Source organism: Promicromonospora sp. NPDC019610, assembly GCF_044389365.1.
Classification (GTDB): domain Bacteria; phylum Actinomycetota; class Actinomycetes; order Actinomycetales; family Cellulomonadaceae; genus Promicromonospora.
In genome coordinates this window covers 456,903-682,913 of record NZ_JBIRXX010000002.1, presented here as the reverse complement: position 1 = coordinate 682,913, position 226,011 = coordinate 456,903, and the positions used below count along the sequence as shown (strand labels likewise).

Here is a 226,011-nt window from a genome sequence, read left to right as displayed (position 1 = left end):
CGTGCGCGGCCGACCGATCAGCCCGCCAGCGGTTGCCCGGTCAGCGCGGCGACCTCGCGCGCGGTGTCGCCCGCAGCCGCACGCGGGGCGACACGCGACGCGACACGCGCGACGACGGCGTCGCGCCGGTCGTCCTGCCCGGTGGCACCGGGCGGCAGCAGGGCGGCGACGGCGCGCACCGCCGCCGGGTCGGACGCCGCGTCGACGAGGGCGTCGGTGCGGCCGAGGGCGAGGTCGGCCGCGGCCGCCGTCCCGGCGTCGGGCGAGGCGGCCAGCAGCTCCAGCGACAGCGCCGCGGCGCCGAGCACCCCGGCGCCCAGCACGGACTGCAGCACGTCGCGGTCGCCGAGCAGGCCGGCGAGCACGGCGTCCTCGGGTGCCGTGCGCACGACGGCGACGGGCCGCGCCGGGACGCTCTCCCCCCGGCGCGCGGCGAACCGGGCCGTCAGCTCGTACCTGCCGGGCGCGGGGAACAGCGGCGCGCTCCCCGACGACAGCAGCGGCACCGCGGCGACCAGACGCCCGCCCGCGGGCAGGTCGACCGATCGCGACGCCGAGTCCACGGGCCACGGCCACGTGGCCCGCACCGGCGCGCCCCCGGCTCCCGTGACCTCGATCTCCAGGTCGCCCTCGATCAGGTTCAGCCGGGCGCTGACCGTGGCGGGGCCGTCCGTCGCGACGAGCTCGACGTCCGCGAACGCGATGCGGTCGAGCGGGAGGGAGGGCGCGGCGGGCCGGAACCGCAGCTCCAGCCCGCCGCCGCCCTCCCCGCCGCTGCCCGGAACTGTGTCTGTCACGGTGTCGATTCTTCCCCCGTGCGGTCCGCGTGTCGCCCGGTCAGTCGCCCGGTCAGCGGCCCTGCGGCTCGGTGAAGTCCGCCGCGACGCGCTGCGCGGCGGCGAAGTCCTTCCCGGCGGCCGTGCGGGCGCCGCCCTTCGAACGCGACTTCAGCGCGGCGATCGTGTCGGCCACGACCGGGGCGTTCTTCTCGGTCGGGCTCGCGACCGTGACGGCGAGCGCCGCCGCGCGCTCCGCCGTCCGGCCGGAGACGGCCAGGTCCAGGAAGTGCGCCGCCTCGTCGGGGGCCGCCGCCCGCACGTCCTGGGCGCGGACGTCCGTGAACGAGCGGGTGAGCGAGTTCGCGAGGACGAGGGCCCCGGCCGCGCCGGTGTCGGTGTCGCTGTGCTGCTCGGCCAGGTCGGTGAGGACCGCCCGGGCGGTGGTGTCGGTGGCGAAGTCGCCCAGCGCGAGGGCCCGCCCGACGCCGGGCGTCAGGGTCTTCGCGCTGATGTCGACCTCGGCGTCCGTGGCCGGGCCGCGGACGTCGACCGTGACCGGCGCGGAACGCACCGTGGTCAGCGGGTCCACCTCCAGCTGCGCGGCGACGGTGTGCCGGCCGGGCTCCGTGAAGGTGACGCCCTGGTTGGTGAAGAACACCTGGACGTGGTTGCGGAGGGACTCCCCCGGCTGCAGCACGACCGTCGGGCGCGGGCCGCAGCCGATCGCGACGTCCAGGAGGTGCTGCAGCGAGTGGTCGGGCGGCGTGTGCAGGAAGACGAGGTCGCCCTCCGACAGGTTGATCAGCGTCGTGACCGTGCGCGGCTGGTCCGACACGTTGGTCAGCGCGACCTCGGCCGTGACGTACTCGCCCACGTACGCCTGGGCGGGCATCGCGACGGTGAGCTCCAGGCCCTCGTCGCCCGTGTCGCCGCCGAGCCCGGCGACGTCCACCGGCGCCGGGAGCCCGGCGGACAGATCACCGTGCCCCCACCCGAAGTTCTTCCAGCCCGGCCGCACCTGCGGGTCGGGCGAGTGGATGAGCGACGTGCGGTCGTGGTCCGAGAACACGAACGCCGCGTTGCCCGGGTACGGGTTGGCCGCGGTGGCGAAGCCGATGACGTCGCCCGTCTGGTTCATGATCTCGATGCCGATGCCGGGGTTGTGCACGTCGTGCTTCGGGTGCCACAGGTTGAACGCGTGCCCGGCCTCGTGCACGAGGGTGCGCAAGAACGCGGCGGGCACCTCGTCGAGCGGGCGGCCGCGCGCCCCTGCGGCGATGACGGAGTCGTTGCCGAGCCGCACGTCGGCGAAGCCGGCAGCGCCCTCGCGGGGCACGGTGTCGTCGTCGAACATGATGCCGAACAGGCCGCCCTGCGACGAGCCGACGAACAGCCACAGCCGCCACCCCTCGCCCGGGACCGCCTGCCGGTGCCCCGTCATGAGGGTCGCGAGCTCGGCGTTGGTGAGGTCGTTGTCGTTCGGCACGTCGATCTCGTCGGTGACGACCGTGACGTCCCAGCCCGCGGTCGCGTAGACCGAACGGACGGTGGCGGTCGCGCCCGAGCCGATGGTGGCGGACGCCGGGAACGTGCGGTTGACCATGGCGTCGACCTCGATGCGGCAGCCGCGGTACATCGGCGACGTCTTGCGGGCCGTGACGTCGGTGACGGTGCCGCCGATCGATAGCGTGCCCGTCATGCGCTGCGCCGGGCCGAGGACCGTGGCGGCCGCCGCCACGACAAGTGGCCGGCGGCAGCTCAGCGTGAGGGTGCCCGTGTCGGTCGAGACGAACTCCTGCGTGGTGCGGTTCCACAGGTGCCGCACGATCTGCACGGTCAGCGTGCCGCCGGCGTACGTGGCGCCGTTCGACCGGAAGTACCAGGAGTACTCCGACGCCGGGAAGGCGGGGTACCAGCGGAACCCCAGCGACGGGATCTCGGCCAGGATCCCGGGGTCGATGCCCTGGGTGTCCAGGGTGTCCGGACCGCCACCCGCGGCGCCACCCGCGGCGCCGCCCGCGCGGGACCCCGGGTCGGGGACCGGGAACGGGCTCGGGATCGGCAGCCGCGGTTCGAGGACGGGCGGGAAGACCCGGCGGGAGTACATGTCGCCCGAGACGCGCAGCGACGAGCTGCCGACCTCGATGCGCATCGCGCCGCGCACCTCGGGGCCGAACACCGTGCGGCGCTCCAGCTCCAGGAGCCACGAGCCGTCCAGCGTGCCGATGGGACACGGCCGGGTGAGCAGCTCCGGCCGGATGACGGGACCGACGACGAGCTGGCCGTCGGCGTCGAACTCGAGGGGCGTCGCGTGGTGCCCGCTTCCGTGCCCGTGGTGGTGTGCGGCGGTGGCCTCGTTGCCGCATCCGCAGTCGTGGTCCATGGTCGTGCTCTCTCTCCCGACCGCGGACGCGGCCGCTGCCAGGAGAGAGGGCGGGCGGGGCGGCGCTGATCGCCCCGGCGCCCGAGATCACCCGAAGATCACCCGGAGATCACCTGCGGGTCAGGGACCGGCGATTTCGGGTGAAATATTCCCGCCGTCCGCGGGGTTGGCGTCCGGGTGAGGTGCCCGCGGACGTGCTCGTCCGCGATCGCGAGGGCGCGACCGACGACGAGAGGTGAGCAGTGACCGACATCGTGCAGAACCCGTTCGTGATCCAGCCCGGGACGGTCCAACGGGGCCTGACCCGGATCCGCGCCCTGAGCGAGGGTGACGTGGTCGCCGACGCCGCCGCACCCCTGCTGGTGTGGGAGTACTCGTACGCGCCCCGGTACTTCTTCGCGCCGGAGAATGTCCGGGCGGAGCTGCGCCCGGCCGGAGAGGGCGAGCGCTCGGGGGTGCTCGGGCCGAGCGAGGTGTTCGACGTCGTGCTCGGCGACCGCGTCCTGCGGCGCGCCGCCCAGCGGTTCCCCCAGGCGCCGACCCAGGACATGCGCGGCGCGTACACGCTGACCTGGACGGCCATGGACACCTGGCTCGAGGAGGACGAGGTGATCCACTTCCACGCGCGCAGCCCGTACGTCCGGGTCGACACGCTGCACTCCAGCCGTCACGTGCGGGTGGTGCTGGGCGGCGAGGTCGTCGCCGAGTCGCACCGGCCGGTGATCCTGACCGAGACCGGCCTGGTGCCCCGGTTCTACCTGCCGCGGGTCGACGTGCGCATGGACCTGCTCAGCCCGACCGACGCCGTGAGCTACTGCCCCTACAAGGGCACGGCGCGGTACTGGTCCGTGACCGCGGGCGACCTCAAGGTGCACGACGCGGTCTGGGGGTACGAGACCCCGCTGCGCGAGGCGGCGGGAGTCGCCGGGCTGGTCTGCTTCTGGCCCGAGAAGAGCGCCGAGCTGGAGGTCTGGGTGGACGGCGAGCGGATCGGGCAGCCGTAGGTCCGCGCCCGGGACTGCCGCGCCGCGGGCGTCAGGTGCGCGACGTGCGCCCCGCGAGCGCCCGGAACGCGACGGTGAAGCTGACCAGCGCGACCGCGGCGATCGACGCGGCACCCTGCCAGAGTGCCGTGCCGTCCCAGCCGTCCATGATCAGTGACCGCAGGGCTGCGAGCAGGTACGTGACGGGGTTGTAGACCGCGATGGTGGCCAGCCACCCGGTCAGCGCGTCCAGCGGGAGGAAGGACGTCGTCAGGAAGGCGAAGGGGAAGAACAGCAGGAAGCTGGAGCTGACGGCGGCGGGGTTCCCGGTGCGCAGCGCGATCGCGTAGGGGAACCCGGTGAAGGCGAGGCCCCAGAACCCGGCCAGCACCAGGAAGGCGAGCACTCCGGCCACCCCCGTGGCGAACCGGACGCCGAGCGCGAACCCGAGCGCCAGCACGGGGACCGACAGCGCGACCACCAGGACGAGGTCCGCGACCATCAGGCCCAGCAGGAGCGACGTGCGGTGCATCGGCGTGAGCAGGAGCCGGTCGAAGTAGCCACCGGTGATGTCCGTGACCAGCGCGCTCGCCCGGGAGATGCCGGTGACCGCGAAGACGATCGCCACCGGGATCTGGAACGCCTTGAAGTCGTCGATGCCGGCCATGGAGGCGACGTCGGACAGCGCGCCGACGTTGACGACGAAGAAGAAGAGCGGGATGACGAGCGCGGGGATGATCGCCTCCGGCTCCCGGGGGATCTGCCGCAGGGCCCGGATCGCGACCGACGAGAGGTCCCGCCAGAAGCCGGCGGGGCGACCCTGGACGGTCCGCTGCCCCACGTCGCGCGTGCTCGGTTCGGTGCTCATGGCCGTCCTTTCCTCAGAGCCGCCCCTCGTCATGTCCGTGCCTGCTCGTCGTCGTCGCCGATCCGCTCGCCGGTGACCCGGAAGAACACGTCGTCCAGGGTGGGACGCCGCAGGGCGAGCTCGCGGACCCGGATGCCCGAACGGTCGAGGGCGAGCGCCACCGGGCTGATGGCCCGGGCGCCGTCCTCGACGGAGATCATCAGCCGGTGGGCGTCGACGTCGATGCTCCGGATGCCGCCGACGCCGGCCAGCGCGGTGCGTGCCGACCCGGGCCGGTCGGCGACGTCCACGACCACGACGTCGGTACCGATGGTGCGCTTCAGCTCCTCGGGTGTGCCCTCGGCGACGATCAGGCCGTGGTTGATGATGCCGACGCGGCCGGCCAGGGCGTCGGCCTCCTCGAGGTACTGGGTGGTGAGGAAGACGGTCATGCCGAGGTCCCGGTTGAGCCGCCGGATCTCGGCCCAGACGGCCGCGCGGCTGATCGGGTCGAGCCCGGTGGTGGGCTCGTCGAGGAACAGGACCTTGGGGTTGTGCACCAGCGCGAGCGCCACGTCGAGGCGTCGTTTCATGCCGCCGGAGTAGGTCGCCACCCGGTCGTCGAGGGCGTCGCCGATGTCGATGAGCTCGCGCAGCGCCGCGACCCGCTGGGCGGTCTCGCGCGCGGTCAGCCCGTAGAAGCGCCCTTGCAGGCGCAGCATCTCCAGGCCGGTCTGCTTGTCGTCGAGCGCCGCCTCCTGCAGCGCCACCCCGATGCACAGCCGGACGGCGGTGGCGTCGTCGACCACGTCGTGCCCGGCCACCTGCGCCGTTCCTCGCGTCGGGGCCAGGAGCGTGCAGAGCACGCGGGTGAGGGTCGACTTCCCGGCGCCGTTGGGGCCCAGGAACCCGTAGACCTCGCCGGCCTCGACGCTGAGGTCCACGCCGGCCACGGCCCGGTTGTCACCGAAGTGTCGTTCGATGCCGCGGGCCACGACTGCCTGGTCTGGCATGGCCGTTCCTTCCGCCCGAAGGCACCGCCGGTCACCGACCGTCCCCCTGACGAGTTGCACTCCCACCACTGTCGCAGGCCCGGCCAGGAGCAGCACGCCGATTTGCCGAGTCAGCTAGTTGGTCGGACCACCCCACTGACTCGGCAACAGGCGGATGCCGAGTCAGCCTGCTGGTCGGACTACCTGGCTGACTCGGCAGATTGGCGTGGGTGAGTCAGCCAGGCGGTCGGATCGCCCCCTGATGGTCGGGTGATGGAACATTGCTGACCATGACTTGAATTATTCATGCTCCAGACATTGTGTACGTTGGGTGAAATCTCCTATAAAGGTAGCGATCGAGCCACAACTGGCGTGGCTCGACGGACCCTTAGGGGAGCTGCCCCATGAAGCAACGTCTCTTCCGCGTCCTCGCCGCCCTGGCGGCGACAAGTCTCGTCACGATCGGTCTGGTGACGGCGCCGGCCCCGCCGTCGTACGCCGCCGGCGAGTCCTACGTCGCCCTCGGCGACTCCTACTCCTCGGGCACCGGCACCAGGACGTACATCGACGACGGCACCGAGTGCCTGCGCTCCACCTACGCCTACGCCAGCCTGACCGCGGCGGCCAAGGGCTACAGCCTCAACTTCCGGGCCTGCTCGGGGGCGGTCGTGGCCGACGTGACGAGCACCCAGATCAGTGCGCTGGGCACCGGCACGCGGTACGTCACGATCTCGGTGGGCGGCAACGACGCCGGGTTCGCCGACGTGCTCACCGAGTGCGCCCTGCCGGCGTGGGCCAGCGACTGCGCCGGGACGGTCGCCGCGGCCCGTTCGTTCATCTCCGGCACCCTCCCGGGCCGGCTCAACACGCTCTACGCCTCCATCAGGACGAGGGCGCCCAACGCGAAGGTGGTCGTCGTCGGCTACCCGAAGATCTTCATGGGCGAGGACTGCAACCTGGCGACCTTCTTCAGCCCGGAGGACGAGACCGCGCTCAACAACGCCGTCGTGCACATCAACTCGGTCCTCGCGACGGCCGCCTCCGCCCGGGGGTTCACGTTCGTCAACCCGGTCAGCCGGTTCACCGGCCACGCCGTCTGCGACTCGACGGAGTGGATCAACGGCTTCTCGAACCCCGTCCAGGAGTCGTACCACCCCAACCGCCTCGGTCACGCCAACGGCTACCTGCCGCTGGTCAGCGGCGTGCTGACCGGCGCGAGCGTCGCGGCGACCAGCGCGGTGCTCGCCGAGGCGGAAGCCGGGGCCGCCGAGCAGGCGAAGCTCCAGCAGAAGTACGCCACGGCCGACCGCACGATCAAGCCGAAGCTCTTCCAGCCCCCGACCAAGGCCAGGCTGGAGAAGCTGGCGAAGGAGCGGGGCGTCGACTTCGACACGTGGTGGGCCGAGGTCCAGCGTTCGGACCAGGCCTGACGCCGTGAGGGACGGCGCCTGACCGGTCACAACCCGCAGGAGGACGGCCGCGCCTCGTGGTCGGCCGCCCTCCTGCGGATCCGTATGCTCAGCGCGTGAACGGCGCGCGCACCCGACCTCGTCCGAGCACGTGGATCGTTCTCGCGATGGTCGTCCTCGCGGCCGCCTGCGTGCTGAGCGGCCTGCTGCCGGCACCCGACGCCCGCGCCGTCGCCGCGCGCACCGCCCCCGTGCTCGGCTTCGTGGTGGCCATCACGATCGTCGCCGAGCTGGCGCGCGACGCCTCGGTGTTCGAGGTGCTCGCGCAGCTCCTCGGCCGCTGGGGCCGACGGCGGATGGTCGTGCTGTGGGTGTGGGTCGTGCTGCTGGCGGTGGTCAGCACCGTGTTCCTCTCGCTCGACACCACCGCGGTCATCCTGACGCCGCTCGTCGTGCTGCTCGCGCAGAGCATCCGGATCTCACCGCTGCCGTTCGCGCTGGCGACCATCTGGCTGGCGAACACGGCCTCGCTGCTGCTGCCGGTCTCCAACCTGACGAACCTGCTCGCCGCGCCGGCGATGGGCGACCACCCCTCCGCGTTCCTCGCGCTGAGCTGGGCGCCGGCCCTGGTGGGCGTCATCGTGCCCGTCGCGATCCTGACGCTCCGGTACCGGGGCGTCCTGTTCTCGGCCTACGAGGTTCCCCCGCAGCGCGTCCCCGCCGACCCGGTGCTGTTCTGGGGCGCGGGCCTCGTGCTGCTGGTGCTGCTCCCGCTGCTCGCGCTCACGCCGCACGTGTGGGTCCCCGCGACGGCCGCCGCCGTCGTGCTCGCCGTGCTCTTCCTCGTCCGACGGCCCGGCGCGCTGCGGCCGGCGCTGGTGCCGTGGCAGGCGCTCGGGATCGCCGCGTCGCTGTTCGTCCTGGTCGAGACGGCGCACGCCCACGGCCTCACCGCCCTGCTGACCGCGGTGACCGGCGCGGGCCACGGCCCGGGCGAGCTGCTGCGCGTCGCGGGGCTGGGCGCGCTCGCCGCCAACGGCATCGACAACCTGCCCGCCTACCTGGTGCTGGAGCCGATCGCCGGGGGCGACCCCGTCGTCCTCATGGCGCTCCTGATCGGCGTGAACCTCGGCCCGCTGGTCACGCCGTGGGCCTCGCTGGCGACCCTGCTGTGGCACCAGCGCGTCGTCGCGCTCGGCGTCCCGGTCCCCTGGGGCCGCTTCGCCGCCTGGGGCCTGGTCGCCGCGGTACCGACCGTGGGCCTGGCGGCCCTGGCGCTGTCCGTCGTCGCCTGAGTCGGCGGCTGACTCGACGGCGGCGCCGGCAAAGGCCTGCTCCCCGCCCTGCCGCCCCCGCTTGGTAGGTTCCTGGGCGTGACCACGCACGGACCCGCCACACGGGACATCCTCGCGATCTTCGAGCGCGCCCGGACCCGGCTGTTCGGACGCCTCGAGGGGCTGACCGACGCCGAGTACCACTGGGAGCCGGTCAGCGACTGCCTCAGCATCCGCCGCGGTGACGACGGGGTCTACCGCGTCGCCGACCTGTTTCCGCAGCCGGCCCCGGGCGAGCCGGATCCCGTCACGACGATCGCCTGGCGCATCTGGCACATCGGCAGCCTCTGCCTGCGCGGCTACGTGATCCACTTCTTCGACGACGCCCCCGAGTTCCCCGACCGCCACGAGTGGCCGGGCACCGCCAAGGAGGGCATCCAGGCGCTCGACGACGACTGGGAGCAGTTCATCTCCCGGATCGCCGCCATGGACGACGCGCGCCTGCTGGCGCCGATCGGCCGGGGCCCCGGCGGCTGGGCCGAGGAGACCTACCTGAAGCTCGCGCTGCACGCCCTGGTCGAGGTGTCGCACCACGGCGGCGAGATCGGCCTGCTGCGCGACCTGTACCTGCGCGAAGACGCCTGATCACCCGTCGGTCCGCAGCGGGACCGCGCGGAGCGTCGCGTCGCGCGCCGGCGCACGGGTCATCCGGCGGACGCCGGCGTCGTGGCCGTAGCGGTCACGCAGCGCCTGGTCGACGGCCGCCGCACGCCCGACGTCCCGGACGAAAGCGACCGCGATGCGCCGCCCGTCGACGTCGATCTCACCGTGGCCCGACCGGATCGCGCCGCGGTACCACCCGCCGTCGGGCCCGTTGAGCGAACGGACCAGCTCGTCCCGGCCGAGCCGGACGTGCCCGACGAGCGCGAACGACCGCAGCGTCCCGTCGTCGCGAGCCCCCGCGACGCGGATGAGCTCCGTCCGGGCGAGCAGGGCGAGCTCGGCCTCGGTCCACGGCCGGGTCGCCCGCTCCCCGGTTCTGCCGTCGTCGGTGCTCCCGTGACCGGTGCTCGCAGGGTCGGCGCTCCCGTGACCGGCGCTCACGGTGCCGCCTGCGGGGCGGGGGCGAGCAGGGCCGTCAGGATGCGGGCGAGCTCGGCGCGGTCGCCTGGCCCGATCAGTGCCAGCCTGCGCTCGAACGCCGCCGCGAGCGCCGCGAAGGAGCGGTCCCGTGCGGCGATACCGTCGGCCGTGAGCACGAGCCGGTGGCGGCGGAGGTCGGCGTCGTCGATCTCGCGCCGCATGAACCCCTTGGCGACGAGGTTGCGCACGTAGACCGTGACGCTCGCCTTCGGGATCACGAGGGCCGTGGCGAGCTGGGCCGGGTAGGGCGACGCGGCCACCTCGGCGAGGACGAAGAACTCCTTCGGCTCGAGCCCGAGCTCCTCCAGCTCGGCGCTGCACTCGTCGAGGACGGCGGTGAGCAGGCGGTGGTTCAGCGTCCAGAGCTGCGCGGCGTCGACTGGCATGCGACCTCCTGGTTCTGGGTGGTACGGTCAATATAGTTCCACACTGTACTACCCGCCATCTTGGACTAGCGCATCACGGAACGAAATTGACCCGAGAGGCTCTCGACCCATGCTTCAGCACCTCACGATCCCCCGCGGCCCGATCGAGCTCGCGGCCGACCTCCACCTCCCGGACGACCAGGACGGCGAGGCGCCTCTGCGCGCCGTCGTGCTCTCGACGCCGGGCAGCAGCGTCAAGGAGCAGATCGGCGCGAACTACGCCGCCCGGCTGGCCGCCCGGGGCTTCGCGGCGCTCGTGTTCGACCCCGCCCACCAGGGGCAGAGCGGTGGCGAGCCCCGCGATCTCGAGGACCCCTACCGGCGCGGCGAGGACATCTCGTACGCGATCGACACGCTGGAGACGCTGCCCGGCATCGACCCCCGGCGCATCGGCGTGCTCGGTATCTGCGCCGGTGGCGGCTACGCGGTGCACACCGCCCGGACCGACCATCGGATCAAGGCCGTCGGCACGGTGGTCCCCGGCAACATGGGCACGTCCTTCCGCGGGTTCCAGCCGGACGGCCCGGCCGCGGCGCTCGACGCCCTGGCCGAGGCGCGCAGCCAGGAGAACCGCACCGGCGAGCAGGCCCGGGAGAACTGGCTGCCCGACACCCTGCAGGACGCCGCGGCGGCCGGCTTGACGGACCTCGACACGACCCAGGCGATCACCTACTACCGCACCGCGCGGGGCCGCCACGAGCGCTCGACCAACCGGCGCCTGGCGCGCGGGGACTCCCTGCTGCTCGGCTACGACGCGTTCCACCTGGTCGACCAGCTCATGACGCAGCCGCTGCAGGTCGTCCTCGCCGGGCGCATCGGCAACACCGGCTCCTACGAGTCCGGCATGCGGCTCTGGAAGATGGCGCCGAACCCCGTGGACCTGATGGTCGTCGACGGCGCCGGCCACTACGAGATGTACGACGTTCCCGAGTACGTCGACGCCGCCGTCGACCGGTTGGCCGGCTTCTACGCGGACCACCTGTAGGCACGAGGCGGCCCCGCCCGGCGCTCAGACCTGGTTGGTGCCGCCGTCGACGTAGAGGTTGCTGCCGACGACGTAGCTGCTCTGTTCCGAGGCGAGGAACGCGATGACCGCGGCGGCCTCCTCGGGCTGCCCCATCCGGCCCTTGGGCACGGTCGCGGCGGCATAGTCCCGGATCGCCGGCATCGCCTCCTCACCACCGTTGACGGCGGTGCCGCCGGGGGTGTCGATCAACCCCGGCGAGACGACGTTCACCCGGATGCCGCGCCCCTTGAGCTCGTTGGACCAGGTCCGCGCGAACGACCGGACCGCGGCCTTCGACGCCGAGTACGCGCCGAACGCCTCCATCCCCCGGTCGGCGGCCGTGGACCCGGTCAGGATCACGGAGGCGCCCGCGTTGAGCAGCGGCAACGCCTTCTGCACGGTGAACAGCGTGCCCCGCACGTTGACCGCGAAGGTCTGGTCGAAGTGCTCCTCGGTGGTCTCCTCCAGCGTCACGAACGAGCCGACCGCCGCGTTCGCCACCAGCACGTCCAGCCCCCGGCCCCGGGCCCGGACGGCGGCGTAGAGCCGGTCCAGGTCCGCCGGCTCGGCGATGTCGCCGACGACCGCGGTGGCCCGGTCCGCCCCGATGGTCCGGACCGCCGCCTCCAGCTCGGCCGCCCGCCGACCGGTGACGAACACGTACGCGCCCTCCTGCGCCAGCCGCACCGCGGTGGCCAGACCGATGCCGGTGCTGCCGCCGGTCACGACCGCCGTCCTGCCCTCAAGCTGTCCCATGTGGATCTGCCCGTTCCCTTCCGTCGCGGATCTGCTCAGGCCTCGATCCTGCAGAACCGCACGGGTATCATCCATAACGGATAGTCCAGAATTCGTTATCGATCGTCCAGGGAGCTCGGTATGCTCGGTTTCAGCGATCCGGTGGCTGACGCGATCAGCCTGCTCCGGCCCCGCACGGTGGTCGGGCCGAGCCTGCACGCCGCGGGCGAGTGGGGGTTGCGGTTCGACCAGTTCCCGCACGTGCGGATCGGCGGCCTGGTGCGCGGCAGCTGCTGGCTGGTCCTGGACGGGCACGCGCCGGTGCTGCTGCACGAGGGTGACACCTTCATGCTGGGCAACCCGCCGCCCTACGTGCTGGCCAGCACGCCCGGCGCGCGGACGCGTCCCGCGGAGCAGGTGTGGGCCCGTGCCGAGGACGGTTCCGTGCGCATCGGCCCGGAGCCCGAGGAGCCCGAGGAGGACCTGTACCTCTGCGTCGGGCACATCGCGTTCGACGACGGCAACGCCTCCCTCCTGACCGATCTCCTGCCGCCGCTCGTGATCGTCCGCGCGGCCGACCCGCGCGGCCTGGAGCTGGGACAGCTGATCGCGCTCCTGGCCTCCGAGGTCGAGGCCACCGCCGCCGGCGGCCCGCTGGTGGAGAGCCACCTCGCGCAGATCCTGCTCGTGCACATGCTGCGCGCGCACGCCGGCCGGACGGACCGGCCCACCGGCTGGCTGGGCGCCCTGAACGAGGACGGCATCGGCGCCGCCCTGCGCGCCGTGCACGCCGACGTCGCGCACTCCTGGACGCTCCAGGAGCTTGCCGACGTCAGCCACATGTCACGCTCCGCGTTCGCCCAGGCCTTCAAGAGCCACGTCGGCGTCCCTCCCCTGGACTACCTGATCCGCTGGCGCATGAACCTCGCGCGCGACGCCCTCGCCCGCGGCACGCTGTCGATCTCGGAGCTCGCGCGGGCCACGGGCTATCAGTCCGAGAGCGCGTTCAGCACCGCGTTCCGCCGGGTCGTCGGGTCGTCGCCCTCGGCGTTCCGCGACCAGGCGCGCACAGCACCGGAGCCGACGCGCCGGGCTACAGCGTAGAGATGCCGTCGCCGAGCAGCTTCGCGCCGAGACCGACCATCCAGGCCGCGACCCTAGGGGCGCGCGGCGACGGCGGTGTCACCCGATCCAGGTGACCCGGCCCTTCTCGACGGCGACTCCTTCTCGACGGCGACGACGGTGGCGGAGGCGAGCGTCGCGGCGGCGAGGCCGCCCCAGAGGACGGCCGGTCCGTGAGGCGCGAGCGCGGTGATGACCGCCGGGGAGACGGCGAGGCCGAAGCCCGTGGAGAGCTGGAGCCGCGCGAGCGCACGGCCCAGGACGTCCGCCGGGGCCAGGACGGTGACCAGCGCGGTGACGCTGCCCGCGTAGATGATCTCGCCGAGGGTGCAGACCACGGACACCGCGACGACGGCGGGGGCGGCCCAGCCGTGCCCCGGCGACGTGGCCACTGACGTGACCACCGACGTGACCACGAGGAAGCCGAGGTAGGAGGCGGTGAGGACCCCGCCGGCGAGCGCCAGCGCCGTCCGCCGGGAGAAGCGGGACATCAGGACGGTGACCGGGACCTGCAGGGTGACCACCAGCACCGTGTTCGCCACGAAGACGGCTCCCGACCACACCGGGGAGGTGTCGAGCTGGGTCACCAGGACGAGCGGGAGCGCGACCTCGGGGACGTTGAGGCAGAAGGCGTAGATCACGTTGGCCGCCAGCAGCGCGCGCAGGCGGGGTGCGGGCCTGGCACGCCCGCCGTCCGCCCCGTCGTCGCCCCCGCCGTCGCCCGGGGCGGCGGCTGGGGCTGCGGCCGGACGCGCGCGCAGGCGGACGGACCACGCCAGTGCGGCGGCGGTCAGATAGGCGACCCCGGTGACGACGGCCAGCACCCGCAGCACGGTGGTGCCACCCGTCAGGCACGCGGTGGCCAGCAGCCCGCCCACGCCCAGGCCGGCGTTGCGCAGGGCCCGGCCTGCCGCGAGGGCGGCGTCACGCTCCCGGCCGTGGGCGACCGTGGCCACGAGCGCCGCGTGAGCGGCCGGCCACGCCTGGTTGCCGACGCCGAGGAAGAGCGCCGCCGTCGCGAACGGCCACAGGTGCCCCGCCGGGGTGGCGAGCAGCAGCACGACACCCACGACCCGCACCAGCATCGACGCCGCCACGACGGTGCTGCGCGCGCCCCGGTCCAGCCATCGGCCGACCGCGGGCATGCACCCCAGACCCACGACGATGCCGACCGTCATCGCGATACCGGTGGCCGGCGCGGACAGCTCCAGCACGGTCACGCCGTAGAGCAGCAGGAACGGCCGCATCATCCCGGTGCCGAGCGCGTCGACGGCCAGCGCGGCGGCGTAGCGGGGGCCGCCGGAGGCGCGGACGAGGGCGCGGACCTGGATCTTCGTGGTTGCCATGGCGCCAACAGTGCGTTCGGCGCCCCGGGCGGGGCACGTCGATTGACGGACACCGTCAATCGACGACGCCACCGCCAGGACGGTCGGGGATCATCAGGGGGTGACGTTGAGGATCGACATCAGCGGCCTGCCGCCCGAACGACTGCGGTTCGCCGCCTCCCCGCTGGCCGAGCTCACCGCGATGCTGCACGTGCTGGCCGAACCCGGGCACCATCCGCGGCACGCCGCCTGGGCCGCGGACGTGTGGGCCGGGCTCCGGCCGGAGCTGGCCGAGCGGCTGCGGGAGGCGGAGTTCCTCTGGCGCTCCTCACGAGCCGACTTCCTGGTCCCCGCCCGTCCCCGGCCGACCCTCGTCGAGGAGCTGGACGACGTGGACCTGATCGACGACGAGACGTACGTGAGGTCCGCCCTCGTCACGACGTGCGGCAGCAACCGGGTCCACTTCGCGGGGCCGTCCCCGCTCGCCGACACGACCGCCCGCGAACGGGCCCTGGACCTCGCCCAGGCCCGCGGCCCGCAGCAGGAGGCCTTCGCCGAACGGCTGCTCGCGGACCCGGCCGCCGTGCGCACCCGGGTGCGCAGCACCCTCGAACAGTGCGCCGACGCGTTCTTCGACGCCGCCTGGGCGGGCGTCGCCGAGCGGCTCGCCACCGACCTGCGCCTGAAGAACGACCTGCTGAGGCGCCAGAGCACCGCGGCGGCACTCGCCTCGGTCTCCGACGCGGTCACCCTGGCGCCGGACGGCGACAGCATCGTCGTGGACAAGCTCCAGGACGACGCGGCCGCCGCCCACAGGAGCGGGCTCACCTTCGTCCCGACCGTCTTCGGCCGCCCGCACCTGATCGTGGTCCACGCGTCCGGGTGGCGGCCGGTGGTGCAGTACCCGGTCGCCGAGGCAAATGCGGCCGAGCCGGTATCGCTGGAGACGGTCACGCGGCGGCTGGAGGCGCTCGCCCACCCGGTGCGGCTGCGGCTGGTACGCACCCTGGCCCGCGGCCCGCACACCACCAGCGAGCTCGCCCACGCCTGGGAGCTCTCGCCCCCGGAGGTGTCCCGCCACCTGGCCGTCCTGCGTCGCGCCGGGCTGCTCACGGGCCGCCGGCGCGGCCGCTACGTCCACCACACCCTGGACCGGTCGGCGATGACGACGCTGGGCACGGAGCTGCTGTCGGCGGTGCTGCGGTGAGAGGCTTGACGCAAGACGACCCGGGATCGCGACACATAACCACTGTCGAGGTGAGCTACCAGGAGCGGCGATGTCGAGACATGTGGCGCCACACGTGCAATGGACCCTTGTCGGCGCCGCACTGACGGGGCTCGTGGTCGGCACGGCAGGGTGCGCGGGCGGCGGCCCGGTGACCGCCGAGGGTAGTGACCGATATCCGAACGCCACGGCCGAGGACTGGGTGACCTACGCCGATCACGTCGTGATCGCCACGGCAGTGGATGACGAGGCCCTGCCGCTCGACGGCGAGGACGAGGCCAACGGCGAGGGCTCGGTGGACCGCATGGTGACCATGCGGGTCGATGACGTGGTGTGGACGTCGGCAGACCCGCGCCACGACGCGCCCACGACGTTCGAGTGGAGCGGCTGGGGATGGTCGCTCCAGGACGGCGAGCGGATCGAGATGACCGGCGCCGACGAACCGCGCGTCGAGGTGGACCACACCTATGTCATGGCGCTGGTGTACGAGCCCGGGTTCACCGACGGCGGGACCCGGTACCCAGCGAGTTGGCGCGGCCTTGGTTCGGACTCCGTCATCCCCTACGACGGCACCGAGCTGGGCGTCGGAGAGGTTCAGGGCTCGGTCCGGAGCAAGCCGCCGTCCCCCGACCCCGACGCGGTCGACCACTCCCTGGATGACGAGATGACCGGCAAGCGCGTCGACGAACTGGTCACGGCGTTGAACGATGCGACGCCGGGCACCCGTGGTGACTTCGGTCCGGTCTGGCGAACGAACGGCTGACCCGGTACCCCACACAGCCCCCGCCCGCGGCTTGATCACCCCGGGCGCATGTATCAGGGGACCCGGACGCACTTCCCTGCACTCACAGATACCTGCACACCGCTCGGCGGGGTCCCGTGCTCCGCTAGCCTGGGGCGTCGATCGGCCTCCTCTCGACGTCCGCGCGCGACCTGGGAAGCGAACCCTCATGTCCGATCTGCACCTGGCCCTGCTCGGCCCTGTCCGCCTGTGGCGGGACGGGACAGAGGTACCGCTCGGCTCCCCGCAACAACGTGCGGTGCTCGCCGTCCTCCTGCTGCACGAGGGTCGTGTCGTGCCCGGCGAGGAACTCATCGACGCGCTGTGGGGCGAGGTCCCGCCCAAGGGCGCCTGGGGCACGCTGCGCACCTACGTCTCCCGGCTGCGGCAGGTCTTCGCCGGGTCGGCCGTCGTGATCAAGACGGCCGGAACCGGGTACGCGGTGCACACCCCGCCCGGATCCGTCGACGCCGTGGTCTTCCGGGACCTCGTGACGCGTGGGCGGGACCAGGCGACGGCCGGCAGTCCGGGCGCGGCGGCGACGTCGCTCACCCAGGCGCTCGCGCTCTGGACGGGCGACGGTCTGGACGGCGCGCCGGGTGAGTACCTCGCGCGGCAGCGCGCCCGGCTGCAGGCCGCCCGCCTGGCCGCCACCGAGCTCCGGTTCGCGGCGATGCTCGACGCCGGGACCGACGCCGGGCAGGAGGACGTCGCGGCGGAGCTGACGCTGCTCGTGGAGCAGCACCCGTTCCTGGAGCGGCTGAGGGAGCTGCTCATGCGCGCGCTGTACCGGCAGGGCCGGCAGGCCGACGCCCTGGCCGTGTACCGCGCGGGCGAGACCCTGCTCCGCGACGAGCTCGGCATCGATCCCGGTCCCGCGCTCCGGGCCGCGCACCAGCGCATCCTCGTGTCGGACCCCGGCCTCCTGACCGCGCCCGAGCACGTGCCGCCCGCGCCCGAGCACACGCCGGACCCGGCGGAGGCGGGCCCCACGCTGCTCCCCGCCCGCCTCCCCCACTTCACCGGCCGGCACGCGGAGCTCGCCCGGATCGCCGGAGCGCTCGCCGCACCCGCCGACGGGACGGTCACGACCGTCGGCGTCCACGGGCTCGACGGCCTCGGCAGGTCGGCGCTCGTCGTCGAGGCGGCCCACCGCGCCGTCGACCACTACCCGGGCGGCCGGCTGTACGGAGACCTCGACCAGATGTCCGGGGACCTCACCGAGATCCTCGGTGCCTGGCTGGGCGCCTACGGCGTCCCGCCCGCCGACGTGCCCGACTCGGCGACCGCCCGGGCGATCAGGCTCCGGGACGCGACCGGGGGCCGGCCCGTCCTGGCCGTCCTGGACGGCGTGGAGGACACGACCACGCTCGGCACGCTGACCGCCGTGCTGCCGTCGGGCAGCGCGGTGCTGTTCGTCGCGCGGCGCTGGCACCCCGAGCCGGTGAGCGCCACGTGGGTCCAGGCCGGACCCTTGCCCGACGACGACGGGCTGCGGCTCCTGACGCACGTCGCCGGTCCGGACCGGCTCGCCGTCGACCCCGGCGCCGCCGCGCGCCTGGTCGCGCTCTCCTGCGGCTGGCCGCTGTCGCTGCGCCTCATCGGCGGCCGGCTGAACACCCACCCACGCTGGAGCGTCTCCGCGATGGCCGACCAGCTCGCCCACGAGCTCGCCAACCCGGCCGAGACGGTGCACGACGACTGCCTGCTCGCCGAGGCGCCCGTCCTGCGGGCCTACCTGCGCCTGCGGCCCGCCCAGGCGCGGGCACTGCGGCGGACCGCGGGGCTGGAGAGCGAGACCTTCGCCATCCACGAGGCCGCCGACGCGTTGGGCCTGCCGTGCGAGGACGTCTGGAGCGTCCTCGACTCGCTCGTCGAGCTCGGCCTGCTCACCGAGAACGGCCCGGCAGGTCTGCCGCACAGCACCACGTACCGGATGGCGGGGGTCGTGCGCGCCTTCGCCCGACGCCAGCCGGAGGCCGCCGACGAGCTCGACGCGTGGCCGGTGCCGCGGGACCGCGCCGAGCTGTACGCGGCGAGCTGACCCCCGCCTGGAGGACGCCGGTGGGGTCAGGCCCGCGCGGGCGCGACCGGGTGGTTGCCGCGGACGACGTCCGCGGGGTCGTACGTCGCCTTGACCCGCCCGAGCCTGTCGAGCGTGCCGGGGTCGGCGAAGGGCACCCCGCCGGCGCGCTCGGCAAAGTTCAGGTAGCCGGTGCCGGCCGACCAGGGGCGCATGGCCTCGGCCAGGGCGTCCAGGCTGCCGTGCGTCGCCTTCACGGCCGCCTCGACGGGCGTGATCGACACGGAGAACACGGCATAAGCCGCCTCGAACCCGCTGACCGCGCCGCCCTGCGCCGGCTGTGGCGCCAGGGCGCCGCCGAGGTGGTGGATCTCGGCGCTGAGCACCGGGAAGTTGGCCTTCGGACCGGTCACGGAGAGGTAGGCGTCCAACGCCTCGGCCGGCAGCTCGTCCAGCAGGAGGCCGTCGCCCGTCCCGGGCACGGGGCCCGGCGGGTCCATGTGGATCTCGGCCAGCGCCTGGGGCGTGCAGGGCTGCACGGTGTCCATGACCGGTGCCAGCGCGCGCAGCGGCGCGAGGACGGCGTCAGTCGCGCCGGCGTCCAGCAGGGAGACCAGCTCGACCACCACGAACGACCGGCCGCGGACCGGCTCGGGGATCTCCTCCATCGGCGGGAAGCGCAGCAGGCGGCCGACCGACGTGATCTCGTCCGGGACGGTCTCCGTCCAGGCTCGCCACGCGTGCAGCACCTCGGCGGCCCGCTCGATCGGCCAGAACAGCGTGCCGCCGAGCGGCTCGCCGAACTCGAAGAGGTTGAACTCGAGCGCCGTGACGACCGCGAAGCTGCCGCCGCCCCCGCGGATCGCCCAGAACAGGTCCGGCTCGGTCTGCGCGTCGATGCGCCGCAGCACGCCGTCCGCGGTCACGACGTCGGCCGCCATGACCTGGTTCGCGGCCAGGCCGTGCTTGCGGGCCAGCCACGACAGGCCGCCGCCGAGGGTGTAGCCCACCACGCCCACGTCCGCCGCGGTGCCCGCCAGGCCGGCGAGGCCGTACGGTGCCGCGGCGGCCTGGACGTCACCCCAGAGCGCACCCGCCTCGACACGAGCCGTGCGCGCCTCGGGATCGATCACGACACCTCGCATCCCCGAGGTCTTGATCAGGACGGTGCCGGCCAGCGGGCCCAGCGGGCCCGCGTTGTGCCCGGTGCCCTGCGCCGCCACGCGCAGGCCCGTCGCCCGAGCCGCGTTCACGGCGGTCACGACGTCCCGCGCGCTCGCCGCCAGGACCACCGCCTCCGGGTGCTGGTCGACGGTCAGCTGCCACGCCTGGCGCGCGCCGTCCCAGTCGGGATCGCCGGGCAGCACGAGGCCGCCGTCGAGCTGCGCGCGCAGCGTGGGTACGTCGAGTTCGTTCGAGGACATCGAGAAGTGCTCCGTTCGGTGGGGTTACGCCCCGATCCTCACGCGTCGCGATCGACAGCCGATCGACAGCCGATCGACGGCCGATCGACAACTGATCGACGGCCGGTCGGCCCGCCGGAGACGGGGCCGAGCTCGAGCAGCTCACCACTCGGCGGCCCGGTCACCTCCTGATGCGTCGAGCAGCAGACGCAACCCGGCCTCGGACGCGCTGCCCGGCGCCGCGGTGTGCGTGAGGATCCGCTGGCCGTGGCCCTCGGGCAGGTGCAGCACCTCGTACTCAAGATCGAGGTCGCCGACCACGGGGTGGTGGAAACGCCGGGTGCCGCTGGTGCAGAGGCGAACCGTCTGCCCGGCCCACAGGCCGGCGAAGTCCGTGCTCTGCACGCTCAGCTCCCCGACCAGCTCGATGAGGCCCCGGTCGTCGGGAAACTGCGCGGCGACGTAGCGCAGCGAGGCCACGGCGACGGCCGCCTCGTCGTACCAGTCCCGGTGCAGCTCACGGGTGTGCAGGTCCAGGAACAGCATCCGGAGCTGGTTGGGCCGGTCGTCGGGGCGCGCCGGCGCGTCGACGTCCAGGTGCCCCGCCATCAGCAGGTGTCCGGCATGGTTCCAGGCGAGCACGTCGTTGCTCCGGCCCAGCAGGAGCGCGGGCACGTCGTGCATCGCGTGCAGGAGCCGGACGGCGCCCGCCTGGGGCTGTTCAACCTCCAGGACGCGGCGCCGTGTGCCCGAGGCCGGCCGGGCGAGGGCGAACAGGTGGGTGCGTTCGTCCTCGTCCAGGCGCAGCGCCCGGGCCAGCGCCTCGATGACCGCGTCGGAGGCGTTCTGCGACTGCCCCTGCTCCAGGCGCGTGTAGTACGTGGCCGACACGCCGGCGAGCTGGGCCAGCTCCTCCCGCCGCAGGCCCGGCACCCGGCGGCGTCCGTAGGTACGGACACCGACGTCGTCGGGGCCGACCCGGTCGCGGCGGGAGCGGAGGAACTCGCCGAGCTCACCGATGCCGTGGCTGTCGCTCGATGCGGAGTGGTTCACGACGCCATGCTCCCCCATCCGAGCAGGGCGAGCCTGTCCCTGGCAGTGCTAGGCGACGCAGGGGTCTGGTCCGTGCTCCGGCCTGCTCCGATGCTCGACCCATGACTCAGAGCACTCAGCGCATCACGGAAAGACGCAGCACCCAGGGCAGCAGGTCCACCGCGGCGGAGCGACTGGCCCTGGCCGTCCTGCTGACCGCCAACTTCACGCTCGCCGTCGACTTCTCCATCCTCAACGTGGCCCTGCCGCGGATCGGGCACGACCTGGGCTTCGCGACCGCCCAGCTGCAATGGATCGTGACGTCGTTCGCGCTGTGCGCGGCCGGGTTCACGCTCTTCTTCGGCCGGGTAGCCGACCTGTTCGGCCGACGTCGCCTCTTCCTGGTCGGCATCGTCGTCCTGGGGCTGTCGTCGTTGCTCGGCGGGTTCGCGCAGGACCCGGCGACGCTCGTCGGTGCCCGTGTCGCCCAGGGCCTGGCGACGGCGATGGTCACCCCCGCGGCGCTGTCCCTGCTGGCCACGATGTTCGCCGAGGGGCCGGCCCGGGACCGTGCCCTCGGCCTGAACGGCGCGCTCATGGCAGCCGGATTCACCACCGGCGCCGTCCTCGGTGGCGTGCTCACGGGCACCACGAGCTGGCGGTGGGCCTTCTTCGTCAACGTCGTCGTCGCGATCGCCGTGCTCGTCGTGGCGCCGCTCGTGCTGCGTGAACGGCCCGTCGGTCACCGGCCCCGCCTCGACGTGCCCGGTGCGTTCCTGGTGACCTCGGCGCTCCTCGCGCTGGTCTACGGCATCAGCAGCGCGGGCGAGGTCGGCTGGTCGGACCCGGCCGCCTGGGGCCCGCTCGTCGGTGCGGTCGCACTGCTGGGCCTGTTCTGGGTGGTCGAGCACCGGGTCCCCGCTCCGCTGGTCGCGCCGCACCTGCTGCGCCGCAGGAACGTGGCGTGGGGCAACGCCGCCGGACTGCTGGCCTTCGCGACGGAGACGTCCTTGGTCTTCCTCCTGACCCTCTACCTGCAGGATCTCCTGGGCTTCGACTCCGTCACCGCAGGCCTGATGCTGGCCGTCCTCGGTGTCGGCACCGTCGTGGGCGGCCTGCTCGCGCCCCGGCTCATCCGGCGCACCGGCGCCCAGCGGGTGATCGTCCTCGGGTTCCTGGTCCAGGCCGCGGCCACGGCGCCGCTGGCGTTCGTCGACCGGTCGCACGCCTGGGTGGTCCCGCTCCTGCTGCTCACGTTCGTCGGCGGCGCGGCCAACCTCGTGGCGATCGTCGGCTACACGGTCGCGTCGACGGCCGGCGTCCCCGCCGCCAGCCAGGGGCTGGCGACCGGGCTGGTGAGCATGAGCCAGCAGGTAGGGATCACGCTCGGCACCCCCGTGATGTCCGCGGTCGTCGCGAGCCGCCTCGATGCGGGCCTCCTCGACGGCCTCCGGCTCGCCGTCGGTGTCGACGCCGCGGTCTGCCTCATCGCGGCGCTGGTCCTCGCCGCCGCGCTCAGGCTGCCCCGCGCGACCGTCGCGGGCGGGCCCTCGATCGTCGGCGAGGCCTGCTGATGCCGCCCCTGCGTCGGCGTCAGCCGGTCAGCACCCGGCGCAGGCGGTCGAGCCGGAGTCCGGCGACGCCCTGGTAGGCCTCCCGAAGAACCCTGGCGAGCGGACCCTGGTGCGTGAAGTGGTGCCGCACGAGGGTGCGCTCGCCCTCGGCGTCGAGCCACCAGTCGGCCGTCTCGGCGAAGCCCGGCACCTGCCACACCATCCGGACGTGACCCGGTTCGTCGGCCTCGTAGGTGAGGACCCCCGACAGCCCGGGACGGACCGTGATCCGGTACGGGGCCGCGAGCCCGGCCTCGGACTGGCCGGTCACTCTGAGGAACGCCGGGTTCCACGCAGGCAGCGAGAGCGCGTCGAGCAGGACGGCGCGCACCGTCGGGCGTGGCGCGTCGACGAGCAGGCTCGCGCTGCCGGTGGCGCTCAGGGTGCGCTCGCCGGCTGGCCGCCCCGGCGGACGACTGCCCGGCCCGACGGGAACGCCCCGGCGAAGGAGCGCAGCAGGGTGAGCGCCTCGGCGACCGGCGTGCCCCTGGTGAGGTCGTCGATCGTCCCGTACAGCTGCTCCTCGACCTCGGCGACCCGCGCGGCGAGCCGGCGGCCGTCGTCGGTCAGGGCGAGTGCGACCCGGCGGCGATCGTCCTCGCCCGCGCCACGGTCGACCAGACCGATGCTGACCAGGCGATCCACCAGCCGGCTCGGGCTGCCACCCGTCTCGCAGACGAGCAGCTCGCCGAGCCCGGCCAGGGTCAGGGGCTGATGGTCGGCCAGGACCCGCAGCACCTCGGCCTGCGACGGGGTGACGCCCAGCGGACGCAGGTTCGCGGCCAGCATCCGGTTGCCCTCCCGCTGGACGGCCAGGATCAGGTAGCGCAGCTCCTCGGCGGGCCTCATGAGCGGGTGGCCGGCTCTGCGAGCGCCTCGGCGAGGAGGTCTGCCGCGCGTGGGTCGTGCGCGGCCAGGACCACCAGGCCGGGCTGGGCCTCGCGCAGTGCGTTGACCTTCGCCACGGTGTCGCGGAGCCGGCCCTTGTCGCCGATACCCGGGAGCTTGCCCGCGGCGAGCAGGCGGGCGTCGTAGGTGAGGTCGCCCACGAGCAGCAGCGGTGCGCGGCCCGGGCGGCGCACCAGGAGGGACTGCGAGCCCGGCGTGTGGCCGGGGGTGGGCAGCAGCACCAGGCTGCCGTCGTCGAACAGGTCGTGTCCGTGGGTGAACGGCGCGAGCGTGGGGTCGGACAGCGGTCGCGGGGTGACCCGGTTCCAGCGCAGCCCGTGGAGGTCGATGTGGGAGCGCAGGAGGCCGCGCGCCTCGGGCAGCGGCTCGTTGAGGCTGTCCCACTCCTGGTCGCCGACGAGGATCTCGGCCCCGCCCAGGACGGGTAGTCCGCCGATGTGGTCCTGGTGCAGGTGCGAGATCACCGCCTTGTCCACGTCCTCCGGGCGGTGCCCGAGTCTCGACAGGCCCGCTTCGAGGGTGTCGGCGGGGCCGATGTCGAACGTCGCGAGGCGGGAGTAGATCAGCCCGGTGAGGCCCCGGGGAAAGTAGTCGGGGTCGGTCACGGAGGCCCGGTCCTGCCCGGTGTCGAAGAGCACGAGGCCGTCTCGGTGCTCGATCACGTAGACGTTGATCGGCCGGGGCGCGGTCCACCGGGTCGAGGTGAAGAGCCACACGTAGGTGTTCTTCCGCGTGGGGCCGACGTGCTCCGGCCGGATCGAGACGGAGCCCGTGCTGATCACGGAGACACGTGCGACGGGGTCGTTCGTGGACATGGCCTGCTCCTCAGTAGATGACACGTCATTAGATTACACGTCATCTATTGATCGGCCAAGGGGCCCGCGCACGGTCTGTGCGCGGGCGCCCCCGTCAGGCCGGCGCGGGCCCGAGGGACCGCAGGAGCCGGCCCATCTCCCCGTAGGCCTTGTTCCGGTACGCGACCAGCGCCTTGGCCTGCTCCGGTGTGTAGTCCCGGAGCAGGCCCTTGCCGTTCTTCACGCCCTTGCGGTCCCCCGCCACGGCGTCCTTGATGAGGTCCGGCGTCGCCAGGCGCTCACCGAAGTTCTCCTCGAACGTGCGGAACCCTCCCGCGTAGACGTCGAGCCCGGCCTGGTCCGCGATGGCGAACGGCCCGAAGAAGCCGAGCCGGAAACCGAAGGTCGTGCGCACGACGGTGTCGATGTCCTCCGGGGACGCGATGCCCTCCTCCGCGATCGACATCGCCTCCTTGAGCAGCACGTACTGCAGGCGGTTCAGCACGAACCCGGGCACGTCGGCCACCAGCGCACCCTGCCGGCCGGCCCGGGCCAGCAGCTCGCGCACGACCGGCACGACCTCCGGGTCCGTCCGTTCGCTGAGGACCAGCTCGACCCCGGGGATGAACGGCGCCGGGTTGGAGAAGTGCACGGTGAGGAACCGCTCCGGGTTCGACACCGCCTCGACCAGCACCCGCGCGGGGATGGTCGAGGTGTTGCTGCCGATGATCGCGTCCGGGCGGGCGGCCGCCGAGATCCGGCCCAGCACGTCGTGCTTGACCTCGACCGACTCGAACACCGCCTCCTCGACGAAGTCGGCCTCCGCGACGGCCTCCTCGATGGACGCGGCGGTCGTCAGGTTGGCCTGGATCGTCTCGGTGGCACCGGCGTCGTAGAGGCCCACGTCCTCGAACTCGCGGGCCTCCGCGAGCAGCCGCGCGTACGCGGCCTGCGTCGCCTCCGCCGAGACGTCCGCGATGACGACCGGCAGGCCCGCGAGCGCCAACGACTGCGCGATGCCCCCGCCCATGTACCCGGCGCCGACGACGGCGACCGAGCTGATGCTCTTGATCATGATGTCCTTTCTGGAACTGAAACGTTTACCAACAGCAGTCAGCCGCAGGACGCCGGGTTCGGCGCCGGGTCGCTCCTCGCGGCCTGGTCCTCGATCTCCCCGATCGCCATTACCTTGGGCGCGGACGGCGACGCCGGGTCGAACCGGTAGCCGAGCCACTCGCGGGTGAGGCGGCGGGCCAGCTCGATGCCCACGACACGCTGCCCGAAGCACAGCACCTGCGCGTCGTTGGACAGGACCGCTCGCTCGACCGAGAAGGAGTCGTGCGCGGTGACCGCCCGCACGCCGGGCACCTTGTTGGCCGCGATCGCCACGCCGAGACCCGTGCCGCACACGAGCAGGGCCCGGTCCGCCTCCCCGGCGCCGACCAGGCGGGCCGCGGCGGCGCCGACGTAGGGGTACGCGGTGTGCTCGTCGCTGCCGACGCCGACGTCGACCACCGAGGCGACCCGCTCGTCCGCCTCCAGGTCCCGCTTCAGGATCTCCTTGTACTCGTACCCGGCGTCGTCGCAGCCGATCACCAGTCGCAGGCCGTCCACCATCAGGATTCCACCTTCGAGGTCGTGGGCGCGGGGATGCCTGCCTCGGCACCCGCCTCGCCCAGCAGCAGGGCGAGGGAGGTCGCCCCGGGGTCCGGGACGCCCAGGCTCTTGTCGCCGAGCACCCGTGCACGGCCCCGGCGGGCCGCGATGTTCTCGGTCGACGCCGCGCCCTGGTGGGCGGCCTCGACCGTGGCGCGCCACGCGTCGGCGGGGGTCGCGCCCGCGGCGGCGGCCGCGGAGAGCGCGTCGACGGCGGGGTGCAGCGCGTCCACCATCGTCTTGTCCCCGACCTGTGCGCCGCCGACCTCCTGCACCTGGTCCCGGGCCGCGGTGATCCCGGCGACGAGGTGGTCGAGGCCGACGCGGGCGTCCGCCGGGAGCGCGTCGGCCAGCGCGAGCAGGCCCACGCCCCACAGCGCGCCCGACGTCCCGCCGGCCTTGTCCGCCCAGGCGTCGGCCGCGCGGCGCAGCACGGACGGCGCGTCCGCCCCGGCCGCGAGGGCGGCGTCGGCCGCGTCGACGGCGGCGTCGATGCCGCGGCACATGCCCCGGCCGTGGTCACCGTCCGCCGCCACGGCGTCGAGGTCGCCGAGCATCTGCTCGGCGTCGTGCAGCGCGCCCTGGGCCCGGCGCAGGATGCCGGCCACCATGCCCGCCGCGGCGATCCCCTCGGGCGTGGAGGCGCGCACCAGCTCGGTCTCCGGCTCGGTGGGCAGCGGCGCGGGGACCGCCGCGGGTGCGGGGCGCCATCCGCCGTGGTGGAACCCGGGCGTGTCGGCGGGGGCGAGCCACAGGCGCTCGAGCTCGTCGTCGAGCCACGTGACGGTCAGCGAGCAGCCGGCCATGTCCAGGCTGGTCACGTACTCGCCCACCAGCGGCGCGACGATCGTGACGCCGCGTTCCACGAGCAGGTCGTGCACGCTGTCCCACAGGACGAACAGCTCCTCGTACTTGACCTCGCCGAGGCCGTTGAGCAGCACGGCGGCGCGCCCGTCCGCGTCGGCCGGGCGTTCGGCGAGCACGCGGTCGACGAGCTCGACGGCGAGCGCGGCCGCCGTCGGCCGGGCCTCCTCCCCCACGCCCGGCTCGCCGTGGATGCCGAGCCCCCACCCGGCCGTCCCGGGCTCCAGGCTGAACAGCGGGTGGTCCTGGCCGGGCAGCGTGCAGCCGTCGAACGCCACCCCGAAGGACTGCGTGCGGGCGTTGCCCCGCGCGGCGAGGCGGTTCACCTCGGCGAGGTCGGCGCCCTCCTCGGCCGCGGCTCCGGCGAGCTTGAAGACGACGAGGTCGCCGGCCACGCCCCGGCGCTCGTGGGCCCGGTCGGCGGGGGCGGACGCGACGTCGTCGGTCACCAGGAGGATGGTGACCTCCGTGCCCTGCGCCCGCAGGCGGCTGGCCGCGGCGCCGAAGTTGAGCACGTCGCCCGCGTAGTTCCCGAAGGTGACGAACACGCCGGCGCCGGCGTCGGCGGCGCGGCACACGTCGAGGACCTGGCGGGTGGACGGCGACGTGAAGATGTCGCCGCACACGGCGGCGTCGGCCAGGCCGTCGCCGACCAGCCCGGCGAAGGCCGGGTAGTGGCCCGATCCCCCGCCGACGACGACCGCCACCTTGCCGGGGCGGGTGCCCTCCGCGCGGGCGATCCCGCCGGGGACCTGGCGGAGCCGGCCGGGGTGGGCCTTGACGAGGCCGCGGAGGGCCTCGGGGACGAAGTCTTCCGGTCTGTTGTGGACGTAGGTCATCTCACCTGCACCTTTGCTCGGGGACCTGGTTGCTGCTGACGAGGGTCACCGTCCGGCGCCCCGGAGCACCTCGCGGATGTACTCGCGGTTGATGGCGGCGACGCCGAGGCTGTCGGAGCCGTAGTGCTCGCACACGAAGACCCCCTCGAACCCCAGGTCGAGAGCCCGGCGGATCACGGCGCGGTAGTTGACGACGCCCTGGACCAGCGGCGTCGGGTGCGTCGCGTACGAGCCCGTCGCCGGGTCCTCGTCGCGCGTGTAGTTCTTGATGTGCCAGAAGTTGGTCAGGGGCAGGACCTTCTCGAACATCGTCGGGATGTCCTCGATCGGCCGGTGCAGACGCACCAGGTTGCCCAGGTCGGGGTTGATGCCGACGTTGTCGCGGTCGACGTCCTGGACGAACCGGACCGCCAGGTCCGGGGTGCCGACGTAGGTGTCCTCGTACATCTCGAGGCTGACCTGCACCCCGACGTCGCGCGCGTGGTCGGCCAGCTCGCGGATCCGCCCCACGGCGAGGTCGTAGGCGTCCTTGTCGTCGAGGTCGTCGTGGTGCCCCTCGGCCAGCCAGAACCACAGGGCCTTCTCCTGAGCGGGCTTCAGGGCCTGCATGAAGCCGAAGTTGACGACCTCCGCCCCGAGCTCCGGGGCGCGGTCGATGATCGTGTGACCGAAGCGCAGGTAGTCCTCGCCCCGCGCGGCGTCGATGACGCTGCGGCGGGTGGTGGAAACGGACGGGACCGACAGCCCCGCCTCCTTCAGCACCGCGAGCAGCTCGGCGAACCGCCCGTCGGTCAGCTCACCGATCGACAGCCACGCGTCGGTGGGGTCGACGTGCGTGAAGCCCAGGTCGGCCACCTGCTGCAGCTGATCCCGCCAGGCCTCGGCCGGCGCGTCGACGTTGGGGGTGCCGTCCGCCGTCGTCGACCCGAAGGACAGCATGTTGGCCGCGATCGGCCAGTTCTCGGCTGTGCGCATGTGTGATCTCCGTCGATCTGCGATGCCGCGCGGCATCGTGGTTCGGCCGCCGGGCGGATCGCCCGGCGGATGGTGCAGGTGTGCGTGGTTCAGCCCCGCGCGTCCCGGGGCAGCTCGGTCCGGGGCAGCTCGGTCCGGGGCAGCTCGGTCCGGGGCACCGCGGTCGAGTCCCGGACGACGAACGTGGTGGCGATCTCGATGTGGTGGGAGTCGACGGGCCTGCCCTCGTGCAGCTGCTGCACGGTGAGCAGGGCCCGCCGTCCGATCTCCTCCAGCGGCTGCCGGACGGCGGTCAGGGGCGGGTTGGCCCACGACGCGAGCGGGGTGTCGTCGTAGGCCACGAGGCTCACGTCCTCCGGGACCCGCAGGCGGGCGCGCCGGGCCGCCTCCAGCACCCCCATCGCCTGCGCGTCGCTGCCCGCGAAGACCGCGGTGGGCGGGTCGGGCCGCTGGAACCACCGCTCCGCGACCTGGACGGCCTGGTCGTGGTCGAAGCGGATCGGACGGACCAGGTCGGGGTCGATCTCCACGCCCTGCTGCCGGCAGTACGTGAGGAAGCCGTCCAGCCGTGCGACGGCGCTGAGGGACTCCGCCGGCCCGGCCACCACCGCGAGGTGCCGGTGCCCGAGCCGGACCAGGTGCTCCGCCGCGCTCCGCCCGCCGAGCCAGTTCGTGGACCCCACGGAGACCACGCCCTCCTCGGTGACGTCGAGCGGGTCGATCACCACGAGCGGGACGCGGGCGCGGGCGAGGCTCGCGTAGACGTCCGGGCCGAGCCCGGAGGTCAGCACGATCGCGCCCACCCGATCCGCGGCGGCGAGCCGTTGCGCCCAGGCGGCGCTCGACTCCGGCACCCCGTTCGCGGACCTGCGGCGCACCCGACCGACGACGACCTCCAGGCCCTGCTCCTCGGCCGCGAGCACCACGCCCCGCAGGATCTGCGACGCGTAGGTGGTGTCCAGCGTGTCGACCATGAGCTCGACGGTGTGCGCCGTGGTGGTCCGGGACGGCCCCCGGTAACCCAGCGCGGTGATCGCGGTCTCGACCCGTTCCCGGGTGTCCTCGGCGACGTCCGGCCGCCCGTTCACGACCTTGGACGCCGTGGCGGTGGACACCCCCGCGCGCGCGGCCACGGCCGAGAGGTTGGGGCGTGCCGGCCCGGTCTTCTTCGTCAAGGCTGCCTCCTCGTTGCGACCGTTGTATCGCCTGGCTCCGAAAAGTACAAGGCATCCTGCTCGCGACCCGGTCCGCGACGAGCACGGTCCACGCCCCGTTTTCCGCGGAAACCCGGGCACGATGCAGCACAGGGCGGGGCGGACGCCCCGAAACTTTTCGAACCGCCCGCCGCCCGCCACTCGCTGCCCTAGGCGCGCGCCGGGGTGATCGACAGCACCGACCACGCGGGCAGCTCGAGGTCCAGGTCGAGCACGCCGTCCCCGGACACCGTGAGGGTCGCGCGCCGCAGCGCGTCGGCGGTGTCCCGGAGCTCCGCCGTCTGCTCCCGGGTGAGGTTGAGCGGCTCCCCCATCCGGTGCCACGCCTCGGCCACGTTGCCGTGGTCCCAGTCGATCGACTCGACCGAGTACACGGCGCCCGGCGTGAGGCCCTCGACGGTGTGCCGGACCCGCCGGACGGGACCCCGCTTGGCCAGGCCGCGGGTAGCCGCGTAGGTGAGCTCGGACCCGACCCCCTGCCGGCCCATGTCGTCGGGGTAGTTGAAGAACACGGCCGAGACCTGGTGCGTCGCCGAGTCCTGCGTGATCGTCCCGTACGGCAGGGCCGCGAGGACCGTGTCGCCGAGCCGGGACAGCATCTCGAACGCGTGGAACGTCGGCTTGTGCAGGCCCTGCTCGTTGACCATCCCGAACCCGCCGTGGAAGGGTCCGACGCCCGCGCCGCCCTCCTCGAACACGTCGGTGAACGTCCAGTACGAGACCGAGTCCGCGAGCGCCGCGCTCCGCAGGTAGGCGCGCGTGATGTAGGTGGCGGCGAACAGCGTGTCGTGGATGGAGTCGCGGCTGGACGGCGAGCTCGACCACTCGGTGATGTGCAGCTCGGCGTCGGGGAACGGGCTGCCGGCGATGAGCTTGCGGAGGGCGACGAGGTCGTCGTAGGTCGCGTCCACGTGGCGGCGGATGTGCCGCATCTGCCCGTTGGCCCCGAAGGCGACGTCGGTCGGGTAGAGGTGGGTGGACAGGAAGTCGATCGGGACGTCGCGCGCGGCGCACCAGTCGATGAGCTCCTCGATCCAGACGGGCCGCCAGTCGAGGGCGTCGACGTCCTCCGCCTCGGCGGTCGCGTGCTCGACGGACCGGTCCTCCCACTCGCCCCGGTAGCGCTCGTCGGGCACGAAGACGCTCGTGGACGGCCCGCCCACCTTGAGCTCCCGGTCGATCTCCTTGATCGCCACGGCCGTGGCCTCGTAGAGCTCGAAGTACTGGGTCCGGGTCCCGGTCCAGAAGTGGGGTACGAGGTTGGGTTCGTTCCACACCTCGAACCGCCACTGCCGCACCTCGTCGAGGCCGTACCGCTCGATCCAGTGCGTGACGGTCGCGGTGACCAGCTCGACCCACCGCGCCATGTCGTTGGGCGGGCTGCAGTGCGCCTTCCACCAGAACAGCGTCTCGGTCTCGGTGGCCAGCTCGCGCGGCATGAAGCCCAGCTCGACGAACGGGCGCGCGCCGGTCTCCAGGATGAAGTCGAACACCTTGTCGACGTAGCTGAACGTGTGCACCGGGACCTCGAGCGGGACGGGCGGCCCGAAGCCGCCGCCGTCGTTGGCGCGGTAGACGAACATGTCGTCGTGGAACAGCCCGTGGAAGCGCACGAACCGTGCTCCCAGCCGCGTGACCGCCTCGCGGAAGTGAGCCTGCCAGTCGGCGCGCAGCGCCTCGTTGGCCCGTCCGGCGCCGACGCACTCGTTCCAGATGTGCCGCAGCGGGACGGCGGTGGTCGCCTCACCGTCGATCGTCAGGCCGGGGGTCGTGTGGGTGTCCAAGGTTCTCCTCTGTCTTCTTCAGTACGTGGGTTCAGGCGCGACGTGGGGTCCGGGCGCGCCGCGGACGGCGTCAGCCCTTGACGGCGCCGAGGCTCAGCCCGGACTGCCAGAAACGCTGCAGCGAGATGAACGCGATGATCAGCGGGATGATCGTCAGCAGCGACGACGTGACGACGAGGTTCTGGAGCAGCTCGCCGTTGCCGGCCGTGGAGGCCAGCTTGTTCCACTGGTTGATGCCGACGGTCAGCGGGTACCAGTCGGGGTCCTTGAGCATGATCAGCGGCAGGAAGTAGTTGTTCCAGATCGACACGAACGAGAACAGCAGCACGGTCACGGTGGCCGGGACGAGCATCGGCAGCGCGATCTGCCAGAAGGTGCGGAACTCCCCCGCGCCGTCGATCTTCGCGGCCTCCAGCAGCCCGCTGGGGACGGCCTCCGCGGCGAACACCCACATGAGGTACAGCCCGAACGGGTTGAGGAACGACGGGATCAGCACCGCCCACGGCGTGTTCGTCAGGCCGAGCTGGGCGAACAGCAGGAACTGCGGGATGGCCAGGGCGATGCCCGGGACCGAGATGGCGCCGAGCACCACGAACAGGAAGATCCGCTTGCCGGTGAACTCCAGCTTGGCGAGCGCGTAGCCGCCCAGCGCGGCGAGGAACGTCGAGACGACGGCCCCGACGACCACGTACAGCACCGTGTTGAGCAGCCAGCGCGTGAAGATGCCACCGTCGTAGGTGAAGACCTCGGCGATGTTGTCGAAGAGCGCGAAGCGCTGACCGAAGGAGAAGCCGAAGCTGGAGACGAAGTCGGCCTGGGACTTGGTGGAGTTGATCGTGAGCCAGATCAGCGGCACCAGGCAGTAGAGGGTGAACAGCCCCGTCAGGAAGGTCAGCGTGCCGCTCTTGCGGGGGTTGGCGAGGGTGTGCAGGCGCCCGCGGCGCCGCACGTCGGCGGTGGTGGTCGTCATGAGAGGTCTCCGGCTGCTACTGGTCGAGGGCATTCCGCATGCCCCGGATCTGGACCGCGTACGCGATGGCGATGGTGAACGCGGCCATGACGAGGGCGAGAGCGGCCGCGTAGCCCTGCTGCGAACCCGTGAACGCGAGGTTGAACGCGTACAGGTTGGGCGTGTAGTAGGTGGTGATCCCGCTGTTGGCCACCATCGACGGGAGGATCTGCGGCTCGTTGAAGATCTGGAACGTGCCGATGATCGAGAAGATGACGGTGATCACCAGGGAACCGCGCAGTGCGGGCAGCTTGATCGCCCGGATCACCCGGAACTCCCCCGCGCCGTCGATCGCGGCCGCCTCGTACAGCTCCTGCGGCACCGCCTTCAGCACGCTGTCGAAGATCAGCATGTTGTACCCGGTGAACGCCCAGGTGACCATGATCCCGATCGAGATGAGCGTGGTGCTCGGCCGGAACGGGTCGAGGTCGGTGCCGAGCCAGCCGTTGATGCTCCCGAAGAGCCCGTAGCGGACGCCGAGCATGAAGCCCCACATCAGGGTGGAGACGATGGCCGGCACCGCGTAGGGCAGGAAGATGGCCACCCGCATGAACCGCATGCCGCGCAGCCGCATCGAGTCCATCGCGAGCGCCAGCACCAGGGCCAGCACCAGCATGATCGGCACCTGGATCAGCGTGAACCAGACGACGCGGGAGACGCCGTCCCAGAACTGCGCGTCGCCGAACAGCTTGGTGTAGTTCGCCAGGCCCACGAACGACGACCCGCCGACCATCCGGTCCTGGAAGAGGCTGAGGTAGGCGGCGTAGGTGATCGGCACGATGAACACCAGGGCGAACAGGATGCCGAAGGGCGCCACGAACGCCCAGCCGATCTGTCGCGTGCGTCGCCGCCGGTACTGCTGCGGCGCCCCGCCGGGCAGGGGCGTGCTCGCTGCCACGGGGCGTGTCATGCGCTCCGTTGCACTCATGACTGGTCCTTTCTCGTGTGTCGGTCGGTGTCCGGCGGCGTCCCGCGCGCGCTGTCGCGCGAGACGCCGCCGGGAGGGTCGGTCAGTCGACCTGGAACCCCTGCTCGTTGCCGTACTCGACGGAGCGCTGCTCCCACGTCTGCAGGACCTCGGCGAGCGAGCCCTCGCCCGAGGTGTAGAACGGCGTGGCGATGTCGCCGTAGGTGCTCCGCGCCCACTCGAAGAACGGCGGGTACTGCCAGCCGACGGCGGCGATGTTCGAGGCCTCGGCGAGCACCTGGCCGGTCTTCTGGTCACCGAAGTAGGGGTTCTTCACGTCCTGGAACTCCGGGCTGTCCAGCACCGACCTGTTCGGCACGAACGCGCCGGCGTCGACGCGGGGCTGCAGGCCCTCGCCGTGCGTGAAGTACTCGAGGAACTTGTACGCCGCCTCCTTGTTGGCCGCGGCCTCCGGGATCCCGAAGGACGAGCCACCGTTCTCGGCGCCGACCTTCTCGCCCTTCTCCCACTGGGGCATGAGGGCCACGCGGAAGTCGCCGGCGGCGTCCGGGGCCCGCTCGGGCAGGGTCGAGGTGAGCCAGCCCCCCATGTTCTGCGAGGCGAGCGTGCCGTCGTTGAGCGCACGGTTCCAGTCGTCCGACCAGGCGCTGATCTTCGTGTTGACCAGGTCCTCGTCGATCATCTTCTGCCAGAACGCGACCGCCTTCTGGGTCTCCGGTGCGGAGAAGTCGATGTGCACGGTGGTCCCGTCCACCTCGAACGGTCGTCCGCCGGCCTGCCAGATCAGCGAGAGCAGGAAGAAGAGGTCGTTGGTGTCCTGGGTGATGTAGTAGTCGTCGCCCAGGGCCCGGATCTTCTTGGCGTCCTCGTAGTACTCGTCCCAGGTCGTCGGCGCCTCGTCGATCCCCGCCTTGGCGAAGGTCGCCTCGTTCCAGAACATGACGGCCGGCCCGAAGTCCGAGGGCAGCGCGTAGACGCCGTCGCCCATGACGACGTTGTTCCAGGCCGACGGGACGTAGTCGTCCGCCAGCTCGCCGGCGCCCAGCGGGCCGAGGTCGGCGAGCTTGCCGGGGACGGCGAAGTACGGGACCGCGAAGTACTCGAACATCACGAGGTCCGGGACGCCCGACCCGGCCTGGATCGCGTTGTCGAGCGCCTGGTACTCGTCGGAGGACGAGCCGGCGTTCACGACCTCGACCTCGATGCCGGGGTTGGCCTTCTCGAAGCCCGGAACCGCGAGCTCGACCGTGCCGTCCCAGCTCCACACCGTCAGCTTCACCGGATCGTCGGCGCTGCCGCCGCCGGCGCTCGCCGTGGTCCCGCCCGCACCCGAGCACGCCGTCAGCGCGCCGGCCGTCGCGAGCGCGACTCCGACCGTCCACGCCTTGGTAAGAAGCCTCATCACCCTGTCCCTCCTCGTTGAGAGGTTGCGAAATAGTTTCGCAACTTTATCGATCAAGCACGGACTGTAACGGCGGCTCAGGCCAGGCGTCAACGGGGTGCCCCAGACGCAAATAACGCGATTGACGTCGCCCCGGGCGATCAGTACGCTCCGAAATAGTTTCGACGAAGGGAAGAAGCCATGGCTGGTCGGCCATCGAAGGAGCGGGCGACGCTCGCCGACGTCGCGCGACACGCCGGCGTCGCCACGAGCACCGCCTCCAAGGCGCTCAATGGGCGCCACGACATCGCGCAGGACACGCGCGAGCGCGTCCTGGAGGCCGTCGCCGCGCTCGGCTACCGCCCGACCACCCAGTGGGAGCCGCCGCCCACCCGCACCATCGCCGCGGTCTTCGACGCGCTGGCCTCGCCCTACGTCGCCAACGTGCTGGACGGCGTCCTCGCCGCGGCCACGAGCGCCCGGGCCAACCTGCTGGTGCGCTCCGCGCCCGACCGCGCGGTGCGGGCCACCAAGGCCGCCGCCCGGGCCTGGGTGGCCGAGCAGAGGGAGTCCGGGGTCATCGGCATCGTCGGCATCACGCTTGCCCGACCCAACGCCGTGCTCCAGGCCGCGAAGGAGGTCCGCATGCCGTTCGTGATGATCGACCCCGTCGACGTGGAGGGGCCCGGGACGGTCAGCGTCGGGTCGGCCAACTGGGCGGGCGGGCGCACCGCGACCGAACATCTGCTGGATCTCGGGCACCGCCGGATCGGCTGGATCGGCGGCCCGGCGGCGTCGGCCGCCGCCCGGGAACGCCTGCACGGCTACCGGGCGGCCCTGGACTCCGCGGGCATCGAGCTGGAGCACGACCTGGTCCGGAGCGACTCGTTCGCGATCGACACGGGCCTGGTACACGGCCGAGCGCTGCTCACGCTGCCCGAACCACCGACGGCGATCGTCACGGGCGACGACGAGATCGCCGTGGGCGTGCTCGCCGCGGCCCGGGAGCTGGGCGTCCCGGTGCCCGGGCGGCTCAGCGTCGTGGGCTTCGACGACACGCCCCAGGCGGGCTGGACGTCGCCGCCGCTCACCTCGGTGCACCAGCCGCTGGCCGGGATGGGCCGCATGGCCGTCGAGACGCTGCTGACCATGGCGGACGGCGTCCAGCCCGCGTCACGGCACGTCCAGCTCGCCACCAGCCTGACCGTCCGCGACTCGACGGCGCCTCCGGCCCGCCGCCGGTAAGGCAGGCGACGCCGCCGCACGCGCCCGGCGGGCGAAACCACGACGGCACCGTTGACAGCCGGCTCCATCACCCCTACTTTATCGATAAATATCACCGGGTGGCCGGCTGCTCAAGGAAGAGAACCAGTGACCGATCGACTAGGCAGACGCGCGGGCGAGCGTCGACTCACGCACGACGATCCGGGCCGACATGACGGCCTCGACCACGTCGCCGTCCGGCGCCGCCCCCGTCTCGCCCGCCTCCACGCGCCGCAGCAGCAGCTCCATGATGCGCTCGGCCATCGAGTCGTTGTCGGGATCCATGGTGGTCAGGCGCGGGATGAGGTACTCCCCCTCCGCGTCGTTGTCGAAGCCGACCACCTGGACGTCCTGCGGGACGCGCAGCCCGACGTCGGCCAGCGCCCGCAGCGCGCCCATGGCCGCCGCGTCGGTCAGCGCGAAGGCGCCGTCGAACGGGACGCCGGCGCGATGGAGCCGCAGCACCGCCTCGTAGCCGTCCTTCGTGGTGAACGAGGCGGCGTCCACGACGAGGCGCTCGTCGACCGGCACGCCGGCCTTGGCGTGCGCGCTGCGGTAACCGCGGCTGCGCAGGGTCGCCATGCTGTCGACGCCGCGGTCCGGGCGGCCGCCGATCAGGGCGATGCGCCGCGCGCCGTGCTCCAGCAGGTGCGAGACCGCGAGCTCGGCACCGCCGACGTTGTCCATCATCACGTGGTCGAACGAGCCGGCCAGCCGGCGCTCGCCGAGCAGGACCACCGGGACATCGATGCCGGCCGCCCGCACGTCCGCCGTGTCGATCTGCACCGGGCTGAACACCACGCCCTCGTAGGGCCGCACCCGCTCGGGCGAGATCGCGTCGAGCTCGCCCTCCCTGCTGGCACCGGTCCGCTCGATGATGACGTGGTAGCCCCGCGAGTGCGCCAGCGTGTCCAGCCGCGCGGCGAGGTGCGAGTAGTACGGCCCGTCCAGGTGCGGTACCAGCAGCCCGATGGCACCGCTGCGGCCCACGCGGAGCTGCCGCGCCGTGGCGTTCATCCGGTAGCCGAGCCGGGCCACCGCGTCGAGCACACGGGCTCGGGTGTCCTCACTAGCTCCCGGCCGCCCGTTGACGACATTCGAGACCGTCATCGTCGAGACGCCTGCTTCATGCGCCACATCGCTCATCTTCACCACGCCGACCATCATGACACCCCGCGTCCGACGCCCGCGTCCGGCCGTGCCGGTGTCACCCCGTGGCTCTGATCAAGGAGGATCCGAACCGCCGTGAAGCAGCTCCTGTACTCGAAGAGGCTCGCGCCCTATCTCTTCATCCTTCCCTTCCTCGTGACCCTGGCCGTCTTCTGGGTCGTCCCGCTGGGCCGCTCGTTCGTGATGAGCACCCAGGAGGTGCTCTACGGTCAGGCCACGTTCATCGGGCTCGACAACTACGAGCGGCTCTGGCAGGACCGCATCTTCTGGCAGGCCCTGTTCAACAGCCTGCGCTACATGGTCCTCACCCTCGTGCTGCTCATCCCGATCCCGCTCGCGCTGGCGGCGCTGATCAACTCGAACATCGGTAGCGCCCGCATCAAGGGGTTCTTCAAGGCGTCGATGTTCGTGCCCGCGCTGACCTCCGTCGTGGTGGCCGGCATCGTGTTCCGGCTCATCTTCGCGGAGTCCGACACCGCGATCATGAACCAGGTCGCCGAGTTCTTCGGCTTCGGCCCGGTGCGCTGGCTGCGCGGCGACGTCACCGGGCTCGTGGCCCTGCTGGCGATCGCCCTGTGGCGGTGGACCGGCGTGAACATGATGTACTTCCTGGCCGGCATGCAGGCGATCCCGACCGAGTACTACGAGGCCGCCTCCATCGACGGGGCGAGCAGGTTCCGCCAGTTCCTGCACATCACCATCCCGAACCTGCGGCCGACCATCGTCTACGTCGTCACGATCAGCGTCTACGGCGGCCTGGCGATGTTCCTCGAGAGCTTCATGCTCTACGCCGGCAACAACTCGCCCAACAACCAGGGCCTCACGGTCGTCGGATACCTCTACCGCAAGGGCATCGAGGAGAACGACCTGGGCTTCGCCTCCGCCGTCGGCGTGGTGCTGCTCGTCGTCGTGATGGCGATCAACATCTCCTACCTCGTCGCCAGCGGCACCTTCAAGAAGGAGGCCGCGTGATGGCCGTAGTCCAGGAAAAGGACCGGGTGACGACCGCACCCGTCACCGCCGCCCGGCGCCGCCGCGCGCCGTCCAGCGCCGCGTGGATCCAGTCGATCCTGCTCGTCGTGATGGCCCTGATCTCGCTCGTCCCGCTCCTGGCCATCTTCGTGGGTACGTTCCAGGACGGGAACGAGGTGATCCGGCGCGGCATGACGTTCGACGTCGACCTCGGCACGCTGAGCCTGGACAACTACGTCCTGCTGTTCACCGACTCGGGGCCGTACTTCCGCTGGTTCGCCAACACCCTGCTGCTGACGGTCGGGCAGGTCGCCGGGACCCTGCTGGTGAGCGCGTTCGTCGCCTACGGCTTCGCGATGTACGAGTTCCGGACCAAGACGCTGTGGTTCATCATGGTGCTCCTGGTCATGACCGTCCCGTTCGAGATGCTCATGCTGCCCCTGTACGTGCAGGTCAACGACATGGGGCTGGCGGACACCTACGTCGTGATCGCGCTCCCGTTCCTCGCCTCGGCGGTGACGATCTTCTTCTTCCGCCAGTACTTCCTGGGCATACCGAAGGAGATCCTCGAGGCCGGGCGGGTGGACGGCGTGAGCGAGTTCGGCATCTTCTTCCGGCTGATCCTGCCGATCACCAAGCCGGCCATGGCCGCCATGGCGATCCTCAACGGGATGCTCTGCTGGAACAACTTCCTCTGGCCGCTGCTGGTGCTGCGCAGCCCCGAGAAGTTCACGCTGCCGATCGGCCTGAACACGCTGCTGACGCCGTACGGCAACAACTACGAGCTGCTCATCATCGGGGCGTTCTTCTCGCTGATCCCCGTCCTCATCCTCTTTCTCGCCTTCCAGCGCTTCTTCATCGAAGGCATCACCGCGGGTGCGGTCAAAGGCTGACCGCACCTCAGACCGCACTTCAGGTCGCAGCTCAGATCGAACCTCAGATCGAACGGAGAACAGACATGACCAGGCTACGGACGACGGTGTCCCTGCTGACCGCCGCACTGGCGGTGACCGCGCTCGCCGCGTGCGGCGGGGGCCAGCCCGAGGCACCCGCCAAGAACGCGGACGGGTCCACGACGCTGAACATGTGGACGTTCGCGGACGTGCACGCCACGTACTACGAGGAGATGGCCGAGCGGTGGAACGAGGCCAACCCCGACCAGGAGATCCAGCTCGAGGTCACCGTCTACCCCTACGACGACATGCACAACAAGCTGCAGCTCGCGGTGAACTCCGGTGAGGGCCTGCCGGATGTCGTCGACATCGAGGTGAACAAGTTCGCCAACTTCGTCAAGGGCGACAACCCCCCGCTGCTCGACCTGACCGAGTACGCGGCGCCGTACAAGGACGACGTCGTCCAGGCCCGCCTCGACCTGTACAGCAAGGACGGCAAGATCTACGGGTTCCCGACGCACGTCGGCGCGTTCACCACGTTCTACAACACGGAGGCGCTCGAGGGCGCCGGCATCGACTACACGACCATCAAGACCTGGGACGACTTCCAGGAGGCCGGGGTCAAGTACCACGAGGAGACCGGCAAGGCGTTCGGCGTCGCCAGCACCAGCGTCATGTTCCTCGAGCCGCTCATCACGGCGCAGCTCGGCGGGCAGTACATCGACGCCGAGGGCAACGTGCAGGTGAACAGCCCCGAGGTCGTCGAGGCCCTCTCGATGATGAAGGACATGCAGGACGCCGGCGCGATCTCCACCATCCCGGGCGGCAGCCCCGACTCCGAGGAGGCGTACGGCGCGATCAACGACGGCGACTACGCCGCGATCGTCTACCCCGCCTGGTACACGTCGCGGTTCGTCGACTACATGCCCGACCTCGCCGGCAAGGTGGCCATCGCCCCGGCTCCGGTGCCCGACGACGCCGTCGTGCAGACCATCGGCGGCGGCGGCACCGGGGCGGCTGTCCCGGCCGTCTCGCCGAACAAGGACCTCGCCGCGCAGTGGCTCGCGTTCGCCAAGCTCTCCCCCGAGGCGAACGTCGCCGTGTGGGAGGTGCTGGGCTTCGACCCGGTGAACATGGCCGTGTGGGAGGACGAGGCCGTCACCAAGAACCCGGAGAACAAGTTCAACAAGTACTTCCAGACCAACCTGTTCGACGTGCTGAACGAGGTCAAGGACGGCATCGGGCACTTCGAGTCGTTCAGCGACCCCAACTGGCCCACCGTCGACGACACGTTCCGCACGGTCACGCTCAACGAGATCTACGAGAACGGGACGCCGGTCCAGGAGGCCCTGGACCAGACCCAGGCCGACCTGCAGAACCAGCTCGGCCAGTAGGCCCCGACGTCTGATCGCGCAGGCGGGGCGGCCACCACGACCGGCCACCGTGGCCGGCCCCACCTCAGCCGCCCCGCCTGCGCGAAGCATGCCCTCACGCACCGACCACCGAGGAGTACCACCCATGCTGTCCGCATCCGTCACCATCGACCCGGCGTTCGTCGTCGGACCGGTGCGCCCCCGTACGTTCGGCTCGTTCGTCGAGCACCTCGGCCGCAGCGTGTACACGGGCCTGCACGAGCCCGGCCACCCGACGGCGGACGCCGACGGGTTCCGGGGCGACGTCGTCGAGCTCACCCGGGAGCTGGGCGTCTCGACGGTGCGCTACCCCGGCGGCAACTTCGTCTCGGGCTACCGCTGGGAGGACGGGATCGGACCGGTCGAGCAGCGTCCCCGCCGCCTCGACCTCGCCTGGCACTCGACCGATCCCAACCTCGTGGGCGTCGACGAGTTCATGCGGTGGTGCGCCCGGACCGGCGTCGAACCGATGATGGCCGTCAATCTCGGGACCCGCGGCGTCCAGGAGGCCCTCGACCTGCTGGAGTACTGCAACGTCCCGGGTGGCACCACCTGGAGCGACCTGCGCCGGGCCAACGGCGCCGAGGACCCGTACCGCATCAAGATGTGGTGCCTGGGCAACGAGATGGACGGCCCGTGGCAGATCGGCCACAAGACGGCGCAGGAGTACGGGCGGCTCGCGGCCGAGACCGCACGGGCGATGCGCATGGTCGACCCCGACCTGGAGCTGGTGGCGTGCGGCTCCTCGGGCTCCCAGATGCCCACGTTCGGCGAGTGGGAGCACACGGTGCTCACCGAGGCCTACGAGCACGTCGACCACATCTCGGCCCACGCGTACTACTGGGAGGAGGACGGCGACCTCGCCTCCTTCCTCGCCTCCGCCGTGAACATGGACCACTTCGTCGACGCCGTCGCCGCGACCGCCGACGCCGTGCGCGCCGCGGGCAAGCACACCAAGCACATCCACGTGTCGTTCGACGAGTGGAACGTCTGGTACCAGAAGCGCGCGGAGTCGCGCCCGCCGTCGGGCGACGACTGGCCCGTCGCCCCGGTGCTGCTGGAGGACCGCTACAACGTGGCCGACGCCGTGGTGGTCGGCAACCTGCTCATCTCGCTGCTGCGGCACACCGACCGCGTCCACGCCGCGTCGCTGGCCCAGCTCGTCAACGTCATCGCGCCGATCATGACCGAGCCGGGCGGGCGGTCCTGGCGGCAGACGACGTTCCACCCCTTCGCCCTGACCGCACGGCACGCGGCCGGCGAGGTGCTGCGCCTGGCGGTGGACGCTCCGGTGCAGGAGACGGCGAAGTTCGGCCCGGTGCCGGTGCTCGACGCGGTCGCGACCCACGACGCCGAGACCGGCGCCGTCGTCGTGCTCGCGGTGAACCGGTCGCTCACCGAGGACGTGGCGCTCGACGTGGACCTGCGGGGCTTCCCCGGGCTCCGCGTGGTCGAGGCCGTCACCCTGTCCAACCCCGACCACACGTGGTCGGCCACGGCCGACGACGCCACGTCGGTGCTGCCGCGCGCGAACACGACGGCCAAGGTCTCCGACGACCGCGCGCACGTCGACCTGCCGCCCGTCTCCTGGTCGATGATCCGGCTCGAACGGGTCTGATCCCGAGCGCGCCGACGGCGCGTCCTCCCGCCCGCGCTCACGCTGACGAGAGGACGCGCCGTCCGCCCCGGGGGCCTAGCGCTGGAGCGTGAGCAGCCCCGGCCGGTACGGGAGCAGACCGTAGTCCACCCCGTCCGAGCTCGGCGACCGACCCTGGTACAGGAGCTGCAGGTTGCAGGGGTCGACCGTCATGGTCTGGTCCGCGGTGGTCCGGAGCAGCTCACCGTGGCTGATGTCGTTGGTCCAGGTGGCGCCGCTGTTGGCCTTGCCGGCGAACGGGTTGCTCTCCGTCGCGGCCTGCGGTGTCCACGAACCCGAGAGGCTGGTCGCCGTGAACGAGCGGAAGTACCGCCCGTTGGCGCCGATCGCCTCGACGATCATCAGGTACTTGTTCTGGTCCTTGAGCTTGTAGACCTGCGGCGCCTCGAAAAGGTTGTTCGTGGTGTCGCTCATGATGGTCTGGTAGGAGCTGCCGAAGCTGCCCGGGAAGTTTCCGATCGGCATGCTGGCCCGGTAGATCTTCCCGTTGTCCCCGGCGAAGAACAGGTACATGTTCGTGCCGTCGCCGATGATCGTCTGGTCGATGGGACCGGTGCCCGAGCCGGTGATCGATCCGGTGAACAGCGGGCTCGCGGCCGACCAGCCGTTCGGGTTCGTCGGGTCGCTGGAGGTCCGGTACATGAACGGGGACGGACCCCACTGGTAGGTGAGCACCCAGATGTTCCGCGGGGCGAAGTAGAACAGCGACGGGGCCACGGTGGCGGAGGACATGGCGTTCTGCGAGGCGCTCCCCATCTGCGAGTAGCTGGAGAAGAGGCTGAAGTTCATCGAGCCCCAGGACGTGCCGAAGTCGTGCGTCGTCGCGTAGACGAGCTGCTGGCCGTTGTAGGGCGCCACGGTGAAGTCCTTGAGCGAGACCCAGCCGGACCTCGGCGTGGCCAGCACCCCGGTCGAGGTCCAGCGGTAGGTCGACGGCAGGTCACAGGTCGACGTCGTGTTGCTGACGAGCGAGGCGTCGTCGATGTAGAGACCGTCGGTGCCGGCCGCCGTCTCCACGTAGAAGGTGGCGGACGAGAGCGTCCCGGACCAGGACACCGTCGCCGTGCCGGTGAGCTGGGTCCAGCCCGAGGAGCTCACCGCGCCCTGGGCGAGGTTGACGTAGCTCGTCGTGCCGCCCGCAGTCACGGCCAGCGTGACCCGGCCGGTCGGCGTCCCGCTCTGGGAGCGCACCCACACGCTCGCCGAATAGCTGGTGCTGTTGGTGAGCGCGGACGTCACGGTCTGGGCCGGGCCGTTCCACGCCGCGGTGCGACCGGTCTGCAGGAGCGACCGGGTCCCCCCGTGGACCGGGCTCGTGCTGGAGGTCACCGTCCCGGCGCCGAAGGCCGACCAGCCGGTCGTACCGTTCTCCAGGTCCCCGTTCGTGAGCAGGTTGCTGCTCGCGGCGGCCGCCGGTGGCGCCTCGGCGGTCCCTGCGACTGCCGGGACCAGTACCAGCACCAGGGCCGCTGCCAGCCCGAGCACGTGACGTGCGATGGACTTCCTCATCCTTCGCTCCTTTGCCTGTCGGGGCGCGGCCGCCGTCGGCCGCGCCTGGGCATTGCGTGCTGCCGCTGCCGACGGTGCGGTCAGCACCGTGGCTCCGGAGAACCTGCTGCGCGGGCCAGGACGTGTGAGCGCTAACATCGTTGTTGCGGAAAGACACGCGGGCAGCGGCAAATTTATCGATACATTAGCGGTGCCTCCCGCGACGGACAAGCCTTGCCGCAGCATCCTGCTCGGGACGGGTGGCGCCCGCGGCGACACCCGCCCGCCAGCGGTTGCGAGCGACGGCACGGGGCGATCCGCTGGACGCGTGACGTCCACCGATCGCATCGCAGAGCCCTGGAGGCTCGTACCCCCTACGGCCCGGGCCAGGAGTGCAGGTCAACAACGTGCACCTGGTGCGGGCTGCTCGGCCTGGCCGAGCGGCGCCGCGCCGGGACGCAGCGCCAGGCGCGCTGGGCGAACGGGAGGCTGAAGGAGGCGGCCACCCAGGCCCTCGTGAGCTGAGTCGATGACGGACCGGTCGAGGCACGGCAGAGTGGTGGTCGGCGAACGGTGTCGGTGGAGCGGCGGTCGGTGGACGGACGAGCGGGAGGAACACATGTCGTCGAGGTGGCCGGAGCGGTACGTCCAGGACGGGCCGCTGCCCGACGACCCGTTCGTCCTGCTCAGGCTCTGGGCGCCCGAGGACGACGAACCGAACGGGCCCCTCGCCACCCTGGCGACCGTCGACGCCGACGGTCTGCCCGACGCGCGCACGGTCCTCCTGACCGGCGTCGGCCCGGATGCCGTGGCGTTCCACACCGATGCCCGCAGCAGGAAGGTGCGCCAGCTGCGAGCGCACCCCCGGGCGGCCCTCGTGGTCCGCTGGGACGAGCAGGCCCGGCAGGTCGTGCTGCGCGGCACGGTGTCGGCGACGTCGGCGGAGGAGAGCCGGACGGCGTACGCGCGGCAGTCGCGGTACCTGCAGCTGCTCGCCTGGCTCAACACCCCGGAGCTCGCCCGCCTCGCCCGGTCCGAGCGGGAGCGCCGCTGGGCCGCCTTCGACGCGAGCCATCCTGTGCTGGATCCGCCGCCGGACTGGGCCGGGTATGCCGTGGAGCCCGTCGACGTCCTGTTCTGGGAGGGTTCGGACGACGGGCCGAGCCGCCGGGTCCGCTATCGCCGCCTCGCCCACGGGTGGACCAGCGAGGCACTCCCCGGCTGACCCGCACCCCCGGCGACCGCGACACCCGCACCGGAAACAACCCGACCCGACCGAGGTGGAGGCCCAGGCCCATGTTCGAGAACTTCGCGACCGAGCAGGTCGACACCGGCGAGGCGTCGATCTTCGTCCGGCACGCCGGACCGGGGGCACCGGTCCTGCTGCTGCACGGTCATCCGCGGACGTCGGCGACCTGGCACCGCGTGGCCCCGCGGCTCGTCGACGCCGGGTTCTCCGCGGTGTGCCCCGACCTGCGCGGGTACGGCAGCTCACGGGGCCCGGAACCGACCAGCGACCACTCCGCCCACTCGAAACGGGCGGTCGCCCGGGACATGGTCACGGTCATGCGGCATCTCGGCCACGAGCGCTTCCACCTGGTCGGGCACGACCGCGGGAGCTATGTCGCGCTGCGGCTCGCCCTCGACCACCCGGAAGCGGTCGAGCGGCTGGTGCTCGTCGACTGCCTGCCCCTCAGCGAGCACCTGCGCCGCGCGAACGCGGACTTCGCCACGCGCTGGTGGCACTGGTTCTTCTTCGCGCAGCCCGACATCCCCGAGCGCGTGATCAACGCCAACCCCGTCGGGTGGTACGGGCCGAAGGCGGACGCCGGCACCATGGGCGCCGAGAACCACGCCGAGCTCATGGCCGCCGTCCGGCACCCGGAGGTGGTGCGCTCGATGCTGGAGGACTACCGGGCCGGGCTCTCGGTCGACCGCGCGCACGAGGAGGCGGACCGGGCCGCCCACCGGCGCGTCGCCGCACCCCTGCGCGTCCTGTGGTCGCTCCAGGACGACCTGGAGGACCTGTACGGCGACCCGCTGGCGATCTGGCGCGCCTGGGCGGACGACCTGGACGGGTTCGGCATCCCCTCGGGCCATCACGTCGCCGAGGAGAACCCGGAGGCCCTGGTGGCCGCCCTCCTCGGTCACCTCCGGCCCGCGGCCGGGCCCTGACCAGGCCTCGCTCAGCGGTTGGGCCGGCCCCGGCGGACGGCGCCCGCACGCATCACCTCGACCACGGTCTCGACCGGGTCGGTGACACCCACGGTGATCACCTTGTCGGTCGTGACCTGCTGCACGGGTGCGTCGGCCTCCAGGCCGGCGGCGGGGCCGCGCACGACGAGGTCCTAGAGTGCCCGCGCCCGCTCCAGCAGCGGTCCCGCGGCCTCGGCGAGGAACCGGTCCTGGTGGTGGTCGCCGACCTGCACGAAGGCAAGGTCGGTGAACCCCGCGTCCAGGAACGGACGCGCACTCTCGGCCAGCCGGTCCAGGTCGGGTCCGCACGCGATCGACGACGCGACGTCGTCCGGCCGGACGAACTGCGAGGCGGCCGCGAAACCGGCCGGCGTCGGCAGGTCGGCGTTGACCGCCCACCCGCCGCCGAACCAGCGGAACTCGCGGTGCGCCCGCTCGACGGCCGCGTCCTCGTCGGGGTCCCAGCAGACCGGCACCTGCCCGAACACCCGCGTGGTTCCCGGGTGCCGCTCGGTCCAGCCGCGCACCACGTCGGCGTCCGGCACGGTCTGGACCAGGTGGTCCGCGAGCGGGGCGAACCGTTCCACCCCACGCTCGCCGGACACCGCCACCCCGATCGGCACCCCGGCGTCGGGGACGTCCCACAGGCGCCCCGAGTCGATGCGGAAGTGCTGCCCCTCCCAGGTGATCAGCTCGCCCGTGAGCAGCTGCCGGACGATGTGGACGGCCTCCTCCAGGAGGTCGTGGCGCACCTCGACGCCGGGCCATCCCTCGCCGATGACGTGCTCGTTCAGGTTCTCGCCGGCCCCCAGGCCCAGTGTGAACCGACCCTCGGCCAGGAGCTGGAGCGTGGCCGCCTGCTGGGCCACCACGGCCGGGTGGTACCGCATGGTCGGGCACGTCACGAAGCTCATCAGCTCCACCCGGCTCGTGGCCTGGGCCACCGCCCCCAGGAGCACCCACGCGTTCGGCGCGTGCCCCTGCTCCGTGAGCCAGGGCGAGTAGTGGTCGCTGGAGACCTCGAAGTCGAACCCCGCCTCCTCGGCCGCTGCCGCGTAGCGGACGAGCTCGCGTGGCCCGCTCTGCTCGGTCATCAGGGTGTATCCGAAGCGCATGTCGTCGTCCCCTCCCCGTGCTGTCGCACGGCCGCGTGTCCCACCGACCATAGGCAGGGCCGTGCCCGCTCGCGCCCGGGGCGGACTCCGTCGTGGGGTTCCTGCTCGGCGCGCATCGTGCGAGTGCCGGGGCTGCGTGCCAGCCTGAGAACGTCGCCACGACGTTCCCGATCACCGGTACAGGAGGCGCGCTGTGAGCGAGAACGACCCCCACGACACCCCGGGCGGGACGCCCACGGCCGGGGTGTCCGACGTCGCTCCCGGCCCCCTGCGCGCCGACGTGGTCGTGGTCGGCGCGGGGATCACCGGGGTGGTCACCGCCCGGCTGCTCGCGGACGGTGGCGCCGACGTGCTGGTGCTCGACGCCGGCACGGCCCGCGCCACCACCACCGCCCGGTCGACCGGCAAGCTGTCCGTGCTGCAGGGCGCCCATCTCACCCACGTGGCGCGGCACGGCGACGACGCCGTCGGGGCCTACCTCGCGGCGGGCTTCGCGGGTCTCGGCTGGCTGCGCCGAACCCTGGAGGACCTGGACGTCGCCGTCGAGAACCGGGACGACCTGACCGTCGCCACCACCCGGGAGGAGGTGCCCGTGGTCGAGGCGGTCCTCGCGACGTGCGCCCGGCAGGGGCTCGCCGCGCACTGGGAGGACGAGCCGCCGTACCCCGTGCGCACCTTCGGCGCGGTGCGTCTGCCCGGGCAGGCCCAGGTCGACCCGCTGCGCATGCTCTCGGCCCTCCGCGCCGGGCTGCGCTCCCGCGGTGTCCGCGTGCACGACGGCGTCCGTCTCCGGCAGGTGCGCCGGCTGCGGTCGGGCGTCGCGCTGCGCACCACCCACGGCACCGTGCTGGCGGACCGCGTGATCCTGGCCACCGGCGCTCCGCCCGGGAGGCTCGGCGGGCTGTTCCTCAGGCTGGAGGCCGGCCGCAGTCTGCTGACCACGTGGGACGTGCCCGACGCGCAGACGCTCCCGCCGGGCTTCGCCGACACGATGTCGATCACCGCTGGTCCGCCCGTGCGTTCGCTCCGGGTGGCCGGTGACCTGCTCATGGTGGGCGGCGAGGGCTGGACCACCGGCAGGGAGCCGGATCCGGCCTGGCGCCTGGCGACGCTGGAGAGATGGACCCGGGGCACCCTGCCCGTCGGACCGGCGCGGCACGCCTGGGCGGCCCAGGACTACTCGAGCGACACCGGGCTGCCGTTGATCGGACCGGTGGTGCCCGGTGACGAACGTGTGCTCGTCGCCACCGGCTACGGCAAGTGGGGACTGACCACCGGCGCCGCCGCCGGCCTCGCCCTCGCGGGCCGCGTGCTGGGTGATCCGGTGGAGTGGGGCCCGGCGCTCGAGCCGTGGGCCCGCCCGCCCGAACCCTCGGCCGGCACGGCGGCCACGTTCGGCGCGCAGACCACGGGCTGGGCCTGTGCGGTGACCCGGCCCACCGGACAGCGTGCCGGCGCACGGCGCGTGTCCCGGATCTGCCCGCACCTCGGCGGCGTCGTCCGCTGGAACGACCAGGACGAGTCCTGGGACTGCCCGGTGCACGGCTCGCGGTTCGCGGCCGACGGCACGTTGCTCGAAGGTCCCGCCACCGAGGGCCTGCCTCCTGCCGGCGGTCCTCGGTCCCGACACACCGCGCCGGCACGCGGCGCCGACGACTCCGCGGCGCCGTCCCGCAGGAGCGGCCTGATCAAGGCGCTGCGCTCGCACTAGGGCTCGAAGCCCGGCGGCCCCAGCGCGGTCACGTCGGCGAACGAGTACGGCGGCCACGGGCCGACATAGCGGATCCGCGCCGCCGGCTCCTCACCCTGGATCGCCGTCAGGACCGTACCCACACCGCGCACGTCGTCGGCCGGTACCAGCAGAGCCACCGACAGGACGAGCGAGGTCCCGGCGGCGAGGTGCGCCCGGCGGTTCTCGTCCAGCCCCTCGCTCACGGCCGCGAGGCGCCGGCGGTAGACGGCGTGCCGGTCGCGCGCCCGGGCCTCGGTGATCTCGCGCTCCAGCTGGTCGACGCGCTTGCGGAGCAGCCGCTGGACGCCCGGGGGCCGGGTCCCCAGGTCGGCCAGGGCAGCGGTCACGTCAGGATGCTCCTGGGCGGTCTCGTGCCGGTCCAGGCTGATCTCCACGTGGAGCTCGACCCGCCCGCGGAGCGCGTCGAGGCGTTGGCGCAGCGGGGTGGCATGGGTCTCCATCCACGCCGTGAGCCGTTGCCCGGCCGGTGTGTCCACGGTGGGCGCGACGATCACGTTGAAGCTGGCCGGCAGCACCGTGCCGGCGGTGCGCCAGACGCGCTCGACCACGACACTGTGCTCGACCGCCCAGCGCCGGACGTCGACGTCCGGCCCCTGGTACGGACCGCCGTCGTGCTCGTGGACGACGGCGGTCACACCGTCCGGCCCGGCGAGCGCGTGCAGGGTCGCCCCGTCGATGCCGGTCCCGAGGTCCGGCGGCGCGGCCGGCACGATGCCGTAGAGATAGAGGTGGTCGCCGGTCACGGGCCCTCCGGTCCGGGCCGACGGGGTCGTCCGGACTGTCCGGCAGGCCCCGGCGTCCCGCCCTGCGCGGTGAGGCCGCGGACGATGTCGTCGACGACATCGTCCAGCCCACTCCTCAGGTCCGCGACGGACGCCTCCAGCCCGTGGTCGGTCTTGATCTGCCCGATCGCGTCGTCGAGGTCGAGCAGGGCCTGACCCAGGCGCTCCTGCTCCTCCTCGGTCAGCTCGCCGCCCTCCAGCCGGCGGATCGCCTGGCTCTCCAGCGCCTCCTCGATGATCTCGACCAGCGTGACCACGAGGGTGAGCAGCCCGTTCTTCAGGTTGCTCTCATCGATCTCCATCGCGGGCCCCCTCCCTGGTGGCGACCGTCTGCCGCAGCGCGTCGTGGAGGCGCTGCGGGGCGGCGGCGGAGAGCCACACGTGCCCGGAGGGCACGAGCACGCGCACCCGGAGCCGGTCCGGGCCGTCGACACCGGCCTCGGGCCGCAGGTCGACCGCGACCAGGTCCTCCAGCGGCGTCTGCCAGAGGATCTCGCGCGGGTCGGCCCGCCAGACGACGAGCCTCCTCGAGGTCAGGTAGACGATCCCCGGGCGCCAGCTCCGGTACGGCTCGGCCTGGAGATGCCCGCCCGCCATCCGCAGGACGATCGCCTCGCCGTCGGCCAGCGGGACGGACCGCCCGGCCTTGCGCCGCGCCCACTGCCGGGTCTGCTCGTCCCAGCTGCGCATCAGACCGTGCTCGAGCATGGTCTCGACACCGGCGACGGCGGCCCGCAGGCTGACCCCGATGAGCGGTACGTCCGCCACGGAGATGATGAGGTCCAGGTCCAGGTAGACGCCCTTGTCGAGCATGACGTCGAGCAGGTCGGGCAGGGTCGCGCCCAGGTCGCGGGTGGGCTCCATCCCGGCCGCGTCACCACCGCGGACCCCCGGATCAGCTGTCACGGGGGCCCTCCTGGTCCGTGCGGTCCAGCTCTCGGCGGTCCGCGTTCCGTTCCGCCAGGGCGCTGCGCCAGCCGCACCACGGGCACAGGTCGTCCAGCAGCTGCGCGCGCGGCGACGTCTTGCCGCACCTGGGGCAGGTCTCCTTCTGCTCGATGGCGCGCCGCCAGGCGAGCGTCTCGGTGTTGGTGCCGGCCGGGAACTCGAGGCCGTACCGCGCCGCGGTCTCGAACGAGGCCAGAGCTGCCCGGATCCGGATGCCCAGGAGCTCCACGCCGGCCAGCGAGACCATGATGTCCGCGTTGACGACGAGGCCCTTGTCGAGGAGCGTCTCGATCACGTTGACGAGCGACCCGTCCGGGTCGCGCTGCGGCTCCATCGAGCGGTCGTGACCACCGACCACGCTCATTCCAGGTCACCTCCTTCGCCGGTACCGGCTGCCCCACGTGGCCGCGGCTGTCGTGCCACGTCACCCGTCGTCCGTGCTCCCGCGGATGTAGCGGGTCGTGCGTCGATACCCCAGGAGCACGCCGTGGTCGTCGAGCTCCACCTCGTACTCGGCCATGACGTCCGCGGTGCTCGGCACGCGCGCGTCCTCGACGGCCTCGATCACGACGACGAACTTCTCGTCCTCGGCGCGGATCCCGACGACGCTCTCCAGCCGGCGCCCGGTGAGCTCGACGAGCTGTTCGACCGCCGACCGGGCCGCCTGCACCGCCGTCAGGCGCCCCCGTCCGCCTCCCGTACCGCCCTGTCGCTTGCCCGCCGGACGTCGACGGCCACGCTCACCGGTGCGTGTGTCCGAGTCGTTCATCGCTCTCCCCTCTCCCGGGCGCGGCGGTTCGCCTCGACCAGTCGGGCGACGAGCTGGGCCTCCAGCGCGTCGGCCTCGTCGTCGGACAGGTCGCCGTCGTCCCGCGCCCGGCCGACCTCCTCCAACCGCCGCCGCAGGGTCCCGACGTCGTAGTACTGGCGCTCGGCCTCGTCGCGCACCTGCTCGGCCACCCAGATGGTGCCGCGGACCGGAGCCAGCGGGATGGACAGCAGCCCTCTCAGCAGGCCCATGGTTCACCAGTCCTCGACGAAGTCGTACGGGGCCTGCGGTCCCACGAGACGAAAGGTGATGCGGCCGTGCTCGCGCTCAGCGATCCCTTCGAGCGCGGCCTCGAACCTCGTCCGTCCCGCCCGCCGCACGAGTGCGGCAAGCTCCAGCACCTCGTCGACCTGCCGCGTCTCGTTCTCATGGATCTCGACCGCGAACGGGGCGAGCTCGTCGAGCACGACATCGATGTCCCGCGCCCGCTTGCGGGCGAATCCTCGGACGACGAGCTCGCCCAGCCGGATGCGGGCGTCCCGCAGCGCGTGCGGGGGCAGGTGCCGCAGGGTCTCCCGCAGCCTCGCGATCTTGACGTCCTCCGCGACCAGCTCGGCCAGGACGGTGTCCTGGACGTACCTCGCCCGGACGGTGAGCTGAGCGAGACCGGCCAGCCGGCGCAGCTCGTCGGCGAACGCCGCGCGACGCCCGGCCGGGAAGGCCCGCTCGACGGCCGTCTCGTCGGGCACCACCGTCCCGAACCTCATCGGCAGCACCGCGTGGTCGGCCGCCACCGCGTCGAGCACGGCGACATGGGCACGGATCTCGGCGGGCGTCCCGACGAGCTCGTCGGTGTCGACGTCGGACACGACGGCGGAGACCTCCCCCAGCCCGATCACGCGCACGTCCTTCGCCCCGAGACCGGCCAGGTCGTCGGGCACATCGACGTCGGGAAGCACGAGTCCATAGAGGTACAGCACGCTCCCTCCCCGCAGCGATGGGCGTTCCCGCGTCCGCTAGGACGTGGAGACGCGACGTCGGCCCCGGCGTGAGACCGGTTCGCGCCGCTCGTCGTCGGCGTCGCTCCCGGCTCCCGGCCGTTCCTCCTCCTCGGCCTGCTCCTCGTCCTCGTCCTCGTCGTCCTCGCCGCTGCCGACGAGAGCCTCCTTGGCGGTCTTCAGCACGCCCTTGGTCTTGCCACGTGCACCGCTCTCGGAGATCCCCTCCATCAGCTCCGGCAGGTCCCGGCCGCCGGTCCGGGCGAGGTCGAGCCGGTTGGTGGCCTCGGCGAACCGGAGATAGGTGTCGACGCTGGCGATGACGATGCGCGCGTCGATGGTGATCACCTCGATGCCGACGAGCGACACCCGCACGAAGACATCGATCACCAGACCCTTGTCGAGGATGATGTTGATGACGTCTGCCAGCGAGGCGGACGACGGACGGTCGACGTACCCCGAGCTCGGGGCTCTCGTGGTCACAGCAGTCATCGCGACCCCTACCTGTTCTTGGTCTCGGTCTCCTCGTCGGACCCCTCTTCCTCGTCCTCCTCCTCGTCCTCTTCCTCGTCCTCCTCCTCGTCCTCGTACTCCTCGCCTTCCTCCTCGCCCTCGTACTCCTCGCCCTCGTCCTCCTCGGCGGCGCGCTCCTCCTCCACGACCTCCTCGTGGCTGCGGACCACCTCCTCGTCGTGGATCTCGGCGCGGTATCCCTCGTCGTCCTCGGGGCGCAGCACCGACTCGGTCATGACATGACGCACGAAGTACTTGAGCTCCAGCCGGACGCGCCGGTTCACCGCCCGCCAGATGTTCCCGGTCTTCTCCATGAAGCCCTGGGGGAAGTACGCGACGACGATCACCAGTCGCGTGAGGTCGTCACCCAGCGGGTGGAACGTCACGACGCCGCTGAGATGCCCCTTGGCCCCGCTGGACTCCCAGACGATCCGTCGATCCGGTACCTGTTCCGTGATGACGGTGTCCCACTGGCGGTGGGACCAGAACACCTGGCCCTTGAGCTGGACCTCGCCGGTCTCCTCGTCCAGCTCGGTGTGCTCGACCTTCTTCATGAACTCGGGCCACTTCTCGTACGAGGTCCACGCGTTGTAGACCACGCCGAGCGGAGCGCCGACGTCGATCGCCTCGACGATGTTGTTGAACTTGAACTTCTTGGCGCTCCCGCCGCCCCCACTGCTCCCGCCACCGAAGACGTCCTTGACCTTCTCCTTGACGCCCGTGACCGCGGCGGACAGGCCTGCCTTGACCGGCGACGCACCCTGGGCGAGCTCCTCGGCGCCCTTGGCGGCCGCGGAGGCCTTGGCGCCGCCCCCCTCGGTGCCGGACCCCTCGGCGTACTGGGTGAGCCGGTCCGTCAGGCCGCTGACCTTCTCCGTCAGGTTGTCGACCGCGTGGTCGGCGAGCGCCTTGACGTAGCCTCCGGCCGAGTCGCGCAGAGCGGCGAGCGGCTGGGGTGCCTCCTTGGTCTTCTGGGAGGACTGGTTGCTCATGGGATGCTCCTTCCCGGCACCGCTCGCGGCACCAGGCGCGTGGGACTAGCGGGAGCTCGGCTTCCTCGTCGACTTCCCGCTGGTCGACCGCGTCGTGGACCTCGTCCCGGTCGACTTCTTGGCGCCCCCGGCGGAGGCGCCCTGCTTGGACCGGCCCTGGCCCGAGGTGCGCGACGAGCTCTCCGATGCCGCGCGTCGCCGACGTGCTGCGGACTTCGGGGGGGCCGGTTCGTCGTCGGCCGGTTCGTCGTCGGCCTGTTCGTCGTCGGCCTGTTCGTCGTCGGCCTGCGTCTGCTCGCCCTCGGGTTCGTCGTCCCCGGAGCGCGATTCCGCCGTGGCCTCCTCGGGGGAGGACTCGTCCTCGGGTGCCGGCTCGTCGCCGGTCTCCTCGTCGGCCGGCTGCTCCCCGCCGCGGGACGCGAGGGGCGCTCCCGCACGCTCCTCAAGGTTGGAGACGAGGCTGTCGACACGCTTGGCCGCGGCCGCGACGACGGCGGTCTTGCCCGCCTCGACGAGCCGGCCGGACACCTCATCGGTGAGCTTCTTGATCGCCGGGGTGGAGAGGGCGGCGCCGCCGGCCTTGAGCAGGTCTGGATGTGCCCTGAGCTCTCTGACGCCGAGGGCGCCGGCGACCGCGAGCGCCAGCTTCAGCTTCTTGGTCCGACCGAGCAGGTACCCACCGAGCAGGACCGCCGCGAATGTGAGCTTGTCGTCCATGGTGTTCCTCGCAGTTCGGGACGATCGAACGGTGCGTCGTCGCATCGTATGAGCCCCGGACTTGCACGGTAACACCGGATACCAGCGCTCGCGTGCCCCGCGAAAACTGGGCCTCTCGTACGGTGTTTCCGCAGGTCAGGTAGTTTCCGGAGGCAACTTCTCGCATCGCCGGACCTGCGCGCCGGCCTGGCGACGCAGGAATGACGGGCTCGCCGAGCGCCCCGCGTCCGCCCCCGGTGGGCCGTCGGCGTGCGAGTGACGACGGCGGTGGTGACGATGGCCGTGCCGCCTGCCTCGGCGTGCGCCGCGCACCTTGCCTGTGCGGCGCACGCCGAGGCAGGCGGACCACCGACACGGTTGCGCTCACAGCCGGCCGTACACCTCGTCGGTGACCGGTTCCAGCCATTCGTTGCGCACGTCCGCGCCGGGCGTGACGAGAGCGAGGTGGGAGAACCACGAGTGCGCCTTCGCCCCGTGCCAGTGCTTCGTCCCCGCCGGGACGCGGATCACCGATCCCGGCTCCAGGCTCACGGGCTCCTCACCGTCGGCCTGGTACCAGCCGCTGCCGGCCGTGCACAGCAGAATCTGGTCACCGCCACCGTCACTGCCGTGATGGATGTGCCAGTTGTTACGGCATCCCGGCTCGAAGGAGACGTTGCTGACCGGGACACTCCCGCCCGCGAGCGGGGCCAGATAGCTCTGGCCGATGAAGTACCGGGCGTAGGCATCGTTCTTCTCGCCCAGCGGGAAGGGTTGATCGAACTCGTCGTCGGACATTCGTGTTCCTCGTCTGTTCTGTTCCTGCGCGTCAGTTCCCTGCGCGTCAGTTCCCTGCGCGGCGCGGGCCGGCACGATCCAACGTACGGCGCGGGCACACGACGAGGGATCCCCTGTCGGTACGCCCCTTGACGGAGACTCCCACCGGCCGGTTCCACCTCGGACACGCCCGGCGGAACGGCGTCACCGACGACGAGCTGAAGGAGGCCCTGCTGCAGCTGGCGTTCTACACGGGGTGGCCCAACGGCATGGGCGCGATGACCGTGCTGAAGGGGATCGTCGAGGAGGAGCCCTCCTGACCGGCCCGCATCCCCGTGGTGCACGCGCGGACAGCGCGGCACTCAGCCGATGCTGTCCGCGGCCGCTCGCAGCGCGGCCAGCTCGTCCGGGTCGGACCTGCGGGCGAGCGCGGCGATGTCGCAGATGTAGCGGCGGTGCTCCGCGGGGATCGCCTCGGCGAGCCGCGCCGGGTCCTCCCGCAGGACCCGGTAGATCTCCAGGCCGGCGGCGTAGAACAGGTCGACGAGCTTCGGTTCGCCGGCGGCGTTGCGCAGGACGTTGCCGCTGTTGTGGTCCAGCCCGCCCCAGAACGGGATGGACCGGGCGGCCTCTGCATCGAGCTGCTCCGCCTTCCGGCGCACAACGGTGATCGGGTCGTCCGGAGCGGCGACGTTCCAGCGGCCGACGACGGCTTCCGCCTCCGCCCGCCCGACCGGCGTCAGGAACTCCAGCACGGTGATGCGACCCCCGCCCGCCAAGGGCGCGTCGAGCTCGATGCGCGGGAGCAGCGGATTGCCCTCCAGGGAGCGGCACAGCTCGACGAAGACACCGTAGGCCGGCTCGAACGGGCTGACCCGGGCGACGAGCGCGCCGTCCGGCGACCGCCAGACGGTGGCCCAGTCCCCGAGCCCGCACACGTTCCAGCCGCCGGCGAGGAGTCGGCCGGAGGCCTCGCGGTGCGGCAGGCCGCGGAGGGCCTCGACGTCGAGCACGGTCACCCGCGGCGCCGAAGGATGTGGTTGCGGTCCGGGTGACGTTCGAACCAGTCCACGACGAACGGGCACACGGCCTCGACCGAGCGGTCGCCCCGCTCTTCGAGCAGGGCCACCGCCCGGTCGGTCAGCTCACCCGCATATCCGTGCCCGCGGAAGGCGGGCTCCGTGAAGGTGGCGGTGAAGGCGACTGTGGCGCCGTCGTCCTGGTACTCGAGCGTGCTCACCAGGTCCTCGCCGAGATACAGGGCGTACCGGGAGTTCTCCTCGTCATCGGTGAAGCGCAGGTCCTCGGCGCTGCGCACCAGGGGTTCGCGGGTGCTGTCGTCCATGGTGTCGGTAACCGCTGCTCGTCGCCGACTATTTCTGGAGGAACCGTCTCAGTACGGGTCAGTACGGGTCAGTACAGGATGGACGCCTGCTCGCGGGGCCAGGCCAGCGTGGCGTAGATCTGGACCATCGCCGCCTGCTCCAGCAGCTCGGTGTGCTCGTCCCCGGCGTTGAACAGCCCGGTCGCGGGTTCGCGCTCGGTGCGCCACTGGTGGTCGGCGTAGTCCGCCATGGCGTGCCGGTACGTCGTGCCGCCGGTCACGGACTCCAGCAGCAGGAGGTTCTTGAACCAGATCGAGTTGAAGAACATCGGCTGGCCGTCCAGCCGCCCCTCGGTCACGTAGTAGCGGTAGGACGCCGCCGCGATCGCCTTCGCCCTGGCGAGGTACTTGCTGTCGCCCGTCGCCTCGTACAGCAGGGTGTAGGTGCCCAGCGGGACGCCCTGGTTGTACGACCACTGCGTGCGGTCGATGGTCCCGTCGAGCTTGATGTTGTCCCAGTAGAGCCCGTTCGGCGCGAGCAGGTGCTCGTCGGTCCACCCCACCATCCGCTGGGCCCAGTCGAGGTAGTGCCGCTCCCCCGTGATCAGGTACAGGCGGGTGGCGAGCTGCGCGCCGGGCATCGTGGAGACGGTGTTGCGGTCGGTGCTCCAGGTGGCCTGGGTCCAGAACACGCCGCCGGGCGCCGGGTGCGACGGGTCGGTGTCCCACCCGGAGACCACGAGCTCGAAGATCTCCTCGGCGCGTCCGAGCGCCGCCTCGTCGCCGGTCGCCAGGTACTGCTGCACCTTGGCGAGCGCGACCCACTCGTTGTCGTCGTAGAACATGTCGCCGCCACCGCCGTACGGGGCGCGCGGGTACGAGTCGTAGCCGGGCAGCCCTGTGGTGCCGCCGTCGGCGTTCCAGAAGTGCTCCTGCCCGCGGGCGACGTCGGCGAGATCGTCCTCGAACGACCGCCCCGCGGCCCCCGGCAGCCCGGTGAGGTCGAGCGTCGCGACGTGCGCCTGGGAGTGCGGCCACTCGAACGAGTAGGTGCGGTCGTCGGCCCCGCTCGGGTACCGCTCGCGGTAGAGGCCGGAACCGTCACCCGCGGCCATGTACTCGCGCATCGCGTCGTACGACGCGAGCGCCCGCTGCACCTGGGTGCGCTGCGACACCGCCGGGGCGCCGGCCGGCTGCGCGTCGGCGTCGGCGTCGGCGGGGGCCGCCGTCCCCAGCGCGCAGGCCAGCGCGACGACCGTGGCGGCAACTCTGGTGAACCTCATCGTTCGCTCCTTCGTTCGGTGGTGCTCGGTCGTTCGACGGCCGATGTCAGCGCTGTCATCGTCGTGCGCGAAACTCCGGCATCATCATCGATTCCCTTCGTCACGCCCTGCGGAGAGCCTCGGCGCCCGCGCCCCGAGGCGCCCGACCGTGGACGACGGGGTGTCGGACCCAGCCTCGCGAAGTCTCCCTTGACTCGGACAGTCCTGGACGTCCGGCGGTCAGGCTAGGGGATGCGGACCTGACCGGTCAACGACTCCATCCGGCCGGGGACTCGTGAGCCCCGGCCTGGCAGGCGAGACAGAGCAGCGTCGACTCGACGACCCCGCGACGCACGAAACGCTGACCCAGCTCGACGGCGACCTCGTCGCACTCCGGGCACATCCACGGGCCGCCGGCGCCCTCGTGGACCGAGCTGATGATGTCCTGCCATCCGCTGTTCACGGCGAGGACTCTATCCGGGCGCTCAGGGGGTCGTCCCGCGAGCGTCGCCCTCCGGCGACGCCGCGGACCGCAGGAACTGCATCACCCGCTCCGCGGGCACCTCGCACGGCTTGAGCACGGCGCCGTCCGCGGTGAACCAGATGTTCGCGCCGAGCCCCTCGGCGCTGCCGAGGCGTTCCGCCTCCAACGAGACGACCTTGCCTCCGGCACGCGTGGTGCGCGTCACGCCCCACGTCTCGCCCGCCACCCGCGCACGGGACCAGCCCTCGGGTATCGCCCCGATCAGCGCGTCCAGCCCCTCGTCATGCGACTCGCCCATGCACTCACCCCTCTCGCAGCGTGGCCGCCCCGACGTCCGAGGCGCACCCGCCTCAACCTCGCCGCGCGGGTGGCTTGTTCCCAGTGGCGGCGCACACACTCGTGGGCACCGCCTGGGCGCCGTGAAGTCCGAACTTCACCGGCTCTCCCGTGGCGCGGGCCACACTCCCCCGCGGCCGTTCGTGGTCCCCGTGGGGCTCCGGCGTCGACTCACCTGCGACTTCACCTCCGACCCGTGGATCCGGGCACGAGGCGGGCTCTCGCCCGACGCCCCGGTCGGTACGGCTTCGGGCGGGCTGCCGCGATCGCACCACAGCAGCCACCTCCTCACACGTTCGCCTCACACGTTTCTTCCACCGGTCAGGGCATCGTTGGCCGGTGCTCTTTGCCATGCCTGCCCGCCAGCGACTCAACCCCCTGCGATCCCGCACCCCCGGTCCGATCTCCCTGACGCGCGTCGTCGCCACCTTCCTCCTCGCGGTCCTGCTGTTCGGACCAGCCACCGCCCCGGTCACCTACGCCCTCTCCGCCTCCTCCACCGGTGCCGCCGGCGGAACAGGCGAGGGCCCCGGCAGCGGTCACCACCGTGCCGGTCACGGCGGCCACGACCGCCGGGACCCCCGCGACGGCGAGGGCCGCGGCCACGCCGACCGCGCCGACCGCGCCTCCCGCAGCGGCAACCGGGTGACGGTGCAGCACCTGCCCACCGGTCTCACCGCGAAGACCGTCGACGGCATTCCGGTGTCCCTGGACCGGAGCCAGCTGCGCCACGCCGCCACCATCATCTCCGTGGGCTCCCGCACCCGGGGCGTCGGGCGTGACGGGATCATCGTCGCGCTCATGGCCGCCCTGACGGAGTCTCACCTGCAGATGCTGGCCAACCCCGGCGCCTACCCGGCCTCGGTCAAGCACCCCCACGACGGCGTCGGCCAGGACTTCGACAGCCTCGGACTGTTCCAGATGCGCCCTGCCGCCGACTGGGGCAGCGTCAAGCAGCTCATGCGACCGGAGTACCAGGCCGCCGCCTTCTTCGGTGGCCCGGACGGACCGAACGGCGGTTCGCCGCGAGGCCTGCTCGACATCGACGGGTGGGAGGACCTGCACCCGGGGCAGGCCGCCCAGGCCGTCGAGGTCTCGGCGTACCCCGACCGCTACGCCCAGTACAAGCCCGTCGCCCGCGCCGTCCTCGAGCGCCTCACGCCGGATCGCGACAGGTAGGCCGTCCTCGATCGGCGCGCGGACCCGCGCGAACGGCTACCGTGTTCGAGATCGAGGGTGGACGAGGCCCGGTCCCCTCGTAGGCGCACGACAGGAGACTTCACGATGACCACGGATGCCCGCTACGAAGCTCTCAGGACCGCCCTCGAACAGGACCCGGACCGCGACGTCACCGTGCGTGAGGGAGCCCTCGTGGTGAATCAGACGGCGTTCGCGTTCCTGGCGGGCAGCTCGCTCGCCGTCCGGCTGCCCGCCGGCCGCGCGGACGACCTGATCAAGCGCGACATCGCGGAGTTCCTCCGGCACGACCCCGGCGCCGACTGGGTGACGGTCTCGGACCCCGAGGACTGGCCCGAGCTCGCCGCCGAGGCCCACGAGCTCGCGAGCGGCCACCAGCCGGGCAACCGGTCGTGACACCGGTCGGGTGGCCGGCCGCTGCCACCGGGCCCAGAGGCCCAGAGGCCCAGAGGCCCAGGAGCAGCCGCCCCCGGCGGCGGCACCAGGTCACGGCCGGTACGAAAGCGCCCGCGAGGGGCACGGCTCTCCCCTGGCGAGCTTCGGCCTGCCGGGTGAAAGTGGTTTCGCGACAGATCGTCGTCCAGGGCTGAGCCCGAGCGTCCCGTGGATACGGGGGACGCACTCTCGAACGGAGCTGCTATGGGAATCATCGGCTGGATCCTGATCGGACTCATCATGGGAGCGATCGCCCGGGCGATCCTGCCCGGCAGAGCTGCCGGGGGCTGGTTCATCACGCTCGTCGTCGGAGTTCTCGGCGCGCTGCTGGGCGGCTGGATCGGCGGAGCGCTCTTCGACGTCCAGGTCAACGAGTCCTTCTTCTCGCTGACGACGTGGTTCTGGGCCCTCATCGGTTCGCTCATCGTCCTCGCCATCTGGGGAGCCGTCGCACGCCGGCGAGCGTGACGACGTGGAACTCGTCCGTGTCGGACTCGTGGCCGACCCGGCCGCCCCGACCGTGATCGCCCGAGGAATGGCTGACCTGGGCCCGCCCGACGGTGGCGCCGCGTGGGACGTCACCGTGGTGAGCGAGCCGTTCACGACCGGGTCCGAGGACATCCGGACCGCGATGGACCGCTTGTGGGACGAGGCCCGCGATCGAGACTGGGACCTCGTCGTCGGCCTGACCGAGCTCCCGCTGCACGACGGCGACGGCCGCCACCTGCTGGCCGACACCGACCCCGATCGACGGACCGCAGTACTCTCCCTGCCCGCGCTCGGCGGGCTCCGGGTCCACACCCAGGCGCGGCGGGCGGTGCGCTCGCTGGTCAGCAGGATGGCGGAGCCGAGCGAGGCCGACGAGCACCGCGTCGTCCTGCCACGCCTGCGTGGCAGGTGGCGGCTGCTGGCCGGCATGGTGCTCGCGAACCGTCCGTGGCTGTTGGTACCCGGGCTGAAGTCGGCACTCGTGGCCGCGCTGGCGACCGGCGCCGTGGCCACGATCAACTCGACCGTCTGGGTCCTGGCGGACTCGCTGTCGTGGTGGCGCCTGGTGATCGCCTCCGTCGCCTCGGTCGCCCTCGTCGTGGCCTGGCTCGTGATCGACGGGGGACTGTGGGACCGCCCCGAGGACGACTCGCCCCCGGCACGGGAGAGGTCCCGCCTCTACAACGCCTCGACCGTGCTGACCCTGCTGGCCGGTGTGGCCATCTGCTACGTGGCGCTCTACGTCGTGAATCTCGCGTGGGCGTTGTTCGTCCTGGACCCCGACGTGATGGGCGGCTACGTCGAGGCCACGCTCGGCTACAGCGACCTGGCGGTCCTGGCCTGGTTCGTCGCGTCAGCGGCGACCGTCGGCGGTGGCCTCGGTTCCGGCCTGGAGTCGGACGAGGCGATTCGCGCCGCCGCCTACTCCAAGCGCGAGGAGGACCGACGCGAACGCCTCGCGCGCGACCGGCACGATGAATAGCACCCGTCTCGCCCGCAGCCCCGGACCCCGGGCACCACAGCCATCCGCCGGTCGGTTGTTTTCACCCGTTCCGGACCATGCTCAGGGCCGACGACCCACGTAGGCTCCCGGCAGGGCAGAGGCCCGGGAGACTCCCCGGGTCGGGACCCGAGCACGGGGTCTGGGCCTGCGCTCGGGCAGGAGCTGGGACCGTCGGCCTGGGGATTCGGGGGTCCCGGCTCCTTGGGCTCATCGAGCCCTGGCACAGCCTGCCCCGGCGCCGATCGGAGGTCTCGATGAACCAGGCCGTCAAGCAACGTCATATCGCCCTGGTCGCGCACGACAACATGAAGGTCGAGCTCCTGCGCTGGGCCGAGTACAACCGGGACACGCTCGCCGAGCACCAGCTCTACGCGACCGGCACCACCGGCACCATGCTCGAGTACGAGCTCGGCCTCCCCGTGCACCGGTTCCTGTCCGGACCGGTCGGCGGGGACCAGCAGATCGGTGCCCGGATCGCCGAGGGCACTCTCGACCTGCTGATCTTCTTCTGGGACCCGCTCGAGGCCCAGCCACACGACCCGGACGTCAAGGCACTGCTGCGGATCGGTGCGGTGTGGAACGTACCCATGGCCTGCAACGTGGCCACGGCGGACATGATCATCTCCTCACCGCTCCTGTCCAGCGACTACGAGAACCGCCGACCGGACCTCACACCCCGCGACTGGGACCGGACCCCCGAGTCCCCGGCCTGAGCCGACGGTCACGCCGTCGCGGGCTGTCCCTGCGTCCGGCCCTGGCGCGGGTCGGAGAGGTTCCGACGCGCCGCGCGCGGACCTCGCCGTCGGTCAGGTGTCGCGGAACGAGATCCCTCGGCGTTCGAGAACCTCCTGCGCCACGGTGAGCAGGCTCGTCGAGCGCCGGAAGGCACGAGCCCGGATCAACGCGGACGCGTCGTCGGGCCGGATGCCCAGCTGGACAGCGACCATTCCGGTGGCCTGGTGGAACGGTGCCTTCTCGGGCCAGCTGAGCAGGCCGGCGTTCCTCAGCAGATCAGCCCCGACGACGTCGGCAGCGAACTGCAGGTCTGCCACCCTCCGGCCGTTCTGCCCCGGAAGGGCATACAGGCTGAGGGCACCGACCACGCGGGACCCCACCCGCATCGGCACCGCGTGGATCGTCGCGTCGGCACCGGCCAAGCCGGCCAGATGGGAGAAGACGGGATACTCGTCCACCATCGCGCCGAGGCGCATGACCACCGGCCGGTTCTCGGCCAGCGCCCGGTGCACCGGGCCCTCACCGAGGACTTCCTCGAGGGGTTCGAGCTGCTCGAAGGCGCCGGGTGTGCTGACGGCCACCTGGTCTCCCGCAGCGATCAGCACCGTCAGGGCCCCACCTTGCGCCCGGAAGGTGTCGACGCACGCGTCGCACAACCGGACCGGCAGCGGTCGGTTCGCATCGGTGTCGTCGAAGGACCGTGCGAGCAGGCTCAAGAGCTCAGGCGGATCCACTGGTCGGGTCACCCCCTCCTACGCCCACACTCACATCAGCAGTTCCCAGTCGCACGATCAAGTTTGGCCACCCTTACCCCGGGCTGTCGCGGACACGGTATTGACGCTACGGTCGGGGGGAGTCAGGACGCGGCTCGTCAGCGCACCATGCATCCGGGAGGCTGCACACATGAGCGCGGAACCTTTGGAGATCGAGCGCGCCCTGACCCTCGGCGCCAACCACACGGTCGGGCACTATCGCTACGACCTGACGGCTCGTGAGTGGTGGTGGTCGGACGAGGTCTACCGGATCCACGGTTTCGAGCCCGGTGACGTGGTCCCCACCACGGAGCTCATCCTGGCGCACAAGCATCCCGAGGACCGGTCCCGGGTCTCGCGGATCCTCGCGCAGGCGGCCACGACCGGAGAACCCTTCAGCAGCGTCCACCGCATCATGGACGCCACGGGGCAGGAACGAACGCTCACCGTGGTCGGACGAGGCCGCCGCGACCCACAGACCGACCGGGTGACCGCACTGGTGGGCTACTTCGTCGACGTGACCGCGGGAATCAGCAGGCAGGCGAACCAGGCCGCCGACACGTCCATCCGGGCATCGGCCGCCACGAGAGCTCCGATCGAACAGGCCAAGGGCATCGTCGCCATCACCCTCGGCGTCGGTCCCGAGGACGCCTTCGACCACATGCGCGTCACGTCCAACGTCACGAACATCCCGGTCCGCGAGATCGCCCGGCGGATCGTCCAGATCGCCAGCACACAGGGGTCGCTCGAGGACGTCCGGGACTTCCTGAGGCCCTCCAGCCCCGCTTGAGCGCCACGCCCGTGCTGCGCGGGTCAGCGGAGCGCGGGCAGGACGTGCTCGCCGAACGCCTCGACGAACGCGTCCTGCCGCTGTCCGACATGGTGCAGGTAGAGGCGCTCGACGCCGGCGTCGCGCAGCTCCGCGATGCGTGCGGTGAGCTCGCCGAGGTCCGCCGAGACCAGGACGGCGCGGCGCACGTCGCCGACGCCGACGTCGCGGCCGAGCGCGTCGAAAGCGGCGGTCGTGGGCGTGTCCGCGGCGATCCGGGGCCCTCCGGTGATCGTCCGCCACTGGTCGAGCGCCACCGCCTCGGCCTCCTCCGGCGTCGGCGCCCACGAGAGGTGCACCTGGACGGCGACGTCGCCCGCGCCTCCGGCCTCGCGGTAGGCCCCGATGACGCGGCGGAGGCGGTCCACCGGCTGGTTCACGGTGATCAGGCCGTCCGCCCACGCCGCGTGCCGGCCCGCCGTCTCGGGGGTCAGGGCGGGAAGCACCAGGGCGGGCATGACGTCCGGCAGCGTCCACAGCCGGGCCTGGTGCGCCACGATCCGGCCGACGTGGTCGACCTCCTCGCCGCGCAGCAGGGCCCGGATCACCTCGACGCACTCCGCGAGCCGCGCGTCGCGCTCGGCCTTCGGCGGCCACGGCTCCCCCGTGACGTGCTCGTTGAGGTACTCCCCCGAACCGAGCGCCACCCAGAACCGGCCGGGGAACATCGCCCCGAGGGTGGCGATGCCCTGCGCCACGATCACGGGGTGGTAGCGCTGGCCCGGCGCGCACACCGTGCCGAAGGACAGCCCGGTCGTGGCGAGCGCGGCGCCGAGCCAGGACCACGACAGCCCGGACTCGCCCTGCCGCTCGCTCCACGGCGCGAGGTGGTCGGAGCACATCGCGGCCTCGAAGCCGGCGTCCTGCGCCAGCCGGGCCACGCGCAGCCCCTCGGACGGGTGCAGCTGCTCGTGCGAGACGTGGAAGCCGACGACCGTCATGCGTCCTCCTCGGTCGCGGTCACCGAGCTGCCGACCGCGTCGCCGTCGATCGTGCGGCGCAGCCACCGGTACCCGTACCCGGCGACCGGGATGCGCCCGTCGGCCTCGACGGCGGCGTAGTCCTGGTCCACGTGCACGTCCACGTAGCGCGCCTGCCCCGCCTCGAGGGCCGCGATCTCGCCAGCGGGGAGGCGGGCCACCACGTCCTCGTCCGCGAGGTTGGCCACCAGGAGCACGCTCGACTCCTCGACCTGGTACCGCAGCGCCAGCACGGACGGCACGTCCAGGTCCCACGGCTCCGGGCGGGCCCGGCCGAGCTCGCTCAGCCCCAGCCGGGCCCGCACGAGGGCGCCGACCCGGTGCAGCAGGGAGCCGTCGCGCACGTTCTGCTCGTCCACGCTCACGTGCTCGGGACCGTAGGGCCCGGTGACCACCGGGGCCTGGAACCGGTCCGGTGAGGCGTTCGAGAAGCCCGCCGACGGCGTCGTCGACCACTGCATCGGTGTGCGCACGGCCTCGCGCTCCGGCCGGTCGAGGTCGTCGCCCATCCCGATCTCGTCTCCGTAGCGCAGCACCGGCGGCCCGGGCAGCGACAGCGTCACCGCGTGCGCGACGGCGATGCGGCGCGGGTCGCCGTCGAGCATGGGAGCCAGGCGGCGCCGGATGCCACGGTCGTACACCCGCATCGAGCTCTCCGGGGCGAAGGCGTCCAGCACCTCCGCCCGCTCGTCCGCCGAGAGCCGGACGAGGTTCAGCTCGTCGTTGTTCCGCAGCCAGTGCGCATAGGTCGCGCCGTCCGGGGCCGCGGGCTGGTTGCGCAGTGCCCGCTCCAGCGGCGCGGCCCGCTTGCGGGCCAGGGCGAGGAAGAGGTGGTTGTTGAGCCAGAAGTCGAGCAGCATGGTCATGCCCTGGCCGTCGGCCCCGAAGTAGTGGGCGTACTCGTCGGGCGCGACGTCCACCTCGCCGAGCAGCACGGCCCCCGTACGCTGCCCGGACACCGCGGCTCGCAGGTCTCGCACGAGCCACTGCCCGTCCGTGTCCGGCCGGGCGGCCCGGGCTCGTTCGAGCATCATGGGCACGGCGTCCACGCGGAAGCCGGAGACCCCCATCCGCAGCCAGAAGGCCACGATGCGGTAAAGCTCGTCGCGCACCCGCGGGTTGTCGAGCGCGAGGTCCGGCTCGTGCGCGTAGAAGGCGTGCCGGTAGAACTGCTGGGCCTCGTCGTCCCACGTCCACGTCCGGGGCTCGACGTCGGGGAACATCGGCTGGATGTCGTCGTTCGGCTCGTCGGCCCAGACGTAGTAGTCGCGGTACGGCGAGCTCCGGTCCCGCCTCGCCTCCTGAAACCACTGGTGCTGGTCCGACGTGTGCTGCGTGACCAGCTCGACGAGCACGTGCAGCCCGAGATCCTCGGCGGCCTCGAGCAGGTGCGCCATGTCGGCCAGGTCGCCCAGGCGGGGGTCGACGGCGAGATGGTCGCTGACGTCGTAGCCCCCGTCCCGGAACGGCGACGTGTAGAACGGCAGCATCCACACACACGTGGCGCCGAGGCCGCGCAGGTAGTGCAGCCGCTCGGTGATGCCGCGCAGGTCTCCCCAGCCGTCGTCGTTCGAGTCGGCGAAGAGGCGCGGGTCGAGCTGGTAGACGACCGCGTCGGAGTACCAGGAGGATCGCACGGAGGACCTCACCTCAGCTCTCGGGCCGTCGCGGCCGGGGACAGGGCAGCCGGGCTCACAGCGGCCGGCCGCCCGTCACGCCGATGCGGTCGCCGGTGATGTAGCTCGACTCCTGGGAGGCGAAGAACACATAGGCGGGCGCCAGCTCGGCGGGCTGTCCGGGTCGGCCCAGCGGCGTGTCGCCGCCGAACTGTTCGACCTTCTCGTCCGGCATGGTGGCGGGGATCAGGGGCGTCCAGATCGGACCCGGCGCGACCGCGTTGACGCGGATGCCCTCCGGGGCGAGCTGCTGCGCCAGGCCCTTGGTGAAGTTGAGGATCGCCGCCTTCGTCGTGGCGTAGTCCAGGAGCTGGGGGCTGGGCTCGAACGCCTGGACGGACGTCGTGTTGATGATCGCCGCGCCGCGCGGCAGGTGGTCCAGCGCCGCCCGGGTGATCCAGAACAGGGCATAGACGTTGGTCTTCAGCACCCGGTCGAGCTGGTCCGTCGTGATACCGCGCAGACCCTTGTCCTGGGACATCTGGTACGCGGCGTTGTTCACGAGGACGTCGAGGCCCCCGAGCCCGTCCACGGCGTCGGCGACGAGCCGGCGGCAGAACTCCTCGTCGCGGATGTCACCCGGAAGGAGCACCGCCGTGCGTCCGGCGTCCTCGACCCAGTGCGCCGTCGTCCGCGCGTCCGGCTCCTCCTCCGGCAGGTAGGAGATGGCGACGTCGGCGCCCTCGCGGGCGAACGCGATCGCGACCGCCCGGCCGATGCCGGAGTCGCCGCCCGTGATCAGCGCCCGCCTGCCGTCCAGCCGGCCGGATCCCCGGTACGACGACTCCCCGTGGTCGGGCTGCTGCGACATGTCCTCCGTGCGGCCCGGCGGCCGCAGGTCGTCCGCGGGCAGCTCCGGCCGGGGGTGCTGGGTGGTGGGGTCCTGCGGGGTCGTCTGGTCGGACATGTCTCACTCCCTGTCAAGGTCGGGCGGAACGTCCAGCATGGAGCCGGCGGGGTTCACTCGCATCGAGGCGATCGCGCGCCACAGCGTGACCACGAGCGTCCCGGCGACGAAGTGGTCCTGTCCGGACGAGCGCCTGGTCGCACGCACGGCGTCGGCCAGCTCGTCGACGGAGCGGCGCAACGCCGCCACCGCCTCGCCCGAGGCGCCCACGCCCCGGTCGGAGCGCAGCGCGGCGGCATAGGCCCGCAGCGCCCCGGCCAGCGCGGGCCGCAGGTGCGGACCGAGCGCCACGTGTGCCTGGCCGGTGTGCTCCCACTCCGCGAGGAGTCGCACGATCTCGTCCACGACGTCGGCGGCGACGCCGAGCTCCTGGGCACGCCGCGCCTGCGCCGTCGTCCGCTCGTCGTAGCGTCGTGCGCGCCGGTTGACCCGGGTCGACTCACGTGTCCCCGCGAGGACGTGCCGCGTCCGGTCCGTGGTCGGGGTCAGCTCGTGCCGGCGGCGCTGCCACTCCTCCGCCAGGAGCGGCCCCTGGCGCTCCAGGCGCTCGGCCAGGAGCTCGAGCTGGTCGACCAGGACGTCGCGCAGCCGGTCCAGCGCGAGCTCGGACGGGGTGAGCGGCAGCGGCGGGAGGAGCAGGTTGATCGCCACGCCGATCGCGGCGCCCACGACGAGCAGGCCGGAGAACACGCCGATGAACTCCAGCGGGTGGGGGCCGCCGAGGACCAGCACGAACAGCGCCGACGTGGCCACCCACGTACCCATGTCGCCGAACACCCGCCAGCCGGCGCACAGCAGGGCGACGGCCACGACGAGTGCGACCGACAGCACGCTGGAGCCGACGGCGGTGTCCACGGCGCGGGCGATCACGGCGCCCAGCAGCACCGCTCCGACCGCCTGCGCGGACTCCCGGGCGGACCGGACCGCCGTGCCCGAGACCGCGACGACCGCGCCCAGGGGCGCGTAGTAGGGGTACTCGGCGAACGGCGCGGGGGCGAGCAGGGCGACGAACCAGGCCAGCGCGGCGGCGGTGGCGCCCTTGACGGCGACCGCCCAGCGGGGGTGACGCGCCCACTGCCCGTGCAGGTACGCCACGGTCCGGGACCTGAGCGGCGGCGTCTCCGGGCCGCGTTGCCGCGCCAACGTCATGCCGCGGGGTCGAGGACCACCTTGACGCAGCCGTCCTCCTTGCGCTGGAACATCTCGTACGCCTCGGGCGCCCGGCCGAGCGGCCAGCGGTGTGTGCGCAGGTCCAGCACGCCGAGCGGGTCGCCGGGGTCCTGGACGAGCGGCATCAGGTCGTCGATCCAGCGACGGACGTTCGCCTGCCCCTGCCGGATCGTGACCTGCTTGTCGAAGAGCGTGAGCATGGGCAGCGGGTCCTTGGCCCCGCCGTAGACGCCGGCGAGGGACAGCACCCCGCCGCGCCGCACGAGCTCGACGGCGGCCAGCAGCGCGGCGAGGCGGTCGGTGCCCGCGTGCTCGACCAGGGGCCGCCCGACGACGTCGGGCAGCACGCCGGCCGCCTTCTGCATCGCCTCGGCGACGGGTGAGCCGTGCGCCTCCATGCCCACGGCGTCGATCACCGCGTCGGGGCCGCGTCCCCCGGTGAGGTCGCGGACCGCCTCGGCGACGTCGGCCCGCCTCTGGTCGAGCACGCTGACGCCGTGCCGGGCCGCCATCGCCAGCCGCTCCGGCACCAGGTCGACGCCGACGACGAGGCCCGCGCCGCGGTGCGCGGCGATCCGGGCCGCCATCTGGCCGATCGGGCCCAGGCCCAGCACGACGACGGAACCACCCTGCGGCACCTGCGCGTACTCGACCGCCTGCCAGGCCGTGGGCAGCACGTCGGAGAGGTACAGGTACCGCTCGTCGGGCTCGCCGTCGTCGGGCACGACGACCGGACCGTAGTGCGCCTGCGGCACGCGCAGGTACTCCGCCTGCCCGCCCGGGACCTGCCCGTACAGCTTGGTGTACCCGAACAGCGCGGCGCCGCTCCTCTGGCTGGTGACCTGGGTGGTCTCGCACTGGGACTGCAGGCCGCGCTCGCACATCCAGCACCGGCCGCACGCGATGCCGAACGGGACCACCACCCGGTCGCCCACCCTCAGGTCGCCGGCCTCGGTCCCGACCTCCTCGACCACGCCCATGGTCTCGTGCCCCAGCACGTCCCCCGCGTCGAGGAACGCACCCAGGACGCCGTACAGGTGCAGGTCCGACCCGCAGATCGCCGTGGAGGTCACCCTGATGATCGCGTCGTTCGCCTCCTCGATCCGGGGGTCCGGCACGTCCTCGACGCTGACCTTCTCCTTGCCCTGCCACGTGAGTGCTCGCATGTCATGGTCCTCTCGGAGTCGGGTCCCGCTGCGCTGCTGGTCTGGACCTCGAGCGTCACCCGTCCCGGCTCAGCTCGCCATCGTGGGCCGGTGCGAGGCCCGGCTCCCCGCCGTAGATCGCGTGGTCCACCACCACCGGGCGGCCGAAGAGCCCGGGGTCGGCGTCGCACCGACCGCCGCGACCCGCCCGGCGACGTCCGCCGGCGGCGGACGGGTGCGGCCTCGCCCGATCGTGCCGGGTCACGCGGCGACGATCAGGCCCCCGGTCGTCGCTCGCGCCTTGTCGAGGCGCGTGCCGACGTCGGCCCAGTTGGCCAGGTTCCAGAACGCCGCGACGTAGTCGGCCTTGACGTTGAGGTAGTCCAGGTAGAAGGCGTGCTCCCACATGTCGAGCATGAGCAGCGGGGTGATGCCCAGCGGTACGTTCGCCTGCTGGTCGAAGAGCTGGAACACCAGCAGCCGCCCGCCGATGCTGTCCCAGCCGAGCACCGCCCAGCCCGAGCCCTGGATGCCCGTCGCGACGGCGGTGAAGTGTGCCTGGAACGCCGCGAAGCTGCCGAACTGGTCGGTGATCGCCGCGGCGAGCTCGCCGTCCGGCTCGCCGCCGCCGTCGGGCGAGAGGTTGTTCCAGAAGACGGTGTGGTTGGTGTGGCCGCCCAGGTTGAACGCGAGGTTCTTCTCGTGCAGGTTCACCGCGGCCAGGTCGCCGGACTCGCGGGCCTGGGCCAGGGCGTCGAGCGCGGCGTTGGCTCCGGCCACGTACGTGGCGTGGTGCTTGTCGTGGTGCAGCTCCATGATCCGGCCGCTGATGTGCGGTTCGAGCGCGGCGTAGTCGTAGGGCAGGTCAGGCAGGGTGTAGACCGACATCGTGTGCTCCCCGTTCTCGTCATGGCCCGGTCCGGGACCGATCGTGGCCGGGCGCAGTCGACGCTAGGTCGCGCGACACGCACTCGCATTCTCGAGCGCGCCGCCCGGCGTCCGGTCCAGCCGCGACGCGCGCGCTCGACGGATCACCACCGGTGAGCGAGGGCACTGCGGACGCCGATCAGCCCAGGCGCTCCAGCAGGCGCACGGTGACCGTGTCGCCGGCCTCCTTGCTGATCTGGCGGCGGAGCCCGGCGGCCACGGGAAGCTTGTGGGTCCCGTCGCCGAGCGCCATGAAGGAGCTGGTGAACTCGACGCCGTCGATGGTGCCCCGGACCTTGACCAGGCCGCGGGTGCCGAAGTACTCGGCGGAGCCGTCCAGCTTCAGGTAGGTCCAGCCGCCCTTCGCCTCGCTCCGGAGCAGCACCGCGGTGAAGGTGCGGTCCAGCGGACCACTGCTGACTGCGGACATGATCGGATCTCCCTTCGGATCAGTGGACGAGCCCGATGACGAACGCCACGAGCAGGAGCTTGAGGAGCCAGTCCCCCGCGTGGATGGCCGCGGTCTGCCACGGCACGCGCTCCCAGATGATCGACCCGGTGAGCAGCACCACGGGGAACGCCGCCCACAGCACGAGCGCGAGCAGAAGTGACGACGGCAGCGCCAGCAGGCCGGCCTGCGCGGCGACCCAGGCGAACCCGGCCCCGACCACCGCCGTCCGCACGAGCTCGGTGACCACCCGCCACGGGCCGGGGCGGCCCCGGTCGAGCACCCGGTCGCCGAGCGCTCGCCGCTCGAGCGGCGAGACGACGACGTAGTAGACGGAACTGAGCACGAACGCCGCCACGGCGGCGACAACGACACCCCACACGATCATGACGATCCTCCTTTTAGTACTGCCTAGTACTGTAAGCGGACGCACCGGGTACTGTCCAGTACTATTTTCTCGTGACCAGCCCGTCCTCGACCCAGCGCCGCGGTCGGCCCGGTGGCAGCCGGGGCACCGACCTCCTTGCCGTCGCACGCGACGTCCTGCTCGCGCGCCGGTACGCCGGCGCGACGATGGACGCCGTCGCCGCGCAGGCCCGGATCTCGAAGCAGACCCTCTACCGGCAGTACCCGTCCAAGGAGATCCTGTACGCGGCCGTCGTGCGGGACTGGGTCGATCAGGGCCGCGACGCCATGGCTCCGCACCTCCGGAAGCTGATGGCGACCGACGACGTCGGCCAGGGGCTGCTGGAGCTCTGCCGGACGCTGCACCACGGCGTGCTGAGCGCCCCGGTGCTCCAGATGCGGACCCTGATCGCGGCCGAGGCCGAGCGGTTCCCCGACGTGGCCGCCGACTACGTCAGCCGCAGCTGGGACCACAACCAGGCGCTCCTGGCCGACGCCCTGCGACACCTGGCCGGCCGCGGCCTGCTGCGGGTGGACCACCCGGAGGTGGCCGCCGAGCAGCTCACCTGGCTCACCCTGGCGGCGCCGCTGAACCGCCTCACCCTGACCGGCGGCGCGGCACGCTACCCGGCCGAGGAGCTGGACGCCGTCGCCCACGAGGCGGTCGCCACCTTCCTGGCCCGCTACGGCACCGGCGAGCCGGCGCCCGGCTGAGCGCTGAGCGACCAGTCGCTCCCTGCGCCACCCCGGGAGCCGGCTGCCGGGCCGCTCCCGGCTCCTACTGATCCGCCTGATCCGCCTGCGGGCGAGGGATGAACGTGGCGACGACCACGCAGACGACCGCCGCGCCCAGCCCGAGCGTGAGCGTGAGCAGAAAACCGCCCTCGCTCGGCCCGGCCACGCCGCCTGCCGTCGTGACGGACAGGGCCAGGACTGCGCCGGCGACCGCCGAGGCGATGCTCGTGCCGAGCGAGCGCATGAGCGCGTTGAGCCCGTTCGCGGCGCCCGTCTCGCGCCCCGGCACCGCCTGCATGATGAGCGCGGGCATCGCCGCGTAGCCGAGGCCGACGCCCACGCCGAGCACGACGTTGACGACGAGGATCTGCCACGCCTCGGCGTGGAAGACCAGCGCGAGCCCGTAGGCAAGGGCGAGCACCGCGGCACCGATGATGAGCAGCACCTTCGCACCCCAGCGCTGCTCGACCTTGCCGGCGACGGGAGACATCGCCATCATCGCCAGCCCCGAGGGCGCGAGGACGAGCGCCGCGACCGTGAGCGTCAGCCCCAGCCCGATGCCGGTCGCCCGCGGCAGCACGAGCAGCTGCGGAAGGACCACGCTCGACGCGAAGAGCGCGAAGCCCATCGCGACCGAGGCCAGGTTCGTGAGCAGCACCGGCCGGCGCGCACTGACCCGCAGGTCGACGAGCGGATCCTGCACGCGCAGCTCGATCACGCCCCAGATCGACAGCACGACCACGCCGCCGGCCAGAAGGGTCAAGGTCCGCGCATCCCCCCAGCCCCACTCACCGCCGCGCGACACGGCGACGAGCACGCCGACCAGCCCGAGCGACAGCCCGACGACACCGACGAAGTCGACGCGCCCCGGCGTCCGCAGCGCGCTGGACGGCACGAAGACCGCGTAGCCCACGAAGGCGAGCAGAGCGATCACGGCCGCCACCCAGAACAGGGCGTGCCAGTCCAGGTGCTCCGCCACGACCGCGCTCAGCGGCAGGCCGAGCGCACCGCCGACCCCGAGCGTCGCACTGACGAGAGCGATACCCGAACCAAGCCTCCGCGGCGGCAGCACGTCGCGCAGGATCGCGATGCCCAACGGGATGACGCCGGCCGCCATGCCCTGCAGCGCCCGCGCGACGACCAGGGTCACCACGTCGTTCGAGAGCGCGGCGAGGACCGCACCGACCGCCTGCAGCAGCAGGAGCGCCATGGCGACACGACGCTTGCCGAACATGTCGCCGAGCCGTCCCGCCACGGGCGTGCAGACGGCGGCCGCCACCAGGGTCGCGGTGATCGCCCACGCGGTGTTGTCCCGGGTGGTGTTCAGGAGCTCCGGCAGCTCGCCCTGGATCGGAACAAGGATCGTCTGCATGAACGACGCTCCCAGGCCTGCGAAAGCGAGCACGGCGAGGATCGCCCGCGAGCCGCGCCGACGAGCGCTATCACCTCCGACTCCACGCGTCCCGCCGTCGGCGGAGGCAAGGGGGATGTCCCGGGTCGGTGTCTGGGTCATCGGTCGTTCGTCTCTTCCGGTCGTGTCTCGCGGATGCGAGACGCTGTCTCATGTCGCAGATAACGTATCACCCTGTAGACTTTGGGTCATGGTCAATGAAGTGCGCGATCGCAGCCGCGAGATCCTGCGCGCCGAGTTCGCGGACGCCGCCGCCACGTTCTGCGCCGAGCACGGCTTCGACGAGGTCACGGCCAACGAGATCGCACACGGCATCGGCGTCTCGCGCGCGACCTTCTTCCGCTACTTCGCGTCGAAGGAGGACGCGGTGGTCTCCGCCGCACGCGGTGCCGCCGCACGCGGCGCCTTCGCGCGGCGCATCGCCGAGAGCGCCGACGCGGCCGAGCCCGGCACCACCGTGTGGACCATCATCCGCAGGGCGGCCGAGTCGATGATCGACATGGCCGACACGCGCGGGGACGCACTGCGGGCACGGATCCGCATGATCACCGATGTCCCCGCGCTCAAGGCGCACCTGGCCTCCCAACGGCGCACCGAGCAGTCGGCGGTCGCCGACGTGCTGCGAGGGCGCGTCGCCGACGACCGCGCCGCGCACGCCCTCGCGGCCGCCGCGATCGCCGCCGCAGACCTCGCCTGGCAGGAGTGGGCCCGCACACCCGACTCGAAGCTGCGGCCCCTGCTCGACGCCTACTTCACGGCGCTCGGCGCCGTCGCGACGACGAAGCTCGGCCCAGCCGGTTCCGGATCAGCCTGACAACCGCACCCGTCGGCCCGGTCGGTTGCCCGTGGCGCAGCCCTGTCGTGCGCGAGCCGAACGCGCTCTTGGCACTCGCACGTCGAGAGTGCTAAAAAAGGAGATGTAGCCGGACGGCGGCGCCCACCGCCGTCGAGCGCCGCGGTCCTGGAGGGGCCAGGACCGCATCAGCATGGGAGGTGATGCGCAATGGCTACCTATTGGGACCCGTTCCAGGAGATGGACCGGCTGTTCAGCTCGTTCGCGAGCAACGCACGGCAGTCCGGCACCCTGCCGATGGACCTGTTCCGCACCGGCGACCACTACGTGCTGTCCATGGACCTACCGGGAGTCGACCCCGGCACCATCGACGTCTCCGTCGAGGACCGCACCCTGACGGTCCGCGCCGAACGCACGCAGCGTTCGGGCGACGACGCGCAGTGGCTGGTCCGGGAGCGCCCCACGGGCACGTTCGCCCGCCAGCTCACGGTGGGCCGCGGGCTCGCGCTCGACCAGATCTCCGCCTCGTACACCGACGGCGTCCTGTCGCTGACCATCCCCGTCAGCGAGGAAGCCAAGCCGCGGAGGATCGAGGTCGCTCACACCGGCGGTACGACATCCATCGGCCAGGGCTCCGGGGACCGACAGTCCATCGAGTCCTGACCAGCATCGAGTCCTGACCACCACCGAGTCCTGACCACCATCGAGCGGGCGTGGTCCGGGGCCCTGCCCGGACCACGCCCGCGCAGCTCACCCGCCCGGGTGTCGGCCCGAGGTGGGCGGCGCGCACGGCCGCACGACGGGCGCCGTCCCGTCACGCGGCCTTGTCGAACCAGTCGAGCGCGAGGCCGGCGACCGCAGCCGGGGCGTCGTCGGTGATGAAGTGCGCCGCGTCGTCGACGTAGGCGAACTCGGCACGGTCCGCATACCGCTCCGGACGGCGGCAGACGCGCCCCATGACCTCCTCGGTCCAGGGACGGTCGCTGCGGCCGAACACGAAGAGCGTCGGCACCGTGAGCCGTCGGCGGCGGTAGACGCCGCGCATCAGGCGCATGGCCTCGGGCAGGATCATGCCGCGGGTGAGGGGGCGCACCGCGCCGTCGATTTCAGGCCGGCGCATCGGGGCGAGGTGGGCCTCGACGGTTGCCTCCGACATCGGGCGGGCGACGTACGCCGCGGAGAAGAGGGCGCGCAGCGAAGCGCCGGGGCGGTGCCAGATGAACGGGGGCAGGTGCCGGAAGCCGGGGAGGACCTTCGGGCTGAACGTCATGAAGCCGGGTGGGACGGCGAGCTCGACCGCGGTCCGGACGCGGTCGGGGTGGTCGTAGCTCAGCTGCATGGCGGTGATGGCGCCCATGTCGTGCGAGACGAGGTGGGCCCGCTCGATGTGCAGGGCGTCGAACAGGGTCAGCAGGTCACGTAGCCGGGTCTCGCGTTCGACCCGGGGGTCGTCGGCAACGGTCCAGCCGGCTCCGCGCAGGTCGGGGCACAGGACGCGGTAGCCGCGCGCGGCGAGGACCGGGGCCACGGCGTGCCACTGCCACCAGTGCTGGGGGAAGCCGTGCAGCAGCACCACCGGCTCGCCCTCGCCGATGGCGGCGACATGAGAGCGCAGGCCGGGCGTATCGACGACGAGATGGTCGAAGCCGGGAGCCTTCGGCAGGGGCGGTGACCACCCCGAGGCGGCGACGGAAGGACTGGGGCGAGGCTCGGACGCGGACATGACGAGACCTTTCGGGCGGTGCACTACTATGTTCATAGTAGAACTCTCGACAAGGAGTGTCCATGCCCGCGGCGACCCGGGAGCGCGCCCTCGAGGCAGCCGTGGAGCTGCTCGGCGCCGAGGGCCTGCGTGCGCTCAGCCATGCCCGGGTCGACACCCGGGCGGGCCTCCCCCCGGGGTCGACCTCGAACTGGTTCCGCACCCGCCGGGCGCTGCTCGGTGGGGTGGTCGACTGGATCGCCGAGCACGAGCGCGCGGACTTCGACCCGGCCGCGCCGGCTGAGGTCACGGGACCCGACGGGCTGATCGAGGGCTTGTGCGCCCTGCTCGAACGACAGACCGGCCCGTTCGCCGCCCGCACCCGCGCGCGGTACGCCCTCTTCCTCGACCTCGCCGGCGATCCCGAGCTGAGCGAGCCGCTGCGTCGGCAGCGCCGCGAGTTCGAACGGTGGACCGAACAGATCGTGACCGATGCCGGCATCGCCGACCCCGTGCCGGCGACCCGGGCCCTCATGGCGCTCGGCGAGGGGCTGCTCCTGCACCGGCTCACCGTCGACCCCACCCTTGATCTGCGCCCCGCCGTCGCACGCGCCGTGCGCGGCCTCGCCATGACGCCCGGGTCGACGCCGACCTGAGGAGCTCGACCCCGGCCAACACGTGCGTCCGCTCCGACACCGCTCGGCCGGTCGCCCTCAGCGCCGGTTCATCACGAACCCGGCGTGATGCAGAGTGTCGTCCAGGAGTTCGCCGAAGGCCCAGAAACCGGAGTCGTCGAGGTAGGTGATCCGACTGTCCCGAACCCAGTACCGGCCCGTGTAGGCATCTGCGCGCCCGTTCCTGGTCTCCGCGTAGCGTCCATCGGGCATCAGGTGCTGTTCCAGGCCCCGGGCCGGGTCCACCCAGGTCCCGACCCAGGTCTCGCGCACCAGCGGGTCGGCCAGATCCACGCCCGCGGGACGGGTCGGCCGGCCGTCGCACGCTTCGAGGTGCCCGGACACATAGACCGCGGCCAGGTCCGCCGGGTGGACCACGAGCATGTGGCGGATCTGCGACTCCGCGACGCCGCGGCGTACGAGCGCGAACGTGGCAGGGTTACCGGGGATCAGGTCGTAGGCATGCCGTTGCGTGGGGGGCCGTCGTGCCACGGCGCTGTCCACCATGAGCGGGACCGCGTACGCACCCCTGACCTCGACAACCTCGGTCGTGTCGTCGAAGGGACCGGCCTCCAGGAGGCCCTCCGACACGTACAGGTTGTCACGGGCCGGTGTGCTCGGCGTCCTCATGACGGTCGCGCCCGTCACGACGAACTGTTCGGCTGCTTTCTTGGTCATGGGTTGCTCACCAGGATGCGACGGCGGGCGTCCGTGGCGCTGCGCAGGACGTGGTTCGAGTCGGTGTCGGCGGGCAGGGAGTTCATGGGGGCTTCCTTCCGGTCAGGTGGAATGCCCCCATGCTCGACGGCCGGCCCGGCGCCGAACCAGGTCGCCGTTCTCCTGGCAGTCGCACAGCCAGGCTGTGCGACGGACCGGATGACTCTGTCACGGTGCCCCTGCCGTAGCAGCGCGGCGAACACAGCCCGTTACGATCGGAGGTGCATCACGTACCACCGTGCGACACCCTCCTTGCGGAGGTTCACCCCGAACGCCGCGACCGTCGCCCGTCCGATGGGAGCGAACATGAGCGAGCTGGGCGATCTCCTCCGGGCCAAGCGGGCGGTCGCCTCCGTCGAGGCACTCCCCTTCCCGTCCTCGGGACGACGGCGTGTCCCCGGCCTGCGCCGCGACGAGGTGGCACTGCTCGCCGGGGTGAGCGTGGACTACTACACCCGGCTGGAGCAGGGGCGCGAGACCAACCCGTCGGCGCAGGTGCTCGACGCCCTCGCCCACTCCCTGGATCTGACCGTCGACGAACGGCGCTATGCCTACGGGCTCGCCCGGATCGCCTGGGTACCCGACCTCGCCGAGTCGCCGGCGTCGGCGTCGGCGTCGGTGGACGCCACCCTGGCTCGCCTGATGGAGCGCTGGCCCGGAGCGGCGTGCTTCGTGCTCGACCCGCTGCTCGACATCGTGGCGATGAACCGGCTCGCGACCAACCTGTTCCGGCCCTTCTCCCCGACTCGGAACCTGGTCGAGATGGTCTTTCTCGACCCCGAGGGCCGCACCTTCTACGTGGACTGGGAACGCGCGGCGACCGGGTGCGTGGCCAACCTGCGCGCCACCTCGGGCCTGTACGCCGGCACAGCTCGCCGCAAGGAGCTCCTGGACCGGCTCACCGCGGGCAGCGAGTTCTTCGCGCAGCTGTGGGCGGCGCACGAGGTGGTGCCCAAGACCCACGACCAGAAGACGCTGCGGCATCCCGACGTCGGAGAGTTCGTGATCGACTTCGACGCCTTCGAGGTCTCCGCCATGCCCGGACACCAGCTCGTCGTCTACGGCGCCGAACCGGCCAGTCCGAGCGAGCGGGCGTTCCAGGAGCTGTCCCAGCTGCCCGCGACCTCCCGGGACGACCTGGTCACCGGCTGAGCAGCCGCTGCGCGGCAGGGAGGAACAGGGCCAGGCTCGTCCGGCACGGTGTGGCTAGCGTGCCGTGTGTGCATGCCCCTAACGCCCGACCGGCCCTGCCGCTCCCGGAGCACGAGCCCGCCGTCGTGCTCGACGGCGGGCTGTTCGTCGTGGACGCGAACCGGCGGTGGCGTACGCTGCACCTCCCCTTCGCCGACCGCTCCGATCTCGGCACGATGGTGTTCAGCGATCCGGCAGCCGCCTCCTTCTTCCTCGACCGCCGCCACGAGGAGCACGACGTGGTCGCGGCCCTGCTGGACGCCTCCGAGGTGGAGCACACCCGGGAGGCGGCGCAGGCGACCGCCGACCGCCTGCGCGAGCACAGCCCCCGGTTCGAGGCGCTGTGGGGCGGGCTCCGGGTACGGCAACGCCTCCTGGACACCTATGCGGTGCGGCACCCCGACCTCGGCGACCTGACCTTCGACCGCCGGACGGTCCGACACGACGGTCTCACGCTGCGCGTCGCGACCCCTCGACGACCAGCCTCGCTCCTCCTGCCTCTCCTCGATCACCTGGCTGACCGACCCCCGTAGCAGGCTCGCGGACGAGCCCGGCCCAGCATCCTGGTCGTCCCACTGCTAGGTAACCGGCAGCCTGGTTCACCCGACCCGCGCACGTGAGTCTGGTTGTGCCCCCGGAAGTTGTACCCCCGGAACGCGGGGGCGAAGCACACCAGACAAGGAGTCATCACCATGACCGGAATCATCATCCCCGGAGCCCTCGACGGACGCGTGGCGGTCGTGACGGGCGCATCCAGCGGCATCGGCGAGGCCACCGCGGAGACCTTCGCAGCACTCGGCGCCAAGGGCGCGCTCCTCGCCCGCCGGAGCGACCGCCTCGACGCCGTCGTGGAACGGATCCAGGAGAAGGGCGGCACGGCGATCGCGGTGCCGACAGACGTCACCGACCGCGCACAGGTACTGGCTGCCGCGGACCGCGTCCGGACCGAGCTCGGCGAGGCGGACCTCCTGTTCGCGAACGCCGGCGTCCAGCTCATCTCCTCGATCAGCGACCTGAAGGTCGAGGACTGGGACGCCCAGATCGACCTCAACATCAAGGGCGTCATGCACACGATCCAGGCCTTCCTTCCCGGCCTGGAGGCCGCCGCCGCGGCCGGTCGGACGGCGGACCTGGTGACCACCTCGTCCATCGCGGCGACCCGGATCCTGGAGAAGTTCCAGGTCTACTCGGGCACCAAGGCCTACGTCAGCCACATCACCCGCCTGCTGCGCACGGAGCTCGGCCGCAAGAACATCCGTGTCTCGACCGTCGAGCCGGGCATGGTCGACACCGAGCTGCCCGACCACGTGACCGACCCGGACGCCAGCGGCCTCATGGCCGACCTGATCGAGCAGATCGACGTGCTGCAGTCCGAGGACGTCGCCGAGACCGTCGCGTTCCTCGCGGGCCTGCCGAAGCACGTGAACCTCACCGAGATCACGATCCTGCCGACGCAGCAGATCATCTGAGGCACCATCATGTCTGACCGGTTCACCCCCTACCCGCTGGACAAGGTGCACCGCCTGTTCGAGCCCGGCCCCGTGGTGCTCGTCTCCACCTCGGACGGGCAGCGCGCGAACCTCATGACCAACGGGTTCAACATGCCGGTGCGGCACTCGGCGACGCTAGCCCTCGTGGTGGGGCCGTGGGATCACTCGTACGAGGCACTTCGCGAGACCGGGGAGTGTGTGATCGGGATCCCCGGCCGCGACATCCTGGAGACGGTCGTCGACATCGGCAACGTGTCGGGCGCCCACGTCGACAAGTGGGAGCGGTTCGGCCTGACGCCGGAACCCGCGGAGACCGTGCGGGCCCCGCTCATCGCGGAATGCTTCGCCAACGTCGAGTGCACCGTCGTCGACGACCGTCTCGTGGGCGACCACGACCTGTGGCTGTTGCGGGTCGGGAAGGCCTGGATCGATCCGACGGTTCCGTCCGGCGCTGAGATCCACCACCGCGGCGACGGCACGTTCTCGGCCAACGGCGAGCTGATCGACCTGCGGGCGCGGATGACGAAATGGGAGTCGCTGACACGCGACTGACGAGCAGCGGGCCGGCAGCCGGCCGGCCCGCTCGCCTCCACGATCGACGCCCTGGCCGCAGCGTAGGGCCACCAAACCCCGCGGCCCGACGCTGCGACCTGTCACCACTGGTTGGCTCGCACGCGCCGGGTGTCGTAGGCCCACATCGCGATCTCGACGCGGTTGCGGGCGCCGAGCTTGGTCATCAACGACGCGACGTGGGACTTGACCGTGCTCAGGCCGACGAAGAGCGCGGTGGCGATCTCGGCGTTGGTCCGGCCGCGTGCCACCAGCGCGAGCACCTCCTCCTCGCGCGCGGTGAGCGGGTCGATCGGCTGGGCCGGTACCACCGGCGCCTGGTCGGCGAAGGTCGCCAGCAGCCGGCGGGTGACGTTGGGGGCGATCAGCGCGTCCCCGTCGGCCGCCGCGTGGATGGCCTGCACGAGGAGCGCCGGCCCGGCGTCCTTGAGCAGGAAGCCGCGAGCGCCCGCGCGGAGGGCTCCGAGGACGTACTCGTCGAGGTCGAAGGTGGTGATCACGACGACCGCCATCGGGTCCGCCACGTCTGGCCCGGCCAGGCGGCGCGTCACCTCGACGCCGTCGAGCCCGGGCATCCGGATGTCGACGAGGAGGACATCGGGACGCAGCCGGGTCGCGAGGTCGAGCGCTGCGAGCCCGTCCGCGGCCTCCCCCACGACCTCGAGGTCGGGTTGCGCGCCGAGGATCATCACCAGCCCGGTCCGGACCAGGTCCTGGTCGTCGGCCACGACGACGCGGATGCTCATGCCTGCGCCTCCACCGGCAGCACGGCCTCGACCACCCAGCCACCCTCGGGCCCGGGCCCCGCGGAGAGCCTTCCGCCGAGGAGCTGGGCGCGCTCGGCCATGCCCAGCAGGCCGAACCCGGGCTCCGGGGCCGGCCCCGGCACAGTCTGTCCGTCGTCGCTGACCCGCAGCCTGACGGCGTCGCCCTCGCGGCGTACGTCGATCCTGACGCGGGTCGCGCTCCGGGCGTGCCGTACGGCGTTGGTCAGCGACTCCTGCGCGAGCCGGTAGAGCGCGGCGTCCACGGACGGTGCCAGCCGGGTCAACGGCCCGTTCAGCGAGACCTCGACGGTGGGCGTCGCGTCGGCGCGCGCCAGAGCAGGCAGGTCCGCGACACCCGGCTGCGGTGCGTAGGCGACGGCTTCTTCCTCACGCAGCACCCGCACCATGGATCTCATCTCCTCCAGGGTTCGCGACGCCTCGGACTCGATCGCGGCCAGGACCTCGGCGGCCTTCTCCGGCTGGACGCCGGCGACCACGCCACCGGCCTGGGCCTGCACCGCGATGGCCGAGACATGGTGGGCCACGGTGTCGTGCAGCTCGCGCGCCAGCGCCACCCGCTCCTGGTTGCGGATCTCGCGCTGTCGCCGGTGCCAGAGGTCCGAGCGGTAGCGGAACACCACCGCGAGGGCGACGACGAGCAGCAGGAGGACGCTCCCGCCGAAGACGTCGGTCCAGCTCGTGGATGATGCATACATCCCGAGCACGACGGCGACCGTCACGAACGCCGTCCCCAGGACGATCTCCCGTCCTGAGCCCCATCGCACCAGGGAGTAGAGCAGGATCAGGACGGCGATCATGGAGTTGAGGCCGAGGTCCCCGGCGTGCGCAGCCACCTGGAGGACCGAGAGCAGCCCGGCGACGCCCCACCCGACCAGAACGGCCATGAGGGGGCGTTCCCGCCGAACGAGCAAGGCGGGCACCAGCGCCAGGGCGAGCACCGTCACGAGGGGCCGCCAGGCCAGGTCCGGCCGAACGATGCCCTCGACCAGGACGGCGGCCGCGAACGCGCCCGCCAGCAGCCAGTCGAGCCGACCGATGGGTCGGGCATCAGCAGGCCGCGGCTCGTGCCAGATGGAGCGCCGGAAGGTGACCACGGCTCCAGCCTAGGGATCGGCGTGCCTCGGCGTACCGGCCGAAAGCACGAGAAAGGGACCGTCCCATCGGCCAGGTGAGCTCCGGCCTCCGGGCCGGTGCGCGCGCCGCCGGGCTCGACGAGCGTGGGCCTACCGATCTTCACCACGACAACGGAGCCCATGATGAGTACACGGCAGCCCACCACCACGCTGGAAGACCCGCCGATCCCGGTGAGAGCAAAGCTGGCCGCAGCCTGGACCAGCTTCATGTTCCTGTACGCCTACGTCGACATCCTCGGCTTCTTCACGCCGGGCATCGTCGAGGACATCCTTGACGGCCGGGTCTTCGAGTTCGACCTCTCCCAGACCTTCTCGACCACGGCGTTGACCCTCATGGCCGTCCCCATCTTCATGGTCGTGCTGTCGATGACGCTGCCCGCCCGCGTGAGCCGCATCGCGAACCTCGTCGTGGCCGCGGTCTACGTCCCCGTCACGGTGTTCAACGTGGCCGGCGGGTTCTGGCTGTACTTCTACGGCCTGGGCGTCGTGCTGGAGCTGATCGTCCTCGCCCTCGTGCTGAGGTACGCCTGGACCTGGCCCCGCACCGACGCTGTTCAGCTGAGCAGGAAGCCCTCGACCTCCGTCACGAGCCGGTCCATCTCCTCGACGGGCAGCATGTGGCCAGAGCGCTCGTAGACCTCGAACCGAGCCCCGGGGATGCCGCGGGCGACTTCCTCGCCGGCCTCGGGCGGGTTCAGCCCGTCGGCTCTACCGGAGACGACCAGGGTCGGCGCAGTGATCGCCGGAAGAAGGGGCCGCAGGTCGAAGTCACGCAGCGACTGGTCGATCGCGGCCCGGTCCTGCGGGGTGAGGACCACCTGCTGCAAGCGGAGCTGCGCGGCCAGGAACTCCTCGCGTTCCGGCTGCGGGGTGTGCGGCGACCACAGCGCCCCGGCCATGAACCCGACGGTCTCTTCCGGGGTGGCGGCGGCCAGGTCGAAGCCCTCGCGGGCAGCATAGGCAGCCATCGACGAGGACCGGCCGTGCGCCTTGGAGACGACCAGCACGAGCCCGGAGATCCGTGCGGGCTCCTGGGCCGCCGCTTGCGCGGACAGATAGGAGCCCATCGAGACGCCGAGCAGCGAGGCTGCGTCGTAGCCGAGGGCGGCGATCAGGCCGGTGAGCATCCGCCCCTGGTCCTCGAGGCCGAAGGCGGGTGGGTGCGCCGACAAGCCGTGGCCGAGCGCGTCGGGCACGATGACCCGGAACTTGTCCCCGAACTGCTCCGCCAGCGGCGCCATCGTCGAGGCCTCGCCGTAGAGCCCGTGCACGACCACGAGCGGCGGGGACCCTGGATCGCCGTACTCCAGGTAGTGGACATCGTTCCCGTGGATCCGCAGACGCGGCATTTGTCACCCTCCTGATTGGCGCTCCCACGATTGTCAATCTCCCCTCATCCCGGCATATTCCAGCTCGCGTCGGGAGAGCTTGATCGCGGCCCGGCCGCCGCCCCACGCCGAACCATGGGCCTCAACCGTCGCCGGGGGTGGTCGCCACGACGTCCCCGCCGATCAGGTACGCCGTGACACCGTGCTCCAGCGCGAGCGAGGCGAGCTGCTCGACCCACTGGTCCACCGGTCCGTCCAGGAGCCCGCGGCCGGTCGCGGAGAAGCGCACGTTCATGAAGTTCATGAGCCGCCGGACGTCGCCCGGCGAGCGCCCGGCCGCGACCGCCGCCTCGTCGATGCGCGCGTTGAGCCCGGGCAGCGAGTCCACGCCGTCGGGCAGGTACTCGATGGTGGGCAACCAGCCGTCACCGATCTCGCCGGTCAGAGCCAGCATCCGCTTCTTGTACGCACCGATCCAGACCGGGATGTCATGCGCGGGGACGGGATCGCCGCGACGTCGTGGATCACGTCCTCCTCGCGGCCCAGGCGCTGATCGGCGCCGCTGCCAGGGTAAGGACCAGGCCCAGCGCAGCCACGCCGAGCATCGCGCCGCGCAGGTCGCTGCGTTCGGCGAGCAGGCCCACGTAGGCCGGGCCGAGCAGGAAGCCCAGGTAGGCGGTGGAGGCGACCGTGGAGGTGGCCCGGCCGTGCTGAGCCGGATCGGTGTCGCGCAGGCTGCGGCTGAGCAGTGTGGGGAACAGTGTCGCGGTGCCCAGGGCGGCCAGCACCAGCCCGACCAGCGCCACGGCGACGGAGGGAGCGGTGGCCAGGACCGCGGTGCCGGCTGTGGCCAGGGCGCCTCCGCAGACCAGCACCGCGGTGGGATGGCTGAGCGAGAGCGGAGCGAGGCTCAGGCGGGCGAGCGCGGCGGTGGCGGCGAAGGCGGCCGGAGCCGCGGCCGCAAGCTGGGGCGAGGCAGCGAATCCGTCGGTGAGCATCACGGCTCCCCAGCTCTGGTGCGCGTTCTCGATCGCGTACCCCAAGGCGGCGACCAGTCCCACGACGAACAGCGGGAAGGTCGGGCCGATCCGGCGCAGCAAGCCCGTCAGCCCGTGTGTGCCACGAGGCACTGCTGCCGCGCCGGAGCCTGGCGCCCTGTGCCCCTGACGGGAGCCGACCTCTCCCGGGCCGGCGGAGAGCTGCAGCGACGCGCTGGTGCGCAGGACGGTCACGGCCAGGGCGCACATCACCACGGCGACCCCGGCGAAGGCTGCCACCAGCGACAGTCCCGCACCCAACAGTGCTCCGGTCAACAGGCTCGCGACGACCACGCCCGCGGAGAACAGCCCGTGGGAACGGGTGAGAAGAGGCTTGGCGGTGGCGTGCTCCGCGCGGCCGGCCAGGGAGTTGATCGCCACGTCGGCGGCACCGGAGGCTGCGCCGACCACCAGCATCCCGACCACGAGCAGCACCATGCCGTCGCCGCCTGCGGTGATGAGCAGGCCGGCGCCGGCCAGCGCCGCCAGCAGCCACGAAGCCACCCGCAGCCCCCAACGGTCCACCACGCGTCCGGTGAGGGCCATGGTCGGCAGCGCACCCAGACCGACGAAGAGCAGGGCGGTGCCCAGCTGGCCGTCGCCGACCCCGGCCTGGGTGCGCAGTGCGGGCAGGGCAGCCCCCCACGCACCCCAGAAGATCCCGAACGCGGCGAACGCGGCGTAGGGCGCACAGGCCGCGCCGGCGCGGACAAGGGGTCGGCCGGGCGCGGCAGGAATCGGTTCTCGACGCACAGATCGTAACGTTACACATGCGACCCCGGGGCGTGTCCATCCGCGGTCCGCGCGCAAGCGGCCGGGGCGGAAGGCACAAGCAGCTAGAGGCGCGACATGGGCGCGTGCCGGCCCGGTCGGGCGGGCACGGCAGCACCGGCCGCCGCCCCGCCGGGGCCGGGCGGGCCGCCCTTCGTCGGCGAACCCTCCGCCGCGGACGGCTCGGCGTCAGGTGAGACCGTGGCCGCCGTTGACGGTGACCTGCTCGCCGGTGACGAACGAGGCGCCCGCGGAGGCCAGCCACACCACGGCGGCGGCCACGTCCGCGGGGGTGCCCATGCGGCCCAGCGGCACCCTCGCGGTGTAGGCCTCGAGGAGCTCCGGCGGTGTACCGGCATGTCGCTCGACGGGGATCCACCCCGGCGCGACGGCGTTGACGGTGACACCGTCGGGCGCCAGCTCGCGGGCCCAGGTGCGGACCAGGGCGAGCTGAGCGGCCTTGGCCCCCGAGTAGGCGGACCACCCGACGTCGGTGCGCTGGGCCAGGTCCGACCCGACCATCACCACGCGGCCGCCGCTCGCCTCGCGCATCCCCGGCAGCACCGCCTGCACCAGCAGCAGCGGGCTCAGGGTGAAGAACCGCAGGGGCAGCAGCAGGTCGTCCCAGGTCATCCGGTCGACCGGGACCTCAGGCTGCGGGCCCGTCGCGCACGGCACCAGCACGCCCACCGACCCGAGCCCGTCCTCGGCGGCGGACACCACGGCCCGCACACCATCGGGTGTGGTGACGTCCCCCGGCGCGAGCACGGCGCTGCCGCCCGCGGCGCGGACGGCGTCGACCACCCCGGCGGCACCTGGACTGTCCGGCAGGTCGTTGACGGCCACGGCGTGCCCGTCGGCGGCCAGCGCCAACGCGATGGCGGCCCCCAGACCGCGCCCGGCGCCGGTCACGAGGGCGGGTGGACGGGGAACGGAACCGGCGCTCCTGTCGTGACTCATGGATCGTAACGTTACACACGTATGCTGTCCGGTGTGAACGCATCTGCGCGACGGCGCCCCACCGTCAAGGACGTCGCCGAGCGGGCGGGAGTCGCGCCGATGACGGTCTCCTACACGTTCAACCACCCCGCCCGGGTGGCCGAGGCCACCCGGGCCCGGGTGCTGGCGACTGCTGCCGAGCTGGGCTATCGCCCGGACAGCACGGCGCGCGCCCTGCGCTCGGGGCGCGCCGGGCAGCTCGGAGTGGTGGTCGGGGAGCACCTGTCCTACTTGTTCGACGATCCGCAGGCGGCGCAGTTCCTGGCCGGCATCGCGGAGGTCTGCGTGAGCGAGGACCTGGGCATGGTGCTGATCCCCACCCGCGGGGATGCCTCGGACGTCGACCGGGTGCTGTCCGCGGCAGTGGACTGCTACGTGCTGTGGACCACCGTGGCCGACGACCCGGTCCTCGCCGCCGTCGCGGCCGGCGGACGACCGGCTGCCATCCAGGGCGGCCCCGCCCACCCGGGGCTGGTACGCATCGGGCCCGACGACCGCGCGGCCGCCGCGGCGGTCGCCGCAGCCACGCCGCTGGCAGGGTCGACCCCCGTCGTCATCAGCTTCCCCCTGGACCGGCGCCGCACCGGCGGCGTCCGGCGCGGCGACGACCTACCCGTTGACCTGACGGACCTGCGGGCGGTCCCCTTCCCCGTCACCGGGGCACGCCTGGCCGGCTACCGCGACGCGCTGACCGAGGCCGGTCACGACTGGAGCGACGTGCGGATCGCCGTGGTCGAGCGCAACCAGCGCGAACTGGGCGAGGACGCGGCCGTGGCGCTGCTCGAGACCCTGCAGGGCCCTGGTCCCGTGACGGTCCTCGCGATGAGTGACGAGCTGGCACTCGGGGCCCGCTCGGCGCTGGGTCGCACCCGACGGAAAGTGACGATCACCGGCTGGGACGGCTCACGAGAAGCCACCACCTCAGGAGTCTGGTCCGTGGCGGCCCCCCTGCGCGAGCAGGGTCGCGCGTGCGCCCGAGCGGCCGTGTCCGGCGTGCCGGAGGCGCACGAGGTGCCGTGGTCGGTGGTCGCGCCCGAAGGACGGCCTGAGGGTGGTCGGCCTGAGGGCGGTCAGCCGGTGTCGTAGGCCTCTCGAGCTGGTTCGTACGGCCGCCGGCGACGGCCCGACTCATGGTCCAGTTCGGCCCTGGCGAACAGCGCCATGCGGGTCTCGTCAAGACCGGCCGGCTCCCCGGCGAGCACCGATTCGGCAGCACTCTCAGGCCAGGCCGGCCACGTGTCGGTACTCGTCGATGATGGGGATCGATTGACGCGTCAGTGATTGACGCGTCAATCAGCGCCGGGTACTGTTGACGCATCAGCCATTGACGCATCATCTACTGGAGGTACCCATGGAAGTGCCGATCGGATCTCGGCGCAGGCCGACGCGCGACGAGGTGCGGATCTGGCGTGACTTCATCGAGACCACCGAGCGGCTCAAGACTCGGATGGTCCGGCGTATGCAGCGCGAGTCGATCCTGTCCTCCGCCGATTACCAGGTGCTGCTCGCCCTGCACGAGGCCGACGGACAGCGCCTGCGATCCTCGGTGCTGGCGGAGGTGTGCGACTGGGAACGCAGCAGGCTCTCCCACCACCTGCGGCGGATGGAGTCGAAGAACCTCGTCTCCCGCGAGGGCAGCACAAAGGACCTGCGTGCCGCCGAGATCGTGCTCACGGAGACGGGAGCCGCTGAGCTGCGGCGGGGCGCCGCCCCGCACTTGCAGGCGATCAGTGAGCTGTTCATCGACGCACTCACCGAGGACGAGCTCACGAGCGTCGAGACCCTCACTGCGGCCCTGCGCCGTCACCTGGACACCACCGGCGACTGAGCGCCGGAAAGGAGAAGGACCCTCATGGAATTCGGAATCATGGGTGTGGCTGACATCGAGCCGGACCCGAACACCGGCCATACCCCTAGTGAGAACGAGCGCATCAAGGGCGTCGTCGAGTCCGCGTTGCTGGCCGAGGAGCTCGGCTTCGACGTCTTCGCGTTCGGCGAGCACCACAACCCGCCGTTCGCCGCGTCGTCGCCCGTCGCACTGCTGTCGTATCTCGCGGGGCGGACCGAGAAGATCACACTGTCCACCTCGACCACGCTCATCACGACGAACGACCCGGTGCGGATCGCCGAGGAGTACGCCTACCTGCAGCACCTGGCCGAAGGTCGGCTCGACGTCATGCTCGGACGCGGGAACACCGTGCCGGTCTACTCGTGGTTCGGGCAGAACGTCCGCGACGGCGTGGAGCTCGCGCTGGAGAACTACAACCTGTTGCACCGGTTGTGGCGCGAGGACGTGGTCGACTGGGAAGGCACGTTCCGCACGCCGTTGCAGGGGTTCACCTCGACGCCGCGGCCGCTCGACGACGTGCCGCCGTTCGTGTGGCACGGGTCGATCCGCACGCCGGAGATCGCGGAGCAGGCGGCCTTCTACGGCAACGGCTTCTTCGCCAACCACATCCTTGCGCCGAACGCCCACTTCAAGCGGCTGGTCGACTTCTATCGAACGCGCTTCGAGCACTACGGGCACGGCCCGGCGGCACACGCGATCGTCGGGCTGGGCGGCCAGGCGTTCGTCGCGAAGAAGTCGCAGGACGCGTGGCGGCAGTACCGGCCCTATTTCGAGAACTTTCCGGCGTTCCGCGGTGCCGACCTGAAGCAGTTCGCCGACAGCACCCCGCTGAGCATCGGCAGCCCGCAGGAGATCATCGACAAGACGCTGACGTTCCGCGACAGCTTCGGCGACTACCAGCGCCAGCTCTGGGCCCTCGACATCCTCGGCCTGCCGCACAAGGTGCTCATGGAGCAGCTCGAGATCCTCGGTACCGAGGTGATCCCCGTGCTGCGCAAGGAGATGGACAGCCGCCGCGCTCCCGGTGTGCCGGCCACACCCACGCACCAGAGCCTCGTCAGGGCGAAGTATGGCGACGGCGCACCGCGTCAGCCTCGCCCCAACCCGAACCGCGGCGACAACCTCTCCGGCGTGACGCCCTACCAGGACAGTGACGTGAGCACGCCGGCCCGCGTCCCCAGGGCGGTGTGAACCATGAACGACAAGCCACTCCACCTCGTGGTGATCAGTGCCGGCGTCAGCGATCCGTCGACCACCCGGATGCTCGCAGAGCGCACCACGGCCGCAGCGATGGAGCACCTGCGCGCCGGAGGCGCGCAGGTCACGGCGTCATTCGTCGACCTGGCCGCGATGGGCGCCGACATCGGACGGTCGATCGTCTCGGCCGACCCGACCGCTCCCGTGCAGCGGGCGATCGAGCTGGTCGGCTCCGCCGACGGGCTGATCGCGGCCACACCCGTGTACAAGGCGGGGATCAGCGGTTTGTTCAAGTCCTTCGCGGACCTGCTCGACAACGACCTGATCGTCGCCAAGCCGGCAATCCTGTCCGCCACCGCCGGAACGGCGCGGCACGCGATGGTGGTCGACGAGCAGCTCAGGCCGCTGTTCGCGTTCATGCGGGCCCTGCCTGTGCCGACGTCGCTGTTCGCGGCGCCCGAGGACTGGGCCGATCCCGCACTGGGCAAGCGGATCGACCGTGCCGCCGTCGAGTTCACGGAGCTGGTCAGGGCGGGGGTCGGTCGGGCGATCACGGACGCTGCATGGAAGGGCTATCAGCACCAGTTCAACGGCAACGCCACCCGCGCCGAGAAGTCCGCCGACGACCTGGACTTCGACACCCGCCTGATGCGGCTGGCCGCCGGCGGCCGGTCTCTCGTGGAGACACGACCATGACCAGCTACCGGGTCTCTCGCAACGCCTTGCGGATGGACGGAGCCAGTGGCAGGTCGCTTGCGGACAACGCAGCCACGATGCTGCTCGACGCATTCTTGAGCCCTTGGCGACCGGTATCGCCCAGCCTGTCGAAGACCAGCTCACGGACCATCGCCACGTGTCCTGGCGCAGCTTCTTCGATCTTCGCCCTGCCGGCCTCGGTGAGCACGGCGTTGGTGGCCCTGGCATCGTCCGGGTCGGTGTGGCGCTCGACCAGGCCGCGCTTCTCCAGCCGCGCCACCAGGTGGGAGATCCGGGAGAGCTCGGCGTTCGTCAGGATCGCCAGCTCGCTCAGGCGCCGCCTACCCGACTGCGCGTCCGTCAGCCCCGCCAGCACGTAGTACTCCAAGTAGGTCAGACCCGCGTCCCGCTGCAGCTGTGCATCGAGAGCCGCGGGTAGCACGACCAGCACCGCGTGCAGCGCGCGCCAGGTGCGCACCTCGTCCGCATCGAGCCAGTCGACGTTCTCCACCACCCGCAGAGCCTATCCCCGGTCAGCATCTCCCCCGGGCTGGATCTTCGGGCATTCGACTGCTAGTAATACATGAACGTTCATGTGATGGATCATGAAAGGTTGGCCATGTCCTCCCTGACGATCGCCGTCGTGATCGGCAGCACCCGTCCCGGTCGTCACGGCAAGACCGTGGCCGACTGGTCCTGGCCCAGGCCGCCGGCCGTACGGGCGCCGACTACGAGGTCGTCGACCTGCTCGACTACCCGCTGCCGCACCTTGATGAGCACCCGGGGCCGGGGGGATGTCGCCCATGGCCCCGCTGACTCCCGATCCGCTCGTACCTCAGGAGAAACCATGCCAAGAGCAGTCCATTTCACGCGCTTCGGCGGTCCCGAGGTCCTTGACCTCGTCGAGGTCGCCCGCCCAGAGCCGGCCGAAGGTCAGCTCCTCGTCCACGTCGTGGTCGCGTCGCTCAATCCGGCTGAGGTCGGTATCCGCGAGGGTGCCTTCGCCAGGATCTGGCCGGCGCAGTTCCCCATGGGCCAGGGACACGACTTCTCCGGCGTGGTCGCCGGCCTGGGGGCCGGCGTCACCGGCTTCGAGATCGGTGATCCGGTGATCGGGTTCGCCCCCCGAGCCGCGCTGGCCGACTTCGCCGTCATCGAAGCGTCCGGAGCGGCGAGGATGCCCCACGGCATCGACTTTGCCTCGGCAGCAACCGTCCCCGCCTCCGGCGCGACGGGATGGGCCAGTGTCATGGCTGTCGATCCGGGCCCCGACGAGACCGTGTTCGTGTCGTCGGCATCCGGAGGCGCCGGTGTCTTCGCCGGTCAGCTCGCGCGGCTGCGAGGCGCGCGGGTCATCGGTGGCACCTCCCCCGTCCATGCCGACCGGCTGCGGTCGCTCGGTGTCGAACCCGTCCGCTACGGGTCGGGGCTGCGCGAACGGCTGCAGGAACTCGCACCGGAAGGAATCGACGCGGTCATCGACACCTTCGGTGGCGGGTATATCGACCTCGCCGTCGAACTCGGCGTGGCACCACGGCGCATCAACACGATCACCGACTACGCGGCCGTACAGCGCCACGGTGTCCAGTCCCAGGGCAACGGCGACGCCATGTCCCCCGAGATCTGGGAGGCGATCCTGGACCTGGTGGCACAGGGGCGAGTCGTCGTACCCATCGAGGCCGAGTACCCCCTCGAGGACGTCCGGCGCGCCTATGTCGAGGTGGGCACCCGGCACGGGTTCGGCAAACGCGTCATCCGCCTGCGACCCGACCCCGCCGCCACGGACAGTCGATGAGCGGGTCCGAGCGCAGCACGGGTGAACCAGGGCCTCGGTCCTACGCAGGTTCCGATATCACCGTCTCCTTTGACAGCACCCACTGCCTGCACTTTGCCGAATGCCTGCGCGGACTTCCAGCAGTCTTCGACGTCAAGGCTCGGCCGTGGATCTCGCCTGACAACGCGGAAGCCGACGCGGTCGCCGACGTGGTGGAGCGATGTCCCAGCGGCGCGTTGCAGTACATCCGGCGCGACGGCTCCACCGAGAACCCACCCAACCCGACGACCGTGGTCGCACTGGAGAACGGCCCGATCCTGCTGCACGGCAACCTCTCGTTGTCGTCGCGCAGGGAGACGCGAGCTGCGCTGTGCGCGTGCGGCCGGTCCTCGTCGAAGCCGTTCTGCGACAACGCCTGCCGCACCTAGCCCTGCCTCAGCACACCACACGCACCCGAACGAAGAGAAGAGGAAGCGAACACCATGGGAGCCTTCGGAACACTGGACACCAGCACGGTCGTCCGCTCGACCCCCGTCGAGCGGCTCGACCTGAGCGGCAAGCGACTGACCGTCGTCGGCGGCACCAACGGCCTCGGTCAGGCGATCGCACGCCAGGCGCTCGCGCTCGGCGCCGACGTCACCATCGTCGGACGCACCCTCCGAGACGACCGGCACGAACGACTGCACTTCGTGCAAGCAGATCTCTCCTCCATGAAAGAAGCGGTACGGCTCGGCGAGGAGCTGCCGGTGGAGAACCAGGACGTCGTCCTGTTCACCAACGGCATCACCGCGGCCAAGGTCCGCGAGGAGACCCCGGAAGGCATCGAGCGGGACATGGCGATCAGCTACCTGAGCCGCTACGCCATGCTGCGCGGGCTCGACGAACGGATCGGCACCGCCCGGGCGGCCGGCTCAGCACCGGCGAGGGTGTTCATCATGGCCGGCCCGGGCGGGGACCAAGAAGGAGACCCCGGCGACCTCAACGCGCTCAAGGATTACAACCAGAACACCGCGCACATGAACACCGTCGCCGCCAACGAAGCGCTGACCGTCCACGGCGCCAGCACCACGCCGGGACCGGTCTACTTCGGGCTCAACCCCGGCCTGATCAAGACCGACATCCGCGCCAACTACCTCGGCGAGGGAAGCTTCGCCCACAAGATCACCGAGGCCCTGGTCGGCCTGCTCAGCCAGTCCGCACAGACGTACGCCAAGCGCATAGTGCCCTTGCTCTTCACCGACGACCTCGACGGGCGAAACGGCCTGATGTTCGACCGCAAGGCACGCCCCATCCGCGTCTCACTCAGCATGACCCCGCAACGCGTCGACAGCTTCATGACCGCCTCCGAGGAACTGCTGCGCACTGCCGTCGCATGAGCACCCCGGGGTGCCTCGGCGTCCGTTCACCGGACCCGGGCACCTCGGATGCGACCGCAACCTGGATATTTCGGCGATCCACCTGGAGGTTCGACCTTTTTGCCCATTGATCGACCGTTTTTGCGCTAGGTTTCCAGCGCCTGGTTGAGCTCGCTCGATGACGAACGGAGCACCCGCCATGACCCACGCATCAAGCCGCCGTGACTTTCTGCGCCTGACCGGAGCCGCCGGTGCCGGGCTCGCGCTCGGGGCCGGTCGCCCCTTCGTCGCGCACGCCGCGCCAGAGCGACCCACGAGCGCTTCGCTGGTCCCGGAGTCGCAGGCCACGACGCTGTGGTACCCCGCGCCGGCGGCGGAGGACCGGATCATCGAGGAGGGACTGCCGATCGGTAACGGGCGGCTGGGCGGGCTCGTGACGGGCGATCCCGCGGACGACGCTCTCTACCTGACCGACGGCTCGTTCTGGAGCGGCGGCCGCAACGACGTGCTGCAGGGCGACGGTCAGCTGCCGTACGGGCGCGACGACTTCGGGAGCTTCGGGCTGCTCGCGAAGGTCAGGGTCACGGTCCCCGGGCACACGGGGGCCGCGGTGAGCGGCTATCGGCGGCGCCTGGACCTCAGCAACGGGGTGGTGTCCGCGACGTACCGACACGGCGGGCGCGCGTTTCGCCGGGAGGCCTACGTCAGCCATCCGGACGACGTCGTCGTGATCCGCCTCTCCGGTGGCCGGCAGACCGGCACCATTGCCCTGGAAGGCACGCACGACGAGGTCACGACCGGCACCCGGGGGCACCTGTCCCTCGCGGGCCGGCTCGACAACGGCCTGCGGTATGCGGCGGCACTCACTGCGGTCAGCACCACGGGACGGGTGGTCATCGAGGACGGCATGGTGTCGTTCACCGACTGCGCCGACCTTCTCGTCGTCGTCTGTGCCGGTACCGACTACGCCCCGGACGCGACCCGCGACTTCCGCGACCCGTCAGCCGACCCGCTCGGGCTCGCGGTCGAGAAGGTGACGACGGCGGCCCACGTCACCGCCCCACAGCTGCTCGCCACCCACGTGGCCGACTATCAGCGCCTGTACGGGCGGATGAGTGTCGACCTGGGCAGCTCGACTCCCGCGCAGCGCGAGCTGAGCTCCTGGTCCCGGCTGATGCTCCGGTACGCCGACCCCGCCACCCCGGACCCCGAGCTGGAGGCCGCCTACCTCCAGTACGGGCGCTACCTGACGATCACGGGCTCCCGCGACCGGCTGCCGATGAACCTGCAGGGCCTGTGGGTCCACAACAACACGCCCGACTGGTACGCCGACTACCACACCGACATCAACATCCAGATGAACTACTGGCTCGCCGACCCCGCCGGGCTCGGCGAGTGCGCCGAACCGCTCGCCGACTACTGCGTCTCCCAGCTTCCCGTCTGGAGCGACGTCACGCAGCGACTGTTCAACGACTCACGCAACCGCTTCCGGAACAGCAGCGGCCAGATCGCCGGGTGGGCGATCGCGTTCTCGACCAACATCCACGGCGGCAGCGGCTGGGCGTGGCACCCGTCCGGCAACGCCTGGCTGTGCGCCACGCTGTGGCGCCACTACGAGTACAGCCAGGACCGTGCCTACCTCGAGAAGATCTACCCCGTGCTGCGCGGAGCCGCCGAGTTCTGGCAGGCGCGACTGATTCCCACCACGGTGACCGACCGGGAGACCGGCGAGCAGCGTGAGGTCCTCGTCGACGACATCGCCTGGTCGCCCGAGCACGGCCCCGACGTCCGCGGCATCACCTATGCCCAGGAACTTGCGTGGGACCTCTTTCAGCAGGTTCGCACGGCGGCTCACGACCTGGACCGGGACGCGGACCTCGCCGAACAGCTCGCGGGCCTCCAGGCGCGGCTGTACCTGCCCGAGGTCAGCCCCGAGACCGGCTGGCTCCAGGAGTGGATGTCGCCCGCGAACCTCGGCGAGGTCACCCACCGCCACCTGTCCCCCCTGGTCGGGTTCTACCCCGGCGACCGCATCACCACCGACACGAGCCCGACCGAGCTCGTCGACGGCGTCCGCAACCTGCTCGAAGCCCGAGGCATGGACAGCTACGGCTGGGCCTGTGCCTGGCGGTCGCTGTGCTGGTCCCGGCTCAAGGACGCCGACAAGGCGTACCAGCTCTACCTGACGGTGCTCCGCCCGTCGGTCGACAACGGGAACGGCACAGCCCCGAACTTCTTCGACATGTACAGCCAAGGCAGCTACACGATCTTCCAGATCGACGCCAACCTCGGCGGCGCGGCCGCCGCGCTGGAGATGATCCTGTACTCCCGCCCCGGCGTCATCGAGCTGCTCCCCGCGCTCCCCCAGGCCTGGGCGGACCACGGACGGGTCACGGGCGTGGGCGCGCGCGGCGGGTTCGAGGTCGACGTCGCCTGGCGCCACGGCAAGGTCAGCGAGGCGACCATCCACAGCATCGCAGGTGTGGAGACCGAGGTGCGAGCAGGGTCGTGGAGCCGCCAGATTCGGCTGCGCCCGGGGCAGTCCGTGACGGTCCGTCCCTGACCTGACGTCACCAGGGAAGGGCGATCTGCTGCACCGTGCCACCGGCGAAGAACGCCGAGACCTCTACGAGGGGCTCGGCGTTCGTCTGCTCGACAAAACCGCTGGTCACAGCGTGTTGAAGACTGTCCGGAGGGGGACTTGGCAGGTATCCTCACGCCCTCATCTGCTCGCTGGGGCGGCGTGACCTGGGACGTTGCGTGGCCGTCGAACGATGATTGCCGCCAGGACCGCCGCCGCGAGGAACAGCAGGGCGCAGATCCCGATCGCGGCACGGAACGCGGCCGAGAAGATGTCGGGGTCGGTGTACGCCACCCCGGTGAGTCCCGCGGCTGCCGGGATGGCGGCCACGGCAAGCAGCTGTGCTGCCCGGGCGACGGCGTTGTTGACGCCGGAAGCGATCCCGGCATGCTCCACAGGCGCGGCGGCCAGTGCGGCGGAGGTGAGCGGGGCGACCATGACGGCCAAGCCGCACCCGAAGACGACGGTCACGGGAAGGACATCGGTGAGGTAGATGCTGTCGGCCTGAAGCCTCAGCCCGAGAAGCATGGCGAGGCCGAGCACGAGCGGTCCTGCCGTCAGCTGGACCCGGGGGCCGATCCGGCTGGCCAGGGCACCGCTGCGCGCGGAGAAGATCAGGACGACCACCGTGATCGGCAGGAGCGCCGAGCCTGCGACGAGCGGGCTGAACCCCGACACCACCTGGAGCTGGAGCACGAGCAAGAACAGGCTCGCGCCGATCGCGCCGTACACGAGGAACGTCACCGCGTTGATGGCACGGAACTGGGACAGCCCGAACACGGTCGGCGGCAGCATCGGGTTCCGCGCACCACGCTCGATCAGGACGAAGGCGATGAGTCCTGCGAGTCCCAGACCAGCCGGGAAGATGACCTCGAACGAGGCCGCCCCTGGCGTAGGGACGGAGATCAACGCGTACGAGATGCCGCCGAGCCCGACGACACCGGCGAGCGCGCCGGCGACATCCAGGCGACCCCGGGCCGCGGGATCCCTCGTCTCGGGAATGTGCTTGAGGCAGAGCCAGACCACCAGCACCGCCAGGGGGAGGTTGATGAGAAAGATCCAACGCCACGAGCCTGCCTCGATCAACCAGCCGCCGAGGAACGGGCCGAGCGCGGAAGCCACGCCGCTGAAGCCTGCCCAGGTGCCCACGGCGCGCGCCCGGTCAGCCTCGGCGTAGGTCGCCTGGATGATCGCCAGGCTCGCCGGGGTGAGCAGAGCAGCGCCGAAGCCCTGGACGGCGCGGGCGCCGATGAGCAGGCCTTCCGTGGGAGCGACCGCGCACAGCACGGACGCCACGGCGAACCAGAGGATGCCCACGAGATAGACCCGGCGGCGCCCGTACCGGTCGCCCGCCGAGCCGCCCAGCAGGATGAACGACGCCAGGGTCAGCGTGTATGCCGTGAGCGTCCACTGCAGGCCGGAGAACTCCATACCGAGGTCACGGCCGATAGCCGGGAGCGCGATGTTGACCACGGTCGCGTCGATCGACGCCAGGCTGGACCCCAGGACGGTCGCGGTCAGCAACCACCGGCCCTGGGTGCCGGCAAGCCGGACCGACGGGGGAACCACGTGCGGGGGGCAGACGACGTCGAGATCAACCATGGCTCGGTCCTTGTGGCGGTTTTCGGTGGAACGGGTTACTCGGCCAGGTCGCCTCCGCCGCGGTGGCCGCCCACCACCGCGGTCCTGGAGGCGACCGGGTCGTCAGACCGTGGTGACCATGCCGCCGTCGATCAGCACGTCGGTCCCGGTGACGTTGCCGGCCGTGCCGGATGCGAGCAGCAGCACGACCTGCGCGACCTCGTCGGGTCGGGTGAACCGCCCGGTCGGGGTGCCGGCGACCGCGGCCTCGCGGACGGCGCCGGGGTCGACGCCCTGGGCCTGACCGATGGTCTCGGCCACTCCGCCGACCCCGAGCCACAGCGCGGTCTCCACCGGACCGGGGCTGACGGTGTTGACCCGGACGCCCGAGGGGCCGACCTCCTTGGACAGCGACTTGCTGAAGCTGCGCAGCGCGGCCTTCGCGGCGCTGTAGTCGATGACCCCGGGGTCCGGCAGGGTCGCGTTGACCGAGCAGATCGTCACGATCGCCGACGGCGCCGCCGTGAGCAGGTGCGGCAGCGCCGCCCGAGTCGCCCGCACGGCTGAGAGCAGGTTCACCTGCAGCGCCCACTCCCAGTCGGCGTCGGAGACGTCCAGGAAGCCGTTCGTGCGCGGGCGCACCCCGCCGACGTTGTTGACGAGCAGGTCGACGCCGCCGAAGCGGTCCACGGCCTGGTCCACGAGCGCCTGACAGCCGGACGCGGTGGTCAGGTCGCCGAGCACCGTGACGACTCCCTGGTCGGCCAGGGCGCTCAGCTCGGCGGACTCGCTACGAGCCCCCGCGGCCACCTGCATGCCCTCGTCTGCCAGGGCACGGACCACGGCGAGGCCGATGCCCTTGCTCGCACCGGTCACGACCGCACGGCGTCCGGCCAGGTCGAGCTTCACAGCTCCTGCTTCTTCAGCCAGACCAGGCAGGTCTCCGCGATCTCCGCCCAGCCCGAGTCGATCGTCAGGGAGTGTCCCCGGTCGGGGAAGGTGGTCAGGTCGGTGACCGCTTCCGAGTGCCGGTACTGCTTGAGCGTCGCGCGCGTCACCGCCTCCGGAACGGTGTTGTCCTTGCCGCTGGCGATGAGCAGGAGCGGCCCACGGGACCGGTTGTCGGTGTCGACCTTCGCCGGTGAGTGCGGGTCGAAGTTGGCCGCGGCCGCCTCGAACAGGGGCTTGCCAGGGGCCGGGATCGTCCATCGCTCGAACAGCTCGTCCGACTCCGCCTCGGAGACGGCGTTCCCGAAGGCGAAGCGGAACTGCTCGGCGGTCAACGAGACGGCCCGGTGCTTGTTCGCGGGGCTCTTGAACACCGGCAACGTCGCGCGCAGCGCCGAGAGGGGCAGGGGTAGCACGCCCTTGATCTGCGCGGCGTCGATCGCGATCGCAGCCCTGGCGCGGTCCTGGCCCAGCAGCTTCTGGGCGATCATCCCGCCGAACGAGTGCCCGATCAGGATCGGCAGCTCCGGGAGCTCGTCGATGATGGCGGCGAAGTGCGCCACGACGTCGTCGATGCCATGGTCGCCGATCGCCTCCGGGTTCTGCCGCGAGGCCTGCACCGTCTCCGCGTCACCGGGCCAACCCGGCGCCTGCGGTGCATAACCCTCGTCGCGGAACCGCGTCTCCCATGATCCCCATGAGCTGCTGTGCAGCCACAGCCCGTGGATGAAGAGCACTGGTGTTCCCACGGTTGCCTCCTTGCTCGGTCCCCTGTGCTGGTCGCACCAGGGTGTACTCGGAGGTTAGGACGGCCGGGATGTCGCCGACTTCAGTCGGATGACTGTGCTTGGTCCAGCACATCCTGGCCGGCGGCGTCACGGACCAGCACGCTCGCGAGCTGCTGGCGGCTCGTGACGCCGAGCTTGGGAAAGATGCGGTAGAGGTGCGAGGCCACGGTCCGGTGCGAGAGGAAGAGCCGTTGGCCGATCTCCCGGTTGGACAGGCCCTGCGCGGCGAGGTCGGCGATCTGACCCTCCTGCGGGGACAGCTGCGGGCGTGCACCGCCCGCCGGTTGCCAGCCGCGCTCGCCGGTCGCCCGCAGCTCCTGGTCGGCCTGATGCGCCCAGGGCCGGGCACCCAGGGCGTCGAATGCCGTGCGTGCCGCCCGCAGCGGGTCGCGGGACTCGGCCACCCGGCGCTGGCGGCGCAGCCACGAACCGTAGGCGAGCTGTGCCCGGGCGTGGTGCCACGGGAAGCGTCCGGCGCCGGCGATCGCGCGGTAGAAGAGCTGCTCGGCGGTGGCGTCGTCCGCGAGCACGGCGTGTGAGTACGCGAGCGCGAGCTCAGTGCCGACCGCGGGGGACCCGTTGGCCATCTCCTCGACGGAGACGGTCAGCGCTCTCGCCTCGTCCCGGCGGCCGATCCGGACGGCGGCCTCGGCCAGGTAGCTGATCGTCCACACCTGTTGCACGCGCTGATATGCCGGATCGTCCGGGTCGAACACGCGGAGCAGCTCGCCGTACGCCTGCTCGGGCCGGTCCGCCGCCAGCTCGCCGATCCCGCGCACGAGCTGGGCCCCCGCCAGCAACGACGAGCTTGCGTTCGGCAGCTGGAGCGCGGTCTGCTCGGCCTCCGCGAGCAGACGATGGCGCCCGTCCCAGCTCCCCCCGACCGCATCGACGAAGGCCAGCGCGAGCCGCGCCGTCCCGGCCCACACCCGTTGGCCGGTCTCGTCGGAGAGGCGCATGCCCTCGTCGGCCGAGCGGGCCCGGTCGAAGACACCCAGGTTGATCTCCGCCCAGGACCGGATCGAGAGCGCCTCGGCGAGGAGGCTCAGGCGCCCCTCGGCGCGAAAGCCGTGGATCGCCGTCGAGAGCGAGGAGTCGGCGCGCACGAAGTCGCCCGCACAGAATGCGGCGATGCCCAGGAGCGCCGCTACGCCGGCGTGCCCGGCGCCGTCGACAGGCGAACGGGTCAGCTGCTCCATCACCGACCTGCTCAGCTCGAGAGACTCTGCGAGGCCGAGCACGGCCAGCACCCTCGGGTCCTCGGCAGGGAGCGGGACCGCGCGCGCGGCACTGACGATCTCCTGCCGGACCGCCGGGCCGGGGTCCCGCCACCAGACCCTGCGAGCCGCTCCGAACAGCAGCTGCATCGTCAGCTCGACGTCCGCCTCGGCCGTGGCATGCCGGGCCAGGTCCACCAGGTGGCTGACATCGGCAGGATCGCTCGTGGCGCCGTCATGGAACGCGCCCGTCAACATGGTCAGCCGTGACCGGTCCCGGGGCCGCAGCGCCATCCGGGCGACCTGGTCCTTGAGCCGTTCGACCTCCGCGAACCTGCCGAGTTCGAAGCCCACCTCGGCCGCGCTGAGCAGGCGGGCGGCCCGGTCGAGCGGATCCGGGCTGAGCACTGCAGCGCGCTCGAGCCAGGTGAGCGCGGTGGGAAAGGCACCGCGTCGACGGGCCTCGGCGGCCGCGAGCTCGAGCTGCGCCGCGACGGGCTCGTCACGTCCGGACAGTGCGCCGGCCCGGTGCCAGGCGGCGCGTTCGACGTTCGCCGACAAGACGGCAGCCAGAGCACCGTGGCCCTGCTCACGCCGTTCGTGCGACATCGACTGCCGCACCGCCGAGCCGATCAGGGGGTGCGTGAAGGCGTAGGTCGGACCCGTCACGGTCAGCAGACCGAGCGCCACCGCGGGCCGCACGTCGTCGGGGCCGACGGCCGCGCCACACAGGATGGCGGCGGCAGCGACGACCTCCTCGAGATCGTCACCCTCGTCGAGAGCCGCGACGTCGACGATCGCGCGGGCGACCGGCTGCAGCTCGTCTGCTCGCGCGGCGAAGGCCCGTTCCAGGCGCAAGGTCATCGGAAGCGCGTCGTCCAGCTCGGTCCAGCCAGGGGTACCGGCCCGCAACGCACCGGCGAACTCCACGATTGCGAGCGGGTTGCCGTCGGCCTGCGCGATCACCCGGTCGTGCAGCGCCGCGCTGAGGCCCGGCGCACACGACCGCAGCAGTGCGTCCGCCGCGTCCGTGACCAGTCCTTGCAGCTCGATCCAGGTCACGACCTGCTCGTCGCCGAGAAGCTGTGGGTCGGGTCGCCGCGACGTGGACAACAGGACCACCCGCTCCGCGCCGATGCGGCGGGCGACGAACGCCAGCGCATCGACGGTCGGTCGGTCCATCCAGTGCAGGTCGTCGAGGCACACCACGACCGGTGCCTCGTGGGCCAGCTCGGCCAGCAGGTTCAGGACGGCGAGCGAGGTGAAGAACCGGTTGGCCTCCACGTCGTCGACCATGCCGAAACAGGCGAGCAACGACTCGCGCTGCCGAGCCGGCAGCCCGTCGGCCCGCGCGAGGACCGGCCGCAACAGCTGGTGCAGGCTGGCGTACGGCAGATGTGACTCCGCCTCGCTGCCGCTCGCACTGATCACGGTCGAGCCTGCGCTCGCGGCGTGCTTCATGACCTGTCCCAGCACCGCGCTCTTGCCCACTCCGGGCTCACCGCTGAGCCCGATCGCGAACCCACCGGTCTCAACCCGGTCCAGACCGTCGACCAGTCGACGGAGCACATCCTCGCGGCCGTACAGCGGCCCGGTTTCGACCGCAGTCACACCATCATCATGGGCTACGGTTCTGAGCCGGTCCACACTCCGGCCCCGGGTTCACCCGGGGGACGGCGTCGGACGAGCCGGCCGTCAGCGAACAGCCAGCCCCCAGCACGAGCAGGTCGCCGAGACGAGGAAAGAGCGAGAACCTCGTCCGCCTCTTTGCGGGCGGGCTCCTCGGAGACCATCACGACCACGGGCGTCGGGAAGGATGCGGGGCTCCAGGGCCCTCCAGCGCCAGCTCGATGAGCTGCAGGGCCCCGGTCGAGCCGATCGACATCAAGGACCTACAGATCATGGGCGGATCGCCCACCGTCCTGGGTGGCGCTACAGACAAAGAACGCCGAGACCTCTGCGAGGTGCTCGGCGTTCGACCGGACTTCGGCACTACTGCGTCGAAGTCCTCTTCTCCATGAACCCGCTGGTCACAGCGTCAAAAGAGTGTCCGGAGGGGGACTTGGCAGGTATCGTCACGGCCCTATGTTCTTGGTAGAACGGCGTGACCTGCGGAGAGACCCGCCAAGTAGCCCATAAACCCGCACCGGTCGCCCCCGTCGCTGTGCACGCAGAAATCGTCGAGATACGTCCCCGGTCTCGCCGCCGCCCGTGCATGCAGCGCCCGGAACTGCACGCCGCCGCCGAATGCGCCTGAGCAGCCCCGAAATGCTTTCCCCGATGCCAGGTCGGCCATACTCGCCGCATGAGACGAGCTGTCACCAGAGCGTGCAGCAGCCCCCTCCGGGGGCAGTGTTAGCCGTAGGCGCCTGGCGGGGTTCGCGCATGACACCGCGTCTTCGAAGAGCGCTGGACGATGGCGTGCCGGAGCTGGAAGTCTCCGGTGCGCAGATCGACCCAGCCACTCTCGGTTCGCTGGCGTACGAGTCGCTGGGCATCCTCCAGGACCACGAGGCGATGGTCCGTCGAATCCTGCCTCAGCTCGCGCGAGCCATGGCCGACGGGACGGTCAACATCTTCTGGGCCGATCAACACTGCCTGGCACGCTTCGACTGGCGCGGTTGGCCTGCGCCGCAACCGGAGGTGATCGCAGAGTTCGTCGCCGCCTGGTGGGCGGACCTGATCACCACGCCCGATCCGCGTCACAGCGTCACCGACGCCTTCGCAACGTTCGCTGCCCTGACCGGTGACGTCGGCGCGGCCTTGGCCGCCTGGCCCGATCACCCGGTCGCGAACCAGCATCTCGCGACAGCGAGCAGCTTCTGGCTGCACGACCTCGTGCACGACAACGACCCGCTCGACCTCCTGCTGCGGGACGGGCCGGCACCGGCCGGAGCGGCACCGTGAGTGGCACCACCGCATGAGCCCTCGCCCGAGCCGTGCACCACTCCTGTCACCTGCACCGATACCGACGAGGACAAGACGTATCAGACATCGGGCGACGACAGCGTGCCAGGCACGGGCAGGGTGGTCACCCCGCTCTTTCCGCGAAGACCTCGGCTGCGATGTTGTAGCCATCGAACGCGCGAGCCGCCCCGGCATAGGCCTCGAGATGAATGAACAGCTCGACGATCTCCTCGGGCGTCGCACCGCTGTTGAGCGCGATGCGTATCTGTCCACGCAAGGGCTCGTGCACACCAAGGGCCGCAGCAATCGTGACGGAGATCAGAGCTCGCGTCCGGGTGTCCAGGTGCTGGGTCCGGGGCCAGGAGTCCCCAAAAGCATGCACCGTGGCGATACGTTTGAAGTCGGCGGCGTTGTCCGGTTCGCCTGGGGTGGGTTCGAGAAAGGTCTCCAGGCGGAATCCGAGCCGCTGCTCGGCCTCGTCGAGCGCACGTTCGTAGGCTGACTGCTCTTCTGCTGTTGCCATAATCTTTGTCCTCTCGCGCTTCGTGGTGATGGTGTCGGTCGACTGGGAGCGGTCGAGGCGGGACCGGTGCGCTCACGGCTGTACGGACCTTCATGATCGCCCCGCAAGGCACAGCGAGCACGGCGGAACCTGGAGCCCCCCGGCAGCCGGGGACCTCCTGCATGCCGACCGGGGCAAGCCCGTCTCCCCGCGTTGTTCGCACCTGCTTGAGCCAGCGGGCGCCGACTCGTTCGCGGGCATCCGCAGCCCACCGACCCGATCTACGGCTGTAGTACTGGGTACCCGCCAGTGCCCACCGACACGGCAATCAATGCCGGCCGTGGCACTCAGCACTTGGCGGAAGTCCGCCTTGCCCACCGATGGGACAGGGATCACCGATCCCAGTCGACGACCTTGTCGCCAGGGCCGGGAGTGAGTGTCTTCCACAGCTGGCTGGGCCTGCCATGGACAAACTCCGGGAACTCCCGCCGGTAGCCGTCCTGGCGGAGGATCTGCTTGGCGCGGGGGATGGCGGTCGAGTCGGGTGCGGCGTAGTAGCGGACCAGGACTGGATCGGTATCGACGGTAGCCCGGTAGATGACGTCGGCAATCACGGATGGCATCCACCCCCTGGCGGGACGGTGTCCCGCGTGCGCTCGCCGCAACGATGGCCGGTGAGGCAGCGATCAGTACCTCGCTGGTCACGAAGGAGGCGGAGCTCAAGGCACTCGATGTTCGGCTGGCCGACGCCCCGGTCCCGATCGAAGCGGTCGATCTCAATCGACTCACCAAGAACCTCGAGATCGTGGGCGGCTCCCTCAAGGTGCTGAACCACGCCACGGACAAAGAACGCCGAGACCACTCGGCGTTCGGTTCGACGCCGCAGCGTCGCGGATCGGTCTCAACGTGTCGTCCCTGGTCACGCCAGAGAAAGAGTGTCCGGAGGGGGACTTGGCAGGTACCGTCACGCCCTCACCTGATCGCGAGGGCGGCGTGACCTGCAAAGACCGCACATGAGAGACTCGGCGATCAACTTGCCGCGCCAGAAGGGTCGCTTGTCGTGCCGGACGCACCACCGCCGCCCGTCCACCTCGATAACGTGCTGTCGGGACTCGCCGAGAACCCCGCGCTACCGCCCACGCTCGTCCGCCGCTTCTTCGCCTACCGCAAGGGCTTCGGCAACGTTGCCAAGCGACCGGACCTGACCGACGACATGATCGCCGACATCATCGCTGTCAACGACCACCGGCTCCTGCACTCGCTCGCCCTCAACCACAGCCTCCCCCATCCCTTCCGAATGACGCTCGCCGTGCACCCGGATCCGGCGATACGCGCGGCCGTGGTGATCGGCGCGCACGACGCACCGCGAGAGCTGTTCGAACGGCTACTCGGCGATGCCGACCCCCAGGTGCGCCAACACCTGGCGGAGAGCGATCATGTTCCGGCGGATCTGCGCGCCCGGCTGGCCACCGACCCCGTCCCGAAGGTCCGGGCCTCGCTGGCCCAGTGGTGGACGCAGGCCCCGGAGCCGACGCGTCGGCTCCTGCTGACTGATCTCGATGACACGGTGCGCGCGGGAGCCTGCACGACCTACTACCCACGGCTTCCCCATCCCGTCCCACCTACCGACCTGCTCCCGGCGCTGCTGGCCGACCCGGTCACGCGCGCCGGGGCGGTACGTCACCGCACCCTGGATGCCGACACGGCCCGTCGGCTTGCCTGGGACCCGGACGAGGATGTGCGCACGGAACTCGCAAAGCACCCCGACCTCCCGGCCCCGCTGCGCGACGCCCTTGCCGAGGATCCCAGCCCGCTGGTCGCGCTCCACATCTTCGGCCGTCAGGACACCCCCGAGTCAACCCGCGCCGCAATCCACTCCCGGATCTTGTCCGATGTGCCCCCGAAGGACTGGCTTCTCGACCACCAGGTCCTGGATGACGACGCGCTCGAAGGGCAGCTCATCAGCGAGATGGCACGTCTGGAGCTTCGGGCACTGCGTCTGCCGTGGGTGACTGCTGACCCCTTGCCGTACGTCGACTCGCCCTACGCCTGCTTCCGCGCCTCCGCCGCGATGTCGGACCGCCTCCCGGCGCCGGCCGTGGCCCGGCTCCTCGACGATGAAGAGAGCATCGTACGCACGACGACGGCGCAGCACGGCCGTCACAGAGTCGATCCCGTCACTGCCGAACGCATCGACCGCAGCTACCGCCCGGAGAAGAAGACCCGATGGCGCCCGGCCGATGACTTCCCCCTCCCGACGCACGTTCTTCGGCGGCTGGCCACCGATCCCGAACCGAGGATGCGCCAGCTGGCCCCACGCGACCCCGACCTGCCGGTGGAACTTGTCCGCCGCCTGGCCGCCGATCCCGATCCGACGGTGCGGGGCGCGATCGCGACCCATCCCCAGCTTCCGACCCACGACCTAGTCCAACTGTTGGCCGATCCGTCAGAATCGGTTGCGTCCGCCGCAGCCGGCAACCCCAACCTGCCACCAGCACACATGCACCGGCTCCTCGCCCAGGCGGGCCTGTGACACCAGCCTGCGGTTCACCACAACCATGACCTGGGCCAACGAATGGCCGGCGTGAACGACGACCTTGACGCGACATTCGGCGACCTGCGGGAAGTCCTGACGAACATGGGAGCAACAGACGGGCACGGCACCGCTGGCTCGTTCCAGGTCGAGGTCAACCTCGTCGAGGGCTCAGCTCCGCCTCGGGCGCGTCGAGTCAGACACCGATGCTCGGACTCGCGATCGGCGCCGTGCTCTCCGGCAGCCTGGTCCAGTTCGCTCCCTGGCCACGCCACCTCGCCTATGTGGCTGCGATCGGCGCCCTACTGCTGTCTGCCGCACTGATCGCGATGAGCCCAGAAACCGTCGCCCGGACACCTGGCGCAAGGCGGTCGCTCCGTCCCAGCATCGGTGTCCCCACCCGCGTCCGACCCCTGCTTCCCGCCGCAACTGCCGTCAGGCTCGCCGGGCCGCCGTCGACTCGTAGCAACCCTTCGATCGCGGTGACGCCCTGGACAGTCCGGCCGGGCATGGGCCGCTCGATCAGGTCGTGACCGGTCCCCTCCTGGCCTCTGCCGACTCTGTCTGTAGGTGTGCAACATCAGCCGGAGTGGAGCCGTGCGAACTGGTGAGGCGTCCCGGACCGGAGCCGGGACGCCTCATCGGGCCGGTGAGTCCCGCTGCGCGAACCCACCCTCACCCCCATCTATGCGCGCACCGGTGTGGCTCCCTACGAGGAGCGAACGTGGCAGCGGGTACGCCTCGGCCGGTGAACCGGACGATAGCGCCAGCACTCTGGTGGCTGGTGATGGCACCAGCGTTGATGAAGTTGGTCAGCGTGCGCGTGTCGCAGTGGTACAGGAGGAAGACGGTATGGCGGCCGTCTCCCTGACCGACCGCGACGCATGCCTTACCTCGGACAGTTGTGCAGAACCGTGTTGCGGTCAGTGGTCGTCAGATTCCGGAGCGCGACCTCCTCACCATCAGCCGTGTGCAGTGGAGACACGTTCGGCGTCCAGGCCGCGGGCGCAATCCCGCTGCTGCTCGGGCCGCCCGTCGCTTCGGTGAGGCGGTTCCTGTCGGGGAAAGTAGGGTCTCGGACGTTGTATGCCTGCGCTGCCTGGGCGCCGCCGACAACGCAGAGAAGCGACATCAGTGCACTCGACAGCGCGGCAAGCCAGCGCTTCTGGAGTGTCATCTGGGTTCTCTTCCTGCTCCGCGCCCAGATCGCAAGGCCCGGAACCTGACGTTGCACGGAACATCTCGAACGTAGAGTCCGGTCGATTCTTCCTGCCACGTACTTCGACGGAGGCCGAAAATCGATGATGCCCTGTATCACGTCGAAGCCGGCCATCGTCGATCGAGGTGGCCACGCTGAACTGGCAGGAGGCGGCCCGCGCACCTCTGATCGGTGCTCTAGCAACAATAGGAGTGGCGAGCTGGGTGAACGGAAATCGACGTGCTCGCGGCACCAACAGGCATCGCTGAATCCCTCGGGAGAGTGAGTCCGGCTTCAAGAGACCGCCGCACGACGGACTGAAGGTGCGGCTGGATGGCCCATTCGGCACTGACCGAAGTAGGTTGCCGAGCGTTCCGTCTCGTCCAAGGCTCGCCTCCATGAACGCTCACGCCTCTGCCCGATCCACACGCCTCGGAATCGCACTAGCCACCGCGTCGCTCATGGCAGTCATCACCTCTGTGAGCCCCAGCGCGATGAGCGCCAGCGGCACTAGCTCGGCGGTTCAGCTGGCCCAGAGCGAGGACCTAACCACGCTCTCACCGGCGGAGATGGCGACAGCGGCCTCTGCATCGTTCGTTCCCGCGAAATCCGGATACAGCATCTTGAAGGACTACAACCCCAGGACGAGCCCTACTGCGGCACAGATCCGCGAGTACCAGCCCGACACCCAGCCGACCTGCTCCCCGGGTTACGTCTGCCAGAAGGTGCCGATGTGGGACGGCGCATCCCCGGAGATGCGGGAGTTCTGGTTCTACGACTACGGCCTCTATTCCGTCTACCAGTGGACCGGAATCGGCCGCTACGTCAACCGGCAGACCGATGGAGCGTCCTACCGCGAGTACAACTCCGCCGGCAAGCAGATCTACTGCACCGGGAGCGGTTCGGATGGCTACTACGGCGGATCGAACAACCTGGACCCGGTGTACTACGTGCGCCTCTCTCCGACGCCCTGCTGACGACCAGCCAAAGAAGGGCTACCAGATGCAACCGACCGCTCCACCGAAGAATGCGATCCAAGGCATGTCGCAGCGAGTGACACTCCCCACCAGGCTGGGGACGATTCGGACATTGGAGTCGTTATGCGTCCGTTGATCCTCCGACACAGCCTGTCCCTGGACGGGTATGCCGCAGCACCCGCGGGCGTACGCGACGACTTCTTCCTCGAGTACGACCAGGACGAGGCGTTCGTCGCGCACATGGCCACCGTGCTCGGCTCGGCCGGTGTCCACGCGATGGGCGCTCGCACCTACCACGACATGGCCGGGTACTGGCCGTTCCAGACGGGACCCGAGGCCGACGCGATGAACGCCATCCCCAAGGTCGTCTTCTCTCGTTCGCCGATCGACACCCCGTGGGCGACGACGACCGTCTGCTCCGGGGACCTGGCCACCGAGGTCGCCAGGTTGAAGGCCCAGGACGGCGGCCCGATCCTCGCGCACGGCGGCGTGCGGTTCGCCCAGGCGCTCGTGCTCGCTGACCTCGTCGACGAGTACCACCTGCTGGTCGGCCCCTTCGCCCACGGCGGCGGCAGCCCGCTGTTCACCGAGCTCACCAGGTTGCAGCTGATCGGCGTCAAGTCGTTCCCCAGAGGCAATCTCGCCTTGACGTACTCGCGTCCGGACGCCGCCCCGTCCTGAGCGGAAGCCTGGCCGTCGTCCACCTGGGCCTGTCCACGAGCTGGCAGGACTCCACGCCGGCGATCATGCGGATTCCACTGGTTGAGGCAAGGAGGCGTACCAGGATGATGGTGTATGTAGACACCAGGGCGGGCATGGCGGAGGACGGCTGGTCCGCCGCGTGGACGTTCGAGCTGGCGCACTGGGGCGCCTGCGGCCAGGGGCCCGATGACGCCGCGGCCGTGGCCGATCTGGCCGCCCGGTGCGGGCTCGCGGCCGGGGAACTGGACGTCGTCGAGCGGGTCGACCGGGCCGAGACGGGCGACGAGACGGTGTTCGACCGGGACCGCGCCCCGGCATCGGAGGCCGAACGTGCCGCGACCCTCGCGATCCTGGGCGGCGCCCGGGCCAGGACCCTAGCGCTGGTCCGCTCGGCACCGGCCGCCGTCCTGGCCTACCAGGATCCGGCCCGGACGCTGCCGACGTACGCGTCCTGGCACACCGTGGGGCAGCTCGCGATGCACCTGGCCGACACCGAGTCGCGCTACTACCTGCCGCTGCTCGGGCTGCCGACGCGTCCGCGGGCGGGCGACCTCGTGACAGAGCTGGAGGAGTCGGGCGTGCACGTGCGCCGCGAGGTGGCACGGATGGCTCCCGACCTGACGGCGACCTGGGACGAGCACGGGAGCTGGACCAGCGTGAAGGTCTTGCGACGTCTCGCGTGGCACGAACACGGCGAGCTGGACGTCCTGAACCGCCTGGTCCAGCAAGCTACTGCGGACAACCGGCGCTGATACGGCCGAGACTCGCGTCGCGGTTGCGACACGGCCGGCCGGTCCCCGCGCATAAAGCGCGACGAGCAGGGCGCCCGCCGCGGCCTCCCCATACTCCCTTCCGCCGGACGGTCGGGCGTCGTCGGCGCGGCGGCTGTGTCGAGCAAGACGGACTCGCGGCCGAGCACGACACCGAGCAGCCAGTCGACGGCGGTACGGATTCGGAATCGACTACCGGGCATCGCGATCAGGTAGCAGCCGCGAGCGACGACCTCCGCCTACGACGAACCCCGGGGTGTGATTGCGCAACATCGGAGCCCGATCCGGCCAGATCGAGCTGCGGCTTGACCTTCTCTGTGACGCCTGGGCGCGCAAGCAGCGCGCGGTACCCACGAGTGCGAGCTGATTGGGTATCACCAGAGGGCGTCCTGTCAGGCTCGAGCGAGTGGGGTTCCGACCGAGCAATAAACGTGGAACCCGCCTTTCGTAACGGTCTTGACGTACGCGGCTGCGCCGGTAATGAGGCGCAACTGTTCGTCGCTTGACTGTTTCGCACCCACGCCAGGCTGAACCATGAGGACTTGGAGCCGCGGGAAGAGTCTGGGTGCGCGCTGACGAATCCGGTATAGCTCTTCGCGGTTGCCGACCTCCGACGCAGCTTGCAGGAACCTGCAAGCCCTTGTGGAACCTCGTCCGGGACGCAACGGGCCGGACCCTTGATACCGACACCGACCTACCTCGAACAGCAAGGCGGCCAAGACCCCGGTAGTCCTGACCTGGACTCGATGGCGCCGACGCCATCAGCATCGTGCCCGCCGCGCTCATTTCCAACGACGCGAGGAGAGCGTCACCGCGGCCCACCGAACCGATCTACGGCTGTAGTACTAGTCGCAGATCAAGGTCACACGCTGGCAATTCGTGAAGCCTTGTATGCGCCCATCCGCACCCGCTATCTGGATGTAGACGAGAGCTGCCCCACCAGGAACGGGCGCGTCGAGGGGGAAGCTCTCGTAGGTTTGAGTTCCGCAGTGAAGGCTTGTGCTTCTCTCGTCAAGCTGTTTTCTCGTATCGTGCGAGGACGCGTATACCCGATCGCATCCACTGGCGTTGAAGCTTCCCGCGACGTTGACTGAGCGGTTGTACCAGGTGACTGTGCCAGCGAAGTAGCCGCCCGTGCCGTCCCTGACCAGGAAGTCCGAGGTGGGGTAGGCGGCAACGCTCGCCGGCGCCGCTGCGGCAACGGTAGGCACAGCGGCTATGGGCGCAGCGACAAGAGTGAGGACAGCCACTGCAGCGGCCACGAGCATGCCGATCCTTCTCATCGGTACTCCCTCGTTTGCAGGTCTGAATGCCTTCCATTCGGATGCTAGACGGCGAGCCTCGCCATGGCACCGAAAGTCGCTCACAGTCAGCGTCGGATCTCTCACCGTCGCGCAGAGCCGGCAAGACAACCCCTGCGCTGCCGAAGCGCGGGTCGACTCGATGGCGAAGGCAGGACAGCCACTGAACGAGCACGCTCAAACGAAGATGCAAGGTGCGGCCGCTAGCCAGACGTGCTGCGGCTGCATCCGGAGTGGTCGACGGCCGCGTTGGTGTTTCACCACCCGGAAGCGAAGTACTTCTCTGTCTGATCTCCGGGGTGGTGGCCGTCCGACCTGGTCAGACCCATTCTGGCTGGTCAGAATTCCGGACGGATCCCGATGGCTCCCGTATCCGCGTCTCGCGGCTGTCAGATGGTGGGGTGCTGGTCACGGACCGGGCTGAGCGACTCCAACAGGGACGCGATGTGCAGGATCGTCGACTCGGCGTGCCAGCTCGCTGCCAGCTGCACACCGATCGGCAGGCCGTCGCTGCTCGTGCCGAACCGCATGGACAGAGCCGGGAGCCCGGTCAGGTTGAACGGGATGGTGGCCGTCTGGATGTGCGCGGCGTCCACCGTCTGACCGTTGATGGTGAAGTGGGTGAGTCCGTGCTCGTGGGCCGGGACGGGCAGGACCGGGAGCAGGAGGGCGTCGTACTGCTGGAAGTACTCGGTGAACGCGTCCCGGAGACGTTCGATGCCCTGTTCGGCCAGGACGTAGTCCTCCACAGACGTGTCGGGGCTGGCGAGCATGGACCGGGAGACCTCGGACATCTGGTCCTCGTGGCCGGCGGTGACCTCGCGGAAGGCCGGCTTCACCTCCATGACGTGCTGCCGGTAGAAGAGGTCGAGGGGGTTGTCCCGCTCGAACGCCGGGATGCTGACCTCCTCGATCTGTACGCCGGCGCCCTCCAGCGCCTCGGCAGCCTTCTGCACGGTGGCGGCGACCTCCGGGTCGATCGGGCCGAGTCCGGAGTCGACCAGCCAGCCGACGCGGACGGGCCGGTCCGGCGATGTGCCCAGGCCGGCGTCGAACTCCCGCGGGACGACGGAGAAACCGTCCGAGCCGTCCGGACCGGAGAGTACCGAGTACGCCAGCGCGAGGTCGCGGATGGTGCGGGCCATCGGGCCCACGTGCCAGTCACGGCGCGGTGCCCGCGGCCACACGCCTGTCATGGGGATGCGGCCGTGTGTTGCCTTGAGGGCGGCGATGCCGGTGTGGGCGGCCGGACCGCGCACCGAGATGGCCAGGTCGCTCCCGAGCCCGATCGGTGACATGCCGGCCGCGATCGCCGCGGACTCTCCACCGCTGGAACCGCCTGCCGTGCGGTCGAGGTTCCAGGGGTTGTTGGTCCTGCCCGACAGGAGGTTGTCGGACTCGGTCGAGTACGAGAACTCCGGGAGGTTGGTCTTCGCGAGGAGGATCGCCCCGGCCCGCTTCATGCGTGCCACGCTGGTGGCGTCCGCGCTCGGGACGCGCCCGGCGAAGATCGGGGAACCGCGCTGGGTCAGCACCCCGGCGGTGTCGAACGAGTCCTTGACCGTGAACGGCACTCCGTGCAGCGGCCCGACCTCCGCGCCGGCCGCGAGTGCGTCGTCCGCGGCCTGCGCGGCCTCCAGAGCGCCGTCGACGAGCGTGACGACGGCGTTGACCTTCGGGTCGATGGCCTTGATGCGGTCGATGTGCGCCTGTACCACCTCGGCGGACGACACCTTTCTGGTACGGATCAGCTCGGCGAGCTCGCTCGCGTCGGAGTAGATAAGGTCGGTCTTCATGATGCTCTCCCTTGGTCAGCCGGTCACTATTAGATCGGTCTACTATTGATGGACCTGCTAGGACATCGGTGGGTGTTCGGTCAGATGTGGAGGATGTGACGGGTGACCGTCATGGCGTTGTCGAGGTAGGCCGGGCTGCGGTGAACCTTCGCCATCATGCTGGCCCCGAGCCACAGGTTGTAGAGGGTCTCGCCCGTCGCGCGGGGGCTGTCGTCGACGGACACGGACCCGTCCGCGACGCCGTCGGTGATCATCTGCTCCAGCCGGTCGATGATCGCCGTGGTCCCGACCTTCGTCGTGGTCCTCATGGCCTCGGACAGGTCGGCGATCTCCGCGCCGAGCTTGACGACCAGGCATCCGCCCTGGCAGTCGTTGACGGCTTGTAGGTCGTAGAAGTTCTGCCAGTACCTCATCAGGTGTTCCGCCGAGCTCTTGCTCTTGTCGGCGACGATCGCGTCCATGGTCGTGAGGTACTCGTCGAAGTAGGCCTCCATCATCGCCTCGCCGAAGGCATCCTTGGAGCTGAACCAGTGGTAGAACGACCCCTTCGGGACGCCGGCTTCTGCGAGCACCTCGTTGATGCCAACTGCTGCGTAGCCCTTCACGGCGACGATCCGCCGTGCGGAGTCGAGGAGGCTCTTGCGTGTTTCCACCCGGGTGACTGCCATGGGTCGACCGTAGCATCGGATTAGACCAGTCGTCTACAGTCTATGAGCACCGACGAGCCGCTACTCGAATCGGAGTCTGCTCACTGTTGCAGGGCGGGTATGGCGTCAGCGCGGGCGCGGGTTCGACCCGAGGGTCTGAGGGGATGGTCTGCGTGATCTTGGTTGGCCCTCTCGCCCATCAGATGTACCCAGCCCACAACGCCAGCCCTCCTCGGTGGGACTTCGACACACCTGCGCACAGCCTGGGGAGGCCTATTTCCGACGGCGCACTTGTAGGGACTCAGCCCAAGCGGGAGCACATTGACTCGATCGGCCCACTGGGAGGACATCGTCAACAAGATCACCGTGACGCTGCGGCGCGCTCCGGGTGCGATCGTGATCTCGCGCGCCTCAGCACCCAATGGAAAGCACACACTGCTGGATCGTCACCGATCGTAGCGGCGCGCACGCCGACTCGCAGGCCAGGGCGTGCCGCGGCCAGGAGTACGCCGCCATCGCATGGACGACGCTCGGCCCGACGCGTCGGGTCTCACCAGTCCGTACGGAAGTCCCTCACGCTCAGCGCGCGCGGCACATCTATCGTCGCAGCAGGCCGCTGATCGCCGCGGGCACGACAAGCGGCACCGTGACGATCCCGGCGAGGCCCAGCAACGCCCAGATGAACTCCTCATGCCCCCATGGGAAGACGTCGACCTGGCGAACAACCTGGGGATCATCAGGCAGATGGATCACGTCGATCGGATCGCCGTCTCGTGGCACACCGGTCCATCGGCTGATCCACGCCTCCTCCCCGTCGACCCGGATGGTCAGCTCCTCCTGGTGGTTGCCGGCCCATTCCGAGCCGACGACCTCTGCGTGGGCAGGAACGCCGCGTTCTTCAAGGGCGACCAGGCCACGGACCTCCTGGACGGTGAATCCGACGCCGAAGCACGTCAGCGTGATCGGCAGGAAGACGAAAATCAGGATCGACTTCCAGGCGCCTACCTCACGCGCCCAGTCACCGACCTTGTGCCAGCCAGCCGGTACCCACCTGAGCGGGTTGCGGTGCGTCCGCAGTCCAACTTTGCCGCCAGGCGCGTCCGGATCTGGACGAGGGCGCCAGGCCGGGTCACGAACCCGGCGCAGTAGCAGCGCGACGCCCGGCGGCACCACGGCCACAACCAGCCAGAGTGCGCCGATCTCCAGCAGCGCGGTCGTGGCGATCCACGCGTCGACGACAGGCGCATCCGTCGCGACGATCCGGCCGGGGTTCAGCGGGTCATAGGTGATCGGCAGCGTGTCCCCGACGTTGGTGTCGCGGGGCCAGTGGCGCAGGCGGGTGCTCACTGAAGTGTTGTCGTCAGGGACAACCGTGATTTCGTGTGGCCCCCGGCCACCCCTGGTCAGCGCAACGACCTTGGCCGACGTCGTCACGCCACGCTCATCGAGGATCGCGAAGGTACGGAAGTGCTCCACCGACAACCACGTCGTAGGCATCGCGATCGCGCAAACCGTGAGCATCACGACCACCAGGCTCGGCGTCGTGCGATCGCGGTTGTGCCTCGCGAACTTGGCGAACCAGGCGCTGTCAACGGAACGGTCGCGCTGGAACTCAGTCATCGTGGCCGCGAGCATACTCCGCGCGTTCGAGCTGGCAACCATGTCCGAGTTGTCTCAGCACAGGGCCTCCGGTCTGGTCTCGGCGCTGATGCACGGAGGTCGGCCGCTGGCCGGGCAGCGGATAGGCTCGCGCGGTGCTCGAGGACCTGGACACGATCAACTGGAACTGCTTGGACGGGGCCTATGGCCCCGCGGGCGACACAGTCGAGATCTTGCGAGGTCTTGCCTCGTCCGACGAGGAGGTCGCAGGCGAGGCGCTCGATGCGTTCTTCTCCTCGATCTGGCACCAGGGGACGGTCTATCCCGTGACCGCGGCGGCGGTGCCGTTCATCGTGGACCTGGCCGCGGGTCGAGCTGTTCACCACCGGGATGCTCTGTGCTTCGCGCTGGGTGGGTTCGGAGACCCCAACATGAGCGACGGGACCGCCCTGCCTGCGGTTCGAAGGGCGCTGCAGGCCCACTCGGATTCGCTGCTGCCGCTGCTGGCGGACCCCGAGAGCGCCGTCCGAGAGGCTGCCACCTACGCAGTCGCCCACTCGGGCGGTGGGGAGAAGGCTGCGGCTGCCCTTGCCGCACGGCGAGACGTCGAGGACGAGCCGCAGGTCCGGGCGGGCATCGTGCTGGGCCTGTGCGCGGTCCGGCCCGCCGCCGGGCTTCCGGTCGCCGAGGCTGGGTTGCGCGAGCCGTTTCCTGTCCCGCTCGCAGCCGCCCACGCGCTTCTCGACGCCGGGCGCGCGGTGCCTGCTGAGGCGTGGGAGAGCCTCGCGCACGCGATCGGGCGGGAGGCGGAGTGGAGCGGCGCCTGGACCGAGTCCTTCGCACGATTCGACGGTGTGATCGAACGCCTCGACGTCGTTGCCGCGCGGAACATCATCTCGATGATGGGGACCGGGGCCGCCGAGAGTCGGATCGGCCAGGCCCACAACCTTGGTCGGCGCTCGCGCGCCAGCCGGTCGGCAGCGTTGGATTCGGTCGGACAGCTCCGCGACCTTCTGGCTGACGACGACGCCGGCGTCGTAGCGGCTGCCGTCGCGGCGGCAGCCGCTGCCGGCCAGGCGGCGTCCGGCCTTGCGCCGGAGCTGGAACGCCTGGCGCTCGGTGATGTCGCCGACCACCGTGGGCCGGCGAACATGGCGATCGCCGTCCTGACCCGGCTCCGGGACGCCCGCGTCCTCCCCGCGCTGACGGCGGCATGGGAACGTGGCCAGTCGCCGGATGCGCTGCGTCTGCTCGGCGACAACGTCCCGTCCTTCTCCCCGGACGCCCTGACCGTCGTCCGCGACCGGTTGGCGACCGTGCTCGAAGCCCCAGCGAACGAGCGCGATCAGTGGGCCACGTCCGCGGGTTGGCCGAAGGGCCCCTCTCCGCTCGTCGCGGTGCTCCAGGGCTGGGGGCCTGCTGCCTCACCCGCCGTCGACGTGCTCGTCGGCGCGCTGCCCGTGGCTCCGTACGTCGCTCCCGCGGCGCTGGCTGCGATCGGCCCGGCGGCCCGTGACGCTGAGGCTGCGCTCCGCGCGGCGGCCGACAGAGACGGTCTTGCCGCGCTCCGGGCGGCGCACGCCCTGCACCACGTGTGCGGGGATCCCGCGCCGCTGGTCGCGGTGGCCGCAAAGCTCCTGGACGGCGGCCAGCGGCTTACCGACTGGGACCTGAACCTGATCGCGGGCCTCGGAAGCGCTGCCGTGCCCTTGGTCCCGCGCCTGCTGGCCTACCTGACCGGCCATGCTGCCGAGACCCACCCCGACCGAGAGGTCCAGGTCGCCAGCGCGCGCATCGTCTGGCGCGCAGTCGAGGACATCGATGCCGTGGCCCCGACCCTTGAGGCGATCTTGCGAAGCGGGGATCGGCCTGCGGCCCGAGCGGCCGAGCTCTGTGCGGAGCTCCCGTCCGATTACCTCGGTCTGCTTGTGCCGGTGCTGCAACGCCTTATGGAACGCGCCGGTGCCTTCAGTGCGCTCGCACGAGTCCCGGCGGCCCGTGCGCTCTGGCGTGCCGGCACTCCTGCAGCAAGCCTCACACCGGTCCTCCTCGAGGAGATCGCCGGCCCGTGGGGAAGCATCGACGCCACAGACCTGCTCGTCGAGATGGGCGACGCCGAGGCCGTCCCCACACTGCGCACCCTTGCGGAGCAGGACGCGCGCATCGTCACCTCCGGCGACTGGGACGACCTCGTCTGGGCCGACGACCGTCTGCATCAGCGACTTCTCGATGCAGTCACCATGCTTCAGGTCACGAACCGGGGCATGTGAGATGACTGCTGCCTGGATAGGTGACCCTGTCACCTATCCAGGCAGCGGTCTCGCTGGGAGCCTCGTCCCGTGGATCCCGAAACCCCAACCGCGCGATCGCAGATCACCGTCCAATGGATTCCTGAACTCGGTGACGTCACAGAGTTCGTTCAGCTGACCTTCGTGCCGCGCCGCATGGCTATCTACTTCACCGGTTCCTCCGTGGTCGGGCTGACGCTGACCGTAGGATCGTGGAACTATCCAGCGGCTCGCACCCTTGCCATAACTCTCACCGTCGCCACGATCGCCGCGCTGGTCTGGAACCTCCTCGTGCCCAGCGTGGTACCTCGGCGGCTCTGGGCGAAGCAAGCGAGCGCCCGGAACCCAACAGTCTGCAGGATCGACGCGGACGGGATACTGTGGAACAAGAGGCAGTGACCTCAACGCACAGATGGGACGCTGTGAAGTCTGCGGTCGAGACCGAGAAGGTGTTCTTGCTCTACGGCGCCAGCAACAGGCCCCCGACCCCGATCCTGGTACCCAAGCGCACACTGGAACCCGGGGATATCGCGCTCGCTCACGACCTCATCACGGGCCATGTTTCGCGATACCGGCGACACGGCTACCGCTGAACAGCACTGTCGACACATCAGCCATGGATGCTTCACCCGCCGATCCCTACGGGCAGTCCTTTAGCGTCGCGGCTCAGGGAGCTTCGTATGGCGTTGACCAGTCTTATCTGCGCCTGAGCTGGTGCCCGCCTTGCCTGCTCGAACGCCTCAGGGCTGAGTGGATCGAGTCGTGGGTCGTGGCTCCGCGCCACCTGGTCCAGGAATGAATCTATGGACCGTCCGAAGCTGTCGATTTCAGCCGCAACATCGGCGGGGGCGACCAGGCTCGATCGCAGCAGGGCCGCGCTCCACTCGCTCCAGTCGTAGTCCCAGCCGCGCTGATCGCCATGCGCTCTGCGGAGCTCCATCGTGAACCTGGCGTAGTGGCTCAGCAGTTCCTGGTAGGCGTCAAGTTGTTGGTCACGCAGCCAATGGCGATCCTGTGCCCGTTGCGTCACGATGCCGCCGACGATCACGCCGAGCGTGGCGGACAAAGCCCCGGCGGCTGTCGTCAATAGGATCTCCAGCATGCTCTCGCCAACCCAAGCGCTCGATTTCAAGTGAGACGAATGTACCGGTCAGCAAGGTCGAGCGAGAAGGGACGGTAGAGGTCCGCGTTCCAGCGTCGTTGCTGGTGAGACGCTGAACGACAGCGTGCCCCGGTTCGAGCTGGATCGGTAGTTCGTGGATCGCAATCGCGGCGTTGTCGCCGGTCGAGGACGACCTGCCCCATCGATCCGACCAGGTCATGGCGGCACAGTTCGGCCCGAACTTCTGGGACCTGAACTGCCTGGGCTCAACCGCTGGTCGCAACACCCGAGGTCAGGTGGGTGTCGTGGGGCGACCGTCGAGATGAAGGACGGAGGTAGCCAAGCGCGGGCGGATGCATCACGGGGGCATCCAGGACATCGGCGCACCGATGACTGCGAGCTGCCAGTCCCGGAGAAGCCGGCCCACGATCTGCGGGGAGTCGCTCGATCCAGGCTCGGCCAGCCTGACCCTCCCGGTTGATGGTGTGGCTGGCGAATCCAGCCGGTATCGCGAGGAATTCCGAGGTCGCGCGCTCCATCATCCATCACACCGGTTGCGGGTAGCGGTCGTACGCACGGGTTCCTTAGGCTGACGTGCGCCTGGGTTTGGTACGGCGCTCTGGGGCTCGACGAGCGTTACGTCCATCGATTACCGAGGGCAATATGAGAATGCATCTATTAGCGCCATAGGCCGAGATGTTTCTGCAGCAATTTCGTTGATGTTTTGCGCTATTTCGCGTAGATATGTCGTATGGTTGAGGGGCGCGTACGGCCTTGGTGGTGGTTGGCCGCGGGTGGTGTGGCAGCGGTGGGTGCTGGGGTGCTCACGCTGGCCGAAGGCAGTGTGCCGTGGCTGATCGTCGGCTTCATCACGGCGTGCGTCTCCCCCGCTGTGCCGTTCGTCGCGCGGTGGGCGGAGGAACAGGAAAAGCGGCGCGCGGCACGTTTAGCCGTTGTCGAGTCCTCAGTCTTGTTGCTCGACGCCGGCGGGCCGTCCAGTCTGCTGGCGCCGGACCGTCAAGTCGTCCCCTTTCACGGCAGGGCCGTCGAGCTGGAAGGTCTCGTCGGGTGGTGCCAGGGCGAGGGCTCTCCGCTGCGCCTGATCACTGGCCCGGGCGGCGTGGGCAAGAGTCGTCTCGCCGCTGAGCTCAAGGATCGGCTGACAGGTCGCGGGTGGGTGTGCGTGGCGGTCGGCGAAGAGCAGGAACAGACGATCCTGGCACGTGTTCGCAGTTCCACAGACAGACCGATCTTGTTGGTCGTCGACTATGCCGACACCCGTCACGAGCTCGACGATCTCGTGCGACAGATCGCCGCCGATCCCAGCGAAGTACGTGTACTGCTGATCGCTCGCACGGCCGGGGAATGGTGGCAACGCCTGACCGTCGGTGGGCCGAAGGTACGGGAACTGATCCAGGGCGCCTATGACGGCAACCACCTCCCGGTGCGGATCGACACGGAGATCACCGACCAGCAGATCGTCGACGCCGCCGCGGCCGCGTTCGCTCGACAACTCGGGATCCCCACGCCACAGGTCCAGCTACGCGGGACCCATCAGTTTCGTGGCCGTGTCCTTGACCTGCACGCGGCAAGCCTGGTCGCGGTCCTGCGTGCTCAACGCACGTATGCCGGCCAGAGGAGTGACGAACCCCTGGACGTTGACGTCGCCATGGTTCTTAACGACCTGCTCGGGCACGAGCAGCGGCACTGGATCGGCACCGCCGACCGTGCCGGGCTCGCAAACGGACCCGACGGTCTGACCATCGAGCTACTGCGCTGGGTGGTCGCCGCGGTCTACCTCGCACCACCGTCCAACGAGTCCGAAGCCCTCGAACTGCTAGCACGGGTCCATCCCAGCGCCGCAACTCCCAAAGTGCTCAGATGGCTACGTGACCTGTATCCGACACACAACACCGAACACTGGATCGGCACGCTGCAGCCGGACCGCATGGCCGAGCTGCATCTGGTCAACGAACTCAGCGCCGCCCCCGCTCTCGCCTCGGCTCTACTGGACAACCTCGATGCGCGAACGGCCCGCAACGCAGTAGCCGTCCTCGCCCGGGCGGCAGCCGACCATTTCTCCGACCACGACGTCCGAGCGCGGGCAATCCGTCTCCTGGACCGCACCCTTTCGGGCCTGCCCGAAGATCTGGAACTTCTACGTTCTATCTCGCCGGCGTTCCCGTACCCGTCTGAGCTCTTGACCCGGTCCAACCTGTCCATGCTCCACCGGATCCTCGATCTGACCGACCCTGGTGATGCCGCCCGGAGATCCTGGGTCCTACATGACATCGGCACACGCCTGCACCGGTTGGACCGAAACGCCCAAGCCTTCGAACCGCTCAGCGAGGCCATCCGGGCCCGGCGTCAGTTAGCCGCGACCGAACCCGGCAAGTACGCACCACATCTGGCCGCGTCGCTGCGGTACCTCGGCCTCGTCCTGTCCGACCTCGGGCAAGCCAACGAGGCCCTCGCACCAACTCTGGAAGCCCTACGCCTCGAGCAGCACCTGCCCAAGACCGACCGCCGCAACCGCCTGCCCTACCTCGCCCGCACCCTGTGTGACCTCGGTGCCCGCTATCACGAAGCCGCCTGCCCGAGCGTGCCATCCTCACGCTGCGCGAATCCGTCAAGATCAACAAGTTCCTCGTGAGCAGCGAACTGGAACGAACAAACCCTCAACTTGCGCGCTCGCTCATGAACCTTGCCATCGCGCAGAACATGCTCGGCCGAGCCGCCGAGGCGCTGCCCAACATCGAACGAGCGGTGGAGATCCGGCGGATCCTGGCCCGGGACAACCCTGACGGCAACCTCGTCTTCCTCGCCCGCTCCCTCACCGAACTCAGCTCATGCCTCGTTAACGACACCCGCCCGGACGAGGCCATCGGGCCCGGCCAGGAATCAGTCGACATCCGCCGCCGGCTCGCAGAAACCAACCCCGAACGCCACATCGGCGACCTCGCGAGATCACTGCACCAGACTGCGACCGCCCACCACGACGCCGGGAACAGCAGTCAAGCCCTCGCCTGCTACGAAGAAGCGATCAGCACTCGACGCGACCTGGTAACTCGTCACCCCAGCAACGACGCTCAGACCGCCTTGGCAGAATCCCTCGCCTGTCTCGCCGCACTGCAACTCACTGTGCAGCACCCCGCCGCAGCCCTCCCGCTCGCCCAGGAAGCAGCCCGGCTCATCGAATGGCGGACAGACGCCCAGCCGGAGAACCTGCGGCCCGTCGCGAAACAGCTCACCACCGTGCTCATCAGTGTCGCCAACGTCCTCGACGCAAACGAACACACCCACGAGGCACAGGCACTCCGACGCGAGATCGCGGCGCTCCAGAACTCTGACACGGGCACCGAAACTGCGGGCGGCACCGATTAGGAATGCGATCCCGAGACCGCGCATCCCCGGACGACGCAACTCCCCCGGAGGAGGCGGGCCTGCGTGGTCGCAAATCGCCTGTCTGCGGGTGTGATTGCGATCTCGCATGCCTCAGCACCCAATGGGAAGCACACCCTGGTTTCGGGTTCGAGGTTACCCGACGACCGAGCAAGTTGGTCTCGCGGCGGGAGACGGCGCCACCTGACCGTGCAGCGGCGCCAACTTAGTTGCGGCCGGGGCATTTCCGGATCCTCGATACGCTCCGAAACGACGCCGATCCCCCACGCGCGTCTCAGTGGTCGGCCTTCGGGCCACCTGCGCGAGGGTGGGAGCCGCCTTACACAAGCCGCCGCTGAACGATCGCGTAGTGCACGCTCATCTGCTTGCCGGCCACCAACGGCAGCCGCTCGAGGATTGCCGCCGCGGACTCCGCATCGTCAGCGCTCAGCATGATCGTCACCTCGGTGCGCCCCTCGTGCAGGTAGGCGGCATCCACAGCCCCCGTCCGGCCCAGCTCTGCGAGGGCCGCGTTCTCCGCGGTCACCATCTCTGCCGTGAGCAGGTCGGGGCGGTCGATCCTGCCCGTCGCGATCATCATCGCCATGTCGCCGTTCCTTTCGTCGATGCGTTCACCCTACACCCTGCCTTGCGTTTTGATAGTTAGGTGGTTACGGTGCGCGCATGACTTACGAGCAGATCCGCGTGACGCGGACGTCTCCGGCCCTGTGGCGCGTGGCCTTCGACGCGCCTCCCATCAACCTGATCGGGCCGCGGATGGTCGTCGAGCTGCGTGAGCTGCTTGACGAGCTGGAGTCGGACCCGCTGGTCTCTGTGGTGATCTTCGAATCCGCGATCGAGGACTACTTCCTCGCCCACTGGGACATCGCGGCCGACCCCGAGCTGGTCAACTCGCTGCCCGCGGGGCCGACCGGGTACCACCCGTGGCTGGACATCCTGATCCGGTTGAGCAAGGTTCCCGCGATCACGATCAGCGCCATCCGCGGTCGGGCCAGGGGCGCCGGAAGCGAGTTCGTGCTCGCCACCGACATCCGGTTCGCCAGCCGCGAGAAGGCCGTCCTGGGCCAGTTCGAGGTCGGCACCGGTGCGGTGCCGGGCGGCGGAACGCCATCGCGCCTGCCGCGGCTGATCGGCCGGGGCCGTGCCCTGGAGATCCTCGTCGGCGCCAGCGACTACGACGGGGAGCTGGCCGAACGATACGGCTACGTCAACCGTGCCTTGCCGGACGCGGAGCTCAATGCATTCGTCATGGCCTTCGCCGAGCGAGTCTCGAAGTTCGATCTTCGCGCCGTTCAGGAGGTCAAGGCATTCGTGAATGCGGCCTCCCTGGCTCCCGACGAGGAGTTCCCGCCGCAGATGGACGCGTTCTGGGCCTCGGCGAGCCGCCCGGAGACCCAAGATCGCGCCGGGCAGCTGTTCGCACAGGGCCTGCAGCAGGCGTCCGAGACCGAGCTCAACCTGGGTGACGCACTCGGACGGCTCGACGTTCCCGAGCAACCTCCGCGCGTCCGATGACGCTCGACAGAGACGGCATACCTGATGAGAGACGAGATCGTGAACCGGATGAAGGCTGACCGCTCCGCTCCCCCGGTCGAGGAAGGGTCCTGCTCGTTCTCGCGCACGGTGGACATGGTCAAGGAGCGCTGGACGTTCCTCGTGCTCCGTGAGTCACTGATAGCCGGCGCCACCAGGTTCGAGGACTTCCTTCAGATCCCTGGCCTCAGCACACGCGCTCTCGCAGAACGACTCGACATGCTCGTGGCCGCCGGGGTCATGAACGAGCGTCACGCGACCCTCGGGGGCACCGACCACTTCAGCTACCACCTCAGCGAGCAGGGCATGCAACTCGTGATCATCCTGCGCGCACTCGGCGACTGGGCCGACCGGTTCGCGCAATAACCAGCGCGCTAACCAGCTGTGAGGGGGGCCACCCGGGGTGGCTTTCATCCAGAAACCCAGCCTAGACTTGGTCCATGAGTAGTTCCACGAGTACACGTCCGCCTGTCACGACCCCCGCCGAGGACGCGTTCTGCTCGATCGAGCGCACCCTCGGCATTGTGGGTGAGCGGTGGACGTTTCTGATCCTGCGCGAGTCGCTGACCAACGGCGCCACGCGTTTTGACGAGTTCATCGACGCCCTCGGGATTGCTCCGAATATCCTGACCACGCGGCTCAAGAAACTGGTGGAGGCGGGGGTCCTGGAGAAGCGGGAGTATCGCGTCGAGGGTTCGCGTCCCCGTATGAGCTACCACCCGACCGAGGCGGGCAAGCAGTTGCTCGTCGTCCTCGGTGCGTTGGGGCAGTGGGGTGACGACTACATCCCTCCGGAGCGTGGGGTCACCCAGACACGCGAGACGTCGCACGACCACAAGAGGCTCCGTGTCGGGTTTGTCGAGGACCCGTCGGTGTTGAAGGATGTCGACGAGATCGAGTTCGTGAACACCCCTGTGCATCCGCGCTACGAAGCCGCCTGACCGAACGGCGAGGAAGCCTTGGCCGCACGACGTCTCCAGAGTCGCTCGTCTCCGATGACGACCAGGAGCAGTACCGCGGTGTTGAGCAGGGCCACCTCGACCCTGGTGGGATCGATCACGTGGGCCAGACCGAGCCCGTACATGACCAGCAGAGCGGCGATTCCGGCGACGTGCGTGGGTATCCAGCCCGTCTGTACTCCGATGGAGACCTTGAAGGCAAGCAGCCCCGCCAGGTAGACGGCGGTGCCGAGCAACATCAGGGTCTGCACCGTCAGGTCAGCATGATCTGCCGGCGCCTCCAACGCGAGCTCCGAACCATGCGTGGAGAACACCAGCCCGATCACGAGCACCGCGTGCAGGTAGGTATATGAGGTGCGGGCGACCGTTCCGGTGGTCTCGTGACCGGCGATATAGCGTTGGCCGCGATCCTGCCCGTGTGCGAAGTAGAGGAACCACATCGCCACGGCGTTGGCGAACGCGGCCAACGCCGCGAACACCACCGGCACGGTCAATCCGTTGTCGGTCAGCCCCCGGCCGACGACGAGGATCGACTCGCCGAGAACGATGATGATGAACAGCGCGGAGCGCTCGGAGAAGTGGCCGCCACGGATGCGCCACGCGTCCCACCGGGAACGACCGCGGGCGGGGATCCAGAACATGGACCACGGGCCGGTGTACTCGATCACGACCGCGACCGCCCAGGCAGTGAGCCTCAGCCATGGGTCGTCGGCGAAGCTCCCGGCGACCCAGAACACCCCCGAGGCGCTGGACCAGATCAGGATGCGGGCCTGCCCTGCAGCGATGGCGGGCGCGGCCCGGCGGGTGGCTCCGAGCACGCCGAGGGTGCGGCTGAAGCTGTAGGTCAGATAGGCGGTGACGAAGAGCGCTGCTCGGTCCTCGAACGCGGACGGGATCGCGATGCTCATGACGAGTCCCGTTGCCGTGAGGACCAGGAGCAGCCAGAGCACGCGCCGCCGGCCGGGATCGAGCCAGTTGGTGGCCCATGCCGTGTAGACCCAGACCCACCAGACCGCGAGCGTGACGACGAGGCCCTCGAGCATGCTGAGCGGCGTCGGGTGCTCGCCGAGAACCGCGGAGATCTGGGTGATCGCGAACGCGAAGACGAGGTCGAAGAACAGCTCGACATAGGTGACCCGCTCGGCCTCCTCACCGTCACGGCGCAGAAGCCCGACAAACGCGCGCGCGATGATGTCGCCGCTCATCGTGGGCTACCTCTTCAGGTTCTGGGTGTAGCGCCTGATGACGAGCAACCCCGCGAGGGACGCAGCGATGGTCAGGCAGCAGAACCCGATGGCGGCAGAACCTGTGCCGAACGTGCCGAGCACGATGCCGGCGATGATGACGGGGATACCGAAGGTGAGATAGCTGACAACGTACATGGCGGAGAACACGCCTGCGCGGTCGTCTGGTTCGGCGGTCTGGATGACGAGGCGGATGTAACCGGAGAAACCGACGCCGGCCCCGACTCCGGCGATCACAGCCCCGGCGGCGAACAGCCACACGTCGACGGTCGCGACGGCGACCCCCTCGATCGCGGCTCCGGCGACGAGGGCCACTGCGGAGACCTGAGCGCTCTGCAGTGCGGTGAACGAGCGCGTGAGCACGACGGCGATCGCGCCGGAACCGGTCAGCAGAGCGATGATGCCGCCGTTGACGATGCCGCTGTGGATGTTGAACACGTCGCGGTTGATCTGTGGGAACAGGCCGAGGACCAGCGAGGTCGTCAGCCACACGCCGATGTTCAGGAACGAGCTGGCCAGGAACGCCGCACGCGACCGAGCGGGCACGTGCAGCCGGGGCAACAGCGACCGCACGGCTCCCGGGTGGCGCGGGATCGTCTCCGGAGCGACCAGGACGAGAGCAAGGCCGACCAGCAGGATCGCGATCAGCGTGGTGAACACGACCGGGATGGGTGCGTCGACGGCCTGGATGATCAGCCCGGAGGCGAGCGATCCCGCAGCGAGACCGGCAAGCGGCGTGATGCTTCCGACGGTCGCCCCCAGCTGGCGGTTGCACTTCGGCGACAGGTCAGCAAGGGCGGCGGAGACCGTGGAGGTCGCGACGCCGGTGGCGAAGCCTTGTATGGCGCGGGCGAGCAGGACGTGACCGATGTCGGTGGCGGTCAGCAGCAGGACCAGGGCGATGATCTCGGCGATCACGGCGCCGATCAGGACGGGCCGACGGCCCAGGTAGTCGGAGACAGAGCCGACCGTCAGGAGCGCGATCAGAAGGGTGAAGGCGTAGATCGAGAATGCCAGGCTGAGCAGCCAGGAGTCGAAGTGCCAGGCCGCCTGGTAGAGGACGTAGATCGGCGACGGCGCGGCGGATGCCGCGACGAACGCCACGGACACCCATGCCATGCCGAAGAACGCGACCCGGCGGCGCTGGTCGGTGAACGGCCGTGTCGGACGATGGGTCAGGGTGGACGCGCTGGGTGTTGACACGGCGGTGGTTCCGTCCTTACAGCAGGTGGAGGTCATGACGAAGGGCCGACAGGTGGTTCCCGTCGGCCCTTCTGCGGACTAGGCCAGCTCGGCGTTGGCCTTCTGGGCGATCGGCGCGATCTGTTCGCCGAGGTGGTGCTCGATGTCGGTGTCCTGCTGCAGGCCGTGCTCGACGAGTGCCTTCGTCACCGCCTGGAAGGACGGCGTCGAGGCGGCGAACCAGAACGCGTCCGACTGGGGCGGGAACTTGGCGTCGGCGGGCAGCGTGTCGGCGTTCACGGCGGTCTTGATCTCGCGGATCACGCGCGGGTCCCACCGGGACACACGCGTGGCCCAGGCCGCGACGAACTCCTCGAACTCGGAGTCGTCGATGGCGCGGTTGACGTAGCCGTACCGCTCGGCGAGGTCGCCGTCGAAGTCGGAGCCCGACAGCAGGATCTCGAAGCTGCGGGCGCGTCCGACCAGCGGGCTCAGCCGTGCCTGGGCGCCGCCGCCGGCCAGCGCGGCGAAGCCGACCTCCATCTGTCCGAGGATCGCCTTCTGGCGGCTGGCGAACCGGATGTCGGTGGCCAGGACGAACTCGCTGCCGGCGCCGCGAGCGATCCCGCGGATGGCACTGACGGTGACCGCCGGCACCTTGCTCAGCCGCACCAGCACGTCAGGCCAGGCCGCGAAGCCCGTCGGGCTGGGCAGCGACTCGGCCTCGGCCGGGTTCGCCAGGAGGTCGTAGTGGGCGAGGTAGAAGTCGGGGTTCGCGCTGTCGAAGACCACGACGTTGACGCCGGGGTCGGTCTCGAGCTCGGTGAGCAGCTCCTTGAGCTCGCGGATCATGTCCGGGCCGATGACGTTCACCGGCGGGTTGGTGAAGGTCACGCGCCAGAACGTCTCCGATTCTGCGGTGAGCGTGAACTGCTTGGGCTGGAACTCGTCGATGAAGGCCATGCTGGTACGCTAAACGCCTGGCTACTATTTTGCAAGCCAGAGTCATCGAGTGGACGGGGAAGTCAGATGCGCTACACCACCTTGGGCGCCGACAGCGGACTTCGGGTATCCGAGCTCGCGCTGGGCACGAGCAACTTCGGGACGAAGTGGGCCACAGGCGCCGACAAGCAGGTCTCGCAGCAGATCTTCGACGGATTCGCCGAGGCCGGCGGCACCTTTGTCGACACCGCCGACACCTACCAGCAGGGCGAGTCGGAGACCTACCTGGCGGACTTCCTGGCCGCAGACCGCGACCACTTCGTCGTGGCCAGCAAGTTCACCTACGGGAGCTCGGGCCAGACCGGGGTCAGCAAGACGGGCAACAGCCGCAAGAGCATCATCCGGTCGCTCGAAGCCACCCTGACCCGGCTCGGCACCGACTACCTGGACCTGTACTGGGCGCACAGCCCTGACCTCGTCACTCCGATCGAGGAGATCACCAGCACGCTCGACGACCTGATCCGCGCCGGCAAGATCCTGCACGGAGGCCTGTCGAACTTCCCCGCGTGGCAGGTGGCACAGGCCGTCGCCGCCACGCGTGCGCTGGGCCGCAGGCCGATCGTCGCCGCTCAGCTCGAGTACAGCCTCGCCGCGCGCGACGGCGAGAGGGAACTCATCCCCATGGCCGAGGGGCTGGGCATCGGCGCTGCCCTCTACTCGCCGCTGGGCGGCGGGCTGCTGACCGGCAAGTACCGCTCCAGCACAGAAGGGCGGTTGTCGACCCTGAAGTCGATCATCCAGCGCGAGGACAGCGCCCAGAAGACCGCAGTGGTGGACGCGCTCCTGGACATCAGCGCCGAGACCGGCACGCCCGCCGCAGTCCTCGCGATCGCCTGGCTCCGCGCCCGGAACGCGCGATCCCGGACCTCACTGGTCACGATCATCGGACCGCGCACCACCGACCAGCTCGACTCCTACCTCCAGGCGCTCGACCTGGAGCCGACCGCGGACCAGTACGCACGTCTGGACAAGGCGAGCGCGCCAGTGCTCGGCATTCCGCACGACGTGGCCAGGACGAGGCTGAACGCGGTGCTGGGCGACGCCCTGGCGCAGTTCACCCTTCCCGATGGCCGCCCGCTCTCGTAGCCGAGGAGCGAGACGATGACGAACTCCCCTGCCGACCACACCTCGGCCCGGTTCACCTCCGAGCAGCTGGAGCGGTTGAAGACCTACGGCACGCCTCACCGAGCAGCCGCCGGACAGATTCTCTACCGGCCCGGGCAGACCGGCTACGACCTCGTCCTGGTTGAGTCGGGACGTGCGGAAGTGGTGCGCGAGGGCATGGATGGCACACCACCGCAGGTGGTCGCCCGCGAGGGGGCCGGCGGCATCCTGGGCGAGCTGAGCCTGCTGAGCAGGCAGGCCGTCTACCTCACCGCCCGGATGACAGCCGCCGGCACGATCTACCGCATCAACCCGCACGAGCTGCGCCGACTGATGTCCGCCGACACGGAGCTGTCCGCGATCCTGTTGTCGACCTTCATGGCCCGTCGACGCGAGCTGCAGGCCAGCGCCGCACGCTCACTGAATCTCATCGGCGACGACCGGACCGCAGCCGGGCTCGCGCTGCGCACGTACGCCGCCCGCCTCGACCTCCCCCACCATTGGATCCACTCCCGCTCCCCTGAGGGAGTCTCCGCGATGGCCGAGGTCGAGGCCGGCTCCTCCGACCTGCCCCTGGCGATCACGACGGCAGGCGTGATCGGCCAGGCCACCCCGGGACTGCTCGCCGAACGCCTCGGGCTCACCTACCGCATCAACGACCAGGACACGTCGGTGGACCTGGTCGTGGTCGGCGCCGGGCCCGCCGGTCTCGCCGCGACCGTGTACGGCGCATCCGAAGGACTGACGACGACGGTCCTGGACGCCGTCGGACCAGGCGGGCAGGCAGCAGCCAGCTCCAGGATCGAGAACTATCTCGGGTTTCCTGAGGGGCTCAGCGGACGCGACCTGCTCGGCCGCGCCCACGTCCAGGCACTGAAGTTCGGCGCCAGCGTCTACAGCCCGTGCCAGGTCGACTCGGTCATCCGCACGGCCACGGGCTACACGATCACGCTGCACGACGGCGCCCGGATCGCGGCTCGCGTCATCATCGCCGCCACCGGAGCGCGCTACCGCACCCTCCCGATCGACCGATGGCACGACTTCGAAGGGGCGGGCATCTACTACGCCGCCACCGAGCTCGAGACGCGGCGGCTGGCCGGCCTGCCCGTCGCGGTGGTCGGCGGCGCAAACTCAGCCGGGCAAGCGGCGATCTTTCTCGCGTCCAAGGGATGCACGGTCGACCTCGTGATCCGTGGCACCGACATCCGTTCCGGCATGTCCGCCTATCTCGTGGACCGGATCCTGGCCACCCCAGCCATCACGGTCCGCACCGGCACTCAGGTCACCGCCCTCCACGGCACCACGTTCCTCACCGCGGTGGACTACACCCTCACCTCCGGCAAGGTCGCTCGCGAGCAGCCGGCCTCCGCGCTGTTCTGCTTCATCGGCGCAGCGCCGGCCTCGGAATGGCTCGACGTCGCCGCCCAGGACGAGAACGGATTCGTCTACACCGACTCCGACGTGGCAGGCGACCACCTCGGACCCGCCTGGTCCGAGCTGGGCCGGCGCCCCCTACCGTTCGAGACCAGCTCACCACGCCTGTTCGCCGTCGGCGACGTGCGCCATGGTTCGATGAAACGAGTGGCCGCAGCCGTCGGAGAGGGCGCTAGTGCCGTCGCGTCGGCACACGCTGCGCTCGCCCACGACACCCCTGCCCATTCGCTCACCACCACCCCGACCGGCTGACGAGGAGACCATCCCCATGACAAGCACCGGAATCGATCCCACCGCCACGCCCAGCGGCGCGGGCTGCCTCGAGTGCGACCACGACGACGGGTGGTGGCTGCACCTCCGGCGATGCGCACAGTGCGGACACATCGGCTGCTGCGACAACTCCCCCTCGCAACATGCCACCCGACACGCCGAGACGACGGGCCACTCCATCATCCAGAGCTACGAACCGGGCGAGGACTGGTTCTGGGACTACTCCGCACAGGAGTACGCACAGGGTCCTCGGCTCGCGACACCCCGCCACCACCCGCTCGACCAGCCGGTACCTGGCCCCGCGAGCCGGGTTCCCGACAACTGGGAGTCCCTGCTGCATCCGTAGGTCCGCCGCGCCACGCGCGTGGCGCCGCAAGGATCACCACTCCTGACTAGTGCGCGGCAAGTCAGAGGTAGTGTCGCGACATGGCGATGCACCTGAGCAGCACACTCACCGATGAGGGCGACTGGCGTGGAAGGCTGTGCCCCATCGACAATGCGGCGAGCGTCATCGGCTCGCGCCCAACTCTGCTGATCGTTCGAGAAGCCTTCTACGGCACCACACGGTTCGACGATTTCGTCACACACACCCGGCTGACCACGGCGGTGGTCTCGACCCGGCTCAAGCTACTGGTCGAGAACAGCGTCCTGGAACCACGTCCTTACCGGGAGCCGCGCAAACGCACCAGGAACGAGTACGTCCTGACCGAGCACGGCAACGCGCTGCTGCCCCTCGTGCTGGCCCTGATGCAGTGGGGGTCGGACCACGTCCTGCACGGAGGGCCGGTGCGAGCCAACGACGCCGTCACCGGCAAAAGGCTAGCGGTCGGCCCTCGCGACCTTGACGGATCGCCGATAAAGGCCGACCGCGTGGCGATCACCCCGAACCCGGCCTGGCAGCTTCAGGCCAACTAGCTCCCCAAACCCGCAGCGAACCGCAGCGGGAGAAACACAAGCGACCAAACCCCGCGCCCGGCACAGATCCACGCCGCGCGCGGGGTTTCCTGCGCTGCGGACCGACCGGGCGCGGGGGTGGACATCGGGAACCCGGAGGGGTAACTTGCATTTTGCAAGTCAGACTCCGCCACTGATCAGAGGAACCCGCATGTCGGCCACCGCACCACGAACCGTGCTCTTCATCCCGGGTCTCTGGATCCACAGCTCTTCCTGGGGACCGTGGGCCAACCTGTACGAGCAGGCCGGCTTCACCCCTGTCGTCGAAGGATGGCCCGGCCAGAGCGCAACGCCCGAATCAACGCACCAGAACCCGGCGATGCTCAACGACGTCGGCCTCGACCGCGTCACCGATCACTATGCCCAGCTGATCGATCAGCTGCCCGAAGCCCCCCTGGTCATCGGCCACTCCTTCGGTGGGGTCGTCGCACAGAAGCTCCTCGCCCGCGGACTCGCCTCACAGGCCGTCGCCGTGGACCCGGGCCCCGTCAAGGGCGTCACCAAGCTCCCCTTCGCCCAGATCCGCTCGGCGCTCCCAGTCGTCAAGAGCAAGAAGAACCGCGCCCGGACCGTCGCCCTGACACGAAGCCAGTTCCGATTCGGGTTCGGCAACGCGATCTCCCGCACCGAGTCGGACGAGCTGTTCGCCAAGTGGACCATCCCCGGACCGGGCCGGCCCCTGTTCGAAGCCACCGAGGCCAACAAGACGCCCCGGTCCCCCGCCGAGGTGGACACCAAGCTGGCCGACCGCGGCCCGCTGCTGATCATCGGCGGCGGCAAGGACCACACCGTCCCCGAGGCCGTCACCCGGCAGGAGTTCGAGCTGTACGACACGCCGGCCGTGACCGACTACAAGGTCTTCGCCGACCGCGGCCACTCGCTGGTCTTCGACTCGAAGTGGAAGCAGGTCGCTGTCTACACCCTCGACTGGGCGCTCACGCACCACGTCGCTGCCTGACCTCGGCGCAGGCCTGCTCCACACGGCGCACATCCCGATCAAGACCTCATAGCTCGGAGAGAACAATGAGAAGCATCTTCCGTCGCTCACCACGCAAGTCGGTGCTCGCGACCCTCACCCTTGTCATGCTGCTGATGGGCGGCGGCGGGCTCGCCACCGCCCAGACCCCGACGGCCCGCGACACCGCACCCAAGCCGACCGTGGTCCTCGTGCACGGCGCATGGGCCGACGCCGGCGGCTTTGACGGCGTCCAGACGGCACTGCACGTCGCGGGCTACCCCGTGCTCGAGTTCGCCAACCCCCTGCGCTCGCTCAGCTCGGACTCCGCGGCGCTAGCCGCCTACCTCCAGCAGCGCATCGACGGGCCGGTCATCCTGGTCGGCCACTCCTACGGCGGCGCGGTCATCACGGACGCCGCCCTGACCGACCCCGACGTCAAGGCCCTGGTCTACATCGACGCTTTCGTCCCGGACGCCGGGGAGAGCCTCACCGATCTCCTCGGCCGACAGGGCCCCATCGACGCGACCCAGCTTTTCGACGTCGTGGCCAACCCGGGCGCGCCCGAGGGCGACGTGGACCTGTACCTCAAGGACGCCGTCTTCCCCGAGGCCTTCGCCAACGGGCTGCCCCGCCTCACACAGGCCCGGCTCCTGGCCTCGCAGCGCCCGATCGCCGCAGCAGCCCTTGCCGAGCCCTCGGGCCAGCCTGCCTGGAAGTCGCTCCCGTCCTGGTACGTCCTGGGTACCAATGACCACATCGTCTCCCCGGACCTGCAGCGGTTCATGGCAGAGCGCGCCGGCGCCAAGATCACGACGGTCGGTACCGGCCACCTGGCCATGATCGCCCGCCCCGACGTCGTCACCGCAACGATCCTCCGGGCAGACAGCGCCACCCGCTGACCCGGCGGAGGCGGCAATCACAGCCCGGCGGCAGGCCTCCTGACGGGGCCGCCGTCGGGCCCATCATTTCATTGCCACAAGCGCGGACGTCTGAGCGTCCCGACGCACAGATCAGTGGACCCAGCCTCGTCCAAGACAATCAGCGATGCGCACCCGGGCAGCTTCGGGATCGAACTCCCGAACCACGACCCTGACAGGCACCGACGATCGCACTGGAGCATTCGACCCCGGAGGCTGCTGGACAGTTGTGGTTTCTCGCGCCTCAGCGCCCGATGGGAAGCACACCCTGCTGGATTGTCACCGTTGCTAGCGTCGCGCACCCGACCCGCAGGCCAAAGCGTACTGCGGCCAGGCGTGGTGTACGCCACCGTCGAATCAACGACGCTCGGCCCGACGCATCAGGGGTCACCTGTCCGTGCAACAGTCACCGGGGCCCCACTAGCCGCCCAGCAGCTTCCAGGTCCCCTCCGAGACGACCTCGACACTGCCGTCCGCCACGACGACGGCAGTGTCATCGTCGATCGCGTACGCCGGACCGTCGATGTCGGCCGCCCACCGCTCGGTTGCCGCCATCGTGTTGTCCGGCAGCATCGGGTGGTCGACGTGCGGGAAGATCGAGAAGTCGACGACACCCAGCGTGGCGTCTCCGCCCGCAGGCGGCGTCCACTCGACGAAGTACTGCCCGATGCGGGGCGTCATCACCATGCTGCCCGCGCTCATCCCCACGTAGACCGTATCGGTGAGCGACGGCAGGAGATCGGCGAGGCCGGACTCTCGCATCCAGTGATTCAGGTACAGAGCGTCACCGCCCGCGACCAGCAGGACGTCCGCGGCACGAACCCTGGGGACCCAGCGCTCGCGGTCGATCGTGGGCAGGGCGGTCAGCTCCAGCACCCCGACCGACCTCCACCCGAGTCCAGTCATGGGCTCGGCGGAGTGTCCGGAGATGAAGTTCCATGCCCCGACTCCCGGCCCGACCTGGGGGTGCCCGTACAGCGCGGTGGGGATACAGAGAGCGTCACACTCGGCAACCGGCCGACCGAGCAGCCCGAGCAGCGCGTCGTGGATGCTCGCGTTCTTGACACCAGCGGAGGTGAGAAGCAGCTTCACGGATGTCTCCTTCGAGCGACGAGAGGGCCAACGAGTCGTAGACCGCCGGGCGTCGGGAGAATCATCGGTGCCGCAGGCTGCACGGGTGCGCCTGCTGCTTGTCGTGGCGGCGCACGCACCGCGGTATGGACCTGACAGCTCAGCGGCGACGGGCGCACCGAACCAGCCCGGAATACCTCGACGAATCGGTGTTCCAAGCCCGTCGTCGCGCGCACGGAGGGCCTTGGAACCGGCAGCCCGCGGGCCCCGGCGGGCTGAACTTCCGCCAATGCTTCGTAGGCCTGGGCGCACAACACCCTCGCGGTCGCCCGCAGAGCCGCCTGGAACCGGGACCGCCAAGGTGATGCTCAACGAAGGGTGCTCAGCAGTTCCCTGCAAACCGCCTCGCAGGCACGGCACGCCTCGGCACACACCCGGCGATGGTCATGCATGCCGGCGTGCTGCTCGCACTCGTCGCCGCATGCCTTGCACGCAGCGATGCAGGCCTCCAGCAGCGCGCCGCTGAGGCAGGCGTCCGCGCACGCTGAACACACCTGAGAGCACTCGACGACCGTCTCGATCGCCCGCGCCAGCAGCGCAAGATCCAGATTCATCGACTTCGGGCAGGTCTCAAGCATCTTGACGGCTCTTCGCCGTAGGTCCGGGGCTGGCCAGGTTTCACCCGGTCGCTCGCGGCGCCGTCCCAGGTCCGGGCGTGGGCATTGCAGGTTGCTGCAACCCACGGCCCGCCGTCCCGTGCATCCTCTGCACCGGCGATGCGTCAGCATCGTGCCCGCCGGGACACGTCCGCGGCGGGTCCCCCGGGACCGAGGAAGAGAATGAGACCGAAGATCCCCGCGCGCGGGCTCGGTGCGAGTGTCGCGCACCGGTTGAGCAGGACGTTACGAACGACGACGGTGGTGGTGTCAGCGCTCGCGGTGGCCGTGGCGGCCGCCGCGCCGGCAGGCGCGGTGGTGGGACCGTCGGCGGACCACGGGTTTGCCGTCCGGCTGGACATCGGCACCGGGGACAGCACCCGGGCGTGCAGCGGCGCGCTGGTCTCACCGGGCTGGGTTCTCACGGCCGCGAGCTGCTTCGAAGCGACGCCCGGCGCGGGCGACCCGCCGTCGGGCAAGCCGGCGCAGCCGGTGACGGCGACCGTCGGACGCCCGGACCTGACCACGACCACCGGTGCCGTCCGCACAGTGGTCGAGCTCGTCCCGCACGAGTCCCGCGACCTGATGATGGCCCGGCTCGAGATGCCGGTCACGGGCGTGGCGCCCGTCACGCTCGGCGTGACCGCGCCCGCCGCGGGCAACACGTTCACGGCGCTCGGCTACGGGCGCACGGCCACCGAGTGGGCGCCGCTGCACCTGAAGGCGGGACAGTTCGCCGTCGACGCAGTGACCGGCGGCGACGTCGCCCTGACCGGTCAGAGCGGCGCAGCGGTCTGCGCCGGGGATGCCGGCGGACCGCTGCTGCGCACCGTGTCCGGGGAGGTCTCCCTCGTCGCGGTGAGCAGCCGGTCCTGGCAGGCCGGGTGCTTCGGCGCGAACCCCGCCGACACGCGGACCGGGGCCGTGGCAACGATGGTCACTGACGTGCGTGACTGGGCCCTGGACCTGGTGGCGAACCACTACCCGGTCACGTGGTCGGCCGCGCACAGCACTTCCACGGTCCACCAGAACAACTCCTCGGTCGCCGTCTCGCACAACGGCACCTGGACGGCGGTGGTGTGGACCGGGGACGACGGCGCCGACCCGGCCGACGACCTGCACTCGCGGGTGTGGCTGAAGGTCTACCAGAACGGCGTCACCAAGTTCACGAAGGCCGTCACGGTCTACGACGAGCCGACGAACTGGAGGTTCCGGCACGCCGACGTCGGCATCCGGAACGACGGCACGGCGATCGTGGCGTTCATGGCCGACTACGACGGGGACGGGACGTCCGAGGCGCGGGTGAAGTCGTTCGACTCCTCCGGCACCCAGAACGGCGACCAGGACGTCAACACCGCCATGACCCGGCAGATGATCACGCCGCGGATCGCCATCGACCCCGACGGCCTCGGCTTCGCCGTCGCCTACGAGTACGGCTACTACGGGTCCACGGACACCAACACGGTGCGGGTGGCCTACTTCAACAGCGTGGGCTCCGGGATGGCCTGGGACAAGCAGGTCAGCACCAACGGCAGCAGCCGCAACCCCGACGTCGCCATGGGCGCGAACGGCAACGCGATCGTCGCCTGGGACCGGGACTACAACGTGAACGGCGACGTGGACGTCGCGGTGCGTGGCTTTGCCCCGAGCGGGGCCGAGGTGCTGCCTGGTTACGTCGTCAACACGAACCGGACGGGCGTGCAGGCGGACGTGAGCATCGCGGCGAACTACGACGGGCACTTCGCCGTGGCCTGGGACACCAACGAGAACGGGACTGACCAGGTGGCGTTCCGGTCGTTCACCGCGGGCGGCACCCCCGGCCCGATCACGCTGTCGTCGCTCCGCGCGGCGCAGCCGAGGGTGGGTGTCGACGGCCAGCGCCGCGTGGTGCTGGCGGTGCGTGCCAGCGGCGAGGTGCTCGTCCAGGGCTTCACCGCGGACGGTGCGACCGCCGACACGCTGCCGGCGATGGCGGCGACGCCGAGCGCTGACAGCAGCCTGTACGTCAATCCGGAGGTCGCCGTCGGCGCCACCGGGAGGATCACGCTGACGTACAGCAAGACCGTGACCACCACCGGGTTCAAGAACATCCAGGTCGGCACCGGCCTGTTCAACGGGCGCTGGTAGGCCCACCCCAGACTCCGGGTGGTGCGGCGTGACCAGACTCCGCCGCACCACCCGGACCCAGACCTCTTGACCGGCCTCTTGACCTGCAAGGAGAGACGAATGAACGTCACGATGAACCGGCCCGTGCCACGGGTCGTGGCCGGGGTGCTGGCCGCCGCCGCGTTGGTGGTCGGAGCCCTCTTCGCCTTCTCGGCGAACGCCGACGCCACCCAGACGGGGATCGCGGCCGAGGAGCTGCCGCCGGTGGCCGTGGAGGACTTCAGCTATCCCGGCGCCGACCGGATCCTCGAGGAGCGGGGTCTCGTCCTCAAACGCGGTGACGGGCACCTGCTCCTGACCGACTGCGTCACAGGAGACCCTGATGTGCTGCGGCTGGCGCAGCGTGGTGCCGACGGGGGCTACGTGTGCTTCCGGCTGTCCGGGAGCACCGGGTACCTGACCCTCGAGATGCCGTCGGTCTACGGCACCCAGACGGGCGACTTCGACGCGGAGCTGACCCTGACACCGTCGGACGGCGGCGCGTCGGTGACTTACGACGTCCCGCCGGAGTCCTCCGAGGCGCTCGGTGAGACCGACCCGGAGGTGGGTGTCGAGTCCACCCTCGTCGAGATCCGCCTTGCGCGCTGAGCCCAAGACTCCCTCGGAAGGGGACGTTCGCATGCCACACAGATGGACACAGACACCCTTGACCCGGCGTTCGGTGCTGCACGTGATCGGCGGTGCCGCGGCGCTCTCCCTGGTGCCGGTCGGGGCCTCCCTGACGTGCGCTCCGCCGGCGGTGGCGGACCCGCTGCCCGCTGACTCCGGGCTGCCCGACACGGCCCGGGGCCGTGCCGTCTGGGCCTACAAGACCGGCGGCAAGGCGGTGAAGCGGGAGGCCGCCCCGGCCTTGGCCGGCTCGGACGCAGACATCGCCGACTTCCTGGGCAACCGACTGGCCGCCGCGATCGACGAGGACAACACGTTCTCGTTGTTCGCCACGCTGCCCTATGCGGGACGGGGCACCACGGCCGCGATCAACACGGCGTTGTCCGGCGACGCCGCCGCACGCAGCGCGTTCTTCCGGGACGGGTTCCACGGCCCGGCCGGCGACGACCTGCGGGCCGATGTCTACTCGGTGCTGAACAACGGCGGCACCGCCGTCAAGCGGGCGGCGACCAACGCCCTGAACACGAACACCCTCGACTCCCTGAAGGCGTTCCTCGCGGACGGGCAGTACACCGCGCAGGTCGAGGACGACCGGGTCGAGGTGTTCCGCATCCTGTCGTCCGGCTCACCTCAGGTAGTGGTGTACGCCGAGCGTGCGCTCGACGACGGGTCGGCCGAGGCCCTGCAGTGGTTCCTCAAGTCGGGCCAGCACATCGCCCGCGCACGGGACGAGGAGAGCGCGACGATCACGCAGCTCGTCGCCATCGTCGAGCGGGAGGGCAAGCGCGCGTCCCTGTACACCGACCAGGCCGTCTCGTACTCCGCCTCGGCGGTGGACGCCGCCGCCCAGGCCAAGGAGGCGGCGCTCGTCGCGCGGGACGAGGCCCGGGCTGCCGGTGCGGACGTCCGACGCGCGGCCAAGGCGGCCACCGCCGCCGGGCGAGCGGCGAAGGGCGCGGCGGACGCGGCGAGGACGGCGGTCTCGGCATCCCGTGTCGCCCAGGAGGCGGCACGGCGGGCGGCATACGCATCGCAGGCCGCGGCGGCCGCCACCGCGGGAGCGGGCAGGGCGGCGGCCGCCGCGTACAACGCCGCCATCGCGGCGTCGAAGGACGCCGGCAAGGCGTCCGCCGCCCGGCAGGCAGCTCAGGCGGCACGGGACGCCGCAGCCAAGGCCCGGGCCGCCGCACAGGCTTCTGCCTGGGCGATGGTCGCCAGCGAGAAGGCGTCGACCGCCGGTAGTGCGGCCGCCTCCGCGGCAGTCAACGCGGCGGCCTCGGCAGCCGCCGCCGCAGAGGCCGCCGAGCTCGCCGGGGTCGCACAGAGCGAGGCCGCCGAGGCTCGTCAGGCCGCCGCGGTCGCCGACGCGGCCGCGGCTCGTGCCACTGCGGCGGCGAACACGTCGCGCACCCTGGCCGATCGGGCACGGGCAGCAGCAGGACGAGCGCGCGACGCCGCCAACAGCGCTGCCGCCCACGCCGAGGCTGCGGCAGACGCCGCCGACGAGGCCGCCGACCACGCCGGTGAGGCGGTCGACTACGCCAACCGTTCCACCCAGGCCGCGCAGCACGCGGTCACCGCGGCGAACCTCGCCGTGGCAGCCGTCGACGAGGCGCGTGAGGTGGAGGAGGCAGCCCGAGCCGCCGAGACCGCCCGGCTGGAGGAGGACACCCGGCTCGGCATCGAGCTCGCCCGCGAGCTGGCCGCCGAAGAGACGGCTGCGGCCGAACAGGTCGACCGCCAGCAGACCCAGGCGGCGCAGACCACCGAGGAAATCAGGACCCTGGTCGCCACCGCGGAGAGGAGCCTGGCCGAGGGCCGGTCCGCCGAGGCGGTCGCATCCGCTCGCGCGGCCGCGACGCAACTCGTCGGCAGCACATCGGGCAGCTGGACGAGGTCGGCCGCGGAGTTCGCGCTCTCCGGTACCGACGAGGATGTGCTCAGCTGGATCGACACCGACCGCCTGGTCGCGCAGCGACAGGACGACCGGGAGACCGTGGCCGCGGTCGCCGCCATGACGATCGCGGACGTCGCCGAGGCGGCCGCCACGGCACTAGAGAGCGACGATCACGCCACCGTCGAGGCGTTCCTCAGCGGAGCGGCCATCGAGGCAGCCGAGGAGAACAACCGGGTGCTGGTCTTCCGCATCCTGGGCGAGGACCCGGGTACTGCGGTGCGGCGCGCGGCGGATGCAGCACTCGCCGACGGGTCCGCCGAGGCACTGCATCGGTTCGTGCGGTCCGGGCTGCTCGACGCGGTCAAGGAAGACGACAACGTGACGGCGTTCCGTCTGCTCGCCGAGGGCGGCCCTTACACCAGAGCGGCAGCGAGCATCGTCCTCGAGGGCTCGGCGAGCATGCGCCGTGGCTTCGTGTCGAAGGGGCAGCACGACACCGCCTGGCTGGACCAGGACTACGCCACCCACGTGAGCGCGATCCGCGCGGCCGTTGCGCACGCCGGCCAGGTCGCCGCCAGGGCGCTCGAGCAGGCCGCTCGCGCGTCCCAGGCCGCCGCGGTCGCCCGCAACGCTGCCGAGGAGGCGCAGAACTGGGCGAGCCGGGCCGCGGGATACGCTGCCGACGCGGCCGACTCGGCCCAGCAGGCGATCGATGAGGCGAACGCCGCCGATGCCTCCGCCAGCTCCGCCGAGCAGTCAGCAGCACGTGCGGAACAGGCCGCCGTGTCGGCCCGAGCCGCTGCTCGCCGGGCCAACTACTCCGCGAAGACGGCGACCGCGTCGGCCTCCCGGGCGGTCGGCTACGCGATGAGCGCCCAATCCTCGGCGACCTCGGCCCGAGCGTCGGCCATCCAGGCGGGGCACGACGCCGCGGCCGCAGCCACCGCGGCGAGCGAGGCCCAACAGATCGCGGTCAACCTGGCGAAGGCAGAGGCGGCAACCGCTGCCGCGGCCGCCGCGGCAAAGCGCAGGCAGCACGAGAACGAGGGCACCGACCCGGTCGACGACGAGGAGAACTCCGAAGACGTCACCGGCGACACGATCGCCCTCGGCCTCCTGCCGAAGGACTTCACCGACCTCAAGGACTGGTCCAAGGCCCTGGGGCACATCAGCGTCGCCTCCGGCGCGCTGGCGGTCGTCGCACAGATTGGAGCGATTGCCCTGTCCGGCACTCTCATCGGTGGCGCGGTCATGGAGGTGATCGCCGGCGTCGCCGGCATCGTGTCGCTGGTGACAGGACTGGCGAGCATGGTCACGGCGGGCTTCGGCTACGGCTGGGAGAGCACCGAGTTCCGGGACGCGGTGTTTGACAACACGATCGGTCTCGTCCTGGGCAAGATCGCGAAGCCGGTCAAGTACGTCATCAAGAAGTTCCCCGCGGACGCCGAGACCGACAAGTTCATCATCGAGTCAGGTGAGAAGATCGCCGGTGCGGGTTCGGACGCCTACGGCGTTGTCAAGGGCTGGATCGGGTGGTGACCGGCGGCAGAGCCTGCGATCGCTTCTGACCGCGCCTCACGCGTCCCCGCTAGCCGGGCGGGGACGCGTGAGGCTGGCCGGCGCAGCTGTGCGCGCCGGGTTCGCCAGCATGTACTTCGCCGTCACGTCGGTGACTGATTCGGACCACCGGCGGCAGTTCTTCGCCCCTATCATCGACGAGGGCGAGCGCGTGCTCACCGTGCGAGCGGTCTACCTGGCGCTACGCAAGACCTTGCCCTCCATAGCTCGGGTCCCGTGGGGCGCTGGAGGGTCACCCCGGCGTCGGCGAGCATCGACAGGTCCAGCCCCAGGTCCGCGCCGAACGCTCCCGCCACAGGGCAAACGCGCCCTCGACGTGACGGGGCCTGGGCCTGGGCCTGGGCCTGGTCCATGCCGGTGACCGCCATGAGGTGGACATAGGCGGCGTCTTCCAGGCCGCGTACCTGCGCGAACCCGAAGTGGGTGACGGCGTGGCAGTCCGTGCACAGGCAGATCGCCGAGACGAAGAAGGAGATCGAGAACCTCGTCCGGACCCTTGCGAGCGGCCTGACCTCTGAGGCCGTCACGTCCGCGCTCGTCACGAAGGAGGCGGAGCTCAATGCACTCCAGCGCCAGCTCGATGACCTGCAGGCCCCGGGCGAGTCGATCGACGTCAAGCAACTGGCCGAAGACCTACAGATCGTGGGCGGATCGCTCAACGTCCTGGGACGCGCTACAGACGAAGAACGCCGAGACCTCTACGAGGCACTCGGCGTTCGGTTCGACGCCGCAGCGTCGCGGGTCGTTCTCAACGTGTCGTCCCTGGTCACGCCAGAGAAAAAGTGTCCGGAGGGGGACTTGAACCCCCACGCCCGATAAAGGGCACTAGCACCTCAAGCTAGCGCGTCTGCCATTCCGCCACCCGGACAGGTGACCCGTTCTCGGCGTTTCCGCCTTCCCGGTGCGTGGAAAAACATAGCACGCAGAACGGGTCGGGTCCGAATCGAAAAGCGTGTGACCTGGGCCGCTCTCGCGACGGGCCGCCCGGGACCAGCCCGGACGCCAGGCCGGGCGGCCCGGACCGGGCCACCCAGCCCGCGCATCAGCCCAGGAGCTGCTCCGTCGCCTCCCACAACCGCGCCTCACGTGCCCGGTCCCGCGCGAACGGTTCGACCTCGCGCTCGGCCGTCTTGACCACGAACGCGCCGTCGCGCAAGTGCGCCCAGCGCTCGTCGAGCGCCACGGCCGCCAGCAGCGGGCCGGACCGCTCCGGGGTGGAGACGCCGGGAATGCGCCCGACCGCGCGACCCACCCGTTGCAGCGCGGGACCGTGCTCGCGCGAGAGGCCGCTGCCGGGCATGAACCCCGGCTCGAAGACCGACACGCCGACGCCGTCGGGCAGGCGTCGCTGCAGCTCGTGCGCGTAGTAGAGGATGGCGAGCTTCGAGTTCGAGTAGGCGACGCCCGCGTCCCGGGTGTCGGGCTCCGCACCGGCGTCCGCCGGGCGCGCGAGGTCCAGCGGGTCGCGCCACTCGGCGGGCGGCACACCGAGCAGACGGCGCGGGGTGTTCAGGTAGTACGTGTTGGAACCGAGCAGCACGATCCGGGCGGGCGCCGCGAGTGCGCCGGCCACCCCGCGCACGAGCTGGGCGTGCGCCAGGTGGTTGACCGCGAAGGTCAGCTCGTACCCGTCCGCGGACGCCGTGCGGGTGTCCGCCACGGACACCCCCGCGTTGCCAATGACCGCGCGCAACGGCCGCACTTGGCCGTCGGCCAGGAGGCGTACGGCCTCCTGCCCGGCCGCGCGGACGTCGGCCAGGCTGGCCAGGTCGGCCCCGATGGCGTGGGCGGTGGCGCCCGCTGCCCGGGCCTCCGCGGTGATCGCGTCGAGCCGTGGGCCGGGCCGCCCCACGAGGAGCAGGTCGGGACGGTGCTGCGGGCCGCGGCTTGCCATGGCCAGCACCGCGGACCGGCCGAGGCCGCCCGTCGGTCCGGTGATGAGCACGGTTCCGGTGGTCGAGGTTGTCATGCCGCCATCGTGGGTCGGCCGGACAGCGCGGGGCAGTCGTCGGGTTGTCGTAGGACCGGCAGGGCCACCACAACCGCGCGGCCGGGGCGCAGACTGGAGCGATGGAGCTCGGACCAGCGATACGACACTGGCGCGACCGCGTCTCGCCCGACGCCGCCGGGATACCGGTCGGCACCCGCCGGCGCGCCGCGGGGCTGCGCCGCGAGGAGCTGGCCCAGCTCGCCGGCATCTCCGTCGACTACCTCACGCGGCTGGAGCAGGGGCGTGCCACCGCGCCGTCGGACCAGGTCGTGGAGGCGCTCGCCCGGGGGCTCCGGCTCAGCGAGCCCGAGCGCGAGCTGCTGTTCCGGCTCGCCGGCCTGACCGCGCCGGGGCGCGGCCTGGTGTCCACCCGCATCACCCCGAGCGTGCAGCGGATGCTCGACCGGTTCGACGGGCATCCCGTGGTCATCTTCGACGCCATGTGGAACCTCGTGACCGCCAACGCCGCCTACGACGCCCTCATGGGCCGGACCACCGCGTGGCGCGGGCCGGAGCGCAACGCGGTCTGGCGGCACCTGCTCGGGCCCGCGTCGCGCGTGGTCCACTCGCCGCAGGAGGAGGCCGACCTGGTGGCGAACCTGGTGGCCGACCTGCGGCTGACCGCCACGCGGTACCCCGCGGACCCGCGCCTCCGCCGGCTCGTGGGAGACCTCCGGGCGCGCAGCGCCGAGTTCGTGCGCCTCTGGGAGGCGATCGACCTGACCGCGCAGGAGGCACCGGCGAAGCTGAAGACGGTCGACCACCCCGAGGTGGGTCGCATCCGGATCGACTGCGACACGCTCGTCGTCGCCGGGGACGACCTGCGGATCATGGTCTACTCCTGCGAGCCCGGCACCGAGGACGCGGAGCGGCTGGCGCTCGCGATCGTCCTCGGCAACCAGGCCATGACCGATCAGGCATCGAGCGATCAGGCATCGCGCGTCCAGGAGACCCGCGGCCCCGCCACCCCTACGGTTCCCGCATCCGGGACCTGAGCACGTCGAACTCGCACCCCGGGGCGTCCGGGTCGAAGCCGTGCTCGACCAGCCAGCGCGCCGCCGTCAGGCTGCGCAGCGACCACCAGGCCCGGATCACGTCCCGGTCCGCGCCCGGGCCGTAGCCGGCGAGCAGGTCGTCCAGGCGTTCCTCGTGCCCCAGGGTCAGGATGGCGAGGTCGAACATGGCGTCGCCCGGCGCGGCCTCGGACCAGTCGATGACGCCGGTGACCTCGTCGCCGTCGACGAACACGTGGGTGATCTGCAGGTCGCCGTGGACGAACGCCGGCTGCCAGGGCCGGAGCGCCCCCTGCGCGATCTCGCGGTTGCGCCGGATCACCTCGGCGGGCAGGACGGCGTTGTCGAGCAGCCACGCGCACTCGCGCTCCAGCTCCGCCGCGACGTCGTCGAGCCTGCGCCCCTCCCACGGCGGCAGCGGCGCGTCGTGCAGCGTCCGGATCGCGGCGCCCGCCGCGGCCCAGGCCGCCGGCGACGCCGGGGACGGCTCGCCGAGCACGCCGAGCGCCGTCCCGGGCACGGCGGCGATCGCGAGCACGGGCGGCTCGTGCCACAGGATCGCCGGAGTCGGCACCGGTGCCAGGGCCATCGCCCGGATCTCGACGTCCGCGTGCTCACGGTCGCCGTCCACCTTCAGGAACACGTCGCCCACGCGCAGCGTCGCACGCTGGCTGTGGGCGACGACGACCTCCACCTCGTCCATGGCGGCCATCCTGGCGGAACCGGGCGCCGATCTCGCCGGTTTTTCCTGTCGACGGCGCCGCGGCGGAACGCGCCCTACGGCCGGCCCACCCGCACCCCGTCGACCCAGACCTCCAGGTCCGCGTTCTTCTCCTGCCAGAAGCAGACCATGCCGGCGATCCGCAGTCCCTCCCGCAGCGGGGTGTCGTAGCCCCAGACGACGTCGCGCAGCCGCAGGCCGGCGACGTCGAGCGTCCAGTACGCCGCCGTGCCCTTGTACGCGCAGTAGCTCACCGTGTCGGTGGGCGTGAGCAGGTCCATCCGGACGTCGACCTGCGGCAGGTAGTACCGCGGCGGCTGCCCGGTCTGGACCAGGACGACCGGCCGGCGCGACTCGGCGACCACCTCCCCGCCCGCCACCACCCGGACGTGCCGGTTCGACGGCATCGCGTCCACCCGCACGTACGGGTCGCGGGCATGGGTGTGGATCACCTCCTCCTCGGCGAGCCAGGTGTCGAGGGCCGACCAGTCCAGCGTCACCGCGTCACGGAGGGCCACCACCGGGGCCTGCGGGTAGCGCTGGGCGGCGCCCGCGAGCACCGTCTCCCCCACGCCGTCGGGCACGACGACGTCGAACAGCTCGCCGGGCCCGAGGCTCCTGGACCGGCGACCGGTTCCCGCGGGCCGCAGCCCGACCCGCAGCTCGACGGGGGCGAAGAAGTACTGGGGGTAGAACCGGTGCTCCCAGACCAGCAGCGGCGGGTCGGCGTCCGCGACCAGCACGCCCGCCTTGTAGGCGCGTATCCGCACCGAGCCGGGCTCGGCCGTGCCCGGCCGGATCACCACCGCGCCGCGCACGATCTCGTCCTGTCCCGCGTCCCTGCGCACGGTCTCCCGCTGCACGATGTCGCTCATCGCGTCCGCCACCTCTCGTCGTCCGTCGCGGTCCGCCGCCGTCCGGGGGATCTCGCGCACCACTCCTGCACACGACCGGCGAGCACCCGGATCCGTGACCGTCCGAGCGGGACACCGGACACGGCGCACCGGGCGCCGGAGGCGCCCCGCCGGACGTGTGTCGGCGGTCGGGTGTTTCCTGGACCCATGAACAGACCGGACCAGGACGGCGCCAGCCGGAGGACGCGGTTCGCGATCGACGCCGTCACGGCGCTGCGCCTGGTGCGCGAGGACCCCGGCGCGGGCGCCCACCGGCCGCTGGTCGCGCCGGCGGCGCTGCGCAGCCACGCCATGTCGATCCTCTATCGCGACGCCGACGCGGGACTCCTCGACGAGAAGACGGCACGGGCGCTGCTCGAACGGGTGGCGACGCTCAAGGTCCGGCTGCTCGGCGACCGGGTCTCGCGCGCGACGGCGTGGAAGGTCGCCCGGCAGCTCGGCTGGCACGACACCGGCCAGGCGGAGTACCTCGCCGTCGCCACCCTGCAGGCCGACGTGCTGGTGGCGGGCGACCGCGACATCGCCGCGGCGGCGTCGGGGCTGGTGCCCCTGGCCACGTACGACGACCTGCGCCGGGCGTGACGTCGCGCGTGACCGGCCCCGGGGCGTGCGCCACAATCCTGCCGTGACCACCCTCAGGTTCGAGCTCAGCACGTCCGTCCCGGTCGGCCCGCGCGCCGCGATCGACTTCCTGGCGGACCTCACCCGGCACCGCGGCCTGCACCCCTACCTGGTGTCGGCCGACGTCGTCGCGGACGGCGCCGGCCCGGCCGGGCCCTGGCGGGACTGGCAGGTCGTCGAGCGGCCCCGGCTCGGGCCGCTGCGGTACACGATCCGCTTCCCCGCCCGCATGGTGCGCGCCGGCGACGACGTGCTGACGTCGTCCGTGCGGGCCGCGCCGGGCTGCACGCTGCGCACGGTCACCCGGGCGACGGCGTCGGTCGGCGGCGCCCGGCTCACGGAGACGACCGAGGTCACCGCGCCCTGGCCGGTGGCCGGGTACATGACCCGCCACGCCCGCGCCGCGCACGAGCGGACGTTCGCGCTGCTGCCCGGTGAGCTGGACCGGCGCCGGTAGGTCAGGGGCCCGCCACGCCGCGCGACACGCCGAGCGGCACGCCGTGTGCGCCCGGCGGTTCGGGGGCATCATGAGGAACATCGGGGGGCGGCCGCATCTCGCGAGAGGAGCCGCGGCATGGAGCTGTCCGACCGGGCCAGAGCAGCGCAGGACGCCATCGCGCCCGTCACGTCCTTCTTCCAGTCGTTGCGCACGATGGACCGGCAGGCCGGCGTCGTCGACCTGGCGTTCGGTGACCCGCACGAGATGCCGCTGCGGGGGCTGGTCGACGCGCTACGGGCGAACCTCGAACCTCGCGCCACGGACTGGTTCGCCTACAAGTCGAGCCTGGCCCCCGCCCGGGAGACGATCGCGGAGGGGCTGCGCGGCGAGCTCGGCCTCCCGTTCGACGCGGACGACGTGGCCATGACGCAGGGCGCGTTCGGCGCCATCGCGCTCGCGTTCCGGCTCGTGGCCGACGCCGGGGACGAGGTGGTGTTCCCCGAGCCCGGCTGGTTCTACACGCCGATGCTGCGCGCGGCGAACCTGGTGCCGGTGCGCGCGCCGCTGACCGCCGACGGGTTCGACCTGGACATCGAGGCCATCGGACGGGCGATCACGCCGCGGACGCGTGTCGTCGTCGTCAACTCGCCCGCGAACCCCACGGGCCGCGTGTACACCCGGGACCGGCTGGTCGAGCTCGCCGCACTGCTGGAGGCGGCGTCGGCCCGCGCCGGCCGCCGCATCTGGCTGCTGTCCGACGAGCCGTACCGCCGGATCCGGTTCGACGGCATCGGCTTCACGAGCCCGGCCGAGTGCTACCCGTGGACGCTGGTCGACTACAGCTACGGCAAGGTCCTGCTCGCGCCGGGCCAACGCCTCGGCTACCTCGCGTTCTCGCCCCTGATCCCCGACGACGTGCGCACCGAGCTGCGCGCCGCCCTGCTGCCCCTGCAGATGGGCCTCGGCTGGACCTTCCCCGACGCCCTCATGCAGTACGCGGTGCCGGCCCTGGAGACGGTCTCGATCGATGTCGGCGAGCTGCAGCGGCGTCGCGACCTCATGGTCGCCGCGCTCGGCGCGGCGGGCTACGACCTCACCGTGCCCGAGGGCACGTTCTACCTGTGGAGCGCCGCGCCGGGCGGCGACGCGCCGGCGTTCGTCACGGCGCTCGCCGGGCGGGGCGTGTTCGTGCTGCCCGGCACCGTCTTCGACCGGGCCGGGCACTTCCGGATCAGCCTCACCGGGACCGCAGCCATGCTGGAGCGGGCACTGCCGGCCCTGCGCGAGCTCGCGCCGCGCTGAGCGCCCGTCCCCGCTCGTGTCAGCGTCCCCTGGCACACTGGCGGCCATGACTCCTCCGGACGCCGCCGCACCCGAGCTCGACGTGGCAGGACCAGCGCTCGACCTGGCGCCGACGCCCCTCGACGTGCTCCGCACGGTGTTCGGCTACGACGCGTTCCGCGGCGAACAGCAGGAGATCATCGACACCGTGACGAGGGGCGACGACGCCCTCGTACTCATGCCCACCGGCGGCGGCAAGTCGCTGTGCTACCAGATCCCGGCCCTCGTGCGGCCGGGCACGGGCGTGGTGATCTCGCCGCTCATCGCCCTCATGCAGGACCAGGTCGACGCCCTGGCGGCCCTGGGCGTGCGGGCCGGGTTCCTCAACTCGACCCAGGACGCCGACCAGCGCCGCCAGGTGGAGCAGGCCTACCGGTCGGGCGAGCTGGACCTGCTCTACCTCGCGCCGGAGCGGCTCGGCGTCGAGTCCACGGCCCGGCTGCTCGACCAGGGCACGATCGCGCTGTTCGCGATCGACGAGGCGCACTGTGTCTCCCAGTGGGGCCACGACTTCCGCCCGGACTACCTGCGCCTCGGCGCGCTGGCCGAGCGGTGGCCCGGCGTGCCCCGCATCGCCCTGACCGCGACGGCCACCCAGCACACCCGGGAGGAGATCGCGGACCGCCTGGGCCTGGCGGAGGCCCGGCACTTCGTGGCCAGCTTCGACCGGCCCAACATCACCTACCGCATCGCGCCCAAGGACAGCCCGCTGCGGCAGCTCCTGACCCTGCTGCGCACCGAGCACCCCGGCGACGCCGGGATCGTGTACTGCCTGTCGCGCGCGTCGGTCGAGAAGACCGCCCAGCAGCTCACCGACCAGGGCATCCGCGCCCTGCCGTACCACGCGGGCCTGCCCGCACCGGTGCGCGCAGCCAACCAGGCGACGTTCCTGCGCGAGGACGGCGTCGTCATGGTCGCGACCATCGCCTTCGGCATGGGCATCGACAAGCCAGACGTCCGGTTCGTGGCGCACCTCGACCTCCCCAAGTCGGTGGAGGGTTACTACCAGGAGACGGGCCGCGCGGGTCGCGACGGCCTGCCGTCGACGGCGTGGCTCGCCTACGGCCTGGCCGACGTGGTGCAGCAGCGCAAGATGATCGCCGAGTCCGAGGGCGACCTCGCCCACCGCCGCCGGCTGTCGTCCCACCTGGACGCGATGCTGGCGCTGTGCGAGACCGTGGAGTGCCGCCGCGCCCAGCTCCTGCGCTACTTCGGCCAGCAGCACCCCGGCGACTGCGGGGCCTGCGACACCTGCCAGAACCCGCCCGAGGCCTGGGACGGGACCGTACCCGCCCAGAAGCTCCTGTCCGCCGTGTTCCGGCTGGACCGCGAGCGCAACCAGCGCTTCGGCGTGGGGCACGTGGTGGACATCCTGCGCGGCAAGGCCACACCCAAGATCACGCAGTGGGGGCACGACAGCCTCACGGTGTTCGGCGTGGGCGAGGACCTGTCGGACGGCGAGTGGCGGTCCGTGGCGCGCCAGCTCCTGGCGCAGGGCCTGCTGGAGGTCGACTCGAACCACGGCACGCTGCTGCTCACCGAGACCAGCGGCGACGTGCTGGGCCGACGGCGCGAGGTGCGGCTGCGGCGCGACCCGGCCCCGACGGCGGGCGCCGCGCGTCGGTCCTCGCGGTCCGGGGGCGCGAAGACCGAGGCCGTGGCGCTGCCGGACGCCGACCAGGAGGTGTTCGAGCGGCTGCGTGCTTGGCGGGCGGGTGCCGCCAAGGAGCAGGGCGTGCCCGCGTACGTGGTGTTCCACGACGCGACGCTGCGCACCGTGGCGACGGAGCGGCCTGGCGACCTGGACGCGCTGAGCGGCATCAGCGGCGTCGGCCAGGCGAAGCTGGACCGCTACGGCGAGGGGATCCTGGCGGCGCTGCACTCCCCGGAATGACCCGAGCCGCTCACAGGTCGTGCTCGGCGAGCTCGCGGAACTCGTCGGGCACCGCCCCGCCCCGGCGCAGCACCACGGGGAGGTAGCCGACGGCGTCCCCGCCGAACCGCGTGCGGATCGCGTCCATCGACTCGTCGACGGCGCCCCGGGCCACGCCCGGCGCGGAGCCGGGCCGCCACGGGTCGGGCGGGTCGAGGTCGAGCTCCATCTGGACCGCCGACTGGTCCGCGATGTTCGAGACGGAGACGCCGAGCAGCGTGATCTCGCACGGTGCGGCGTCGTCGATCGCGGACCAGGCCAGCCGCACCGCGACCTCGGTGAGGGTGAGCGTGGCGGACATCGGCACCGGCAGCGTGAGGGACCGCGTCGCCCGCTGCATGCCCGCGAACCGCACCGCGACCGTCACGGTGCGGCCCGCGCGCCCCTTGGCCCGTAGCCGCCGCGAGACCCGGTCCGACAGGTGCGCCAGGACCGCCCGGACGTCGTCGGGCTCGGGCCGGCGTCGGCTCAGCGCCGACTGCGCCCCTACGGAGCGGGCGCGGCGGCTGGTGACGACCCGGCGGGGGTCCTCGTCCTGCGCCATGGCGCTGAGCTTGTGCCCTACGGCATGGCCGAGGATGTGCTCCACAGCGGTCGACGGGGTGCGCGCCAGCTCGCCGATCGTCCGGATGCCGAGGTCCGCCAGGCGCTGCTCGTTGACTGGTCCGACGCCCCAGATCAGGCTGACGGGCAGTGGGTCGAGGAAGGTCCGTTCGGCTCCGGGGTCGACGACGACCAGGCCGTCCGGCTTCGCCACCTGGGAGGCGATCTTCGCGAGGTGCTTGGTCCGCGCGGCCCCCACCGAGATCGGGAGCCCCACCTCGGCCCGGACGCGCTCGCGGATCTGTGCCCCGATCGCCGCGGGCGGCCCGAACAGATGGGTCGCCCCGGACACGTCGAGGAACGCCTCGTCGATCGAGATCCGTTCGACGACGGGCGTGACGTCGGCCAGGACGGCCATCACGGCATCGCCGAGCCGCTGGTACTCCCCGAAGTGACCGCGGACGAACACCAGGTCCGGGCACAGCCGGGCCGCGCGCCAGCCGGGCATCCCGCCCTGCACCCCGTGCACCTTGGCCTCGTAGGAGGCCGCGAGCACGACTCCCCCGCGCGGACCACCGCCGACGGCGATCGGCCGTCCGCGCAGGTCAGGGTCCAGCAGCTGCTCGACCGACGCGTAGAACGCGTCGAGGTCGGCGTGCAGGATCGTGGCACCGGACACTGACATGACAGCATTCTACTCGAACACGCGTTCTATCAAGCGCCGAGTCAGGGCTGGCGTACGGACGAGGTCCGACACAGCCGGGGCGGCCGATCCGGCTCGGGCGGCCCGGGACACAGCTGCCGGGCCGAACCGCCCGGACAGGACCGAAAAACAAGCGGCCCCGTGGCTGTGGATGCCTCGGGGCCGCTCGATCCGCTGTCTCATTCGGATCCCGCCGGCACTCTCGCGCCGGAAGTCTGCCCCCAGTCTAGCCGACTCATCCTTCCTCCCGCGGGGCGGGTGATTCCCGTTCCCTCGGGGGCGGCGCCGGATACGCCGGCGTATCGTCGCAGGTGCCACAGCACCGGGTAGTGCGGCAGTGCCCGTCGTCCGGCCTCGCCGCCGTCGGCCCGGCCCGCGTACCCGGTCCGTTCCCGCGGGAGGCTCCGCGGCCGGACGCAGGACGCCGGCCGTGCGGTGGGCCCGTGGAACGCCCGCGCCTCGCGCCCGGGCGTGACTGTCGCACAACTCGACCGCGAGCGGCGCACGGTCTTCGACCCGCCACGCGATCGCCGGACTCCCGCGATCTGCGAGCCACCGACGCCCGGTACCGGCAGGCCGGTCCGGCACGAGGTCCCACCGGCGGCGCTCCTCGCGCGGCTGGAAGGAGAACGGGATGTCCACCTCGAACGGCCGGACCTCGAAGAACCGGACCTCGAAGAACCAGCACAAGAAGCACCGGAACAGGAAGCACCGCACCAAGGACCGCGCGCCACGGGGGCTGAGCTATCAGGCCTGCGCGGTGATCGTCGCCGTCGCCGGGATGTGCGCCTGGGTGGCGCACGACGTCCTGGGCGGCGCCGTCCCGGCCACCCCCGTGGCTGCGCCCGGGCTTGCGACGCCGTCCGCTCCCGCGCCGGCGGGCGACGTGTACGTGACGACGCCGCAGGCGGCCGCGTCACCGGTCGTCCTCATGGTCTCGCCCGACGGTTCGGGCACGACGGCTGTCCGTGGGACGACGGCGGGGGCGGGCGGTGCATCGGCTCCTGCTGCCGCCGCGTCGGCCACGTCGGTTCGCGGACCGCGCGCCGCCGTCCGGGCAACCCCCGGCGCCACGCCGACGACGCCGGGACAGGCGGCCGCCGCCGGCGACCCGCCCGGCCGCGTGATCGTGGTGCCGACAGGCCAACAACCGGCTCCGGCGGCCCCGTCGCAGGACCGCCGAGTCAGCTATCAGGTCCTCGCCGCCGACGGCTCGATCGTCTACGTGGGGGCCGACGGTCGGCTCGTCGCCAACACCGGCGCCGTGTCGTCCAGCGGCGTGCTCGCCCTCGGGTCCGACGGGTCGGGGCTGCGGTCCGGCGAGTCGAACGTCACGGCGTCGCCCGGGGCGGCAGCCCCGGCGTCGTCGGCGGCGCAGGCCGGAGCCACGGTGGGCACGCACCAGAACGACTCGTTCGGCGGGATGCTCCTGGGCTACGGGCAGGGCAGCTCCATGGCGATCAGCGGCTTCGAGGACCACTCGGTGAGCGTCGTCGGCAGCGACCAGATCGTCACGTACGACGACTCGAACGTGTTCCTCGGCCGGGACGGCCGGATCAACGCGAACACGGGCGACACCGACTCCAGCGGCCTCAACGCGGTCGACGTGACCGGGTCCGTGGTCCGGTCGGGCAACTCGGGCGATGCCGAGGACACGGAGGAGGACGAGGGAGACGGCGAGGAAGGTGAGGAGGAGGAAGAGGGGGCGCCCGGAGATGCCGCCGAGGAGGACACGGAGGAGCAGGGTCCCGCGGTACCGACCACCGGGCCGGCCGCACCCGGCTCCACCACCTCCGGCCACGCCACCGTGACGGACGAGGGCGAGTCCTCGGCCACGGGGAACGGCGCCCTCGTGGTGGGCGCCGACGGGTTCGACGACGTCTCGATCCGGAGCCGCGGTGACCGCAACGTAGTCACCTACGACGACTCGAACGTCGTGATCGGCGGCACGGGCCCGGTCAACGCCCAGATCGGCGACAGCGACACCGGGGGCGCCGTCGTCATGGGCGTGCACGGCTCCGACGTGCGGGCGGGGTGCGAGGGCGACCTCTGCTACTCCGACTGACGGCGGGCAGGCGCCCGCGCGCCAGTGGCCGCGCGGCAGTGGCCGCGCGGCAGGAAAACCGCAGGAATCCGCGGGGCCGGGATAGCCGTCCCGGTCCCGCGGACCTACGCTGGAGAGGTACCCCTTCCGCGACGACGACGTGGCGGTGACACCCCATGGCCTGGACCTTCCGGACCCGCCAGAAGCCGGCACCCGACCCGCTGGTGACCCTCCGGCTGCAGTCGCGGCTGGGCCAGCTCGCGGCCGAGCTGCGCCACGTCGAGGAGGACCCCGACCTGTACGCCCGCGCCCACCACTGGTTCGCGGTGCAGAACGCCTACGACGCGCTCCTGCGCGAGGCGTGCCGCCTCGCCGACCTGCCGACCGACTCGGACCCGTTGCGCGCGAGCGAGCACTCGGCCGCGGACGAACGGCTGCGGGAGGAGCTGGAGCTCAGCGCGCGCGGCTGGTCCTGGTGACCCCACCGGTCCTGGACGCACCGCTCAGGCTGTTGCCACCTCGCCTGCCCACGCCCGCAGGTCGCGCCGTGCGTCCTCGGCCCGGGCCCGGAGCGGCGCGAACTCGTCGTCGTCGAACGCCTCGGTCGTCCCCAGGTACTCGCGGCGGGTCCGGTCCGCATCGGCGAACCGCCACAGCAACTCGCTGAGCTGCCGCTGCTCGGCGGCCGTCCGCCGACCCGCCTGCTCGATCAGCCGCACGAGGAACCTGTCCCGCCCCGGCACCGTCACACGCACCACTCCGGGTGCCTCGAACTCGGTGATCTGCCGCACCGACCGCCGCGTGTGCCGGTCGCACACGATCGCGAACAAGCCGGTGACGACCGCGTAGAGCACCGTGACGGGGATCGCGACGTCCTGGAGCGGATCCGTCGGCGGAATGGCGATGCTGCTCGCCCACGCCCCGACGAGGATCAGCACGACGGGGAACGCGCACCACAGCGAGTTGGCCACCCGCGACCAGCGGAACCGGACCCGCGCGGTGCGTGTCGTCGCGTCGAGCTCAGCGCCGATCCGCGTCACCTCGTCGACCGCGGCACCCGGCTCGATGACCAGGACATGCTGCTCTGCCGCCTCGGCGCGCTCCTCGTGCCCCGTCACCGAGAAGAGCGATCCGCTGCCGACAAGCCACAGGAGGCCGAGGAACCGACCAGGGCTCGGGGCAAGCCAGACATTCTGCACGGCCAGAGCGTAGTGGCTGCCGGACCGGGATGTACCTGGGCCGGGTCCGCACAGCCCCGCACAGGGTCCGCTGCCGCCGAAACTCCCCTGCCCACTTAGGGTCAGGGCATGTTCCCCTGGCTCGAGCTCGCCGGCTGGGTCGGCTCCGCGCTCGTCGTGCTGTCCCTCACGCAGGCGCGGGTGTTCCGCTTCCGCTGGCTCAACCTGACCGGCTCCCTCATCGCGACCACGTACAACGCGATCCTCGGGATCTGGCCGTTCTTCGCGATGAACGCCGCGATCAGCCTCATCAACATCTACTGGCTGCGCCGCCTGACCCGCGAGCGCCACGACGCCGCCGTCTACGAGGTGGTGGAGGTGGCGCCGGACGACGCGTACCTGCTGCACGTGCTGCGCACGCACGCGGCCGACATCGCGACCTTCGCCCCGGACTTCGTGGCGCAGCCGGAGCCGGGTGAGGAGCGTTCGGCGTTCCTGGTGCAGCGCGGCGACGAGACGGTGGGCGTGGTGGAGGTGCGCGACGCCGGCGGCGGTGCGGGCGTCGTGGAGCTCGACTGGGTGACCATGCGGTTCCGCGACCTGACGCCCGGCGAGTTCGTGTACCGGCGCAGCGGGATCTTCGCGGCCAAGGGGTTCGACCGGGTGGTGGTGCCGCACGCCGCGCCGGGCGAGCACGCGTACCTGCGCGGCGTGGGCTTCCGCCCCGAGGGTGACACCTGGGTGCGGGAGGTCGTGGCCGACGGCGGGTGAAAGCCGCCTGGCCTGCCTTGACAGCACGGTGGCGGCTGGGAAAACTCTTTCCTGCCGCTGGTCTGCATCGAGGCAATCCGGCGCCGCCGACATCGACGTCCGGGAGAGAACGTGCACCTGCCCTCAGGCAACCGAAACAGCGGCAGACCGGGAGGCGGGCAAGGACGCCGGCGGACCCGCACCGCCGCGACCACCGCGCTGGCGCTTCTCGTGCCCGCGCTGGTCGTGCCCGCTGCCCTCGCGCCCGCGGCACTCGCCGCCCCGGCACCCGCCATCGCCGCGACGACCCAGCAGGCGGTGCGGACGGCGCAGCCGGCGCAGGAGCCCGCCGGCGTCCTCGACGGCTGGACCGTGTCCTCGCCGGACCGGTCGATCGCGGCCACGGTCGACGTCGTCGACGGGACCCTCACGTACGAGGTCGTGCGGGACGGGACCACCACGGTCGTCGCGCCGTCGGGCCTCGGCCTGACGCTGCGGGAGCCCGCGGTCGACCTGACGACGGGCCTGACCGTCGGGTCCACGGAGCGCGCCGTCGTCGACGAGACCTGGACCCCCGCCTGGGGCAACGACGCCCGGGTGCGCAACCGCGCGAACGAGCTGACCGTGCACGCCGTGCACGAGGCCTCGGGCGTGGAGCTGGACGTGGTGTTCCGCGTCTTCGACGACGGCGTGGGCTTCCGCTACACCTTCCCGGAGCAGGAGGGCCTCGGCGCCGGCGTGGTGGTGTCCGGCGAGAAGACGCAGTTCGCGCTGCCCGCGGACCTCACGGCGTACTCGATCCCGGCGGGCACCCGCTGGAGCGCGGACGAGCAGCACTACCGCACCCAGCCGCTGCCGGACGTCGCCTCCGCGCAGACGCCGATCACGACGTCCCGCGCGGACGGGCTGTTCGTGACCGTGCACGAGGCGGCGCTGATCGACTTCCCGAGCATGACGGTGGTGCGCGGCACGACGCCGGGCACGCTGGTCTCGGACCTGATCGCGCTGCCGAACGGGGACAAGGCGGTGATCGACGTCGACGCCGACGGCTTCAGCACGCCCTGGCGCACGCTCACCGTGGGCCGGAGCGCGGGCGACCTCGCCGCCTCCCACCTGATCGAGAACCTCAACGCGCCGTGCGCCATCTGCGACGTCGACTCCGACGACGACGGCACCGCCGACACCACCGACTGGATCGACCCCGGCACGTACGTCGGCGTGTGGTGGGAGCTGCAGCGGCGCGACACCACCTGGAACGCCGGCCCCAGGCACGGCGCCACCACGGCGCGCATCAAGGAGTACGTCGACCTCGCCGTCGAGGCCGGGGCCAAGTACGTGCTGGCCGAGGGCTGGAACCAGAACGCGGGCGGCGAGTGGAAGGGGCAGGACTTCGTCACGCCCCAGGCCGACGTCGACATCGACGAGGTGCTGGCCTACGCGAAGGCGAACGGCGTCGGCTTCATGGCGCACAACGAGACGCGCGGCTACGTCGACTACTACGACGCGCACATGGACGAGATCTTCGACCAGTACCAGGAGTGGGGCATCCACGCGCTGAAGACCGGGTACGCCACCCGCTTCGAGCTGGGCGGTGTGAACCGCAGCCACTACGACCAGGAGGCGGTCCAGCACTACCAGCGGGTCATCGAGTCCGCGGCGCGGCACCAGATCTCCGTCAACGCCCACGAGTCCATCAAGCCGACCGGCCTGTCGCGCACCTACCCGAACATGATGACGGGCGAGGGCGTGGCCGGCATGGAGCAGCACAACTACATGGGCGCGAGCGGCAACCCGCCCGAGCAGGCCACGATCCTGCCGTTCACGCGCTGGATGGGCGGGCCCGCGGACTACACGCCCGGCGTGCTGGCCGTCACCTGGGACCCGGCGAACCTCAAGACCCGGGTGCAGACCACCACGACGGCGCAGCTCGCGCTCTACCCGACGTTCTCCAGCCCGCTCCAGATGCTGGCCGACACCCCGGAGAACTACGCGGAGCACGCCGAGGCCTTCGCCTACCTGCACGACATGCCGACGGTCTGGGACGAGTCCCACGTGCTCGACGCCGTCCTCGGGGACCAGACCGTGACCGCCCGGCGCAGCGGCACCACCTGGTACCTCGGGTCGGTCACCGACGATAACGACCGCACCGTGCGGGTGCCGCTCACGTTCCTGGACGAGGGCACCACCTACGTGGCCGACGTCTACGCCGATGCCGGGGACGCGTCCTGGAAGGGCAACCCGACCGCCGTCGAGGTGACCCACTCGCTGGTGGACTCGACCGACACGATCGACGCGTCGATGGTCGGCGGTGGCGGGCACGCGGTGAAGCTGCGGCCCGCGACGCCGCAGGACGTCGCGGAGCTGGACGACTACGCCGCGCCGTCGTTCACGCTCCGGGGCATGCCCGAGGTCGCCTACGACCCGACGGCCGGCACCGTGACGGTCACCGCGACCGTCCGGAACGACGGCACCACGGCGGGCCAGGCGCGCATCGCCGTGGACGGCGCGGCGGTCGACGGCGCCGCCGGCCGGGTGGGCGGCGGCGCGACCCGCACGTTCACGTTCGACGTCGCGGCCGACGACGTCGCCTACCGGACGGCGAACACGATCGCCGTCATCGGCTCGGACGGGACGCCCGGGCGACCCGTCTCCGTGGCGCTGCTGCCACGGCCGGACGGGACCCTGACCGACCTGCTGGACGACGAGGCCCCGAACCTGGCGCCCGCCCGGGCCGCGCTGCTGACCGAGCGCGCCGAGGCGGCGCTGGACGCGGCGCGGGAGAACGACTTCCCCGCCGTGCGCCGGGCGATGCAGGCGGTGCGCCTGGCCGTGCTCACCTCCTCCGCGGACGCGGTGCCGCCGGGCGTCGCGGACGAGATCGACACCGTGGTGGAGCCGTACCTCGGCACCGCGGCCGGGCTGTTCGGCATCCTCGCGCTGATCCGCGACGCGGAGGACGCGTCCGCGGTCGACCCGGGGACCGCCGTCGCGCTCCGGCAACCGGCCGCCCAGGCGGTGGCGCACGCCCGGTCCGGTGACTCGAGCTCGATGGACGAGGCGCTGGGCGCGCTCGCGGACCGGATCGCGGACGCCGAGGGGGACGGCCCGACCCTGGACGCGCTGCTCGCGGCCGTCGCGGCGCAGCACGGCGAGCACGTCAGCGAGGCGGAGACGGCCACGCTGCTGGGCGGCGCGCGCACCAACGCCGAGCACCCCGGCTACACGGGCACCGGGTTCGTCCGCGACCTGACGAAGGTCGGGGCAGGCGTCCGGTTCACCTACGACGCCGCGGCGCCCGTCACGGTCGAGCTGTCGTTCCGGTACGCCAACGGGATGGTCGTCGCGCCGCTGGACCGCCGGCTGTCCGTCTCCGTGGACGACGGCGCGGCGCAGCCGGTCTCGTTCCCGAACCTCGGCCAGGGCGCCGACCGCTGGCGCATCTGGGACCACTCCCCCGGCGTGCTCGTCACGCTGGCGGCCGGGCGGCACGAGATCCTGTTGCACCACACCGCCGCCGACACGGGCAACATCAACCTGGACCACCTGCGGGTCACGGCCCGGCCCGGGGTCCTGACGGAGCCCGAGACCGCCGCCTGGGCGGCCCGGACCATCTACACGACCGGCGACCGCGTCGCCCACGACGGCGCGCTGTGGCAGGCCTCGTGGTGGACCCAGAACCAGACGCCCGGCCAGTCGGCGTACGGGCCGTGGCAGGAGATCGCCGAGACCTGGGACGGCACCGCCGCCTGGACGCCGTCGCGCATCTTCGACACCGGGGACTTCGTGGAGCACGACGGCACCCTGTACGAGGCGAAGTGGTGGACCCGCAACCAGGAGCCGGGTGACCGGCACGGGCCGTGGCGGGAGGTCCGGTGACGGTCGCCTGACCGACGGCGGCGGGCGGCGTCAGGTGGCCTCCGGGTCGACCCCCTGCGCCGCGCGTCCGCCGTCGACGGGCAGGACCGCCCCGTTGACGAACCCGGCGGCGTCCGACAGGAGGAAGGCGACCACCTCGGCGACCTCCTCGCCCGTGCCGACCCGGCCGAGCGGGTGCAGGGCGGCCATCTGCGCGTCGACGCCGGGGTGTTCCCGCCGGTACTCCTCGTAGCGCGCCGTCGTCACGGACCCGAGGGCCACCGCGTTGGTGCGGATGCCGTCGGGACCGTGGTCGACGGCGACGGCGCGGGTCAGCGCCTCGAGGGCGCCCTTGGCGGTGGCGTACGGCAGGGCACCGCGCACCGGCCGCTGCGCCTGGTGGGACGAGACGTTGACGATCGCGCCGGGCCGTCCGTGCCGTAGGAGGTGGCCGACGGCGGTGTGGCAGCCCGTGACCGCGAGCGCCAGGTTCGCGGTGATCAGGCTCAGCACCTCGGACGGTGGGGCCGTGACGGGGGCGTCGCGGAAGATCGCGGCGTTGTTGACCCAGCCGGCCAGCGGGGCCGCCGCCTCCGCGGTGTCGGCGGCGCGGCGGGCGACCTCGGGATCCGCGGCGTCGCCGGTGACGAGCGTGACGCGCGGATGAGCCCGGTCGAGCGGCCCGGCGAGGTCGAGGACCACGACGTGGCCCTCGACGGCGAGCCGCAGCGCGATCGCGCGGCCCACGCCCTGCCCGCCGCCGGTGACGACATAGGAGCGTGGCGCGGCGGGGTTCGTGGGTCGGGGTTCCTGGGGGTTCGGGCTGGTCGGTTCCGTGTGCGCGGCCATCCCCCGATCCTGCACCCGGGCGGGCGGCGGGACCGAGCGGTGCCGGGAAACGAGTAGGGTGCGGCGCGGACGCACGAGGGCGGCCCGACGAAGGAGGAGCACCAGGGTGTACGACCACGTCACGGCGCGCCGGCGCCCGCCCGTCAGCCTGCTCGTGTGGGTGCTCGCCGCCCTGCTCCTGTTCGGCGCGGTGATCGGCACGATCTGGGTGCTGAGCCGGGACGTCTCCGGGCAGGACGCCGCGGGGCAGGCCTCGGCCAGTGCGTCCGCGAGCCCGGTGCCGAGCCCCACGGGGGCGAGCCCGGTCAGCGCCCCGGCGAGCCCGGAACCGTCGCCCACGCCCAGCGCCCCGCCGCCCGAGCTGACGCCGGTCACGCTGCAGGGTGTGGCGTCCGGCCGGTGCCTCGACGTGCCCGGCGGCGTCGCCGCGGACGGCGCGACCCTGCAGATCTACGACTGCAACGGGTCGCCGGCCCAGCAGTGGACGGCGTCCGCCGCCGGGGAGCTGCGCGTGCTCGGGACGCTGTGCCTGGACGACCCGAGCGGCGGGCAGCAGGGCACCGCCGCCCAGGTCTGGACGTGCCACGGCGGCGCCAACCAGCAGTGGTCCCCGCAGGCCGACGGCACCGTGCGCAACGCCGCGACCGGGCTCTGCCTCGACGTCTCCAACGCGCTCACGGACAACGGCACGCCCGCGATCATGTACGGCTGCCACGCCGGGGACAACCAGCGCTGGACGGTCTCGTGAGCTGTTGAGGCTGAGCTGTTGAGGCTGAGCTGTCGCGGTTGAGCCGTTGCGGCGGGCGGACGACCGCCCGGCGGGGGCGACCGCTCGTCACGGGCGACCGCTCGTCACGGGCGACCGCCCGCCGCGGCCGGTTCTCGCCCGGTCGTCAGACCCGGGGCAGGGCCTCGGCGAGCTCGCGCAGGGCCTCGACCGCGAGGGCGTGGTCGTCCTGCTGTGCCAGCCCGGACACGGTGACGACACCGACGATGCCCACGCCCGCGACGCGGACCGGGAAGGCCCCGCCGTGCGCCGAGTACTCCTGGAAGAGCAGCCCGTGGTCGGCGTTGAAGTCGCTGCCCTTGGCCTTCGCACGCAGGCCCACGAGGTACGACGACGCCCCGAACCGGTAGACCACCCGCACCTTGCGCTTGATCCACGAGTCGTTGTCGGGCGTCGTGCCGGGCCGCGCCGCGTGGAAGACCTGCTGCGTGCCCTTGCGGATGTCGATCGTCACGGGCAGGTCGCGCTCCACAGCGAGCTCGACCAGCAGGCTGCCGAGCCGCCAGGCGTCGTCGTTCGTGAACGCCGGCAGGACCAGCTCGGCCTCCTGGGCCTCGACCTCGGTGATGATCGCGGTGACATCGGATTCGCTCATGGGCCCATCCTGCCCTGCCGGCGTCCTCTCCCCTTCCCTTCGAGGCCCGGGTTTCTTCGCTTTGAGCCGGCCCAAAGCGAAGAAACCCGGGCCTCAAAGGTGAGGTCGGCGAGGCGTCAACCGGACATCTCGGGCGGGCCCTCAGGTGGACCCGCCGGACCCGCCGGACCGGTCAGACCGGCTGGTCCGGTCAGACCGGCCGGTCCGGCTGGTCCGGTCAGACCGGCCGGACCGGCCGGACCGGTCAGCTCGTCTCGTACGCCGCCGTCACGTGGTAGACGCCGCCGCCCCAGCCGTCGGCCGGGAAGGCGTCGGACACCCGGATGTACGCGGCCTTGTCGGCGCCGAGGTGCTCGGTCAGGTCGAGGGTGTGGTCGGCCCGGTTGGAGCCGTCCCGGATCTGCTCGTCCTCGGCCAGGACCGTCGTCCAGCTCTCGCCGTCGGGGCTGACCTCGGCGACGTACTGGTTGTCGATCGTCAGCGTCGCCTGCGCCGACGTCGTCCCCGCGGGGAACGGGAAACGGTAGACGAAGGCGCTCTCGCCGTCGGCGTACCGGCTGCCACCGCCGCTGAAGCCCGAACCGCCGGCGTCGAACAGCCAGGGAATCTCCTCGGGCGACCCGGCGGCGAAGTCGACGACGGCCGCGACCAGCACCTCGGCGCGCGCGGTGTAGGTCAGGCCCGACCGCGCGGTGACGGTCACGCTCACCGGGTAGCTGCCGTCGGCGGTGCCGGCCGGGATCCGCACGTCCACGGGGACCGTGGCCCGCGCGGGGTCGGCGTGACCGGACGGGTTGAGCCGCAGGGTGCGGTCCGCGGTGACCTTCCAGCCTCGCGGCCCCGTGGTCCGCACCGTCACGGGCAGCGCTTCCGGCCGGGCGGACGTCGCGGCCACCCCGACGTCGAGCCCCACCCGCGTGGCCTGCCCGGAGCTCGGCATCACGGCGACGACCGCGGGCGAGGCGGCGGCCGAGAGGGTGCGGCGCGGCTGCTCCCGCGGGACGTCGGCGATCAGGGCGCTCAGGGCGCTGGCCTGGGTGCGCCAGTCGAACACGTTGGGCTGCTCGGCGGTGCCGCCGGCCCAGCGCAGGCCCAGCCGGCCGACGACGTCGCGGTCGTTGGCCCAGACGGACGCCGCCTGGTCGGCGACGAACTGCGTGTACGCCGGTTCGCCCGTGGCATCGGCGAGCTCCATCAGGTAGCGCTGGAAAATGCCCTTGAACTGCTTCTGGTTGTCGTCGCAGCTCCGGCCGGCCGCCTCGCACCACTCGGTCAGGACACCGTTCTTGACCAGCACATCCGACGCCAGTGCGGAGTCGGCGAGGTACTTCGCGGTGTCGAGGAGCTCGGGGTCGCCCGTGGCCCGCCACAGCTCGAGCGCCGCGCCGATGCCAAGGCCCTGGTTGTAGGTCCACACGGTGTCGTCGTTGCTGGAGCAGTCGTCGCGCAGCCCGTCGTTGACCAGGCCGTTCGCATTGATCATCCCGCTGCCGACATACCAGTCCCAGGCCTCCTGGGAGCGGTCCAGCCAGAGCGTGTCGCCCGGGAGCCGGTTGTGCAGCTCGGCGGTCAGACGCACCCACTGGCCGTTGGTGACGGCGTTCTTGTACGTGCGCTCCTCGTTCCACCAGATGCCGCCGCCGCAGGTGCTGGTGTCCCAGAACTCGTTCATGAACTCGCCAATGGTGACGGCCATGTCGAGGTACTTCTCGTCGCCCGTCAGGTCGTAGGCGGTGACCCAGTTGAGCCCCCACCACCCGGAGTCGTCGATGGCGCGGCTGGTGAAGTTGCCGTAGATCTCGTCCGTGGACCGCTCGCCGGCCGGGAACGGGCCCTTGTTGGTCTCGAAGCTGTGGTCGAGCTCCGCGAGATAGCGTCGGTCGCCCGTGCGCGCCATGTAGTCGCCGATGGTCTGCAGCGCGACGGCGGAGTTCCACCAGCTCGACGCGAACCACGCCTTCTGCTGGTCGTAGGAGTCCATCAGCACGTCGGCGGAGACCCGCGCGTCGGCGACGGCGGTGGCGGCGTCGGTGTCGTCGCCGGGCCCCGCCGGCGCGGCGGCGTCGGCCGAGACGGCGGCCGGTTCGGTGGGTGGCGGCCCGGCGTGCGCCAGGGCGACCGGTTGCAGGCCGGCGATCACGGTCATGGCCAGCAGGACTCGTCGGGTACGACGGAACATCGACATCGATGGGCTCCTCCCCCTGGGCGCGACGTTGCCCCCAGGCGCTCGTGATTTCACCCAAAACCTACAGGACAATAGGATGAAATACACCCATTCGATGACAGCGGTGTCGGCGACCGGTCCGACGGACCGCTCCGAACCGCCGCGGGGCCGCCGCGGGGCCGCACCCGAAGTGCGCTTCTACCCCGCCATCGCGCCCGAAAACAGGCCGATTCCGGGCCCAATGACGGGGTAGAAGCGCACTTCGGCAGAGCGGCGGCCGCCGCCGGGGCGAGCTGCCGGGCGCTCCCTGGACATACCAGACCGGGCAGTCGCCGACACGCCCGACGACGGACGGCAACGTCGACCGGCGCCAACATGACCAAACGATCGTCGACCAACGTCGACCTGGCCGGGAGACCGTCGACCGACGCCGACGCCGGGCGGGAGACCGTCGACCGACGCCGACGCCGGGCGAGAGACCGTCGACCGACGCCGACGCACCTGCCACCGCGGCGTCCGCCACGCGCCCGACACCAAAGTGCGCTTCTGTCCCGTCATTGGGCCCGAAAACACGGCTGTTTCGGGCGCGACGACGGGGTAGAAGCGCACCTTGGGTGCGGCCGGGCTACGGGTGTGACGGGGCCGGGTCGGCCGGGCACGCCTCGGCGGCGAGCTGCTCCGGGTCGACCGAGGCCAGGTCGACCGAGGCCAGGTCGACCGAGGCCACCGACCCGGACGGGCGCGCGTCCGCGGCGAGGTCCGCCGGGGCGGCTCGGCGCTCGCCCGCCGACGCCCGGGGCGCGGAGCCGGGGGCGGGCTGGGCCGGGCGTTCGTCCGCCGACGCCCAGGGCGCGGAGCCAGTGTGGGCCAGGGCTTCCTCCGTCGACGCCGGGGGTACGGGTGCGGGGTCGGCCGGGCAGTCGTCAGCCGGCGCGTCCGACGCTGACGCCGCAGGTGCCGGGTCCGCCGGGCAGTCGTCTGCGGGAGCATCCGACGTCGACACCACCGCCGCCGGGATCCCCACCGCCGGGGCCTCCGCAGTCGGGACCTTCCCTGTCGGCGCCGCAGGTGCCGGGTCCGCCGGGCAGTCGTCTGCGGGAGCATCCGACGTCGGCACCACCGCCGTCGACCTCCCCACCGTCGGCACCCCCGCCGACCCCGACACGGACCCCGCCCCCGACGTCACCGCCAGCCTCCGGTCCGGGTCCAGGCGGGTCAGGATCGCGTACGCGAGCCGGGCCAGGTCGTCGACGTCGCCCTCGGTGAGCCCGTCCAGGATCATGCTGGACACGGCGTCGGCGTACAGCGGCGTGCTCTCCCGGTAGACCTCGCGGCCCTGGTCGGTGAGCACCGCGTTGGTCGCCCGCGCGTCCTCGGCGCACGGCGCGCGGCGCACGAGCCCCTTGCGCTCCAGCCCCGTGACCACGCGCGAGAGCCGGGCGAGCGTGGCGTTGGTGCGCGACGCGAGCGCACTGAGCCGGAGCGTGCCGTCGTCCGTCTCCGCGAGCGCCTCCAGCAGCGTGAACTCGAACGACGTCAGCCCGGCGGGCTGCATCCGCTTGTCCAGCGCGGTCGGCAGCAGCTCCAGCAGGGCGTGCAGGCGCGCGACCGCGACCCGCTCGGGGTACCTCAGCTCGCGCTCGTCCATGTCGCCATCCTAACAGTTGGTTGCACCTACAACTAAATCGGTCTATGGTCAGTGCTTGTAGGTACAACCAACCGGCCCGCGGCCCTCATCCAGGGAACGGGCAGATCCAAGGGAGCAGCACCATGGCCAGCATCACGATCATCGGCACCGGCGCGATGGCGAACGCGATCGGCGGCGTCCTCGCCGAGGGTGGGCACGACGTCGCCCACATCGCCAAGGCCGAGGTCGGCACCTCGCCGGTCACGGGCGACATCGTGGTCCTCGCGGTCCCCTACGCCGCGCTGGACGGCATCGCCTCGGCCTACGCCGAGCAGCTCGCCGGCAAGGTCGTCGTGGACATCACCAACCCGCTGAACTTCGAGACGTTCGACGCGCTGGTCGTGCCCGCCGACTCCTCCGCCGCCGCCGAGCTCCAGGCCAAGCTGCCCGCCAGCCACGTGCTCAAGGCGTTCAACACCACGTTCGCCGCCACGCTCGGCGCCAAGCAGGTGGGCGCCCTGCCCACCACCGTGCTGGTCGCCGGGGACGACGCCGCCGCCAAGCAGGCGCTCATCTCGGCCGTCACGTCCTCCGGCCTCGGCGCCATCGACGCCGGCTCGCTGGAGCGCGCGCACGAGCTGGAGGCGATCGGCTTCCTGCAGCTCACCCTCGCCGTCGGCGAGCAGCTCCCCTGGACCGGCGGCCTCGCCGTCGCCCGCTGACCCGCCGCGGCACACCCCCACCCGGCAGCACCACCCCCACCCCACCCCGTCCCGGACCTGGAGCACCCCATGAACCCGACCGACCCGACCGCCGTCGACGACCGGATCATCTCCCCCGCCCTGGCGATGGACGCCGTCACGCTGCGCGTGGGCGACCTCGACGCCATGGCCGCCTACTACGGCTCGGCGTTCGCGCTCGAACCGCTGGAGGAGCGCGGCCATGGCCGCGAGGTGCACCGGGTCCTGGGACGGGGCACGACGCCGCTGCTGCGGCTCGTGCACACGCCGGACCTGCCCACGGGTGACCACCGGCAGGCCGGGCTGTTCCACACGGCCTTCCTGTTCGACGACGCCGCGGCGCTGGCCGCGACCGTCTACCGCGCGGCGCAGGACGCCCGCGGCACCTTCACCGGCTCCAGCGACCACCTCGTCAGCGAGGCGTTCTACTTCACCGACCCCGAGGGCAACGGCGTGGAGCTCTACACGGACCGGCCGCGCGAGCAGTGGGTGCGCGACCGGGGCCAGATCAAGATGGACACCGTGTGGCTGGACCCCAACGCCTACCTGCGCTCGCACCTGACCGAGGCGGAGCTGGGCGCCGCGCCCAGCCGGTCCGGCCGGGTGGGCCACGTGCACCTGCAGGTGGGCGACGTCGCCACCGCGAGGTCGTTCTACGTGGACGCGCTGGGCCTGGAGGCCACGCTCACCGACATCCCCGGCGCGCTGTTCGCGTCCGCGGGCGGCTACCACCACCACATCGCGATGAACACCTGGAACAGCGCGGGCGCCGGGCCGCGCGCCGCGAGCCTCGGGCTGGGCGACGTCGCGATCACCGTCCCCGGCCGCGCGGACCTCGACGCCCTGGTCGCCCGCCTGCGGGCCGCGTCGCTCCCGTTCGCCGACGACGGCCGCTCCGTCACCGTCGCCGACCCGTGGGACACCCAGGTGACCGTCGCCGTGCCGGGCGTGTCCGCCGAGGACCTGCTGGCCCGGTAGGGCTCAGCGCGTCGAGCTGCCCGGCACCAGCTCGGTCGGCAGCGCCAGCTTGGTCACCTGCCCGGGGTCGCGGAGCTGGTCCAGCACGAGCCGGACCGCCTCCGCCCCCATGCGCGCCTCGTCCTGCCGGATGTGCGTGAACCGGTACCGCGCCTTGTCGTAGAACGCGTCCGGGTGGTCGAAGCAGACGATGCCGAGGTCGCCGGGCACGTCGCGCCCGGCCCGGTGGGCGGCCTCCCGCAGCAGGACGGCGATGTTGTACTCCGTCGCCACGAGCCCGGTCAGCCCGGGGTTGGCGGCGAGGAACTTCTCCAGGGCGGCGATGTCGTCGTCGGGCGCCACGCCGCTGCCCGGGACCGTCGAGCGGACCTGCCGGAACTGGTGCGCGGGGTCGAACGGCACGTGCCGGGTCGCGTGGGCGTCCACGACGCCGTCGAGCCGGTCCTGCACCGTGGAGACGGTGCTCGCCGCCGAGACCAGGCCGACGCGGTCGTACCCGGCGTCGAACAGCGCGTCCGCGGCCTGGCGGCCCGCCGAGACGTTGTCGGAGCAGACCGACGACACCGGGACGCCGTCGAACACCCGGTCCAGGATGGCCACCGGGAAAGACTGCGTGATGAGCTCCAGCACGGCCGGGGGCACGTACTGCGACGAGCTCGGCTCCAGGATCAGCCCCTGGACGCCGTCCGCCACGAGCGAGCGCACCAGGTCGCCCTCCGCCTCGCCGTCGCCCAGGCTGCGCTTCATCACGAGGTTGGCCGTGGTGCCCGACGCGTCGAGCAGGCCCGCCAGGACGCGCGTGCCGAACGTGTCGTCGAAGTCGGTCAGCACGCACCCGATCAGCGGGCTGGGCCCGCCGCCCAGGCCGACGGCGTTGGTGGCGGTCTCGCTGACGACCACCGTGCCGAGCCGCGGGCGGCGCGTGATGTAGCCGTCGTCGCGCAGCAGGTCCATGGCGCGCTTGAGCGTGATCGCGCTGACCCCGAGCTGCTTGGTCAGCTCGGCCTCGGCGGGCATCCGGTCGCCCACGCGGTACGTGCCGGCGTGGATCGCGTCGCGGAGCTTCTCGTACACCTCGAGGTAGAGCGGCTGGCTCACTGATGCCCCTTCACCGAATGGATATGACCGATGAATCTACCGTGACCAGGCGTCCGGACCGGTCTCCAGCGCGGCGCGCAGCTCCAGCGCCATGATCGCGCTGACCTGGGTCGAGTAGTACACCGGCGGCTCGGCCGGCCGGCGCCAGTCGTCGCCCGCCAGCAGCGACCCGTCCCGCTGCGCCGTCGACCACAGCGCGTCGGTGCTCGTGCGAACGAAGTCCACGAGCGGCGCGGCGTCGGGCGAGCCCGGGCCGAGGCGGCCCAGCAGCGTGCCCAGGTAGCGGTAGAGCACGCCCTTGAACAGGCCCTCGTCGCCGCCCGCGCCCTCGCTGCCGACCACGCCGTCCGGCGCGAGCTCCGCGACCGCCGTCGTCGCGGTCCGCACGGCCGCGGCCACCAGCTCCGGCCGGTGCAGGACGGCGTCGAGCGCGACCGCCGCACCCACGTACAGGCCCTGGTTGTAGGTGAACCGCCACTGGGTGTCGATCCGGCCGTCCTCCTCGCGGTTGATGCCGTCCTCGACGAACCCGTCGGGCCCCACGAGCGTGGCCGTGATCCAGTCGAACGCGACGGTGCCGTGGTCCAGGTACCGCGGGTCCGGGTCGTGCCCGTGCAGCCGCGCGGACAGGATGGCGAACGGCCCGTTGGCCGGCGTGTTCTTGTAGTACGGCTGCTGCTTGCGCCAGGCCACGCTCGCGCCGTGCGTGTCGTTCCACCCGTGCTCGACGACGTGCGCCCAGAGGGCGCGGGCGTCGTCCAGGGGCTCCTCGCGCCCGGTCGCCCGCGCGAGCCGCTCCAGCGCCAGCGCGTACCAGAGCATGTCGTCGAAGTAGTCGTTGAACAGGGAGCCGTCGTTCCGCGAGCGCAGGTTGGCGCTGGTCGCCTCGGCCGCCGCCAGCCACTCCGGGTCGCCCGTGCGCAGATACGCGTCCAGCCGCGCGTCGATCACGTGCGCCAGCCACCAGTAGTTGAACGTCGAGTTGTCCCCGACGGGGTAGGTGTTGTCCAACAGCTGCGGCTCCGGGGCGCCGAAGAAGTGGTCCAGGCCGCGCTGGGCCAGGTCGGCGCGGGCGGGCCAGGGGTTTGACGCGTTCACAGATCTCCTCGGTGGGGGTGGGCGTGCCGCCCGTCTCGACGAGCCGGGCGGCACGCGGCGGGGTCACTGCGCGTTGTCGGCCAGGATCCGGTCGCCCAGCTCCTGCGCCTCCTTGAGCGCGGTGGCGGCATCGGTCTCGCCGCCCAGGAACTTCTCCAGGGCGGGGATCAGGGCCTTGCCCTCGACGTCGGACGCGCCGGGGATGTTGGAGCGGACCTGCGCGTACTCCATGGTCTCGATGAATGCCTGGTACCGGTCGTCCTCGGTGAAGTACGGGTCGTTGGCGGCCTCGATGTTCGCGGGGATCCAGCCGGAGATCTTGGCGAAGTCCACGCCGTTGGCGGGCTGCGTGGTCCACCACTTCATGAACTCCCAGGCGCCGTCCGGGTTCTGCGCGCCGTTCGGGATGACCAGGCCGAAGCCGCCCATCCCGGCGCCCTGGTCGCCGTCGGGACCGACGGGCGGCTGCACGATGCCGTAGTCCACCTCGGCCTCGTCCAGCGCGGTCAGCGCCCACGGGCCGTCGTACTTGATGGCCGTGAACCCCTCCGCGAAGGAGTCGACGCCCTCGCCGAAGCCCGGCTCGTACACGCCCGCGTCCAGCAGGCTCTGCCAGAACTCCAGCACCTCCAGGCCCTCCGGGCTGTTGAAGGCGGTGCTGGTGCCGTCGTCGCTGAACATCTGGCCGCCGGCCTGCCGCAGCCAGATGTTGAACAGGCCCGGGTCGTCCAGGGCGAAGCCCGCGACGGACAGCTTGCCGCCGTCGCGCTCGGTGACCGCTTCTGCCGCCTTCTTCAGGGAGTCCCAGTCCGTGGGCGGCTCGACGCCGGCGTCGGCGAGGAGCTCGGTGTTGTAGAACAGCGACCGGTTGTCCACGAGCAGCGGCAGCCCGTAGGTCTCCCCCTCGACCACGAGCTCGCCCATGGCCTGGTCGTAGAACTGGGCGGTGTCCACGCCGTCGGCCGCGATGTACTCGTCGAGCGGCGCGAGCGCGTTCTTGGGCACGTACAGCGGGGTGTTGTACCGGTCCCAGAGGACGACGTCGGGCACGCTGCCGGAGGCGAGCGCCGTGAGCAGCTTCTCCTCCACGAGTTCCTGCCCCACGTACTTCACCTCGTACTCGTCCTGCGCCTCGTTGAAGGCGTCGGCCTGGGCCTGGAGCTGCTTGGCCTGGGCGCCCGACCAGGAGCCCCAGAAGGTGACCTCCTCCGGACCACCGCCCGAGCCGCCGTCCGACGCGCTCCCGCAGGCGCTCAGGGCGCCCACCATGACTGCTGCCGCGGCGAGGGCCCCGGTGATACGTGCTGCAGACCTCATGACTCTGCTCCTTTGCAGGGTGCTGGTCACTTCGTCCCCGAGTGGGCGAAGTTCTCGATGATGTAGCGCTGGGCGACCACGAAGACCAGCAGGACCGGCAGGCTCGCCAGGATCGTGCCGGCCAGCAGGGGCCCGTACTGCGTCTGGTACTCGTTGACATAACCGGCCAGACCCACCTGGACGGTGAGCATCTCCGGGTCGTTCAGGGCGATCAGGGGCCAGAGAAAGCTGTTCCAGCCGGCCTGGAAGGTGAGCACGCCCAGCACCGCCAGGCCCGCGCGGGCCAGCGGCAGGTAGATGTTCCAGAAGATCCGGAACTCGCTCGCGCCGTCGATGCGCGCGGCGTCGCCGAGCTCGTCGGGCAGCGCCTGGAAGAACTGCCGCATGAAGAAGACGGCGAACGGCCCGGCGGCGAACGGGACGAGCACCGCGCCGTAGCTGTTGATCAGGCCCGCCCCGCCCTCGCCGAACAGGTCGTTGCCGCCCGCCAGCGGGAAGTGCCGCAGCACCAGGAACGTGGGGACCATCGTGATGATGCCGGGCACCATCATGGAGCCGAGGAACAGCGCGAAGACGACGCCGCGGCCGCGGAAGTGCAGCTTGGCCAGGGCGTACCCGGCCAGGCCCCCGAAGAACAGGTTGGTGACCACGCCGCCGAGCGCGATGATCGCGGAGTTGGCCAGGTACCGGCCGAACGGTCCGTCGGTGAACAGCGCCACGTAGTTGGCCAGGGTCGGGTTGTCCGGCACGAGCTGGAGGTAGGACGAGAGGATCTCGCCCTCCGGCTTGAGCGACGTCGACAGGGTCCAGATGAGCGGCATCACCGTGGTGACGGAGATCAGGACGACGGCCAGGGTCCAGACGACCTTGCCGGTCAGCGTGCGGGCGGTCAGCGGCCGGGACGTGGTGAGCTGCTGCGGGGCGGGTGCCGGGGCGCTCGCGGGCGCCGTCGCCAGCGCGCTCATCGGTCGTTCTCCCGCCCGGTGGCGCGGGCGTTGGCGACCGAGAACACGAGGATCACCAGGAACAGCACGAAGGACAGCGCCGAGGCGTAGCCCATCTCCAGCCGCCCGAAGCCCCGGTCGTAGATGTAGTAGACGAGGGTCAGGGTCGAGTTGCCCGGGCCGCCCTTGGTCAGCACGTACGCCTGGTCGAACACCTGGAACGCGGCGATCAGCAGCAGCGTGAGGATGAGGAACGTGGCGCGCGAGATGGAGGGGCGCGTCACGTGCCAGAACACCCGGAACGACCCGGCGCCGTCGACCCGGGCGGCGTCCACGAGCTCGCCGGGCACGCCCTGCAAAGCGCCCAGGTAGATGATCATGTTGGCGCCGAAACCGGCCCAGACGCTCATCATGACGATGGCGATCATGGCCCAGCGGGACTCGTACAGCCACGCCGGCCCGTCGATGCCGAACCAGCCGAGCACCGCGTTGAGCAGGCCGTACTGCGGGTTGAGCAGCCAGAACCAGATGGCCGCCGTCGCCACGGTCGAGGACACCACCGGGATGTAGAACAGGGTGCGGAACACGCGGGCGGTGCGCGTGCTGCGGTTGAGCAGCAGCGCGGTGCCGAGCGCGACCAGCAGCCCCGCCGGCACGTACAGCGCCGTGTAGAGCGCGGTGTTGCGCACGGCGACCCAGAAGATCGGGTCGCCCGCGATGCGCGCGTAGTTGTCCAGGCCCACCCACTCGAAGTCGCCGATGACGGCGTAGTCGGTCAGGCTCAGCCCGATCGCCATGACCACCGGCAGCAGCAGGAAGATCACGAACAGCACCACCGGGACGGCCAGGAAGATCCAGGCGGAGATGGTCTGCTGGCGCCGGGTGGCGCTCACGGCGGCGCTCACGGTGCTGGTTCCGGGGCCGGGGATGGTGCCGGACGGCGGTGGGTGCGCAGGCCCGCCGTCTCCAGGGCCAGCTCGCAGAACATGGAGTTCGCCCAGGAGAACCACTCGCGGGTCCAGGTGCCGGGGTCGTCCACGTGGAACGACTCGTGCACCGCGCCCGTCCCGTCGTCGGTGGCCAGGATCAGGTCCAGCAGGGCGCGACGCTCCGCCGGGTCCGTGCTGGTCAGCCCCTGGATCGCCAGCGCGATGGGCCAGACGTGCCCCTCGGGCGTGTGCGGGCTGCCGATGCCGGAGGCCGCCGAGCCCCTGAAGTAGTACGGGTTGGCCGGGCTGAGCACCAGGTCGCGCGTGGCCGTGTAGAGCGGGTCGTCCGCGCGGCACCAGCCGGTCAGCGGCAGCGCGAGCAGGCTGGGCGTGTTGGCGTCGTCGGCCAGGAGCACGCCGCCCCGGCCGTCCACCTCGTACGCGTACACCGGCACGCCGTCCGGCCCGGGCACCACGCCGTGCTCGCGGATGCCGCGCTCGATCTCGCCGCGCAGCTCGGTGGCCGAGGCGGCGAGGTCGGCGTCGTGCAGCACCTCGGCGGCGAGCTCCGCGAGCTGCCCGAGCGCCGTCGCAGCGAGCGCGTTGCCCGGCACGTTGTAGCCGTAGGTGCACGCGTCGTCGCTGGGGCGGAATCCCGCCCAGGTCATGCCCGTGAAGGCGACCTCTGGCCCGCGGCCGCCGCGCACGAGCGTGTCGGTGGGCGGGCAGTCGGCGCGCTCGAAGGTGTACGACGACGCCTCCGCGTGCCGCTGCTCGGTGCGCCACAGGTCGACGACCGTGCGCCCGACCCGGCCGAGGTCGACCAGGTGGTCGGTGCGGCCGGTCGCGCGCCACAGGTCGTGGGCGAGCTGGAGCGGGTAGGCCAGGGAGTCGATCTCGTACTTGCGCTCCCAGACCCAGGGCGACTGCCCGGTCTCCGGGTGCCCCGTGCGGTCGCGGTGGCCGCCGCCGGTGGGCCCGTCGTTGAACGCGTTGGCGTACGGGTCGCGCAGGATCGAGGCCTGCTGCCGCCGCGAGACGGCGGCGATCGTGTCCGCGAGGCGCTCGTCCCGGTCGGCCAGGTGCAGGAACGGCGCGAGCTGCGTCGTCGAGTCCCGCAACCACATCGCCGGGATGTCGCCGGTGATCACGAAGGCGGTGCCGTCCGGGTGGAGGGTGATCGTCCGGGTGAGGGTGTCCGCCATGCAGCGGCCGACGGCGTCCGCGATCTCGCCACCCAGCCGCTCGCCCACCTTCGCGACCAGGTCTGCGAGGACGTCCGGGTCGTAGAGCGCGGCCGTACCGGTCTCCGGCGCCGCGCTGCCTGTCACGTAGCTCATTCGAACCCCATCGTTCGGTCTGCTGTCGTTCTTCTGGTGCCCGCCGGACCCACGCTGGCCCGGCCTGTCGTGAACAGTAGGAGCGAATAACTCCTATGTCAACGTTTGCATTAGGGGTAATAGCAGAAGACGCCGACGGGGCGGTCGCGGAATACTCGTCAGTGCCCGCCCTCGACGAGGAGGGCGGCCGTCTCGACGAGGAGCAGCCATGCCAGAACGCGACACGTCCTCCGGCCCCACCGCCGACCTGCCCACCGCCGACCTGTTCGTCGGCGGGCAGCACGTGCCCGCGGAGGGCGGCCGGTACACCGACTTCGTCCGCGCCCTGACGGGCGAGCCGATCGCCCGGATCGCCGCCGCCTCCGTCGCGGACGCGAACCGCGCCGCCGACGCCGCCGCGGCGGCCCTGGAGGGCTGGTCGGGCCTGCCGCCGGCCGCGCGGCGCGAGGTGCTGCAGCGCGCCGCAGGGCTGCTGGCCGAGCGAGCGGACGAGATCGCCGCCGTGATGGGCCAGGAGGTGGGCGCCACGCGGCCCTGGTGCGCGTTCAACGTGCACGTCGCCACCGGCATGCTGGCCGAGGCAGCGGCGCAGGCCTACTCCGCCGTCGGCGAGATCATCCCGTCCGACGTCCCGGGCCTGACCGCGTACGGCGTGCGGCAGCCCGCGGGCGTCGTCGTGGGCATCGCCCCGTGGAACGCCCCGCTGATCCTGGGCGTGCGGTCCGTCGCGATGCCGCTCGTGCTGGGCAACACCGTGGTGCTCAAGGCCTCCGAGCAGACGCCGCGCACCCAGGCCGCGATCGTGGACGTGCTGCACGACGCCGGGGCGCCCGCCGGCGTCGTCAACCTGATCAGCAACGACCCGAAGGACGCGCCCGCGATCGTCGAAGCCCTGGTGGCGCACCGCGCCGTGCGGCGCGTCAACTTCACCGGCTCGACGCGGGTGGGCCGGGTGATCGGCGAGCTCGGCGGCCGGTACCTGACCCGGGTGCTGCTGGAGCTCGGCGGCAAGGCGCCGCTCGTCGTGCTCGCCGATGCCGACCTCGCCGAGGCGGCGGCCGCCGCGAGCTTCGGCGCGTTCATGAACCAGGGCGAGATCTGCATGTCGACCGAGCGCGTGATCGTCGACCGCACCGTCGCGGACGACCTCGCCGCGCGGCTCGCCGCCAGGGCCGCGGCCCTGGCGGTCGGCGCCCCGGACGACCCGGAGGCGCAGGTGGGGCCGATGGTGCACGCCGCAGCCCGGGACCACGTGCTCGACCTCATCGCCGACGCCCAGCAGCAGGGCGCCGAGGTGATCGCCGGCGGCACGGCCGACGGGCTGTACCTGCGCCCCACGGTGGTGCGCGGCGTGCGGCCCGGCATGCGGCTCTACGGCGAGGAGTCGTTCGGCCCGGTCGTCGCCGTGATCGAGGCCGACGGCGCCGACGACGCCGTCCGCATCGCGAACGACACCGAGTACGGCCTGTCGGCCGCGGTGTTCAGCCGCGACGTGTCCGCAGCGCTCGACGTCGCGCGCCGCATCCGGTCCGGGATCTGCCACGTCAACGGCGCCACGGTGCACGACGAGCCGCAGATGCCGTTCGGCGGCGTGGGCGCCAGCGGGTGGGGACGGTTCGGCTCGCGGGCCGCGATCGAGGAGTTCACCGAGCTGCGCTGGATCACGGTGCAGGCGGGGTCGCGGCCGTACCCGATCTGACGGGGGGGGTCCGGTCCTGACGGCGCGCCCGGCCGACCGCGCTCCCGGGTAGCCTGCGGCGGGACGCCCCGGTCGCGGGGCGAGCGCTCGACGAAAGGCACCCTCTCATGACGCGTGAGCTCCCCCTGGACGGTCGCACCGCCGTCGTCACCGGCGCGGCCCGGGGCATCGGCGAGGCGACCGCCCGGCGGCTGGCCGAGGACGGCGCCGGCGTCTTCCTCGTGGACGTCTCCCCCACCGTGCTCGACCTGCGGGACGAGCTGCGCGCCGCGGGGTACCGGGCGGCGGCGTCCGTCATGGACGTGGCCGACGAGGCCGCCTGGGCCGACGCCGTCACCGCCTGCCGGGCGGAGCTCGGCCGCCCGCAGATCCTGGTGAACAACGCGTACGCCGGGCGGGTGGCGTCGCTTGCAGACACGCCGCCGGAGAGCTGGGAGCGCCAGATCCGGGTCACCCTCACGGGTGCCTACCTCGCCACGCGCGCGCTGCTGCCCGACCTGTCGGCGTCGGGCCGGGGCGCGGTGGTCATGGTGTCCTCGGTGCACGCGCACTTCGGGCTGCCGGGCCGGGCCGCCTACGCCTCGGCCAAGGCCGGGATGACAGGGCTCGCCCGGCAGCTCGCCGCCGAGTACGGGCCCGCCGTCCGTGTGAACAGCGTGCTGCCCGGGCCGGTGCTCACGCCGCACTGGGACGGCGTCGGCGAGGCGGAGCGCGCGAGCGCCGCGGCGGCGACGGCGCTGGGCCGCCTGGGCGAGGCGTCCGAGGTGGCCGACGCGATCGCCTGGCTGTGCTCCGACCGGGCATCGTTCGTCACGGGGGTGGAGCTCAACGTGGACGGCGGCTGGAGTGTCACCAAGGAATCGGTGTGAGGGACTCGGTGTGAGGGAATCGGTGTGAGAGAACCGGCGTGAGGGAATCAGCGTGAACGGCGGGCCGCCGCCGTCCTAGGGTGTGCCCATGACGACCGTGAAGCCTGTCCAGATCACCTTCGACTGTGCCAGTCCCGAGCGCGTGGGCCGGTTCTGGTGCGAGGCCCTGGGATACCTTCCCCCGGACCCGAAGGAAGACGGGTTCGACACGTGGGAGGAGTACAACCTCTCGCTGCCCGCCGAGAAGCGGGACTCCTGGTTCGCCGCGAGCGACCCGAACGACGTCGGCCCGCGGCTGTACTTCCAGCGCGTGCCGGAGGGCAAGGTCGTCAAGAACCGGGTGCACCTCGACATCAAGGTCGGCAGGGGGCTCGTCGGGGACGAGCGCCTGGCCGTCCTGGAGTCCGAGGCCGTCCGCCTGGAGGCGATCGGCGCGACCCGGGGGACGCTGCTGCTGGCCGACGGCGAGAACGAGTCGTGCCAGAACATGCAGGACATCGAGGGCAACGAGTTCTGCCTGGACTGACCCCGCTCCGCGGCCGCTGTGCCGCGCGCGCGGTGTCGGCAATTCGTCCAGATGGGATGCGCAGGTGAGGTCGGCAGTTCGCTGACACCGGCGGCGCCGCCGAGGCGGCAGTTCCGCCGACGTCGGCACTCTGCTTCCAGGTCGGCGGTCCACCCAAGTCGGCAGTTCCGCCGACATCGGCACTCTGCTTCCAGGTCGGCACAGGGGTGTGCCGACCTCCAAGCAAACTGCCGAGTTTGTGCGGCAAACTGCCGACCCTGCGGCGCAAACTGCCGATGCCGCCGAGGACACAGCTGATCTGGCGGGGGCAGACGAACTGCCGACCAGGAGCCTTACCCCGGGACCTCCGCACCGCGGAGTCGGCATGTCACCGGTGCCGGTGCCGGTGTCGGTGTCGGTGTCGGTGCTGGCAACGTGCATCGAGATCGACAGCTCTGGCGCCATCAGCAGTTTCGCCGATATCAGCAGCTCCACCCAGGTCGCCAGTTCCGCAGATACCAGCAGCTCCATCCAGGTCGGCAGTTCCGGCGACGTCGGCAGTTTGCTTGGAGGTCGGCACAGTGGTGTGCCGACCTCCAAGCAAACTGCCGAGTTTGTGCGGCAAACTGCCGACGGCGCCGGGCGAGCGCCGCAGCCGCGGGGCGCGGACTGCCGATCGAACCCAGTACCTCGCTATCCCGCCACCACCGCCCCGCGGCGGGCGTTGAGCTCGTCGAGCGCCGTCCGCACCTGGTCCGGGGCACCGGACGGCAGTCGGACCAGCTCCTCCTCCAGGGTGCGCTGGTCGGTCCACTCCTTGAGCGAGCGGAGGGCGCCGGTCTGCCCGGTGTCCGCGGCCTCGACGGCGGCCAGGACGGTCGCGAACGCCTCCGGGTCGTCGGCGACGGCACCGAGCGTGGAGGCCAGCGTGACCGGCGGCGGGACGGACCGGTCGCGCGGGTCGGGCACGGTCCACTCGTGCCGCCCGGCGCCGACCTCGAGCTCGCGCGCACCGACCCCGGCGCCCGCACCGGCCCCGACGCCGCCCCCGGCCCCAGCTCCGCCGTCGACACCCGCCCCAGCTGCAGCTCCGCCGTCAACACCCGCCCCGGCTCCGGCCCCAGCTCCGCCGTCGACACCGACCCCGGCGGCAGCGCCGGCTCCGGCCCCGGCCCCGGCCCCGGCCCCGGCCCCGGCCCCGGCCCCGGCCCCGGCCCCACCGTCAACACCCGCCCCGGCCCCGCCGTCAACACCGGCCCCCACACCCGCCCCGGAACCGCCCGGCAGCACCACCACCGCCGACGTGTTCGGCGGCACCACGGCGTGCACCACGATCTGCCCGTCGCGCTCCGCCCAGCCGGCCTCCGCGAGCCCGTACGGCGTCGAGAACCGCGTCACCGCGTGGTCCAGGCCCGCGATCGGCACGGGCGCGACCCGCAGCTTCCGGTAGCCGGGCGCGGCCGGGGCGAGCCCGGCCACGGTGCGGTGCAGCCAGTCCGCCACGGCCCCGAAGGCGTAGTGGTTGAACGACGTCATCTCCCCGGGGTTGATGCTCCCGTCCGGCAGCATGCTGTCCCACCGCTCCCAGATCGTCGTGGCGCCCATGGTCACGGCGTACAGCCACGACGGCACGCCGGTCTGGAGCAGCAGCCGGCCGGCGACGTCGGCGTGCCCGGTGACCGTGAGCGCGTCCTGCACGATCGGCGTGCCCACGAAGCCGGTGCCGATGCGGTAGCCGGCGCGGCGCACCAGCCAGGCCAGCCGGTCGCCCATCGCCGCGCGCGTCGCGCCGTCCACGAGGTCGAAGACGACGGCCAGAGCGTAGGCGGTCTGGGCGTCCGAGACGATCCGGCCGGCCGGCGTCGTGTACTCCGCCGCCCAGGCCCGCCGCGCCCGCTCGGCGAGGTCGCCGTACCGCTCGACACCCGCCGCGTCGCCGAGCACCCGCGCCGCCTGGGTGACGAGCTGCAACGAGCGCACCAGGTAGGCGCCGGCCACGATGTCGGGGTCGGTCTTGGCGCCCGCCGGGTCGTCCGGCGGCGCGTCCGGGTCGAGCCAGTCGCCGAACTGGAACATGCCCTCCCAGAGCAGTCGTTCGCCGGACAGGTCCAGCAGCACGTCCGCCCAGGCCCGCATGGACGGGTACTGCTCCGCGAGCGCCCGCCGGTCGGCGAACCGGTCGAGCAGCGTGGTCGGCACCACGGTCGCGGCGTCGCCCCACGCCGCGGCGGGCTTGGCCCCGAACGGCAGGACGAAGGGCACCACCACCGGGCAGACGCCGCCGCGCTCGGCCTGCTCGGCGGCGACGTCGCGCAGCCAGGACGCCAGGAACGCGTCGCTGTCGAAGAGGTAGCTCGCGGTGGGGCCGAAGACCTGGATGTCGCCGGTCCAGCCGAGGCGTTCGTCGCGCTGGGGGCAGTCGGTGGGCAGGGAGACGAAGTTGCCGCGCATGCCCCGCACGACGTTCTCGTGGAGCGTGTTAACGCGTTCGTCGGAGCTCTCGAACCAGCCGGTGCGGCGCATGTCGCTGCTGATGACGACTGCTGTCACGGCCGCGCAGGCCGTCTGCAGGTCGAGCTCCCCGGGCCAGCCGTCCACCTCGGCGTACCGGAACCCGTGGAAGGTGAACTCGGGCTCCAGCACGTCGGCGGACCCCGAGAGCACCAGGTGGTCCGTGGCCGCCGCGTGCCGCAGGGGCCGCACGCCGAGCTCGCCGTGCTCCAGCACCTCGGCGTGCCGCAGCGTGATCACCTGCCCGCGCTCCCCCGTCACCCGCACCCGGAGGCGGCCCACGAGGTTCTGCCCGAAGTCGAGCACCGTGCGCCCCGACGGCGTGGTGATCACCTCGCGGACCGCCACCTCGTCGACGCGGCGCACGGGTTCGGCGATCGCGGGCTCAGGGACGACGTCGGCGGCGTCCACGCGCGCCGGCGCCCACGCCGCGTCGTCGAACCCGGGCAGGCTCCAGCCGGGGACGGCGCGGCCGGCGTCGACCCGCTCGCCCGCGTAGATACCGCTGGTCACGACCGCGCCGGTCGCCGCCCCGCGCCAGTCCGGCCCGGTGACGAGCACGCGGGTGGTCCCGTCGGCGAGCTCGACGTGGAGCTGCGCCGCCGCGGCGGGCTGGTCGCCGTAGAACGTCCGGGCGGCGCCGTGGAAGCCGTACTTCTCGGTCCACCACCCGCCGGCCAGCCGGATGCCGACGGCGTTGGCTCCGACCCGCAGCAGCGCGGTGACGTCGGTGGCCTCGTGCACGAGCCGGTGCTGGTAGGCGGTCCAGCCGGGCTTGAGCACGGCGTCGTCCACCTCCTGGCCGTTGATCTCGACCTGGTAGACGCCGTGGGCGGACGCGTAGAGGGTGGCGCGCACGACGTCGCCGGGCAGGTCGACCTCGGCGCGCAGCAGGCCGGGTGCGGCGTCGTCGGGCGGGTCGGCGAGGCCCACGAAGGCGGCCGACCACTCGCCGTCGGCCAGGAAGACGCTGCGCACGGTGACGGGCTCGCTCCAGGGCGACGTGCCGCCGTCCGTGCCGGTGACCCGAACCTGCAGCGTGTGCCGGGCGTGCGGCGTCAGCGGCTCGAACGGCCAGGGCACGAACCGCGACTCGTCGGTGTCCAGGCGGAGCGCCGGCCCGCCGTCGAGCCGCACCTCCGCGCCGGCCTGCCACCAGCCGGGCACGCCGGACTCGACGGTCCAGCTCAGGCGCGGGGTGGGGGTGTCGGCGAAGGCGCCGTCGGTGCGCCGCTCCACGCGCACCTCACGGACGTGGGTACCGGTGGTGGGGGTGTCGTCGTTCATCGGTGGCCCCTTTCAGCCCTTGACCGCGCCGGACGTCATGCCGGCCACGATCTGGCGGTTGAAGAAGATGTACATGACCAGCGGCGGCACCGTGATCAGCAGGATGTCCATGAACAGCAGGTTGAACTGGCTGACCATCTGGCTCTGGAAGTTGTAGAGCGTGAGCTGCACGGTCGCGTTCTCGTCCCCCGGCAGGAAGTACAGGGGGTTGGTGAAGTCGTTGAACACGTTGACCGCCTGCACCACGACGATCGTGATGATCACGGGCCGCAGCAGCGGCAGGATGACGGCGAAGAACAGGCGCAGCGGCCCGGCGCCGTCGATGACCGCCGCCTCGTCGAGCTCGCGCGGGATGGTCGCCACGAACGCGCGGAACAGCAGGATGCAGAACGAGAGGCCGAACGTCGCCTCGATGAGGATCAGGCCGGGCATGGTCTTGAACAGCCCGGTCTGCTGCAGCACCCAGATGGTCGGCACGACGGCGGGCGGCACGATGAGCCCCGCCAGCACGAAGAAGTTCACGACCGGGTTGAGCCGGGACCTCCGCCGTTGCAGCAGGTATCCGACCATCGCCGCGAGCACCACCATGACGGCGACGCTCACCACGGTCAGCACCGTGGAGTTGAGGAAGGCCCGCACCACGATGCCGTCGCGGGTGGTGAGCACCTCGGTCAGGTTGTCGAAGAACGCCCACTGCTCCGGCCAGGAGAACTCCAGGCGGGAGGCGGACGACGCGTCCTTCGACGCCGTCAGGAAGATGAAGGCGAACGGCACCAGGAAGACCACCACCGAGAGGGCGATGGCCACGACGCCCGTGGCCCACGAGCCGAGACGTCTCATCGGTCGACCTCCTTGCGGCCCAGCAGCAGGGAGACCGGCACCATGATCGCCGTGACCACGAGGAACAGGATCACGTTGCCCGCGGTGGACAGCCCGTAGAACCCGGCCTGGTACTGCTTGTAGATGACGGACCCGATGACGTCGCTGGTGAACCCGGGACCGCCGCCCGTGGTCGCCCAGATGAGGTCGAACGACCGCAGGCCGCCGATCAGCGAGAGGATGATCACGGTGGCCGTCGCGGGCTGGACGAGCGGCAGCGTGATGGAGCGGAACTGCTGCCACCGGCCCGCGCCGTCGACCCGCGCGGCCTCGTAGTACTCCTGCGGGATCGCGACGATGCCCGCGATGTAGATGAGCGTCGCGATGCCGAGGCCCTTCCAGACGTCGACCGCCGCGATGGTCAGCAGCGCCTGGTTCGGGTCGGTGAACCACCCCGGGCCCTCGATGCCGAACGTGGCGAGCATCGTGTTGACCACGCCGTCGAACGGGTCGAGCAGGGCCTTGAAGGTGATGCCCACGCCGATCGTGGAGACCAGCACGGGAAAGAACACGACGGACCGCAGGTAGCCGCGGCCCACGAGCTGCGAGGTGAGCAGCACGGCGAGCGCCAGCCCGAGCACCACCTTGGCGCCCGAGGTGACGAAGCCGTAGACCAGCGTGTTCACGAACCCGCGCGAGAGCTGCGGCTCCGCGAAGAACTGGACGAAGTTGTCCAGGCCGATGAACTCGGTGTCGAACAGGGTCCAGCGGGTGAGGCTGAACCAGAACGACGCGAACGTGGGTACCGCGAAGAAGACCAGGTAGAGCACGCCGGCCGGCAGGTAGAACCACGACGGGTAGATGCTGCGCTGGGTGGCCGAGGTGGAGCCCGCCGTCCGACGGCGCCGGGCGGGCCGCACCTCGGTCAGGGTCGCCGCCACAGGCGACCTACCAGCCCTCGAGGCCGAGCTGGCGGGCCTGGTTCTCGACGTCCTGGTCGTAGAACTCGGCCGCCTCCTCGGCGGACTTGATGCCGGAACCCACCTCGACCGTCACCTTCTCCAGGTTCGGGCCCTTGACCGGCGACAGGAACTCCAGCGCGTTGGCGGCGCGGCCCTCGTCGAAGTAGGCCTGGATGTCGTCCAGCATCGGCGGGGCGGAGTCCAGCACCTCGCACGTGCCCGCGTACGGGCCGGCGGGCGGCAGCAGCTCGTTCTGGATGTCGCACCCGGCCTCGCTGTTCGCGAAGGCCACGAACTCCTTGGCCGCCTCGAGCTCGGCGCCCTCCGTGGAGCGGGGGACGTACAGCGCGTTGGGCTGCCAGATCGTGGCCTGCGTGTTCTCGGCGTCCTGCGCGGGGAGCGCGAAGAAGCCGATGTCGTCCACGGCGTCCGGCGTGTTCTGCAGGATCGTCTGGATCACGTTCGACAGCATCGGGTAGTGGGCGCCCTCGCCCTCGGCGACCATGCGGGCGCCGTCGGGGAACGTGGCGGACGGGAAGTCCTCGTTGAAGTACCCCGCCTCGGCCACCTCCTGCTGGTGCTGGAAGCCGAGAAGGGCGGGCTCCTCGGCGTAGGACCGCTGGTGCGCCGTGTACTGGTCGGCCCACTCGGGGTCGACGGCGGTCACGTTGGCGAAGTCGCCCAGCACGAAGAGCTGGCTCGTCCAGGTCTCGCCGTAGGTCTGGATGACCGGCGCGACGCCGTCACCCTCCGCGGCGATCGTCGCGTTGTTCGCCATGAACTCGTCCCAGGTCTGCGGGACGGTGAGGCCGAGCCCCTCGTAGACCGGCTTGTTGTAGACGACGCCGCCCGCGAACGAGGCGCCGAGCGGCGCGCCGTACAGCCCGTTGTCGGTGCTGACGACGGGGGTGAACTCCTCGGTGAGCGAGCCGACCCACTCCTGGTCGCTCAGGTCCACCAGCGTGGAGTCCGGGTTGAGGGCCTGCAGCAGGGAGCCCGAGTTGTAGAAGAACACGTCGGCCATCTCACCGGTCGACAGCCGGGTCTTGACCAGGTTGTCGCCCTCGGTGCCGCCGGGACGGATCTCGACGGTGACCTGGATGTCGGGATGCTCCGCCTCGAACGCCTCGACCAGGGCGTCGGCGGTCTCGGGGTTGGGCGCGTCGTTGGTCGTGAGGAACGTGATCTCGGTGGTGCCGTCGCCGTCCGAGCCGGACGCCGAGCAGCCGGCGAGGGCGAGGGCCGTGAGCGCGGTGGCGGCGACGGCGGGGCGGGTGAATCTGCGGGTTCGAAGTGCACGGGACATCTCTCTACCTCCTTGTAGAGACGCATGGGACGATGGGTGTAGAGCGATCTACACTCGCACCGATGAATCCTTTCAGTGGGAGCACGCTAGCGGGGCGCCATTTCTGGTGTCAACCGATCTACACAGGCAGGATGGCCTCACGATGAGCACGCACCCGACGCGCCGGACCCGGCCCTCGACCATCCAGGACGTCGCCCATGAGGCCGGCGTCTCGCGGGCCGCGGTCTCCAAGGTCATCCGCAACGCCTACGGCGTCAGCCCCCACATGCGCGCGCAGGTCGAGGCCGCGATCGAGCGCCTGGAGTACCGGCCGCGGGTCGCGGCGCGCGCCATGCGCGGGGCGAGCTTCACGCTCGGGTTCGAGATCCCGCAGGTGGGCAACGACTTCCTGACGATGATCGTCGACGGCGCCACCGAGGCGCTCGCGGACACCCCGTACCAGATGATCATCGCGCCGCTCGGGCGCGACCAGAAGGGCGACGTGGCGATCAACAGCCTCGCCGACCGCCAGGTCGACGGCATCGTGGCCATCTCCCCGCGCGTCGACCCCGCGTGGCTCGAACGGGTCGCCGAGCGCACGCCGCTGGTGATGATCGGGCGGCACGACAGGTCCGACCGCTACGACACCATCACCGGCGACGACCGCTCCGGCGCCGAGCAGGTCATGTCGCACCTGTTCGACCTCGGCCACCGGCGCATCGTCCACCTGACCATCCACCCGTCGCGGCCCGAACCGCCGTGGGCCGGCCAGGCCGGCGCGGAGCCGCACGTGGTGCGGACCGCGGTCTACCGCGAGCGGATGACGGCGGCCGGGCTCTCGCCGCAGGTGGTGCACACCATGTTCGACGGTTCCGAGGCCCACACGGCCACGCTCGACCTGCTCGCCTCCCCCGACCGTCCGACCGCGATCTTCGCGGGCAACGACACCCTGGCCATCGGCGTGCTGAGTGCCGTCGCGGAGGCCGGGCTCGACGCGCGCGACGTGTCGGTGGTCGGCTACGACGACGTGCCGATCGCACGGCACCCGCTCGTCTCGCTGACCAGCGTGGACCAGAGCGGCATCACGCTCGGCCGGGAGGCGGTGCGGCTGCTGCTGGAGCGGCTGTCGGGGCGGACGGAGGCGGTGCGGTACGAGGCGGAGGCGGTGCTCCGGGCGCGCCGGTCGTCGGCGGCGCCGCGGGAGGCGTGACCTGAGGGGATGCTGTTGACCGGGCGGCGGGGCTTTCCGGGCGGCGGGGCTTTCCGGGCGGTCGGTGATCCCCTTTGAGGCCCGGGTTTCTTCGCTCTGGGACAGTTCAAAGCGAAGAAAGCCGGGCCTCAAAGGTGATCGTGGCGGCGGGCGACTCGTGACCGAGCTAGTCGTCCGGACCTGTGACGTCTGGGCTTGTGACATCGGGGGCGGCGACGTCCGGGCCTGTGACGTCCGGGCCCGTGGCGCCGCCGTAGGTCGCGATCTTGTACTCCGTGGCCGCCAGCGAGAGGTTCAGCTCCCGGATCCGACGCCGGATGGTGTCACGGTGCTCCAGCAGGAGGTCGAGGCGCTCGGGCTCGGTCTCCTGACCGGCGTCGACCAGGGTGATGTAGTGCTGCACGTCGCGCATCGGCATACCCGACAGCCGCATCCGGGTGACGAAGACGAGCCGGCGCAGGGCCGCGGCGTCGTACAGGCGGTAGCCGGCGACGTCGCGGCCCACCTCGACGAGGCCCGCGCGCTCGTAGTACCGCAGCGTGTGCGGCGAGACGTCGAGGTAGGCGGCGGCGTCGGCGATCGGCAGGGGTCCGGGCACCGCGTCAGCGTCAGCGTCAGCGAGGGCGTGGATCACGTCGGCCGACGGCGCGCCGTCCTCCCCGAGCGCCGCGAGGGCGCGCGACATCAGGTCGTCCGTTGCCATGCCCACCAGCCTAGGCCGGGCCGGGCCGGCTCCGGTCCGGGCCGGCCCGACCTGGCCGCACAAGGTTGGGGCCGCGTCATCAGAACGCCCGCACGGCCGGGGGCACGCCCGGGAAGTCCGCCGAAACGGACGCACTGGCCCACTTCTCGACGTCGTCCGCCGCGACCGCGTACGCGCGCCGCAGGTTGCGCACCGCCTCGGCGCCGAGCGGCAGGCGCAGCGGCGCGTCGGGTGCGTCCAGCACGCGGCGGACGACGGCGGCGGCGCGGGCCGGATCGCCCTCCTGGTTACCGTCGGCCTCGGCCATGTTCGCCCGGACAGCGCCGGCGACGGTGTCGTAGGCGGGGTCGGCGGCCGCGGTCTGGAGGACGTCGGTCGCGTTGAACGCCGTCCGGAACCGGCTGGGCTCCACGATCAGCACCCGGACGCCGAAGGGGGCAACCTCGCCGGCGAGCGCCTCGGACCAGCCCTCGAGCGCGAACTTCCCGGCCGAGTAGCTGCCGACCGCGGGGAACGACAGGCGTCCGCCCTGGCTGCTCATCTGCACGATGGCGCCCGTGCCGCGGGCCCGCAGGTGCGGCAGGACCGCCCGCACGTAGGCTGCCGGGCCGAACAGGTGCTGGTCGAGCATGTCGCGCAGTGCGGCGTCGCCGATCTCCTCGGCGGTCCCGACCTGTCCCGCGCCCGCGTTGTTGACCAGCACGTCGATCCGCCCGAACGCGTCCAGGGCCCGGCGCACCACGGCCGCCGCGCCCGCCGTGTCCCGGACGTCGTGCTCCACCGCGAGCAGCCGCTCGCCGTGCCGCCCCCGGAGCGCGTCGAACCGGTCGGCCCGGCGCGCCGTGCCGACCACACGCTCGCCGGCCTGGAGCGCGGCCTCCGCCAGGGCGAGGCCGAGACCCGAGCTCGCGCCGGTGATGAGCCAGGTCTTGGTGTCGGCCGTCGGGCGGGTGTCGGCCGTCGGGCGGGTGTCGGCCGTCGTGCGGGTGTCAGTGGTGGTGCTGTTCGGGGCCGTGCTGTTCAGGGCCGTGCTGTTCGAGGTCGTGCTGTCGTAGGTCATGGCGGCGACGCTAAGGATTGGAGCGCGCTCGAACGCAAGCGCGGTCGGCCGGTGCTGAGGTCCGCAGCCCGGTGCTGAGGTCCGCAGCCCGCTTCCCTGGTCGGCGGTCTGCTTCTGAGATCGGCAGTCCGCTCCTGAGATCGGCAGTCCGCCCATGAGGTCGGCAGTCCGCATCGAGGTCGGCAGTCCGCATCGAGGTCGGCAGTCCGCATCGAGGTCGGCAGTCCGCATCGAGGTCGGCACAGAGCTGTGCCGACCTCGATGCAGGCTGCCGACTCTGCCGCGCAAACTGCCGACTGCGCTAGGCGAACTGCCGACTGCGCTGACCAGGCTGCCCACTCCGCCGGGCAGAACGCCGACCGCTGTACATGGACCCGGTCCAGCCCGCCGGGCAGACTGCCCCATCCGCCGGACATTCTGCCCAATCCGCCGGGCAGAGTGCCGACTGCTGCGCACCGACTTCCGTCTGGGCCGCCGGTCTCAGGGCAGCAGCACCGTGCGGATCGCCGTGATCAGGCCGCCCTCGACGAGCACCCGGATCAGTGCGACGGGCGCGCCGTCCTGCGTCGCGACGAGCGCGATGCCGTCGTCCAGGAGGAGCGGCGCCAGGGTCCAGCCAGACTCCGGCCCCAGGTACCGCAGGGACCCGGCGGCCACCCGCTCGGCGCCGGTGTCGAAGCCGACGCGCTCGCCCCGCAGCGTCGCCCAGCCCGAGACCTCGGGGTGCAGGATCCGCACCAGGGCCGCGAGGTCGCCCCCGGCGCAAGCCGCGATGAAGGTGTCGACCACCTGCTGCAGCTGGGGGTCGGCCCGCTGTCCGGCGGGCGCGGTCGGCGTCGGACCGTGGGGGGCCGGACCGGACGACCTCGAGGCCGACGTCGACCCGGACGACATCGGCGCGGTCCGCCCTCCCGCGGCCGACGACGGACGGATCGAGAGCGCGGCCGACGTCGGGCCGCCGGACGGATTCCCCGCCGACGCCGGGCCGCCGGACGCAGACCCCGCCGGCATCGGGCCGCCGGACCGAGCCCCCGCGTGCGTCGAGCCGGTCGATGGCCGGCCGCCGGTCGCACCCGGACCGCCGGACGCAGACGCCGTCGGCTCCGACGCCCGGATCGCCCGCCGGGCTCGGCTGGCGAGCTGGCGGCACGCGGCCGGGGTGCGGCCGACCGTCTCCGCGACGCTCTCGAAGGGGATCCCGAAGACGTCGTGCAGCAGGAACGCGGCGCGCTCCCCCGCCGTCAGCCGGTCGAGCACGACGGACAGGGCGCGCCGGATCTCGTCGTCCAGGGTGACCCGGTCCGCCGGGTCCGCGGGCGCCCCCGTGCCCAGGCCCGGCGACCCCACGCCGGCACCGAAGTCCCACGCGGACGGGTCCTGCGGCGCGGACAGCCGCCGGTGCGCCGACCCGATGCGGTCCAGCGCGAGCCGCCGCACCGCCACGACGAGCCAGCCGCGCAGGTCACGGATGCCGGCGACGTCCTGGGTCGCGAGCCGCGCGAACGCGTCCTGCACCACGTCCTCGGCCTCGGTGGGGTCGGCGACGATGCGTCGCGCGACGGCCAGCAGGTACGCCCGGTCGTCACGCGACGCCGCGGCGACGCGCTCGGTGTCGCGCCGCGCGCCCCCGACGTCCGCACCACCCCCGACGTCCGCGCCGCCCCCGACGTCCGCGCCGGCCCCGACGTCCGCGCCGGCCCCGGCGTCGCGCGCTCTCCCGACGTCACGCACCTCCGGGGCATCCGTCCCTGCATCGCGCACCCCGTGAGCACCGCCCCCGGCATCCGTCCCTGCGACGCGCACCCTGTGGGCACCACCCCCGACGTCGGCCCAGGCGCCGCCCGCCCCCTCGGCGCCGGCCCCGGCCCCGGCGCCGGCCCCGGCGTCGGTCCCTGCGGCAGCCCCGACATCCGTCCCGGCATCGGCCCTGGCGCCCTCACCGCCCCGCTCGCCGGCACCTCGCGCGGGGTCACGTCCAGCTTCGCTCATGCCCGCACGACGATCGGGCACCCCGCGATGTGACGGCGTCACACACCCGGCGGCCCGTTCGTCCTGTCCGCACCCGGCCGGCGAACCGCCGTCCGACCGACCCGAAGGAGCCTCATGCTCACCACCACCCTGTGGGCGGCGCAGATCGTCCTCGCCCTGTTCTTCCTGTTCGCGGCGCTGCCCAAGATCGCGGGCCGCGGCATCGACCGCTGGGCCGGGTTCGACGACCTGCCCCGCTCGATCGTCGTCCTGACCGGCATCGTGGAGCTCGCCGCGCCGTTCGCGCTCGTCCTGCCCCTGCTCCTGGGCGCCTTCGAGTGGACGACGCCGCTGGCCGCGGCCGGGCTCGCCGTCGTCACGCTCATGGCCAGCGGGTTCCACATCCGGGCCGGCGAGTGGCTGCCCGCGCTGGAGACGGCGCTGTGGGCGGCGCTCTCCGGGGCCGTCGCCGTCGGCCGCTGGGGCCTCCTGGCCACCGGACCGCACCTGGACGCCGACCTCCTGGTCCTCGTGATCGGGCTGGTCACGGTCGCGCTCACGATCAACCTCGTCGCGATCTTCCGCGGCCCGGCTCCGTCCCGCTCCGCCCGGGCCGCTGAGGCCGATCGTCCCGCACCGGCCGGGAGGCGCTGAGCCCCTCCCCTTTGAGGCCCGGGTTTCTTCTCTTTGAGCAGCCGCAAAGCGAAGAAACCCGGGCCTCGAAGGAGATCTGCGCGTACGTCGTGTGCGGGGCGCCGACGGAATGCGGGCGGGCGCGCGAAAGTTGGTGATGAGGTGAGCCTCCTGACCGACGCCGCCCCCGACGGCACCTCCTCCGAGGGCACGGCCCCCCACGGCACCGCCCCCGACCACTCGACGTCCGACCCGTCGACGCCCGACCACTCGGCACCCGACTTCTCCGCGCTCGACTTCTCCGCGCTCGACAACCCCGGCTGGTCGTCGCTCGTCGGGGAGCACGCCCACCTCGCCGAGGGCGGCGACCTCGTCCGCCGCTACCCCGTGGACGTCTCGCCGTGGGCCGCCGTCCGCACCTGGGACGACCCGGACGTCTGGGCCGCGATCATCGACCTGGTCGGGTACGACGCCGACTTCCCCGGCCCGCCCGAGTCCGTCGCGCTGCCGGCCGGCTGGGTGCGCGGCGACGTGTTCGGCGGCGTGCAGCTCGTCGAGACCGAGCGCGTGGTCGGCCGCCCCGACGAGGAGGCCGTGGTGCTCGGCGAGGCCGACGTGCCCGAGATGCTGGATCTCGTGTCCCGCGCGAAGCCCGGGCCGTTCCTGCCCCGTACCTACCAGATGGGCCGGTACGTCGGCATCCGGCGCGACGGCCGGCTCGCGGCCATGGCGGGCGAGCGGTTGCGTCCGGCGGGCTGGACCGAGATCAGCGCCGTCGCCACCGACGAGCGCTACCGCGGGCAGGGCCTGGCCTCGCGGCTGGTGCTCGACGTCGTGCACTCCGTCCGCGAGCGCGGCGCCCGGGCCATGCTGCACGCCTCGGCGGGCAACACGAACGCCATCCGGCTCTACGAGAGCCTCGGGTTCGTGCTGCGCCGCCGCAACGAGTTCGGGAACGTGCGCACCCCCGCGAGCGCGTGACGCCCGCGAAGGACCGGCGCTGACAGCGTGCGCCGGGTTCAGCGCGTGAGCCCGGCGCGCGGCGTCAGTGCGCCGCCGCCTCCTCGGTCTTCTTCTTCCGGGACGGCAGCAGGTGCAGCACGGCCACCACGACGGCGCCGACCACGAGGCCGACCACGGCCGAGCAGAGGGTGTTGAACAGCCAGCCGAGGGTGCCGCCGAGCGCCCCGGCGCCGTCGTGGATGACCACCTCGAGGTGGTGCACCCACTCGTAGGGCCCGGGGATCCAGCCGGTGCCGTCCGCGCCGAGGTTGACGAGCAGGATGTGGCCGCCGACCCAGAGCATCGCGATGGTGCCGACCACGGAGATCACGGCGAGCACGCGCGGCATCGCCTTGACCAGGCCGCGGCCCAGCGTCTGGGAGAACCGGGACTCGCGCTCGGCGAGCCGCAGCCCGACGTCGTCCATCTTCACGATGGCCGCGACGATGCCGTAGACGATGATCGTGATGACGAACGCGACCACGACGAGGATGAGGAGCCTGGACCAGAAGGTCTCGTCGGCCACCTCGTCGAGGGCGATCACCATGATCTCGGCCGACAGGATCAGGTCGGTGCGGATGGCGCCGGCGACCAGCTTCTTCTCGGCCTCCGGGCTGACCTCGGCGGCGAGCACCGTCTCCTTGCTGTGGCCGGAGATCTTGTGCCAGATCTTCTCGGCGCCCTCGTAGGCGAGGTACGTACCGCCGATCATCAGCACGATCGGCAGCAGCCACGGCAGGAACTGGCTGAGCAGCAGCGCGGCCGGGAGGATGAAGATCAGCTTGTTGCGGATCGAGCCGATCGCGATCTTCTTCACGATCGGGAGCTCGCGCTGTGCCGCGACGCTGCGCAGGTACTGCGGGGTCACGGCGGTGTCGTCCACGACGACACCCGCCGCCTTGGCAGTCGCACGGCCCGTCGCCGCCCCGACGTCGTCGATGGACGCCGCCGCGAGCTTGGCCAGCGCGGCGATGTCGTCCAGCAGTCCCATCAGGCCACCCACGGCGCACCCCGCTCCGGTCGATGTGTCGTCATGTCCCGAAGCCTATGCAATCGAGGCCCCCGCGTGTGTCAGGCGTACAGGTCCCCGGGGGGACCTGTACGCCTGACACACGCGGGGCTGTGGTCAGCGGCCGGCCGGGGTGAGCTCGATGCGGTCCAGGTTCCAGTTCTGGTAGGCGTCCTCGGGCAGGGCGATGCGCAGCGTGTGCGTGCCCCTGGTGAGGCGCTGCGTCACGCCGCCGGGCTGGAGCACCTGCTTGGCGTGGCTGGTCGTGTTCCGCACGTCGACGCGGGCGCTCGGCGCGCCGTCGTCGAACGCCACGGTGTACGTACCGGCGGGCGAGTACGGCGACGACGCGCGCACCGCGACCTCGTAGGTACCGGTCCTCGGCACCTCGACCTCATAGGTGAGCCACTCGCCGCCGCGCATCCAGCCGAGGCTGACGGCGCCGTCCAGGTCCTGGATGTCCACGCCCTCGCCCGGGCGCATCTGCAGGTTGCTCCGGTTGGCGGGCTCCAGGTCGTGGTACCCGACGCCCTCGCCGGGCAGGAAGTCCTCCGCCTGGATCCGGACGCCACCGCGCGGCAGCGGGTCGCCCTCGCCGGTACGGAGCCAGCTCTCCAGCTTCTCGACGTCGTCCGTCTGGAAGATGGTGGTGTCGTACCCCTCGACCAGCGCCTGCCAGCCGCGCAGCGGGTCGATGAGCGAGGCCTCGTCGGTCATCCGCTCCGACAGCCCGTTCCACATCGTGTTGCTCCAGACGCGGCTCCCGCTCGCGACCTTGTCCAGGAACGGACGGCGCGCGACGACGTCGGCCGTGCTGTCGAAGTTGACCTCGTAGGCCACGGGCTGGTCGGCGCCGAACTTCTCGACGTCCGCGGCGTTCGCGTCGGTGACCATGTGCAGGTAGACGGCGCCGCGGTGCGTGGCCCGGAACTCCTGGACCTGCTCGACGGGCGCGTCCGACTTGTAGAGGCCGTTGCGGACCGTGCCGGTCTCGGTGAGCACCGCCCAGATCTCCTCGCGGAACGGCCAGCCCTTGTCGAGGTTGACCAGACCGCGGTCCTTGGCCAGCAGCATGGCCTCGGCCAGGGTCGGCACGCCCTCGTCGGTCAGCGCGGCCTGCACGCCGCCCAGGCCCGCGCGCAGCCGGAGCCCCTCGATCTGCTCCAGCGTCAGGCTGTCCACGCGCCCGGTCCCGTTCGTGGTGCGGTCCACGGTGGTGTCGTGCATGAGCACGGGGACGCCGTCGGCGGTGAGCTGGACGTCCAGCTCGACGATCTCCGCGCCGTCCGCGAACGCGGCCAGGATCGCCGGGGCGCTGTTCTCGGGGGCCGCGCGCCACTGCGCGCGGTGGGCCGCGGTGAGGATCTTGGCGTGCGGGCCGTGGTCCAGCAGGTCGCGGTAGGCACGCTCGGCGGCGGTGCCGCCGCCGTGGCCCGGGCCGCCGAACGCGGCGGGGGCGGCCGACGCCGCGGCGTCACCGGTTCCTGTGTCCTGGACCTCGACGTGCTGGGCGGCGCCGCCGAGGACGGAGGCGGTGGCCCCGGACAGCACCAGCGCGGCCGTGGCGACCACGGCCCCGACGCGGGTACGGATGCGTGAGTTCATGGGCCCGACTCTGGTGGTGGTGCCGGCCGCCGGGGCGAAGCGCACACGGCGGCCGGCTGAACACTGGCTGAACGTCAGCCCTGCCCGCACGTCACACGGGCGTCGGCCCAGTCGGCGTGGTCGAAGTTCTTGCCGTCCGACCCCTCGTCGGCGACCAGGCGCAGGCGGCGCACGCCGGTGACGTCGACGTCGAGCGGCACGCCGCCGTCGTCGTTGGACAGGACCGGGGTCTCGGCGAGCAGCACGCCGTCGCCGTAGACGGCGAACCGCACGGAGCCGACGCCGGTGTCCCCGGGCTTGTCGAGCACCTCGTCGTCGATCCCGACGACGGCGGTGAACGCCGTGCAGGCGCCGCCGAGCCAGGCGGTCACCGAGCCGGTCGCGTGCATGCCGATGCCCTTGGCGTAGGTGGTGCCCGCGATCCGCAGCGGACCGCCGTCGCCGCCCGCGGCCTCGCCGTTGGACCGGTCGCGCTCGACCGGGCCGTAGCCGTTGCTCTGCTCGGTCCAGTCGAGGTCGGAGACGAACGGGTTCCCGGCCGGGGCGGGCGGCGTGACCCACAGCGTGGCCTGGCTCGCGGCGACGTACGCGTCGTCACCACCTTGCACGCCGGACCCGTGTGCGCCCCCGGCGCGGTAGTCGACGTCGACCGGCACCTCGAACGTGCCCGTCGCGCCCTCGGCGGGCACCCGGACCTGCCACGTGAAGCGCGCGGTCTGCCCGGCGGCGAGCCGCGCCACGGTGCGGGTGCCCTGGTCGGCGGTCCAGCCCTCGGGCAGGTCCGGCGTGAGGCGCACCCCCGTGACGGCGCGGTCCGCCACCATGAATGCGGCCGTCACCTCGACGGTACTGCCGGGCTCGACGTCGGCCTGCTCGGGGTCGACGGTGATCGTGGCGTCCGGCCGGGCCTCCAGCGGGTCCAGGCACGACTCCCGGCCGCCGGTCGCCGCGCACACGACGGCCACGAAGCCGCCGTTGTCCGCCGTCGGGACCCGCAGCGTGTCCGCGGCCGTGGTGCGCACCGTCGAGTGGACGGTGGCCGACCCGTTCGCGCCGTCGTCCGTCAGGAGGTCGACGACCACCTTGGACCCGCGCGTCAGGCCCGCCAGCGGGAGCCACAGCGGGTCGCCCGATCCCGCGCGCATGCCGCCCACGAACCAGCGGTCCCCGGAGCGGCGCGCGAGCACCGCGTCCCTCCCGGGTGTGCCGCCGAGCAGCCGCACCTCGTCCCAGGTGGTGGGGAGGTTCCGCAGGAACGGCAGCGCGTTCGGCTCGTCGTCGTACCCCTCGGGCTTGTCCGAGATGTGCTGCCAGCCCGACTCGTACACGACCGCCATCGCCGCCTGCTGCGCCTTGGACGTCCTGGCGTTGTCACGGGAGAAGACCACGGGCGTGAAGTCCATCGACCCCAGCACGTTGCGCGTGAACGGCACGATGAGGCTGCGCTCGGGGCTGATCCCGTTCTCCATGCCGCGCACGGCCTCGTAGCTCATGATGTGCGGCCAGGTGCGCTGCATCCCGGTGGGCAGGGCGGCGCCGTGGAAGTTGACCATCAGCTCGTAGCGGGCGGTGTCGCGCGCGACGTCGTCGTACCACCGGTGGATCTCCTGCGAGTCGGAGTCCATGAAGTCCACCTTGATGCCGCTCACGCCCCACGACCGCAGGCGCGGCAGCCACTCGTCGCGCTGCTCCTGGGTGCGCAGGTCGCGGCTGTGGAACCAGACGATCACGTCGACGCCGCGGGTGTGCGCGTAGCGGACCGTGCGCGGCACCCAGCTGGCGTCCCAGCCCTCGTCGAGCAGCACGTACTCCCAGCCGTTGCGCGCGGAGAGGTCCACGAAGTCCCGCTGGCGCGCCTCGTTCCGCGGGCTGCTCCCGTCGGTGAGCCAGCTCCAGCTCGACCGGCCCGGCCTGATCCAGTCGGCGCCCGGGTCCAGGGCGGCGGGCGTGGCGAGGTCGTCCACCAGGGTGGAGCCGACGACGCCGGCGAGGTCGCCGACGATCGCGACCCGCCACGGTGTCGACAGGTCGCCGGTGGTGGTCACGGGGCGGCCCTCGAAGAGGTCGATCCCGTAGCGCAGCGAGCCGGCCTCGTGCGTCAGGTGCGAGCCCGCGTAGTCACCGTGCAGGTCGGCCTCCGTGACCAGCACGTACCGGCCGCCCTGCCCGAACAGCACCGGGTACCCGACGCTGCCGGACCCGTTGCCGGCCGCGGCCGTGGTGGTGCTCCACTCGGCCTCGTAGTTGACGGCGTAGGAGCGCTGCATCCAGGCCGGGCCGTCCGCGGCCGGCTCCCACGCGCCCGACTCGTCGTCGACCCGGTGCTCGCCCGGGCCGTCGATCAGGTAGCGGTAGGCGACGCCGTCGTCGGACACGCGGACCGCTATCCGCAGCCGGGCGCCGGCCGGGTCGGCGAACGTGAACACCGACTCGCGGTGGGTGTAGCTGCGGCGCTCGCGCTTGCCGGTGCTGGTCGAGTAGGTGTCCGAGACGGTGCGGTCCTGCCGGCCGGCGAACGTCAGGCCGGTGGTCAGGTCACCGTCGCTGCCCCGCAGGCCCAGCTGCGTGGCCGAGAGCACCGGGTCGCCGTCGGACAGCACGTCGAGCGCCACCTGCCCGGCCGCGTCCAGGCGCAGCAGCCCGTCCAGGTGCGAGCCGCGCGGGCCGTCCACCCGCCAGCTCGACGCCGTCCCGCCCGCCGGGTCCGGCGCGCCCGCCGGGGCGGCACTCGCGCTGCCGGCGACCACCAGGCCGCTCGCGACGAGGGCGACGGCTGACACCGCTGTCACCAGATGGAGAGCAGGACGGAAGGCTGGTACGAGCTTCACGAGGTCTCCCTTGACTTCGGATGCGCCGCGGAATGCGGCCGGTGCGCCGCCCAGCAGGCTAGGCGGCGCACCGGACCAGGTCAACAGGCGTTCTCTCGCGGCTCCTGCCGCTGCTACTGGCGGCCCGGGCGCAGGTCGAGCCGGCGCAGGAGCTGGGCGTTGAGCGCCACGACCACGGTCGACAGCGACATCAGCACGGCGCCCGCCGACATCGGCATCACGAACCCGATCGGCGCCAGCACGCCCGCGGCCAGCGGCACCGAGATCAGGTTGTACCCGGCCGCCCACCACAGGTTCTGCTTCATCTTGCGGTAGCTGGCCCGTGACAGCTCGATCACGGACAGCACGGACCGGGGGTCGTCACTGGCGAGGATGACGCCGGCGGACGCGATGGCCACGTCGGTGCCGGCCCCGATCGCGATGCCGACGTCGGCCTGGGCGAGCGCCGGGGCGTCGTTCACGCCGTCGCCGACCATCGCGACCTTGCGTCCCTCGGCCTGGAGCTGCGCCACCTTGGCGGACTTGTCCTCCGGCCGGACGCCGGCGAAGTACCGGTCCACGCCGAGCTGGTGCGCCACCGACTGGGCCACGGCCTCGGCGTCGCCCGTGATCATGACCACCTGGACGCCCCGGTCGTGCAGGGCACGGACGGCGTCCGCGGACTCGGCCCGCACCTCGTCGGCGAGCTTGATCGCGCCGACCACCGCGCCGTCGCGCAGCACGTGCAGGATGATCGCGCCGTCGCGGCGCCAGTCGTCCGCCACGGCCAGCTCGTCCTGCCGGTTCTCCTCCAGCAGGCGCGGCCCGCCGACGCGGATCTCGTGCCCGTCGACGGTGGCCGTGACGCCGACGGCGGGCGACGAGGCGAACCCGGTGGCGCGCGGGACCGTGAGCCCGCGCTCCTGCGCCGCCCGGACGATCGCCCGGGCCAGCGGGTGCTCGCTGTCCGACTCGGCGGCGGCCGCGAGCGCCAGCAGCGTGTCGCTGTCGAGGCCGCCCTGGGCGGTCTCCCCGGCGGGCTGGGCGCCGGGCTGGACGTCGGCGACCGTCGGCTCGCCCTTGGTCAGGGTGCCGGTCTTGTCGAACAGCACGGTGTCGACGGTGCGCATGCTCTCGAGCGCCAGGCGGTCCTTGATCAGCACGCCGCCGCGGGCGGCGCGCTCCGTGGCGATCGAGACGACGAGCGGGATCGCGAGGCCCAGGGCGTGGGGGCAGGCGATGACGAGGACGGTCACGGTGCGGATCACGGCGTCGTCGGGCAGCCCGGCGAGGGACCAGACGACGGCGGTGACCGCCGCCGCACCCAGCGCGAACCAGAACAGCCAGCCCGCTGCGGTGTCGGCCAGGCGCTGTGCGCGCGAGGAGGAGGCCTGCGCCTCGGCGACCAGGCGCTGGATGCCGGCCAGGGCGGTGTCGTCGCCCGTGGCGGTCACCTCGATGCGCAGGCCGGAGTCGGTCGCGACCGTGCCGGCGGTCACCGGCTCGCCGGGACCGCGCGGGACGGTGCGCGACTCCCCCGTCACCATGGACTCGTCCATCTCCGCCCGGCCGTCGACGACGCGGCCGTCGGCCGGGACGCTCCCGCCCGGCCGCACCACGACGACGTCGCCGACCACGAGGTCGGCCGGCGCGACCTTGACGACCTGGTCGCCGTCGACGCGCTCGGCCTCGTCCGGCAGGAGCGCCGCGAGCGAGTCCAGGGCCGACGTCGTCTGCGCGAGCGAGCGCATCTCGATCCAGTGGCCCAGCAGCATGATCACGATGAGGAGCGCGAGCTCCCACCAGAAGTCGAGCTGGTGGTCGAGCAGCCCCAGGCTGGCACCCAGCGACGCGACGAACGCGACCGTGATCGCGAGGCCGATGAGCAGCATCATCCCGGGCTTGCGGGAGCGCAGCTCGGAGACGGCGCCGGTGAGGAACGGCGAGCCGCCCCAGACGTACATGACAGTGCCGAGCACCGGCGGGATCGCCGTGACCCAGGCGGCGTCGGGCAGCTCGTAGCCCAGGATCATCGCGAACATGCCGGAGAACGCGACGACCGGCACGGCCAGGACGAGCATGATCCAGAACAGCCGCCGGAACTGGCCGACGTGGTCGCCGTGACCGGCGTGGCCCATGTGGCCGGCGTGGGTGTCGTGACCGGCGTGCTCGTCATGGCCCGTGTGGTCAGTGTCGTGGCCTGCGTGCTCGCGGGTGGGGGTACTTCCGTGCGCCGTGTGCTCCTCGTGCGACATGTGCTCGTGGTGCGCATGCTCGTCGGGCACGGCGGGGCCGGGCGCGACCGGCTGCGCGGCGGGGTGCTGGTGTTGCTCGTTCATGGATCGGCTCCTGGGTTGAGCAGAGCATGCCCGGTGGGGCAGCCATGCCTCATGTATACCCCTAGGGGGTATTGACGTCAAGCGGTTCCCCCGGCCGCGGCGCCCACACGCATCATGGCGCCTACGCGCATCATGCAGAGGGTGCCGGGTGGGCCGGACAACGTTCGGCACCGGCAGACGCAGTTCGGCCAGGGAGGACAGTTCGGCCCCGCCTGATCTACCCAGCCTCAGCCGAACGCGGTTCACCGCTGCCGACACCCACCACAGGGCCGCGCCTTGCGACGAGAGGTCCTCCAGACAGCACTCCGCGCCGTGGGGCACGGCGCCCGCGCCAGCCCCGGCGAGGCGCGATCCGCTCCCAGGCTTACGGTTCACGCTGGTCAGAGGCCCGGCGCGGCGTCACCCCGGAGGCGGATGTGACCCAGGTCACTCGACACGTCGACCGGTGCAGGGCGTCTTACACGAGTGTGATCCGAGTTCCTGCCCAGGCGGGCGCGTGCGCCGCCCGATCGTCCGCTCCGACTTCAGGGGGCTGAATGGATAGCGGCACCGTGCTGCAGCGCCCGGCCGTCGAGAAGCTGCTCGACCATGCGCTGCGCGCCGCACGGTCGAGGCTGATCCTGCTGCGCGGGCCGCGCGGTGCGGGCCGCGGCACGGCCGTGCGGCTCTGGTCGCGCCGGCTGGCGGACGACGGGAGGCTGGTCGTCCGGGTCGATGTCGCCCCGTCCGACGTGCTGGACGGACCGGCCCTCGGAGCCGCCGTCCTGGCCCGGCTCACGGATCCGCACGGTGCGAAAGCGACAGCCCCGCCCGGCACGGGGGCGAGGGCCCTGCCCGCCGACGGCCCGACCGTCGAGAGCCTCGCCGCCGCGCTCGACGCCAAAGAGCTGGTGCTCGTCGTGGACCGGCTGGGGCCGGGGTCGGCGGAGGCGCTCGCCTACCTCGACCGGGTCGCGCGGCGGCTGCGCCGCAGCCGCGTCGTCGTGCTCGCCGCGGTGCCGCTGCCCGGGCCCGCGCCGACGTTCGACGGCTGGGCGCCCCCGGCGCCGGCCGACCGACCCCGCGCCGTCGAGCACGTCGAGCCCGACGGGCACATCGAGCTGACCCTCCGTGACCTCGCCGTCCGGGCGGGCGAGGCGCAGGCGGCCGCGGCGTCGCTCGGCGTGCCGCTGAGCCGGACGCAGGCGCGGCTCCTGGTGGCGGCCACGGCGGGCTGGCCGGCCGTGACCTTCCCGGTGCTGAATGAGCTCCGGCGAGCGAGCGCCGCGGGGGACCCGGTCACCGACGACCTCGTCGCGGCCGTCGCGGCGGCCCAGCGCGCCGCGTTCCTGCGGGGCGCGCTGCCCGAGGAGGCCATCGCCGTCGTCGTCGAGGCGAGCCTGGCGCCCTGGTTCAGCCGGGCCGAGCTGGCGGCCACCGGGCTCCTGTCGGCGGTCCCGGGCGCGGACACGTTCGTCCAGCGCCTGGTCGAGACCGGCCTGGTGCTCGACGACCCCGCCTCCCCCGACGACGTCCTCGCCGTGGAGCCCCACGCCCGCCGCGCGCTCCTCGACTTCGCGCGCGGCCGCGACCGGGAGGAGCTGCGCCTGCGCGCGACCAAGGCGGCGCGCCGCAAGGAGCGAGCCCACGACCCCCGGGGCGCGCTGCTGGTCGCGCTGGAGGCGGGCGACGCCGGGCTGGTGCGCGACCTGCTGCACGGCCTGTGGACCGGGGTGCTCGACGGGCGCGACCCCACTCTGCACGAGGCGCTGTGGACCGCGGTCTCGTCCGGCCCGGCACAGCACGTCCCGGGCGAGCTGCGCACTCTGCTGGCCGTCACCCGGCGCGCTCCGGGCCGTGCCGGAACCCCCGAGCCGCTCCCCCGTCCCGAGGCCGACCGACCCGGCGTCCGGCGCGGATCCCGACCCGACGACCGGCACGACGAGGACCGGCCCGGAGCACCACAGTCCCACCAGCAGTACGGCCCCGCTCCGTCGCTCACGGTCTTCGGCCGGGCCGCCGGGCTCCGGCGGGCAGGGTACGCCGACGACGCCCTGCACCTGGCGCGGGGCTGGCTACGCGCGGCGGGCACGGCCCCCGTGACGGCGCACGTGCTCGTCGGCCTGCAGGCGGCGCTCGCCGCCACCGAGGCGGGTCAGCTCCACGAGGCGCTCCGGTACGCGGAGGCCGCCCACCACGACGCGCTGGGGTCGGGCACCCTGCCGCTGGCCGCCGCCGCGGCGGAGCTGGTCGCGCTGGTGCACACGCTCGACTCCAACGTGCACACCGCGAGCGACTGGACCGCGGAGGCCGGCACCCTGCCGGAGCCGCCGGGCTGGTGGCGTCACGCCGTCGGCGACCCGCTCGCCCTGGCCGCGGCGCTCGGCCACCTCGAACGACTCGACGACGACCTGCCGGAGCCCCTGCTCGGCGTCGTGCACCGCGCGGGCCGCTCGGACCTGTGGTTCGCGGGGCTGCACGTCGAGGCGACGCAGGCCGTGCTGCGCCGCCAGGAGGAGCTCGCGGTGGACCGCCTCCGCGAGGCGCTCGCCCACCGCGGGCTGGCGCCGTCGCAGACCGGCGCCACCAGCCGCGACACCGGGGACCTGCGGATCCCCCCGCTGCTCGGGCTCGACCTGGGGCGGCTCTACCTGACGCTAGGGCGCGGCACGAGCGCGGCGCTGATCGCCGACGCCCTCACGGCCCGGGCCCCGGCGCGGGCGCTGCTCGACGGCCACCTGCGCCTCGCGCAGGGCCGGCCGCGCGAGGCGCTGCTGGCGATCACAGCGGTGCGGTCCGCGCACGAGGGCTCGACGGCGGGCGCCCGGTTCGAGGCGCACCTCCTGGCCGCCGAGGCGCACTCCGCGCTGCGGCACGAGGAGGACGACGGCGCCGACGTGCGCCGCCAGCTCGCCCATGCGACGGCCCTGTCGCGCCGGGTCGGCGGCGCGCTGCCCTACTGGTGGGCCGGGTCCGGGGTGCTGCGCTCGCTCGCCCGCGAGGCGCCGGAGCAGGTGCGGCGGATCGCCCAGGTGCTGCGCCGCCGGGGCGCGGCGCGGCCGGTCGAGTTCGTCGCCGTCCCGGACCGGCAGCTCGTGGTGCTGCACCGGCTCGCCGACGGGCTGACCTCGGCCCAGGTCGCGAAGGCCGCCTTCGTCTCGCACAACACGGTCAAGACGCAGATCCGGGAGATCTACCGCCGCCTCGGCGTGCACGACCGGGCGGCCGCGCTCGCCCGTGCGCGCGAGCTGGGCCTCCTGGACCCGATCGTCCGGGCCCGGCTCGGAGCTAGCTCCCCGTCACGACCGTGACGACGCCGAGGGGGAACGCGTCGCCGTCCGACAGGGCGGCCAGCTCGGCCCGCGCCGCGGGCAGGGTCGCGGGCTGGAACGGCTTGACGTCGACGCCGAGCGCGTTGGCGTAGGCGGAGCCCCACGCCGTCGAGTCGAACGCGTTGTCGGCCGCCCCGGTCCCGGCCGCCGCGGTGCCGTCCCACCGCAGCGGCACCAGGGGCGTGCCGCCGAGCACGAACCGGTCCCCGGTCCCGCCCCGGTCGCCGTCCCACGCGACGGCGCCGATCCGGGCCGGCGTGCCGGCGCGCCCGGCCACGGTGAAGCTCGCGGAGCCGTCCGCTGTCGAGACGGGCATGAGCCCGTCGTAGACGATGGCGAGGCCGTTCCCGTCGGCCCCGGCACCGGCCGGCCGGTGCACGACGACGAGCGCCCAGCCGCCGCGCGCGCCCATGCCGCCCGTGACGCACACGTCCGCGACGCCCCAGGTGCCCGACCCGCCGGCCCGGACGAGGCCGGTCACGTCCGCGCTCGCCTGGTACATCTGGCCGGCCCGCTCGACCACCACGTCGGCGCCGTCCCCGACCGGCCGCAGCGCGCCGCCCGGCGGCGCGACCCGGACCGGCGCGACGGCGCCGTCGCACACCCCCGACCAGTAGAGCCGCGCCGCGACGACCTCGGCCCCCGCCGGCGTGTCCAGCACCGCCGTCGACGAGGTGGTCCCCGTGCCGAGCGCGTCGACCGGCACCATGTCCCACCCGTTGTTGTCCTGGGCGGTCCCGGTCGCCGTGCCGTCGACGACGGCCGCGCAGCCGATCGCGGCGGGGTCGCAGTGCAGCACCGGGGTGCCGACCTGCGTCACCTCGACCTGCCCGGTCGCGACGTACCGCGCGGCGAGCAGGCTGGCACGCACCGGGACGGCCCGGCTCGCGCCCGTGGGGACGACGTCGTCGCCGCGCACGTCCAGCCGCACGTCGACCTCGCCCTCGGCCACGTCGGCGGCGACCAGCACGGGGAGGAGCAGCGTGGACGTGCCGCCCCCGGCGATCTCGCCCACGGTGCACGCCACGCCCGCCGGCGACGCCGCGTCGTCGGCGCACGACCACGCCGAGACGGCGCGGGCGCGGCCCGCCGTGTCCAGCGTGACGCCCTCCGGCAGCGTGACGTCGACGGCCACGCCGGCCGCCGCGGCCGCGTTCGGGTTGCGCACCGAGGCGCCCAGCACCCCGGGCCGCCCGGGCACGAGGTCGCCCAGGTCGTCGTGCTCGATCGTGAGGACCAGCGGGTCCGGCGTCGGGGTGGGGCTGGGCGCCGCTGTCGCTGTGGGCGTCGGATCCGGCGCCTGACCAGGGCCGGGACCCGCGCCGGGGCTCGACCCGGGGCCCGGCTCCACCCCGGGGTCGGGCGGCGCGACCGGCTGAGTCTCAGCCTCAGGTCGAGGTTGAGGGTCTGGTCGAGTCTCGGGTTCAGGTCGAGGTTGAGGCCCGGGCGACGGCGCCGGTTCGGGTGCGTCGCCCGGCTCCTCGCGCACCACGTCCTCGGTCGGGCCCGCAGCACCCGGCACGTCGTCCGCCCCGCCCGGCCGGGGCGCCCCCTCCCCGCCGGGCACCGGCAGCAGCCCGGCCGCCTCCGGCACCGCGTCGCCCGGCCCGCGGTCCAGGACGTCCGACGCCGCGACGGCCGACAGCGTCAGCAGGCACACGGCGGCCGCCGTCCCCAGGAGCACCGCGCGCCGACTGCCCCGCGGGCGCGCCCACCACCAGCGCCGTCCGACCGCCCGCACACCCCGGCCGCCCGCTCCCACGCCCCGGCTGCCCGCCCGCGCCACGGCCAGGTCGTGCGGATCGTCGCCCCCAGGCTCCCCCAGGGCCGCGACCGGCAGCCCGAACGGGAGCAGCAGGGCGCGCATGCGGCGCTTGAGGTCGCGCATCTGGTCCACGGCGGCGGCGCAGAACGCGCACCCCAGCACGTGCGCCTCGACGCGGTGCTGCACCGGCCGGGCCAGCGTCCGCTCGACGAACCGGGCCAGGTGGGGCGCGTAGTCCTCGCACCCGGGCGCCACCCGCTCCTGGTGCGCCTGCAGGTACTCCCGCCGCAGCCGCTCGCGTGCGCGGCGCGCGAGCGAGGACACGGCGTTCGGCGAGACACCGAGGAGCGGACCCACCTGGGCAGGAGGCAGGTCGTGCACGTCGACGAACCAGAGCACCCGGCGCCAGCGCGGCGGGAGCTCGGCGAACGCCCGGCGCACCCGGTGGTCGTCGTCGGCGCCGACCAGGGCGTCAGGGTCGTGGTGCGGGCGATCGATCGTCTCCGCCTCGGCGGGCACCGCCCGGTCCTGCGCCCGCAGGAGGCCGATCGCCGTGTTCCGCACGGTGGTCAGCAGGTAGGAGCGGACGTTGCTGGTGGGGCCGCCGCCATGGCGCACCGCGGACAGGAGGGCGGTAAAGGCCTCGGCGACGACGTCGTCGACCGCGGGTCCCGCGCCCACCAGGTGCCGGGCGATGCCGGCCGCCGTGCGGTGATAGCGCGCCCAGAGCTCGGCGAGCGCCTCGTCGCGCCCGCCGCGGAGGTCGGCGAGCAGCTGCTCGTCGGACGCCGGGGACGCGCCGTCGGGCTGCCGCGCCGGGGTGGAGCCGATCGTCTCGACCATCCGCGCAGCACCCCCTGGCCCATCGATGAAGTTGTCCCCTTTGGGTGGAATACTACGGGCAAAAGGGGGTAACCGCGCAGATCACAGGGGTGATCCGGGGGGTGATCCGGCCGGGTTCGGCCCACTTCCGGTTGCGGCGTCACCACCTCCTTGTGTCACCGTCTAGCCCGGCGATGAACACGAGACCGGCAGGAGACGACGCACTCGGCACGCTGTGCGCGCGATGGCGCAGGCGCACGGTCGCCGAGGGCTGGCGCATGCCCGAGGACTGGGCAGCCCCAGCCGTCGTGCCGCTCGCGCACGCCGTGCTGCACGGGCTGGCCGCGGAGGCGCCCGCGCAGGCGCTCGGGACCGCCCGCGCCCTGGCGGACGTCGGCGTCACGGAGGGCCTGCGCGACGTCGGCGCGCTCTACGACCTGTGCCTGACGGCCGTGCCGCACTCCGTCACGCTGGCGTTCGCGTCGGGCTGGGAGACGGCGGACACCGGGCCGGACCCGCACGCCGCCGCGCGCGGTATGAGCGGGCTGCCGCAGCACACGGAGTTCCTCGCGCGCGCCGCGGACATCTTCGCCGGCATCGACAGCACGCGGGAGGGCGGGTCGCTCGTGCTGGTGACCATCGACGGCCGGGTGGGCAAGGTCGGCGCGGCGGCCCGCCTGGTCCGCTGGAAGCGCGACGTGCTGCTGGGCGAGGCGGTCCGCCTGGCCTTCGACGCGCGGTACCCCACCGGCTACCGCGACGGCGTCGCCGTGGTGCTCGGGCGGTCCGAGCCGGCCGGGCACCTCTTGGCGGACGTCGCCCGGGTCCGGGCCACGCTGGCCGGCCTGGCCCGGAAGAACCCGAGCATCCTGCGGGCGCCGGTCCGGATCACCCTCCGGCCGCTCCCCGAGGACGTGGCCGCCCTGCACCGGATCATCACGGCCGACGACCCCGCCTGACGGTGGGCGCGGCCTAGCGGTGCTCGTGCACGCCGCGCGCGACGAACCGGCGGATCGACTCGCGGGCGCGCACCAGCAGGGCGGCCACGGCGTTCCTCGAGATGCCGAGGTCCTGGGCGACGGTCGCGATCGGGACGCCCTCGAAGACCGTCATCTGCAGGGCGTAGCGCTGCCGCGGCGGGCAGGCCGCCAGGCCCTCCAGCACGTCCCCGAGCTCCATCGCCGAGAGCGCGGCCGCCGCCGGGTCGTCCCAGGCGGGCAGGTCGTGCGCCTCGTCGATCACCGTGGTCGGCGGCTGCCGGCGGCGCGACCGGTCCGTCGCGATGTTGCGCACGGTGCGGGCCACGTACGTCTTGCCGTGCTCGCGCGGGCCCCGGCCGGCGCGCAACAGCGACAGGATGCGGACGAACGCCTCCGCGGCGAGGTCGTCGGCGTCCGACGGGCTGCGCGTGTAGCGCCGGGCGACCTTCAGGGCGTACGGGTAGTGCCGCCGCCAGACCAGGTCGATCGCCACCGTGTCCCCGGCCCGGGCCCGGGCGAAGAGCTCGATGTCCGCCAGCTCCTCGGGCTCCTCGCCGGACTCCCCCGCGCTCCCCTGGCCCTGCTGCAGCTGGCCCAGCGCGCGCTGCCACGCCGCCGTCGTCGTCACCGGCATCGAAATCCCCTCCTCGCGATGACGGCCCGGTGTTGCGGGCGGGCCGTCGGCGCACGGGTGTACGCGATGGTGAAGACGCGAGGAGCGGGCGTGCATGTCGCACGGCACAGAGGTGATCGAGGGGGTGATTCAGCAGGTCAGGGCGGGTGAGTGGACGACGAGGCCGCACCGGGCGGGGCTGCCCGGTGCGGCTCGGTGCGGCTCGGCGTCCGCGCGCTGCGCCGGCGCGCTAGACGTCGACGTGGGAGCCGAGCAGCACCGTGCGGTCGCGGGGCAGGTTGAAGTGCTCGGCGGCGTCCGCCGTGATGTACGACGTGGCGATGAACAGCCGCTTGCGCCAGGCCGGCATGCCCGGCTCCTTGCCGAGCCGGAGCTGGATGCGGGACAGGAAGTAGGTCGCGTTGTCCAGGTCGAGCCGGCCCTCGGTGTCCTCCGGCCCGAGCTGGGCCAGCGCCGCGGGCACGTCGGGCCGTTCGTCGTAGCCGAACCGGACGGTCAGGTGCGTGATGCCGTCCCGGCCCTCGCCGAGGTGCTCGACGACCACGCGCTCCTCGTCCGTCAGACGCGGCACGATGGCGACGTCGACCGCCACGACCGCCACCTGCTCGTGGCGCACGTGGTTGTGCTCGACGTTCGCGCGCAGCGCGAGCGGCGCCGTCTCGCTCCCGCGGTTGAGGAAGATGGCCGTACCGCTGACCACCTGGACCGGCGCCTTGCGGGTCCGCAGCCCGTCCACGAACGCGCGCAGGGAGCCCTCCATGGCCTCGCGCTTGGCGCTGACGATCTCGCGCCCCCGCTGCCAGGTGGTCATGACGGTGAACGCGCTCACCGCGATCGCGAGCGGCAGCCAGGCGCCGTGCACGAGCTTGGTCAGGTTGGCCGCGACGAACAGCAGGTCGACCGCCAGCAGCACGGCGGCCATCGTGGCCAGCGCCCACCTGGGCACGTTCCACGTCTTCCAGGCCACGTAGAAGAACAGCGTCGTGGTGATGGTGATGGTGCCGGTCACGGCCATGCCGAAGGCGTAGGCCAGCGAGGCCGAGTCGCGGAACGCGAAGACCAGGGTGAGCACCGAGACCATGAGCAGCCAGTTGATCCACGGCACGTAGATCTGCCCGCGCTCGGACCGGGAGGTGTGCAGGATCCGCAGCCGCGGCAGGTAGCCGAGCTGTGCGGCCTGCGACGTCACCGAGAACGCGCCGGTGATGACGGCCTGGGACGCGATCACGGTCGCGGCCGTGGCCAGGACGACCATGGGGATCAGCGCCCAGTCCGGCGTCAGCAGGAAGAACGGGGCCGACAGGTTGGCGCGGTCCTGGAGGATCAGCGCGCCCTGGCCCATGTAGCTCAGGGTGCACGCCGGGAGCACCAGGAAGATCCACCCGACCGAGATGGGCCGGCGGCCGAAGTGGCCCATGTCGGCGTACAGGGCCTCGGCGCCCGTCACGGACAGCACGATCGCGGCGAGCGCGAAGAACGCCAGGTCGAACCGGCCGGCCAGGAAGCCCAGGGCATACGTGGGCGAGAGCGCCTTGAGGATGCCGGGCTCGCTGGCCACGCCCCAGATGCCGCACGCGCCGATCGCGACGAACCACGTGATCATCACGGGGCCGAACAGCCGGCCGACGGCCGCTGTCCCGAACTTCTGCGCGGCGAACAGGATCACGATGATCACGGCGGTGACCGGGACGATCCAGCCCTCGAACTCGGGGTTGATGATCTTGAGGCCCTCGACCGCGGACAGCACGGAGATGGCCGGTGTGATCATGCTGTCGCCGAGGAACAGCGCGGCGCCGAACAGCCCGAGCCCGGCCAGCGTGAGGGTGGTCCGCGTGGACCCGTTCCTCGCCCACCGGCGCAGCAGCGTGATCAGGGCCATGATGCCGCCCTCGCCGTCGTTGTCCACCCGCATCGCCAGCAGCACGTACGTGATGGTGACGATGAGCATCACCGACCAGAAGATCAGCGAGACGACGCCGTAGACGTTCTCCGTGGTGGCCGGCACGGGGTGCGGGTCCGCGGGGTTGAAGACCGTCTGGAGGGTGTAGATCGGGCTGGTGCCGATGTCGCCGAACACGACGCCGAGCGCACCGACCACGACGGCGAGCCGCAGGGCCCCCGCGGGTCGGGGGACGAGGCCGGGCGGGCGAATTGCAGTAGTCACCCGTGGAACCTAAGGCGGATCAGGCGTGCGACGCGCGGCATTGACGGTTTCTTCACACCCTCCGCGTCACACCGGGGGCGCCGGGCCGGCCTGGCCCGACGCCGTCAGGGGCTCAGTCGAGCGGCGAGAGGAACGCGCGGAACTCGCCGGGCGTGGTGTGCAGACCCCAGATGCGCTCGGCGACCGCGTCAGGACCTCGTTCGGGATCGTCGGTGGGTACTGCGCCGGGGACCACGAGCTGCCTCACGCGGATGCCCTCGGGCTCCAGGGCGTCGTGCAGCATCTGCCCGTACGCGCTCTCCCCGGCGAAGCCGATGGAGGTGCCCGCGTAGCCGGCACGCGGGCGCACCGACGTGCCGCCGTTGATGAGCACGACCGTGCCGGTGCCCGCCTCCCGCATGCCGGGCAGCACCGCGTTCACGGCGGCCACGGGGCCGAGCACGGAGAACCGGACAGCCTCCAGGATGTCCGCGACGGGGGTCTCCGTGACGGGCCGCAGGTAGTGGCGCGCGGGCAGGGGGCTGTACTGGAGCACGGAGACCGGACCGAGGTCGGCGGCGAGCGCGTTGCCGCTCGAAGGTGTCGACTCGACGCTACGTCCCGTGGAGCGGGCAGGACAGGCCCTGTCAGGGCACCCCTCGCCCTGCCCGATCTCGCCGGATTTTACGGCCCAAAGCGCCGAAATCACTTTGCACCTCGGGGTGATCCAGGGGGTGACCGAGGCGGCCTGACTTGCGCGCGTCACCACGGGGTGGTTATGCCGTCTAGCCCCGCGATGAAGACGACACCTGCACAAGAAGACGCCTTGGGCACGCTGTGTGCCCGCTGGCGCCGACGTTCGCTCGCCGACGGCTGGCGCCTGCCCGACGACTGGCCGGCGCCCGCCGCCGTCCGCCTCGCCGACGCCGTGCTGCACGACCTGAGGGCAGAGACGCACGCCGAGGCCCTCGGCACGGCGCGCGCCCTGAGCGGCGTGGGCGTCGTGGAGGGTCTGCGCGACGTCGCGGCGCTCTACGACGTGCACGTCAAGCCCGTGCCCACCTCGGTCGTGCTGGCGTTCGCGTCCGGCTGGGAGGCCGCCGACGCCGGTTCGGGCGACCTGCCCGTGCGCGCCGGGATGAGCGGGCTGCCCCGGCACGACGAGTTCCTGGTGCGAGCCACGGACGTCCTCTCCGGCGCGCAGAACGCGCGCGAGGGGAGGTCGCCCGTGCTCGTGACGATCGACGGCCGGCTGGACCAGGACGAGGACGCGGGCGGACCGGTCGGCATGGCGGCGCACCTCGCGCGCTGGGAGCGCGACGTGCTGCTCGGCGAGGCGGTACACCTGGCCTTCGACGCCGACCGGCCGGCCGGTTATCACGACGGCGTCGCCGTGGTGCTCGACTGGTCCGAACCGCGCGGTCAGGTCCGGGCGGCGGTCGAGCTGGCCCGCACCACCCTGGCCCGCCTGTCCCGGCACGGAGCGGGTGTGCTGCGCACCCCGGTCCGGATCACGGTGCGGGCGCTGCCGGACGATCCGGCCGCGCTGCGGCGGCTGGTCGCCGTGGACGAGGCCTCGTAGTGGGCACGCCGACCTCAGGCCCGCTCGTGCATCCGGCGGGCGACCGTACGCCGGATCGATTCGCGGGCGCGCACGAGCAGGGCTGCGACGGCGTTCCTCGAGATCCCCAGGTCGGCGGCGACCACCGAGATCGGCACGCCCTCGAAGACCGTGCGCTCCAGCGCGTACCGCTGGCGGGGCGGGCAGGCGGCCAGGCCCGCCAGCACGTCGGCGAGCTCCAGGGCCGACAGGACGGCAGCAGCCGTGTCGTCGTCCGCGGGCACGTCCTGCGCCTCGTCGATCGCCGTGGTGGGAAGGACCTTCTTCCGCGACCGGTCGGTCGCGATGTTGCGCACCGTGCGGGCCACGTACGTCTTGGCATGCTCGCGCGGCCCGCGCCCCTCGCGCAGCAGCGACAGGATCCGGACGAAGGCCTCTGCCGCGAGGTCGTCGGCGTCCGTCAGGTTCCGCGTGTAGCGGCGGGCGACCCTGAGCGCGTACGAGTAGTGCCGCCGCCAGACCAGGTCCACCGCCAGGACGTCGCCGGTGCGGGCCCGGTCGAACAGCTCCACGTCACCCGGGTCGTCCCGGTCGTCCGCCGTGACCGTCGTCGATCCTGACGGCCTCGGCGAGACCCCGATCGTCTGCCGCCACGCCATCGTCGTCACCGACATCCGCGCTCCCCTCCTCGCGACGGCTCGGCCGGCAGGTCCCGGCCGAGCCGTCGACGCGCCCGTGCGCGTGCTGGAGAAGACGCGGCGGGCCGAGAGCGGTGCCGCATGCCACAGAGGTGATCCGCAGGGTGATCTGCCTGGTCGGAAGGGGTGGACGTCATCGCGTCGCGGACCCGCCGTCTACGTCGGCGGCGCTCTCGTGGCGCCGCTGCACGCCCCCCGCCCGATCCGGCGGGGGTACCGGAAGGAGATCTCATGCAACGGATACGAACGATCGGGCGAGCGGTGGCGGGGGTGGGCCTGTGCACCGGCCTGGCCCTGACGGCGGGTGCGCTGCCCGCGTCGGCAGACCCAGGAACCGGGGACGGCACGACGACGAACCTGCTGTACTCGGTCGACGGCGGCGCCTGGACGGACTCCCCCGTCGCTCAGCGCGGCGACACCGTCGTCGCCCGGCTGTTCTACGACACCACCCGCGAGGACGCCCTGACCGGGGTCTCGCTCACCAGCCAGCTCCCGGACGGCTTCGCCTACGTCGCGGGCTCGACGCGCAACGTCCTCGCCCCGGGCACCGACGTGCTGACGGGTGCGGTCTCCACCGAGACCAAGGAGTCACCCGTCGCGGACTCGGTCTGGGACGGCGACACGATCACGGTCTCCCCCTCGGCGGGCTTCCTGGGCGAGCCCACCGGCTCCCAGGCCGGCTTCCTGCGCAACGGCGTCCAGCGGTACCTCAACCTGCACGAGTGCCAGTACTACTCGGCGCAGAACAACGACTACTACAACAACGTCGTCGACGCCGGCGGCGCCTTCCGTGCGGGCACCAATGCGTCGAACACGGCCGACGCGTCCAGCGACTGCGGCCCGGGCGGCCCCAACTACCCGCTCATGCCCATCTCGTCGGTCCAGAACATCGACCTGCTGGGCAACCGCTACGTCAACCTCCACCAGTGCCAGTACGTGAACCGCACGACCAGCGACTACTACAACACCTGGGCCAAGTCCGGCGTCTACGCGACCGGCACCGGTTCGGGGAACAACGCGGACACGGCCGCCGACTGCGGCCCGGGCACCACGACGTGGGACCCGGTGGAGGACTGGTCGTTCGCGCAGGCGCTCGACCTGGTGGACAACCGCTGGCTCAACCTGCACCAGTGCCAGTACTACCGGGCCGACTCCACGGACTACTACAGCGGTCTGGTGAACATGGGCCCTGCGACCTTCCGCTCGGGCACGAACGCGTCGAACACCGCCGACTCCGCCTACGACTGCGGTCCGGCCAGCGGACCCTGGGAGCTCTCGACCCGATGGTCGTTCGCGAGTCCGTTGGACCTCGTGGACACTGCCCGCGGTCAGGGCTTCATCGAGTTCCGGATGACCTCCGAGGTGCCGGAGGCCCCGGCCTGCGGTGAGACCGTCACCGAGCCAGAGGTGGTCTCCGACCGCGAGGGCGTCATGACCGGCTTCGGCACGGGCACCCCGACCTCGACGGCGACCGTCACCCTGGCCGAGTACACCGCCACCGGCGAGGCCTGCGCCGAGGTGATCCTCGTCGACGACTCCGACAGCACGACCGCCGACACCCCGGTGGACGTCGACGTCGTCGGCAACGACACCATCCCGGAGGGCTCCTCCGCGCCGGACGTCGACACCACGACCGCGGAGGGCGGCACCGTCACCGACAACGGTGACGGCACCGTCACCTACACCCCGCCCGCCGGGTTCCTCGGCACCGACACGTTCACCTACCGCGTCACCGGTCCCGACGGCGTCGAGCACGAGGCCACCGTCACCATCACCGTGACCGACGACGACGAGCCCCCGGTCCCGATGGTCGCACCCGGCCTCGCCGTCGCAGGCCTCCTCGGTGCCGGGCTCCTGGCCGCCGTCCGCCGCCGCACCGGAAAGGAGAGCTGACCGCACCGTCCCACCGATCCGAGCGATGCCTCGCCACTCCGCTGGGAGATGGCGGGGCATCGCCCGTGTCCGGGCTCCCCGTCACCGGCGCGTTCCCGCCCCGTCCATCCGGGTGCACACCGCGAAGCCGCGCCACATCGACGAGGCAGCGGGTGCCCACAGAAAGGACAACGCCATGCGGACTCTCTCGCCCCCGGACGGGGTCACACCCCACGGGAACCCACGTCGCGCGCTACGGAAGGGCGCCGTCGGGCTGGGCATCGCGCTCGCCCTGGCCACCGGTGCAGTATCTGCGTCAGCCGAACCCGGCACCGGGAACGGGACGACGACCAACCTGTTGTACTCCGTCAACGGCGGCGCCTGGACCGACAGCCCGGTGGCTCAGCGCGGTGACACCGTCACCGCGCGCCTGTTCTACGACACGACGCGCGAGGACACCCTGACCGGGGTGTCCCTGACCAGCCAGATCCCCGACGGTTTCACCTACGTCGCGGGCTCGACCCGCAACGTGCTCGCCCCGGGCACGAACGTCCTGACCGGTGCGGTGTCGAACGAGACCAAGCAGTCTCCCGTCGCCGACTCCGTGTGGGACGGCGACACGATCACCGTCTCGCCGTCGGCCGGGTTCAACGGGGAGTCGAACGCGTCGCAGGAGGGGGTGCTGCGCAACGGCGTGAAGCGTTACCTGAACCTGAGCGAGTGTCAGTACATCAACGCCGGCTGGTCCGACCGCATCGTGTTCACGGCGATCGGCACGGGGACCAACGCCGCCAACACCTCCGGCACCGGAGGCAGCTGTGGCGATCGAAGCGGGTCCGGGTACGCCCTCGAAGGCCCGCCGGCAGTCACGCCGGTCGACCTGCTCGGCAACCGGTACCTCAACCTCAACCACTGCCAGTACATCAACACCGGCTGGTCCGACCGCATCGTGTACTCCGCCACGGGCACCGGCACCAACACCGCCAACACCTCGGGCACGGGGGCGAACTGCGCCAACCGCGAAGGATCCGGCTACGCCCTCGAAGGCCCCGGCCCCACCCCGCTCGACCTGGTGGGCAATCGCTACCTCAACCTGGTGCAGTGCCAGTACATCAACGTCCAGTGGAACGACCGGATCACCTATGTCTCCCTCGGCACCGGAACCAACGCGTCGAACACTCCCGGCACCGGGGCGAACTGCGCCAACCGCGAAGGATCCGGCTACGCCCTCGAAGGCCCCGGCGCCGTCAACGCGATCGATCTGCTGGACACCGCCCGCGGTCAGGGGTTCATCGAGTTCCGCATGACCTCCGAGGTGCCGGAGGCCCCGGCCTGCGGTGAGACCGTCACCGAGCCAGAGGTGGTCTCCGACCGCGAGGGCGTCATGACCGGCACCGGTACGGGCACCCCGACCTCGACGGCGACGGTCACCCTGACCGAGTACACCGCCACCGGCGAGGCCTGCGCCGAGGTCGTCCTCGTCGACGACTCCGACAGCACGACCGCCGACACCCCGGTGGACGTCGACATCCAGGGCAACGACACCATCCCCGACGACGCGACCGGCTGGGGGGTCGACACCACGACCGCCGAGGGCGGCAGGGTCACCGACAACGGTGACGGCACCGTCACCTACACCCCGCCCGCCGGGTTCCTCGGCACCGACACCTTCACCTACCGCGTCACCGGGCCCGACGGCGTCGAGCACGAGGCCACCGTCACCATCACCGTGACCGACGACGACGAGCCCCCGGTCCCGATGGTCGCACCCGGCCTCGCCGTCGCGGGCCTGCTCGGTACCGGGCTCCTGGGCGCCGTCCGCCGCCGGAGAAACAAGGAGAACTGACCCCACGGCACGTCCAGGACGCGCGATGCCTCGCCATTCCGCCGGGGGTGGCGAGGCATCGCGCGTTCTCCCCCGCCAGCCGTCACCGACCTGAAGGAGACCCCAGATGACCCACCCGCCCAGGACACGCGCGGCGAGCGCGTACGACACGGCCCCACCGATGAGCGACGGCGAGGTGCTCGCCGCGGTGGCCGAGATGCTCGACCTCCTGCACGACGACGACCCCAACCCGGCACTGGCCGATCTGCTCGAACGGCTCCCGCTCAGCACGCTCAACCTGGCCAAGCTCATCGGCACGGTCGCCGTCCAGGCTGCCGAGCTCAGTCTCCGGGCGGCGGGCGTCGACACCGGCGTCGCAGCGGACCGGGAAGCCGTCGCCCAGGTGAGCCTCGGCTACCACAACCCGCCCGACGACGTCCCCGACTGGGAGAAGGCCGCCGGAGCGCTCCTGGTCGCCGCCTGTGACTTCGTCCTGGCGCGCCGCGGCCACGACACCGCGCAGCTCGACGCGCTCGGCGCGCGGTCGCAGGACATCCCGCGGCGGGGCCTTCAGTTCGCCCTGCTGACGCTCGCCGAGCTGCTCACCCAGATCCGCCGGCTGCTCGAAGGCGACCTGCGCGGGGTCGTGCGGCGGTAGCACCGCCAGCCGCCCCGCCGGCCCCGACGCCCCGTCACTCACGACCCGGGCCGCCGTCTGCCAAGGCGTAGGAGCCTGCGTGCCACGCGGGTCGAACCAGGAAAGGAAACAGGATGAGGCAGAAGTACACGATCGGAGGGGCAGCGGCGGGTCTTGCTGCTGCCTCGATGCTCACGGTGGGCGCCGTCGGCGCGTGGGCGGCGCCCGTCACCGATCCCGTCGGCCCGGGCACCGGCGGCACGACCGATCACGGCGTCGACTGGACGTCGACCCGAGAGGTGGTCACCGAGGGGATCATCACGAACGGCGTCGGCATGATGCCCGGCGAAGACGTCACCCTCGCCTTCGGCGAACCGGTGGACCTGACGTTCGACGTCGTGAGCCTCCAGTCGAACCAGGCGTCCGACATCGAGTGCCTGTCCCTGCCCGTCGGTGCCGTGCCGGTGCAGCTCTCGAGCTATCACACCTGGAACGCGAGCACCCGGCAGGTGTGCGCGGCCCCCGGCAACGCGGCGGACGACCCCGACGCCGCCAACGACGCCGCCTCGCAGTTCCGGGTCGAGGGCGTCACGTCCTTCACGGCGGCCGCCTCCGGCAGCAACGCCAACCGCGGGCGGTGGCTCTCCGACCTGGAGGTGACCGTCGAGCGGGAGGAGGCCGTGCTGGTGGACGACTCCGACTCCACTCCCGTGGACACCCCGGTCGACGTCGACCTCCAGGCCAACGACACCATCCCGGACGGGTCGACGGGCTGGGAGGTCGACACCACGACCGCTGAGGGCGGCACCGTCACCGACAACGGCGACGGCACCGTCACCTACACCCCGCCGGCGGGCTTCACCGGCACCGACACCTTCACCTACCGGGTCACCGGGCCCGACGGCGTCGAGGTCGAGGCCACGGCCACCATCACCGTGACCGAGGAGGAGGAGCCGCCGGTACCCATGGTCGCTCCCGGTATGGCCGTGGCAGGACTGTTCGGGGCCGGCGCGCTGGCCGCGGTCCGGCACAGGAACCGGCAGGCCAGCTGACCGGCCCGCGCTGAACCGGCCCTCCGGAGATCCGGGACACGAAGAACGCCCCACCGCTCACCAAGCGGTGGGGCGTTCTCGGTGTGCCGGACGGCTGGCCCCTACGCCCGGGGCCCGACGTCGGCAGGCTTCGGCCCCGCCTCCGTCGAGGCACCCGCCCCCAGCTCCGCGCCCGACCGCACGGCAAGGCCCGCCGCGATCAGCAGGCACACGGCGAGCCCGCCCGCGAGGTTGCCGGCGACGACCTGGCGCGACAGCTCGGTGCCCTCCGTCAGCGCGGTCCCCACGACCTGCGTCGCGGTCACGCCGAGCAGCGTCAGCGAGGTGGCGGCCAGCCGCCGGGTCCGCGTCCGGTACTCCGATCCGCGCCTGACGACCGCCGCCACCCACACGAGCACCGCCCAGACGAGCAGGCCCCCGAGGGCGCCCCAGGACAGGAAAGCGCCCTGCAGCCGGGAGAAGACCGTCGCCACGCCGTCCTGCGCGCCGGGCTCCGCCCCGCTGCCCGCGTCGTACGACCCGAGACCGGCGGGCAGCGGCTCGGCCTGGGCCCGCACGACGTCGTCGAGCAGGTCGAACGCGAGAGCTGGGCGGGCGGCGACGTAGCCGAGCACCGCGGCCTGGTCCGGCTCGACCTCGGACCACCGGGACCAGCTCTGGACGGACGACGGCGACCACACCGGGATGCCGACGAACCGCGCGGCCTCGGCGGGCAGCCCCATCGACTCCAGCTCGGGGCCCGGCTCGGGCTCATCGGCGAGCACCCGCAGGGACACGAGCTCCCAGGTGCCGACCTTGCGGAGCGGCTCGCTCACCGAGGTGACCGCGAACATCGCCGGGACGAGGAGCACCAGGGCCGCCGCCGTCGGCACGATCCAGCCGGCGTGGCCAGGCAGGCCACCGGACGGCGCCCCGGCATCCGCGCCGCGCCGCCGGCGCCGCACGGACCGCCAGGCCTTCCCGACGAGCACCACGACGACCGGGAGCACGGCGAGCGCAGCCACCGTCGAGGAGCTCACGAGGGCGCTCCCGCCCACGACGAGGGCCACCGACCCGGCCCACGACCGCCATCGCGCGCCGTCGAGCAGCAGGAGGCCCGCCACGCAGACCACGAGCCCGGCCAGCGCGACACCCTGTGGATAGAGGCTGGCGGCGTACCCGAGGAAGGAGACGTCCATGAGCACGACCCAGGTCAGCGCCCCGGCGACGATCTCCGCGTGACGCCGGCCGCGGGCGAGCCGGCCCACCAGCGTCGCCAGGAGCGCGGCCAGGAGGCAGTAGGCGACCAGGAGCACCCGCAGGTCGAGCGCCCCGGCCCCCAGGACGGTCGACGCCCAGCGGGCGGCGGTGAGCGCCACCAGGTGCGGGCCGGCCGCGTCGGCGCACTCGCCGACGTCGGCCGTCACCCAGCGCAAGATCGCGTACGAGGTGTACCGCGGGCCGTCGCCGTCCGGTACGACGCCGAGCGCGCAGGCGACCGGGCCGCCCGCGCCGCTGTCGGCCAGGCCGACCCCGTGCGGGACGAAGGACCGCAGCAGCCCGAGGACGACATAGGCGAGCACGGTCAGGCCGACGGCGATCGGGGGCCGGGCGCGCAGGGCGGGCCGGAGCCGCCCGGCGACGGCTCCGGCCCGCGGACGGGCGTGCTGGCGTGGTGGGCTCTCCGGGCGCGCGGGGCGGTCGGAGCCGGCGAGCCGGCCCGTCGACCGAGCGGGCTCCGCACCGGACGGGAAGATGATGTCGTGTAGGTCAGTCACGCCCGAACTGACGCAGGGGTCGCGCTCACGTGACGAACGACGCTCCGTCACGAACGGACGGAGCGCCGGCCGCCACGGGTCCCACGGCGGCAGGGAGCCGTGGGGTCCGTGGCGGCCGGCGCTCCGGTCGCCGTGCGACAGGGACTACTGCTCGGGCGTCGCCTCGGCCGCGCGCCGGAGCCTGCTCGACCTCAGCAGGACGAGACCCCCCACGATCAGGGCGAGGGCGGCCACGGAGACCCAGAGGGCCTCGAAGCCGGTCGTCGCGAGGGCGCCTGCGCCGGCGGCTCCGGCGCCGAGACCCGGTGGGACGTGGTTGTTGTACATGCCGGTTCCTTTCACTGAGGGATCGCGCCCGTGGCCGCGAATCGGTACACGGGTGCAGACGGCGTGGCGGGACCGCCACGCCGGGCCTGGGCGTGTGACGTAGGTCTCATCAGGTCACCCGCGCGGCAGCGGCGTGCCCGTCGGGCGTGGGCTTGTCCTCCTGTACCCGGGCGGTCTTCTCCCACGACGTCTCGCCGCGCAGGATCCGGACGAGCGCGCGCCACGCGCAGATGAACGACACGTAGTTCATGACGACGAACGAGTTGCCGAGAAGCAGGCTCTTGACCAGGGCGAACCGCCGGTCCCGCCGGTAGTAGATCCAGCCCGCCGCGAGCGCCGGCGCGAAGGCGAAGAGGTAGAAGACGGCGGCGACGAGGATCCACGCGCCGCCGTCGCCGGCCGCCACCACCGCGATCTGGTCCCAGTTCAGGGCCAGCAGGATCAGGCAGTAGTGGAAGAGGATCGACCAGGGCAGGTCGAGCACCCAGGGGACGAGACAGTACGAGGTGAGCTCGAGCGCCTTGGCGTTGCTGAGACCGCCCGCACCCCAGATGTCCGGGACCCGCTTGATGGCCATCATGTGCCCCTGGTACCAGCGGGTGCGCTGCTTGAGCAGCAGCGGCAGCGTCTCGACGGCCTGCTGGTCCACGGACGCGTGCGGGGTGGTCTGCAGGTCCCAGCCCTGGAGCGCGAGCGTGATCGCGAGATCGAGGTCCTCGGTGAGTGAGGCCGACCAGGGTCGCTCCCCGGCGTCGTCCAGCGCGGACAGCCGGGTGAACTGCCCGTTGCCGCCGAGGCTCACCGTGCCCGTCGCCTGCCGGCCGAACTGCGTGACGGCGGCGAGCCCCCAGAACTGGTAGTCCTGGAACCGCGTCAGGAAGGTGTTCCGGTTGCGGATCCTGACCTGGAGCTGGACGCCGCCGACCCGGTCCTCCTCGAAGAGGGGCAGGACGTGGTCCAGCGCCCTGTCCGAGAGCCGCCCGTCGGCGTCCATCACGCACACCACCACCTGGGCGGGGTCGAGCCCTCGTTCGGTGACGTGGCGGCGCACCCAGGCGATCCCGGCGTTGAGCGCCTCGCCCTTGCCCCTGCGTGCCTCGGGAAGGTCGCGGCGCAGCACGCGGACCCGGTCGCCGCCCGCCTCCTCGGCGCACCGGCCGGTCGCATCGTCCGAACCGTCGTCGATGACGAGTGTCGTCGTGCCCGCCAGGCGGGTCAGCCCCGTGACGGTGGGGCCGATGACCGCCTCCTCGTTCAGGCACGGGACCAGGAAGTAGACGGTGAGGTCGGCGTGCTCGGCCGAGTCGGCCGAGCCGTAGGTGGCGTCGCCCTGCACGCCGAGGCCGGTCCGCGACCGCCGGAGCTGGATGAGTCCCGCCCCCATGAGCAGCAGGAAGTAGACCATCGAGGCGCTGATGACGACGTGGGAGACGACCTGAAGGGCGATCACGCCTGGTCCGTCCCGTCGTGAGGCCCGGTGGCGCGGGCGGTCCCGCCGCGGCCGAGGAACCCGAGCCGGAAGAAGACCAGGAGGGCCACGGTGAAGGCGCCGAGCATGATCGCCGACCCGACCGTGTCGTGCACCCAGCCGAACGCCGAGGGGCCGCCTCGCAGCGCCGTGAGCACGAGCAGCTCGACGCGCGCGACGTTGACGAGCTCGAGGAAGGCGGCGGTACCCGTCGCCGCGACGAGCAGCTTCGCCACCGTCGAGCGCCCGGTGACGAGGACGAACCCCACGATGACCGCCAGCGGCACCAGGAAGAGCACCGCGCTGCACTGCTGGGTCACGTGCAGCCCGAACCACGTGGTGTCGTCGCCGGCGACCCGCTCCAGGAGGAACACGGGATCGTCGGTCATGACCCGGACCTCACGGGCGAACAGTGCCCCGGTCACGAGACCGATCAACGCCGTCTCGAGATGCCGGAACTCCCCCTCGCGGACGACGAGGAGGACGGTCGCCACGACCAGGCCGAACGCGACGAGCCAGCGTGCGACCGGGGCCAGGGAGCCGGTCGCGCGTGGTGCGGAGGGCGCGAGCGCGGCCGCGACGGACGGGTTGTCGAACATTCATGGTTCCCTTCGGCGAGCGGGAGGCCGGGCACGGTTGCCGGTGGCTCGGCTGCGATAGACGGCGCCCGGGGCCGCGCATGACGCCGACGCGACCGACCATCACCGCCCCGGGCCGCGCGTCCCGGTCGGAGGGCGTGCCCCCGCAGCTCGCCGACGTCGCGGGCGTCCGGAAGATCATCCCCGGTTGACCGTCACCGCGGCCCACGGCCCACGTCGGTCAGGGTGGCTCGCCCCGGCGGGCCGCCCTCCGAGCAGAAAGAGCTGAGATGAACTCCTCGCGTAGCCGCCAGATCGCGGTGCTGTACGGGACCAGGCCCGAGGCCGTGAAGCTCGCCCCGGTCGTCAACGAGCTGCGGCGCCGCAACCGGGACGTCCCGCTGGTGGTCACCTCCGGGCAGCACCGGGCCATGCTCGACCAGGTCAACACGCTCTTCGGCATCGTCCCGGACCACGATCTCGGCCTGCTCCGGCGCGGGCAGTCGCTCGACGACCTCCTCGTCGGCGCCATCCGCGGCTTCAGCGAGTACCTCGACACGCACCCGGTGGACGCCGTCGTCGTGCAGGGCGACACAACCACTGCGTTCGCCGGGGCGCTGACCGCCTACCACCGGCAGATCCCGGTGGTGCACGTCGAGGCGGGCCTGCGCACGGGCGACGTCTACTCGCCGTTCCCCGAGGAGGGCAACCGCAAGTTCATCACCGCCGTGGCCACCCGGCACTGCGCGCCCACTCTGGGTGCCGCGCACAACCTGCATCGCGAGCACGTCCCGGAGCAGGACGTCGTCGTCACCGGCAACACCGTCATCGACGCACTGATGTACACGGCGTCCCGGCCCGTCCGGATCGGCGACCCCGCACTGGAGGCGGCCCTGCAGGACGGCAGGCGCCTGGTCCTGGTGACGGCGCACCGGCGTGAGTCCTGGGACGACGGGATCGCCCAGGTCGCCCGGGCCCTCGTCCAGGTCGCGGCGAGGTTCCCGGACGTCACCCTGGTGCTGCCGCTGCACGGCAACCCGAAGGTGCGCGAGGCGATCGTGCCGGAGGTCGCGCACTCGCCGAACATCCTGCTCACGGAGCCGCTCCCCTACGCGGAGCTCTGCCGTGTCCTGTCCCGCGCCAGTCTCGTGGTCACCGACTCGGGCGGGATCCAGGAGGAGGCGCCGGCCTTCGACGTGCCCGTCGTGGTCACGCGCGACACCACCGAGCGGCCCGAGCTGCTCGAGGCCGGCGGGGGCGTGCTGGTCGGCACCGACACGACGCACATCGCGGACACGGTCAGCAGGTTGCTCGCCGACCGGGAGCTCCACCGCCGCATGGCCTCCGCCCCCAGCCCGTTCGGCGACGGCCACGCGGCCGAACGCGTGGTCGACGTCATCGAGAACATGCTCTCGGGCCGCCGCGAGGGCGACGTGACCGCGTGGACGGCGGCCCTGGCCCGCTGACGGCGCCCCCAGCCGGCGCGGGTGCCCGACCTGCTGGGAGGTCGGGCACCCGCGCCCTCACCGCTCGTTCGGGATCAGCCGCCACGCGACGACGGCGGCCACCGCGACCAGCACCGCCGCCACCACGCACGTCGTCTGCAGCGACGCGACGAACGCCTCGCGCGCCGTGTCCAGCACAGCGGCCTCCAGCCCGGCCGCCTGCTCCCCCGCCACGGCGACCGCCGAGGCGAGCGAGTCGCCCGCCTGGGCCGCGGCGTCGGGTGCCAGACCCGCAGGCAGGGCGACCCGGCCCTGGTACCCGAGGGTGACCAGCGAACCGAGCACGGCGACGCCCAGCGCGACGCCGAGCTCGTACGCCGTCTCGGAGATCGCCGAGGCCCCGCCCGCCTTGGCCGGCGGGACGGCGGAGACCACGGCGTCCGTCGTCAGGGTCATCGCGAGCCCCACGCCGAGGCCGGCCGGTACCAGGGCGAGCGCGAGCCACACGTAGTGGTCGGCGCCCTCGGCCACGGCGATCGCGACCATGCCGAGTGCCGTGACCGCCAGCCCGAGCGCGATGGCGCGGCCGCGGCCGAACCGGCGCAGCGACCAGCCCACCACGACGACCACCGCGATGGACGCGAGGGTGGCGGGCAGCTCCGCGACGCCCGCGACCAGCGGCGAGAACCCGCGCACGAGCTGCAGGTACTGCGAGAAGAAGAACAGCATGCCGGTCAGCGCGAAGATCGCGATGAGGTTGGCCGCCACGGCACCGCTGAACGCCGGGACCTTGAACAGGCCGACGTCGAGCAGCGGGCCGCGCCCGTCGGCCGCGAGCCGGTTCTGCCGCCGCACGAACCAGACGCCGGAGCCCACCGCGAGCGCCAGCACGCCGATCGCGAGCGCGTCGACGCCCTCGGATGCGGCGTGCTTGATGGCCCAGACGAGCGGCATCACGGCGGCGAACGACAGGAGCACGGACAGCAGGTCGAGGCGGCCGGGGTGCGGGTCCTTGGCCTCGGGCAGCAGCACGGCGCCGGCGACCACCAGGACCAGCACGACGGGCACGTTGACGAGGAAGACCGAGCCCCACCAGAAGTGCTCCAGCAGCAGCCCGCCGACCAGGGGCCCGACAGCGGCGCCGCCGCCCGCCGCCGCGGACCAGACGGCGATGGCGCGGCTGCGCTCCGCGGCGTCGGGGAACAGCGTGCGGATCAGGGACAGCGTCGAGGGCATGATCGTGGCCCCCGCGACGCCGAGCAGCAGACGGGCGGCGATCAGGGTCTCCGCGTTCGGCGCGAAGGCAGCGAGGGCCGAGGCGACGCCGAACGCCGTCGCGCCGACGAGCAGCAGCTTCTTGCGGCCGATCCGGTCGGCGAGCGTGCCCATGGTGACGAGCAGCCCGGCGATCGCCAGGGAGTAGATGTCGCCGATCCACAGGACCTGCGTGGCGGTGGGCGCGAGGTCGCGGGTGAGCGACGGCACGGCCAGGTAGAGCACGGTGCCGTCGATCGCCAGCAGGCCGACCGCCAGCACGAGGACGGCGAGCGCGGCCCACCGGCGGCGCACGGAGAGAAGGGGAGCAGGAGCGGTCACCTGCTTAACTGTACCGTCCAGCCGGTACAGTTTTCTAGGACGGAGTGTGTGACGCGGCCTATAGTGCGTGCCGGGCGGTGCGACGGAGACGAGGTGGTGGCAGTGGGCCGGACGGCGGGCAGGAGCCCGGAGCAGACGCGCGCGGCGATCCTGGATGCCGCGAGCCGGCTGGTCCGCGAGCGCGGGGTGTCGGCCAGCCTGGACGACGTCGCGCGCCGGGCGGGCGTGTCCAAGGGCGGGCTGCTCTACCACTTCGCGAACAAGCACGACCTGCACCTCGCGCTGGCGACCGACTGGCTGGAGCGGTTCCGCACGGCGGTGCTCGCCGCGATCCCGGCCGACGACGACGCCCCCGGCCGCCTCACCCGCGCCTACGTGCGCGTGTCGATCGACGGCGCGCTGGACGCCGCGGCCTCCCGGGACGCGCTGGTGGTGATCGCGCACCTGTCGAGCGTGGACGCCGTCATCGACCTGGCCCGCGCGGACGCGCGCCGGTGGAACGACGACCTGCGGGCGGACGGCCTGCCCGAGGACGTGCTCTCGCTCGTGGTGGCGGCGGCGGACGGCGCGAGCGCGCAGCCCGCCTGGGGCGGCGAGCCGACGCCGGAGGAGCTGGCGCGGCTGCGCGAGCAGCTGCTGGCGCTCGCCGCTCCCCCGGGCTGACGCCGGCGGCCGCACCGCCGTCAGACCGCACCGCCGTCCAGCCGCACCGCCGTCAGACCGTCTCGCTCCCCAGGTCGAACCGGGCGCGGCTCTCGCGGAGCTGCTGCCCGTGGTCCTGCGCCCAGTCCACGAAACCGTGCGCCAGGTCCATGAGCTTCCAGCCGAGCGGGGTCAGCTCGTACTCGACGCGTGGCGGCACCTCGGCGTAGGCGGTGCGCGTGATCATGCCGTCCCGCACCAGGCCGCGCAGGGTCTTGCTGAGCATCCGGTGCGAGACGCCGGCCACGACCGACTGGATGGCGGAGAAGCGCTGCGGGCCGTCGGAGAGGGCGGCCACCACGAGCAGCGTCCACCGGTCGGCGACCTGGCCCATGAGGTCCCGGGTCAGCTCGTGCGTCTCGCTGTCGCACGGCGAGTCGGGGCCCCCGGGCATCCTGGCCGCCAGGCTGTCCAGACGCGTGTCACGCGAGATCCGCACCATGCCGCATTGCTTCCTCTCCGGTTACCGACGCACTCCGAAGTGCGTCTTCGAAAGCTGGATTACCCGTGTTTCCGCACTGTTGTGTCACGTGGACCAACCACCCCGGCCCCGCGTTCGTTCCCGCGTCCGGGCGGTCCACCGACAGCACTCCCGGAAGCGAAGGACGAGCAATGCTCAAGATCGGAATCATCCTCGGCAGCACCCGCCCCGGCCGGAACGGCGAGGCCGTGGCCAAGTGGGTCTACGAGATCGCGTCGCAGCGCACGGACGCCGAGTTCGAGCTCGTCGACCTGGCGGACTACCCCCTGCCCCACCTCGACGAGCCCATGTCCCCGGCGATGGGCCAGTACGCCCACGACCACACCAAGGAGTGGGCCGCGAAGGTGGCCGAGTTCGACGGCTACGTGTTCGTGACGCCGGAGTACAACCACTCCACCTCGGGCGTGCTCAAGAACGCCCTCGACTTCGTCTACGGCGAGTGGAACAACAAGGCGGCCGGCATCGTCTCCTACGGCGGCGTCGGCGGCGCCCGCGCCGCGGAGCACCTGCGCCTCATCCTCGCGGAGCTGCAGGTCGCCACGGTGCGGCAGCAGGTCGCGCTGTCGCTGATCACCGAGTTCGAGAACTACTCGGTGTTCAAGCCGGGCGAGCACCTGACCCCGGCCCTGGACACGCTGCTCGACCAGACGGTCGCCTGGTCCGGCGCGCTGGAGCCCCTGCACGCCTGACCAGCCCGCTGAGTGCGGGGTATCTGCGCTTCTGTGCGGTCCAGAAGCGCAGATACCCCGCACTCAACAGGGAGTCAGCGGCGGAAGGTGCGCAGCCGCAGGCTGTTGCCGACCACGAAGACGCTGGAGAACGCCATCGCGGCGCCGGCCAGCATCGGGTTGAGCAGGCCGAGGGCCGCCAGCGGGATCGCGGCGACGTTGTACCCGAAGGCCCAGAACAGGTTGGTCCGGATGGTGCCGAGCGTGCGGCGCGACAGCCGGATCGCGTCGGCGGCGGCGGTGAGGTCGCCACGCACCAGCGTGATGTCCGCGGCCTCGATCGCGGCGTCCGTGCCCGTGCCCATCGCCAGGCCCAGGTCGGCCTGCGCGAGCGCCGGGGCGTCGTTGACGCCGTCCCCCACCATCGCGACGATCCTGCCCTCGGCCTGCAGCTTCGCCACGACGTCGGCCTTGTCCTGCGGCATCACCTCGGCGATCACCTCCGTGATCCCCACCGCGGCGGCGACCTGCTCGGCCACGGCCCGGTTGTCGCCGGTGAGCAGCACGGGCG

The 226,011-nt window shown here is 71.9% G+C and carries 211 protein-coding genes and 1 tRNA gene (1 of these 212 cut by a window edge); 94 read left to right on the top strand and 118 right to left on the bottom strand.

Annotated elements, in window-relative coordinates; translation table 11 throughout:
* Positions 1–17: 17 nt before the first annotated feature.
* Together ACH45N_RS14670 and ACH45N_RS14665 are read right to left on the bottom strand one after the other, a co-directional pair.
* Positions 18–797, bottom strand: a complete 780-nt coding sequence (locus ACH45N_RS14670) for a hypothetical protein (RefSeq protein WP_397395055.1) — start codon at positions 795–797, stop codon at positions 18–20.
* A gap of 52 nt (positions 798–849) precedes the next feature.
* Positions 850–3,162: a hypothetical protein gene (locus ACH45N_RS14665; RefSeq protein WP_397395053.1), complete on the bottom strand. Its 2,313-nt coding sequence runs from the start codon at positions 3,160–3,162 to the stop codon at positions 850–852.
* 242 nt (positions 3,163–3,404) lie between these two features.
* Between ACH45N_RS14665 and ACH45N_RS14660 the strand changes: the two genes are divergently transcribed.
* Entirely contained in the window at positions 3,405–4,166 is a 762-nt protein-coding gene (locus ACH45N_RS14660; RefSeq protein ID WP_397395051.1) for a DUF427 domain-containing protein, read from the top strand.
* A gap of 31 nt (positions 4,167–4,197) precedes the next feature.
* On the opposite strand, the gene ACH45N_RS14655 is transcribed toward ACH45N_RS14660, so the two are convergent.
* Together ACH45N_RS14655 and ACH45N_RS14650 are read right to left on the bottom strand one after the other, a co-directional pair.
* Entirely contained in the window at positions 4,198–5,013 is an 816-nt protein-coding gene (locus ACH45N_RS14655) for an ABC transporter permease (protein ID WP_397395049.1), read from the bottom strand.
* A 29-nt stretch (positions 5,014–5,042) separates the two neighbouring features.
* On the bottom strand, positions 5,043–6,005 hold the full coding sequence (locus ACH45N_RS14650) for an ATP-binding cassette domain-containing protein (protein ID WP_397395047.1): 963 nt from the start codon (positions 6,003–6,005) through the stop codon (positions 5,043–5,045).
* Between the two features lie 383 nt (positions 6,006–6,388).
* Here ACH45N_RS14650 and ACH45N_RS14645 point away from each other — a divergent pair, with 383 nt between their 5' ends.
* The 3 genes from ACH45N_RS14645 to ACH45N_RS14635 all read left to right on the top strand — a co-directional run bounded on the left by ACH45N_RS14645 (position 6,389) and on the right by ACH45N_RS14635 (position 9,312).
* Positions 6,389–7,414, top strand: a complete 1,026-nt coding sequence (locus tag ACH45N_RS14645; RefSeq protein ID WP_397395045.1) for an SGNH/GDSL hydrolase family protein — start codon at positions 6,389–6,391, stop codon at positions 7,412–7,414.
* A gap of 95 nt (positions 7,415–7,509) precedes the next feature.
* On the top strand, positions 7,510–8,688 hold the full coding sequence (locus ACH45N_RS14640) for an SLC13 family permease (protein WP_397395043.1): 1,179 nt from the start codon (positions 7,510–7,512) through the stop codon (positions 8,686–8,688).
* A 78-nt stretch (positions 8,689–8,766) separates the two neighbouring features.
* The gene (locus tag ACH45N_RS14635) at positions 8,767–9,312 is read left to right on the top strand and encodes a DinB family protein (RefSeq protein ID WP_397395041.1); all 546 of its coding nucleotides are present in this window, start codon (positions 8,767–8,769) and stop codon (positions 9,310–9,312) included.
* On the opposite strand, the gene ACH45N_RS14630 is transcribed toward ACH45N_RS14635, so the two are convergent.
* Both ACH45N_RS14630 and ACH45N_RS14625 read right to left on the bottom strand, forming a co-directional pair.
* Positions 9,313–9,771, bottom strand: coding sequence for a DUF2255 family protein (locus tag ACH45N_RS14630; protein ID WP_397395039.1), 459 nt, complete (start codon positions 9,769–9,771; stop codon positions 9,313–9,315).
* Complete coding sequence (locus ACH45N_RS14625; protein WP_397395037.1) at positions 9,768–10,196, bottom strand: MarR family winged helix-turn-helix transcriptional regulator; 429 nt, start codon at positions 10,194–10,196, stop codon at positions 9,768–9,770. The genes ACH45N_RS14630 and ACH45N_RS14625 overlap by 4 nt, the downstream gene beginning before the upstream one ends.
* Positions 10,197–10,305: 109 nt before the next feature.
* On the opposite strand from ACH45N_RS14625, the gene ACH45N_RS14620 reads away from it, so the two are divergent.
* A complete protein-coding gene (locus ACH45N_RS14620; RefSeq protein ID WP_397395035.1) occupies positions 10,306–11,220 on the top strand; it encodes an alpha/beta hydrolase in 915 nt (304 codons plus the stop codon).
* Between the two features lie 24 nt (positions 11,221–11,244).
* On the opposite strand, the gene ACH45N_RS14615 is transcribed toward ACH45N_RS14620, so the two are convergent.
* Entirely contained in the window at positions 11,245–11,997 is a 753-nt protein-coding gene (locus ACH45N_RS14615) for an SDR family NAD(P)-dependent oxidoreductase (protein ID WP_397395033.1), read from the bottom strand.
* A 120-nt stretch (positions 11,998–12,117) separates the two neighbouring features.
* On the opposite strand from ACH45N_RS14615, the gene ACH45N_RS14610 reads away from it, so the two are divergent.
* Positions 12,118–13,080 (top strand): AraC family transcriptional regulator, encoded by a 963-nt coding sequence (locus tag ACH45N_RS14610; RefSeq protein ID WP_397395031.1) that lies wholly within the window; start codon positions 12,118–12,120, stop codon positions 13,078–13,080.
* A 53-nt stretch (positions 13,081–13,133) separates the two neighbouring features.
* Here the strand turns inward: ACH45N_RS14610 and ACH45N_RS14605 are convergent, their stop codons facing one another.
* Complete coding sequence (locus ACH45N_RS14605) at positions 13,134–14,444, bottom strand: MFS transporter (RefSeq protein ID WP_397395029.1); 1,311 nt, start codon at positions 14,442–14,444, stop codon at positions 13,134–13,136.
* A 100-nt stretch (positions 14,445–14,544) separates the two neighbouring features.
* Between ACH45N_RS14605 and ACH45N_RS14600 the strand changes: the two genes are divergently transcribed.
* The 3 genes from ACH45N_RS14600 to ACH45N_RS14590 all read left to right on the top strand — a co-directional run bounded on the left by ACH45N_RS14600 (position 14,545) and on the right by ACH45N_RS14590 (position 18,473).
* On the top strand, positions 14,545–15,630 hold the full coding sequence (locus tag ACH45N_RS14600) for a DUF5937 family protein (RefSeq protein ID WP_397395027.1): 1,086 nt from the start codon (positions 14,545–14,547) through the stop codon (positions 15,628–15,630).
* A gap of 94 nt (positions 15,631–15,724) precedes the next feature.
* Positions 15,725–16,411 carry a hypothetical protein gene (locus tag ACH45N_RS14595; protein WP_397395025.1) on the top strand — a complete coding sequence of 229 codons (687 nt, stop codon included), beginning with the start codon at positions 15,725–15,727 and terminating at the stop codon, positions 16,409–16,411.
* Positions 16,412–16,598: 187 nt separating this feature from the next.
* Complete coding sequence (locus ACH45N_RS14590) at positions 16,599–18,473, top strand: BTAD domain-containing putative transcriptional regulator (protein ID WP_397395023.1); 1,875 nt, start codon at positions 16,599–16,601, stop codon at positions 18,471–18,473.
* A 26-nt stretch (positions 18,474–18,499) separates the two neighbouring features.
* Here ACH45N_RS14590 and ACH45N_RS14585 read toward each other — a convergent pair whose 3' ends face one another.
* Together ACH45N_RS14585 and ACH45N_RS14580 are read right to left on the bottom strand one after the other, a co-directional pair.
* Positions 18,500–19,876, bottom strand: coding sequence for an FAD-binding oxidoreductase (locus ACH45N_RS14585; RefSeq protein ID WP_397395021.1), 1,377 nt, complete (start codon positions 19,874–19,876; stop codon positions 18,500–18,502).
* 141 nt (positions 19,877–20,017) lie between these two features.
* The gene (locus tag ACH45N_RS14580; RefSeq protein WP_397395018.1) at positions 20,018–20,908 is read right to left on the bottom strand and encodes a helix-turn-helix transcriptional regulator; all 891 of its coding nucleotides are present in this window, start codon (positions 20,906–20,908) and stop codon (positions 20,018–20,020) included.
* 101 nt (positions 20,909–21,009) lie between these two features.
* Here ACH45N_RS14580 and ACH45N_RS14575 point away from each other — a divergent pair, with 101 nt between their 5' ends.
* Entirely contained in the window at positions 21,010–22,461 is a 1,452-nt protein-coding gene (locus tag ACH45N_RS14575) for an MFS transporter (protein ID WP_397395015.1), read from the top strand.
* 19 nt (positions 22,462–22,480) lie between these two features.
* Here the strand turns inward: ACH45N_RS14575 and ACH45N_RS14570 are convergent, their stop codons facing one another.
* The 12 genes from ACH45N_RS14570 to ACH45N_RS14515 all read right to left on the bottom strand — a co-directional run bounded on the left by ACH45N_RS14570 (position 22,481) and on the right by ACH45N_RS14515 (position 34,874).
* On the bottom strand, positions 22,481–22,831 hold the full coding sequence (locus tag ACH45N_RS14570; RefSeq protein ID WP_397395013.1) for a hypothetical protein: 351 nt from the start codon (positions 22,829–22,831) through the stop codon (positions 22,481–22,483).
* A 47-nt stretch (positions 22,832–22,878) separates the two neighbouring features.
* The gene (locus tag ACH45N_RS14565; protein ID WP_397395010.1) at positions 22,879–23,349 is read right to left on the bottom strand and encodes a MarR family winged helix-turn-helix transcriptional regulator; all 471 of its coding nucleotides are present in this window, start codon (positions 23,347–23,349) and stop codon (positions 22,879–22,881) included.
* The gene (locus ACH45N_RS14560) at positions 23,346–24,224 is read right to left on the bottom strand and encodes an N-acyl homoserine lactonase family protein (protein WP_397395007.1); all 879 of its coding nucleotides are present in this window, start codon (positions 24,222–24,224) and stop codon (positions 23,346–23,348) included. Before ACH45N_RS14560 ends, ACH45N_RS14565 begins: the two co-directional genes overlap by 4 nt.
* Positions 24,225–24,318: 94 nt before the next feature.
* Entirely contained in the window at positions 24,319–25,278 is a 960-nt protein-coding gene (locus ACH45N_RS14555; protein ID WP_397395004.1) for a 3-hydroxyacyl-CoA dehydrogenase family protein, read from the bottom strand.
* 38 nt (positions 25,279–25,316) lie between these two features.
* On the bottom strand, positions 25,317–25,820 hold the full coding sequence (locus tag ACH45N_RS14550; protein ID WP_397395001.1) for a ribose-5-phosphate isomerase: 504 nt from the start codon (positions 25,818–25,820) through the stop codon (positions 25,317–25,319).
* Positions 25,820–27,562 (bottom strand): dihydroxyacetone kinase family protein, encoded by a 1,743-nt coding sequence (locus tag ACH45N_RS14545; RefSeq protein WP_397394998.1) that lies wholly within the window; start codon positions 27,560–27,562, stop codon positions 25,820–25,822. Before ACH45N_RS14545 ends, ACH45N_RS14550 begins: the two co-directional genes overlap by 1 nt.
* Positions 27,563–27,607: 45 nt before the next feature.
* Positions 27,608–28,537, bottom strand: coding sequence for a sugar phosphate isomerase/epimerase family protein (locus ACH45N_RS14540; RefSeq protein ID WP_397394995.1), 930 nt, complete (start codon positions 28,535–28,537; stop codon positions 27,608–27,610).
* An 89-nt stretch (positions 28,538–28,626) separates the two neighbouring features.
* Complete coding sequence (locus ACH45N_RS14535; protein WP_397394992.1) at positions 28,627–29,712, bottom strand: LacI family DNA-binding transcriptional regulator; 1,086 nt, start codon at positions 29,710–29,712, stop codon at positions 28,627–28,629.
* 188 nt (positions 29,713–29,900) lie between these two features.
* A complete protein-coding gene (locus tag ACH45N_RS14530) occupies positions 29,901–31,535 on the bottom strand; it encodes a beta-xylosidase (RefSeq protein ID WP_397394989.1) in 1,635 nt (544 codons plus the stop codon).
* 70 nt (positions 31,536–31,605) lie between these two features.
* Entirely contained in the window at positions 31,606–32,505 is a 900-nt protein-coding gene (locus tag ACH45N_RS14525) for a carbohydrate ABC transporter permease (protein ID WP_397394986.1), read from the bottom strand.
* A 16-nt stretch (positions 32,506–32,521) separates the two neighbouring features.
* Positions 32,522–33,472 (bottom strand): carbohydrate ABC transporter permease, encoded by a 951-nt coding sequence (locus ACH45N_RS14520; protein WP_397394984.1) that lies wholly within the window; start codon positions 33,470–33,472, stop codon positions 32,522–32,524.
* An 82-nt stretch (positions 33,473–33,554) separates the two neighbouring features.
* The gene (locus ACH45N_RS14515; protein WP_397394982.1) at positions 33,555–34,874 is read right to left on the bottom strand and encodes an ABC transporter substrate-binding protein; all 1,320 of its coding nucleotides are present in this window, start codon (positions 34,872–34,874) and stop codon (positions 33,555–33,557) included.
* A gap of 180 nt (positions 34,875–35,054) precedes the next feature.
* Here ACH45N_RS14515 and ACH45N_RS14510 point away from each other — a divergent pair, with 180 nt between their 5' ends.
* Positions 35,055–36,098 carry a LacI family DNA-binding transcriptional regulator gene (locus ACH45N_RS14510; RefSeq protein WP_397394980.1) on the top strand — a complete coding sequence of 348 codons (1,044 nt, stop codon included), beginning with the start codon at positions 35,055–35,057 and terminating at the stop codon, positions 36,096–36,098.
* Positions 36,099–36,236: 138 nt separating this feature from the next.
* Here ACH45N_RS14510 and ACH45N_RS14505 read toward each other — a convergent pair whose 3' ends face one another.
* Complete coding sequence (locus ACH45N_RS14505) at positions 36,237–37,262, bottom strand: LacI family DNA-binding transcriptional regulator (RefSeq protein WP_397397453.1); 1,026 nt, start codon at positions 37,260–37,262, stop codon at positions 36,237–36,239.
* 99 nt (positions 37,263–37,361) lie between these two features.
* Between ACH45N_RS14505 and ACH45N_RS14500 the strand changes: the two genes are divergently transcribed.
* The 4 genes from ACH45N_RS14500 (at position 37,362) to ACH45N_RS14485 (ending at position 42,181) form a co-directional block, all read left to right on the top strand.
* Positions 37,362–38,258 carry a carbohydrate ABC transporter permease gene (locus ACH45N_RS14500; protein WP_397394978.1) on the top strand — a complete coding sequence of 299 codons (897 nt, stop codon included), beginning with the start codon at positions 37,362–37,364 and terminating at the stop codon, positions 38,256–38,258.
* The gene (locus ACH45N_RS14495; protein WP_397394976.1) at positions 38,258–39,151 is read left to right on the top strand and encodes a carbohydrate ABC transporter permease; all 894 of its coding nucleotides are present in this window, start codon (positions 38,258–38,260) and stop codon (positions 39,149–39,151) included. Before ACH45N_RS14500 ends, ACH45N_RS14495 begins: the two co-directional genes overlap by 1 nt.
* A gap of 65 nt (positions 39,152–39,216) precedes the next feature.
* The gene (locus ACH45N_RS14490) at positions 39,217–40,545 is read left to right on the top strand and encodes an ABC transporter substrate-binding protein (protein WP_397394975.1); all 1,329 of its coding nucleotides are present in this window, start codon (positions 39,217–39,219) and stop codon (positions 40,543–40,545) included.
* Between the two features lie 124 nt (positions 40,546–40,669).
* Positions 40,670–42,181, top strand: a complete 1,512-nt coding sequence (locus ACH45N_RS14485) for an alpha-N-arabinofuranosidase (protein WP_397394973.1) — start codon at positions 40,670–40,672, stop codon at positions 42,179–42,181.
* A 75-nt stretch (positions 42,182–42,256) separates the two neighbouring features.
* Here the strand turns inward: ACH45N_RS14485 and ACH45N_RS14480 are convergent, their stop codons facing one another.
* Complete coding sequence (locus ACH45N_RS14480) at positions 42,257–43,729, bottom strand: non-reducing end alpha-L-arabinofuranosidase family hydrolase (RefSeq protein ID WP_397394971.1); 1,473 nt, start codon at positions 43,727–43,729, stop codon at positions 42,257–42,259.
* A 598-nt stretch (positions 43,730–44,327) separates the two neighbouring features.
* Between ACH45N_RS14480 and ACH45N_RS14475 the strand changes: the two genes are divergently transcribed.
* Both ACH45N_RS14475 and ACH45N_RS14470 read left to right on the top strand, forming a co-directional pair.
* Positions 44,328–44,933 carry a pyridoxal 5'-phosphate synthase gene (locus tag ACH45N_RS14475; protein WP_397394970.1) on the top strand — a complete coding sequence of 202 codons (606 nt, stop codon included), beginning with the start codon at positions 44,328–44,330 and terminating at the stop codon, positions 44,931–44,933.
* A 71-nt stretch (positions 44,934–45,004) separates the two neighbouring features.
* The gene (locus ACH45N_RS14470; RefSeq protein WP_397394968.1) at positions 45,005–45,883 is read left to right on the top strand and encodes an alpha/beta fold hydrolase; all 879 of its coding nucleotides are present in this window, start codon (positions 45,005–45,007) and stop codon (positions 45,881–45,883) included.
* 11 nt (positions 45,884–45,894) lie between these two features.
* Here the strand turns inward: ACH45N_RS14470 and ACH45N_RS14465 are convergent, their stop codons facing one another.
* Both ACH45N_RS14465 and ACH45N_RS14460 read right to left on the bottom strand, forming a co-directional pair.
* Complete coding sequence (locus ACH45N_RS14465; protein WP_397394966.1) at positions 45,895–46,047, bottom strand: hypothetical protein; 153 nt, start codon at positions 46,045–46,047, stop codon at positions 45,895–45,897.
* 9 nt (positions 46,048–46,056) lie between these two features.
* Entirely contained in the window at positions 46,057–47,019 is a 963-nt protein-coding gene (locus ACH45N_RS14460; protein WP_397394964.1) for a TIGR03557 family F420-dependent LLM class oxidoreductase, read from the bottom strand.
* A 193-nt stretch (positions 47,020–47,212) separates the two neighbouring features.
* Between ACH45N_RS14460 and ACH45N_RS14455 the strand changes: the two genes are divergently transcribed.
* Positions 47,213–48,730 carry an FAD-dependent oxidoreductase gene (locus ACH45N_RS14455; protein WP_397394962.1) on the top strand — a complete coding sequence of 506 codons (1,518 nt, stop codon included), beginning with the start codon at positions 47,213–47,215 and terminating at the stop codon, positions 48,728–48,730.
* Here the strand turns inward: ACH45N_RS14455 and ACH45N_RS14450 are convergent.
* From ACH45N_RS14450 to ACH45N_RS14400, 11 genes are all read right to left on the bottom strand, one after another.
* Positions 48,727–49,515, bottom strand: a complete 789-nt coding sequence (locus ACH45N_RS14450; protein WP_397394960.1) for a GvpL/GvpF family gas vesicle protein — start codon at positions 49,513–49,515, stop codon at positions 48,727–48,729. The genes ACH45N_RS14455 and ACH45N_RS14450 overlap by 4 nt on opposite strands.
* A complete protein-coding gene (gvpK, locus tag ACH45N_RS14445) occupies positions 49,512–49,856 on the bottom strand; it encodes a gas vesicle protein GvpK (protein ID WP_397394958.1) in 345 nt (114 codons plus the stop codon). The genes ACH45N_RS14450 and gvpK overlap by 4 nt, the downstream gene beginning before the upstream one ends.
* Positions 49,843–50,460 carry a gas vesicle protein gene (locus tag ACH45N_RS14440; protein ID WP_397394956.1) on the bottom strand — a complete coding sequence of 206 codons (618 nt, stop codon included), beginning with the start codon at positions 50,458–50,460 and terminating at the stop codon, positions 49,843–49,845. Before ACH45N_RS14440 ends, gvpK begins: the two co-directional genes overlap by 14 nt.
* Positions 50,450–50,866, bottom strand: coding sequence for a gas vesicle protein (locus ACH45N_RS14435; RefSeq protein ID WP_397394954.1), 417 nt, complete (start codon positions 50,864–50,866; stop codon positions 50,450–50,452). Before ACH45N_RS14435 ends, ACH45N_RS14440 begins: the two co-directional genes overlap by 11 nt.
* A gap of 60 nt (positions 50,867–50,926) precedes the next feature.
* A complete protein-coding gene (gvpO, locus tag ACH45N_RS14430) occupies positions 50,927–51,271 on the bottom strand; it encodes a gas vesicle protein GvpO (protein ID WP_397394952.1) in 345 nt (114 codons plus the stop codon).
* A complete protein-coding gene (locus ACH45N_RS14425; RefSeq protein WP_397394950.1) occupies positions 51,268–51,522 on the bottom strand; it encodes a gas vesicle protein GvpG in 255 nt (84 codons plus the stop codon). Before ACH45N_RS14425 ends, gvpO begins: the two co-directional genes overlap by 4 nt.
* A gap of 3 nt (positions 51,523–51,525) precedes the next feature.
* A complete protein-coding gene (locus ACH45N_RS14420) occupies positions 51,526–52,251 on the bottom strand; it encodes a GvpL/GvpF family gas vesicle protein (protein ID WP_397394948.1) in 726 nt (241 codons plus the stop codon).
* A 36-nt stretch (positions 52,252–52,287) separates the two neighbouring features.
* Positions 52,288–52,761 (bottom strand): gas vesicle protein GvpJ, encoded by a 474-nt coding sequence (gene gvpJ / locus ACH45N_RS14415; RefSeq protein WP_397394946.1) that lies wholly within the window; start codon positions 52,759–52,761, stop codon positions 52,288–52,290.
* Positions 52,762–52,769: 8 nt separating this feature from the next.
* On the bottom strand, positions 52,770–53,774 hold the full coding sequence (locus ACH45N_RS14410; protein WP_397394944.1) for an SRPBCC family protein: 1,005 nt from the start codon (positions 53,772–53,774) through the stop codon (positions 52,770–52,772).
* A 45-nt stretch (positions 53,775–53,819) separates the two neighbouring features.
* Positions 53,820–54,491, bottom strand: coding sequence for a hypothetical protein (locus ACH45N_RS14405; protein ID WP_397394942.1), 672 nt, complete (start codon positions 54,489–54,491; stop codon positions 53,820–53,822).
* 363 nt (positions 54,492–54,854) lie between these two features.
* Positions 54,855–55,268, bottom strand: coding sequence for a cupin domain-containing protein (locus ACH45N_RS14400; RefSeq protein WP_397394940.1), 414 nt, complete (start codon positions 55,266–55,268; stop codon positions 54,855–54,857).
* A gap of 128 nt (positions 55,269–55,396) precedes the next feature.
* On the opposite strand from ACH45N_RS14400, the gene ACH45N_RS14395 reads away from it, so the two are divergent.
* Positions 55,397–55,567 (top strand): carboxymuconolactone decarboxylase family protein, encoded by a 171-nt coding sequence (locus tag ACH45N_RS14395; RefSeq protein WP_397394938.1) that lies wholly within the window; start codon positions 55,397–55,399, stop codon positions 55,565–55,567.
* A 42-nt stretch (positions 55,568–55,609) separates the two neighbouring features.
* Here the strand turns inward: ACH45N_RS14395 and ACH45N_RS14390 are convergent, their stop codons facing one another.
* The 5 genes from ACH45N_RS14390 to ACH45N_RS14370 all read right to left on the bottom strand — a co-directional run bounded on the left by ACH45N_RS14390 (position 55,610) and on the right by ACH45N_RS14370 (position 58,615).
* Positions 55,610–56,266, bottom strand: coding sequence for a hypothetical protein (locus ACH45N_RS14390; protein WP_397394936.1), 657 nt, complete (start codon positions 56,264–56,266; stop codon positions 55,610–55,612).
* Positions 56,263–56,592, bottom strand: coding sequence for a GNAT family N-acetyltransferase (locus ACH45N_RS14385; protein ID WP_397394934.1), 330 nt, complete (start codon positions 56,590–56,592; stop codon positions 56,263–56,265). Before ACH45N_RS14385 ends, ACH45N_RS14390 begins: the two co-directional genes overlap by 4 nt.
* Before the next feature lie 68 nt (positions 56,593–56,660).
* Complete coding sequence (locus ACH45N_RS14380) at positions 56,661–57,854, bottom strand: glycoside hydrolase family 76 protein (protein ID WP_397394932.1); 1,194 nt, start codon at positions 57,852–57,854, stop codon at positions 56,661–56,663.
* Between the two features lie 247 nt (positions 57,855–58,101).
* Positions 58,102–58,296: a hypothetical protein gene (locus tag ACH45N_RS14375; RefSeq protein ID WP_397394929.1), complete on the bottom strand. Its 195-nt coding sequence runs from the start codon at positions 58,294–58,296 to the stop codon at positions 58,102–58,104.
* Positions 58,297–58,318: 22 nt separating this feature from the next.
* Entirely contained in the window at positions 58,319–58,615 is a 297-nt protein-coding gene (locus tag ACH45N_RS14370; protein WP_397394926.1) for a hypothetical protein, read from the bottom strand.
* Positions 58,616–58,992: 377 nt separating this feature from the next.
* On the opposite strand from ACH45N_RS14370, the gene ACH45N_RS14365 reads away from it, so the two are divergent.
* The 5 genes from ACH45N_RS14365 (at position 58,993) to ACH45N_RS14345 (ending at position 62,490) form a co-directional block, all read left to right on the top strand.
* Positions 58,993–59,832, top strand: a complete 840-nt coding sequence (locus ACH45N_RS14365) for a hypothetical protein (RefSeq protein ID WP_397394924.1) — start codon at positions 58,993–58,995, stop codon at positions 59,830–59,832.
* A 105-nt stretch (positions 59,833–59,937) separates the two neighbouring features.
* Positions 59,938–60,246: a hypothetical protein gene (locus ACH45N_RS14360; RefSeq protein WP_397394922.1), complete on the top strand. Its 309-nt coding sequence runs from the start codon at positions 59,938–59,940 to the stop codon at positions 60,244–60,246.
* 243 nt (positions 60,247–60,489) lie between these two features.
* On the top strand, positions 60,490–60,753 hold the full coding sequence (locus ACH45N_RS14355; RefSeq protein WP_397394919.1) for a GlsB/YeaQ/YmgE family stress response membrane protein: 264 nt from the start codon (positions 60,490–60,492) through the stop codon (positions 60,751–60,753).
* A 4-nt stretch (positions 60,754–60,757) separates the two neighbouring features.
* Positions 60,758–61,756 carry a hypothetical protein gene (locus ACH45N_RS14350; RefSeq protein WP_397394917.1) on the top strand — a complete coding sequence of 333 codons (999 nt, stop codon included), beginning with the start codon at positions 60,758–60,760 and terminating at the stop codon, positions 61,754–61,756.
* A 275-nt stretch (positions 61,757–62,031) separates the two neighbouring features.
* Positions 62,032–62,490 (top strand): methylglyoxal synthase, encoded by a 459-nt coding sequence (locus ACH45N_RS14345; protein WP_397394915.1) that lies wholly within the window; start codon positions 62,032–62,034, stop codon positions 62,488–62,490.
* A gap of 93 nt (positions 62,491–62,583) precedes the next feature.
* Here ACH45N_RS14345 and ACH45N_RS14340 read toward each other — a convergent pair whose 3' ends face one another.
* Positions 62,584–63,228: a GAF and ANTAR domain-containing protein gene (locus ACH45N_RS14340; protein WP_397394913.1), complete on the bottom strand. Its 645-nt coding sequence runs from the start codon at positions 63,226–63,228 to the stop codon at positions 62,584–62,586.
* A gap of 187 nt (positions 63,229–63,415) precedes the next feature.
* Here ACH45N_RS14340 and ACH45N_RS14335 point away from each other — a divergent pair, with 187 nt between their 5' ends.
* On the top strand, positions 63,416–64,054 hold the full coding sequence (locus tag ACH45N_RS14335) for a PAS and ANTAR domain-containing protein (protein ID WP_397394911.1): 639 nt from the start codon (positions 63,416–63,418) through the stop codon (positions 64,052–64,054).
* 23 nt (positions 64,055–64,077) lie between these two features.
* On the opposite strand, the gene ACH45N_RS14330 is transcribed toward ACH45N_RS14335, so the two are convergent.
* The 9 genes from ACH45N_RS14330 to ACH45N_RS14290 form a co-directional block, all read right to left on the bottom strand.
* Positions 64,078–65,034, bottom strand: coding sequence for a TIGR03885 family FMN-dependent LLM class oxidoreductase (locus tag ACH45N_RS14330; protein WP_397394909.1), 957 nt, complete (start codon positions 65,032–65,034; stop codon positions 64,078–64,080).
* Positions 65,031–66,710 carry an alpha-amylase family protein gene (locus tag ACH45N_RS14325; protein ID WP_397394907.1) on the bottom strand — a complete coding sequence of 560 codons (1,680 nt, stop codon included), beginning with the start codon at positions 66,708–66,710 and terminating at the stop codon, positions 65,031–65,033. The genes ACH45N_RS14330 and ACH45N_RS14325 overlap by 4 nt, the downstream gene beginning before the upstream one ends.
* A 55-nt stretch (positions 66,711–66,765) precedes the next feature.
* Entirely contained in the window at positions 66,766–67,656 is an 891-nt protein-coding gene (locus ACH45N_RS14320) for an SDR family oxidoreductase (protein ID WP_397394904.1), read from the bottom strand.
* 3 nt (positions 67,657–67,659) lie between these two features.
* On the bottom strand, positions 67,660–68,751 hold the full coding sequence (locus ACH45N_RS14315) for an aromatic acid exporter family protein (RefSeq protein ID WP_397394902.1): 1,092 nt from the start codon (positions 68,749–68,751) through the stop codon (positions 67,660–67,662).
* A 50-nt stretch (positions 68,752–68,801) separates the two neighbouring features.
* The gene (locus ACH45N_RS14310) at positions 68,802–69,992 is read right to left on the bottom strand and encodes an alcohol dehydrogenase catalytic domain-containing protein (protein ID WP_397394900.1); all 1,191 of its coding nucleotides are present in this window, start codon (positions 69,990–69,992) and stop codon (positions 68,802–68,804) included.
* Positions 69,993–70,047: 55 nt separating this feature from the next.
* On the bottom strand, positions 70,048–70,236 hold the full coding sequence (locus tag ACH45N_RS14305) for a hypothetical protein (protein ID WP_397394898.1): 189 nt from the start codon (positions 70,234–70,236) through the stop codon (positions 70,048–70,050).
* Positions 70,233–70,859 carry a superoxide dismutase gene (locus ACH45N_RS14300; RefSeq protein WP_397394896.1) on the bottom strand — a complete coding sequence of 209 codons (627 nt, stop codon included), beginning with the start codon at positions 70,857–70,859 and terminating at the stop codon, positions 70,233–70,235. The genes ACH45N_RS14305 and ACH45N_RS14300 overlap by 4 nt, the downstream gene beginning before the upstream one ends.
* Before the next feature lie 178 nt (positions 70,860–71,037).
* The gene (locus tag ACH45N_RS14295; protein ID WP_397394894.1) at positions 71,038–71,328 is read right to left on the bottom strand and encodes a DUF1905 domain-containing protein; all 291 of its coding nucleotides are present in this window, start codon (positions 71,326–71,328) and stop codon (positions 71,038–71,040) included.
* A 19-nt stretch (positions 71,329–71,347) separates the two neighbouring features.
* Positions 71,348–71,734, bottom strand: a complete 387-nt coding sequence (locus tag ACH45N_RS14290) for a DUF1761 domain-containing protein (protein WP_397394892.1) — start codon at positions 71,732–71,734, stop codon at positions 71,348–71,350.
* Between the two features lie 71 nt (positions 71,735–71,805).
* Between ACH45N_RS14290 and ACH45N_RS14285 the strand changes: the two genes are divergently transcribed.
* Positions 71,806–72,465 carry a TetR/AcrR family transcriptional regulator gene (locus ACH45N_RS14285; RefSeq protein WP_397394890.1) on the top strand — a complete coding sequence of 220 codons (660 nt, stop codon included), beginning with the start codon at positions 71,806–71,808 and terminating at the stop codon, positions 72,463–72,465.
* Positions 72,466–72,529: 64 nt separating this feature from the next.
* On the opposite strand, the gene ACH45N_RS14280 is transcribed toward ACH45N_RS14285, so the two are convergent.
* Positions 72,530–73,999, bottom strand: a complete 1,470-nt coding sequence (locus tag ACH45N_RS14280) for an MFS transporter (protein WP_397394889.1) — start codon at positions 73,997–73,999, stop codon at positions 72,530–72,532.
* Positions 74,000–74,087: 88 nt separating this feature from the next.
* Here ACH45N_RS14280 and ACH45N_RS14275 point away from each other — a divergent pair, with 88 nt between their 5' ends.
* Both ACH45N_RS14275 and ACH45N_RS14270 read left to right on the top strand, forming a co-directional pair.
* Positions 74,088–74,711 carry a TetR family transcriptional regulator gene (locus ACH45N_RS14275; protein ID WP_397394887.1) on the top strand — a complete coding sequence of 208 codons (624 nt, stop codon included), beginning with the start codon at positions 74,088–74,090 and terminating at the stop codon, positions 74,709–74,711.
* A 189-nt stretch (positions 74,712–74,900) separates the two neighbouring features.
* Complete coding sequence (locus ACH45N_RS14270; protein ID WP_397394885.1) at positions 74,901–75,353, top strand: Hsp20/alpha crystallin family protein; 453 nt, start codon at positions 74,901–74,903, stop codon at positions 75,351–75,353.
* A gap of 151 nt (positions 75,354–75,504) precedes the next feature.
* Here ACH45N_RS14270 and ACH45N_RS14265 read toward each other — a convergent pair whose 3' ends face one another.
* Positions 75,505–76,413 (bottom strand): alpha/beta fold hydrolase, encoded by a 909-nt coding sequence (locus ACH45N_RS14265; RefSeq protein WP_397394883.1) that lies wholly within the window; start codon positions 76,411–76,413, stop codon positions 75,505–75,507.
* Positions 76,414–76,475: 62 nt separating this feature from the next.
* On the opposite strand from ACH45N_RS14265, the gene ACH45N_RS14260 reads away from it, so the two are divergent.
* Positions 76,476–77,048 (top strand): TetR/AcrR family transcriptional regulator, encoded by a 573-nt coding sequence (locus ACH45N_RS14260; RefSeq protein WP_397394881.1) that lies wholly within the window; start codon positions 76,476–76,478, stop codon positions 77,046–77,048.
* A 57-nt stretch (positions 77,049–77,105) separates the two neighbouring features.
* Here the strand turns inward: ACH45N_RS14260 and ACH45N_RS14255 are convergent, their stop codons facing one another.
* On the bottom strand, positions 77,106–77,744 hold the full coding sequence (locus ACH45N_RS14255) for an Atu4866 domain-containing protein (protein ID WP_397394879.1): 639 nt from the start codon (positions 77,742–77,744) through the stop codon (positions 77,106–77,108).
* 345 nt (positions 77,745–78,089) lie between these two features.
* Here ACH45N_RS14255 and ACH45N_RS14250 point away from each other — a divergent pair, with 345 nt between their 5' ends.
* The 4 genes from ACH45N_RS14250 (at position 78,090) to ACH45N_RS14235 (ending at position 81,016) form a co-directional block, all read left to right on the top strand.
* Entirely contained in the window at positions 78,090–78,935 is an 846-nt protein-coding gene (locus ACH45N_RS14250; protein ID WP_397394877.1) for a helix-turn-helix domain-containing protein, read from the top strand.
* A gap of 68 nt (positions 78,936–79,003) precedes the next feature.
* Complete coding sequence (locus ACH45N_RS14245) at positions 79,004–79,507, top strand: hypothetical protein (RefSeq protein WP_397394875.1); 504 nt, start codon at positions 79,004–79,006, stop codon at positions 79,505–79,507.
* Between the two features lie 159 nt (positions 79,508–79,666).
* On the top strand, positions 79,667–80,443 hold the full coding sequence (locus ACH45N_RS14240; protein WP_397394873.1) for an SDR family oxidoreductase: 777 nt from the start codon (positions 79,667–79,669) through the stop codon (positions 80,441–80,443).
* Positions 80,444–80,452: 9 nt separating this feature from the next.
* Positions 80,453–81,016 (top strand): flavin reductase family protein, encoded by a 564-nt coding sequence (locus ACH45N_RS14235; protein WP_397394871.1) that lies wholly within the window; start codon positions 80,453–80,455, stop codon positions 81,014–81,016.
* A 101-nt stretch (positions 81,017–81,117) separates the two neighbouring features.
* Here the strand turns inward: ACH45N_RS14235 and ACH45N_RS14230 are convergent, their stop codons facing one another.
* Entirely contained in the window at positions 81,118–81,780 is a 663-nt protein-coding gene (locus ACH45N_RS14230; RefSeq protein WP_397394869.1) for a response regulator, read from the bottom strand.
* Positions 81,777–82,916: a sensor histidine kinase gene (locus tag ACH45N_RS14225; RefSeq protein ID WP_397394867.1), complete on the bottom strand. Its 1,140-nt coding sequence runs from the start codon at positions 82,914–82,916 to the stop codon at positions 81,777–81,779. The genes ACH45N_RS14230 and ACH45N_RS14225 overlap by 4 nt, the downstream gene beginning before the upstream one ends.
* A gap of 162 nt (positions 82,917–83,078) precedes the next feature.
* Here ACH45N_RS14225 and ACH45N_RS14220 point away from each other — a divergent pair, with 162 nt between their 5' ends.
* The gene (locus tag ACH45N_RS14220) at positions 83,079–83,591 is read left to right on the top strand and encodes a DUF6326 family protein (RefSeq protein ID WP_397394865.1); all 513 of its coding nucleotides are present in this window, start codon (positions 83,079–83,081) and stop codon (positions 83,589–83,591) included.
* On the opposite strand, the gene ACH45N_RS14215 is transcribed toward ACH45N_RS14220, so the two are convergent.
* The 4 genes from ACH45N_RS14215 to ACH45N_RS14200 form a co-directional block, all read right to left on the bottom strand.
* Positions 83,510–84,304, bottom strand: coding sequence for an alpha/beta fold hydrolase (locus tag ACH45N_RS14215; RefSeq protein WP_397394863.1), 795 nt, complete (start codon positions 84,302–84,304; stop codon positions 83,510–83,512). The genes ACH45N_RS14220 and ACH45N_RS14215 overlap by 82 nt on opposite strands.
* A gap of 121 nt (positions 84,305–84,425) precedes the next feature.
* Positions 84,426–84,875 carry an LLM class flavin-dependent oxidoreductase gene (locus ACH45N_RS14210; protein WP_397397451.1) on the bottom strand — a complete coding sequence of 150 codons (450 nt, stop codon included), beginning with the start codon at positions 84,873–84,875 and terminating at the stop codon, positions 84,426–84,428.
* Positions 84,808–86,073, bottom strand: coding sequence for an MFS transporter (locus ACH45N_RS14205; RefSeq protein WP_397394861.1), 1,266 nt, complete (start codon positions 86,071–86,073; stop codon positions 84,808–84,810). The genes ACH45N_RS14210 and ACH45N_RS14205 overlap by 68 nt, the downstream gene beginning before the upstream one ends.
* Positions 86,074–86,280: 207 nt before the next feature.
* A complete protein-coding gene (locus tag ACH45N_RS14200) occupies positions 86,281–87,051 on the bottom strand; it encodes an SDR family NAD(P)-dependent oxidoreductase (RefSeq protein WP_397394859.1) in 771 nt (256 codons plus the stop codon).
* 33 nt (positions 87,052–87,084) lie between these two features.
* Here ACH45N_RS14200 and ACH45N_RS14195 point away from each other — a divergent pair, with 33 nt between their 5' ends.
* The 4 genes from ACH45N_RS14195 (at position 87,085) to ACH45N_RS14180 (ending at position 90,832) form a co-directional block, all read left to right on the top strand.
* Complete coding sequence (locus ACH45N_RS14195) at positions 87,085–88,176, top strand: LacI family DNA-binding transcriptional regulator (RefSeq protein WP_397394857.1); 1,092 nt, start codon at positions 87,085–87,087, stop codon at positions 88,174–88,176.
* 265 nt (positions 88,177–88,441) lie between these two features.
* Positions 88,442–88,918: a MarR family winged helix-turn-helix transcriptional regulator gene (locus ACH45N_RS14190; RefSeq protein WP_397394855.1), complete on the top strand. Its 477-nt coding sequence runs from the start codon at positions 88,442–88,444 to the stop codon at positions 88,916–88,918.
* Positions 88,919–88,942: 24 nt separating this feature from the next.
* Positions 88,943–90,130 (top strand): CE1758 family FMN-dependent luciferase-like monooxygenase, encoded by a 1,188-nt coding sequence (locus tag ACH45N_RS14185; protein WP_397394854.1) that lies wholly within the window; start codon positions 88,943–88,945, stop codon positions 90,128–90,130.
* A gap of 3 nt (positions 90,131–90,133) precedes the next feature.
* Positions 90,134–90,832 carry a CE1759 family FMN reductase gene (locus ACH45N_RS14180; protein WP_397394852.1) on the top strand — a complete coding sequence of 233 codons (699 nt, stop codon included), beginning with the start codon at positions 90,134–90,136 and terminating at the stop codon, positions 90,830–90,832.
* Positions 90,833–90,836: 4 nt separating this feature from the next.
* Here the strand turns inward: ACH45N_RS14180 and ACH45N_RS14175 are convergent, their stop codons facing one another.
* Entirely contained in the window at positions 90,837–91,346 is a 510-nt protein-coding gene (locus ACH45N_RS14175) for a MarR family winged helix-turn-helix transcriptional regulator (RefSeq protein WP_397394850.1), read from the bottom strand.
* A 333-nt stretch (positions 91,347–91,679) separates the two neighbouring features.
* On the opposite strand from ACH45N_RS14175, the gene ACH45N_RS14170 reads away from it, so the two are divergent.
* From ACH45N_RS14170 to ACH45N_RS14155, 4 genes are all read left to right on the top strand, one after another.
* Positions 91,680–92,627 (top strand): NADP-dependent oxidoreductase, encoded by a 948-nt coding sequence (locus ACH45N_RS14170; protein ID WP_397394848.1) that lies wholly within the window; start codon positions 91,680–91,682, stop codon positions 92,625–92,627.
* Positions 92,624–93,034 (top strand): (4Fe-4S)-binding protein, encoded by a 411-nt coding sequence (locus tag ACH45N_RS14165; protein WP_397394846.1) that lies wholly within the window; start codon positions 92,624–92,626, stop codon positions 93,032–93,034. Before ACH45N_RS14170 ends, ACH45N_RS14165 begins: the two co-directional genes overlap by 4 nt.
* Before the next feature lie 54 nt (positions 93,035–93,088).
* Positions 93,089–93,982 carry a hypothetical protein gene (locus ACH45N_RS14160; protein ID WP_397394844.1) on the top strand — a complete coding sequence of 298 codons (894 nt, stop codon included), beginning with the start codon at positions 93,089–93,091 and terminating at the stop codon, positions 93,980–93,982.
* 178 nt (positions 93,983–94,160) lie between these two features.
* Positions 94,161–96,524 carry a glycosyl hydrolase family 95 catalytic domain-containing protein gene (locus ACH45N_RS14155; protein WP_397394842.1) on the top strand — a complete coding sequence of 788 codons (2,364 nt, stop codon included), beginning with the start codon at positions 94,161–94,163 and terminating at the stop codon, positions 96,522–96,524.
* 159 nt (positions 96,525–96,683) lie between these two features.
* Here the strand turns inward: ACH45N_RS14155 and ACH45N_RS14150 are convergent, their stop codons facing one another.
* From ACH45N_RS14150 to ACH45N_RS14135, 4 genes are all read right to left on the bottom strand, one after another.
* Positions 96,684–98,144, bottom strand: coding sequence for an MFS transporter (locus ACH45N_RS14150; protein ID WP_397394840.1), 1,461 nt, complete (start codon positions 98,142–98,144; stop codon positions 96,684–96,686).
* A gap of 102 nt (positions 98,145–98,246) precedes the next feature.
* Positions 98,247–99,032 carry an oxidoreductase gene (locus ACH45N_RS14145; protein ID WP_397394838.1) on the bottom strand — a complete coding sequence of 262 codons (786 nt, stop codon included), beginning with the start codon at positions 99,030–99,032 and terminating at the stop codon, positions 98,247–98,249.
* Positions 99,029–99,820, bottom strand: a complete 792-nt coding sequence (locus tag ACH45N_RS14140; RefSeq protein ID WP_397394836.1) for an alpha/beta hydrolase — start codon at positions 99,818–99,820, stop codon at positions 99,029–99,031. Before ACH45N_RS14140 ends, ACH45N_RS14145 begins: the two co-directional genes overlap by 4 nt.
* Positions 99,821–99,900: 80 nt before the next feature.
* A complete protein-coding gene (locus ACH45N_RS14135; RefSeq protein WP_397394835.1) occupies positions 99,901–102,687 on the bottom strand; it encodes an ATP-binding protein in 2,787 nt (928 codons plus the stop codon).
* Positions 102,688–103,461: 774 nt separating this feature from the next.
* Here ACH45N_RS14135 and ACH45N_RS14130 point away from each other — a divergent pair.
* Positions 103,462–103,983, top strand: coding sequence for a hypothetical protein (locus tag ACH45N_RS14130; protein WP_397394833.1), 522 nt, complete (start codon positions 103,462–103,464; stop codon positions 103,981–103,983).
* 124 nt (positions 103,984–104,107) lie between these two features.
* Here the strand turns inward: ACH45N_RS14130 and ACH45N_RS14125 are convergent, their stop codons facing one another.
* Together ACH45N_RS14125 and ACH45N_RS14120 are read right to left on the bottom strand one after the other, a co-directional pair.
* On the bottom strand, positions 104,108–104,506 hold the full coding sequence (locus ACH45N_RS14125; protein ID WP_397394831.1) for a carboxymuconolactone decarboxylase family protein: 399 nt from the start codon (positions 104,504–104,506) through the stop codon (positions 104,108–104,110).
* Positions 104,507–104,877: 371 nt separating this feature from the next.
* Positions 104,878–105,099 carry a hypothetical protein gene (locus ACH45N_RS14120; protein WP_397394829.1) on the bottom strand — a complete coding sequence of 74 codons (222 nt, stop codon included), beginning with the start codon at positions 105,097–105,099 and terminating at the stop codon, positions 104,878–104,880.
* Between the two features lie 2 nt (positions 105,100–105,101).
* Between ACH45N_RS14120 and ACH45N_RS14115 the strand changes: the two genes are divergently transcribed.
* From ACH45N_RS14115 to ACH45N_RS14095, 5 genes are all read left to right on the top strand, one after another.
* Entirely contained in the window at positions 105,102–105,482 is a 381-nt protein-coding gene (locus ACH45N_RS14115; RefSeq protein ID WP_397394827.1) for a hypothetical protein, read from the top strand.
* A 63-nt stretch (positions 105,483–105,545) separates the two neighbouring features.
* A complete protein-coding gene (locus ACH45N_RS14110; protein WP_397394825.1) occupies positions 105,546–107,018 on the top strand; it encodes a hypothetical protein in 1,473 nt (490 codons plus the stop codon).
* 1,659 nt (positions 107,019–108,677) lie between these two features.
* The gene (locus ACH45N_RS14105) at positions 108,678–109,193 is read left to right on the top strand and encodes a hypothetical protein (RefSeq protein ID WP_397394823.1); all 516 of its coding nucleotides are present in this window, start codon (positions 108,678–108,680) and stop codon (positions 109,191–109,193) included.
* 123 nt (positions 109,194–109,316) lie between these two features.
* The gene (locus ACH45N_RS14100; protein ID WP_397394821.1) at positions 109,317–109,874 is read left to right on the top strand and encodes a dihydrofolate reductase family protein; all 558 of its coding nucleotides are present in this window, start codon (positions 109,317–109,319) and stop codon (positions 109,872–109,874) included.
* A gap of 104 nt (positions 109,875–109,978) precedes the next feature.
* Entirely contained in the window at positions 109,979–110,647 is a 669-nt protein-coding gene (locus ACH45N_RS14095) for a hypothetical protein (protein WP_397394819.1), read from the top strand.
* 863 nt (positions 110,648–111,510) lie between these two features.
* Here ACH45N_RS14095 and ACH45N_RS14090 read toward each other — a convergent pair.
* The 4 genes from ACH45N_RS14090 to ACH45N_RS14075 all read right to left on the bottom strand — a co-directional run bounded on the left by ACH45N_RS14090 (position 111,511) and on the right by ACH45N_RS14075 (position 116,029).
* Positions 111,511–111,948 (bottom strand): hypothetical protein, encoded by a 438-nt coding sequence (locus tag ACH45N_RS14090; RefSeq protein ID WP_397394817.1) that lies wholly within the window; start codon positions 111,946–111,948, stop codon positions 111,511–111,513.
* A gap of 407 nt (positions 111,949–112,355) precedes the next feature.
* Positions 112,356–113,762 (bottom strand): amidase, encoded by a 1,407-nt coding sequence (locus ACH45N_RS14085; RefSeq protein WP_397394815.1) that lies wholly within the window; start codon positions 113,760–113,762, stop codon positions 112,356–112,358.
* Between the two features lie 80 nt (positions 113,763–113,842).
* Entirely contained in the window at positions 113,843–114,430 is a 588-nt protein-coding gene (locus tag ACH45N_RS14080) for a TetR/AcrR family transcriptional regulator (RefSeq protein WP_397394814.1), read from the bottom strand.
* A 576-nt stretch (positions 114,431–115,006) separates the two neighbouring features.
* Positions 115,007–116,029 carry a hypothetical protein gene (locus ACH45N_RS14075; protein ID WP_397394813.1) on the bottom strand — a complete coding sequence of 341 codons (1,023 nt, stop codon included), beginning with the start codon at positions 116,027–116,029 and terminating at the stop codon, positions 115,007–115,009.
* Between the two features lie 134 nt (positions 116,030–116,163).
* Here ACH45N_RS14075 and ACH45N_RS14070 point away from each other — a divergent pair, with 134 nt between their 5' ends.
* Together ACH45N_RS14070 and ACH45N_RS14065 are read left to right on the top strand one after the other, a co-directional pair.
* Positions 116,164–118,278 (top strand): hypothetical protein, encoded by a 2,115-nt coding sequence (locus tag ACH45N_RS14070; protein ID WP_397394811.1) that lies wholly within the window; start codon positions 116,164–116,166, stop codon positions 118,276–118,278.
* 69 nt (positions 118,279–118,347) lie between these two features.
* Positions 118,348–118,695 carry a hypothetical protein gene (locus tag ACH45N_RS14065; protein ID WP_397394809.1) on the top strand — a complete coding sequence of 116 codons (348 nt, stop codon included), beginning with the start codon at positions 118,348–118,350 and terminating at the stop codon, positions 118,693–118,695.
* A 226-nt stretch (positions 118,696–118,921) separates the two neighbouring features.
* Here the strand turns inward: ACH45N_RS14065 and ACH45N_RS14060 are convergent, their stop codons facing one another.
* The gene (locus ACH45N_RS14060) at positions 118,922–119,398 is read right to left on the bottom strand and encodes a hypothetical protein (RefSeq protein WP_397394807.1); all 477 of its coding nucleotides are present in this window, start codon (positions 119,396–119,398) and stop codon (positions 118,922–118,924) included.
* Between the two features lie 820 nt (positions 119,399–120,218).
* On the opposite strand from ACH45N_RS14060, the gene ACH45N_RS14055 reads away from it, so the two are divergent.
* Together ACH45N_RS14055 and ACH45N_RS14050 are read left to right on the top strand one after the other, a co-directional pair.
* On the top strand, positions 120,219–122,051 hold the full coding sequence (locus ACH45N_RS14055; RefSeq protein ID WP_397394805.1) for a hypothetical protein: 1,833 nt from the start codon (positions 120,219–120,221) through the stop codon (positions 122,049–122,051).
* The gene (locus ACH45N_RS14050; RefSeq protein WP_397394803.1) at positions 122,048–122,782 is read left to right on the top strand and encodes a tetratricopeptide repeat protein; all 735 of its coding nucleotides are present in this window, start codon (positions 122,048–122,050) and stop codon (positions 122,780–122,782) included. The genes ACH45N_RS14055 and ACH45N_RS14050 overlap by 4 nt, the downstream gene beginning before the upstream one ends.
* A gap of 337 nt (positions 122,783–123,119) precedes the next feature.
* Here ACH45N_RS14050 and ACH45N_RS14045 read toward each other — a convergent pair whose 3' ends face one another.
* Positions 123,120–123,386, bottom strand: coding sequence for a hypothetical protein (locus tag ACH45N_RS14045; RefSeq protein ID WP_397394801.1), 267 nt, complete (start codon positions 123,384–123,386; stop codon positions 123,120–123,122).
* A gap of 77 nt (positions 123,387–123,463) precedes the next feature.
* On the opposite strand from ACH45N_RS14045, the gene ACH45N_RS14040 reads away from it, so the two are divergent.
* The 3 genes from ACH45N_RS14040 to ACH45N_RS14030 all read left to right on the top strand — a co-directional run bounded on the left by ACH45N_RS14040 (position 123,464) and on the right by ACH45N_RS14030 (position 125,274).
* Complete coding sequence (locus ACH45N_RS14040) at positions 123,464–124,315, top strand: enoyl-CoA hydratase/isomerase family protein (protein ID WP_397394799.1); 852 nt, start codon at positions 123,464–123,466, stop codon at positions 124,313–124,315.
* Positions 124,316–124,339: 24 nt separating this feature from the next.
* The gene (locus ACH45N_RS14035) at positions 124,340–124,699 is read left to right on the top strand and encodes a winged helix-turn-helix transcriptional regulator (RefSeq protein WP_397394797.1); all 360 of its coding nucleotides are present in this window, start codon (positions 124,340–124,342) and stop codon (positions 124,697–124,699) included.
* Positions 124,700–124,773: 74 nt separating this feature from the next.
* Complete coding sequence (locus ACH45N_RS14030) at positions 124,774–125,274, top strand: winged helix-turn-helix transcriptional regulator (protein ID WP_397394795.1); 501 nt, start codon at positions 124,774–124,776, stop codon at positions 125,272–125,274.
* On the opposite strand, the gene ACH45N_RS14025 is transcribed toward ACH45N_RS14030, so the two are convergent.
* Genes ACH45N_RS14025 through ACH45N_RS14015 form a run of 3 tightly spaced genes read right to left on the bottom strand, consistent with a single transcriptional unit; the run spans position 125,259 to position 128,681 of the window.
* On the bottom strand, positions 125,259–126,497 hold the full coding sequence (locus ACH45N_RS14025) for a low temperature requirement protein A (protein WP_397394794.1): 1,239 nt from the start codon (positions 126,495–126,497) through the stop codon (positions 125,259–125,261). The two genes, ACH45N_RS14030 and ACH45N_RS14025, sit on opposite strands and share 16 nt — an antisense overlap.
* Positions 126,498–126,503: 6 nt before the next feature.
* Positions 126,504–127,775: an MFS transporter gene (locus tag ACH45N_RS14020; RefSeq protein WP_397394792.1), complete on the bottom strand. Its 1,272-nt coding sequence runs from the start codon at positions 127,773–127,775 to the stop codon at positions 126,504–126,506.
* Between the two features lie 42 nt (positions 127,776–127,817).
* A complete protein-coding gene (locus ACH45N_RS14015) occupies positions 127,818–128,681 on the bottom strand; it encodes an enoyl-CoA hydratase/isomerase family protein (protein WP_397394790.1) in 864 nt (287 codons plus the stop codon).
* Between the two features lie 66 nt (positions 128,682–128,747).
* Between ACH45N_RS14015 and ACH45N_RS14010 the strand changes: the two genes are divergently transcribed.
* From ACH45N_RS14010 to ACH45N_RS13985, 6 genes are all read left to right on the top strand, one after another.
* Entirely contained in the window at positions 128,748–129,806 is a 1,059-nt protein-coding gene (locus ACH45N_RS14010) for an aldo/keto reductase (RefSeq protein WP_397394788.1), read from the top strand.
* 15 nt (positions 129,807–129,821) lie between these two features.
* A complete protein-coding gene (locus ACH45N_RS14005) occupies positions 129,822–131,510 on the top strand; it encodes an FAD-dependent oxidoreductase (RefSeq protein WP_397394786.1) in 1,689 nt (562 codons plus the stop codon).
* A 16-nt stretch (positions 131,511–131,526) separates the two neighbouring features.
* A complete protein-coding gene (locus tag ACH45N_RS14000; RefSeq protein WP_397394784.1) occupies positions 131,527–131,874 on the top strand; it encodes a UBP-type zinc finger domain-containing protein in 348 nt (115 codons plus the stop codon).
* An 80-nt stretch (positions 131,875–131,954) separates the two neighbouring features.
* Positions 131,955–132,443: a winged helix-turn-helix transcriptional regulator gene (locus ACH45N_RS13995; protein WP_397394782.1), complete on the top strand. Its 489-nt coding sequence runs from the start codon at positions 131,955–131,957 to the stop codon at positions 132,441–132,443.
* Positions 132,444–132,633: 190 nt separating this feature from the next.
* The gene (locus ACH45N_RS13990; protein ID WP_397394780.1) at positions 132,634–133,440 is read left to right on the top strand and encodes an alpha/beta hydrolase; all 807 of its coding nucleotides are present in this window, start codon (positions 132,634–132,636) and stop codon (positions 133,438–133,440) included.
* Between the two features lie 65 nt (positions 133,441–133,505).
* Entirely contained in the window at positions 133,506–134,339 is an 834-nt protein-coding gene (locus tag ACH45N_RS13985) for an alpha/beta fold hydrolase (protein ID WP_397394778.1), read from the top strand.
* Positions 134,340–134,777: 438 nt separating this feature from the next.
* On the opposite strand, the gene ACH45N_RS13980 is transcribed toward ACH45N_RS13985, so the two are convergent.
* Both ACH45N_RS13980 and ACH45N_RS13975 read right to left on the bottom strand, forming a co-directional pair.
* A complete protein-coding gene (locus ACH45N_RS13980) occupies positions 134,778–135,449 on the bottom strand; it encodes a Type 1 glutamine amidotransferase-like domain-containing protein (protein ID WP_397394776.1) in 672 nt (223 codons plus the stop codon).
* Between the two features lie 347 nt (positions 135,450–135,796).
* Positions 135,797–136,066 (bottom strand): four-helix bundle copper-binding protein, encoded by a 270-nt coding sequence (locus ACH45N_RS13975; RefSeq protein ID WP_397394774.1) that lies wholly within the window; start codon positions 136,064–136,066, stop codon positions 135,797–135,799.
* A gap of 279 nt (positions 136,067–136,345) precedes the next feature.
* Here ACH45N_RS13975 and ACH45N_RS13970 point away from each other — a divergent pair, with 279 nt between their 5' ends.
* The 4 genes from ACH45N_RS13970 (at position 136,346) to ACH45N_RS13955 (ending at position 143,153) form a co-directional block, all read left to right on the top strand.
* The gene (locus ACH45N_RS13970; protein WP_397394772.1) at positions 136,346–138,211 is read left to right on the top strand and encodes a S1 family peptidase; all 1,866 of its coding nucleotides are present in this window, start codon (positions 136,346–136,348) and stop codon (positions 138,209–138,211) included.
* Positions 138,212–138,310: 99 nt separating this feature from the next.
* Positions 138,311–138,838 (top strand): hypothetical protein, encoded by a 528-nt coding sequence (locus tag ACH45N_RS13965; RefSeq protein ID WP_397394770.1) that lies wholly within the window; start codon positions 138,311–138,313, stop codon positions 138,836–138,838.
* Between the two features lie 58 nt (positions 138,839–138,896).
* Positions 138,897–142,295, top strand: coding sequence for an ALF repeat-containing protein (locus tag ACH45N_RS13960; protein WP_397394768.1), 3,399 nt, complete (start codon positions 138,897–138,899; stop codon positions 142,293–142,295).
* Positions 142,296–142,775: 480 nt separating this feature from the next.
* Positions 142,776–143,153 (top strand): hypothetical protein, encoded by a 378-nt coding sequence (locus tag ACH45N_RS13955; protein ID WP_397394766.1) that lies wholly within the window; start codon positions 142,776–142,778, stop codon positions 143,151–143,153.
* Here ACH45N_RS13955 and ACH45N_RS13950 read toward each other — a convergent pair.
* A tRNA-Leu gene (locus ACH45N_RS13950) sits at positions 143,118–143,202 on the bottom strand. The genes ACH45N_RS13955 and ACH45N_RS13950 overlap by 36 nt on opposite strands.
* Positions 143,203–143,376: 174 nt before the next feature.
* Positions 143,377–144,303, bottom strand: coding sequence for an SDR family NAD(P)-dependent oxidoreductase (locus ACH45N_RS13945; protein WP_397394764.1), 927 nt, complete (start codon positions 144,301–144,303; stop codon positions 143,377–143,379).
* Positions 144,304–144,404: 101 nt separating this feature from the next.
* Between ACH45N_RS13945 and ACH45N_RS13940 the strand changes: the two genes are divergently transcribed.
* Complete coding sequence (locus tag ACH45N_RS13940; protein ID WP_397394762.1) at positions 144,405–145,319, top strand: helix-turn-helix transcriptional regulator; 915 nt, start codon at positions 144,405–144,407, stop codon at positions 145,317–145,319.
* Here the strand turns inward: ACH45N_RS13940 and ACH45N_RS13935 are convergent.
* Together ACH45N_RS13935 and ACH45N_RS13930 are read right to left on the bottom strand one after the other, a co-directional pair.
* On the bottom strand, positions 145,294–146,040 hold the full coding sequence (locus ACH45N_RS13935) for a phosphotransferase family protein (protein WP_397394760.1): 747 nt from the start codon (positions 146,038–146,040) through the stop codon (positions 145,294–145,296). The two genes, ACH45N_RS13940 and ACH45N_RS13935, sit on opposite strands and share 26 nt — an antisense overlap.
* Positions 146,041–146,114: 74 nt before the next feature.
* Positions 146,115–146,993 (bottom strand): DUF427 domain-containing protein, encoded by an 879-nt coding sequence (locus ACH45N_RS13930; RefSeq protein WP_397394758.1) that lies wholly within the window; start codon positions 146,991–146,993, stop codon positions 146,115–146,117.
* 126 nt (positions 146,994–147,119) lie between these two features.
* Between ACH45N_RS13930 and ACH45N_RS13925 the strand changes: the two genes are divergently transcribed.
* The 4 genes from ACH45N_RS13925 to recQ all read left to right on the top strand — a co-directional run bounded on the left by ACH45N_RS13925 (position 147,120) and on the right by recQ (position 151,267).
* Entirely contained in the window at positions 147,120–147,554 is a 435-nt protein-coding gene (locus ACH45N_RS13925) for a hypothetical protein (protein ID WP_397394756.1), read from the top strand.
* Positions 147,555–147,597: 43 nt separating this feature from the next.
* Positions 147,598–148,050 (top strand): hypothetical protein, encoded by a 453-nt coding sequence (locus tag ACH45N_RS13920; protein ID WP_397394754.1) that lies wholly within the window; start codon positions 147,598–147,600, stop codon positions 148,048–148,050.
* A 117-nt stretch (positions 148,051–148,167) separates the two neighbouring features.
* Entirely contained in the window at positions 148,168–149,334 is a 1,167-nt protein-coding gene (locus ACH45N_RS13915) for an aminotransferase class I/II-fold pyridoxal phosphate-dependent enzyme (protein ID WP_397394752.1), read from the top strand.
* A 46-nt stretch (positions 149,335–149,380) separates the two neighbouring features.
* The gene (recQ, locus tag ACH45N_RS13910) at positions 149,381–151,267 is read left to right on the top strand and encodes a DNA helicase RecQ (RefSeq protein ID WP_397394750.1); all 1,887 of its coding nucleotides are present in this window, start codon (positions 149,381–149,383) and stop codon (positions 151,265–151,267) included.
* A 10-nt stretch (positions 151,268–151,277) separates the two neighbouring features.
* Here recQ and dinB read toward each other — a convergent pair whose 3' ends face one another.
* Positions 151,278–152,534: a DNA polymerase IV gene (dinB, locus tag ACH45N_RS13905; protein ID WP_397394748.1), complete on the bottom strand. Its 1,257-nt coding sequence runs from the start codon at positions 152,532–152,534 to the stop codon at positions 151,278–151,280.
* Between the two features lie 652 nt (positions 152,535–153,186).
* Between dinB and ACH45N_RS13900 the strand changes: the two genes are divergently transcribed.
* Positions 153,187–154,617, top strand: a complete 1,431-nt coding sequence (locus tag ACH45N_RS13900; RefSeq protein ID WP_397394746.1) for a hypothetical protein — start codon at positions 153,187–153,189, stop codon at positions 154,615–154,617.
* A gap of 155 nt (positions 154,618–154,772) precedes the next feature.
* Positions 154,773–155,075, top strand: a complete 303-nt coding sequence (locus ACH45N_RS13895) for a hypothetical protein (RefSeq protein ID WP_397394744.1) — start codon at positions 154,773–154,775, stop codon at positions 155,073–155,075.
* Between the two features lie 24 nt (positions 155,076–155,099).
* Here the strand turns inward: ACH45N_RS13895 and ACH45N_RS13890 are convergent, their stop codons facing one another.
* Positions 155,100–155,795: a hypothetical protein gene (locus ACH45N_RS13890; protein ID WP_397394742.1), complete on the bottom strand. Its 696-nt coding sequence runs from the start codon at positions 155,793–155,795 to the stop codon at positions 155,100–155,102.
* Positions 155,796–155,903: 108 nt separating this feature from the next.
* Here ACH45N_RS13890 and ACH45N_RS13885 point away from each other — a divergent pair, with 108 nt between their 5' ends.
* Positions 155,904–156,545, top strand: coding sequence for a hypothetical protein (locus ACH45N_RS13885; protein ID WP_397394740.1), 642 nt, complete (start codon positions 155,904–155,906; stop codon positions 156,543–156,545).
* A 210-nt stretch (positions 156,546–156,755) separates the two neighbouring features.
* Positions 156,756–160,400, top strand: a complete 3,645-nt coding sequence (locus tag ACH45N_RS13880; RefSeq protein WP_397394738.1) for a glycoside hydrolase family 97 catalytic domain-containing protein — start codon at positions 156,756–156,758, stop codon at positions 160,398–160,400.
* A gap of 30 nt (positions 160,401–160,430) precedes the next feature.
* Here the strand turns inward: ACH45N_RS13880 and ACH45N_RS13875 are convergent, their stop codons facing one another.
* The gene (locus tag ACH45N_RS13875; RefSeq protein ID WP_397394736.1) at positions 160,431–161,228 is read right to left on the bottom strand and encodes an SDR family NAD(P)-dependent oxidoreductase; all 798 of its coding nucleotides are present in this window, start codon (positions 161,226–161,228) and stop codon (positions 160,431–160,433) included.
* Positions 161,229–161,334: 106 nt separating this feature from the next.
* Between ACH45N_RS13875 and ACH45N_RS13870 the strand changes: the two genes are divergently transcribed.
* Positions 161,335–161,976: an RICIN domain-containing protein gene (locus ACH45N_RS13870; RefSeq protein ID WP_397394734.1), complete on the top strand. Its 642-nt coding sequence runs from the start codon at positions 161,335–161,337 to the stop codon at positions 161,974–161,976.
* A 145-nt stretch (positions 161,977–162,121) separates the two neighbouring features.
* Here the strand turns inward: ACH45N_RS13870 and ACH45N_RS13865 are convergent, their stop codons facing one another.
* The 3 genes from ACH45N_RS13865 to ACH45N_RS13855 form a co-directional block, all read right to left on the bottom strand.
* Positions 162,122–162,610 carry a heme-degrading domain-containing protein gene (locus tag ACH45N_RS13865; protein ID WP_397394732.1) on the bottom strand — a complete coding sequence of 163 codons (489 nt, stop codon included), beginning with the start codon at positions 162,608–162,610 and terminating at the stop codon, positions 162,122–162,124.
* 244 nt (positions 162,611–162,854) lie between these two features.
* The gene (locus tag ACH45N_RS13860; protein ID WP_397394730.1) at positions 162,855–164,795 is read right to left on the bottom strand and encodes a glycoside hydrolase family 76 protein; all 1,941 of its coding nucleotides are present in this window, start codon (positions 164,793–164,795) and stop codon (positions 162,855–162,857) included.
* 604 nt (positions 164,796–165,399) lie between these two features.
* Positions 165,400–166,422, bottom strand: a complete 1,023-nt coding sequence (locus tag ACH45N_RS13855; RefSeq protein WP_397394728.1) for a MarR family winged helix-turn-helix transcriptional regulator — start codon at positions 166,420–166,422, stop codon at positions 165,400–165,402.
* 122 nt (positions 166,423–166,544) lie between these two features.
* Between ACH45N_RS13855 and ACH45N_RS13850 the strand changes: the two genes are divergently transcribed.
* Positions 166,545–167,123: an NADPH-dependent F420 reductase gene (locus ACH45N_RS13850; protein ID WP_397394726.1), complete on the top strand. Its 579-nt coding sequence runs from the start codon at positions 166,545–166,547 to the stop codon at positions 167,121–167,123.
* 69 nt (positions 167,124–167,192) lie between these two features.
* Complete coding sequence (locus tag ACH45N_RS13845; protein WP_397394724.1) at positions 167,193–168,119, top strand: VOC family protein; 927 nt, start codon at positions 167,193–167,195, stop codon at positions 168,117–168,119.
* Between the two features lie 3 nt (positions 168,120–168,122).
* On the opposite strand, the gene ACH45N_RS13840 is transcribed toward ACH45N_RS13845, so the two are convergent.
* The 6 genes from ACH45N_RS13840 to ACH45N_RS13815 all read right to left on the bottom strand — a co-directional run bounded on the left by ACH45N_RS13840 (position 168,123) and on the right by ACH45N_RS13815 (position 174,845).
* Positions 168,123–169,217, bottom strand: coding sequence for a substrate-binding domain-containing protein (locus tag ACH45N_RS13840; protein WP_397394722.1), 1,095 nt, complete (start codon positions 169,215–169,217; stop codon positions 168,123–168,125).
* Between the two features lie 36 nt (positions 169,218–169,253).
* Positions 169,254–170,315 (bottom strand): glycoside hydrolase family 76 protein, encoded by a 1,062-nt coding sequence (locus ACH45N_RS13835; RefSeq protein ID WP_397394720.1) that lies wholly within the window; start codon positions 170,313–170,315, stop codon positions 169,254–169,256.
* Positions 170,316–170,378: 63 nt separating this feature from the next.
* Entirely contained in the window at positions 170,379–171,632 is a 1,254-nt protein-coding gene (locus ACH45N_RS13830) for an ABC transporter substrate-binding protein (protein WP_397394718.1), read from the bottom strand.
* Positions 171,633–171,658: 26 nt separating this feature from the next.
* Positions 171,659–172,597 (bottom strand): carbohydrate ABC transporter permease, encoded by a 939-nt coding sequence (locus ACH45N_RS13825; RefSeq protein ID WP_397394716.1) that lies wholly within the window; start codon positions 172,595–172,597, stop codon positions 171,659–171,661.
* Positions 172,594–173,481, bottom strand: coding sequence for a carbohydrate ABC transporter permease (locus tag ACH45N_RS13820; protein ID WP_397394714.1), 888 nt, complete (start codon positions 173,479–173,481; stop codon positions 172,594–172,596). Before ACH45N_RS13820 ends, ACH45N_RS13825 begins: the two co-directional genes overlap by 4 nt.
* A complete protein-coding gene (locus ACH45N_RS13815) occupies positions 173,478–174,845 on the bottom strand; it encodes a glycoside hydrolase family 125 protein (RefSeq protein ID WP_397394712.1) in 1,368 nt (455 codons plus the stop codon). Before ACH45N_RS13815 ends, ACH45N_RS13820 begins: the two co-directional genes overlap by 4 nt.
* 208 nt (positions 174,846–175,053) lie before the next feature.
* On the opposite strand from ACH45N_RS13815, the gene ACH45N_RS13810 reads away from it, so the two are divergent.
* From ACH45N_RS13810 to ACH45N_RS13800, 3 genes are all read left to right on the top strand, one after another.
* Positions 175,054–176,544 (top strand): aldehyde dehydrogenase family protein, encoded by a 1,491-nt coding sequence (locus ACH45N_RS13810; RefSeq protein WP_397394710.1) that lies wholly within the window; start codon positions 175,054–175,056, stop codon positions 176,542–176,544.
* A 107-nt stretch (positions 176,545–176,651) separates the two neighbouring features.
* Positions 176,652–177,413: an SDR family NAD(P)-dependent oxidoreductase gene (locus ACH45N_RS13805; RefSeq protein WP_397394708.1), complete on the top strand. Its 762-nt coding sequence runs from the start codon at positions 176,652–176,654 to the stop codon at positions 177,411–177,413.
* A gap of 88 nt (positions 177,414–177,501) precedes the next feature.
* A complete protein-coding gene (locus ACH45N_RS13800; protein ID WP_397394706.1) occupies positions 177,502–177,939 on the top strand; it encodes a VOC family protein in 438 nt (145 codons plus the stop codon).
* A gap of 672 nt (positions 177,940–178,611) precedes the next feature.
* On the opposite strand, the gene ACH45N_RS13795 is transcribed toward ACH45N_RS13800, so the two are convergent.
* From ACH45N_RS13795 to ACH45N_RS13780, 4 genes are read right to left on the bottom strand one after another with little or no spacing between them, the layout of a single operon-like run.
* Positions 178,612–181,716, bottom strand: a complete 3,105-nt coding sequence (locus ACH45N_RS13795; RefSeq protein WP_397394704.1) for a family 78 glycoside hydrolase catalytic domain — start codon at positions 181,714–181,716, stop codon at positions 178,612–178,614.
* A gap of 12 nt (positions 181,717–181,728) precedes the next feature.
* Complete coding sequence (locus ACH45N_RS13790; RefSeq protein ID WP_397394702.1) at positions 181,729–182,556, bottom strand: carbohydrate ABC transporter permease; 828 nt, start codon at positions 182,554–182,556, stop codon at positions 181,729–181,731.
* On the bottom strand, positions 182,553–183,476 hold the full coding sequence (locus ACH45N_RS13785; protein WP_397394700.1) for a carbohydrate ABC transporter permease: 924 nt from the start codon (positions 183,474–183,476) through the stop codon (positions 182,553–182,555). The genes ACH45N_RS13790 and ACH45N_RS13785 overlap by 4 nt, the downstream gene beginning before the upstream one ends.
* Before the next feature lie 7 nt (positions 183,477–183,483).
* Positions 183,484–184,803 carry an extracellular solute-binding protein gene (locus ACH45N_RS13780; RefSeq protein WP_397394698.1) on the bottom strand — a complete coding sequence of 440 codons (1,320 nt, stop codon included), beginning with the start codon at positions 184,801–184,803 and terminating at the stop codon, positions 183,484–183,486.
* A gap of 142 nt (positions 184,804–184,945) precedes the next feature.
* Between ACH45N_RS13780 and ACH45N_RS13775 the strand changes: the two genes are divergently transcribed.
* A complete protein-coding gene (locus tag ACH45N_RS13775; protein ID WP_397394696.1) occupies positions 184,946–185,992 on the top strand; it encodes a LacI family DNA-binding transcriptional regulator in 1,047 nt (348 codons plus the stop codon).
* A 166-nt stretch (positions 185,993–186,158) separates the two neighbouring features.
* Here the strand turns inward: ACH45N_RS13775 and ACH45N_RS13770 are convergent, their stop codons facing one another.
* From ACH45N_RS13770 to ACH45N_RS13760, 3 genes are all read right to left on the bottom strand, one after another.
* Positions 186,159–186,695, bottom strand: a complete 537-nt coding sequence (locus tag ACH45N_RS13770; protein WP_397394694.1) for a MerR family transcriptional regulator — start codon at positions 186,693–186,695, stop codon at positions 186,159–186,161.
* Between the two features lie 79 nt (positions 186,696–186,774).
* On the bottom strand, positions 186,775–187,755 hold the full coding sequence (locus ACH45N_RS13765; protein ID WP_397394692.1) for an SDR family NAD(P)-dependent oxidoreductase: 981 nt from the start codon (positions 187,753–187,755) through the stop codon (positions 186,775–186,777).
* A 480-nt stretch (positions 187,756–188,235) separates the two neighbouring features.
* The gene (locus ACH45N_RS13760; RefSeq protein WP_397394690.1) at positions 188,236–189,486 is read right to left on the bottom strand and encodes a sigma-70 family RNA polymerase sigma factor; all 1,251 of its coding nucleotides are present in this window, start codon (positions 189,484–189,486) and stop codon (positions 188,236–188,238) included.
* A gap of 33 nt (positions 189,487–189,519) precedes the next feature.
* Here ACH45N_RS13760 and ACH45N_RS13755 point away from each other — a divergent pair, with 33 nt between their 5' ends.
* The 3 genes from ACH45N_RS13755 (at position 189,520) to ACH45N_RS13745 (ending at position 191,337) form a co-directional block, all read left to right on the top strand.
* A complete protein-coding gene (locus ACH45N_RS13755) occupies positions 189,520–189,777 on the top strand; it encodes a hypothetical protein (RefSeq protein WP_397394688.1) in 258 nt (85 codons plus the stop codon).
* A gap of 81 nt (positions 189,778–189,858) precedes the next feature.
* Positions 189,859–190,377 carry a DoxX family protein gene (locus tag ACH45N_RS13750; RefSeq protein ID WP_397394686.1) on the top strand — a complete coding sequence of 173 codons (519 nt, stop codon included), beginning with the start codon at positions 189,859–189,861 and terminating at the stop codon, positions 190,375–190,377.
* A 141-nt stretch (positions 190,378–190,518) separates the two neighbouring features.
* Entirely contained in the window at positions 190,519–191,337 is an 819-nt protein-coding gene (locus ACH45N_RS13745; protein WP_397394684.1) for a GNAT family N-acetyltransferase, read from the top strand.
* A gap of 64 nt (positions 191,338–191,401) precedes the next feature.
* On the opposite strand, the gene ACH45N_RS13740 is transcribed toward ACH45N_RS13745, so the two are convergent.
* The 4 genes from ACH45N_RS13740 to ACH45N_RS13725 all read right to left on the bottom strand — a co-directional run bounded on the left by ACH45N_RS13740 (position 191,402) and on the right by ACH45N_RS13725 (position 199,118).
* Positions 191,402–192,349 (bottom strand): DUF808 domain-containing protein, encoded by a 948-nt coding sequence (locus ACH45N_RS13740; protein WP_397394682.1) that lies wholly within the window; start codon positions 192,347–192,349, stop codon positions 191,402–191,404.
* A 135-nt stretch (positions 192,350–192,484) separates the two neighbouring features.
* Positions 192,485–193,972, bottom strand: coding sequence for a glycerophosphodiester phosphodiesterase family protein (locus tag ACH45N_RS13735; RefSeq protein ID WP_397394680.1), 1,488 nt, complete (start codon positions 193,970–193,972; stop codon positions 192,485–192,487).
* Between the two features lie 74 nt (positions 193,973–194,046).
* Positions 194,047–196,752, bottom strand: coding sequence for a glycoside hydrolase family 97 catalytic domain-containing protein (locus ACH45N_RS13730; protein WP_397394678.1), 2,706 nt, complete (start codon positions 196,750–196,752; stop codon positions 194,047–194,049).
* A gap of 161 nt (positions 196,753–196,913) precedes the next feature.
* A complete protein-coding gene (locus ACH45N_RS13725; RefSeq protein WP_397394676.1) occupies positions 196,914–199,118 on the bottom strand; it encodes a heavy metal translocating P-type ATPase in 2,205 nt (734 codons plus the stop codon).
* A 536-nt stretch (positions 199,119–199,654) separates the two neighbouring features.
* Here ACH45N_RS13725 and ACH45N_RS13720 point away from each other — a divergent pair.
* On the top strand, positions 199,655–202,408 hold the full coding sequence (locus ACH45N_RS13720; RefSeq protein ID WP_397394674.1) for a LuxR C-terminal-related transcriptional regulator: 2,754 nt from the start codon (positions 199,655–199,657) through the stop codon (positions 202,406–202,408).
* Here the strand turns inward: ACH45N_RS13720 and ACH45N_RS13715 are convergent.
* A complete protein-coding gene (locus ACH45N_RS13715; protein WP_397394672.1) occupies positions 202,386–205,037 on the bottom strand; it encodes a sigma-70 family RNA polymerase sigma factor in 2,652 nt (883 codons plus the stop codon). The two genes, ACH45N_RS13720 and ACH45N_RS13715, sit on opposite strands and share 23 nt — an antisense overlap.
* Before the next feature lie 173 nt (positions 205,038–205,210).
* Between ACH45N_RS13715 and ACH45N_RS13710 the strand changes: the two genes are divergently transcribed.
* A complete protein-coding gene (locus ACH45N_RS13710) occupies positions 205,211–205,975 on the top strand; it encodes a hypothetical protein (protein ID WP_397394670.1) in 765 nt (254 codons plus the stop codon).
* 13 nt (positions 205,976–205,988) lie between these two features.
* Here the strand turns inward: ACH45N_RS13710 and ACH45N_RS13705 are convergent, their stop codons facing one another.
* From ACH45N_RS13705 to ACH45N_RS13695, 3 genes are all read right to left on the bottom strand, one after another.
* Positions 205,989–206,630 carry an RNA polymerase sigma factor gene (locus ACH45N_RS13705; protein ID WP_397394668.1) on the bottom strand — a complete coding sequence of 214 codons (642 nt, stop codon included), beginning with the start codon at positions 206,628–206,630 and terminating at the stop codon, positions 205,989–205,991.
* A gap of 229 nt (positions 206,631–206,859) precedes the next feature.
* Entirely contained in the window at positions 206,860–208,794 is a 1,935-nt protein-coding gene (locus ACH45N_RS13700; RefSeq protein ID WP_397394666.1) for a potassium transporter Kup, read from the bottom strand.
* 112 nt (positions 208,795–208,906) lie between these two features.
* Positions 208,907–209,329 carry a hypothetical protein gene (locus ACH45N_RS13695; protein ID WP_397394664.1) on the bottom strand — a complete coding sequence of 141 codons (423 nt, stop codon included), beginning with the start codon at positions 209,327–209,329 and terminating at the stop codon, positions 208,907–208,909.
* Between the two features lie 270 nt (positions 209,330–209,599).
* On the opposite strand from ACH45N_RS13695, the gene ACH45N_RS13690 reads away from it, so the two are divergent.
* Positions 209,600–210,355, top strand: coding sequence for a hypothetical protein (locus ACH45N_RS13690; RefSeq protein ID WP_397394662.1), 756 nt, complete (start codon positions 209,600–209,602; stop codon positions 210,353–210,355).
* Positions 210,356–210,369: 14 nt separating this feature from the next.
* Here ACH45N_RS13690 and ACH45N_RS13685 read toward each other — a convergent pair whose 3' ends face one another.
* Positions 210,370–211,008 (bottom strand): RNA polymerase sigma factor, encoded by a 639-nt coding sequence (locus ACH45N_RS13685; RefSeq protein ID WP_397394660.1) that lies wholly within the window; start codon positions 211,006–211,008, stop codon positions 210,370–210,372.
* A gap of 255 nt (positions 211,009–211,263) precedes the next feature.
* Between ACH45N_RS13685 and ACH45N_RS13680 the strand changes: the two genes are divergently transcribed.
* From ACH45N_RS13680 to ACH45N_RS13665, 4 genes are all read left to right on the top strand, one after another.
* A complete protein-coding gene (locus ACH45N_RS13680; RefSeq protein ID WP_397394658.1) occupies positions 211,264–212,925 on the top strand; it encodes a cadherin-like domain-containing protein in 1,662 nt (553 codons plus the stop codon).
* A gap of 175 nt (positions 212,926–213,100) precedes the next feature.
* Positions 213,101–214,750 carry an Ig-like domain-containing protein gene (locus ACH45N_RS13675; RefSeq protein ID WP_397394656.1) on the top strand — a complete coding sequence of 550 codons (1,650 nt, stop codon included), beginning with the start codon at positions 213,101–213,103 and terminating at the stop codon, positions 214,748–214,750.
* Between the two features lie 106 nt (positions 214,751–214,856).
* The gene (locus ACH45N_RS13670) at positions 214,857–215,387 is read left to right on the top strand and encodes a hypothetical protein (protein WP_397394654.1); all 531 of its coding nucleotides are present in this window, start codon (positions 214,857–214,859) and stop codon (positions 215,385–215,387) included.
* Positions 215,388–215,500: 113 nt separating this feature from the next.
* The gene (locus tag ACH45N_RS13665) at positions 215,501–216,418 is read left to right on the top strand and encodes a cadherin-like domain-containing protein (protein WP_397394652.1); all 918 of its coding nucleotides are present in this window, start codon (positions 215,501–215,503) and stop codon (positions 216,416–216,418) included.
* Between the two features lie 101 nt (positions 216,419–216,519).
* On the opposite strand, the gene ACH45N_RS13660 is transcribed toward ACH45N_RS13665, so the two are convergent.
* From ACH45N_RS13660 to ACH45N_RS13645, 4 genes are all read right to left on the bottom strand, one after another.
* Positions 216,520–218,175, bottom strand: a complete 1,656-nt coding sequence (locus ACH45N_RS13660; protein WP_397394650.1) for a hypothetical protein — start codon at positions 218,173–218,175, stop codon at positions 216,520–216,522.
* A 144-nt stretch (positions 218,176–218,319) separates the two neighbouring features.
* Positions 218,320–218,502, bottom strand: coding sequence for a hypothetical protein (locus ACH45N_RS13655; RefSeq protein WP_397394648.1), 183 nt, complete (start codon positions 218,500–218,502; stop codon positions 218,320–218,322).
* A gap of 109 nt (positions 218,503–218,611) precedes the next feature.
* Entirely contained in the window at positions 218,612–219,952 is a 1,341-nt protein-coding gene (locus ACH45N_RS13650; RefSeq protein ID WP_397394646.1) for a glycosyltransferase, read from the bottom strand.
* Complete coding sequence (locus ACH45N_RS13645) at positions 219,949–220,569, bottom strand: exosortase/archaeosortase family protein (RefSeq protein WP_397394644.1); 621 nt, start codon at positions 220,567–220,569, stop codon at positions 219,949–219,951. The genes ACH45N_RS13650 and ACH45N_RS13645 overlap by 4 nt, the downstream gene beginning before the upstream one ends.
* Positions 220,570–220,838: 269 nt before the next feature.
* Between ACH45N_RS13645 and wecB the strand changes: the two genes are divergently transcribed.
* Entirely contained in the window at positions 220,839–222,014 is a 1,176-nt protein-coding gene (wecB, locus tag ACH45N_RS13640) for a non-hydrolyzing UDP-N-acetylglucosamine 2-epimerase (RefSeq protein ID WP_397394642.1), read from the top strand.
* A 57-nt stretch (positions 222,015–222,071) separates the two neighbouring features.
* Here the strand turns inward: wecB and ACH45N_RS13635 are convergent, their stop codons facing one another.
* Positions 222,072–223,589, bottom strand: coding sequence for an MFS transporter (locus ACH45N_RS13635; RefSeq protein ID WP_397394640.1), 1,518 nt, complete (start codon positions 223,587–223,589; stop codon positions 222,072–222,074).
* A gap of 93 nt (positions 223,590–223,682) precedes the next feature.
* On the opposite strand from ACH45N_RS13635, the gene ACH45N_RS13630 reads away from it, so the two are divergent.
* A complete protein-coding gene (locus ACH45N_RS13630; RefSeq protein WP_397394638.1) occupies positions 223,683–224,252 on the top strand; it encodes a TetR family transcriptional regulator in 570 nt (189 codons plus the stop codon).
* Positions 224,253–224,304: 52 nt separating this feature from the next.
* Here ACH45N_RS13630 and ACH45N_RS13625 read toward each other — a convergent pair whose 3' ends face one another.
* Positions 224,305–224,733: a winged helix-turn-helix transcriptional regulator gene (locus ACH45N_RS13625; protein WP_397394636.1), complete on the bottom strand. Its 429-nt coding sequence runs from the start codon at positions 224,731–224,733 to the stop codon at positions 224,305–224,307.
* 170 nt (positions 224,734–224,903) lie between these two features.
* Between ACH45N_RS13625 and ACH45N_RS13620 the strand changes: the two genes are divergently transcribed.
* Positions 224,904–225,461, top strand: a complete 558-nt coding sequence (locus ACH45N_RS13620; RefSeq protein ID WP_285107052.1) for an NADPH-dependent FMN reductase — start codon at positions 224,904–224,906, stop codon at positions 225,459–225,461.
* Positions 225,462–225,535: 74 nt separating this feature from the next.
* Here ACH45N_RS13620 and ACH45N_RS13615 read toward each other — a convergent pair whose 3' ends face one another.
* Positions 225,536–226,011 carry the 3' portion of a heavy metal translocating P-type ATPase gene (locus tag ACH45N_RS13615; RefSeq protein ID WP_397394634.1) on the bottom strand. The gene runs 1,783 nt beyond the window's last position, so the window shows 476 of its 2,259 coding nt (coding positions 1,784–2,259); the start codon falls outside the window, past its right edge — the gene reads right to left on this strand; it ends in the stop codon at positions 225,536–225,538.

Excerpts from the sequence above, each read along its gene's own strand:
- ACH45N_RS14665 (WP_397395053.1), bottom strand. The coding sequence starts at position 3,162 with ATGGACCACGACTGCGGATGCGGCAACGAGGCCACCGCCGCACACCAC.
- ACH45N_RS14655 (WP_397395049.1), bottom strand. The coding sequence starts at position 5,013 with ATGAGCACCGAACCGAGCACGCGCGACGTGGGGCAGCGGACCGTCCAG.
- ACH45N_RS14650 (WP_397395047.1), bottom strand. The coding sequence starts at position 6,005 with ATGCCAGACCAGGCAGTCGTGGCCCGCGGCATCGAACGACACTTCGGT.
- ACH45N_RS14645 (WP_397395045.1), top strand. The coding sequence starts at position 6,389 with ATGAAGCAACGTCTCTTCCGCGTCCTCGCCGCCCTGGCGGCGACAAGT.
- ACH45N_RS14625 (WP_397395037.1), bottom strand. The coding sequence starts at position 10,196 with ATGCCAGTCGACGCCGCGCAGCTCTGGACGCTGAACCACCGCCTGCTC.
- ACH45N_RS14620 (WP_397395035.1), top strand. The coding sequence starts at position 10,306 with ATGCTTCAGCACCTCACGATCCCCCGCGGCCCGATCGAGCTCGCGGCC.
- ACH45N_RS14615 (WP_397395033.1), bottom strand. The coding sequence starts at position 11,997 with ATGGGACAGCTTGAGGGCAGGACGGCGGTCGTGACCGGCGGCAGCACC.
- ACH45N_RS14610 (WP_397395031.1), top strand. The coding sequence starts at position 12,118 with ATGCTCGGTTTCAGCGATCCGGTGGCTGACGCGATCAGCCTGCTCCGG.
- ACH45N_RS14605 (WP_397395029.1), bottom strand. The coding sequence starts at position 14,444 with ATGGCAACCACGAAGATCCAGGTCCGCGCCCTCGTCCGCGCCTCCGGC.
- ACH45N_RS14590 (WP_397395023.1), top strand. The coding sequence starts at position 16,599 with ATGTCCGATCTGCACCTGGCCCTGCTCGGCCCTGTCCGCCTGTGGCGG.
- ACH45N_RS14585 (WP_397395021.1), bottom strand. The coding sequence starts at position 19,876 with ATGTCCTCGAACGAACTCGACGTACCCACGCTGCGCGCGCAGCTCGAC.
- ACH45N_RS14575 (WP_397395015.1), top strand. The coding sequence starts at position 21,010 with ATGACTCAGAGCACTCAGCGCATCACGGAAAGACGCAGCACCCAGGGC.
- ACH45N_RS14565 (WP_397395010.1), bottom strand. The coding sequence starts at position 23,349 with ATGAGGCCCGCCGAGGAGCTGCGCTACCTGATCCTGGCCGTCCAGCGG.
- ACH45N_RS14560 (WP_397395007.1), bottom strand. The coding sequence starts at position 24,224 with ATGTCCACGAACGACCCCGTCGCACGTGTCTCCGTGATCAGCACGGGC.
- ACH45N_RS14555 (WP_397395004.1), bottom strand. The coding sequence starts at position 25,278 with ATGATCAAGAGCATCAGCTCGGTCGCCGTCGTCGGCGCCGGGTACATG.
- ACH45N_RS14550 (WP_397395001.1), bottom strand. The coding sequence starts at position 25,820 with ATGGTGGACGGCCTGCGACTGGTGATCGGCTGCGACGACGCCGGGTAC.
- ACH45N_RS14545 (WP_397394998.1), bottom strand. The coding sequence starts at position 27,562 with ATGACCTACGTCCACAACAGACCGGAAGACTTCGTCCCCGAGGCCCTC.
- ACH45N_RS14540 (WP_397394995.1), bottom strand. The coding sequence starts at position 28,537 with ATGCGCACAGCCGAGAACTGGCCGATCGCGGCCAACATGCTGTCCTTC.
- ACH45N_RS14525 (WP_397394986.1), bottom strand. The coding sequence starts at position 32,505 with ATGACGACCACCACCGCCGACGTGCGGCGCCGCGGGCGCCTGCACACC.
- ACH45N_RS14520 (WP_397394984.1), bottom strand. The coding sequence starts at position 33,472 with ATGAGTGCAACGGAGCGCATGACACGCCCCGTGGCAGCGAGCACGCCC.
- ACH45N_RS14515 (WP_397394982.1), bottom strand. The coding sequence starts at position 34,874 with ATGAGGCTTCTTACCAAGGCGTGGACGGTCGGAGTCGCGCTCGCGACG.
- ACH45N_RS14510 (WP_397394980.1), top strand. The coding sequence starts at position 35,055 with ATGGCTGGTCGGCCATCGAAGGAGCGGGCGACGCTCGCCGACGTCGCG.
- ACH45N_RS14505 (WP_397397453.1), bottom strand. The coding sequence starts at position 37,262 with ATGAGCGATGTGGCGCATGAAGCAGGCGTCTCGACGATGACGGTCTCG.
- ACH45N_RS14495 (WP_397394976.1), top strand. The coding sequence starts at position 38,258 with ATGGCCGTAGTCCAGGAAAAGGACCGGGTGACGACCGCACCCGTCACC.
- ACH45N_RS14490 (WP_397394975.1), top strand. The coding sequence starts at position 39,217 with ATGACCAGGCTACGGACGACGGTGTCCCTGCTGACCGCCGCACTGGCG.
- ACH45N_RS14485 (WP_397394973.1), top strand. The coding sequence starts at position 40,670 with ATGCTGTCCGCATCCGTCACCATCGACCCGGCGTTCGTCGTCGGACCG.
- ACH45N_RS14480 (WP_397394971.1), bottom strand. The coding sequence starts at position 43,729 with ATGAGGAAGTCCATCGCACGTCACGTGCTCGGGCTGGCAGCGGCCCTG.
- ACH45N_RS14475 (WP_397394970.1), top strand. The coding sequence starts at position 44,328 with ATGTCGTCGAGGTGGCCGGAGCGGTACGTCCAGGACGGGCCGCTGCCC.
- ACH45N_RS14470 (WP_397394968.1), top strand. The coding sequence starts at position 45,005 with ATGTTCGAGAACTTCGCGACCGAGCAGGTCGACACCGGCGAGGCGTCG.
- ACH45N_RS14460 (WP_397394964.1), bottom strand. The coding sequence starts at position 47,019 with ATGCGCTTCGGATACACCCTGATGACCGAGCAGAGCGGGCCACGCGAG.
- gvpK (WP_397394958.1), bottom strand. The coding sequence starts at position 49,856 with ATGGAGATCGATGAGAGCAACCTGAAGAACGGGCTGCTCACCCTCGTG.
- ACH45N_RS14435 (WP_397394954.1), bottom strand. The coding sequence starts at position 50,866 with ATGAGCGTGGTCGGTGGTCACGACCGCTCGATGGAGCCGCAGCGCGAC.
- gvpO (WP_397394952.1), bottom strand. The coding sequence starts at position 51,271 with ATGAACGACTCGGACACACGCACCGGTGAGCGTGGCCGTCGACGTCCG.
- ACH45N_RS14425 (WP_397394950.1), bottom strand. The coding sequence starts at position 51,522 with ATGGGCCTGCTGAGAGGGCTGCTGTCCATCCCGCTGGCTCCGGTCCGC.
- gvpJ (WP_397394946.1), bottom strand. The coding sequence starts at position 52,761 with ATGACTGCTGTGACCACGAGAGCCCCGAGCTCGGGGTACGTCGACCGT.
- ACH45N_RS14410 (WP_397394944.1), bottom strand. The coding sequence starts at position 53,774 with ATGAGCAACCAGTCCTCCCAGAAGACCAAGGAGGCACCCCAGCCGCTC.
- ACH45N_RS14405 (WP_397394942.1), bottom strand. The coding sequence starts at position 54,491 with ATGGACGACAAGCTCACATTCGCGGCGGTCCTGCTCGGTGGGTACCTG.
- ACH45N_RS14400 (WP_397394940.1), bottom strand. The coding sequence starts at position 55,268 with ATGTCCGACGACGAGTTCGATCAACCCTTCCCGCTGGGCGAGAAGAAC.
- ACH45N_RS14385 (WP_397394934.1), bottom strand. The coding sequence starts at position 56,592 with ATGGACGACAGCACCCGCGAACCCCTGGTGCGCAGCGCCGAGGACCTG.
- ACH45N_RS14380 (WP_397394932.1), bottom strand. The coding sequence starts at position 57,854 with ATGAGGTTCACCAGAGTTGCCGCCACGGTCGTCGCGCTGGCCTGCGCG.
- ACH45N_RS14370 (WP_397394926.1), bottom strand. The coding sequence starts at position 58,615 with ATGGGCGAGTCGCATGACGAGGGGCTGGACGCGCTGATCGGGGCGATA.
- ACH45N_RS14360 (WP_397394922.1), top strand. The coding sequence starts at position 59,938 with ATGACCACGGATGCCCGCTACGAAGCTCTCAGGACCGCCCTCGAACAG.
- ACH45N_RS14355 (WP_397394919.1), top strand. The coding sequence starts at position 60,490 with ATGGGAATCATCGGCTGGATCCTGATCGGACTCATCATGGGAGCGATC.
- ACH45N_RS14345 (WP_397394915.1), top strand. The coding sequence starts at position 62,032 with ATGAACCAGGCCGTCAAGCAACGTCATATCGCCCTGGTCGCGCACGAC.
- ACH45N_RS14335 (WP_397394911.1), top strand. The coding sequence starts at position 63,416 with ATGAGCGCGGAACCTTTGGAGATCGAGCGCGCCCTGACCCTCGGCGCC.
- ACH45N_RS14330 (WP_397394909.1), bottom strand. The coding sequence starts at position 65,034 with ATGACGGTCGTCGGCTTCCACGTCTCGCACGAGCAGCTGCACCCGTCC.
- ACH45N_RS14320 (WP_397394904.1), bottom strand. The coding sequence starts at position 67,656 with ATGTCCGACCAGACGACCCCGCAGGACCCCACCACCCAGCACCCCCGG.
- ACH45N_RS14310 (WP_397394900.1), bottom strand. The coding sequence starts at position 69,992 with ATGCGAGCACTCACGTGGCAGGGCAAGGAGAAGGTCAGCGTCGAGGAC.
- ACH45N_RS14300 (WP_397394896.1), bottom strand. The coding sequence starts at position 70,859 with ATGTCGGTCTACACCCTGCCTGACCTGCCCTACGACTACGCCGCGCTC.
- ACH45N_RS14295 (WP_397394894.1), bottom strand. The coding sequence starts at position 71,328 with ATGTCCGCAGTCAGCAGTGGTCCGCTGGACCGCACCTTCACCGCGGTG.
- ACH45N_RS14290 (WP_397394892.1), bottom strand. The coding sequence starts at position 71,734 with ATGATCGTGTGGGGTGTCGTTGTCGCCGCCGTGGCGGCGTTCGTGCTC.
- ACH45N_RS14280 (WP_397394889.1), bottom strand. The coding sequence starts at position 73,999 with ATGACCCAGACACCGACCCGGGACATCCCCCTTGCCTCCGCCGACGGC.
- ACH45N_RS14275 (WP_397394887.1), top strand. The coding sequence starts at position 74,088 with ATGGTCAATGAAGTGCGCGATCGCAGCCGCGAGATCCTGCGCGCCGAG.
- ACH45N_RS14270 (WP_397394885.1), top strand. The coding sequence starts at position 74,901 with ATGGCTACCTATTGGGACCCGTTCCAGGAGATGGACCGGCTGTTCAGC.
- ACH45N_RS14265 (WP_397394883.1), bottom strand. The coding sequence starts at position 76,413 with ATGTCCGCGTCCGAGCCTCGCCCCAGTCCTTCCGTCGCCGCCTCGGGG.
- ACH45N_RS14260 (WP_397394881.1), top strand. The coding sequence starts at position 76,476 with ATGCCCGCGGCGACCCGGGAGCGCGCCCTCGAGGCAGCCGTGGAGCTG.
- ACH45N_RS14255 (WP_397394879.1), bottom strand. The coding sequence starts at position 77,744 with ATGACCAAGAAAGCAGCCGAACAGTTCGTCGTGACGGGCGCGACCGTC.
- ACH45N_RS14250 (WP_397394877.1), top strand. The coding sequence starts at position 78,090 with ATGAGCGAGCTGGGCGATCTCCTCCGGGCCAAGCGGGCGGTCGCCTCC.
- ACH45N_RS14240 (WP_397394873.1), top strand. The coding sequence starts at position 79,667 with ATGACCGGAATCATCATCCCCGGAGCCCTCGACGGACGCGTGGCGGTC.
- ACH45N_RS14235 (WP_397394871.1), top strand. The coding sequence starts at position 80,453 with ATGTCTGACCGGTTCACCCCCTACCCGCTGGACAAGGTGCACCGCCTG.
- ACH45N_RS14230 (WP_397394869.1), bottom strand. The coding sequence starts at position 81,780 with ATGAGCATCCGCGTCGTCGTGGCCGACGACCAGGACCTGGTCCGGACC.
- ACH45N_RS14220 (WP_397394865.1), top strand. The coding sequence starts at position 83,079 with ATGAGTACACGGCAGCCCACCACCACGCTGGAAGACCCGCCGATCCCG.
- ACH45N_RS14215 (WP_397394863.1), bottom strand. The coding sequence starts at position 84,304 with ATGCCGCGTCTGCGGATCCACGGGAACGATGTCCACTACCTGGAGTAC.
- ACH45N_RS14200 (WP_397394859.1), bottom strand. The coding sequence starts at position 87,051 with ATGAGTCACGACAGGAGCGCCGGTTCCGTTCCCCGTCCACCCGCCCTC.
- ACH45N_RS14190 (WP_397394855.1), top strand. The coding sequence starts at position 88,442 with ATGGAAGTGCCGATCGGATCTCGGCGCAGGCCGACGCGCGACGAGGTG.
- ACH45N_RS14185 (WP_397394854.1), top strand. The coding sequence starts at position 88,943 with ATGGAATTCGGAATCATGGGTGTGGCTGACATCGAGCCGGACCCGAAC.
- ACH45N_RS14180 (WP_397394852.1), top strand. The coding sequence starts at position 90,134 with ATGAACGACAAGCCACTCCACCTCGTGGTGATCAGTGCCGGCGTCAGC.
- ACH45N_RS14170 (WP_397394848.1), top strand. The coding sequence starts at position 91,680 with ATGCCAAGAGCAGTCCATTTCACGCGCTTCGGCGGTCCCGAGGTCCTT.
- ACH45N_RS14165 (WP_397394846.1), top strand. The coding sequence starts at position 92,624 with ATGAGCGGGTCCGAGCGCAGCACGGGTGAACCAGGGCCTCGGTCCTAC.
- ACH45N_RS14160 (WP_397394844.1), top strand. The coding sequence starts at position 93,089 with ATGGGAGCCTTCGGAACACTGGACACCAGCACGGTCGTCCGCTCGACC.
- ACH45N_RS14155 (WP_397394842.1), top strand. The coding sequence starts at position 94,161 with ATGACCCACGCATCAAGCCGCCGTGACTTTCTGCGCCTGACCGGAGCC.
- ACH45N_RS14150 (WP_397394840.1), bottom strand. The coding sequence starts at position 98,144 with ATGGTTGATCTCGACGTCGTCTGCCCCCCGCACGTGGTTCCCCCGTCG.
- ACH45N_RS14130 (WP_397394833.1), top strand. The coding sequence starts at position 103,462 with ATGACACCGCGTCTTCGAAGAGCGCTGGACGATGGCGTGCCGGAGCTG.
- ACH45N_RS14125 (WP_397394831.1), bottom strand. The coding sequence starts at position 104,506 with ATGGCAACAGCAGAAGAGCAGTCAGCCTACGAACGTGCGCTCGACGAG.
- ACH45N_RS14115 (WP_397394827.1), top strand. The coding sequence starts at position 105,102 with ATGGCATCCACCCCCTGGCGGGACGGTGTCCCGCGTGCGCTCGCCGCA.
- ACH45N_RS14105 (WP_397394823.1), top strand. The coding sequence starts at position 108,678 with ATGGCAGTCATCACCTCTGTGAGCCCCAGCGCGATGAGCGCCAGCGGC.
- ACH45N_RS14100 (WP_397394821.1), top strand. The coding sequence starts at position 109,317 with ATGCGTCCGTTGATCCTCCGACACAGCCTGTCCCTGGACGGGTATGCC.
- ACH45N_RS14095 (WP_397394819.1), top strand. The coding sequence starts at position 109,979 with ATGATGGTGTATGTAGACACCAGGGCGGGCATGGCGGAGGACGGCTGG.
- ACH45N_RS14090 (WP_397394817.1), bottom strand. The coding sequence starts at position 111,948 with ATGAGAAGGATCGGCATGCTCGTGGCCGCTGCAGTGGCTGTCCTCACT.
- ACH45N_RS14085 (WP_397394815.1), bottom strand. The coding sequence starts at position 113,762 with ATGAAGACCGACCTTATCTACTCCGACGCGAGCGAGCTCGCCGAGCTG.
- ACH45N_RS14080 (WP_397394814.1), bottom strand. The coding sequence starts at position 114,430 with ATGGCAGTCACCCGGGTGGAAACACGCAAGAGCCTCCTCGACTCCGCA.
- ACH45N_RS14075 (WP_397394813.1), bottom strand. The coding sequence starts at position 116,029 with ATGACTGAGTTCCAGCGCGACCGTTCCGTTGACAGCGCCTGGTTCGCC.
- ACH45N_RS14060 (WP_397394807.1), bottom strand. The coding sequence starts at position 119,398 with ATGCTGGAGATCCTATTGACGACAGCCGCCGGGGCTTTGTCCGCCACG.
- ACH45N_RS14045 (WP_397394801.1), bottom strand. The coding sequence starts at position 123,386 with ATGGCGATGATGATCGCGACGGGCAGGATCGACCGCCCCGACCTGCTC.
- ACH45N_RS14040 (WP_397394799.1), top strand. The coding sequence starts at position 123,464 with ATGACTTACGAGCAGATCCGCGTGACGCGGACGTCTCCGGCCCTGTGG.
- ACH45N_RS14035 (WP_397394797.1), top strand. The coding sequence starts at position 124,340 with ATGAGAGACGAGATCGTGAACCGGATGAAGGCTGACCGCTCCGCTCCC.
- ACH45N_RS14030 (WP_397394795.1), top strand. The coding sequence starts at position 124,774 with ATGAGTAGTTCCACGAGTACACGTCCGCCTGTCACGACCCCCGCCGAG.
- ACH45N_RS14025 (WP_397394794.1), bottom strand. The coding sequence starts at position 126,497 with ATGAGCGGCGACATCATCGCGCGCGCGTTTGTCGGGCTTCTGCGCCGT.
- ACH45N_RS14020 (WP_397394792.1), bottom strand. The coding sequence starts at position 127,775 with ATGACCTCCACCTGCTGTAAGGACGGAACCACCGCCGTGTCAACACCC.
- ACH45N_RS14015 (WP_397394790.1), bottom strand. The coding sequence starts at position 128,681 with ATGGCCTTCATCGACGAGTTCCAGCCCAAGCAGTTCACGCTCACCGCA.
- ACH45N_RS14010 (WP_397394788.1), top strand. The coding sequence starts at position 128,748 with ATGCGCTACACCACCTTGGGCGCCGACAGCGGACTTCGGGTATCCGAG.
- ACH45N_RS14005 (WP_397394786.1), top strand. The coding sequence starts at position 129,822 with ATGACGAACTCCCCTGCCGACCACACCTCGGCCCGGTTCACCTCCGAG.
- ACH45N_RS14000 (WP_397394784.1), top strand. The coding sequence starts at position 131,527 with ATGACAAGCACCGGAATCGATCCCACCGCCACGCCCAGCGGCGCGGGC.
- ACH45N_RS13995 (WP_397394782.1), top strand. The coding sequence starts at position 131,955 with ATGGCGATGCACCTGAGCAGCACACTCACCGATGAGGGCGACTGGCGT.
- ACH45N_RS13990 (WP_397394780.1), top strand. The coding sequence starts at position 132,634 with ATGTCGGCCACCGCACCACGAACCGTGCTCTTCATCCCGGGTCTCTGG.
- ACH45N_RS13985 (WP_397394778.1), top strand. The coding sequence starts at position 133,506 with ATGAGAAGCATCTTCCGTCGCTCACCACGCAAGTCGGTGCTCGCGACC.
- ACH45N_RS13975 (WP_397394774.1), bottom strand. The coding sequence starts at position 136,066 with ATGCTTGAGACCTGCCCGAAGTCGATGAATCTGGATCTTGCGCTGCTG.
- ACH45N_RS13965 (WP_397394770.1), top strand. The coding sequence starts at position 138,311 with ATGAACGTCACGATGAACCGGCCCGTGCCACGGGTCGTGGCCGGGGTG.
- ACH45N_RS13945 (WP_397394764.1), bottom strand. The coding sequence starts at position 144,303 with ATGACAACCTCGACCACCGGAACCGTGCTCATCACCGGACCGACGGGC.
- ACH45N_RS13940 (WP_397394762.1), top strand. The coding sequence starts at position 144,405 with ATGGAGCTCGGACCAGCGATACGACACTGGCGCGACCGCGTCTCGCCC.
- ACH45N_RS13935 (WP_397394760.1), bottom strand. The coding sequence starts at position 146,040 with ATGGACGAGGTGGAGGTCGTCGTCGCCCACAGCCAGCGTGCGACGCTG.
- ACH45N_RS13925 (WP_397394756.1), top strand. The coding sequence starts at position 147,120 with ATGAACAGACCGGACCAGGACGGCGCCAGCCGGAGGACGCGGTTCGCG.
- ACH45N_RS13915 (WP_397394752.1), top strand. The coding sequence starts at position 148,168 with ATGGAGCTGTCCGACCGGGCCAGAGCAGCGCAGGACGCCATCGCGCCC.
- recQ (WP_397394750.1), top strand. The coding sequence starts at position 149,381 with ATGACTCCTCCGGACGCCGCCGCACCCGAGCTCGACGTGGCAGGACCA.
- dinB (WP_397394748.1), bottom strand. The coding sequence starts at position 152,534 with ATGTCAGTGTCCGGTGCCACGATCCTGCACGCCGACCTCGACGCGTTC.
- ACH45N_RS13900 (WP_397394746.1), top strand. The coding sequence starts at position 153,187 with ATGTCCACCTCGAACGGCCGGACCTCGAAGAACCGGACCTCGAAGAAC.
- ACH45N_RS13895 (WP_397394744.1), top strand. The coding sequence starts at position 154,773 with ATGGCCTGGACCTTCCGGACCCGCCAGAAGCCGGCACCCGACCCGCTG.
- ACH45N_RS13885 (WP_397394740.1), top strand. The coding sequence starts at position 155,904 with ATGTTCCCCTGGCTCGAGCTCGCCGGCTGGGTCGGCTCCGCGCTCGTC.
- ACH45N_RS13875 (WP_397394736.1), bottom strand. The coding sequence starts at position 161,228 with ATGGCCGCGCACACGGAACCGACCAGCCCGAACCCCCAGGAACCCCGA.
- ACH45N_RS13865 (WP_397394732.1), bottom strand. The coding sequence starts at position 162,610 with ATGAGCGAATCCGATGTCACCGCGATCATCACCGAGGTCGAGGCCCAG.
- ACH45N_RS13860 (WP_397394730.1), bottom strand. The coding sequence starts at position 164,795 with ATGTCGATGTTCCGTCGTACCCGACGAGTCCTGCTGGCCATGACCGTG.
- ACH45N_RS13855 (WP_397394728.1), bottom strand. The coding sequence starts at position 166,422 with ATGGACGAGCGCGAGCTGAGGTACCCCGAGCGGGTCGCGGTCGCGCGC.
- ACH45N_RS13850 (WP_397394726.1), top strand. The coding sequence starts at position 166,545 with ATGGCCAGCATCACGATCATCGGCACCGGCGCGATGGCGAACGCGATC.
- ACH45N_RS13845 (WP_397394724.1), top strand. The coding sequence starts at position 167,193 with ATGAACCCGACCGACCCGACCGCCGTCGACGACCGGATCATCTCCCCC.
- ACH45N_RS13830 (WP_397394718.1), bottom strand. The coding sequence starts at position 171,632 with ATGAGGTCTGCAGCACGTATCACCGGGGCCCTCGCCGCGGCAGCAGTC.
- ACH45N_RS13825 (WP_397394716.1), bottom strand. The coding sequence starts at position 172,597 with ATGAGCGCGCTGGCGACGGCGCCCGCGAGCGCCCCGGCACCCGCCCCG.
- ACH45N_RS13815 (WP_397394712.1), bottom strand. The coding sequence starts at position 174,845 with ATGAGCTACGTGACAGGCAGCGCGGCGCCGGAGACCGGTACGGCCGCG.
- ACH45N_RS13810 (WP_397394710.1), top strand. The coding sequence starts at position 175,054 with ATGCCAGAACGCGACACGTCCTCCGGCCCCACCGCCGACCTGCCCACC.
- ACH45N_RS13805 (WP_397394708.1), top strand. The coding sequence starts at position 176,652 with ATGACGCGTGAGCTCCCCCTGGACGGTCGCACCGCCGTCGTCACCGGC.
- ACH45N_RS13800 (WP_397394706.1), top strand. The coding sequence starts at position 177,502 with ATGACGACCGTGAAGCCTGTCCAGATCACCTTCGACTGTGCCAGTCCC.
- ACH45N_RS13795 (WP_397394704.1), bottom strand. The coding sequence starts at position 181,716 with ATGAACGACGACACCCCCACCACCGGTACCCACGTCCGTGAGGTGCGC.
- ACH45N_RS13790 (WP_397394702.1), bottom strand. The coding sequence starts at position 182,556 with ATGAGACGTCTCGGCTCGTGGGCCACGGGCGTCGTGGCCATCGCCCTC.
- ACH45N_RS13780 (WP_397394698.1), bottom strand. The coding sequence starts at position 184,803 with ATGTCCCGTGCACTTCGAACCCGCAGATTCACCCGCCCCGCCGTCGCC.
- ACH45N_RS13775 (WP_397394696.1), top strand. The coding sequence starts at position 184,946 with ATGAGCACGCACCCGACGCGCCGGACCCGGCCCTCGACCATCCAGGAC.
- ACH45N_RS13770 (WP_397394694.1), bottom strand. The coding sequence starts at position 186,695 with ATGGCAACGGACGACCTGATGTCGCGCGCCCTCGCGGCGCTCGGGGAG.
- ACH45N_RS13765 (WP_397394692.1), bottom strand. The coding sequence starts at position 187,755 with ATGACCTACGACAGCACGACCTCGAACAGCACGGCCCTGAACAGCACG.
- ACH45N_RS13750 (WP_397394686.1), top strand. The coding sequence starts at position 189,859 with ATGCTCACCACCACCCTGTGGGCGGCGCAGATCGTCCTCGCCCTGTTC.
- ACH45N_RS13740 (WP_397394682.1), bottom strand. The coding sequence starts at position 192,349 with ATGGGACTGCTGGACGACATCGCCGCGCTGGCCAAGCTCGCGGCGGCG.
- ACH45N_RS13735 (WP_397394680.1), bottom strand. The coding sequence starts at position 193,972 with ATGAACTCACGCATCCGTACCCGCGTCGGGGCCGTGGTCGCCACGGCC.
- ACH45N_RS13725 (WP_397394676.1), bottom strand. The coding sequence starts at position 199,118 with ATGAACGAGCAACACCAGCACCCCGCCGCGCAGCCGGTCGCGCCCGGC.
- ACH45N_RS13720 (WP_397394674.1), top strand. The coding sequence starts at position 199,655 with ATGGATAGCGGCACCGTGCTGCAGCGCCCGGCCGTCGAGAAGCTGCTC.
- ACH45N_RS13715 (WP_397394672.1), bottom strand. The coding sequence starts at position 205,037 with ATGGTCGAGACGATCGGCTCCACCCCGGCGCGGCAGCCCGACGGCGCG.
- ACH45N_RS13710 (WP_397394670.1), top strand. The coding sequence starts at position 205,211 with ATGAACACGAGACCGGCAGGAGACGACGCACTCGGCACGCTGTGCGCG.
- ACH45N_RS13705 (WP_397394668.1), bottom strand. The coding sequence starts at position 206,630 with ATGCCGGTGACGACGACGGCGGCGTGGCAGCGCGCGCTGGGCCAGCTG.
- ACH45N_RS13685 (WP_397394660.1), bottom strand. The coding sequence starts at position 211,008 with ATGTCGGTGACGACGATGGCGTGGCGGCAGACGATCGGGGTCTCGCCG.
- ACH45N_RS13680 (WP_397394658.1), top strand. The coding sequence starts at position 211,264 with ATGCAACGGATACGAACGATCGGGCGAGCGGTGGCGGGGGTGGGCCTG.
- ACH45N_RS13675 (WP_397394656.1), top strand. The coding sequence starts at position 213,101 with ATGCGGACTCTCTCGCCCCCGGACGGGGTCACACCCCACGGGAACCCA.
- ACH45N_RS13670 (WP_397394654.1), top strand. The coding sequence starts at position 214,857 with ATGACCCACCCGCCCAGGACACGCGCGGCGAGCGCGTACGACACGGCC.
- ACH45N_RS13665 (WP_397394652.1), top strand. The coding sequence starts at position 215,501 with ATGAGGCAGAAGTACACGATCGGAGGGGCAGCGGCGGGTCTTGCTGCT.
- ACH45N_RS13655 (WP_397394648.1), bottom strand. The coding sequence starts at position 218,502 with ATGTACAACAACCACGTCCCACCGGGTCTCGGCGCCGGAGCCGCCGGC.
- ACH45N_RS13645 (WP_397394644.1), bottom strand. The coding sequence starts at position 220,569 with ATGTTCGACAACCCGTCCGTCGCGGCCGCGCTCGCGCCCTCCGCACCA.
- wecB (WP_397394642.1), top strand. The coding sequence starts at position 220,839 with ATGAACTCCTCGCGTAGCCGCCAGATCGCGGTGCTGTACGGGACCAGG.
- ACH45N_RS13625 (WP_397394636.1), bottom strand. The coding sequence starts at position 224,733 with ATGGTGCGGATCTCGCGTGACACGCGTCTGGACAGCCTGGCGGCCAGG.
- ACH45N_RS13620 (WP_285107052.1), top strand. The coding sequence starts at position 224,904 with ATGCTCAAGATCGGAATCATCCTCGGCAGCACCCGCCCCGGCCGGAAC.